Origin of the sequence: Nocardia sp. NPDC051833 (genome assembly GCF_040681225.1) — a bacterium.
Lineage (GTDB): Bacteria > Actinomycetota > Actinomycetes > Mycobacteriales > Mycobacteriaceae > Nocardia.
Map to the genome: position 1 here is coordinate 685820 of NZ_JBFAYK010000001.1, position 230686 is coordinate 916505.

194 protein-coding genes, 2 tRNA genes and 3 pseudogenes (2 of these 199 cut by a window edge) are annotated in these 230686 nt (G+C 70.3%); 88 read left to right on the forward strand and 111 right to left on the reverse strand.

Going from position 1 to position 230686, the window contains the following annotated elements; genetic code table 11:
- A protein-coding gene (locus AB0L91_RS03150; RefSeq protein ID WP_365007053.1) for an MmgE/PrpD family protein crosses the window boundary here: on the reverse strand, nucleotides 1–94 show its start. 1430 nt of this gene lie to the left of the window's left edge; 94 of the gene's 1524 nt are visible here — the first part of the coding sequence; the start codon lies at nucleotides 92–94; its stop codon lies beyond the left edge, outside the window.
- Nucleotides 95–406: 312 nt separating this feature from the next.
- On the opposite strand from AB0L91_RS03150, the gene AB0L91_RS03155 reads away from it, so the two are divergent.
- The gene (locus AB0L91_RS03155; RefSeq protein WP_355282861.1) at nucleotides 407–1831 is read left to right on the forward strand and encodes a short-chain fatty acyl-CoA regulator family protein; all 1425 of its coding nucleotides are present in this window, start codon (nucleotides 407–409) and stop codon (nucleotides 1829–1831) included.
- Nucleotides 1832–1834: 3 nt separating this feature from the next.
- On the opposite strand, the gene recG is transcribed toward AB0L91_RS03155, so the two are convergent.
- Together recG and AB0L91_RS03165 are read right to left on the reverse strand one after the other, a co-directional pair.
- Nucleotides 1835–4099 (reverse strand): ATP-dependent DNA helicase RecG, encoded by a 2265-nt coding sequence (gene recG / locus AB0L91_RS03160; RefSeq protein ID WP_365007054.1) that lies wholly within the window; start codon nucleotides 4097–4099, stop codon nucleotides 1835–1837.
- Entirely contained in the window at nucleotides 4099–6258 is a 2160-nt protein-coding gene (locus AB0L91_RS03165) for a DAK2 domain-containing protein (RefSeq protein WP_365007055.1), read from the reverse strand. Before AB0L91_RS03165 ends, recG begins: the two co-directional genes overlap by 1 nt.
- A 288-nt stretch (nucleotides 6259–6546) precedes the next feature.
- On the opposite strand from AB0L91_RS03165, the gene rpmB reads away from it, so the two are divergent.
- From rpmB to AB0L91_RS03180, 3 genes are all read left to right on the forward strand, one after another.
- Entirely contained in the window at nucleotides 6547–6738 is a 192-nt protein-coding gene (gene rpmB / locus AB0L91_RS03170; RefSeq protein WP_011210730.1) for a 50S ribosomal protein L28, read from the forward strand.
- Nucleotides 6739–6819: 81 nt separating this feature from the next.
- Nucleotides 6820–7281 carry a GNAT family N-acetyltransferase gene (locus AB0L91_RS03175; protein ID WP_365007056.1) on the forward strand — a complete coding sequence of 154 codons (462 nt, stop codon included), beginning with the start codon at nucleotides 6820–6822 and terminating at the stop codon, nucleotides 7279–7281.
- 9 nt (nucleotides 7282–7290) lie between these two features.
- Nucleotides 7291–8079, forward strand: coding sequence for an enoyl-CoA hydratase-related protein (locus AB0L91_RS03180; RefSeq protein WP_357344312.1), 789 nt, complete (start codon nucleotides 7291–7293; stop codon nucleotides 8077–8079).
- 7 nt (nucleotides 8080–8086) lie between these two features.
- Here AB0L91_RS03180 and AB0L91_RS03185 read toward each other — a convergent pair whose 3' ends face one another.
- Genes AB0L91_RS03185 through AB0L91_RS03195 form a run of 3 tightly spaced genes read right to left on the reverse strand, consistent with a single transcriptional unit; the run spans nucleotide 8087 to nucleotide 10087 of the window.
- Nucleotides 8087–8338 (reverse strand): hypothetical protein, encoded by a 252-nt coding sequence (locus AB0L91_RS03185; RefSeq protein WP_365007057.1) that lies wholly within the window; start codon nucleotides 8336–8338, stop codon nucleotides 8087–8089.
- 49 nt (nucleotides 8339–8387) lie between these two features.
- Complete coding sequence (locus AB0L91_RS03190; protein WP_355282844.1) at nucleotides 8388–9071, reverse strand: uracil-DNA glycosylase; 684 nt, start codon at nucleotides 9069–9071, stop codon at nucleotides 8388–8390.
- An 11-nt stretch (nucleotides 9072–9082) separates the two neighbouring features.
- Nucleotides 9083–10087, reverse strand: a complete 1005-nt coding sequence (locus tag AB0L91_RS03195) for a thiamine-phosphate kinase (RefSeq protein ID WP_365011161.1) — start codon at nucleotides 10085–10087, stop codon at nucleotides 9083–9085.
- Between the two features lie 94 nt (nucleotides 10088–10181).
- Here AB0L91_RS03195 and AB0L91_RS03200 point away from each other — a divergent pair, with 94 nt between their 5' ends.
- Complete coding sequence (locus tag AB0L91_RS03200; RefSeq protein WP_365007058.1) at nucleotides 10182–10892, forward strand: DUF3515 domain-containing protein; 711 nt, start codon at nucleotides 10182–10184, stop codon at nucleotides 10890–10892.
- 37 nt (nucleotides 10893–10929) lie between these two features.
- Here AB0L91_RS03200 and AB0L91_RS03205 read toward each other — a convergent pair whose 3' ends face one another.
- Both AB0L91_RS03205 and AB0L91_RS03210 read right to left on the reverse strand, forming a co-directional pair.
- Nucleotides 10930–12024, reverse strand: a complete 1095-nt coding sequence (locus tag AB0L91_RS03205) for a D-alanine--D-alanine ligase family protein (RefSeq protein ID WP_365007059.1) — start codon at nucleotides 12022–12024, stop codon at nucleotides 10930–10932.
- Nucleotides 12025–12067: 43 nt separating this feature from the next.
- Complete coding sequence (locus AB0L91_RS03210; protein WP_355282836.1) at nucleotides 12068–13063, reverse strand: NAD(P)H-dependent glycerol-3-phosphate dehydrogenase; 996 nt, start codon at nucleotides 13061–13063, stop codon at nucleotides 12068–12070.
- Between the two features lie 31 nt (nucleotides 13064–13094).
- Here AB0L91_RS03210 and cofC point away from each other — a divergent pair, with 31 nt between their 5' ends.
- The 3 genes from cofC to AB0L91_RS03225 all read left to right on the forward strand — a co-directional run bounded on the left by cofC (nucleotide 13095) and on the right by AB0L91_RS03225 (nucleotide 16957).
- Nucleotides 13095–13775 (forward strand): 2-phospho-L-lactate guanylyltransferase, encoded by a 681-nt coding sequence (cofC, locus tag AB0L91_RS03215; protein WP_365007060.1) that lies wholly within the window; start codon nucleotides 13095–13097, stop codon nucleotides 13773–13775.
- A 72-nt stretch (nucleotides 13776–13847) separates the two neighbouring features.
- The gene (locus tag AB0L91_RS03220; protein WP_365007061.1) at nucleotides 13848–16016 is read left to right on the forward strand and encodes an RNA degradosome polyphosphate kinase; all 2169 of its coding nucleotides are present in this window, start codon (nucleotides 13848–13850) and stop codon (nucleotides 16014–16016) included.
- Nucleotides 16017–16036: 20 nt separating this feature from the next.
- A complete protein-coding gene (locus AB0L91_RS03225; protein ID WP_365011163.1) occupies nucleotides 16037–16957 on the forward strand; it encodes a bifunctional NUDIX hydrolase/histidine phosphatase family protein in 921 nt (306 codons plus the stop codon).
- A 121-nt stretch (nucleotides 16958–17078) separates the two neighbouring features.
- Here the strand turns inward: AB0L91_RS03225 and AB0L91_RS03230 are convergent, their stop codons facing one another.
- The 3 genes from AB0L91_RS03230 to leuC all read right to left on the reverse strand — a co-directional run bounded on the left by AB0L91_RS03230 (nucleotide 17079) and on the right by leuC (nucleotide 19975).
- A complete protein-coding gene (locus AB0L91_RS03230) occupies nucleotides 17079–17753 on the reverse strand; it encodes an HU family DNA-binding protein (protein WP_357344301.1) in 675 nt (224 codons plus the stop codon).
- A 156-nt stretch (nucleotides 17754–17909) separates the two neighbouring features.
- Entirely contained in the window at nucleotides 17910–18518 is a 609-nt protein-coding gene (gene leuD / locus AB0L91_RS03235; protein WP_355282825.1) for a 3-isopropylmalate dehydratase small subunit, read from the reverse strand.
- Nucleotides 18519–18550: 32 nt separating this feature from the next.
- Nucleotides 18551–19975, reverse strand: coding sequence for a 3-isopropylmalate dehydratase large subunit (gene leuC / locus AB0L91_RS03240; protein ID WP_355282822.1), 1425 nt, complete (start codon nucleotides 19973–19975; stop codon nucleotides 18551–18553).
- A 63-nt stretch (nucleotides 19976–20038) separates the two neighbouring features.
- Between leuC and AB0L91_RS03245 the strand changes: the two genes are divergently transcribed.
- Complete coding sequence (locus AB0L91_RS03245; protein WP_218719237.1) at nucleotides 20039–20740, forward strand: IclR family transcriptional regulator; 702 nt, start codon at nucleotides 20039–20041, stop codon at nucleotides 20738–20740.
- 44 nt (nucleotides 20741–20784) lie between these two features.
- Here the strand turns inward: AB0L91_RS03245 and AB0L91_RS03250 are convergent.
- The 4 genes from AB0L91_RS03250 to AB0L91_RS03265 form a co-directional block, all read right to left on the reverse strand.
- A tRNA-Glu gene (locus tag AB0L91_RS03250) sits at nucleotides 20785–20857 on the reverse strand.
- A 28-nt stretch (nucleotides 20858–20885) separates the two neighbouring features.
- A tRNA-Gln gene (locus tag AB0L91_RS03255) sits at nucleotides 20886–20957 on the reverse strand.
- A 178-nt stretch (nucleotides 20958–21135) separates the two neighbouring features.
- Nucleotides 21136–22611, reverse strand: coding sequence for a glutamate--tRNA ligase (gene gltX, locus AB0L91_RS03260; protein ID WP_365007062.1), 1476 nt, complete (start codon nucleotides 22609–22611; stop codon nucleotides 21136–21138).
- Between the two features lie 18 nt (nucleotides 22612–22629).
- A complete protein-coding gene (locus AB0L91_RS03265; RefSeq protein WP_355282817.1) occupies nucleotides 22630–23403 on the reverse strand; it encodes a fumarylacetoacetate hydrolase family protein in 774 nt (257 codons plus the stop codon).
- Nucleotides 23404–23735: 332 nt separating this feature from the next.
- Here AB0L91_RS03265 and AB0L91_RS03270 point away from each other — a divergent pair, with 332 nt between their 5' ends.
- Nucleotides 23736–24893 (forward strand): MFS transporter, encoded by a 1158-nt coding sequence (locus AB0L91_RS03270; protein ID WP_357345678.1) that lies wholly within the window; start codon nucleotides 23736–23738, stop codon nucleotides 24891–24893.
- 60 nt (nucleotides 24894–24953) lie between these two features.
- On the opposite strand, the gene AB0L91_RS03275 is transcribed toward AB0L91_RS03270, so the two are convergent.
- From AB0L91_RS03275 to serA, 3 genes are all read right to left on the reverse strand, one after another.
- A complete protein-coding gene (locus AB0L91_RS03275) occupies nucleotides 24954–25514 on the reverse strand; it encodes a Uma2 family endonuclease (protein ID WP_365007063.1) in 561 nt (186 codons plus the stop codon).
- Nucleotides 25515–25736: 222 nt separating this feature from the next.
- Nucleotides 25737–26744 (reverse strand): 3-isopropylmalate dehydrogenase, encoded by a 1008-nt coding sequence (locus AB0L91_RS03280; RefSeq protein ID WP_365007064.1) that lies wholly within the window; start codon nucleotides 26742–26744, stop codon nucleotides 25737–25739.
- Between the two features lie 118 nt (nucleotides 26745–26862).
- On the reverse strand, nucleotides 26863–28461 hold the full coding sequence (serA, locus tag AB0L91_RS03285; protein WP_355282809.1) for a phosphoglycerate dehydrogenase: 1599 nt from the start codon (nucleotides 28459–28461) through the stop codon (nucleotides 26863–26865).
- 133 nt (nucleotides 28462–28594) lie between these two features.
- On the opposite strand from serA, the gene AB0L91_RS03290 reads away from it, so the two are divergent.
- Nucleotides 28595–29404: a nucleotidyltransferase domain-containing protein gene (locus AB0L91_RS03290; RefSeq protein WP_365007065.1), complete on the forward strand. Its 810-nt coding sequence runs from the start codon at nucleotides 28595–28597 to the stop codon at nucleotides 29402–29404.
- 59 nt (nucleotides 29405–29463) lie between these two features.
- On the opposite strand, the gene AB0L91_RS03295 is transcribed toward AB0L91_RS03290, so the two are convergent.
- Nucleotides 29464–29667: a cold-shock protein gene (locus AB0L91_RS03295; protein ID WP_014987157.1), complete on the reverse strand. Its 204-nt coding sequence runs from the start codon at nucleotides 29665–29667 to the stop codon at nucleotides 29464–29466.
- Between the two features lie 408 nt (nucleotides 29668–30075).
- Here AB0L91_RS03295 and AB0L91_RS03300 point away from each other — a divergent pair, with 408 nt between their 5' ends.
- Both AB0L91_RS03300 and AB0L91_RS03305 read left to right on the forward strand, forming a co-directional pair.
- The gene (locus AB0L91_RS03300) at nucleotides 30076–30858 is read left to right on the forward strand and encodes an MHYT domain-containing protein (protein WP_355282803.1); all 783 of its coding nucleotides are present in this window, start codon (nucleotides 30076–30078) and stop codon (nucleotides 30856–30858) included.
- Between the two features lie 90 nt (nucleotides 30859–30948).
- Complete coding sequence (locus AB0L91_RS03305; RefSeq protein ID WP_357344111.1) at nucleotides 30949–31224, forward strand: hypothetical protein; 276 nt, start codon at nucleotides 30949–30951, stop codon at nucleotides 31222–31224.
- Here the strand turns inward: AB0L91_RS03305 and AB0L91_RS03310 are convergent.
- Nucleotides 31221–31424 (reverse strand): cold-shock protein, encoded by a 204-nt coding sequence (locus tag AB0L91_RS03310; protein ID WP_365007066.1) that lies wholly within the window; start codon nucleotides 31422–31424, stop codon nucleotides 31221–31223. The genes AB0L91_RS03305 and AB0L91_RS03310 overlap by 4 nt on opposite strands.
- A 286-nt stretch (nucleotides 31425–31710) precedes the next feature.
- Here AB0L91_RS03310 and AB0L91_RS03315 point away from each other — a divergent pair, with 286 nt between their 5' ends.
- Complete coding sequence (locus tag AB0L91_RS03315; protein ID WP_365007067.1) at nucleotides 31711–33000, forward strand: hypothetical protein; 1290 nt, start codon at nucleotides 31711–31713, stop codon at nucleotides 32998–33000.
- Here the strand turns inward: AB0L91_RS03315 and AB0L91_RS03320 are convergent.
- A complete protein-coding gene (locus AB0L91_RS03320) occupies nucleotides 32997–33422 on the reverse strand; it encodes an NUDIX domain-containing protein (RefSeq protein ID WP_365007068.1) in 426 nt (141 codons plus the stop codon). The genes AB0L91_RS03315 and AB0L91_RS03320 overlap by 4 nt on opposite strands.
- 65 nt (nucleotides 33423–33487) lie before the next feature.
- Between AB0L91_RS03320 and AB0L91_RS03325 the strand changes: the two genes are divergently transcribed.
- The 4 genes from AB0L91_RS03325 (at nucleotide 33488) to AB0L91_RS03340 (ending at nucleotide 36869) form a co-directional block, all read left to right on the forward strand.
- The gene (locus tag AB0L91_RS03325) at nucleotides 33488–34132 is read left to right on the forward strand and encodes a hypothetical protein (protein ID WP_365007069.1); all 645 of its coding nucleotides are present in this window, start codon (nucleotides 33488–33490) and stop codon (nucleotides 34130–34132) included.
- A gap of 33 nt (nucleotides 34133–34165) precedes the next feature.
- A complete protein-coding gene (locus AB0L91_RS03330) occupies nucleotides 34166–35137 on the forward strand; it encodes an HNH endonuclease (protein ID WP_365007070.1) in 972 nt (323 codons plus the stop codon).
- A gap of 275 nt (nucleotides 35138–35412) precedes the next feature.
- Nucleotides 35413–35598 carry a hypothetical protein gene (locus AB0L91_RS03335; RefSeq protein ID WP_355282778.1) on the forward strand — a complete coding sequence of 62 codons (186 nt, stop codon included), beginning with the start codon at nucleotides 35413–35415 and terminating at the stop codon, nucleotides 35596–35598.
- Nucleotides 35595–36869, forward strand: a complete 1275-nt coding sequence (locus tag AB0L91_RS03340) for a hypothetical protein (RefSeq protein WP_355282775.1) — start codon at nucleotides 35595–35597, stop codon at nucleotides 36867–36869. Before AB0L91_RS03335 ends, AB0L91_RS03340 begins: the two co-directional genes overlap by 4 nt.
- A 28-nt stretch (nucleotides 36870–36897) precedes the next feature.
- On the opposite strand, the gene AB0L91_RS03345 is transcribed toward AB0L91_RS03340, so the two are convergent.
- Nucleotides 36898–37518 (reverse strand): hypothetical protein, encoded by a 621-nt coding sequence (locus AB0L91_RS03345; RefSeq protein WP_365007071.1) that lies wholly within the window; start codon nucleotides 37516–37518, stop codon nucleotides 36898–36900.
- Between the two features lie 295 nt (nucleotides 37519–37813).
- Here AB0L91_RS03345 and AB0L91_RS03350 point away from each other — a divergent pair, with 295 nt between their 5' ends.
- From AB0L91_RS03350 to AB0L91_RS03360, 3 genes are all read left to right on the forward strand, one after another.
- Nucleotides 37814–39025, forward strand: a complete 1212-nt coding sequence (locus tag AB0L91_RS03350) for a hypothetical protein (protein WP_365007072.1) — start codon at nucleotides 37814–37816, stop codon at nucleotides 39023–39025.
- Nucleotides 39026–39101: 76 nt separating this feature from the next.
- Nucleotides 39102–39335, forward strand: coding sequence for a hypothetical protein (locus AB0L91_RS03355; protein WP_365007073.1), 234 nt, complete (start codon nucleotides 39102–39104; stop codon nucleotides 39333–39335).
- A 113-nt stretch (nucleotides 39336–39448) separates the two neighbouring features.
- A complete protein-coding gene (locus tag AB0L91_RS03360) occupies nucleotides 39449–39841 on the forward strand; it encodes a hypothetical protein (RefSeq protein WP_365007074.1) in 393 nt (130 codons plus the stop codon).
- 1 nt (nucleotide 39842) lies between these two features.
- Here AB0L91_RS03360 and AB0L91_RS03365 read toward each other — a convergent pair whose 3' ends face one another.
- Complete coding sequence (locus AB0L91_RS03365) at nucleotides 39843–40799, reverse strand: YafY family protein (RefSeq protein WP_365007075.1); 957 nt, start codon at nucleotides 40797–40799, stop codon at nucleotides 39843–39845.
- Nucleotides 40800–40888: 89 nt separating this feature from the next.
- On the opposite strand from AB0L91_RS03365, the gene AB0L91_RS03370 reads away from it, so the two are divergent.
- Entirely contained in the window at nucleotides 40889–41422 is a 534-nt protein-coding gene (locus AB0L91_RS03370; RefSeq protein ID WP_365007076.1) for a DinB family protein, read from the forward strand.
- On the opposite strand, the gene AB0L91_RS03375 is transcribed toward AB0L91_RS03370, so the two are convergent.
- A complete protein-coding gene (locus tag AB0L91_RS03375) occupies nucleotides 41382–43889 on the reverse strand; it encodes a tetratricopeptide repeat protein (protein WP_365007077.1) in 2508 nt (835 codons plus the stop codon). The genes AB0L91_RS03370 and AB0L91_RS03375 overlap by 41 nt on opposite strands.
- A gap of 176 nt (nucleotides 43890–44065) precedes the next feature.
- Here AB0L91_RS03375 and AB0L91_RS03380 point away from each other — a divergent pair, with 176 nt between their 5' ends.
- Both AB0L91_RS03380 and AB0L91_RS03385 read left to right on the forward strand, forming a co-directional pair.
- Nucleotides 44066–44521: a carboxymuconolactone decarboxylase family protein gene (locus AB0L91_RS03380; protein ID WP_218719210.1), complete on the forward strand. Its 456-nt coding sequence runs from the start codon at nucleotides 44066–44068 to the stop codon at nucleotides 44519–44521.
- 51 nt (nucleotides 44522–44572) lie between these two features.
- On the forward strand, nucleotides 44573–45025 hold the full coding sequence (locus tag AB0L91_RS03385; RefSeq protein ID WP_355282757.1) for a nitroreductase/quinone reductase family protein: 453 nt from the start codon (nucleotides 44573–44575) through the stop codon (nucleotides 45023–45025).
- Nucleotides 45026–45037: 12 nt separating this feature from the next.
- Here AB0L91_RS03385 and AB0L91_RS03390 read toward each other — a convergent pair whose 3' ends face one another.
- The 6 genes from AB0L91_RS03390 to AB0L91_RS03415 all read right to left on the reverse strand — a co-directional run bounded on the left by AB0L91_RS03390 (nucleotide 45038) and on the right by AB0L91_RS03415 (nucleotide 52345).
- Entirely contained in the window at nucleotides 45038–46426 is a 1389-nt protein-coding gene (locus AB0L91_RS03390; RefSeq protein ID WP_365007078.1) for a VWA domain-containing protein, read from the reverse strand.
- 22 nt (nucleotides 46427–46448) lie between these two features.
- Nucleotides 46449–47336 carry a MoxR family ATPase gene (locus AB0L91_RS03395; protein ID WP_365007079.1) on the reverse strand — a complete coding sequence of 296 codons (888 nt, stop codon included), beginning with the start codon at nucleotides 47334–47336 and terminating at the stop codon, nucleotides 46449–46451.
- Nucleotides 47337–47361: 25 nt separating this feature from the next.
- Nucleotides 47362–48726, reverse strand: coding sequence for a DUF2252 domain-containing protein (locus tag AB0L91_RS03400; RefSeq protein ID WP_365007080.1), 1365 nt, complete (start codon nucleotides 48724–48726; stop codon nucleotides 47362–47364).
- A gap of 129 nt (nucleotides 48727–48855) precedes the next feature.
- Nucleotides 48856–49857 (reverse strand): ketol-acid reductoisomerase, encoded by a 1002-nt coding sequence (ilvC, locus tag AB0L91_RS03405; RefSeq protein WP_355282871.1) that lies wholly within the window; start codon nucleotides 49855–49857, stop codon nucleotides 48856–48858.
- Between the two features lie 50 nt (nucleotides 49858–49907).
- Nucleotides 49908–50411, reverse strand: a complete 504-nt coding sequence (gene ilvN, locus AB0L91_RS03410; protein WP_019048314.1) for an acetolactate synthase small subunit — start codon at nucleotides 50409–50411, stop codon at nucleotides 49908–49910.
- Nucleotides 50408–52345 (reverse strand): acetolactate synthase large subunit, encoded by a 1938-nt coding sequence (locus tag AB0L91_RS03415; RefSeq protein ID WP_365007081.1) that lies wholly within the window; start codon nucleotides 52343–52345, stop codon nucleotides 50408–50410. The genes ilvN and AB0L91_RS03415 overlap by 4 nt, the downstream gene beginning before the upstream one ends.
- 348 nt (nucleotides 52346–52693) lie before the next feature.
- Here AB0L91_RS03415 and AB0L91_RS03420 point away from each other — a divergent pair, with 348 nt between their 5' ends.
- Both AB0L91_RS03420 and ilvD read left to right on the forward strand, forming a co-directional pair.
- On the forward strand, nucleotides 52694–53419 hold the full coding sequence (locus AB0L91_RS03420; RefSeq protein ID WP_365007082.1) for a PH domain-containing protein: 726 nt from the start codon (nucleotides 52694–52696) through the stop codon (nucleotides 53417–53419).
- Between the two features lie 296 nt (nucleotides 53420–53715).
- Nucleotides 53716–55557: a dihydroxy-acid dehydratase gene (gene ilvD, locus AB0L91_RS03425; RefSeq protein ID WP_355282738.1), complete on the forward strand. Its 1842-nt coding sequence runs from the start codon at nucleotides 53716–53718 to the stop codon at nucleotides 55555–55557.
- A gap of 139 nt (nucleotides 55558–55696) precedes the next feature.
- Here ilvD and AB0L91_RS03430 read toward each other — a convergent pair whose 3' ends face one another.
- Entirely contained in the window at nucleotides 55697–57310 is a 1614-nt protein-coding gene (locus AB0L91_RS03430) for a DHA2 family efflux MFS transporter permease subunit (RefSeq protein WP_365007083.1), read from the reverse strand.
- 85 nt (nucleotides 57311–57395) lie between these two features.
- Between AB0L91_RS03430 and AB0L91_RS03435 the strand changes: the two genes are divergently transcribed.
- Entirely contained in the window at nucleotides 57396–57893 is a 498-nt protein-coding gene (locus AB0L91_RS03435; RefSeq protein ID WP_365007084.1) for a MarR family transcriptional regulator, read from the forward strand.
- Here AB0L91_RS03435 and AB0L91_RS03440 read toward each other — a convergent pair.
- Nucleotides 57886–58737, reverse strand: a complete 852-nt coding sequence (locus AB0L91_RS03440; protein WP_365007085.1) for a DoxX family protein — start codon at nucleotides 58735–58737, stop codon at nucleotides 57886–57888. The genes AB0L91_RS03435 and AB0L91_RS03440 overlap by 8 nt on opposite strands.
- 90 nt (nucleotides 58738–58827) lie before the next feature.
- Here AB0L91_RS03440 and AB0L91_RS03445 point away from each other — a divergent pair, with 90 nt between their 5' ends.
- Nucleotides 58828–59952 carry a PQQ-dependent sugar dehydrogenase gene (locus tag AB0L91_RS03445; protein ID WP_365007086.1) on the forward strand — a complete coding sequence of 375 codons (1125 nt, stop codon included), beginning with the start codon at nucleotides 58828–58830 and terminating at the stop codon, nucleotides 59950–59952.
- Nucleotides 59953–60003: 51 nt separating this feature from the next.
- On the opposite strand, the gene gatB is transcribed toward AB0L91_RS03445, so the two are convergent.
- The 8 genes and pseudogenes from gatB to AB0L91_RS03485 form a co-directional block, all read right to left on the reverse strand.
- Nucleotides 60004–61509 (reverse strand): Asp-tRNA(Asn)/Glu-tRNA(Gln) amidotransferase subunit GatB, encoded by a 1506-nt coding sequence (gatB, locus tag AB0L91_RS03450; protein WP_365007087.1) that lies wholly within the window; start codon nucleotides 61507–61509, stop codon nucleotides 60004–60006.
- Between the two features lie 21 nt (nucleotides 61510–61530).
- Complete coding sequence (locus tag AB0L91_RS03455) at nucleotides 61531–62904, reverse strand: alpha/beta fold hydrolase (protein WP_365007088.1); 1374 nt, start codon at nucleotides 62902–62904, stop codon at nucleotides 61531–61533.
- A 47-nt stretch (nucleotides 62905–62951) separates the two neighbouring features.
- Nucleotides 62952–63986 (reverse strand): ATP-dependent 6-phosphofructokinase, encoded by a 1035-nt coding sequence (locus AB0L91_RS03460; RefSeq protein ID WP_357344054.1) that lies wholly within the window; start codon nucleotides 63984–63986, stop codon nucleotides 62952–62954.
- 28 nt (nucleotides 63987–64014) lie between these two features.
- A complete protein-coding gene (locus tag AB0L91_RS03465) occupies nucleotides 64015–64905 on the reverse strand; it encodes a hypothetical protein (protein ID WP_365007089.1) in 891 nt (296 codons plus the stop codon).
- Between the two features lie 110 nt (nucleotides 64906–65015).
- Nucleotides 65016–65825: a formate dehydrogenase accessory sulfurtransferase FdhD gene (gene fdhD, locus AB0L91_RS03470; RefSeq protein WP_365007090.1), complete on the reverse strand. Its 810-nt coding sequence runs from the start codon at nucleotides 65823–65825 to the stop codon at nucleotides 65016–65018.
- A gap of 37 nt (nucleotides 65826–65862) precedes the next feature.
- Nucleotides 65863–65979, reverse strand: a pseudogene (locus AB0L91_RS03475) (DUF1345 domain-containing protein); the annotation flags it as partial.
- Between the two features lie 48 nt (nucleotides 65980–66027).
- On the reverse strand, nucleotides 66028–66954 hold the full coding sequence (locus AB0L91_RS03480) for a LysR family transcriptional regulator (RefSeq protein ID WP_365011164.1): 927 nt from the start codon (nucleotides 66952–66954) through the stop codon (nucleotides 66028–66030).
- 1 nt (nucleotide 66955) lies between these two features.
- Nucleotides 66956–68197 carry an FUSC family protein gene (locus tag AB0L91_RS03485; RefSeq protein ID WP_365007091.1) on the reverse strand — a complete coding sequence of 414 codons (1242 nt, stop codon included), beginning with the start codon at nucleotides 68195–68197 and terminating at the stop codon, nucleotides 66956–66958.
- A 326-nt stretch (nucleotides 68198–68523) separates the two neighbouring features.
- Between AB0L91_RS03485 and AB0L91_RS03490 the strand changes: the two genes are divergently transcribed.
- The 3 genes from AB0L91_RS03490 to AB0L91_RS03500 are packed head-to-tail and all read left to right on the forward strand — an operon-like array spanning nucleotide 68524 to nucleotide 72050.
- Nucleotides 68524–70845, forward strand: coding sequence for an FdhF/YdeP family oxidoreductase (locus AB0L91_RS03490; protein ID WP_365007092.1), 2322 nt, complete (start codon nucleotides 68524–68526; stop codon nucleotides 70843–70845).
- An 18-nt stretch (nucleotides 70846–70863) separates the two neighbouring features.
- The gene (locus tag AB0L91_RS03495; RefSeq protein WP_365007093.1) at nucleotides 70864–71529 is read left to right on the forward strand and encodes a hypothetical protein; all 666 of its coding nucleotides are present in this window, start codon (nucleotides 70864–70866) and stop codon (nucleotides 71527–71529) included.
- Between the two features lie 11 nt (nucleotides 71530–71540).
- Complete coding sequence (locus tag AB0L91_RS03500; RefSeq protein WP_365007094.1) at nucleotides 71541–72050, forward strand: NAD(P)H-dependent oxidoreductase; 510 nt, start codon at nucleotides 71541–71543, stop codon at nucleotides 72048–72050.
- A gap of 10 nt (nucleotides 72051–72060) precedes the next feature.
- On the opposite strand, the gene AB0L91_RS03505 is transcribed toward AB0L91_RS03500, so the two are convergent.
- From AB0L91_RS03505 to AB0L91_RS03515, 3 genes are read right to left on the reverse strand one after another with little or no spacing between them, the layout of a single operon-like run.
- Nucleotides 72061–75774 carry a protein kinase gene (locus AB0L91_RS03505; RefSeq protein ID WP_365011165.1) on the reverse strand — a complete coding sequence of 1238 codons (3714 nt, stop codon included), beginning with the start codon at nucleotides 75772–75774 and terminating at the stop codon, nucleotides 72061–72063.
- Nucleotides 75775–75814: 40 nt separating this feature from the next.
- Nucleotides 75815–76504 (reverse strand): response regulator transcription factor, encoded by a 690-nt coding sequence (locus AB0L91_RS03510; protein WP_365007095.1) that lies wholly within the window; start codon nucleotides 76502–76504, stop codon nucleotides 75815–75817.
- Nucleotides 76501–77823, reverse strand: a complete 1323-nt coding sequence (locus AB0L91_RS03515; RefSeq protein WP_365007096.1) for a histidine kinase — start codon at nucleotides 77821–77823, stop codon at nucleotides 76501–76503. Before AB0L91_RS03515 ends, AB0L91_RS03510 begins: the two co-directional genes overlap by 4 nt.
- A gap of 156 nt (nucleotides 77824–77979) precedes the next feature.
- Here AB0L91_RS03515 and AB0L91_RS03520 point away from each other — a divergent pair, with 156 nt between their 5' ends.
- The 3 genes from AB0L91_RS03520 to AB0L91_RS03530 are packed head-to-tail and all read left to right on the forward strand — an operon-like array spanning nucleotide 77980 to nucleotide 81550.
- On the forward strand, nucleotides 77980–78303 hold the full coding sequence (locus AB0L91_RS03520; protein WP_365007097.1) for a hypothetical protein: 324 nt from the start codon (nucleotides 77980–77982) through the stop codon (nucleotides 78301–78303).
- A 35-nt stretch (nucleotides 78304–78338) separates the two neighbouring features.
- A complete protein-coding gene (locus AB0L91_RS03525; RefSeq protein WP_355282686.1) occupies nucleotides 78339–79061 on the forward strand; it encodes an ABC transporter ATP-binding protein in 723 nt (240 codons plus the stop codon).
- Nucleotides 79058–81550 (forward strand): FtsX-like permease family protein, encoded by a 2493-nt coding sequence (locus AB0L91_RS03530; RefSeq protein WP_365007098.1) that lies wholly within the window; start codon nucleotides 79058–79060, stop codon nucleotides 81548–81550. The genes AB0L91_RS03525 and AB0L91_RS03530 overlap by 4 nt, the downstream gene beginning before the upstream one ends.
- 208 nt (nucleotides 81551–81758) lie before the next feature.
- On the opposite strand, the gene AB0L91_RS03535 is transcribed toward AB0L91_RS03530, so the two are convergent.
- Complete coding sequence (locus AB0L91_RS03535) at nucleotides 81759–85346, reverse strand: protein kinase (RefSeq protein WP_365007099.1); 3588 nt, start codon at nucleotides 85344–85346, stop codon at nucleotides 81759–81761.
- Nucleotides 85347–85542: 196 nt separating this feature from the next.
- Here AB0L91_RS03535 and AB0L91_RS03540 point away from each other — a divergent pair, with 196 nt between their 5' ends.
- Nucleotides 85543–86439: a hypothetical protein gene (locus AB0L91_RS03540; protein ID WP_355284488.1), complete on the forward strand. Its 897-nt coding sequence runs from the start codon at nucleotides 85543–85545 to the stop codon at nucleotides 86437–86439.
- A gap of 10 nt (nucleotides 86440–86449) precedes the next feature.
- Here AB0L91_RS03540 and AB0L91_RS03545 read toward each other — a convergent pair whose 3' ends face one another.
- Nucleotides 86450–87115, reverse strand: a complete 666-nt coding sequence (locus AB0L91_RS03545; RefSeq protein ID WP_355284485.1) for a response regulator transcription factor — start codon at nucleotides 87113–87115, stop codon at nucleotides 86450–86452.
- Between the two features lie 39 nt (nucleotides 87116–87154).
- Nucleotides 87155–88318, reverse strand: coding sequence for a histidine kinase (locus tag AB0L91_RS03550; RefSeq protein ID WP_365007100.1), 1164 nt, complete (start codon nucleotides 88316–88318; stop codon nucleotides 87155–87157).
- Nucleotides 88319–88483: 165 nt separating this feature from the next.
- Here AB0L91_RS03550 and AB0L91_RS03555 point away from each other — a divergent pair, with 165 nt between their 5' ends.
- On the forward strand, nucleotides 88484–89257 hold the full coding sequence (locus AB0L91_RS03555) for a hypothetical protein (protein ID WP_357344031.1): 774 nt from the start codon (nucleotides 88484–88486) through the stop codon (nucleotides 89255–89257).
- Nucleotides 89258–89297: 40 nt separating this feature from the next.
- On the forward strand, nucleotides 89298–89732 hold the full coding sequence (locus AB0L91_RS03560; RefSeq protein WP_357344029.1) for an SRPBCC domain-containing protein: 435 nt from the start codon (nucleotides 89298–89300) through the stop codon (nucleotides 89730–89732).
- Nucleotides 89733–89786: 54 nt separating this feature from the next.
- Here AB0L91_RS03560 and gatA read toward each other — a convergent pair whose 3' ends face one another.
- Together gatA and gatC are read right to left on the reverse strand one after the other, a co-directional pair.
- The gene (gene gatA / locus AB0L91_RS03565; protein ID WP_365007101.1) at nucleotides 89787–91274 is read right to left on the reverse strand and encodes an Asp-tRNA(Asn)/Glu-tRNA(Gln) amidotransferase subunit GatA; all 1488 of its coding nucleotides are present in this window, start codon (nucleotides 91272–91274) and stop codon (nucleotides 89787–89789) included.
- Nucleotides 91271–91567: an Asp-tRNA(Asn)/Glu-tRNA(Gln) amidotransferase subunit GatC gene (gene gatC / locus AB0L91_RS03570; RefSeq protein ID WP_067493225.1), complete on the reverse strand. Its 297-nt coding sequence runs from the start codon at nucleotides 91565–91567 to the stop codon at nucleotides 91271–91273. The genes gatA and gatC overlap by 4 nt, the downstream gene beginning before the upstream one ends.
- 279 nt (nucleotides 91568–91846) lie before the next feature.
- Here gatC and AB0L91_RS03575 point away from each other — a divergent pair, with 279 nt between their 5' ends.
- Nucleotides 91847–92497: an amino acid-binding protein gene (locus AB0L91_RS03575; protein ID WP_365007102.1), complete on the forward strand. Its 651-nt coding sequence runs from the start codon at nucleotides 91847–91849 to the stop codon at nucleotides 92495–92497.
- Here the strand turns inward: AB0L91_RS03575 and AB0L91_RS03580 are convergent.
- The 5 genes from AB0L91_RS03580 to AB0L91_RS03600 all read right to left on the reverse strand — a co-directional run bounded on the left by AB0L91_RS03580 (nucleotide 92490) and on the right by AB0L91_RS03600 (nucleotide 96542).
- On the reverse strand, nucleotides 92490–93011 hold the full coding sequence (locus tag AB0L91_RS03580; protein WP_365007103.1) for a GNAT family N-acetyltransferase: 522 nt from the start codon (nucleotides 93009–93011) through the stop codon (nucleotides 92490–92492). The two genes, AB0L91_RS03575 and AB0L91_RS03580, sit on opposite strands and share 8 nt — an antisense overlap.
- A gap of 66 nt (nucleotides 93012–93077) precedes the next feature.
- Nucleotides 93078–93425: a hypothetical protein gene (locus AB0L91_RS03585; RefSeq protein WP_355284467.1), complete on the reverse strand. Its 348-nt coding sequence runs from the start codon at nucleotides 93423–93425 to the stop codon at nucleotides 93078–93080.
- 52 nt (nucleotides 93426–93477) lie between these two features.
- Nucleotides 93478–94662 carry an ATP-binding protein gene (locus AB0L91_RS03590; protein WP_365007104.1) on the reverse strand — a complete coding sequence of 395 codons (1185 nt, stop codon included), beginning with the start codon at nucleotides 94660–94662 and terminating at the stop codon, nucleotides 93478–93480.
- Nucleotides 94663–94800: 138 nt separating this feature from the next.
- The gene (locus tag AB0L91_RS03595; protein ID WP_365007105.1) at nucleotides 94801–95607 is read right to left on the reverse strand and encodes an ABC transporter permease; all 807 of its coding nucleotides are present in this window, start codon (nucleotides 95605–95607) and stop codon (nucleotides 94801–94803) included.
- Nucleotides 95604–96542 carry an ATP-binding cassette domain-containing protein gene (locus tag AB0L91_RS03600; RefSeq protein ID WP_365007106.1) on the reverse strand — a complete coding sequence of 313 codons (939 nt, stop codon included), beginning with the start codon at nucleotides 96540–96542 and terminating at the stop codon, nucleotides 95604–95606. The genes AB0L91_RS03595 and AB0L91_RS03600 overlap by 4 nt, the downstream gene beginning before the upstream one ends.
- A 120-nt stretch (nucleotides 96543–96662) precedes the next feature.
- Here AB0L91_RS03600 and AB0L91_RS03605 point away from each other — a divergent pair, with 120 nt between their 5' ends.
- Nucleotides 96663–97301: a PadR family transcriptional regulator gene (locus AB0L91_RS03605; RefSeq protein WP_365007107.1), complete on the forward strand. Its 639-nt coding sequence runs from the start codon at nucleotides 96663–96665 to the stop codon at nucleotides 97299–97301.
- 125 nt (nucleotides 97302–97426) lie between these two features.
- Nucleotides 97427–97777, forward strand: a complete 351-nt coding sequence (locus tag AB0L91_RS03610) for a hypothetical protein (RefSeq protein ID WP_357344016.1) — start codon at nucleotides 97427–97429, stop codon at nucleotides 97775–97777.
- Between the two features lie 45 nt (nucleotides 97778–97822).
- Here the strand turns inward: AB0L91_RS03610 and ligA are convergent, their stop codons facing one another.
- The 7 genes from ligA to AB0L91_RS03645 all read right to left on the reverse strand — a co-directional run bounded on the left by ligA (nucleotide 97823) and on the right by AB0L91_RS03645 (nucleotide 106005).
- Nucleotides 97823–99919 carry an NAD-dependent DNA ligase LigA gene (gene ligA / locus AB0L91_RS03615; RefSeq protein ID WP_365011167.1) on the reverse strand — a complete coding sequence of 699 codons (2097 nt, stop codon included), beginning with the start codon at nucleotides 99917–99919 and terminating at the stop codon, nucleotides 97823–97825.
- A 107-nt stretch (nucleotides 99920–100026) separates the two neighbouring features.
- The gene (locus tag AB0L91_RS03620; RefSeq protein WP_365007108.1) at nucleotides 100027–101103 is read right to left on the reverse strand and encodes a methionine synthase; all 1077 of its coding nucleotides are present in this window, start codon (nucleotides 101101–101103) and stop codon (nucleotides 100027–100029) included.
- A 121-nt stretch (nucleotides 101104–101224) separates the two neighbouring features.
- Nucleotides 101225–102319, reverse strand: coding sequence for a tRNA 2-thiouridine(34) synthase MnmA (gene mnmA, locus AB0L91_RS03625; protein ID WP_365007109.1), 1095 nt, complete (start codon nucleotides 102317–102319; stop codon nucleotides 101225–101227).
- Entirely contained in the window at nucleotides 102319–103545 is a 1227-nt protein-coding gene (locus tag AB0L91_RS03630) for a cysteine desulfurase family protein (RefSeq protein WP_365007110.1), read from the reverse strand. Before AB0L91_RS03630 ends, mnmA begins: the two co-directional genes overlap by 1 nt.
- Before the next feature lie 281 nt (nucleotides 103546–103826).
- The gene (locus tag AB0L91_RS03635; protein ID WP_365007111.1) at nucleotides 103827–104291 is read right to left on the reverse strand and encodes an SUKH-3 domain-containing protein; all 465 of its coding nucleotides are present in this window, start codon (nucleotides 104289–104291) and stop codon (nucleotides 103827–103829) included.
- Nucleotides 104292–104314: 23 nt separating this feature from the next.
- Complete coding sequence (locus AB0L91_RS03640; protein WP_365007112.1) at nucleotides 104315–104854, reverse strand: AAA family ATPase; 540 nt, start codon at nucleotides 104852–104854, stop codon at nucleotides 104315–104317.
- A gap of 95 nt (nucleotides 104855–104949) precedes the next feature.
- On the reverse strand, nucleotides 104950–106005 hold the full coding sequence (locus AB0L91_RS03645) for an AraC family transcriptional regulator (protein WP_365007113.1): 1056 nt from the start codon (nucleotides 106003–106005) through the stop codon (nucleotides 104950–104952).
- Between the two features lie 270 nt (nucleotides 106006–106275).
- Here AB0L91_RS03645 and AB0L91_RS03650 point away from each other — a divergent pair, with 270 nt between their 5' ends.
- Together AB0L91_RS03650 and AB0L91_RS03655 are read left to right on the forward strand one after the other, a co-directional pair.
- Entirely contained in the window at nucleotides 106276–108324 is a 2049-nt protein-coding gene (locus AB0L91_RS03650) for a CocE/NonD family hydrolase (RefSeq protein ID WP_365007114.1), read from the forward strand.
- 74 nt (nucleotides 108325–108398) lie between these two features.
- Nucleotides 108399–109733: a lipase family protein gene (locus AB0L91_RS03655; RefSeq protein ID WP_365007115.1), complete on the forward strand. Its 1335-nt coding sequence runs from the start codon at nucleotides 108399–108401 to the stop codon at nucleotides 109731–109733.
- Between the two features lie 214 nt (nucleotides 109734–109947).
- Here AB0L91_RS03655 and AB0L91_RS03660 read toward each other — a convergent pair whose 3' ends face one another.
- Nucleotides 109948–110394 carry a hypothetical protein gene (locus AB0L91_RS03660; RefSeq protein ID WP_365007116.1) on the reverse strand — a complete coding sequence of 149 codons (447 nt, stop codon included), beginning with the start codon at nucleotides 110392–110394 and terminating at the stop codon, nucleotides 109948–109950.
- Between the two features lie 129 nt (nucleotides 110395–110523).
- On the opposite strand from AB0L91_RS03660, the gene AB0L91_RS03665 reads away from it, so the two are divergent.
- Nucleotides 110524–111144: a helix-turn-helix domain-containing protein gene (locus tag AB0L91_RS03665; protein ID WP_365007117.1), complete on the forward strand. Its 621-nt coding sequence runs from the start codon at nucleotides 110524–110526 to the stop codon at nucleotides 111142–111144.
- 63 nt (nucleotides 111145–111207) lie between these two features.
- Here the strand turns inward: AB0L91_RS03665 and AB0L91_RS03670 are convergent, their stop codons facing one another.
- The 4 genes from AB0L91_RS03670 to asnB form a co-directional block, all read right to left on the reverse strand.
- A complete protein-coding gene (locus AB0L91_RS03670) occupies nucleotides 111208–111642 on the reverse strand; it encodes an ester cyclase (protein ID WP_365007118.1) in 435 nt (144 codons plus the stop codon).
- Between the two features lie 302 nt (nucleotides 111643–111944).
- The gene (locus AB0L91_RS03675) at nucleotides 111945–113042 is read right to left on the reverse strand and encodes an MBL fold metallo-hydrolase (protein ID WP_365007119.1); all 1098 of its coding nucleotides are present in this window, start codon (nucleotides 113040–113042) and stop codon (nucleotides 111945–111947) included.
- A gap of 319 nt (nucleotides 113043–113361) precedes the next feature.
- On the reverse strand, nucleotides 113362–114234 hold the full coding sequence (locus tag AB0L91_RS03680; protein ID WP_365007120.1) for a LysR substrate-binding domain-containing protein: 873 nt from the start codon (nucleotides 114232–114234) through the stop codon (nucleotides 113362–113364).
- A gap of 523 nt (nucleotides 114235–114757) precedes the next feature.
- Nucleotides 114758–116599: an asparagine synthase (glutamine-hydrolyzing) gene (gene asnB / locus AB0L91_RS03685; RefSeq protein ID WP_365007121.1), complete on the reverse strand. Its 1842-nt coding sequence runs from the start codon at nucleotides 116597–116599 to the stop codon at nucleotides 114758–114760.
- Between asnB and AB0L91_RS03690 the strand changes: the two genes are divergently transcribed.
- Nucleotides 116549–116755, forward strand: a complete 207-nt coding sequence (locus tag AB0L91_RS03690) for a hypothetical protein (RefSeq protein ID WP_365011344.1) — start codon at nucleotides 116549–116551, stop codon at nucleotides 116753–116755. The two genes, asnB and AB0L91_RS03690, sit on opposite strands and share 51 nt — an antisense overlap.
- Before the next feature lie 285 nt (nucleotides 116756–117040).
- On the opposite strand, the pseudogene AB0L91_RS03695 reads toward AB0L91_RS03690, so the two are convergent.
- A pseudogene (locus tag AB0L91_RS03695) lies at nucleotides 117041–118698 on the reverse strand (FAD-binding dehydrogenase).
- A gap of 64 nt (nucleotides 118699–118762) precedes the next feature.
- Here AB0L91_RS03695 and AB0L91_RS03700 point away from each other — a divergent pair.
- From AB0L91_RS03700 to AB0L91_RS03720, 5 genes are all read left to right on the forward strand, one after another.
- On the forward strand, nucleotides 118763–119248 hold the full coding sequence (locus AB0L91_RS03700; RefSeq protein ID WP_357343990.1) for an Lrp/AsnC family transcriptional regulator: 486 nt from the start codon (nucleotides 118763–118765) through the stop codon (nucleotides 119246–119248).
- A gap of 196 nt (nucleotides 119249–119444) precedes the next feature.
- Nucleotides 119445–122921, forward strand: coding sequence for an indolepyruvate ferredoxin oxidoreductase family protein (locus AB0L91_RS03705; RefSeq protein WP_365007122.1), 3477 nt, complete (start codon nucleotides 119445–119447; stop codon nucleotides 122919–122921).
- A gap of 187 nt (nucleotides 122922–123108) precedes the next feature.
- Nucleotides 123109–124188 carry a Glu/Leu/Phe/Val dehydrogenase dimerization domain-containing protein gene (locus AB0L91_RS03710; RefSeq protein ID WP_365007123.1) on the forward strand — a complete coding sequence of 360 codons (1080 nt, stop codon included), beginning with the start codon at nucleotides 123109–123111 and terminating at the stop codon, nucleotides 124186–124188.
- Nucleotides 124188–125681, forward strand: coding sequence for an amino acid permease (locus AB0L91_RS03715; RefSeq protein WP_365007124.1), 1494 nt, complete (start codon nucleotides 124188–124190; stop codon nucleotides 125679–125681). Before AB0L91_RS03710 ends, AB0L91_RS03715 begins: the two co-directional genes overlap by 1 nt.
- 166 nt (nucleotides 125682–125847) lie before the next feature.
- Nucleotides 125848–126699 carry a 3-hydroxybutyryl-CoA dehydrogenase gene (locus tag AB0L91_RS03720; RefSeq protein WP_365007125.1) on the forward strand — a complete coding sequence of 284 codons (852 nt, stop codon included), beginning with the start codon at nucleotides 125848–125850 and terminating at the stop codon, nucleotides 126697–126699.
- Here AB0L91_RS03720 and AB0L91_RS03725 read toward each other — a convergent pair.
- Nucleotides 126687–127481, reverse strand: a complete 795-nt coding sequence (locus AB0L91_RS03725) for a helix-turn-helix domain-containing protein (RefSeq protein WP_365007126.1) — start codon at nucleotides 127479–127481, stop codon at nucleotides 126687–126689. The genes AB0L91_RS03720 and AB0L91_RS03725 overlap by 13 nt on opposite strands.
- Nucleotides 127478–128980: an APC family permease gene (locus AB0L91_RS03730; protein ID WP_365007127.1), complete on the reverse strand. Its 1503-nt coding sequence runs from the start codon at nucleotides 128978–128980 to the stop codon at nucleotides 127478–127480. The genes AB0L91_RS03725 and AB0L91_RS03730 overlap by 4 nt, the downstream gene beginning before the upstream one ends.
- Before the next feature lie 255 nt (nucleotides 128981–129235).
- Between AB0L91_RS03730 and AB0L91_RS03735 the strand changes: the two genes are divergently transcribed.
- Together AB0L91_RS03735 and AB0L91_RS03740 are read left to right on the forward strand one after the other, a co-directional pair.
- Nucleotides 129236–130801, forward strand: coding sequence for an FAD-dependent oxidoreductase (locus tag AB0L91_RS03735; protein ID WP_365007128.1), 1566 nt, complete (start codon nucleotides 129236–129238; stop codon nucleotides 130799–130801).
- Nucleotides 130802–130830: 29 nt separating this feature from the next.
- Nucleotides 130831–131475, forward strand: coding sequence for a Rid family hydrolase (locus tag AB0L91_RS03740; protein ID WP_365007129.1), 645 nt, complete (start codon nucleotides 130831–130833; stop codon nucleotides 131473–131475).
- Here the strand turns inward: AB0L91_RS03740 and AB0L91_RS03745 are convergent.
- From AB0L91_RS03745 to AB0L91_RS03760, 4 genes are all read right to left on the reverse strand, one after another.
- The gene (locus AB0L91_RS03745; protein WP_365007130.1) at nucleotides 131472–137642 is read right to left on the reverse strand and encodes an amino acid adenylation domain-containing protein; all 6171 of its coding nucleotides are present in this window, start codon (nucleotides 137640–137642) and stop codon (nucleotides 131472–131474) included. The genes AB0L91_RS03740 and AB0L91_RS03745 overlap by 4 nt on opposite strands.
- Nucleotides 137643–138022: 380 nt before the next feature.
- Entirely contained in the window at nucleotides 138023–138973 is a 951-nt protein-coding gene (locus tag AB0L91_RS03750) for a lysophospholipid acyltransferase family protein (RefSeq protein WP_365007131.1), read from the reverse strand.
- Between the two features lie 5 nt (nucleotides 138974–138978).
- Nucleotides 138979–139797: a GNAT family N-acyltransferase gene (locus AB0L91_RS03755; RefSeq protein ID WP_365007132.1), complete on the reverse strand. Its 819-nt coding sequence runs from the start codon at nucleotides 139795–139797 to the stop codon at nucleotides 138979–138981.
- Between the two features lie 258 nt (nucleotides 139798–140055).
- Nucleotides 140056–141324, reverse strand: a complete 1269-nt coding sequence (locus tag AB0L91_RS03760) for an NAD(P)/FAD-dependent oxidoreductase (protein WP_365007133.1) — start codon at nucleotides 141322–141324, stop codon at nucleotides 140056–140058.
- A gap of 133 nt (nucleotides 141325–141457) precedes the next feature.
- Here AB0L91_RS03760 and AB0L91_RS03765 point away from each other — a divergent pair, with 133 nt between their 5' ends.
- Nucleotides 141458–142312, forward strand: coding sequence for a LysR family transcriptional regulator (locus AB0L91_RS03765; RefSeq protein WP_189027249.1), 855 nt, complete (start codon nucleotides 141458–141460; stop codon nucleotides 142310–142312).
- Between the two features lie 11 nt (nucleotides 142313–142323).
- Here AB0L91_RS03765 and AB0L91_RS03770 read toward each other — a convergent pair whose 3' ends face one another.
- Nucleotides 142324–143289 (reverse strand): aminoglycoside phosphotransferase family protein, encoded by a 966-nt coding sequence (locus AB0L91_RS03770; protein WP_365007134.1) that lies wholly within the window; start codon nucleotides 143287–143289, stop codon nucleotides 142324–142326.
- 134 nt (nucleotides 143290–143423) lie between these two features.
- On the opposite strand from AB0L91_RS03770, the gene AB0L91_RS03775 reads away from it, so the two are divergent.
- Nucleotides 143424–143888, forward strand: coding sequence for a GNAT family N-acetyltransferase (locus AB0L91_RS03775; protein WP_365007135.1), 465 nt, complete (start codon nucleotides 143424–143426; stop codon nucleotides 143886–143888).
- 55 nt (nucleotides 143889–143943) lie between these two features.
- On the opposite strand, the gene AB0L91_RS03780 is transcribed toward AB0L91_RS03775, so the two are convergent.
- The 4 genes from AB0L91_RS03780 to AB0L91_RS03795 all read right to left on the reverse strand — a co-directional run bounded on the left by AB0L91_RS03780 (nucleotide 143944) and on the right by AB0L91_RS03795 (nucleotide 147147).
- Nucleotides 143944–144600, reverse strand: a complete 657-nt coding sequence (locus AB0L91_RS03780; RefSeq protein WP_365007136.1) for a hypothetical protein — start codon at nucleotides 144598–144600, stop codon at nucleotides 143944–143946.
- Between the two features lie 25 nt (nucleotides 144601–144625).
- The gene (locus AB0L91_RS03785) at nucleotides 144626–145276 is read right to left on the reverse strand and encodes a Uma2 family endonuclease (RefSeq protein ID WP_365007137.1); all 651 of its coding nucleotides are present in this window, start codon (nucleotides 145274–145276) and stop codon (nucleotides 144626–144628) included.
- Between the two features lie 92 nt (nucleotides 145277–145368).
- Entirely contained in the window at nucleotides 145369–146325 is a 957-nt protein-coding gene (locus tag AB0L91_RS03790) for an electron transfer flavoprotein subunit alpha/FixB family protein (RefSeq protein WP_355282146.1), read from the reverse strand.
- A 36-nt stretch (nucleotides 146326–146361) separates the two neighbouring features.
- Complete coding sequence (locus AB0L91_RS03795; protein WP_189027240.1) at nucleotides 146362–147147, reverse strand: electron transfer flavoprotein subunit beta/FixA family protein; 786 nt, start codon at nucleotides 147145–147147, stop codon at nucleotides 146362–146364.
- A 191-nt stretch (nucleotides 147148–147338) separates the two neighbouring features.
- On the opposite strand from AB0L91_RS03795, the gene AB0L91_RS03800 reads away from it, so the two are divergent.
- The 4 genes from AB0L91_RS03800 to AB0L91_RS03815 all read left to right on the forward strand — a co-directional run bounded on the left by AB0L91_RS03800 (nucleotide 147339) and on the right by AB0L91_RS03815 (nucleotide 151398).
- The gene (locus AB0L91_RS03800; RefSeq protein ID WP_365007138.1) at nucleotides 147339–148127 is read left to right on the forward strand and encodes a methyltransferase domain-containing protein; all 789 of its coding nucleotides are present in this window, start codon (nucleotides 147339–147341) and stop codon (nucleotides 148125–148127) included.
- Complete coding sequence (locus AB0L91_RS03805) at nucleotides 148124–149653, forward strand: glycoside hydrolase family 57 protein (RefSeq protein WP_365007139.1); 1530 nt, start codon at nucleotides 148124–148126, stop codon at nucleotides 149651–149653. The genes AB0L91_RS03800 and AB0L91_RS03805 overlap by 4 nt, the downstream gene beginning before the upstream one ends.
- The gene (locus AB0L91_RS03810) at nucleotides 149650–150903 is read left to right on the forward strand and encodes a glycosyltransferase family 4 protein (RefSeq protein WP_357343957.1); all 1254 of its coding nucleotides are present in this window, start codon (nucleotides 149650–149652) and stop codon (nucleotides 150901–150903) included. The genes AB0L91_RS03805 and AB0L91_RS03810 overlap by 4 nt, the downstream gene beginning before the upstream one ends.
- Nucleotides 150904–151035: 132 nt before the next feature.
- Complete coding sequence (locus AB0L91_RS03815; protein WP_355282156.1) at nucleotides 151036–151398, forward strand: STAS/SEC14 domain-containing protein; 363 nt, start codon at nucleotides 151036–151038, stop codon at nucleotides 151396–151398.
- Nucleotide 151399: 1 nt separating this feature from the next.
- Here the strand turns inward: AB0L91_RS03815 and AB0L91_RS03820 are convergent, their stop codons facing one another.
- Complete coding sequence (locus tag AB0L91_RS03820) at nucleotides 151400–152737, reverse strand: putative glycoside hydrolase (RefSeq protein WP_365007140.1); 1338 nt, start codon at nucleotides 152735–152737, stop codon at nucleotides 151400–151402.
- A gap of 116 nt (nucleotides 152738–152853) precedes the next feature.
- Here AB0L91_RS03820 and AB0L91_RS03825 point away from each other — a divergent pair, with 116 nt between their 5' ends.
- Complete coding sequence (locus tag AB0L91_RS03825) at nucleotides 152854–153852, forward strand: polysaccharide deacetylase family protein (RefSeq protein ID WP_365007141.1); 999 nt, start codon at nucleotides 152854–152856, stop codon at nucleotides 153850–153852.
- A gap of 7 nt (nucleotides 153853–153859) precedes the next feature.
- Here AB0L91_RS03825 and AB0L91_RS03830 read toward each other — a convergent pair whose 3' ends face one another.
- Nucleotides 153860–155152 (reverse strand): PQQ-binding-like beta-propeller repeat protein, encoded by a 1293-nt coding sequence (locus AB0L91_RS03830; protein WP_365007142.1) that lies wholly within the window; start codon nucleotides 155150–155152, stop codon nucleotides 153860–153862.
- A gap of 134 nt (nucleotides 155153–155286) precedes the next feature.
- Between AB0L91_RS03830 and AB0L91_RS03835 the strand changes: the two genes are divergently transcribed.
- From AB0L91_RS03835 to AB0L91_RS03845, 3 genes are all read left to right on the forward strand, one after another.
- Nucleotides 155287–156033 (forward strand): acyltransferase, encoded by a 747-nt coding sequence (locus tag AB0L91_RS03835; RefSeq protein WP_357343948.1) that lies wholly within the window; start codon nucleotides 155287–155289, stop codon nucleotides 156031–156033.
- Nucleotides 156034–156102: 69 nt separating this feature from the next.
- Nucleotides 156103–156642, forward strand: coding sequence for a DUF1697 domain-containing protein (locus AB0L91_RS03840; RefSeq protein ID WP_365007143.1), 540 nt, complete (start codon nucleotides 156103–156105; stop codon nucleotides 156640–156642).
- Between the two features lie 29 nt (nucleotides 156643–156671).
- A complete protein-coding gene (locus AB0L91_RS03845; RefSeq protein WP_365007144.1) occupies nucleotides 156672–157361 on the forward strand; it encodes a CoA pyrophosphatase in 690 nt (229 codons plus the stop codon).
- Nucleotides 157362–157364: 3 nt separating this feature from the next.
- Here the strand turns inward: AB0L91_RS03845 and AB0L91_RS03850 are convergent, their stop codons facing one another.
- The 10 genes from AB0L91_RS03850 to ctaD form a co-directional block, all read right to left on the reverse strand.
- The gene (locus AB0L91_RS03850) at nucleotides 157365–158534 is read right to left on the reverse strand and encodes a class I SAM-dependent methyltransferase (RefSeq protein ID WP_365007145.1); all 1170 of its coding nucleotides are present in this window, start codon (nucleotides 158532–158534) and stop codon (nucleotides 157365–157367) included.
- Nucleotides 158535–159512, reverse strand: a complete 978-nt coding sequence (locus AB0L91_RS03855) for a methyltransferase domain-containing protein (protein ID WP_355282178.1) — start codon at nucleotides 159510–159512, stop codon at nucleotides 158535–158537. It abuts the gene before it with no gap.
- An 87-nt stretch (nucleotides 159513–159599) separates the two neighbouring features.
- Nucleotides 159600–160376, reverse strand: a complete 777-nt coding sequence (locus AB0L91_RS03860; protein ID WP_355282180.1) for an enoyl-CoA hydratase-related protein — start codon at nucleotides 160374–160376, stop codon at nucleotides 159600–159602.
- Nucleotides 160377–160385: 9 nt separating this feature from the next.
- On the reverse strand, nucleotides 160386–161192 hold the full coding sequence (locus tag AB0L91_RS03865) for an NUDIX hydrolase (protein WP_365007146.1): 807 nt from the start codon (nucleotides 161190–161192) through the stop codon (nucleotides 160386–160388).
- A gap of 189 nt (nucleotides 161193–161381) precedes the next feature.
- Nucleotides 161382–162215, reverse strand: a complete 834-nt coding sequence (locus AB0L91_RS03870) for an ABC transporter ATP-binding protein (protein ID WP_355282184.1) — start codon at nucleotides 162213–162215, stop codon at nucleotides 161382–161384.
- Nucleotides 162216–162233: 18 nt separating this feature from the next.
- Nucleotides 162234–162392 (reverse strand): hypothetical protein, encoded by a 159-nt coding sequence (locus AB0L91_RS03875; RefSeq protein WP_365007147.1) that lies wholly within the window; start codon nucleotides 162390–162392, stop codon nucleotides 162234–162236.
- A gap of 139 nt (nucleotides 162393–162531) precedes the next feature.
- Entirely contained in the window at nucleotides 162532–163314 is a 783-nt protein-coding gene (locus AB0L91_RS03880; protein ID WP_365007148.1) for a peptidyl-tRNA hydrolase, read from the reverse strand.
- Between the two features lie 72 nt (nucleotides 163315–163386).
- Complete coding sequence (locus AB0L91_RS03885; RefSeq protein WP_365007149.1) at nucleotides 163387–163809, reverse strand: protease inhibitor I42 family protein; 423 nt, start codon at nucleotides 163807–163809, stop codon at nucleotides 163387–163389.
- Nucleotides 163810–163890: 81 nt separating this feature from the next.
- Nucleotides 163891–165120: a phosphoserine phosphatase SerB gene (gene serB, locus AB0L91_RS03890; RefSeq protein WP_355282368.1), complete on the reverse strand. Its 1230-nt coding sequence runs from the start codon at nucleotides 165118–165120 to the stop codon at nucleotides 163891–163893.
- An 82-nt stretch (nucleotides 165121–165202) separates the two neighbouring features.
- A complete protein-coding gene (gene ctaD, locus AB0L91_RS03895) occupies nucleotides 165203–166945 on the reverse strand; it encodes a cytochrome c oxidase subunit I (RefSeq protein ID WP_218719296.1) in 1743 nt (580 codons plus the stop codon).
- A 326-nt stretch (nucleotides 166946–167271) separates the two neighbouring features.
- On the opposite strand from ctaD, the gene AB0L91_RS03900 reads away from it, so the two are divergent.
- The 9 genes from AB0L91_RS03900 to AB0L91_RS03940 all read left to right on the forward strand — a co-directional run bounded on the left by AB0L91_RS03900 (nucleotide 167272) and on the right by AB0L91_RS03940 (nucleotide 188637).
- Nucleotides 167272–168075: a VOC family protein gene (locus AB0L91_RS03900; protein WP_365007150.1), complete on the forward strand. Its 804-nt coding sequence runs from the start codon at nucleotides 167272–167274 to the stop codon at nucleotides 168073–168075.
- Nucleotides 168076–168173: 98 nt separating this feature from the next.
- Nucleotides 168174–169925, forward strand: coding sequence for a PQQ-binding-like beta-propeller repeat protein (locus AB0L91_RS03905; RefSeq protein ID WP_365007151.1), 1752 nt, complete (start codon nucleotides 168174–168176; stop codon nucleotides 169923–169925).
- Nucleotides 169926–170105: 180 nt separating this feature from the next.
- On the forward strand, nucleotides 170106–170531 hold the full coding sequence (locus tag AB0L91_RS03910) for a hypothetical protein (RefSeq protein ID WP_365007152.1): 426 nt from the start codon (nucleotides 170106–170108) through the stop codon (nucleotides 170529–170531).
- A 144-nt stretch (nucleotides 170532–170675) separates the two neighbouring features.
- On the forward strand, nucleotides 170676–183845 hold the full coding sequence (locus AB0L91_RS03915) for an amino acid adenylation domain-containing protein (RefSeq protein ID WP_365007153.1): 13170 nt from the start codon (nucleotides 170676–170678) through the stop codon (nucleotides 183843–183845).
- Entirely contained in the window at nucleotides 183842–184849 is a 1008-nt protein-coding gene (locus AB0L91_RS03920; RefSeq protein ID WP_365007154.1) for an ATP-binding cassette domain-containing protein, read from the forward strand. The genes AB0L91_RS03915 and AB0L91_RS03920 overlap by 4 nt, the downstream gene beginning before the upstream one ends.
- Nucleotides 184846–185664 (forward strand): ABC transporter permease, encoded by an 819-nt coding sequence (locus tag AB0L91_RS03925; RefSeq protein ID WP_365007155.1) that lies wholly within the window; start codon nucleotides 184846–184848, stop codon nucleotides 185662–185664. Before AB0L91_RS03920 ends, AB0L91_RS03925 begins: the two co-directional genes overlap by 4 nt.
- Entirely contained in the window at nucleotides 185664–186482 is an 819-nt protein-coding gene (locus AB0L91_RS03930) for an ABC transporter permease (RefSeq protein ID WP_365007156.1), read from the forward strand. Before AB0L91_RS03925 ends, AB0L91_RS03930 begins: the two co-directional genes overlap by 1 nt.
- Before the next feature lie 57 nt (nucleotides 186483–186539).
- Nucleotides 186540–187631, forward strand: coding sequence for an ABC transporter substrate-binding protein (locus AB0L91_RS03935; RefSeq protein WP_365007157.1), 1092 nt, complete (start codon nucleotides 186540–186542; stop codon nucleotides 187629–187631).
- Nucleotides 187632–187728: 97 nt separating this feature from the next.
- Nucleotides 187729–188637, forward strand: coding sequence for a dioxygenase (locus AB0L91_RS03940; RefSeq protein ID WP_365007158.1), 909 nt, complete (start codon nucleotides 187729–187731; stop codon nucleotides 188635–188637).
- Between the two features lie 149 nt (nucleotides 188638–188786).
- Here AB0L91_RS03940 and AB0L91_RS03945 read toward each other — a convergent pair whose 3' ends face one another.
- Entirely contained in the window at nucleotides 188787–189356 is a 570-nt protein-coding gene (locus tag AB0L91_RS03945; protein ID WP_365007159.1) for a TetR/AcrR family transcriptional regulator, read from the reverse strand.
- A 110-nt stretch (nucleotides 189357–189466) separates the two neighbouring features.
- On the opposite strand from AB0L91_RS03945, the gene AB0L91_RS03950 reads away from it, so the two are divergent.
- Both AB0L91_RS03950 and AB0L91_RS03955 read left to right on the forward strand, forming a co-directional pair.
- The gene (locus AB0L91_RS03950; protein ID WP_365007160.1) at nucleotides 189467–189904 is read left to right on the forward strand and encodes a hypothetical protein; all 438 of its coding nucleotides are present in this window, start codon (nucleotides 189467–189469) and stop codon (nucleotides 189902–189904) included.
- Nucleotides 189905–189964: 60 nt separating this feature from the next.
- A complete protein-coding gene (locus tag AB0L91_RS03955) occupies nucleotides 189965–190333 on the forward strand; it encodes a hypothetical protein (protein WP_365007161.1) in 369 nt (122 codons plus the stop codon).
- Between the two features lie 11 nt (nucleotides 190334–190344).
- Here the strand turns inward: AB0L91_RS03955 and AB0L91_RS03960 are convergent, their stop codons facing one another.
- Entirely contained in the window at nucleotides 190345–191025 is a 681-nt protein-coding gene (locus AB0L91_RS03960) for a TetR/AcrR family transcriptional regulator (RefSeq protein ID WP_365007162.1), read from the reverse strand.
- A gap of 95 nt (nucleotides 191026–191120) precedes the next feature.
- On the opposite strand from AB0L91_RS03960, the gene AB0L91_RS03965 reads away from it, so the two are divergent.
- Nucleotides 191121–192398: a lipase family protein gene (locus tag AB0L91_RS03965; protein ID WP_365007163.1), complete on the forward strand. Its 1278-nt coding sequence runs from the start codon at nucleotides 191121–191123 to the stop codon at nucleotides 192396–192398.
- Between the two features lie 37 nt (nucleotides 192399–192435).
- Nucleotides 192436–193992 (forward strand): AMP-binding protein, encoded by a 1557-nt coding sequence (locus AB0L91_RS03970; protein WP_365007164.1) that lies wholly within the window; start codon nucleotides 192436–192438, stop codon nucleotides 193990–193992.
- Between the two features lie 35 nt (nucleotides 193993–194027).
- Here AB0L91_RS03970 and AB0L91_RS03975 read toward each other — a convergent pair whose 3' ends face one another.
- Nucleotides 194028–199820, reverse strand: coding sequence for an amino acid adenylation domain-containing protein (locus tag AB0L91_RS03975; RefSeq protein WP_365007165.1), 5793 nt, complete (start codon nucleotides 199818–199820; stop codon nucleotides 194028–194030).
- 154 nt (nucleotides 199821–199974) lie between these two features.
- On the opposite strand from AB0L91_RS03975, the gene AB0L91_RS03980 reads away from it, so the two are divergent.
- The gene (locus AB0L91_RS03980) at nucleotides 199975–200355 is read left to right on the forward strand and encodes a hypothetical protein (protein ID WP_365007166.1); all 381 of its coding nucleotides are present in this window, start codon (nucleotides 199975–199977) and stop codon (nucleotides 200353–200355) included.
- Between the two features lies 1 nt (nucleotide 200356).
- Here the strand turns inward: AB0L91_RS03980 and AB0L91_RS03985 are convergent, their stop codons facing one another.
- Nucleotides 200357–201514, reverse strand: coding sequence for an epoxide hydrolase family protein (locus AB0L91_RS03985; protein ID WP_365007167.1), 1158 nt, complete (start codon nucleotides 201512–201514; stop codon nucleotides 200357–200359).
- Nucleotides 201515–201596: 82 nt separating this feature from the next.
- Nucleotides 201597–202292 carry an alpha/beta hydrolase gene (locus tag AB0L91_RS03990; protein WP_365007168.1) on the reverse strand — a complete coding sequence of 232 codons (696 nt, stop codon included), beginning with the start codon at nucleotides 202290–202292 and terminating at the stop codon, nucleotides 201597–201599.
- A 110-nt stretch (nucleotides 202293–202402) separates the two neighbouring features.
- On the opposite strand from AB0L91_RS03990, the gene AB0L91_RS03995 reads away from it, so the two are divergent.
- Entirely contained in the window at nucleotides 202403–203362 is a 960-nt protein-coding gene (locus tag AB0L91_RS03995) for an AraC family transcriptional regulator (protein WP_365007169.1), read from the forward strand.
- A gap of 59 nt (nucleotides 203363–203421) precedes the next feature.
- Here the strand turns inward: AB0L91_RS03995 and nrdF are convergent, their stop codons facing one another.
- Nucleotides 203422–204384 (reverse strand): class 1b ribonucleoside-diphosphate reductase subunit beta, encoded by a 963-nt coding sequence (nrdF, locus tag AB0L91_RS04000; protein WP_019048442.1) that lies wholly within the window; start codon nucleotides 204382–204384, stop codon nucleotides 203422–203424.
- A gap of 477 nt (nucleotides 204385–204861) precedes the next feature.
- On the opposite strand from nrdF, the gene AB0L91_RS04005 reads away from it, so the two are divergent.
- Nucleotides 204862–205812, forward strand: coding sequence for a hypothetical protein (locus AB0L91_RS04005; RefSeq protein WP_365007170.1), 951 nt, complete (start codon nucleotides 204862–204864; stop codon nucleotides 205810–205812).
- A 126-nt stretch (nucleotides 205813–205938) separates the two neighbouring features.
- Nucleotides 205939–206919: a peptidase gene (locus tag AB0L91_RS04010; protein ID WP_365007171.1), complete on the forward strand. Its 981-nt coding sequence runs from the start codon at nucleotides 205939–205941 to the stop codon at nucleotides 206917–206919.
- A 9-nt stretch (nucleotides 206920–206928) separates the two neighbouring features.
- Here AB0L91_RS04010 and mgtE read toward each other — a convergent pair whose 3' ends face one another.
- Entirely contained in the window at nucleotides 206929–208383 is a 1455-nt protein-coding gene (gene mgtE, locus AB0L91_RS04015) for a magnesium transporter (protein WP_365007172.1), read from the reverse strand.
- A 355-nt stretch (nucleotides 208384–208738) separates the two neighbouring features.
- Nucleotides 208739–209320, reverse strand: a complete 582-nt coding sequence (locus tag AB0L91_RS04020; protein ID WP_365007173.1) for a TetR/AcrR family transcriptional regulator — start codon at nucleotides 209318–209320, stop codon at nucleotides 208739–208741.
- Nucleotides 209321–209400: 80 nt separating this feature from the next.
- Here AB0L91_RS04020 and AB0L91_RS04025 point away from each other — a divergent pair, with 80 nt between their 5' ends.
- Entirely contained in the window at nucleotides 209401–210087 is a 687-nt protein-coding gene (locus AB0L91_RS04025) for a DUF899 family protein (RefSeq protein ID WP_365007174.1), read from the forward strand.
- On the opposite strand, the gene AB0L91_RS04030 is transcribed toward AB0L91_RS04025, so the two are convergent.
- Complete coding sequence (locus AB0L91_RS04030; protein ID WP_365007175.1) at nucleotides 210066–210599, reverse strand: hypothetical protein; 534 nt, start codon at nucleotides 210597–210599, stop codon at nucleotides 210066–210068. The two genes, AB0L91_RS04025 and AB0L91_RS04030, sit on opposite strands and share 22 nt — an antisense overlap.
- Before the next feature lie 179 nt (nucleotides 210600–210778).
- On the opposite strand from AB0L91_RS04030, the gene AB0L91_RS04035 reads away from it, so the two are divergent.
- The 3 genes from AB0L91_RS04035 to AB0L91_RS04045 all read left to right on the forward strand — a co-directional run bounded on the left by AB0L91_RS04035 (nucleotide 210779) and on the right by AB0L91_RS04045 (nucleotide 214216).
- Nucleotides 210779–211771, forward strand: coding sequence for an LLM class F420-dependent oxidoreductase (locus tag AB0L91_RS04035; RefSeq protein ID WP_365007176.1), 993 nt, complete (start codon nucleotides 210779–210781; stop codon nucleotides 211769–211771).
- A 127-nt stretch (nucleotides 211772–211898) separates the two neighbouring features.
- Entirely contained in the window at nucleotides 211899–212537 is a 639-nt protein-coding gene (locus tag AB0L91_RS04040) for a hypothetical protein (RefSeq protein ID WP_365007177.1), read from the forward strand.
- 203 nt (nucleotides 212538–212740) lie between these two features.
- A complete protein-coding gene (locus AB0L91_RS04045; protein WP_365007178.1) occupies nucleotides 212741–214216 on the forward strand; it encodes a cellulase family glycosylhydrolase in 1476 nt (491 codons plus the stop codon).
- Nucleotides 214217–214232: 16 nt separating this feature from the next.
- On the opposite strand, the gene AB0L91_RS04050 is transcribed toward AB0L91_RS04045, so the two are convergent.
- The 4 genes from AB0L91_RS04050 to AB0L91_RS04065 form a co-directional block, all read right to left on the reverse strand.
- Entirely contained in the window at nucleotides 214233–214562 is a 330-nt protein-coding gene (locus AB0L91_RS04050) for an AAA family ATPase (RefSeq protein ID WP_365007179.1), read from the reverse strand.
- 59 nt (nucleotides 214563–214621) lie between these two features.
- On the reverse strand, nucleotides 214622–215347 hold the full coding sequence (locus AB0L91_RS04055; RefSeq protein WP_365007180.1) for an AAA family ATPase: 726 nt from the start codon (nucleotides 215345–215347) through the stop codon (nucleotides 214622–214624).
- Nucleotides 215344–215979, reverse strand: coding sequence for a nicotinamide riboside transporter PnuC (gene pnuC / locus AB0L91_RS04060; RefSeq protein WP_365007181.1), 636 nt, complete (start codon nucleotides 215977–215979; stop codon nucleotides 215344–215346). Before pnuC ends, AB0L91_RS04055 begins: the two co-directional genes overlap by 4 nt.
- Before the next feature lie 66 nt (nucleotides 215980–216045).
- The gene (locus AB0L91_RS04065) at nucleotides 216046–217452 is read right to left on the reverse strand and encodes a DUF2252 domain-containing protein (RefSeq protein WP_365007182.1); all 1407 of its coding nucleotides are present in this window, start codon (nucleotides 217450–217452) and stop codon (nucleotides 216046–216048) included.
- A 181-nt stretch (nucleotides 217453–217633) separates the two neighbouring features.
- On the opposite strand from AB0L91_RS04065, the gene AB0L91_RS04070 reads away from it, so the two are divergent.
- The gene (locus AB0L91_RS04070; protein ID WP_365007183.1) at nucleotides 217634–218086 is read left to right on the forward strand and encodes an RDD family protein; all 453 of its coding nucleotides are present in this window, start codon (nucleotides 217634–217636) and stop codon (nucleotides 218084–218086) included.
- 50 nt (nucleotides 218087–218136) lie between these two features.
- Here AB0L91_RS04070 and nrdE read toward each other — a convergent pair whose 3' ends face one another.
- From nrdE to AB0L91_RS04090, 4 genes are all read right to left on the reverse strand, one after another.
- Nucleotides 218137–220218, reverse strand: coding sequence for a class 1b ribonucleoside-diphosphate reductase subunit alpha (gene nrdE / locus AB0L91_RS04075; RefSeq protein ID WP_365011169.1), 2082 nt, complete (start codon nucleotides 220216–220218; stop codon nucleotides 218137–218139).
- A 59-nt stretch (nucleotides 220219–220277) separates the two neighbouring features.
- On the reverse strand, nucleotides 220278–220748 hold the full coding sequence (gene nrdI / locus AB0L91_RS04080; RefSeq protein WP_355282273.1) for a class Ib ribonucleoside-diphosphate reductase assembly flavoprotein NrdI: 471 nt from the start codon (nucleotides 220746–220748) through the stop codon (nucleotides 220278–220280).
- Between the two features lie 23 nt (nucleotides 220749–220771).
- Nucleotides 220772–221005: a redoxin NrdH gene (locus tag AB0L91_RS04085; protein ID WP_355282275.1), complete on the reverse strand. Its 234-nt coding sequence runs from the start codon at nucleotides 221003–221005 to the stop codon at nucleotides 220772–220774.
- Nucleotides 221006–221397: 392 nt separating this feature from the next.
- A complete protein-coding gene (locus AB0L91_RS04090; protein WP_365007184.1) occupies nucleotides 221398–221967 on the reverse strand; it encodes an NAD(P)H-dependent oxidoreductase in 570 nt (189 codons plus the stop codon).
- A gap of 87 nt (nucleotides 221968–222054) precedes the next feature.
- Here AB0L91_RS04090 and AB0L91_RS04095 point away from each other — a divergent pair, with 87 nt between their 5' ends.
- Both AB0L91_RS04095 and nadE read left to right on the forward strand, forming a co-directional pair.
- Complete coding sequence (locus tag AB0L91_RS04095) at nucleotides 222055–222711, forward strand: helix-turn-helix domain-containing protein (protein ID WP_357343868.1); 657 nt, start codon at nucleotides 222055–222057, stop codon at nucleotides 222709–222711.
- A 6-nt stretch (nucleotides 222712–222717) separates the two neighbouring features.
- Nucleotides 222718–223542, forward strand: a complete 825-nt coding sequence (gene nadE / locus AB0L91_RS04100) for an ammonia-dependent NAD(+) synthetase (RefSeq protein ID WP_365007185.1) — start codon at nucleotides 222718–222720, stop codon at nucleotides 223540–223542.
- A gap of 4 nt (nucleotides 223543–223546) precedes the next feature.
- On the opposite strand, the gene AB0L91_RS04105 is transcribed toward nadE, so the two are convergent.
- Genes AB0L91_RS04105 through moaA form a run of 3 tightly spaced genes read right to left on the reverse strand, consistent with a single transcriptional unit; the run spans nucleotide 223547 to nucleotide 225213 of the window.
- Nucleotides 223547–223915 (reverse strand): DUF1801 domain-containing protein, encoded by a 369-nt coding sequence (locus AB0L91_RS04105; protein ID WP_365007186.1) that lies wholly within the window; start codon nucleotides 223913–223915, stop codon nucleotides 223547–223549.
- A 4-nt stretch (nucleotides 223916–223919) separates the two neighbouring features.
- The gene (locus AB0L91_RS04110; RefSeq protein ID WP_365007187.1) at nucleotides 223920–224162 is read right to left on the reverse strand and encodes a MoaD/ThiS family protein; all 243 of its coding nucleotides are present in this window, start codon (nucleotides 224160–224162) and stop codon (nucleotides 223920–223922) included.
- A complete protein-coding gene (gene moaA / locus AB0L91_RS04115; RefSeq protein ID WP_365007188.1) occupies nucleotides 224155–225213 on the reverse strand; it encodes a GTP 3',8-cyclase MoaA in 1059 nt (352 codons plus the stop codon). Before moaA ends, AB0L91_RS04110 begins: the two co-directional genes overlap by 8 nt.
- A 142-nt stretch (nucleotides 225214–225355) precedes the next feature.
- Here moaA and glp point away from each other — a divergent pair, with 142 nt between their 5' ends.
- Genes glp through AB0L91_RS04130 form a run of 3 tightly spaced genes read left to right on the forward strand, consistent with a single transcriptional unit; the run spans nucleotide 225356 to nucleotide 228067 of the window.
- Nucleotides 225356–226561 carry a gephyrin-like molybdotransferase Glp gene (gene glp, locus AB0L91_RS04120; RefSeq protein ID WP_365007189.1) on the forward strand — a complete coding sequence of 402 codons (1206 nt, stop codon included), beginning with the start codon at nucleotides 225356–225358 and terminating at the stop codon, nucleotides 226559–226561.
- Nucleotides 226558–227643 carry a bifunctional molybdenum cofactor biosynthesis protein MoaC/MoaB gene (gene moaCB, locus AB0L91_RS04125; RefSeq protein ID WP_365007190.1) on the forward strand — a complete coding sequence of 362 codons (1086 nt, stop codon included), beginning with the start codon at nucleotides 226558–226560 and terminating at the stop codon, nucleotides 227641–227643. The genes glp and moaCB overlap by 4 nt, the downstream gene beginning before the upstream one ends.
- A complete protein-coding gene (locus AB0L91_RS04130; protein ID WP_365007191.1) occupies nucleotides 227636–228067 on the forward strand; it encodes a molybdenum cofactor biosynthesis protein MoaE in 432 nt (143 codons plus the stop codon). The genes moaCB and AB0L91_RS04130 overlap by 8 nt, the downstream gene beginning before the upstream one ends.
- A gap of 3 nt (nucleotides 228068–228070) precedes the next feature.
- Here AB0L91_RS04130 and AB0L91_RS04135 read toward each other — a convergent pair whose 3' ends face one another.
- Together AB0L91_RS04135 and AB0L91_RS04140 are read right to left on the reverse strand one after the other, a co-directional pair.
- A complete protein-coding gene (locus tag AB0L91_RS04135) occupies nucleotides 228071–229090 on the reverse strand; it encodes a CobW family GTP-binding protein (RefSeq protein WP_365007192.1) in 1020 nt (339 codons plus the stop codon).
- 1124 nt (nucleotides 229091–230214) lie between these two features.
- Nucleotides 230215–230686: pseudogene (locus AB0L91_RS04140) on the reverse strand (N-acetylmuramoyl-L-alanine amidase) (its annotated part continues 308 nt past the right edge of the window); the annotation flags it as partial.

Consider the following 230686-nt stretch of genomic DNA (forward strand, 5'->3'; position numbering starts at 1 on the left):
GGTCGGTGGCCACCTCCGCCACCAGGGTGGCCAGGTGCTGCGCGCGGGGGAACTCCTCGGCGGCGCCGACACTGCGAACGATATGGGTCTTCACTGATCCTCCGATTCCAGCCGGTCGATCCCAGCCACAGTTCGCACGCTACGCACCTCGAACAACCCGGAGAACATGCTGAACAAGCGTATTTTTGCGTGCGACACCCAGCAAAACAGCGAAGATTGCGAAGATTGCGCGCTAGAGTCGGCGGGGTGATCTCCGACCGCTCCGGACCCCAGACCCGACCCACCGGTCTCTTCGCACGTTACGCACCGGTAGTCACAGGTAAAATCCCTTGCAGGACTGGGCTTCTCCCCAGACAATCACGATTTCGAGCGAACTTTGCAAACCCGGCGAGTTAGGATCTCCGGCGTGCGGAAGATGTACGCGGGGGCCAGGCTACGACGGCTGCGTGAAGAACGACGGATGACTCAGGCGGCACTCGCGAAATCGCTGGATCTGTCCCCGAGTTATCTGAACCAGCTCGAACGCGACCAGCGCCCGCTCACCATTCCCGTTCTGCTGAAACTGAACTCGACCTTCGACCTGGACGTCCAGTTCTTCGCCGCCGACTCCGACGCGCGACTGGTCTCGGATCTGCACGAGGTCCTGGTGGAAGCCGCGGGTGGCGGCGACACCGCGCCGATCACCGAGGTCGAGGAACTCGCGACCCGGCTGCCCGAGGTGGCCCGCATCGTCATCGCCATGCACCGGCGCCTGCGCGCGGCCACCGATCAGCTCGACCTGCTGTCCTCCCGGGTGGACACGCCCAGCGGCGCGCCGGGCACGCCCATGCCCTACGAGGACGTGCGCGACTTCTTCTACGACCACCGCAACCACATCTCGACCCTCGATCACGCCGCCGAGCAGCTGTTCGAGGAGTCGGGGCTGAGCATCGGCTCGCTGGACCGGCAGCTGGCCAGGATCGCCGAGGAGCGCGCGGGCGTCACCGTGCTGGTCCGCGGCGACGGCGCCGACCCGACCATCCCCAAGCGTCACTACGACCCCGACACCCGCACGCTCACCCTGGCCCGGCGGCTGCGGCCCGGACAGCGCGCCTTCCAGATCGCGACCACCCTCGGCCTGCTGCTCTACGGGCGCGAGATCGACAACGTCCTCGCCGAATCGCGGGCGCTCACCGGGGAGTCCCGCACGCTGGCCAGGGTCGGGCTGGCCAACTACTTCGCCGGCGCGCTGATCCTGCCCTACGGCCGCTTCCTGCGGTCGGCGGAGGAACTGCGCTACGACGTCGACCTGCTCGCGCTGCGCTTCGAGGTCGGCTTCGAGACGGTGTGCCATCGGCTCAGCACCCTGCAGCGGCAGGGTCAGCGCGGGGTGCCGTTCTTCCTGGTGCGCACCGACCGGGCGGGCAATATCTCGAAACGGCAGTCCGCCACCGCGTTCCACTTCTCCCGGGTCGGCGGCAGCTGCCCGCTGTGGGTGACCCACGAGGCCTTCGCCCATCCGGGCCGCATCCTCACCCAGATCTCGGAGATGCCCGACGGTCGCCGCTACCTGTGGATCGCCCGGACCACCCCGGCCTCGGCGCAGGGCTTCGGCACGGCGTCGAAGAACTTCGTCATCGGGCTCGGCTGCGATATCGAATACGCCGACCGGCTGGTGTACTCCCAGGGCCTGCAACTCGACGATCCGCAGGTGGCGGTGCCGATCGGCGCGGGCTGCAAGGTGTGCGAGCGACCCGCGTGCCCGCAGCGCGCGTTCCCACAGATCGGGCGGCCGCTCGCGGTGGCCGAGCACACCAGCACCGATCTGCCGTATCCGCGCCTCCCGCGCTGAACGTCAGGACTTCGCGAGGTACTCGATGCGCTCGCCGTCGACGGCGGCGTCCATCATCCCCGCCAGCCCGGGATGCTTCACCAGGCCGGGATCGTCGGCGACGACCCGTCTGGCCAGCTCCTGGGCGGCGGTGATCACCTCGAGGTCGTCGAGCAGCGACAGCAGCCGCAGCGACCGGGCGGTGCCGGACTGGGCCGCGCCGAGCACATCGCCCTCGCGGCGCTGCCGTAGGTCGAGCACGGAGAGTTCGAAGCCGTCGGTGGTGGCGGCGACCGCCTCCAGCCGGGCCATCGCCGTGCCGCCGGGCGCGGCGTCGGTGATCAGCAGGCACAGGCCGGGATGCTTGCCGCGCCCGATCCGGCCGCGCAGCTGGTGCAGCTGACTCACGCCGAACCGGTCGGCGTCGACGATCACCATCACCGTCGCGTTCGGCACGTCGACGCCGACCTCGACGACCGTGGTGCAGACCAGGACATCGATGGCGCCGTCGTTGAACTGACGCATCACCTGGTCCTTCTCGTCCGACGGCAGGCGGCCGTGCAGCAGCCCGACCCGCACACCGGACAGCGCGCCCGCGCTCAGCGTCTCGTACATCTCGACCGCCGCCTGGGTGGTCGGGCCTTCCTTCTCCTCGGCCGATTTCTTGCCCTTGGCGGGCGGGGCGTCGGGGTCCTCGCCGATGCGCGAGCACACCACATACGCCTGCCTGCCCGCGGCGACCTCTTCGAGAATGCGCTCCCAGGCCCGGTCCACCCAGCCCGGATGCAGCTTGCGCGGCACCACCTTCGACACGATCGGCGAGCGGCCCCTGGGCAGCTGGGTGAGGGTGGAGGTCTCCAGGTCGCCGAGCGTGGTCATCGCGATGGTGCGCGGGATCGGGGTGGCCGTCATCACCAGCAGGTGCGGGCTGATGCCGTCCTTGGCCTTGGCGCGCAGGGCATCTCGCTGTTCGACGCCGAAGCGGTGCTGTTCGTCGACCACCACCAGGCCGAGGTCGAAGAACTCCACCGCGTCCTGGATGAGCGCGTGCGTGCCGATGACCAGGCCCGCCTCGCCGGTCATCGCGTCCAGCAGCGCCGCCTTCTTGGCCGCCACCGACATCGAACCGGTCAGCAGCACCACCTTCGTCGACTGCTCTGCCGCGCCCAGCTCGCCCGCGGTGCCGAGGTCACCGAGCATCGCTCGCAGCGACCGATAGTGCTGGGCGGCGAGGACTTCCGTCGGCGCGAGCAGCGCGCACTGGCGGCCCGCGTCGACCGCCTGCAACATCGCGTGCAGGGCGACGATCGTCTTGCCCGAGCCGACCTCGCCCTGGAGCAGCCGGTGCATCGGGCGGGTGCGCGAGAGGTCGGCGGAGATCTCGTCGATCACCTGCTGCTGACCCTCGGTCAGCTCGAACGGCAGCCGCTCGTCGAAGGCGGCGGCGATGCCGTCGGCGCGCGGCGGGCAGGCCGGGGCGGTGCGGCCCTCGACCTCGTGCCTGCGCTCGGCGAGCACCAGTTGCAGGGCCAGCGCCTCGTCGAATCGCAGCCGGTCCCTGGCCTTCTCGATGTCGAGCTTGTGCTCGGGCAGGTGGATCAGCCGCAGCGCGTCGGAGACCTCGAGCAGGTGGCGTTCCGCGCGCAGGTCGGCGGGCAGCGGGTCCTCGATCGGGTCGAGCTGGTCGAGGATCTGGCGGATGCAGGCCAGCAGGTCCCAGCTCTGCACCTTCGCGGTCGCCGGGTAGACCGGCACGAATTCGCGCTCGAAGAACGACGCGTCCACGCCCCCAGCGCCTTTCGCGCTCTGCGCCAGCCCGCGCAGCGCGCCGCTGCCGCGCACCGAGGTCAGCTCCTCGACACCGGCCTCGGCCTTGTCGGGCAGGATCAGATAGTCGGGATGCGAGAGGTTCCAGCGGTCGGGGCGCCACCAGTGCACGGTGCCCGACATCATCGCCCGCACTCCCTCTTTCACCAGGTAGCGCACCTTGTCGCCGTTGAAGAAGGTGGCCTCGATCGGGCGGGCGGCGCCGGTGTCGAGCTGCACCTTCAACAGCGAGCCGCGCCGGTTCTTCATCGGGCGCAGTTCGGTTTTGGTGATCCGGCCGATGACGGTGATGTGCGCGCTCTCCTCCGGTTCCTCCTCGGTCAGCGGCTGCCCCTGGGTGGCGTAGCGGACGGGATAGTGGCGCAACAGGTCCTCGACCGTGGTCATGTCGAACGCCTCGGTCAGCCGGTCGGCCGCCTTCACTCCGAGCACGTGGTCGAGCCGGTCACTCAACGTCGCCATCACTCGACCCCTATCTGCACCAGATCCGCTTGCTGCCCACCGGAATACACCACGACCTCGACTCCGGGGAAACCGGCCGTCACGTGCTCGGCCAGGACGGCGCCCAGTTCGGGGCCCGCGTCGGCGCCCATCAGCAAGGTCACCAGTTCGCCGCCGAGACCGAGCATCCGGTCCAGCAGGATGCGGCCCGCGCCGACGACATCGGGGTCGATGACCACCACGTCCTGGCCGACCAGGCCGAGTCCGTCACCGGGCGAGCACATTCCGACCATGGTCAGGGCGCGCACCCGCGCCGGGCGCAGCGCACCCCAGCGGGTGGTCGCGGCCGCCTCCGACATCGCGAAGGCGTCGTCGACGGCGATCCGGCCGCGATCGTGGACCGCGAGCGCGGCCAGGCCCTGCACCATCGACGCGCTCGGCAGCAGCAGGACGTCACGTGACCCGTCACGGGCGGCGACACCGGCGGCCACGAGTTCCTGCGCGGGCAGCGCGCCGTTGGGCAGCACGAGGACTTCCCGGTGCGGCATCGCGCGGATGGCGGTCAGCAGGGCGGTCGTGTCGAGCTGGCGGTCCCCGCGCAGCACCACCGCGCCCGCGTCCTCGAACAGGCGGGCGGCCGCCGCGCCGGAGGCCACGGCGAGGATGCCCCGGTCGGCCGGTGGGTTCACCTCGGGCCCGCCCGAGCCGCCGTCGACCGTCGGCCTGCCCGGTGCCGCCGCACCGGTGCCCGCTGCGTGGGGGAACGCACTGCCCGCGTCCGCCGCCCCGGCGACCTGCGCCGTCACCACCTCGCCGGTGCGGGGCGGACCATCGGCGCGCGCACCGTCGCAGGCCGCGTCGGCGGCGAGGTGCTCGGCATGTCCGCCGTGCGGCGCGGTCACCGCGAAGCTCTCGATGCGGATGCCGGTGACGGTGCCGATCGCGAGGCCGGCCTCGATCGCCGCGCCCGCGTCGCGGCAGTGCACGTGGGCCGACCAGGTGCTGTCACCGTCGCCGACCACCACGACCGAGTCACCGAGGACGGCGAGCCGGTCGCGCAGGCCGCCCGCCGCGGCCTCGTCGGTGCCCGAGATCACGTACATGACCTCGAAGTGCGGGTCGGGGGAATCGCGGTGGTCGTCCCAGGAGTCGGCCTCGGTGGTCCGTGCGTCGGACAGGATCGCCGGACGCTCCCAGCCATCGACAGCCGGCGATCGGGTGAGGTCGCCGGGGCGCTCACCATCGGGTCGGTGGTCGTCGGCGCCGGACCTGCGCTGGGCTGCGCCCGACCGGTCGGCCCGGAGGTAGCTGTCCCTGGCCGGGGCCTGCCCACAGACCTGCGTCACGAGGGAGTCGAGCAGGACCAGCAGTCCCCTGGCGCCCGCGTCGACAACCCCGGCCGCCCGCAGGACACCCAGTTGCGCAGGCGTCTCGTTCAGCGCACGTGCAGCGCCCTCAGCCGCCGACTGCGCGACGGAGACGAGCGAGAGGTCCGCCGAACCGGCGGCCGCGACGGCGGCCCGATCGAGCACGGTCAGGATCGTGCCCTCGACCGGGGCGCTGAGGCCGGTGCGCACGAGTACCGCCGCCCGCCGCAGGGCCGTCCGCAACCGTTCGCCGGTCAGCGGGCCCCCGACCACCGCCTCGGCGATCCCGCGCAGCACCTGCGACAGGATGATCCCCGAGTTCCCCCGCGCACCCGTGGTCGCGCCGCGCGCGAGCGCCTGCGCGACGAGATGCGCGGGCACCTCGGCGCTGGCACGACGATCGCCCACGTCAGGGGCGCCGCTGGAGACTCGGCCACGGCCCACCGGCGCGCCGCCGTCGTCCCCCGGGTCGGTCGCCGGGCCGCCCTCCGGCGCCGGGCCAGCATCTGCGTCCGGGTAGCCGCCGGTTGCCGAGTCGTCACCGATACCGAGATCGGCAGCCGTGGGGACAGCGCGATCAGCGGGCCGGACAGGACCCGCCGCGTCGGGGACCGCGCGTTCGGCGGCGGCGACGGCGGCGCGCATGGTGGCGAGCAGGTTGGTGCCGGTGTCGGAATCGGCGATGGGGAACACATTGAGCGCGTCGATCTCGGCGCGGCGTAGTTCCAGATCGGTGCGGCAGGTCCTGGCCCAGTCCAGCAGCTCGGCGCCGTCCAGCGCCTCCCGCACCTGCGACACCGTCACCTCGCTCACTGTTTGCCGTGCCCGCCCGCCGGGCACCGCACGCCAGGTTAGCGCCAGCAACCGACAGGGGTATGCTGAGCGCGGACGGGCCCGTCATCCGGGCCGTGCCCGGCGTGTCGACCGGGACACCCGGTTTGGAAGTTCACGGCCCGGCCAGCTACCCTTGCAGGGTTGCCTCGCGCGGCCATCCGGTCTGCGCTGGCCGACGCGAGTCGGCAAGGCATTTGACGACATCAGTTTCCGGTACAGCGGGCATCCGTGCGCGCTGACCGCTTATGACATGAAGGAGCTCGCGACATGGCTGCCGTTTGCGACGTCTGCGCCAAGGGCCCCGGTTTCGGGAAGTCGGTCTCGCACTCGCACCGGCGCACCAACCGTCGCTGGAACCCGAACATCCAGACCGTGCGTGCGCAGGTTGCCCCTGGCAACACCCGCCGGATGAACGTGTGCACCTCCTGCCTGAAGGCGGGCAAGGTCGTCCGCGGCTGATTCTCAGCCCGTACATTCTGCCGACAGTGCCCCGGCACCCCGCGTGGGTGGTCCGGGGCTTTGTCGTCGCTGGGGGCCGACGTGGCTGACTGGCGCCTCGAGGCACTGACCGCCGAGCGGGTCACCGAGCTCGCCGCCTGCCACATCGCGAGCTGGCGGGAGGCCTACGACGCCCTGGTGCCGGGCCACGTCCTGTCCGGCTTCGATCTCGAACGCTCCGCGCTCACCTGGGAACGCCGCCGCACCGACGGCGCGCACCGGCTGCCGATCGCGCTGGCCGGTGACCGGCTGATCGGCTTCGCCTCGGCGACCGAGTTCGAACTGGAAGCGCTCTACGTCCGCGCGGCCTGGCACGGCACCGGCGTCGCCGACGCCCTGATCGAGTCCGCCGCCCCCGGCTCCCCGTGCACGCTGTGGGTGTTCGGCGACTATCCGCGCGCCCACGCCTTCTATCGCAGACACGGCTTCGCCGACACCGGGGTTCGCCGGGTCGACCCCTTCACGCTGCTGCCCGAACAGTGGTGGCGGCGCGGCGCTCGCTAGGGTGACGCCATGAGTACCACCGAACCGGTCACCGCCGTCACTGTCGTCGACGGCGTCCTGCAGCTGCCGATCGCCACCGCCGCCGCGGGCACCTCGATGAATTTCGACCTGATCAACGCGGGCACCGAGGCCCTGCGCGCCCTCGATCCCGAGGTCGGCGCCGTGCTGCTCACCGGCACCGGCGCCAACTTCTGCGCGGGCGGCAACGTCCACCATTTCGCCGGCGCCGAGGACCGTGGCGCCTACCTGCACCAGCTCGCCTCCGAGCTGCACGACTTCGTGCGCGCGCTGGCCGCGACGCCGGTCCCGGTCGTCGCCTCGGTGCACGGCTGGGCCGCGGGCGCCGGCATGAGCCTGGTGTGCGCCGCCGATATCGCGATCGGTGGCCCGTCGACCAAGCTGCGCCCCGCCTACCCGGGCATCGGCCTGAGCCCCGACGGCGGCATGTCCTGGCTGCTGCCCCGGATCGTCGGGAAGAGCCGGGCCGCCGAGATCCTGCTCACCGACGCCGTGCTCGGCGCCGACGAGGCCGTGCGCCTGGGCATCCTGAGCCGCACCGTCGCCGACGACGAGGTGCGCGCCGAGGCGCTGCGGGTCGCCCAGAGCTTCGTCACCGGCCCCCGCACCACCTACGCGGCCATGAAAAAGCTGCTGGCCCAATCGCCGACGGCGACTCTGGACCAGCAGCTCGATGCCGAACGCGACAGCATCGCCGCCGCCGCGAACGGCGCGACCGGCCGAGAAGGCGTGGATGCCTTCGTCGGCAAGCGCAAGCCCGAGTACCTCGGGCTGAGCTGACTCGACGTCAGCAGGCGGCGCCGAGGGCGCTGAAGGTGTTCTGCAGCAGGCAGGTCACCTTCGCGTTCACGCCGGAGGAGATGGTGGAGGTGCCGGTGGAGGTCCACTCCTCGCCGATCTGGGTGGTGGCGACCGGCGCGGCCTGCTCGTCGTAGGGCTCGAGCGCGAGGCCCGCCGCGTTGGCCGAGGCGGCGCCCGCGGTCAGGGCGGCGGCGACGGCGGCGGTCGCGACGGCGGCGCGAACGGTGGTGATGTGCATCGGGTTGTGCTCCTTCATCATTTTCTTCTGGTGCGGGCGACGCCCCGGGTCAGGGCAGCCGCCAGTCGACGGGTTCGGCTCCGAGTTCGTCGAGCAGTTCGTTGACCCGGGAGAAGGGCCGCGAACCGAAGAATCCGCGCGAGGCCGACAACGGTGAGGGGTGGGCCGATTCGAGGTAGGGGATCTCGGCCTCGGTGAGGGTCGGCTTGAGCGAGCCCGCGTCGCGCCCCCACAGCACGGCGACCAGCGGCTCGTCCCGGGCGACCAGCGCCCGGATGGCCTGTTCGGTGACCGCTTCCCAGCCCTTGCCGCGATGCGAGGCCGGGGTGCCGGGCGTCACGGTGAGCACCCGATTCAGCAGCAGCACGCCCTGATCCGACCACGGGCTCAGGTCACCGCAGGTGGGCGTATCGAAGCCGAGGTCCTTGCTGTACTCGGCGAAGATGTTGGACAGGCTGCGCGGCACCGGCGAGACATCGGGGGCGACAGAGAAACTCAGCCCCATCGCGTGGCCCGGCGTCGGGTAGGGATCCTGGCCGACGATCAGCACGCGCACGGCGTCGAACGGACGGCGGAACGCGCGTAGCACGTTCTCCCCTGCGGGCAGATAGCCCCGGCCCGCGGCATTCTCGGCGCGCAGGAATTCGCCCATCTCGCTGATCCGGTCGGCCACCGGTTCCAGTGCCCGGGCCCAGCCCGGATCGATGATCTCCGACAGTGGTTTGGCACCCATGACCGCACAACCTATCGGTTCCGGGCGCCGGGCGTGGCGCCCGCCCCACGGAACGATTCCCAGCCGGTGCCGCCGGTCGGCGCGACACCGTCCACGGTGACGCCGCTGCCTGCGGTGACGACCCCGATCGGCCGCCAGCCCGGCGGCAGCGCGGTGCCAGCGGGCCAGGTGCCCGCGAAGGCGTGATCCTCGCCGCCGGCCAGAATCCATTGCGCCGCATCGACATCGAGCAGTGCGGCAACCGCGGTCAGTTCGGGGTCCGTCAGTGCCGCGCTGTCCACGTCGACAGCGACGCCCGAGGCGGTCGCGAGATGACCCAGGTCGGCGAGCAGTCCGTCCGAGACGTCGGTGAGCGCGGTCGGCACCGCACCCCCGGCGACATCGAGCACCGCGGCATAGGGCGGCTGCGGGACCCGATGCGTCGCAAGGGCATGCGCGAAGGCCGGATCGGAAGGGTCGGCGTCGCCGGACAATACGGCCAGCCCGGCCCCGGACCACCCGAGTTCGCCCGCCACCGCGACGATGTCGCCGACCTGCGCGCCGGAGCGGGTGAGCGCCGCCTGGCCACCGAGGTCGCCGAACGCGGTCACCGAGACGACCAGCTGGTCGCTGCGCACCAGATCGCCGCCCGCGATGGACCCGCCCGCGCGACCCGCCTCGGCCCACATGCCGTCGGCGATGCCGGTCACCACCGACACGGGGGTGTCGGCCGGGCAGCCGAGCGCGACGACGAACGCCGTCGGGCGCGCGCCCATCGCGACGATGTCGGCGGCGTTCTGCGCGATGGCCTTGCGGCCGATGTCCTCGGGCGCCGACCAGTCGCGGCGGAAGTGCCTGCCCTCGACGAGCATGTCGGTGCTCACCACGAACCGCCCGTCGGGCGCGGCGACCAGCGCGGCGTCGTCACCGGGCCCGAGCAGCACGTGCGGCGCCTGCTCGCGGTTCGCGGTGATCCGGTCGATCAGGGCGAACTCACCCAGCTCACGCACCGTCTGCGGACGGCTGTCCTCGCTGATGACCGGCCCCTTCCCAGTGTGCTGCTGACCGACGAAATCGCCCCGACGGTACCCTTTCGGAGGCGATCGGACACAACGGAAGGACCAGACGGTTATGGCGGCGGATTCGTCGGACCCGACAGCGGCGGACGACCGGGACGACACGTCCCCGGGTGGCGACACCCCCGAAGCCACGACCGACCAGTCCGCGACCAGCTCGGCGGACGCGAGTTCCACCGACAGCGTCGCGAAGCCGGGCACCGACGCCGACACGGATGCGGACGACGACGATGCGTCGACGCCCTACTCCCCCGCGCTCATCGCCACCGCCGTCGCCCTGCCGATCGTGCTGATCGTCGGCGTCCTCGTCGCCGCCGTCATCGCCCTGCGCGCCCCGGTCGAACGCGAGCCCCTCGCCCTCGGCCCGGTCCCCGCCCCGGCGGCCGACAGCCCGGCCTGCCAGGCGCTGCTCCCGGCCCTGCCCGCCGATCTCGGCGAGTACACCAAGTCCACCCTGGTCGAACCGGCGCCGCCCGCCACCCGGGCCTGGCAGCACCCCGACGGCGGCGAGCCGATCGTGCTGCGCTGCGGCCTGGACCGGCCGCTCGAATTCAACCGCGCGTCCCCGCTGACGGTGATCGACGGCGTGAAGTGGTTCCAGGTCCGCGACGAGATGGGCAAGGTCGGCACCTGGTTCGCCGTCGACCGCGAGACCTACATCGCCCTGACCGTCCCCGACGGCTCGGGCACCGACGCCATCCAGACCGTGTCCGGGGTGATCACCGCGAATCTCCCCGCCCGCGAACCGACCCCGGGCGAGCTCTGATCTTCGGCGGCCGACAACGTGGTGGTCGAGCCCGCTGTCAGCGCAAACCGGTGCCGCGTGCCACAGCTGTTTCGATCAGCGTCGAGACGAGAGCCGGGTAGTCGACACCGGTCGCCTCCCACATCCGCGGGTACTGCGAGATCGGGGTGAAGCCGGGCATGGTGTTGATCTCGTTGATCACCGGGCCGTCGGCGGTGACGAAGAAGTCGACCCGGGCCAGGCCCTGGCAGTCCAGGGCGCGGAAGGCGCGCACCGACAGCTCACGGATCTGGTCGGCGACCGCGTCGTCGAGCTTGGCCGGGACGTCGAATTCGCAGACGTCGTCGAGGTATTTGGTGGCGAAGTCGTAGAACTCCGGGGCCGCGGCGTCGGCGTCGGGCATCCGGATCTCGGAGACCACGCTGGCCCGCACCTGCCCGTCGGCGAATTCCAGGACGCCGCACTCGACTTCGCGGCCGACGATGCCCGCCTCCACGATCACCTTCGGATCGTGTTCGCGCGCGGCCGCGACGGCGGCGTCCAGATCGGCCCAGTCGGTGATCTTGGTGATGCCGATCGACGACCCGCCGCGCGCGGGCTTCACGAATGCGGGCAAGCCGAGGCGCGCCCGCTCGTCCGCGGTCAGCGTCGCCGTGCCGGGGCGCAGCACCACCTGCACGCCGACGGGCAGCCCCTCGGCGGCCAGCAATTTCTTGGTGAACTCCTTGTCCATGCCCGCCGCACTGGCCAGCACGCCGGCCCCCACGTAGGGGATGCCGGCTAACTCGAGCATGCCCTGGAGCGTGCCGTCCTCGCCGAATGGACCGTGCAGGATCGGGAACACCACATCGACACCGCCCAGCGTGGCGCCGGGATCGTCGAGGGCGACCAGCGCGCCACCGCGGCCCGGGTCGGCGGCCAGGGTGAGCGCGGTGCCCGCCGCGTCGACCGCGGGCAGCGCGTCATGGCTGAGTTCGAGCGCGCCGAGGCCGTCGGCGAGCACCCAGCTGCCGGTGGTGGTGATGCCGATCGGCACCACCTCGTAGCGCTCGGGATCGAGGTTGCGCAGCACACTGCTCGCCGACACACACGAGACGGCGTGCTCGCTGCTGCGCCCGCCGAAAACCACGGCCACCCTGATCCGGTTCGTCATGAACGTCACCGTAACCGGTCGGCCGACCTGCGGCGCTATCGACCTACTCGGGTTTGATCCGCCTGCCGAGCAAACTGTCGACCGCCTCGCTGACCGAAAGACCCTCGTGACACACCCGGTGCACCGCGTCGGTCAGCGGCATCTCCACGTCGTGCGCGGCCGCCAGGGCCCGCACCGATGTGCACGACTTCACACCCTCGGCCACCTGCCCATTGGTCGCCTCCTGCGCCGCCTGCATCGACCCGCCCGCGCCGAGCACGTGCCCGAAGGACCGGTTGCGCGACAGCGGCGAGGTGCAGGTGGCCACGAGATCGCCGACCCCGGCCAGCCCGGCCAGGGTGACCGGCTGCGCGCCGAGCGCGACCCCGAGCCGGATGACCTCGGCCAGCCCGCGGGTGATCAGGCTGGCGATCGTGTTGTCGCCGAGCCCCATCCCCGAGGCGATGCCGCACGCCAGCGCGATGACGTTCTTGCACGCGCCACCGATCTCGCAGCCGATCACGTCGGTGTTGGTGTACGGCCGGAAATACCCGGTGGCGCAGGCCCGCTGCGCGGCCCCGGCCCGCTCGGTGTCGCTGCACGCGATCACGGTGGCCGCGGGCTGCCGTTCGACGATCTCGCCCGCGAGATTCGGGCCCGACAGCACCGCGATGCGGCCCGGCTCGGCCCCGGTCACCTCGGCGATCACCTGGCTCATCCGCAGCAGCGTGCCGGTCTCGATGCCCTTGGCCAGGCTCAGCAGGGTGGCGTCGGGGTCGATGTCGCCCTTCCACCGGTCCAGATTCGCGCGCAGCGACTGCGAGGGCACCGCGAGGACGACCAGGTCGGCGCCGTCGAGCGCGGCCCGGTGATCGTCGGTGGCGCGCACGGGTGGCAACTGCACGCCGGGCAGGTAGAACGGATTGCGGTGCTCGCTGTCGAGCGCCTGCGCCACCTCGCTCCGTCTGGCCCAGATCGTGACCTCGGTCCCCGCCTCAGCCAACACCTTCGCGAACGCGGTGCCCCACGACCCCGCACCCATAACCGCCGCCCTCGTCATCAGCTCAATATGCCATGTAAGGATTGATGTCATGCGTCCGCACACCGTGCACGCCGTGATGGCGGTCAAGCACATCGATCGGGCCAAGAGCAGGCTGGCCGACGTGCTGACTCCCGAGCAGCGCGGTCAGCTGGTGCTGGCCATGTTCGCCGATACCGTCGTGGCCGCGACCGCCGTGCCGGAGGTGCTGTCGCTGACGGTGGTCACCCCCGATCCGGTCGTCGCGGCCCGCGCCCGCGAGCTCGGCGCGCACGTCCTCGACGAGCCGGCCGGCGCCCCCGATCCGCTCAACGCGGCGCTGTCCGCGGGCGCGGCCGACGTGCGCGACCGGCACGGCCCGGCCCATCTGCTGGCGCTGCAAGCGGATTTGCCCGCATTACGCCCGGCCGAACTGGCCGACCTGCTCACCGTCGCCCCCGACGGCGTCCGCTCGGTGGTGATCGACCACACCGGGACCGGCACCGCGGCATTACTGGTCCGCGATACCACCGCCGCGCTGGCGCCCCGATTCGGCGCCGACTCCGCGCACGCGCACCGCGCCGACGGCGCGCGAGCGCTCGCCGGACACTGGCCCGGCCTGCGGTGCGACGTGGATACCCCCGCCGACCTCGCCACCGTCCACGGGCTCGGCGTCGGCCCGCACACCACGCGCACGCTCCGCGAATTCGGGCTGTCCGGTCACCTGGGTGATCCCGTTCGCACCGTGTGCTAGCCGATCGCCGCCACTGACCAGGATCGGACGAACGCGGCAACGTCATACTGCGGACTGCCCGGTTCGTAGGGGATGATTGACAGCGTGAGCGATACGGAAACCATCAAGCAGCAGTCTCCGATTTCCCCGCCACCTGCGGCCGCCACCGCCTCGGGCGGTGACCCGACGGCGCAGCGATTGCCCAGAGATCGCTACCTCAACCGCGAGCTGAGCTGGCTGGACTTCAACGCCCGCGTGCTGGCCCTCGCCGAGGACGCCTCGTTACCGCTGCTCGAACGCGCCAAGTTCCTGGCGATCTTCGCCTCGAACCTCGACGAGTTCTACATGGTCCGGGTCGCCGGCCTGAAACGCCGTGCCGAGACCGGCCTGTCCGTGCGCTCCGCCGACGGCCGCTCCCCGTCGGAACAGCTGGAGATGATCGCCGCCCGCGCCCAGGAACTCGCCGAGCGGCACGCGCACGTGTTCCTCGACGAGGTGAACCCGGCGCTGGCCGCGGAGGGCGTCGACCTCATCGGCTGGGCCGATCTCGACGACGATGAACGGCAACGGCTCTCGGGCTACTTCACCGATCAGGTGTTCCCCGTGCTCACCCCGCTGGCCGTCGACCCGGCGCACCCGTTCCCCTATATCTCCGGCCTGAGCCTCAACCTCGCGGTGACGGTGAAGGACACGGGCACCGGCGGCGAGCACTTCGCCCGCGTGAAGGTGCCCGACAACGTCGACCGGTTCGTGCGCGTGCGCCGCACCAAGGCACCCTCGGCGATCGCGGCGTTCCTGCCGATGGAAGACCTCATCGCCGCGCACCTGGACCTGCTGTTCCCCGGCCTGACCGTCGTCGAGACGCATTCGTTCCGGATCACCCGCAACGCCGACTTCGAGGTCGACGAGGACCGCGACGAAGACCTGCTGCAGGCGATGGAACGCGAACTCGCGCGGCGCCGTTTCGGCAAGCCGGTGCGGCTCGAGGTCTCCGACGACATGACCGAGCACATGCTGGAGTTGCTACTACGGGAGCTCGAGGTCGACCCCGCCGACGTCATCCAGGTGCCCGGCCTGCTCGACCTGTCCTGCCTGTGGCAGGTCTACGGCGTCGACCGGCCCGATCTCAAGGACGCGCCGTACGTTCCGGCCACTCCGGCGGCCTTCGGCGAGCGCGAGACGCCACGCAATGTCTTCGCGGCGCTGCGCGAGGGCGACGTGCTGGTGCACCACCCCTACGACTCGTTCTCCACCAGCGTGCAGCGCTTCATCGAGCAGGCCGCGGCCGATCCGCAGGTGCTGGCGATCAAGCAGACGCTGTACCGCACCTCCGGTGACTCGCCCATCATCAACGCGCTGATCGAGGCCGCCGAGGCGGGCAAGCAGGTCGTCGCGCTGGTCGAGATCAAGGCCCGTTTCGACGAGCAGGCCAACATCAAATGGGCCCGCGCGCTGGAACAGGCGGGCGTGCACGTGGTCTACGGCCTCATCGGCCTCAAGACCCACTGCAAGACCTGCCTGGTGGTGCGGCGCGAGGGTTCGACCATCCGCCGCTACTGCCACATCGGCACCGGCAACTACAACCCGAAGACCGCGCGCCTGTACGAGGACGTCGGGTTGTTCACCGCCGCACCGGAGATCGGCGCCGATCTGACCGACCTGTTCAACTCGCTGACCGGGTACTCCCGCAAGGAGGACTACCGGAATCTGATGGTCGCCCCGCTGGGTGTGCGGGCGGGCATCATCGAGCGGATCGACCGCGAGATCGAGCTGGCCGGGGAGGGCTTCGACGCCCGGATCCGGCTCAAGGCCAACGCGATCGTCGACGAGCAGATCATCGACGCGCTCTACCGGGCCTCCCAGGCGGGCGTGCCGGTGCAGATCGTGGTGCGCGGCATCTGCGGCCTGCGTCCCGGCGTGCCGGGCCTGAGCGAGAACATCGAGGTGCGCTCGATCCTGGGCCGGTTCCTGGAGCACTCCAGGGTGATCGAGTTCCGGGCCCAGGAGCAGACCTGGATCGGCAGCGCCGACATGATGCACCGCAATCTGGACCGCCGCGTCGAGGTCATGGTGCAGGTGAAGGATCCGCGCCTGGTCGAACAGCTGGCCGTGGTGTTCGATTCGGCGCTGGATCCGATGACCCGCTGCTGGGTGCTCGGCCCGGACGGCACCTGGCAGGCCAGCCCCACCGACGCCGACGCCGATCAGGTGCGCGATCACCAGCAGTTCCTGATGCGCCTGCGCCGTCCCGATCAGCCGTGAGCAAGGACGCACAGACCGCGATGCATGATCCCCGGGTCCGACCCAATATCCATGCCGCGGGCGCGGTCCTGTGGCGCGAGAGCGCCACGGGGCCCGAGATCGCGGTGATCCACCGGCCCAAGTACGGCGACTGGTCGCTGCCCAAGGGCAAGCTCGACCCCGGGGAGACCCCGGTGGTCGCCGCGGTGCGCGAGGTCGGCGAGGAAACCGGCCTGCCGTGCACGCTGGGGCGCTATCTCGGGCACGTCACCTATCCGATTCCCGGCCACCGCCAGCTCAAGCGGGTCGACTACTGGGCCGCGGAGGCGGCGGCGGGCGAGTTCGCCGTCAACGCCGAGGTCGACCAGCTGCGCTGGTTCCCGCTCGACCGGGTGATGGATCAGCTGTCGTATCCGATGGACCGTCAGGTCATCCGGATGTTCGCCCGGCTGCCCGCGCGGACGAACACGGTGCTGCTGGTCCGCCACGCCAAGGCCGGCAAGCGCGCGCGTTTCGACGGGCCCGACGAGTTGCGCCCGCTCGAGCCCGCCGGCGAGCAGCAGGCGAAGGCTTTGACACCGAATCTGCTGGCGTTCGGCGCATCCGAGATCCATTCGGCCGATCCGCTGCGCTGTATCCAAACCGTGACCCCGTTGGCGGAACAGTTGAACGCCGAAATCAATTGCGAGCCAATGTTTTCCGAGCAAGGTTACGATTCAGCGAAAAGCGCCGCGCAGCAACGATTTCTGTCGCTGGTAACGGATCGGGGTGTGCCGGTGGTGTGCAGCCAGGGCGGGGTGATTCCGGATCTGACGCAGTGGCTCGCCGAGCGGGGTGGGCTCACCCTGCCGCCCGCGCGCAATCGCAAGGGCAGCGTCTGGGCATTGTCGTTCGTTGCGGACCGATTGGTCGCGGCCGACCATATGGACCGCTCGCTCTCGACGGGAATCGTCACCGCCTGAGTCGCGCGCAGCACCCCCGAAACAGCCGAAACGGCCCCGGATTCCCGGGGCCGTTCTCGGTCCAGTGGTGGGTGATGCGGCCTACGTGCACATTCCCCGACCCGATCCCGCTGCGGCGGGATCAACGAGCACGACGGGTGGCTGTCTTCTTCGCAGCAGTCTTCTTGGCAGGAGCCTTCTTGGCGGCCGTGGTCTTGGCCGCGGTGACCTTCTTGGCCGGCGCCTTCTTGGCCGCCGCCGTGACCTTCTTGGCCGGAGCCTTCTTGGCCGCGGTCACTTTCTTTGCCGCTGTGGTCTTCTTGGCGGCGGTGGCCTTCTTCGCTGCCGCCGTCGTGGTCTTCTTGGCGGCGGGTGCCTTCGTGGCTGCCTTACGGGCGGTGGTCTTGGCCGGACCCTTCGACGGCGTCGCCTTCTTGGCGGCGGTCTTCTTGGCCGCCGTCTTCTTGGCTGCCGCCTTCTTCGCCGCCACCGGGGCGTTCACGCCACGCTTGACGGCGGGCCCGGACGCGGCCAGCTTCTGCTTACCCGCGATCACCGCCTTGAACTGAGCGCCCGGCCGGAAGGCAGGCACCGAAGTCGCCTTGACCTTCACGGTTTCGCCGGTACGCGGGTTGCGGGCAACCCTGGGGGCACGCTTGCGCTGTTCGAACACACCGAATCCGGTGATGGTGACGCTTTGACCTTTGTGCACGGCGCGAACGATGGTATCGACCACGTTCTCGACAGCCGCAGTTGCCGTGCGCCTGTCCGTACCCAACTTTTCGGTCAGAACGTCGATCAGTTCCGCCTTGTTCATTGAATCCTCCGCAGACTAATGGCCCGTCGTCGGACCGACTAGGTACCACGGTAAACCCAGTTTGAGCAAGAGTCTATGTGCCACGCCAAAATTCATGTGGTTTAGCACACGTCCAGCTACCGCCCCCAGGGAAGCGCCACTAACCGTCCCAGGTGATTACGCCTGCGAAATAGGCTCCGGCAGCGTCACGGGTTTCCATGACGGCCTTCCCTTTTCGAACTCGCCGATGACGTCGGCCTGCCGCAGCGTGAGGCCGATGTCGTCCAAACCCTCCAGCAGACGCCACCGGGTGTAGTCGTCAATTTCGAACGGCAACACGACGGTTCCCGCCGTCACGGTGCGTGCGGTCAGGTCGACAACCAATTCGAGGCCGGGCTGTTCCTCGATCAGCTTCCACAGCATTTCGACATCGTTCTGTGACATCTGCGCGGCCACCAGGCCGCCCTTCCCCGCATTCCCGCGGAAGATGTCGGCGAAACGCGACGAGATGACCACCCGAAAGCCGTAGTCCGACAGCGCCCACACCGCGTGCTCTCGCGACGATCCGGTGCCGAAATCCGGCCCGGCCACCAGCACGCTGCCGTGGCGGTACGGCTCGGTGTTCAGAATGAAGTCCGGATCGGCCCGCCAACCGGCGAACAAGCCGTCCTCGAAACCCGTGCGGGTCACTCGCTTCAGGTAAACGGCCGGGATGATCTGGTCGGTGTCGACATTGGACCGGCGCAGCGGGACCCCGATGCCTTTGTGAACAGTGAAGGCTTCCATAACGATTCTCCTTCGATCGTGGTGGTCGGGGCTCAGGCCAGATCGGCGGGCGAGGACAGGGTCCCGCGGACCGCCGTGGCGGCCGCGACCAGGGGCGAGACCAGGTGGGTACGGCCACCCTTGCCCTGCCTGCCTTCGAAATTGCGGTTCGACGTCGACGCGCAGCGCTGGCCCGGCTCGAGCTGATCGGGATTCATGCCCAGGCACATCGAGCAGCCCGCCTGGCGCCATTCCGCGCCCGCGGCGGTGAAAATCTCGCCGAGTCCTTCTTTTTCCGCCTGGGCGCGCACCTTCATGGAGCCGGGAACGACCAGCATTCGCACGCCGTCGGCCACATGACGGCCCTTCAGCACATCGGCGACGGCCCGCAAATCCTCGATCCGGCCGTTGGTGCAGGATCCGACGAAAACGGTGTCGACGGTGACCTCACGCAGCGGCATCCCCGGCGTCAGGTCCATGTAGCGCAAGGCCTTCTCGGCGGCGTCGCGCTCGTTCTCGTCGGCGATCTGGGCCGGATCCGGCACGTTCGCGCCCAGCGGCAGGCCCTGACCGGGGTTGGTGCCCCAGGTGACGAACGGGGTCAGCTGGTTCGCGTCGATGTGGACCTCGGCGTCGAAAACCGCGCCGTCGTCGGTCTTCAGTGCCTCCCAGGCGGCCACTGCGGCATCCCAGTCGGCGCCCTGCGGCGCGTGCGGGCGGCCCTTCAGGAATTCGTAGGTCACCGCGTCGGGGGCGATCATGCCGGCGCGAGCGCCCGCCTCGATGGACATGTTGCAGATGGTCATCCGCGCTTCCATCGACAGCTTGCGGATCGCCTCGCCGCGGTACTCCAGCACATAGCCCTGGCCGCCGCCGGTGCCGATCTGGGCGATCACGGCCAGGATCAGGTCCTTGCTCGTGACGCCGGGCGCCAGTTCGCCGTCGACGGTGATGGCCATCGTCTTGAACGGGCGCAGCGACAGCGTCTGGGTGGCCAGCACGTGTTCGACCTCGCTGGTGCCGATGCCCATCGCCAGCGCGCCGAACGCGCCGTGGGTGGAGGTGTGGCTGTCACCGCACACCACGGTCATGCCCGGCTGGGTCAGACCCAGCTGCGGGCCGACCACGTGCACGATGCCCTGCTCGACGTCGCCCATCGGGTGCAGCCGGACGCCGAACTCGGCGCAGTTGCGCCGCAGGGTCTCGACCTGGGTGCGCGAGATCGGGTCGGCGATCGGCTTGTCGATGTCGACGGTGGGGACGTTGTGGTCCTCGGTCGCGATGGTGAGATCGGGCCTGCGCACCGGACGGCCCGCCGCGCGGAGCCCGTCGAAGGCCTGCGGGCTGGTCACCTCGTGCACGAGGTGCAGATCGATGTAGATCAGGTCGGGTTCGCGGGCGGAACCTTCACCTTCGCCGGGGACGACGACGTGCTGGTCCCACACCTTCTCGGCCAGTGTGCGGGCGCGCTCGGCCATTGCTTCATCACCTTTCGACGGACATACTTGGAATCTCAAGATATGAGACGTTAGTATCGTTCTATGAGACAGCATAGCGGTATCGGGGTCCTCGACAAAGCCGTGGCGGTGCTCTATGCCGTCGCGGACGAGCCATGCGGTCTCAACGACCTGTGCACCCGCACCGGCCTGCCCCGCGCCACGGCGCACCGGCTGGCGGTCGGGCTGGAGACGCACCGGCTGCTGGCACGTGACGGCAACGGGCTGTGGCGTCCCGGCCCCGCGCTCACCGAACTGTCGGCGGGGGCCGCCGATCCACTGGTGGAGGCCGCAGGGGCCATTCTGCCCCGCCTGCGGGAGATCACCGGCGAGAGCGTCCAGTTGTACTGCCGTGACGGCAACGCGCGCGTCTGCGTGGCCGCGCTGGAGCCGCCCGTCGGCCTGCGCGACACCGTGCCGGTCGGCTCCCGACTACCGCTCACCGCGGGCTCGGCGGCCAAGGTCCTGATGGCGTGGGCCGATCCGGAGCTCCAGCGCACCGTCCTGGCCGACGCGGTGTTCGGCGACCGCGCGCTGGCCGAGGTGCGCAAGCGGGGCTGGGCGCAGAGCGCGGCCGAACGCGCGCAGGGCGTGGCGAGCGTCTCGGCGCCGGTGCGCGACGCGGCGGGCGTGGTGGTGGCCGCGGTCTCGGTGTCGGGCCCGATCGACCGGATGGGCAGGCGGCCGGGCGCGCGCTGGGCCGCCGATCTGGTCGCCGCCGCCGAGGCGCTGCACAAGCGGCTGTAAACGAAGAAGACCCCCGGTCGAATTCGACCGGGGGTCTTTCTTTGTAGCCCCGACGGGATTTGAACCCGCGCTACCGCCTTGAGAGGGCGGCGTCCTAGGCCGCTAGACGACGGGGCCAGGACGATCTCACCGAAGTGAAATCTTGCTGGGGTACCAGGACTCGAACCTAGAATGGCTGAACCAGAATCAGCTGTGTTGCCAATTACACCATACCCCAAGGATGGAAACGTCCGACCTCCCTCTCACCGGCTGGTTGTCGGTGTTGCGAGGCCGTGTTCCGCGGCGAGGAGAAGATTACCAGCCACAGTGGGGTAAACTACAAATCGCCTGGTCAGAAGCCTATTTTTGGCTGTTTCGACCGTTCCGGGGCGGCGCGGACGCCGCCCCGGACGCACTCACTGCGCGGCGGGTACCCAGCCGCGGGCGGCACGGAGCCGGTCGAGCGAGACCTCGCGGCCGAGCAGCTCCATCGACTCGTAGAGCGGCGGGCTGATGTGCGAGCCCGTCACCGCGACGCGCACCGGCGCGAACGCCTTGCGCGGCTTGAGCCCCAGATCGTCGATCAGCGCCTTCTTCAGCGCCTCTTCCAGGGCCGGCGTGGTCCACTCGGTCAGCGGCTCCACCGCGGCGATGGCGGCGTCGAGCACCGGGTCGGCCTCGGCGCCGAGGTTCTTGGCGCCCGCGGCCTGGTCGATCGCGAACTCCGCCGGCGCCACGAACAGGAATTTCAGCAGGTCCCAGGCGTCGCCGAGCACGACGATGCGGGTCTGCACCAGTTCGGCGGCGGCCAGGAAGGTCTTCTCGTCGATTTCGGCGCCGATATGACCCTGCGCGGTCAGGAACTCGCGCAAACGGTGGCCGAAATCACCCGGCTCGAGCAAACGAATCTGCTCGGCATTGATGGCATCGGCTTTCTTCTGGTCGAATCGGGCCGGATTCGAATTGACCGTCGAAATGTCGAACGCGGCCACCATCTCGGCCATCGAGAACACGTCGCGGTCCTCGGCGATACCCCAGCCGAGCAGGGCCAGGTAATTCAGCAAACCCTCGGGGATGAATCCGCGGTCCCGGTGGACGAACAGATTCGATTCGGGGTCGCGCTTGGACAGCTTCTTGTTGCCCTGGCCCATCACGAACGGCAGGTGACCGAACTGCGGGGTGAACTCCGCGACCCCGATACGCTGCATCGCCGCGTACAACGCGAGCTGGCGCGGCGTCGAGGACAGCAGGTCCTCACCACGCAGCACATGGGTGATCTTCATCAACGCGTCGTCGACCGGATTCACCAGCGTGTAGAGCGGATCGCCATTGCCCCGGGTGAGCGCGAAATCGGGCACGGTGCCGGCCTTGAACGTGGTTTCCCCGCGCACCAGATCATTCCAGCCGAGATCTTCGTCCGGCATCCGCAGCCGGATCACCGCGGGCCTGCCCTCGGCCCGGTAGGCCGCGATCTGCTCGGCGGACAGGTCGCGATCGAAATTGTCGTACCCCAGTTTCGGGTCGCGACCGGCCGCGCGATGGCGCGCCTCGACCTCGTCCGGCGTGGAGAAGGACTCGTAGGCCTCGCCCGCCTCGACCAGCTTGCGCACGACCTCGAGATGCTGATCACGGCGCAGCGACTGCCGGTACGGCTCGTACGGGCCGCCGACCTCGGGGCCCTCGTCCCAGGTCAGGCCCAGCCAGCGCAGCGCGTCCAGGATCGCCCGGTAGGACTCCTCGGAATCGCGTGCGGCGTCGGTGTCTTCGATGCGGAAGACGAAACTGCCGCCGTGATGGCGCGCGTACGCCCAGTTGAACAGTGCCGTGCGGATCAGGCCGACGTGCGGCGTGCCGGTCGGCGACGGGCAGAAACGGACCCGTACTTCAGTCATGACTCTCTCTCCGCGGTATCAGCGCTTGGTGGCAACAGGATTGGTGAGGGTGCCGATGCCCTCGACGGTGACCGACACGTTCTGCCCGGCCGCCAGCGGGCCGACGCCTTCCGGTGTGCCGGTGAGGATCACGTCACCGGGCAGCAGGGTCATCACGGTCGACACCCACTCGATGATCTTCGGGATGTCGTGCAGGAACAGCGACGTGCGGCTGCGCTGGCGGACCTCCCCCTCGACCTCGGTGACGATCTCCAGATCGCTTGGATCGATGGCGGTTTCGATCCACGGGCCGAGCGGGCAGAACGTGTCGTAGCCCTTGCCCCTGGTCCACTGCCCGTCGTGGCGCTGCTGGTCACGGGCGGTGACGTCGTTGGCGACGGTGTAGCCCAGGATGACCTCGGCGGCCTTCGCGGCGGGCACGTCCTTGCACGGACGGCCGATCACCACGGCCAGCTCACCCTCGTAGTCGACCTGGGAAGAGCTGGGCGGCAGGATGATCGGCGCGTTCGGGCCGACGATCGCGGTGTTGGGCTTGAGGAAGATGACCGGGTCGGCCGGCGCCTCGCCGCCCATCTCGGCCGCGTGCGCGGCGTAGTTCTTGCCGATGCAGATCACCTTGCTCGCCAGGATCGGGGCCAGCAGGCGGACATCGGCCAGCGGCCAGCTCCGGCCGGTGAACGTCGGCGAGCCGAACGGGTGTTCGGCGATCTCCTTGGCGGTGGCATCGCTGCCGTCACCTTCGATGCTGACGAACGCGACTCCATCGGGACTGGCAACTCGACCTAAGCGCATGCCCCGGAGTCTATCGAGACGCGCCCACCTGCCCGAACGCGCCCGGGATGCCGGACGCGCGCGGTCATGCGCTCGCGCACCGGGTGCGGGAAAGCTCACACCGATGTGATTCGAAGCCACTGCCCGCCTGCGACATTCGCCACCCGCGCCGCGGCCGCCGGTTGTGATCTGTCAGACACCGAATCGAGGGGCGCCATTCGGCGGTCACGGGTGTACCGTGAACCCAGATGTTCACCACATGAGACATCGATCTCAAATATTGAGATGCAATCGTGCAATCGGGCGAGGTGAGAATCGTGACAGAGGTGCGGCTGACAGCCGAGACGACCAGGATGAGCGACGGCAGACGCTGGCTGATGCTCGCCCTCGGCGTCTTCGCGCAGACCTCGAGCTCGATCTTCATCCACGGCACGCCGTTCCTGCTGCCCGCGCTGACGGCCAGGGGCGATTCACTGGCCGCCGCGGGCGCGCTGGTCGCGCTGCCGACCGTCGGCCTGGTGTGCACGCTGATCGCGTGGGGCTATGTCGTCGACCGGATCGGCGAGCGGGTCGTGCTGGTGGCGGGTACGGCGCTGATGTTCGTGGCCGGTGTCGCCGCCGCGCTGGTGGACAACCCGATCGCCTTCGGCGTGCTGCTGTTCCTGGGCGGTGTCGGCGCGGCCAGTTCCAACGGCGCGAGCGGGCGGGTGATCGTCGGCTGGTTCCCGCCGGACCGGCGCGGTCTGGCCATGGGCATCCGCCAGACCGCGCAGCCGCTGGGTGTCGGCCTGGCCGCGCTGAGCATCCCGTGGGTCGCCACCCAGCACGGCATCCCCGCCGCGCTGCTGGTCCCCGCGCTGATGGCCGGGGTCGCGGCGGTGGGCTGTCTGGTCGGCATCGTCGACCCGCCGCGTCCGCCCGCCAAGGCCGCCGACCGCGCCAACCCCTATCGCGGTGATTCCACGCTGTGGCGGATTCACGCCGTGTCGATCCTGCTGGTCTTCCCGCAGGCCACCCTGTGGACCTTCGCCCTGCTGTGGTTGCACCGGGACCTGGGCTGGTCGCTGGCCGCCGCGGGCGCGCTGATGACGGCCACCCAGTTCCTGGGCGCCGCCGGGCGAATCGGCGCCGGCGCCTGGTCGGACCGGGTCGGCAGCAGGCTGGGCCCGCTGCGTCAGGTGGCGGTGGCCGCCGTCGTGGCGATGGCCGCGCTGACCGTCACCGCCTGGACCGACTGGTGGTGGCTGGCCGTTCCGCTGATGGTCGCGGCATCGGTGATCTCGGTGTCGGACAACGGCTTGGCCTTCACCGCCGTCGCCGAGATCGCGGGCCCGTTCTGGAGCGGCCGCGGCCTGGGCATCCAGAACACCGGCCAGAACCTCGCCATCGCCGCCGTCCCACCGGTTTTCGGCCTGCTGATCACCGCCACCGGCTTCCCCGCCGCCTTCGCCATGGCCGCGATCGCCGCCGCCGCGGCGGTCCCCCTGGTCCCACGAGCGACCGGAAAGTAGCTACCGCACAGCAGAACACCGAAGGCCCGCCCCGGCGAACCGGGGCGGGCCTTCGGTTGTTCAGAATTCGATCAGCTGTGCCGGATCGAACGACACCCGAGTGTCGTCGACGCCAGGGACTTCAGCGGTGAACAGTGCACCGGAGCTCACCGGTGGATCCGCGCGATAAGTTCCGGTATCGGGGTCGAGCCGGAGACGAAGAAGGCGAATGTCGGGCCGGTGCTCCACGATCCAGTACTCCGGAATTCCCAGGTCCGCATACTCACGGACCTTCCGAACCCGGTCGGTGCGCTCGCTACCGCTCCCCGGTGACACCACTTCGACAGCGAGCAACAGGTCCAAACCCGGCAGCAGCTTCGGCACTTCGTCGACGATCACCGCTCTCGCGACATCGCGTGGGACGATCAGTACGTCCGGTTTGCGGACCCCGGTCGGTGTGCTGACTTCCCATTCGCCCCCGTCGAGCACCATCAGGGTGTCGTCGGGCAACGAGTCCTGCAGGATTCCGCCGAGTCGTCGCGCGATCCAGTTGTGCCGAGCCCCCGCAGCCACCTCGACCAACCACCCGTCCTCGAGTTCGAACCCTTTGCCGTCCTCTGGCAGGTCGTGCAGATCGAGCACAGTGTAGGGGCCGTAGCCACTGTCACCGGCAGCGCGGTCCACCGTCATCTCGCCTCCAGATCAGGGCCGCGGGCTCCCCGGGTCGGTCCGGCGCCCGGGCGCGGTATACCCGGTGGATTCAGTCTAGGACGACGTCCCCCGCCATGACACGACCTGGACCGTCGGCGACCGCGAGAGCCCGTTCCAGCGGCATGCCGGAACGGGCTCTCAGGTCCTGCGTCCTCAGACGATGGCGGCGATCCGGTCGCCGACCTCGACGGTGGAGGCGGTGCCGGTGCGCGAGGCCAGGTCCTTGGCGACGGCGGACTCGATGCGGGCCGCGCCCTCGGTGTTGCCGAGGTGGTTGAGCAGCAGCGAGACCGACAGGATGGCGGCGGTGGGGTCGGCCTTGGACTGGCCCGCGATGTCGGGGGCGCTGCCGTGGACCGGCTCGAACATCGACGGGTTCACGCCGGAGGCGTCGATGTTGCCCGAGGCGGCCAGGCCGATGCCACCGCTGACGGCGGCGGCCAGGTCGGTGATGATGTCGCCGAACAGGTTGTCGGTGACGATCACGTCGAAGCGGCCCGGGTCGGTCACCATGTGGATGGTGGCGGCGTCGATGTGCTGGTAGGCGGTCTGCACGTCCGGGAACTCGGCGGCGACCTCGTCGACGGTGCGCTGCCACAGCGAACCGGCGAAGGAGAGCACGTTGTTCTTGTGCACCAGCGTCAGGTGCTTGCGGCGCGCCTGCGCGGTGGCGAAGGCGTAGCGCACCACGCGCTCGATGCCGAAGCGGGTGTTGTTGGAGACCTCGGTGGCCACCTCGTGCGGCGTGCCGACGCGGATCGCGCCGCCGGTGCCGGTGTACGGGCCCTCGGTGCCCTCGCGCACGACGACGAAGTCGATGTCCGGGTTGCCCGAGAGCGGGCTGGTGACGCCGGCGTGCAGCTTCGAGGGCCGCAGGTTCACGTGGTGGTCCAGCGCGAAGCGGGTCTTGAGCAGCAGACCGCGCTCGAGCACGCCGCTGGGCACCGACGGGTCACCGATCGCGCCGAGCAGGATCGCGTCGTGCTGCTTGAGCTCGGGCAGCACCGACTCCGGCAGGATCTCGCCGGTGCGGTGGTAGCGGGCGGCGCCCAGGTCGTATTCGGTCTTCTCGACGCCGGGCGAGACCACGTCGAGCACCTTGAGCGCCTCGGCGATGACCTCGGGACCGATGCCGTCACCGGCGATGACTGCGAGTTTCATGAACTAGCTCCGTTCGAAGTCGGGGCGGATCGTGCCGCGCCGCGGATACAGGAGCGCGCCGTCACCGTGGGGTGACGGCGCGCAGCTGCCGATGTCCCGGCTATCGGGACGTCACAACTCAGGCCAGGTCGACGAGGACGACCTTCGAGGCGCCGACGGCCTCGGCGATCGCGGTCTGCACCTCGGCGGAGACCTCACGGTTGACGCGCAGCACCACGGTGGCGCCCTCGGCGTCCACGTCCTGGCTCAGCTGCGCGGCCAGGATGTCGATCTCGGCCTCGCCCAGCTTGGTGCCGATCTTGCCCAGCGCGCCCGGCTTGTCGCCGTAGTTCAGCACGGCCAGGTTCAGGCCCTCGGCGCGCATGTCGTAGTTGCGGCCGTTGATGTTGACGATCTTCTCGACCAGGCTCGGCTCGGTCAGCGTGCCTGCCACGTTCAGGGTCGAGCCGTCGCCGAACACGGCGCGCAGGTCGACGACGCTGCGGTGGTTCGGGCTCTCGGTGGCAGTGGTGACCTCGGCGGTGATACCGCGCTCCTTGGCCAGCGCCGGGGCGTTGACGAAGGTGACCTGGTCCTCGACCAGCGCCGAGAACACGCCGCGCAGCGCGGACAGCTCCAGCACGGCCACGTCCTGCGAGGCGAGCTCGCCGCGCACCTGCACCTCGACGCTGACGGGCAGCTCGTTGGCGATGGCACCGAGCAGCGCGCCCTGCTTGCGGACGACGTCGAGCCACGGCGCGACGACATCGTTGACCGCGCCACCGGTGACGTTCACCGCACCCGGCACGAACTCACCGGCCAGCGCCAGCAGCACCGACTTGGCGACATCGGTGCCAGCGCGGTCCTGGGCCTCGGCGGTGGAGGCGCCAAGGTGCGGGGTCACGACGACCTCGGGCAGGTCGAACAGGGGGCTGTCGGTGCACGGCTCGGTCTCGAACACGTCCAGGCCGGCGGCCCGCACGTGGCCCGACTTGATGGCGTCGGCCAGCGCCTGCTCGTCGATCAGGCCACCGCGCGCGGCGTTGACGATGATGACGCCCGGCTTGGTCTTGGCCAGGGTCTCGGCGTTGAGCATGCCCTTGGTCTCGGGCGTCTTGGGCAGGTGGATCGAGATGAAGTCGGCGCGCTCGAGCACCTCCTCCAGGCTCAGCAGCTCGATGCCGAGCTGGGCGGCACGCGCGGGCGAGGTGTAGGGGTCGTACGCGACGATCTTGGTCTCGAAGGCCGCCAGACGCTGCGCGAACAGCTGCCCGATGCGGCCGAGGCCGATGACGCCGACGGTCTTGCCGAGGATCTCGACACCGTTGAACTTGCTGCGCTTCCAGGTCTTCTCGCGCAGGGTCGCGTCGGCGGCCGGGATCTGGCGGGCGGCGGCGAGCAGCAGGGTGACCGCGTGCTCGGCGGCGGTGTGGATGTTGGAGGTCGGCGCGTTGACGACCATCACGCCACGCTCGGTGGCGGCGGGCACGTCGACGTTGTCGAGGCCGACGCCGGCACGGGCGACGATCTGGAGCTTCTTGCCCGCCTCGAGCACCTCGGCGTCGACGGTGGTGGCGGAGCGCACGAGCAGCGCGTCGGCCTCGGGGACCGCGGCGAGCAGCGCCGGGCGGTCGGGGCCGTCGACCCAGCGAACCTCGACACCGTCACCGAGCGCGTCGACGGTCGACTGGGCGAGCTTGTCGGCGATCAGAACTACAGGACGGCCTGCTTGGCTCACTGTGGGGTACTCCTGGGGAAGAAAGGGGTCGGCAGTTACCGCCGACCAGAATAGTCGCCGGGGTTCGGGTGCCCTTACCCCCCTGCCCGAAAACCGGGTGAACCCTGGGCGTCGCCCCACCTACCATCAGCCCATGTCCTTGCGCACCGTCCCCGCCTCGATGGATCCGGCAGTCGTGGCCGCCGTCGACGCCGAGCTCGACCGGGTGGCGGCCGAGCACGGCGTGACGATTCGCCTGGCCATCGAAAGCGGTAGCCGGGCTTGGGGTTTCCCCTCGCCGGACTCCGATTACGACTGCCGTTTCGTCTACGTGGCGGGCCTCGAGACCTACCTGTCGCCGTGGTCGACCCGTGATGTCATCGAGACGCCGCTGGTCGGGCTGCTGGACGTGAACGGCTGGGATCTGGCCAAGGCGCTGCGCCTGCTGGTCCGGGGCAATGCCGTGCTGGTGGAGTGGCTGATGTCACCCATCGTCTACCGCGGCGACGAGGCGTTCCGCACCCGGCTGCGCGCGGTGGCCGAGGAGGTGGCCGATCGCGACCACATCGCCCGCCACTACCTGCACCTGGGCACCCGCCAGTGGGCGTTGTTCCAGCGCAACGGCGGTTTGAAGAAGGTGTTCTACGCGCTGCGCCCGGCGATGGCGCTGCGCTGGCTGCGCGAGCATCCCGGCGCCGCGGTGGCGCCGATGCACCTGCCGACCCTGCTGGCCCAGTGCGAGCTGCCCGTCGACCTGGTCGCCGCGATCGGCGAGCTGACGGCGCTCAAGTCCAGGACCAGGGAGATGGGGACGGGCGAGCCGCCGCGACTGATCACCGATTTCATCGCGGTCGAGTTCGAGCTGGCGACCGCGGAGTTCACCGCGCGCGGGCCGCGGGATCTGACGGCGGCACGAGCCGTGACCGACGAGTTCTTCCGCGCGGAGGCACTGGCCCCCAGATAGCAGAAACTCCGCACCTACCGGTGCGGAGCTTCACGTTCGTACGCTGGTCGAGCGCAGAATCAGAGGACGCGGACGTCCTGAGCCTGCGGGCCCTTCTGACCCTGACCGATCTCGAACTCCACACGCTGGCCCTCGTCGAGGGAGCGGAAGCCCGAGCCGCTAACAGCCGAGTAGTGCACGAAGACGTCGGGTCCGCCGCCGTCCTGCGCGATGAAGCCGAAGCCCTTCTCGCTGTTGAACCACTTCACAATGCCCTGAGCCATTTCAAAACCTTCTGTAGACGAGCCAGGTCCTAATAGTCCGGTCCCGGTCTCGGCTTCAACAATGCCATGATCCGACGAATTCCTCCACACCCGAGCTCGCGGACTGTGAGGAACCCAACCCGTGGTTGCTGCCACCTGGTGCTGTCACACAGCGGGCGCGCCGGGCAACGAGGTGGATGCTCGGCGTATGCCGAGGTAGTTGCGGCGCGGATGCCGGATTCCCACGGAAGCACTCACCAAACCGACTGGCACGGTTCACCATCGACACCTCTACGCGGCAGTGAGCCGTCACCGTCAGCATCCCTAGACATTTTCGAGAAACCTCGTACGGCAAATTTCCTACCAGCGTATTTTCCGAGATCGTGAGGGAGCACACACCTCGTGGAGAAATCACGCAAGGAGTAGACAGTGCTGGACATCAACCATTTCACCTACGGCTGGGTAACCCCACTGCTGGCGTATCTCATGTCGGTCCTCGGGTCGATGCTGGCACTGCGTTGCATGGTTCGCTCGCGCGCTTCCGGTAGTCACGGCGGCTGGCTCACCGCGGCCGCGATCGCCCTCGGCGGGACCGGAATCTGGGTCATGCATTTCATCGCGATGCTCGGTTTCTCCGTGCACGGCGCGACCATCCGCTACAACGTCCCGATCACCTTGTTCAGCGCCGCCGTGGCGATGGGCGTGGTGTGGCTCGGACTGTCGATCGTGGTGCGGCGCAGCTGGGACAGCGCGGCCCTCCCGGTGGGCGGGACGATCACCGGACTCGGGGTCGGCGCGATGCACTATTCCGGCATGTACGCGATGAAGACCGATATCGAGATCGTCTACGACCCGTTCGTGGTGGCCGTCTCGATGGTCATCGCCGTCGTCGCCTCCACGGCCGCGCTCTGGTTCGCGCTGCACATCCACGGCATCATCGCCACCATCGGCGCCGCCCTGCTGATGGGCGTCGCCGTCACCGGCATGCACTACACCGGCATGTTCTCGATGAGCGCGCACACCAGCGCCCACGTCGCCCATGCCACCGGCGCCACCGCCACCCAGCTGCTCACCCCGCTGATCATCGGCATCAGCATGGTCACCATGATCCTGCTCATGCAGGTCGGCATCACCGAGGCCGAGGACCCCAACCTGTCCCGGCCGGTGCACGGTCAGCGCGCGAGCCGTTTCTGGCCGAGCGGCCAGAACTAGGCCGAATCTGTCGTACCCGGTTGCGACACTGGGGAGGTAGAGAAAACCGGCTCGGGCCTCGGCTCGACCGCGTCGCACCGGGGGATCCACATGCTGTTCTTCATCATCGCGGCCGCGCTGTGCGCGGGTACCGGCACGCTGACCCTGTTCGCGGCCTCGTTCGCCGAATCCAGGGCGAACGACGCGCTGCTCGCCTCCCGAGCCGCGTCGAATTTCATCGGCGACGGAAATCCGACCAGCAGCTTCTTCGCCCTGCGCGCCCGTCACGACCGGCTACACCGGCTCAGCGCCCGGCTGCTGATCGTCAGCGCGATCGTCTGCCTGGCCGCGACCGGGTTCGCCGTCTATGCCGTCGGCGCCTACTAGACGACCCGCACGTGGTGCGCTTCCGGGCCGCGGCGGGTCTCCCTGACCCCGAATTCCACGCGCTGACCGGCCCGCAACGTGCGGAACCCCTCGCCGACGAGCTCGGTGTACTCCACGAACACCTCGGGCCCGCCCGTGTCGGGGGTGATGAACCCGAATCCCTTACCGCTGTCGAACCAGCTCACAACGCCGTTCGGCATCGACCGACCTTCCGAATCAATTACCTGACATGCAGATTCGTTCATCGTCGCATGCCGGTGCCCGCGAGTTGTAGCAGGGCGTCGGCGACCGTTCCCGTCCCGGCGACACCGCCCGCGCGCCACCCGGTCCACGACACGGCAGCGAGCGACCTCGCGCGCGCATCGGCCCTGGCTAGACTCCCTGCACAGGTCCGCCCGGACCGCCCGGTCGCGAGAACGGAGATTCGGTGCACGCCCCCATCGCGCGAGGCCCGAACACACCGCGACCACCCGTGCGGGCCGTCCGATGATCCGGCGGCCGACCGCCACCGAGATCCGGACCGCCGTCGAAGCGGTCACGGTGTTCGTGGCCGCCGCGGTCGCCGTCCTCGCCATCATGCTGCCGATCAGCTTCGCCGCCCTGGCCGAGTCGCGCCATGTCGACCTGCTGGTGTTCAACATCCCGCGCGCGATGACCGGCGGCGCGTTCGTCGCGGTCATCACCGCCGCGGTCACCGTCGCCGTCGGCAGCGTGCGCACCGCCAAATGGACGGCGCAGGTCGCGCTCGCGGGGATTCTGCTGAGCCATCTGGTCCTGGCGCGCAACGTCGACAGCACGCATTTCACCGGCCTGTCCTTACCGACACTGAACTTCCTCGACGCCCTGCTCGCCGGAATGGCGGTGGGCGCCTTGGCCATCGCGGTCTGGCCGAGCCCACTGCTGCGCACGGTGTACTTGTTCGCCGTGCCCGCCGCGACCGTGCTGGGCGACCTCACCGAGGCACCCACCGACCAGACCTCGGCCGGGTTCGACGGTGTCCTCGCCGGCTCGCTGCCGCTGTGGTTCATCGCGGCCACCGTGCTCGCCCTCGGTTATTTCGCGGCGACCACCACCACCCCGCCGCGCTCGGTTCTCGACACCGCGATCCCGCTGGCCCCCGTGTTCGCCGCCGTCATCGCCTTCTCGGTGATCCTGGCGACGTCACTGGCGCTGGCGGTCCGCGAGATCACCGTCCCGTACGTGCTCGCCGGCGCGATCGTGGTCGTGGCAGCCGCGACAGCGTCGGCGCTGATCCTGCCCGACCGCGACGGTGTCCTGCTCCTGCTGATGACCACGTTCGCCGTGGCGGGCAGCCTCGTCATCCCGCTCCCCCGCTCCGGCCTGGTCGACCTGGCCACCATGATCGCCCTCGGCGCCGGGCTCCTGCTCGGTCTGCGCGCGCCCCGCGCGATCATCGCCGCGCTCACCGTGGTCGCGCTGTCGGTATTCGTGCTGGCCACCGACCTCCTCGACCCGCCCGCCGCGCTCAACGCCGCCGTCGGCTGCCTGGCACTGGGCGCGGTGTGCGGGTACTGCGTCGGCTCCGCGGTTCCGCGGAGTCCCACCTCCGCCGTCGTCGGCCTGTCGATCCTGTTCGTGCCATCGCTCGGCGTGGCCTTGAGCGACGACAAATTCGGCCACCTGGCCTACTCCCCGTCGTGGTACCGCACCGCCGACGTCGACCGCGGTCCGATCCCCGCGACGGCGGCGATCGGCATCGCCCTCGCCTCCACCGCGGCGATCGTGCTGCTACAGCGCCGCCGACCCGCCGCCTAGTTCCACCCCAATTCGGAGAACACCCGCCCGCTCAACGCCGCCCGCACCCCGACCGCGCAGTACTCCACGATCTCCGCAGGCAACGCCGCCGGATCGAACCACCGCAGTTCCGAACATTTCCCCGGCTCCCGATTGACGACCTCCCCACCCCAGCGCCGCACGGTGAAGAACAGTTGCACCCGCTCGTCGCTGTGCAACACATGCGCGAATTCCACCTCCCGCGCGTCGATCTCGACCCCCACCTCCTCGCGCGCCTCCCTGATCAACCCCGCGACGGCCGACTCCCCCGCCTCCAGATGCCCCGCGGGCACATGGAACAACCCGTCCCCGAACCCGGTATCGCGCCTGCGCCCCAACAGCACTCGCCCCTCCCCGTCGAGCAGAACCAGATGCACCCCGACCAACACCCGATACTTGTCCACGAATTCACCCTACCGAGATGCCGAGACCACCCCTGTCACAGCCGGATTCGGGGTACAACCGGTACATGAGTTTCCCGGTGACCTTCGGGTTCGCCCAGATCGGCCTGCTCGCCCTGCTCGCACTCGCCGTAGCCCTGCTCGTCTCGGCAGTCCTCGCGGCCCGCCGCCGCGGCGGCCTCACATCCGTCCTCGGCCGCGGCGTCCCCGGCCTGGCCCTGCTCCTCGTCGCCACCCTCCTGCTCTGGATCGCCACCCTCCTGCAGACCTACCTGGGCCTGTCCGGCGAGATCACCGCCGCCCACGTCGTCGCGAAACCCGTTGCCGGCCAGTCCGACCAGCTCGACCTCGAACTCACCCTCTTCGACGACGACGGCGCCGTCGACACCCGCACCACCCACCGCGTCGAAGGCAACCTCTGGGCCCTGCAAGCCAACATCGTCGAACTCCACCCCTGGGTCAACGCACTCGGCTTCCACTCCGGCTACAAGATCACCCGCCTCTACGGCCAGCGCCTCGACGGCAAAGCCACCACCCAGGACCACATCATGCTCAACGGCAGCGACCGAGACTTCTTCGAAGACATGAACACCGGCACCTGGTACACCTCCCCCTTCGTCAAATCCGCCTACGGCAACGCCGTCATCGCCACCCCCGGCGAATACGACGTCCTCATCTCCCACGACGCCATCAAAGTCAGGGCGACGAACTGACGCCATCCGGTCGCAATGTGGCAAACTTCCGGTGTGGACCTCGAGGCAGAGCTAGCATTTCGCGAACAAATCTTCAATCAGTTGGCAGAACAGCTCGCCGTAAAGCCGGTTCTGCAGCGTCGCGATCTGGAGTATTTCGAACTCGATGGTGCGCATCGCAGGATTGCAGATCGAAGCAAGGGGATCTGGAACCCGCGGGACCTCATGGCCACGCTGTCCATCCTGTCGACGCCGGATAGTAGCTATCCGGATGTAGATCTGGGAGATGGACTGTTCGCGTATGCGTACCGCGAGGGGTCCACCGACGGTGACAACGCTAAGCTACGCAGAGCATTCGAGCTGAAACTCCCGCTCATCTGGCACCGCGGATTCAAGGACCGGTCAGCGGTCCGCTACAGGCCCGTGTTTCCGGTCCACATCGTCGAGGACGACCCCGAGAACCGTCGAGTCATCATCTCTCTCGATACCGAAGGTGAGCCCATCGACCTCGATGGACTCATCGATGACCCGGAGATCAAGAAACAGTACTCGGTAGAAAAGAAGCGGCGTCGGCTGCATCAGCGAAAATTCCGAAGTCGACTGCTGGTTGCCTACCAGTGGCGATGCGCTGTATGCCGATTGGATTTTCCGCCTCTGCTGGATGGCGCGCATATCATCGGTGATACCGAATCCGACGGCAATCCCGTGGTCGACAACGGGCTGGCCCTCTGCAAAATCCACCACGCCGCATATGATGCGGACCTTCTGGGCATCTCCCCCGACTACCGAGTGCACATCAGCGCGGCATTGAGAGAATCCACCGACAGCGGACCGGTCATCGCCCACGGGTTCCGTGAACTCGATGGCCACCCCTTGGCGGTACTACCGGACCAGGAATCTCACCGGCCGTCTAAGGATCGCCTTGGACTCCGGTTCGAGCGCTTCGCCGGCAACATCGATGTGGCGTGGCTGAGCCACCCGGTACAGACGAGCCTCGCTTCACCAGGCGACGACGAGGTCGACTGACGAGACCCCCTACGTGGCTGTCGAAGCCGCCTCATTCACGTGCGTGATCAGCTGAACCATGAGCCAGAACAGCCATTCTGGCGATGTCAAGAGGCGAATCCCGCGAGAACATCGTCGGTGGGACGTCGGTTCACATGTATTCGTGCCGTTGTTTTCGTTGCTGTGCACAGATATTCGCGAAGTTGTGGTCGGGGGTGGGGGGAGGCGGCATGCTCGGTGGGGAGTTCGCGTTACCCAGGAGTCACATGATGAGTCGAAGTGACCGTGAGGGTGGCGTGCCCGCGACGCTGCCTTCGCTACAGAGTTTGCCCGCCGACGAGGCTCGGGATCTGTTCGAGTTGATGCGGGCGGCGGTGACGTTCGAGGCGAAGGCGCTGGACAAGTCGATCGACTCGATGTTGGGGGCGTTGCCGCGGCCGTTTCGCGCGGTGACGAAGAAGATCATGTTCGGCGGCAGATGACGGATCTGACGACGCGGGCGCAGTTGATCCTGCTGGCTCGCACGCTGCATGTGCATCCTCAGCGGGTGCAGCATCTGCGGTATCTGGGGGCCGATCGGCTGCACGAGTTGCAGCAGCAGATCGCGGGGGTGCTGTTCGATCAGCACACCGAGACGTTTCGGCGGATCAGCGCGCTGGTGCCGTTCATTCCGCTGTCGATCTCGATTCCGCTGGTACAGCGGCTGGTTCCGCCGATGACGACCGGGCGGGCGGCGGGGTCGGTGGGGGTGGAGCATCCGGTCAAGGCCGCGGAGACGTTGATGATGCTGGATCCGGGGTACGCGGCGGATTGCGCGCCCTATCTGGATCCGCGGGCCATCGCGCAGCTGGCGGACGTGGCGCCGCCGGGGCCGGTGGTGGAGATCGTCAACGAGCTGCTGCGGCGGTGTGACTACGTGACGGCGGGGCCGTTCCTGTCCTGTGCCACACCGGAGTTGATCGCCGCGGTCGAGGCCGACGTGCAGGACGACGCGGGGCTGATCCACTCGGCGGCGTACTCCTACGACTCCGACATCCTGAGCTCGGTCATCCGGCAGTTGCTCGATGGGCCGCATCGGCGGATCCCGCGAATGGCGCAGGCGGTGATGGCGGGGCGGCCCGCGCTGCAGCACGCGGCGCTGTCGGTGTTCTCGCGGTGCGCGCCGGATGTGATCAGCCGGGTCGGTGACGTGCTGTTCGGCAGCGCCTCGCAGCGGGAGGTCGCCAATCTGGTGCGGAACGCGATCGAGGTGGGGGCGGTGCCCGAGTTCCTCACGGTGGTCGGGCATCTCACGCCGCTCGGGCTGTGGACGCTGGTGGGGAATCCGGTGTTCGGTGATCCGGGGGTGGGGGTCGGGCTGGTCGCGCCGCTCGACGATCGCAGTGACGTGGGGAGCTGGCGGGGGCTGTTCGTGTTGATGTCGCGGATGGACGAGACCATTCGGGGTGTCGTCGGGTACGCGCTGGCGGCGCTGTCGGACGCGACGGTCGCGGAGTTGCCCGCGCACGCCACCGAGACCGGGTCCTGGCCCGCGCTGCTCGATCTAGTCGCGGTGTCGGGGGCGGACGCGCAGGGGCGGTTCGGCGCGGTGTGGTCGGATCTGGTGCCGGAGCGGCGGGCGCATCTGCATCGGTGCATCCACGAGCACCACTACGACACCCGGCTGGCCGACATCACGGCCGCGGTGGATCCGGTCGCGGTGGATCAGCTGTTCTTCCGGCGGCGGCGGATGCAGCGGTATCGCAACGGCTGAGGGTGAGTCACCCTCAGCCGCGGCGAACCTATGACGGCGCAGGCGGTGCGGATACCTGGGGAGCCGGTTCGAACGCCTGCTGGGCGTGCGGAAGCTCCCCAGGATTCGGCTCTACCCCAGGTGGCAACCATGCCTTGTTGCCCGGCGGGAGTTCACCTCCGCGCACTCCGAGGTCACTCCTCGCGCACTCGTAGAACTCGTTGCGCAACTGACCCATCTCTTCGTACCTGCGCACATACTCGCCATGCGTCATGGCGGCGCCCATGGCGACGTAGCCGAGTTCCCAGGCCGCTTTGTTCCAGCGGCGGGCCGCCGCGACAGCCTCCGGAGAACCCACCAACAGGACGATCTCCCACTTCAGCGACTTCTCCGAATCCGCCTCCGCGAGCACACGCAGCCCCTCGTCCAGGTCGATCGGCTGGCCGGCATACGGAAATCCATGAGCGGCACACATTCGCTGGGAGATCAGCGCATAGTGCTTGAGAGCGTGGGCGAACTCGTTGTAGGCGACCAGCCTCCGGTCGTCCCACTTGCTCTGCTCCGCCCGGCGCCAGCGGGAACGCTCTGTCCAGGAGGTGAATGCAAAGGTGGCACCCGCACCGACCAGTACACCTGTCATCGTAAGCAACTGCTGTACAACGGGATTCACTCCCCCATCATGCCGTCCCCTCAGTTGTCACGCCACGACATGCGGCTGCGGAAAGGACTCACCTCGCGCATCCTGAAGGGGTCACGTTCGCCTGGTTTCGCTCCCGCAGGGCACGCGAACCCGAGCTACCGCACTGTCGCAGCATTGTGGCTACAGGATTCGTGGCTTCGTGTAGTCGGTCGCCGCTCGGGGTAACTGGGTAGGGGCGGCGGGCTCTCTCGCGGGATCGGTGGACAGGACAGCTGGGCGGATTCGGGAGAGGGTGGGGTCGACCGGAAACAGCGAGGAGGAGCGGATGTACAGGGTTGCCGATCAGCGGCCGGCCAGTGGGGGGACGGCCGTGGTGGCGGCGGTGCTCGCACTGCTCGGGGGGATCGCCGGGGCGGTGGGGGTGGTGTTCGGTCTGTACAAGATGGTGCGGAGTGAGACCGGGGTGTTCGGGTGGGGGATCGCGCCGGGGTGGGTGTCGGTGGTGTCCGGGGCGACCTTGCTGATCGACGTGCTGTCCGTGGTGGCGCTGTTGGTGGGGGCGATTCTGGTGTTCCGGCGGCGTGCGGCGGGGCCGACGCTGGTGGTGCTGGGGAGCGCCGGGACGGTGGGCGCGTATGTGGTGACGGCGATCTCGACCGCCGTTCAGCTGATCCAGTACGACCTGCCGATCGGGCGGCATATCGACGTGGTGCTGGGCCAGTCGGTGTTCAACGGGCTGTACTCGATGGAACGCAACCTGCCGTGGGTGGTGTCGGTGCTGCTGTTGGTGTTTCCCGTGGCGACGTTTGTGCTCGCGGTGTTGCCGTCGACCAAGCGGTGGTGCAAGGGGGGCGCGGCGCAGCGGCCGCCTGGTGGGGCGTGGGCGCCGGGGATGGTGCCGGTGGCCGGTGCGCCTGGCCGAGCCGGGCCGGGCGCACCGCAGCACGCGCTCCATGGCCACCTTCCTGGGGCTCAGTTCGTCGGCGGTGCACCGCATCCCGGGATGCGGCCGGTCCTCGATGCGCCTCATCCGGGCGGGCAGCAGACGCCGGGCACTCCGTATCCGAGCGCCCAACCCGCACTTGGTGCGCCCTACGCGGGTGCTCAACCCACACCCGGCGCGCCCTACGCGGGCGCTCAACCCACACCCGGTGCACCGTACGCGGGCGCTCAACCCACACCTGGCGCGCCGTACGCGGGCGCCCAACCTACACCCGGTGCACCGTACGCGGGTGCTCAACCCACACCCGGCGCGCCCTACGCGGGCGCTCACCCCGCGCCCGGTGCACCCTCCATAGGCGCCCAAGCCGCACCGGGTGCCCCCTACGCGGTCGCCCACCCCGCGCCCGGTGCACCCTCCGTCGGGGCCCAACCCGCATCGGACGCGCCTAGGCCGGACGCGCAGGCGCCTTATCCCAGCGCACCGCTGAGTCCCGACGCGCAGCGTCCGGACAGCTCGTCACCGAATCAGGGCCCGCCGCAGGGGCATCGCGTGCCCCAGCAGGATCATCGTCCGCAGGATGGCTACCGGGCCTGACAGATCAGGGCACGACAGCGGCGGGAATCCGGGGCAGGGTGTAGGCCTGCGAGATCTGGTTCGAAAGGATTCACCTGTGAGCTCGAAACAACCCCACCGTCGCCTGCTCCGACTCGCGCTGACCGGCGCGTTCCTCGCCCTCCCGCTCGTCGGTATCGCCGGTCCGGCCGACGCGCAGGCGCCCGCCGCTGCCGAGTTCGTCGACCGCGGTTGGCACGACCACGACAACGGGCTGCATCCGGGGCACAGCCCGCTGCGGAAGTGGCTGCACCAAATGCTGCCGCACGGTGCGTTCGGTAGCTGCGACTGAGCGATCGGGGACCGTCCTCCGGGTGGGGACGGGCCCCGTCCGCCGTGGAATTGCCAGCGGCGGTGCGGGATATCCAGAATGAGCGCATCATCTCGATGCGAGGAGTTCTGGTAGTGACACGCGGGCCGTTGGTCTTCGTCGGTGCCGCGGTGGCGGCCTTCTGTGGCGCGGTCGGCGCGCTCGTCGCCGCGGACTCCCTGCTGGGCGAGCGGCAACGCGCGTTGCTCGCGGCGCACTGCGCGACCGTGGTCGACGTTCCCGGCGGGGCGGTGCTGCTGAACTCCCTCGGGGCCGGGTTGCTGCTCGGCACCGTGGTGCTGCTGGCCGGGCTGATCGTGGCGCTGACCCGCGTCCCCGCGCGGTGGAAGCCGGGGGCGATCACGGTGGCCTGCCTCGCGCTCGTCGGGGTCGGTGTGTACGCGACGCTGGTGACGGTCGCGACGATCTCGCCCGACGCCACCGAGCCCGGCTCCGCCGACTATCACCCCTGCGCGACCAGGGCCTGAGCTAGAACGCGGCGCTGAACCGCGCTCCCCATTCCGCCACTCGCTCGATCAGTTCCGGCGGGCCGAGGACACGGAACTCGGCCGCCACCTTGCCCAGCAACAGCATCGGCCAGTCGAGGTTGTCGACGGTCATCTCGATGTGGGTGCGGTCGGCGGGCAGGGCGGTGACGACGCACCAGCGGCCGACGCGGGCGTGCACGTCGAGGGCGGGCGCTTCGATCTCGGCGGTGACGGTGTAACCCGTTCGGCGGGAACCGATCCCCGCGCGGACGAACTCCGCGGCGTCGGGGGCGGGCAGCTCGCGGGGACGGAACCGGACGCCGGTGGCGCGCGAGGCGCTGAGGCGGTCGACACGGAAGTTGCGCCAGTCGTGGCGGGTCAGGTCGTAGGCGACGAGATACCAGCGGCGGCCCAGCGAGACCAGGCGGTGCGGTTCGACCTCGCGGGTGCTGGTGCGGCCGTCGGCGGCGGTGTAGGTGAAGGTGAGGCGTTCCTCGCCGCGGCAGGTCAGCGCGAGGTCGGTGAGGACGGCCGGGTCGACGTCGGAGAGCGGGACGGCGTTCCAGCCGGTGGAGACGGTCATCGCGCGCAACGCGTCCACCCGGCGGCGCAGGCGGGTCGGCAGGACGGTGACGAGCTTGGCCAGGGCGCGGATCGACGGCTCGGCCAGGCCGTCGCCCGCGCCCTGCGACCCGGCTTGCAGGCAGACGGTGATGGCGACGGCTTCGTCGTCGTCGAGGACCAGCGGCGGGAGCGCGGCGCCCGCCGCGAGCTGGTAGCCGCCGTCGACGCCGGGACGGGCGTCCACCGGATAGCCGAGGTCGCGCAGCCGGTCGATGTCGCGACGCAGGGTGCGTGGCGAAACACCCAGCCGGTCGGACAGTTCCGTGCCCGGCCAGTAGCGGTGGGTCTGCAACAACGACAGCAGACGGAGGGTGCGTGCGCTCGTATCGGCCATGTTTTTCATTCTCGCGCACATTGCGGACAGAAAGTGACCGCAATGGGTTCTACCTTGGTTTTCATACCGACAACGAAGGGAATCCGCTCATGACCACCACCGCCGACACCCTCCTCGACGCCGAGCGCTCCGACCTGCTGGAGATGCTGGCCAAGCACCGCTTCTTCCTGCGGTTCACCACCCGTGAGCTGACCGACGAGCAGGCCCGGACGCGGACCACCGCCAGCGAGCTGACCCTGGGCGGGTTGATCAAGCACGTGGCGGCGGTGGAGGCGAACTGGGCGACGTTCATCATCGACGGGCCCGAGGCCGCGCCCGATTTCTCCGCGATGACCGAGGAGGAGATCGCCGCGTGGGGCGACGCCTTCGTCCTGCGGCCGGACGAGACCCTCGCGGGCGTGCTGGCCGAGTACGAGCGGGTGGCCGCGCGCACCGACGAACTGGTGCGCACGCTGCCCGACCTGAACGTGACTCAGCCGCTGCCGCAGGCGCCCTGGTTCGAGCCCGGCGGACGCTGGAGCGCGCGCCGGGTGTTCATGCACATCATGACCGAGACCGCGCAGCACTCCGGCCACGCGGACATCATCCGGGAATCCCTCGACGGGGCGAAGTCGATGGGCTGAGCTCGGACTGGATGGCCTCGGCCGCCGCGCGATGCTCGGCGGCCGCGTCCGGGTCGGTCGGTTCGAGGACCTCGGCGATGCCCTGGTGGGCCAGCGCCTCCTCGAGCCGGTAGCCGAGTCTCGGCGCCAGCTCCAGGGTGTGGCGATGCAGGCGCAGCGCCTCCTCGGGCAGGCCGGCGAGGCGGCAGGTTTCGGCGTAGCCGTTGAGGAAGTGGATCTTCCAGTGCTCCTCGAACAGGTCGTCGAGCAGGGCGAACGCCTCGCGATGGCTGGCCAGGGCCGCCTCGTAGCGGCCCATCCGGCGCAGCGCGACCCCCTGACAGTTCAGGCCCCACGCCTCGTTGTGCTTGTGGCCGTCGGCGCGGGCCAGGGCCAGCGCGCTGCTCAGGTGCTCGAGCGCTTCCTCCGGCTCGTCGGCGGCGATGGCCACCCCGAGGGTGATCTGGGCCTGCAGCGACGGCGGCCAGGACGGGTCGCCCGCGGGGAGCTCCAGTGCCTCGCGGGCCAGGGCCGCGGCTTGTTCGCGATGGCCCAATTGCAGAACGGCCCAGGCCTCGCTGGCGATGGCGTCGGCGGCGCTCATCGGGCACCCGCTGTCGGCGTAGAGGTCGCGGGCCTCGCGGAACAGTTCCAGCGGTTCCTCGGTATCGCCTTCGTCCCAGCGCAGGTGGGCGCAGCGCATGGTCAGCTCGGCGCGCGGCAGCGGGTCGCCCGCGGCCGCGATCAGCGGGGCCGCGGCGGCGTAGGCGGCGGCCGCCTCACTCATCCGGCCCGCGTTGTAGCGGGCGAAACCGAGGTCGCTGTGCGCCTCGGCGAGCTGTCGTGGATCACCGAGATGCTCTGCGGCGGTGAGGGATTGCTCGAACAGCGCGTTGAGATGGGTGGTGCCGCAGCGCCGGGCGAAGAACGCGCGCATGAAGCGCGGCAGCTCGCACACATGGACATTCGCGCCCACCTCGACGGCCGCGTAGAACACCGCCATCAGGTTGGTGTACTCGGAGACGAACCAGAAGAACGCGGCGTCGCGGTGCGGGAACACCGGTAGCTCAGCCGGGGGCGAGCCCGCCGAGACCGGGCGGGTCGGCGACAGGAACGGCATCGCGGCGTCGGCGGCGGCCGCGGTGTGCACGTAGTAGTCGAGGATCCGGCCAAGCGCGCGCTCGCGATCGGCGTCGGAATCCTGCTCGGAACTCGCGTGCCTGGCGTGCTGACGGACCAGATCGTGCAGGCGGTAGCGGCCCTCGGCCGGCTGCTGGACCAGGTGCGCGTCGAGCAGATCCTCGAGCATGGCACGCGCCGTGCGCAGCGGCACATCGGCGACCGCGGCGGCGACATAGTCGGTGAAGGTGGATCCCGGGATCAGGCCGAGCAGGCGGAACAGCCTGCGCTGATCGCGGTTGAGCTGGCGCACCGACATGCCGAACGCGGTGTCGAATTCGGTGGCGCCCTCGGCCATTCGCTCGACGAGGATGCCGACCGACCAGCCAGGACGATGCCGCAGCCGGGCCGCGGCCAGCCGCAGCGCCAGCGGCAGATTGCCGCACAGCCGCAGCACCTCGGCGGCCTGCTCCGGTTCCCGCGCGAGCCTGCCGTCGGGTCCGCGCGCGTCACCGCTCGCCCGGACCAGCAGTTCCGCGCTCTCCTCCGCCGTGAGCACATCGAGGGTCACCGGCGGCACCTCGTCGAGCTCGAGCAGCCGATTGCGGCTGGTGATGATGGCGACCGACGCGCCCGCGCCCGGCAGCAGCTGGCTGACCTGCGCGGCGTCGGCCACATTGTCGAGCACGACCACCGCCCGCAACCGGGCCAGCTCCGAGCGCCAGCACGCCGCCCGCAGCTCGACCCCGCCGTCCTGCGGCACCTTCTCCGAGGGCACCTGCAGGGCGGCCAGCAGGGCGCGCAGCGCGGCGTCGGGGTCCAGCGGCTGGCGGCCGTCGGTGAAGCCGTGCAGGTCGAGATAGAGCTGGGCGTCGGGATATTCGGCGGTCAGCTGGTGCGCGGCGTGCACGGCCAGGGAGGTCTTGCCGACCCCGGCCATCCCGTCGATGGCGACCACCCGGTCGGACCGGACGGCGGCCAGCACGTCGGCCATGGCCTGTTCGCGGCCGGTGAAGTCGGGGACGTCGCGGGGCAGGTCGTTGCGCGGCGGCGGCGGGGCGTCGGCGGGCGGGCTCGGCGGGGCGACCTGGCGGCTCGTCTTCGGCGGCGCGGGCAGCGGGTTGTTGGCGCGCTCCCACAGCGGGCGCAGCGGGCGCGGATCGCGTTTGACCAGGCGGCACAGTTCCAGCACGGCGGGCCACGGCGGCACCGTCTGCCCGCTGAGGTAGCGCGACAGCGACGACGAGCTCAGCCCGGTGTCGCGGGCCAGCGCGCGCACGCCGCGGCCCGACAGCTCCTGGATCAGGCGCAGGCGCGCCGCGAGCTCGTCCTGCGGGTAGACCCTTGCCGTCTGCTGCTGCACAACCACCGTTTCCCACTCCGTTGTCCCGGCCCGGATCACCGAGTTTCCCGATGACAATCAGGAGGTCAGGGCCGTTTTCCGCTGTCCCACAGTGTCCCACAGCCATCGTGTTCCGGCGCACGACGGGCTGTTATTGGTTCACACCGCAAGCAGCGGAGAACAACGGAAACAAGGAGCACGACATGCAGTCTCGGATGCAGAACCCGGCCATGGTCCTCACCGACGCGATGGGCCCGATCCAGCAGGTGCTGAAGGCGGTGCAGACCGGCGGCGTCGACGGCGAGATCCTGGAGCTGGTGCACCTGCGGGTCAGCCAGATCAACGGGTGCAGCGCCTGCGTCGACGGCGGCACCAAGACCGCCCGCAAAGCCGGTGTCAGCGAGGATCGCCTCGCCACGGTCGTCGCCTGGCGCGAGACCCCGTACTTCACCGACGAGGAGCGCGCCGCGCTCGAGCTGGCCGAGGCGGCGACCCGCCTGGCCGACCGCCCCAACGCCGTCACCGACGAGATCTGGGACGCGGCCGCCAGCTACTTCGACGAGCGCCAGCTCGCCTCGATCGTGCTGATGATCGGCGTCACCAACATGTTCAACCGGCTCAACGCCACCACCCGCCAGATCGCCGGCGCCTGGGGCTGAGCCCCACCTCTCCCCCGACCCGTCCTGATCCACCGAAAGGAAACCTTCGAGATGACCACCAACCAGTCCGCAAAGAAGAACTCGCACGGGGGTTTCTCCCGGTGGATGCAGCACCGGATGAACGCCAGGATGAACCGCAAGGTCCGCGCGGGCAAGGGCACCTTCATGGGCATGGACGTGCTGATCCTGCACACCGTCGGCCGCCGCAGCGGTGCGCCGCGCCAGACCCCGCTCTCCTGGTTCGCCGACGGCGACTCCTGGCTGCTGGTGGCCTCGGGTGGCAAGAACGGGCACCCCGACTGGCACCTCAACCTGATGGGACACCCGGAGCAGGCCACCATCGAGCTGCCCGGCGCGGCGCCGCTGCCGGTCACCCCGCACGTGCTCACCGGCGCGGACCGGGCCACGGCCTGGGAGTCGATCACCGCCGCGCAGCCGCGGTACGGCAAGTACCAGGACAAGAGCGAGCACGAATACGCGGTGGTGCGGCTCAGCCCGCGCTGACCGACCGCGCGCTCACGCGGGCAGCAGCCGGCCGATCACCTCGGCCAGCTGCCGCACCGTGCGGCATTCGTGCATGGTGACGATGTCGGTGTAGACGTGGGCGGCCGAATCACCGGTCGACCACGAGCGCGACGGCTCCGGATTGAGCCAGTACACCGCCTTGGCCCGTTCGGTCATCTCTTGCAGCGCGGCCAGATTCGGGTCGGTGCGGTTGGTGCGGGCGTCGCCGAGAATGAGGACGCAGGTGCGCGGGCCCAGCGCGTCGAGGTAGTGGTCGACGAAACCCTGGAAGGCCTCGCCGTAGTTGCTCGAGCCGAACCGGGCGACACCGGCGTCACGGACGATCTCGCGCGCGAAGCCGGCGGGCGGCGGTTCGCCCGGGGTGAAGTAGCCGGTGATCTCGGCGCACACGTCGACGAAGCCGAAGCTGCGGACCTTGCTGAACTGGTCCTGCAGGGCCTGCACCAGCTGCAGGGTGAACTCGGCGAAACCGGTCACCGAGCCCGAGACATCGGCCAGCACGACGAGATCGGGGCGCCCGTGCCTGCGCGCACGCAACACCGGATCGATCGGGACACCGCCGGTGGCCATCGACCGGCGCAGGGTGCGGCGCAGGTCGATCTGCCCACGCACGGCCTTCTTACGGCGCACCGCCAGCCGGGTCGCGAGCTTGCGGGCCAGCGGATGCACGAGCCGGCGCATCTCGGCCAGGTCCTGTTCACGGGCACCCAGGAAATCCGTACTGTCGGCACCGGATTCGACGCCGCGGCGCGCGATGTAGTCGGTGCCGCGCAATTGGGCCGAGCGCAGCCGGGCCTCGGCCTGCACCTCGGTGCGGAACCGCTCGACCCGGCGCCGCGCCTCGATCGTGTGCACCGCGGCGTCGAATTGGCCGGTCCCGCCCATGGTTTGGGCGACCTGCTCGGAGATCTCGTCCGGGCGTAGCGATTTCATCGTCAGATACGACGACCAGCCCGCGCCCGACGCGGAAGTGACCCGTCCCGCGCTCTCCCCCGCGCCGCCGTAGGCGCCGAAGGTGTTGAGCGCCTCCCTGGCGAGTTCGGCGGTGTCGGCGCCCTGGATCAGGGCCGCGATCACCCGCTCGCGCAGCGGATCGGCGTCCGCGCCCGCCGCCGCGACCGGCCTGGTCCCGTCGAGGAAGTAGAGGTCGAAGAGCTGGTCGAACACCGTGCGCTGGCCGTTGCGGCGCAGCAGGCAGGCGGCCAGGCCCGAGCGCAGTACCCGGGCGTCCGCGGTGCCGAGGGCGAGGATCGTGGCGGCGGCGTCGACGGTTTCGCTGGGGCCCGCGTGGATGCCGTGTTCGCGCAGCAGCCCGACAAAGCCGACCAGGCGATCCGACATCGGCGCTTCGACACCGCCGTGCGCGGGCACGATGGTCACCACGACGCCGTACCGGGGGCGGTCATCGGACCACGCTGCCGTCGGCCTGCTCGTCGAGGCCGAGCTTCTCGATCACCACCCGATGATCGGATTGATACTTCAGCAGCACACCCAGCGTGGCCCGGACGACCCCCGCGCTCAGCGTCCGGCTGCCCAGCGCGACCAGGGTCTTCGCCCAGTCCACGGTTTCGGCGATGGACGGCGCCTTGCGCAGCGACAGCTGCCGCAGCGCGCTCACCGTGGCCACGACCGGCTCGGCCAGCGCCGCGTCCAGTTCGGGCACCTTGAGCCGCACGATCGCCTTCTCCAGCTCCGCCGTCGGATAGTCGATGTGCAGGTACAGGCAGCGCCGCTTGAGCGCCTCGGACAGGTCGCGATGGGCGTTCGAGGTGAGGATCACGAAGGGCTTGCGGACGGCGGTGACCGTACCGAGCTCGGGAATGCTCACCTGGAAGTCGCCGAGCACCTCCAGCAGCAGACCCTCCAGCTCCACATCGGCCTTGTCGAGCTCGTCGATCAGCAGCACCGTCGGATCGGGGTTGCGGATGGCCGCCAGCAGCGGCCGGGCGAGCAGGAACTCCTCGGTGAAGACGTGGTCGCGGGTGCCCTCCCAGGTCTCCCCCGAGGTCGCGGTGATCCGCAGCAGCTGTTTGGCGTGGTTCCACTCGTAGAGCGCGCGGGCCTCGTCGATGCCCTCGTAGCACTGCAGGCGGATGAGCTCGGCCGACACCGCCATGGCGACGGCCTTGGCCAGCTCGGTCTTGCCGACACCGGCCGGTCCCTCGATCAGCAGCGGCTTACCGAGGTGATCGGCCAGGAAGACCGCGGTCGCGATGTCGAGGGACGGAAGGTAGCCGGCCGCGGTCAGCCGGTCCTGCACCTGGTCCACCGAGGCAAAGAACTTACTCATCGGTAACCAGTGTAGTGGCCTCGGATCAGTAGGCGCGCGCGGCCGCGGTGATCCGCCCGGAGTCGATGGCGGCGAGCAGGGAGTGCCGGTCGGCGACGGTCTGATCGGCGTAGGACAGACCGAATTCGCCCATCGCGCGATCGAATCGATCGTTGCTGCCGAGGTAGGCGGCGATGGCCACCCGGTCACCGGAGCGCGCGTGCGCGCGAGCCAGGACCGAGCCGCACAATTCGGCGTACCGGGCCAGCTCACGATGGGTCATGGTGCCGACCTCGGCGGACCCCTTCATGTCGCGCAACTGCCGCATGTAGAAGAACCGGCCCGCCGGACCGGTCGCCCAGGCGAGGAAGACGTCGCTGGCCGACTGCATGAGCCGCTGACCGACGACCACCCGGTGCCCCTGATGGTGATACTTGCTCGGCTTCAGGTGCGGCGCGAGCACCGAGGTCTCGGCCTCCTTCATCTGCAGGAACAGCGGCGCGCCCGACTCCTTGTCCATCATCAGCGCGATGAAACACCGGGTGCCGACGCTGCCGACGCCGACCACCTTCATCGCCTGATCCACGAGGCGGTACCGGTCGAGCAGCACGCGGCGCTCGTCGGGCAGGCTCCGGCGGAAGTCGGCGAAGACCTCCTTGATGATCTTGCCGTCGGCCAGCTCGATCGGCACCAGCAGCGGCGGCTGGCTCTTGATCCGCGGGACGCCGTTGGCGTCCGGCTCGGTGAGCTTGTTCAGTGCCTGCAGACTGGTCTTGCTCCGCGCGGTGTCGACGGTCTTGTCGAACCGTTTGCGCGTCTTGGGTTTGCGGATCAGATCGGCGACCTGATCGGCGTCGACCCGCTCGTACCACACGGTCATGCTGTCGCATTCGGCGAGCATGTCCATCGCCTCGCGATACCCGCGCGCGGCGGCCTCGGCGGCGGTGGCGGCCCGATCGTCCTCGCAGCCGTTGTCGCGGGCGGCGACCGCGACGCTCGCGGCCAGGCGCTTGACGTCCCATTCGAACGGGCCGGGCAGGGTCTCGTCGAAGTCGTTGACATCGAAGACGAGATTGCGCTCCGGCGAGGCGTAGAGACCGAAATTCGACAGGTGGGCGTCACCGCAGAGCTGCACGGTCAGGCCGCTGTTCGCGCTCTGCGCCAGATCCGCCGCCATGATCGCGGGCGCGCCGCGCAGGAAGGTGAACGGCGACAGACTCATTCGGGCGTACCTGATCGGCACCAGCTCCGGCACCCTGGACTCGGCCTGCCGCTCCAGAATGGTGACCGGGTCCTCCCGATCCGGGCCCGCACCCCACTCCCCCAGCTCCGAGCGCGAGATCCGCTTGCGCGCCGCCTTCCCCTGTTCGACCGCTTCGTCCGCGAAGTCCTCCACCGTCTTGTTCGTCATCGAGCAAGTCTCGCGCTATCGGTGATCAACAGCAAGGATCCGCGCCGGGCCGGAACGCAGCGGCCGCCCGGCAAACCGAAGGGCCCGCTCGCGCGTGGCGAACGGGCCCCTCGGACGAACAGCGAGAACTTACGCGGTCTCGGTGATCGGGCGGTCGACCCAGCTCATCAGGCTGCGGAGCTTGGCGCCGGTGACCTCGATCGGGTGCTCGGCGTTGGCCTTGCGCAGACCCTCGAGCTCGGTGTTGCCGTTCTCGACGTTGGCGACCAGGCGGCGGGTGAACTCGCCGGACTGGATGTCGGCCAGGATCGCCTTCATGCGCTCCTTGGTGCCGGCGTCGATGACGCGCGGACCGGACAGGTAGCCACCGAACTCCGCGGTGTCGGACACCGAGTAGTTCATGCGCGCGATGCCGCCCTCGTACATGAGGTCGACGATCAGCTTCAGCTCGTGCAGCACCTCGAAGTAGGCCATCTCGGGGGCGTAGCCCGCCTCGACCATGACCTCGAAACCGGTCTTGACCAGTTCCTCGGTACCACCACAGAGGACGGCCTGCTCACCGAACAGGTCGGTCTCGGTCTCTTCCTTGAAGGTGGTCTTGATGACGCCGGCGCGGGTGCCGCCGATGCCCTTGGCGTAGGACAGCGCCAGGGCCTGGCCCTCGCCGGTCGGGTCCTGGTCCACGGCGATCAGGGCCGGGACGCCCTTGCCGTCGGCGAACTGACGACGCACCAGGTGGCCGGGGCCCTTCGGGGCGACCATCGCGACGGTGACGTTGGCCGGAGCCTTGATCAGACCGAAGTGGATGTTGAGGCCGTGGCCGAAGAACAGCGCGTCGCCGTCCTTCAGGTTCGGCTCGATGTCGTTGGTGAAGATCGACGCCTGGGCGGTGTCGGGCGCCAGCACCATGATCACGTCGGCCCACTCCGAAACCTCGGCGGGGGTGCCGACGGTCAGACCGGCCTCTTCGGCCTTCGGCCGCGACTTCGAACCCTCAGCGAGGCCGACGCGGACGTCGACGCCGGAGTCGCGCAGGCTCAGCGAGTGCGCGTGGCCCTGGCTGCCGTAGCCGATCACGGCGACCTTGCGGCCCTGGATGATCGACAGGTCAGCGTCGTCGTCGTAGAACATCTCGACTGCCACTGTGGAGTCCCTTCTGGATAATTTCTGGTGGGTAAAAGTTAGCGGGTGGCCGTGATCGACTTCGGACCGCGTCCGACTGCGACCACGCCCGACTGCACGATCTCGCGGATGCCGTAGGGCTCGACCATGCGCAGCAGGGCATCCAGCTTGGACCGGGTGCCGGTGGCCTCGATGGTCAGCGCGTCGGGCGACACGTCGATCACCTTGGCGCGGAACAACTGCACGGCCTCGATCACCTGGGTGCGCACCGACGCGTCGGCCCGCACCTTCACCAGGATCAGTTCGCGGGCCACCGAGGCGTCGGCGTCCTGCTCCACGATCTTGATGACGTTGATCAGCTTGTTGAGCTGCTTGGTGACCTGCTCGAGCGGCAGATCGTCGACGGTCACGACGATCGTCATGCGCGAGATCTCGGGGATCTCGGTGCCGCCGACGGCCAGCGACTCGATATTGAAGCCACGGCGCGAGAACAGGCTCGCGACACGCGCCAGCACGCCCGGCTTGTCCTCGACGAGAACGCTCAGGGTGTGGGTGGTGCTCATTCCGGGGAACCCTTCTCGAAGGCCGCCTGCTCGCGCTCCATCGCCTCGTGGATGACGGCGGGCTCGGAGACCTGCTCGTCCTCGTCGAAGAGCGGGCGGATGCCGCGGGCAAACATGATCTCGTCGTTGCTGGTGCCCGCGGCGACCATCGGCCACACCTGGGCGTCCTTGCCGACGATGAAGTCGATCACGACCGGGCGGTCGTTGATCGCCTGCGCCTGCCGGATCGCGGCCTCGACGTCCTCTTCCTTCTCCACGCGGATGCCGACGCAACCCAGCGCCTCGGCCAGCTTGACGAAGTCGGGGATCCGCAGGGTGTGCGTGCCGAGATCGGTGTTGGAGTAGCGCTGCTCGTAGAACAGGGTCTGCCACTGGCGGACCATGCCCAGGTTGCCGTTGTTGATCAGCGCGACCTTGATCGGCACGCCCTCCACGGCGCAGGTGGCCAGCTCCTGGTTGGTCATCTGGAAGCAGCCGTCACCGTCGACCGCCCAGACCTCCTTCTCCGGGGTGCCCATCTTGGCGCCCATGGCCGCGGGGACCGCGTAGCCCATGGTGCCGAGGCCACCGGAGTTCAGCCAGGTGCGCGGGTTCTCGTACTTGATGAACTGCGCGGCCCACATCTGGTGCTGGCCGACGCCGGCGCAGTACACCGCGTCGGGACCGGCCAGCCGGCCCAGCGTCTCGATGACGAACTCCGGCGAGAGCGAACCGTCGCTCGGGGTCTTCCAGCCCAGCGGGTAGTTGTCGCGGATGCCGCTGAGGTAGCCCCACCACTCGGTGAGGTCGAGCAGCGGCGCGGCGCCGGACTGCGGATCGGCCTTGAGGGTCTCGATCAGCTCGACGATGACCTCACGCGCGTCGCCCACGATCGGGACGTCGGCGTGGCGGTTCTTGCCGATCTCGGCCGGGTCGATGTCGGCGTGGATGACCCGCGCGTCGGGCGCGAAGGAGTCCAGCTGACCGGTGACGCGGTCGTCGAAGCGGGCGCCGAGGGTGATCAGCAGGTCCGAGCGCTGCAGCGCGGCCACGGCGCCGACGGTGCCGTGCATGCCGGGCATGCCCATGTTCAGGGTGTGGCTGTCGGGGAACGCGCCCCGCGCCATCAGAGTGGTGACCACCGGGATGCCGGTCAGCTCGGCCAGCTCCAGCAGCTCGGCCGAGGCGTCGGACTTGATCACACCGCCGCCGACGTAGAGCACCGGCGACTTGGACTCCAGGATCATCCTGGCGGCCTCGCGCACCTGCTTGCCGTGCGGCTTGGTGACCGGACGGTAGCCGGGCAGCCGCATCTCCGGCGGCCACGAGAACGTGGTCTGGGCCTGCAGGGCGTCCTTGGTGATGTCGACCAGGACGGCACCCGGGCGACCCGAGGCGGCGAGGTAGAACGCCTCGGCCAGGATGCGCGGGATGTCGATCGGGTCCTTGACCAGGAAGTTGTGCTTGGTGATCGGCATGGTGATGCCGGAGATGTCGGCTTCCTGGAACGCGTCGGTGCCGACCAGGCTCGACGGCACCTGACCGGTGATCGCCACGATCGGGACCGAGTCCATCTGGGCGTCGGCCAGCGGGGTCACCAGGTTGGTGGCGCCGGGGCCGGATGTGGCCATACACACACCGACCCTGCCCGAGGACTGCGCGTAGCCGGTCGCCGCGTGACCGGCGCCCTGCTCGTGGCGCACCAGGACGTGGCGGACCTTGGTGGAATCGAAGAGCGGGTCGTAGACGGGAAGGACCGCGCCACCGGGAATGCCGAATACGGTGTCGACGTCGAGCTCTTCGAGGGACCGGACCACCGACTGGGCGCCGGTGACGCGCTCGGGCGCGACCTGGCGGCGGGTGGGGTTGGTCGCCGGGCTACCAGCGGCAGGCTGGTTCGCCGAAGGCGCTGACCTGCGGGCCGATGGCCCGGGTCGTGCGGTTGGTGCACTCACCGTCTACGTTCCTTACTTTGTCGTTCTGACCCCGGACAACACAGTTGTGCCTGACACGCGGTGTCTTGCGACCCGTCGCGCATCGGGTAATGCCCGAACACAAAAAAGCCCCCGACCAGCGCATGGCTGTTCGAGGGTGGCGCGTCGCAACGCGAGCTGACGTATTCGACTCAGGCAGTCAGGCTCAACGCTGGACGCGCCGGCCGAGTACGAGCAACTCGTTTCGATTCACGCACACGACGTTATGCGCGCGTGGACCGAAGAGTCAAACAGACTACTCTCGGCGTCCCATTATGTGGGACGTGAGTGGTTGCGTGGGTCCGTGTACCAGGATGCGAGGATAGGAGGGTGTCATCACCGCATCAGTCCGTGCCACCGGCTAAATCGTCCCACACCGCCGACGCGGGAACCGATACGGGTCGCCCCTCGCGACCCGGCGGTCTGCGCTCGGCGAGCCCGGGCAGGCTCGCGGCCATCGCCGCGGTGGTGCTCGCGTACCTGATCTTCGTCGTCGTCGGCACCGTGCAGGACTGGTCGCTGGGCCTGCGGATCGGCCTGATCGTGCCGACCGCGGTGATCGTCTGGCTGCTGGTCCCGCGCAGGCCGAGCACGCCGACGCCGGGCGTGTACGTCATCGGGGTTCCGCGGCTGGCCTACATCGGCGTGCTGGTGCTCGCGTTCTGCGTGTTCTTCCCGTTCGTCGGCTGGCCCGCCGGGCTGTGGTGGCTGCTGCTGCTCCCGCTCGTCGCGATCTGGTGGGTCGTCCGGACGCACACCACGGTCTCCGACGCCGGGCTGGACCTGAGCTCCATGATCGGCAAGAAGCACCTCGACTGGGCGCAGGTCAAGGGCATCAGCATCCCCAAGCGCGGCGCGGTGAAGGCGCGGCTGGCCGACGACTCCGAGGTGCGGCTGCCCGCGGTGGGCTACGACCGGCTGCGTGAGCTGATCGACGCCTCCGGCGGTCGCCTGCCCGACGTGTTCGCCGCCGCCGAGCAGGCCGAGGCCGAGCGCGTCGCCGCCGAGCGGGCGGCCGAGAAGGCGAAGGCCGAGGAGGCCGACACCGAGGAGTGAGCGTTCGCTCGAGCACTGTGGGAATCGGCACGGTGCGGCGCGCGGTTGCACCGGTAAGCTGACGGCACCGGGCACCCCGCGCCGACGGCACCACCGCGGCGACACCCTCCGGAGCGACACTCCCGCCTCGAGCCCGGTTCCATCACCTCCGCACGCACCACCGGCGCGACGCGACCAGCGCGCGCCGGAGTAACGTGCGGGGTTGCCGGACGCACCGCGCACTCGCTCTGTGCCGCGCAGGTCAGCCCCCTGCGCGCACGCTTGGACGCCCCCAGCGACACTACGAGGACTCCCCCATGCCACCGCTCCGCTCACGCACCACCACCATCGGCCGCAATGCCGCCGGCGCCCGCTCGCTCTGGCGCGCCACCGGAATGACCGACTCCGACTTCGGTAAGCCGATCGTCGCGATCGCGAACTCCTACACGCAGTTCGTGCCCGGTCACGTGCACCTCAAGAACATGGGCGACATCGTCGCCGAGGCCGTGCGCGCCGCCGGTGGCGTGCCGCGTGAGTTCCACACCATCGCCGTCGACGACGGCATCGCCATGGGCCACGGCGGCATGCTGTACTCGCTGCCCTCGCGCGAGATCATCGCCGACTCGGTCGAATACATGGCCAACGCGCACACCGCCGACGCGCTGGTGTGTATCTCCAACTGCGACAAGATCACTCCCGGCATGCTGAACGCCGCGATGCGGCTCAACATCCCGGCGGTGTTCGTCTCGGGCGGCCCGATGGAGGCAGGCAAGGCCGTGGTCGTCGACGGTGTCGCGCACGCGCCGCTGGACCTGGTGCACGCGATCTCGGCGAGCGCGAACCAGGCCGTGTCCGAGGAGGGCCTCGACGAGGTCGAGCGCTCGGCCTGCCCCACCTGCGGTTCGTGTTCGGGCATGTTCACCGCCAACTCGATGAACTGCCTCACCGAGGCGCTGGGCCTGGCCCTGCCGGGCAACGGCTCCACGCTGGCCACGCATTCGGCGCGCCGCGCGCTGTTCGAGCGGGCAGGCACCGTCATCGTCGACATCGCCAACCGCTGGTACCGCGAGGACGACGCCTCGGTGCTGCCGCGGAACGTGGCCAACGTCAAGGCTTTCCGCAACGCGATGGCCCTGGACGTGGCCATGGGCGGGTCCACCAACACCGTGCTGCACACCCTCGCCGCCGCGCAGGAGGGCGAGATCGACTTCGATCTGAGCACTATCGACGAGATCTCGCGCAAGGTGCCCTGCCTGTCGAAGGTCTCGCCGAACTCCGACTACCACATGGAGGACGTGCACCGGGCCGGCGGCATCCCCGCCATCCTGGGTGAGCTGCGCCGCGGCGGTCTGCTCGAGACCGACGTGACCACCGTGCACACCGCCTCGTTCGAGGAATACCTCGACACCTGGGACATCCGCTCCGGCAAGGCCTCCGACGAGGCGTTCGAGCTGTTCCACGCCGCGCCCGGCGGCGTGCGCACGGTCGAGCCGTTCTCCACCAGCAACCGCTGGTCCTCGCTGGACACCGACGCCGCGGGCGGCTGCATCCGCGACGTCGAGCACGCGTACACCGTCGAGGGCGGGCTGTGCGTGCTGCGCGGCAACATCTCCCCCGACGGCGCGATCCTCAAGACCGCGGGCATCGACGAGGACCTGTTCACCTTCGAGGGCCCGGCCGTGGTGGTCGAGTCCCAGGAGGAGGCGGTCTCGATGATCCTGGGCAAGAAGATCCAGGCCGGTGACGTGATCGTCGTCCGCTACGAGGGCCCCTCCGGCGGCCCCGGCATGCAGGAGATGCTGCACCCGACCGCGTTCCTGAAGGGCGCCGGCCTGGGCAAGGTGTGCGCGCTGATCACCGACGGCCGCTTCTCCGGCGGCACCTCGGGCCTGTCGATCGGCCACATCTCCCCCGAGGCCGCCCAGGGCGGTGTGATCGGCCTGATCGAGAACGGCGACCGCATCCGCATCGACGTGCAGACCCGCGCGCTCGAGGTTCTGGTCTCCGACGAGGTGCTCGCCGAACGCCGCTCGAAGATGGAAGCCTCCGAGCGCCCGTGGCAGCCGGTGGACCGCGTCCGCCCGGTGACCACGGCACTGCGCGCCTACGCGGCCCTGGCCACCTCCGCCGACAAGGGCGCCGTCCGCAAGGTGCCCTAGCAGTCCCGCCTCCCCGGGAATTCTGGCCAGACTCGAGCGCGCCGCCGGTCGTTGACGCGACCGGCGGCGTGCTCGTTGGTTGGCTCAGCCGGTTCCCGGTGAGTTACCCATGTTCTCGCGGAATCGGGTGTTCCGGTGCTTACACGAGTGCGGGTTGTGTTGTCGGCGTGGCCGATTCCTCGCCCGTGCGCGACGGGATGAGGGCAGTGGCGATCAGGCCTAGCAGGACGAAGCCCGCGGCCAGGTAGCCGCCGAGGGTGATGCCGTCGGTCATCGCCGTGCGGCCCGCCTCGGCGACCTGCTGCGTCTCCGGGTGGGCGGCGAAGCCTTCGATCGCCGCGCCCGCGCTGCTGGTGACGGCGTGCGCGTACTGCTGCGCCTGGGCCTGGGGCAGGCCAGCGGCGGTGAGGTCGTCGTCGATCTGCGCGCTCAGCGTGGTGAAGAAGACGGTGGTGAGCACCGCGATGCCGAGCGCGGAACCCAGCTGCCGGAAGGCGCTCTGGATGCCGGAGGCCTGGCCGTTGTCGTTCTCGGGGATCTCGGCCAGCACCACATTGGTGACCTGGGCCGTGGCGAAGCCGACGCCGGCGCCGTACACGCACAGGATCAGCGAGATCGCCCACCAGGAACTGTCGGTGGCGGCGAAGAAGGCGAGCGCCACCAAGCCGACGACCTCGAGCGCGAGGCCGAGCCGGACCATGTTCAGCGGTGACGCCTTGCCCGCCATGCCGAAGCTGGCGCCGCTGGCGATGAAACTGCCGATGGCGATCGGCACCAGCGCCAGCCCGGCCTGCACGGCGCTGTAGCCGAGGGTGAACTGCAGCCACAGCGGCAGGACCGCGACGATGCCGAACTCGCCGAGCCCGATGATCAGCGTGGCGATATTGCCGTTGCGGAACGAGGCCAACCGGAACAGGCTCAGGTCCATCAGCGCCTTGTCGGCATCGGGACCGCGGCGCAGCAGCACCTGGCGCACCACGAAACCGGCCAGCGCGAGCACACTCAGCACCAGGGCGACCAGCACCGGCGACGGCCCACCGCCCCAGGTGAAACCGCCGATCCCCAGCGGATGCACCGTGCTGATCCAGCCGTAGGTACGGCCTTCGACCAAGCCGAACGCGAGCAGCCCGAGACCGAGTACCGACAGGATCGCGCCGAACACGTCGAGTCGCCCCGCGACCTTCGGGGAGGGCGCGATGCAGGCCAGCACACCGACCACGATCAGCACCGCCAGCGGCACATTGATCCCGAACGCCCAGCGCCACGACACGTGTTCGGCCAGCCAGCCGCCCAGCAGCGGACCGAGCGCGGCGGCGGCGCCGATCGTCGAACCCCACACCGCGAACGCCTGACCCCGCGCTTTGCCGGTGAAGGTGGCATTGAGCAGGGCCAGTGAGGTCGGCAGGATCATCGCGGCGCCCGCGCCCTGCAGGAACCGGGCGACGATCAGCAGCCCGCCGCCGGGGGCCAGCCCGGCCAGGACGCTGGTCGCGCCGAACACGACCACACCGGCGACGAATACTCTGCGCGCCCCGACGATGTCGGCGATCCGCCCGACCACCAGCAGCAGCGCCGCGAACACGATCGCGTAGGACTCCTGAATCCATTGCGCCTCGGTCGAACCCGTCGCCAGATCTTCGATGATCGACGGGATGATCACGTTCACGATCGTGGTGTCGACCACGATCAGCGCGACGCCGAGGGCGATGGCGATCAAGCCGAGCCATCGGCGGATGGACGACTCTTGACTCATCGCATCTCCTATTTCCATGGTGGAATATTTCCATGGTCAAAGTAGATTGCGGGCAATAGGATGTCAACCGATGCGAAAGGAACCTATGAGTCGGTCGGACGCTGGTGCGCAGTATCAACGGATCCACGAGGGCCTGCGCGCCTACGGCGCGAACTACCGTGAATTCACCCATCGGTTCGCGACCTGGCTCGGGTTGCACTCCACCGATGCCGAGGCGCTGATCGAGATCCTCACCGCGGAGGAACGCGGCGGAACGCTGTCACCCGCGCGGCTCAGCGAGCGGATCTCGTTGTCCAACAGCGCGACCACCGCGCTGCTCAACCGGCTGGAGAAAGCCGGTCATATCGTCCGCAGCCGCGAACACGACGACCGGCGCATCGTCACACTGCGCAGCACCCCGCGCATCCATGCCCTGGCCGGTGACTTCTTCGGTCCGCTCGGGGTGAAAGTGGAAGACACGGTGATGGGGAGATACTCCCCCGCCGAGCTGCGGCGGTTCGAGGAATTCCTGGCCGATGTGCGGGTCACCATGACCGCGCACCTGGCCGAACCCGCACCGCCGCAGCCGTCCGGACTCAGTTGAACGGGCCGATGCCCGTCAGCGGGTTGCCGCCGTGGAGGAACAGGTAGCTGGCGATCGCGGCGGCGATGGCGAGCAGGACGACGGTGAAGGAGCCGTAGGCGGGGCGGGTGGCCCAGCCGCGGGCACGGTCGAAGGACCAGCGGCCGGGGCCGGTGAGGATGATCGCCAGGGCGGCGCCGGCGAGGATCGAGTCGAGCTCGACGCCGGTGGGCGTGCCCGCGTTGTACTGGAAGCCGGCGATCATGCCCTGCTTCCACATCCAGGCGGTGAGGATCGTCGCCAGCACGGCGCCCGCGGCGAGCGGCGTGGCCAGGCCGAGCACGAGCAGGATGCCGCCGCCGAGTTCGCCGGCGATCACCAGGGCGGTCGACAGCGACGGGTAGTCCCAGCCGCCGTTCTCCATCATCGCCTTGGTGCCGTCGAGGCCGGGGCCGTGGAACCAGCCGGTGAGCTTCTGCAGCCCGTGGTAGATGAAGGTGTAGCCGACCACCAGGCGCAGCACGAACAGCCCGAGGTCGAGGGTGCCGCGGCGGGGCTCGCGGTTGCGGCGCTGCAGCCGGACCGTGCCCGCCGTGGCGGCGGCCGCGGGCGGGATCGACGCGTAGCCGTAGCTGTCGTCGCCACCGCCGGAAGCCTGCGCGGCGCTCGCGGTCGGCACCTCGTCACCGGGGTCGAGGCCAAGGTCCTCGTCGGTGCGCGGAATGTCCTTGTGCAGATCCGGTTTCGGCATCTGTGTGGTGGGCGAATCGTACGGGCTGGTCACCGGGCGACCCGACGACGACGCCGGTGGTCCGGTCGGCGCCGGCCCGTCGGCGTGCGGTGTGTCATTCGACTTGTCGGTCACCGCCTCACCCTATGACGTGCCGACTCGGTGTGCCGGTCTTCCCCGGAACAGGCGTGTCAGCCCCACTCGGCTGCCGGTAACGTCTGTGCCATGAGTTCGGTATTCGCGGGCCGCGTGGCGATCGGGTTGGCACTGGGCACCGTCTTGGTCGCCGGGTGCGCCCGGTTCGACGAGTCGGCGTCGAGCCCGTTCACCACCGAGCCGTCGCTGGGTGGGTCCAATGTGGAGCCGAAGAAGCCGCAGGATTCGCCGTCGCAGGTACCGCGGCCGACCGGTCCGTGCATCGATCCCGACCCGAATGTCATCGCCACCTGTATGGATTCGGGCGCCGGGCTGATCCCGGTCGGCGACGGCGCGCTGGTGGCGGAGCGGCGCACCGGCCGCATCCTGCGGGTGACCCCGGTGGACGCGAGCACCCCGCAGGAGCCGCCGGTGGAGGTCGCGAGCGTGCCGGTCGACGGTTCCGGTGACGGCGGCATCTCCGACATCGTGCTCTCGCCCACCTTCGGCGAGGACGGGCTGATGTACGCCTACATCACCACCGGCAGCGACAACCGAGTGGTCCGGCTGTCCAGCAACGGCGGCGCGCCCAAGGAGATCCTGACCGGAATCCCGAAGGGCGCCACCGGGAATCGCGGCGCCATCGAATGGGCGACGCCCACCCAGCTGCTCGTCCTCACCGGCGACGCGGGAAATCCCGGCGCGGCGGCCGATCCCGGCTCACTCGGCGGCAAGGTGCTGCGCCTCGAGTCGCCGTCCTCCGGCGCCAACAGCCCGCAGGTGGTGGCCTCGGGTCTCGGCACGGCGGGCGATCTGTGCCGCGACGGCAAGAACGGCATGTGGGTCACCGACCGCACGGCCGCCGAGGACCGGCTGCAGCATCTGAGCACCGAGGGCACGCTGACCGTCTCGTGGACCTGGCCGGACCGGCCGGGTGTCGGCGGATGCACGGCCACCGGTGACGGTGTCGCGGTGGCCCTGTCCGAGGGCAAGGCGCTGGCCGCGATCGCCGCCGACCCCAACACCTACGCCGTCACCACCGCGCCAACACTGATCGCCCAGGACAAGTACGGCAAGCTGCTCGGCGCCACCGCCGCCTCCGACGGCAGCGTCTGGGTGACCACGATCAACAAGGCCGATGGCACCCCGGGCGAATTCGACGACCGCGTCGTGCGCATCCCGCCGCCGCAGGGCGGAGCGGGCGGGCCCGACTAGAACGCCACCGCCCCCACCGGATTCCGGTGGGGGCGGTCGTATTTCACAGCTCTACGCGCAGGCGGCGAGGACCAGTTCGCGAACCTTGGCCGCGTCGGCCTGGCCACGGGTGGCCTTCATGACGTCGCCGACGATCTTGCCCGCCGCCTGGACCTTGCCGGAGCGGATCTTCTCGGCGATGTCGGGGTTGGCGGCCAGCGCCTTCTCGACCTCGACCTGCAGGGCGGAGTCGTCGCTGACCATGCCGAGGCCCTTGGCCTCGACGATCGCGGCGGGCTCGCCCTCGCCCGCGAGGACGAAGTCGACGACCTGCTTGGCGACCTTGTTGTTGACGGTCTTGGCCTCGACCAGCGCGATCACCGCGGCCACCTGCGCGGGCGTGATCGGCAGCTCGGCGAGGGCGACCTCGCGCTCCTTGGCCTTCTCGGTCAGGTAGGCGACCCACCACGACCGCGCCTCGTTCGCGGGGGCGCCCGCCTCGACGGTGGCGATGATCAGGTCGAGGGCGCCCGCGTTGACCAGGTCGCGCATGACCTCGTCGGACAGTCCCCAGTCGGCCTGGATCCGGGCGCGCACCAGCCATGGGTACTCGGGGATGGTGGCGCGCAGTTCCTCGACCCACTCGGCGGCGGGCGCGACCGGCTCGAGGTCCGGCTCCGGGAAGTAGCGGTAGTCCTCGGCGGTCTCCTTGCGGCGACCGGCGGAGGTGGAGCCGTCGGCCTCGTTGAAGTGCCTGGTCTCCTGGACGATCTCGCCGCCGTCGGTGAGCACGGCCGCCTGCCTGCGCATCTCGTAGCGCACCGCGACCTCGACGCTCTTGAGCGAGTTCACGTTCTTGGTCTCGGTGCGGGTACCGAATTCCTTCGCACCCACCGGCATCAGCGACACGTTGGCGTCGCAGCGCAGCGAGCCCTGCTCCATCTTCACGTCCGAGACGTTGAGCGAGCGCAGCACCTCGCGCAGCGCGGTGACGTAGGCGCGGGCCACCTCGGGCGCGCGCTCACCGGCGCCGGTGATCGGCTTGGTGACGATCTCGATCAGCGGCACGCCGGCGCGGTTGAAGTCGAGCAGCGAGTGGCTGGCGCCGTGGATCCGGCCGGTCGCGCCGCCCACGTGCAGCGACTTGCCGGTGTCCTCCTCCATGTGGGCGCGCTCGATGTCGACCCGGAAGGTGGAGCCGTCGTCGAGCACCACGTCGAGGAAGCCGTCGGTGGCGATCGGCTCGTCGTACTGGCTGATCTGGTAGTTCTTCGGCTGATCGGGGTAGAAGTAGTTCTTGCGCGCGAACCGGCCCCACGGGGTGATCGAACAGTTCAGCGCGAGACCGATCCGGATGGCCGACTCGACGGCCTTCTCGTTGACCACCGGCAGCGAGCCGGGCAGGCCGAGGCAGACCGGGCACACCTGGGTATTGGGGTCGGCGCCGAACTCGGTGGGGCAACCGCAGAACATCTTGGTCGCCGTGGACAACTCGACGTGGACCTCCATGCCGAGCACCGGCTCGTACCGGGAGATGACATCGGCGTAGTCCATCAACTCGACCGTGGGTGCGCTCATAACTGTCTATCTTAGGAAGCTCTAGCGGGGCGGGACGCGCTGGGTGAGCCAGTCGGTGACGTAGGTCAGCACGGCCGGGTCGATGGTGGTCTCGATGGAGGAGTATTCGCTGGGTTTGCCCGTTTCGGTGGGCTGCATCAGGTGGTTGACGCCGGGAAAGGTGTAGACGGTGGCGTCGGGGTCGCCCGCCAGGTTGGCCCGCATCGGCGGCTCGTTCTGCGTGGCGAGCACCTGCTGGTCCTTGTCGCCGAAGAAGGCGAGCACCGGCACCCGCAGCGCTTCCAGCGCGGGCTTCGGGTCGTAGGTGATGAACGAGGCCATGTACGGGGTGTTGAAGGAGTCGAGCGTCTCCTGGGACGCGCGCTGGTCCGGCGGCAGCGAGTCGTTGTGCTGCTGGGCGAACGTCTTGGCACCCTCGATGTCACCGGCGCGCAGCATCGTCGACCACTGGGTGACGTAGTCGACCTGCGCGTCGATCTCGTTCTGCGGCGCGCCCGCCGAGGCCATGATCACCTTGTTCTGCTCGATCAGCACATCGGCGCCGGCCACCGAGGGACCGGCCATGAGCACCGCGAACGCGACATTGCTGTCGGGCCGCGCGGCGACCAGCGGGGCGAGATAGCCGCCCTCGCTGTGCCCGAACAGGCCGACCTTCGCCGGGTCGATCTCCGGCCGGGCGCGCAGGAACGCGACGCCGGCGGCCGCGTCGGCGGCGAGGTCGGGATAGGTGGCGTCGTCGAGGTTGCCGCCGGTGCCGCCGACGCCGCGGTCGTCGGTGCGCAGCACGGCGTAGCCGGCGCGGGTGAAGGTGTCGGCCAGCAGGTGGAACGGGCGGTGGCCCATCAGTTCCTCGTCGCGGTCCTGCGCGCCGCTGCCGGTGATCAGCAGCATCGCCGGGAACGGGCCGCTGCCCTCGGGTTCGGTGAGGGTGCCCGCGATGGTGAGGTCACCGTTGCGGTAGGTGACGTCCTCGCTGCGGTACGGGTACGGCGGCTTCGGGTCCTGCGGCCTGGCGACGCTCTCCACCGGCCCGCGGCGCAGCACCAGCGGCACCCGCTGACCGGCCTGCACCCAGTCGCCGGTGATCTGTTCGCCGTCGAGCTTGCCGCGGAAGCCCGGGTCGCCCGGTGCGTCGGGGACCGTGAACTCGACCCGGTCCGGCTCGGTGCGCACGTCTTTCAGAGCCGCGCCGCGCACGCCCTGCACCGGGATGTCGATCGTGGCCGAGCCGTTCTCGGCGAAGGTCACGCCGATCGCGATCGGCGCGCCCGGCGCCTCGATGTCACCGTGCCAGGGCCCCTGGACGGCGGGGCCCGCCTCCTCGTCCGAGGAACAGCCCGTCACCAGCGCGGCGACGACGAACAGAACCGAAACGATCACTCGACCGGTACGCATACGGCAACGGTACCGACGCGCACCGAAAAGTCGAGGACCGCGACGGCTCAGCCGAAGAAGGCCTGCGCCTCGCTCAGCCGTTCGGGCGGGACCCGCTTGAGCTGCTTGGTGGCCTCCGAGAGCGGAACCAGTCCGATGGTGGTGCCGTGCAGCGCGACCATCTGCCCGAAATGCCCGGCGTGCACCGCTTCCGCGGCGTGCACGCCGAACCGGGTCGCCAGGATGCGGTCGTAGGGTGTCGGGCTGCCGCCGCGCTGCACGTGACCGAGCACGGTGGTGCGGACCTCCTTGCCGATCCGGCGCTCGATCTCGGAGCCGAGCTGCTGGGCGACACCGGTGAACCGCTCGTGGCCGAACTCGTCGATGCCGCCCTCGCGCAGCGCGAAGCCGGAATCCGGTGCGGGATGGGCGCCTTCGGCGACCACGCAGATGAAGTGCTTGTCGCCGCGCTGGAAACGGCTCTTGATCAGGGCGCACACTTGCGCCACGTCGAAGGGCTCCTCGGGCACCAGGGTCAGGTGCGCGCCCGCGGCGATGCCGGAGTTGAGCGCGATCCAGCCCGCGTGCCTGCCCATCACCTCGACCAACATGACGCGCTGGTGGGATTCGGCGGTGGTGTGCAGCCGGTCGATGGCCTCGGTGGCGATCGAGAGGGCGGTGTCGTGACCGAACGTGACGTCGGTGCAGTCGATGTCGTTGTCGATGGTCTTGGGGACGCCGACCACCGGCACCCCCTCGTCGGAGAGCCAGCTCGCGGCGGTGAGGGTGCCCTCGCCGCCGATCGGGATGAGCGCTTCGATGCCGTTGTCGTCGAGGGTCCGCTTGATCCGGCCGAGCCCGGCGCGCAGCACGTCCGGATTGGTGCGCGCGGTGCCGAGCATGGTGCCGCCCTTGGTGAGCAGCCGGTCGGTGCGGTCGTCGTTGTGGATGCGGATCTTGCGGTCCTCTAGGAGGCCGCGCCAGCCGTCCTCGAACCCGACGATCGCGTCGCCGTAGCGGCCGTTCGCGGTGCGGACGACAGCCCGGATCACCGCGTTCAGCCCTGGACAGTCTCCGCCTCCGGTCAAGACTCCGATGCGCATGGCGTTCATCTTGCCGCACCAGCGCTGTTCAGGCGCAGTGACCTCCGGCGAGCTCGCCGAGATGACCCGAGATCAGGGTCGCCATCTTGTCCAGCATGGTCATGCCGTCGTTGAAGGAGCCCGAATCCGGTTGTGCCGCGAAGGCGATCGCGATCCGGCCGGTGGGCGAGTCGATGAGCCCGAACTGGCGCACGAGGTACTTGCCCGCGGGGTCGGGACCCCAGCCGCCCTTGAATTCGGCGCTGCCGAACGCGCCGAGTCCCCAGCGGTGGCTCGGGATGATCTGCTGCATGAGGCCGACCACGCGCTGGCTCTGCGGCAGGCAGGGCAGGTGCGCGGCGAAACGCACCTGATCGGCCAGCGTCCATTCCGCCTGGCCGTAGACCGACGCGTCGGCCCTGGTGCGGGTGGTCGGCACCGTCGTCGTGATGTCGCCGCCCTCGCGCAGCACGTTCTGCACGGCGGTGGCCGCGGCGGCGCCGGAGCCCAGCGACTGCCACAGGGTGTCGGCGGCGCCGTTGTCGGAGGCGGTGATGGCCGAGGTCGCGACGGTGGCGTAGGAGGCGTTGTTGCGGAGCGCGGCGATGGCCAGCGGCACCTTGATCGTCGACCAGGCCGGACCGGAGGACCAGTTGCCGAAGGTGACCATCTTGTCCCCGCCGACCGGCATGACCGCCAGCCCCACGCTGCCGCGGAAACCCTGTTGCAGGACGTTGAAGTCGCCGGCCAGGCTGCCGGGCACCGCGATCGAGAAGTTGCCGCCCGCGCCGCCCGCGCCGGGGTCGACGGCGGCGGTGCTGGTCGTCGTGCGCGGTGGGGTCGCGGACTTCGATCCGGTGCCGCACCCCGCGGTGAGCAGCACGACGGCCGCGAACAGCGCGGTGAGCACCACCCGGACGGTGCGCCGATCTTTCGTCATCATGTAAAGCATCTTCGTTTCTAAACTCCCCCCGGGCTTCGATGCCGGGGTAGCAGTCCCGACACCGTACTGGGCAGTATGGCCGAACGCCCACTTCGACCGTGAAACGCTCAGGTCAGACGATGTTCACCCGTGTAGATATTCATCGTCTCGCCGCGCAGGAAGCCCACCAGGGTCAGCTCCGCCTCGGCCGCCAGGTCGACGGCCAGCGAGCTCGGCGCCGACACCGCCGCCAGGATCGGGATCCCCGCCATCACCGCCTTCTGCGCCAGCTCGAAGGACGCGCGGCTGCTCACCACCAGGATCAGCTCGTGCGCCGGAAGCCGGTTCTCCCGCAGCGCCCAGCCGAGCACCTTGTCGACGGCGTTGTGCCTGCCGATGTCCTCCCGCACCGCGAGCAGGGTGCCGTCGGTAGTGAACAGGCCCGCCGCGTGCAGGCCGCCGGTGGCGTCGAAGAGCTTCTGCCCGGCGCGCAGTTTTTCGGGCAGGCCGGACAGGACGTCGGTGGTCACCGTCGCGGTGTCGCGCGGGATCGGGTAGCGGGTGTGCGTGCGCACCTCGTCGAGGGCGGACTTGCCGCAGAGGCCGCACGCGCCGGTGGTGAGGAAGTTGCGGGTGTGCAGCGGCACCGGCGTGCGCAGGCGCAGGTCGAGCACGTTGTAGGTGTTGCGGCCCTCGTCGTCGGTGCCCGCGCAGTAGCGGGCGGTGACGATGTCGTCGGCCGAGCCGATGATGTCCTCGCCGAACAGGAACCCGTGCACCAGGTCGATGTCGTTGCCCGGCGTGCGCATGGTGACGGTGAGCGACTGCCCGTCGACGCGGATCTCGAGCGGTTCCTCCACCGCCAGGGTGTCCGGGCGCTGGATCCGTCCGGTCGGCGACAGCCGGATCGTCTTGCGCCGTGCGGTGACTCTGCTCATCAGGAGGTGCCCATCGGTCGGGTTGCGGTGGGTTCGCTCAGCCGGTCGCGATGCCGACCACGAGGTTGATCGTCGTCGCCAGGATGACCGTGCCGAAAGCGTAGGACAGCAGACAGTGCCGAAGCACGATGGCCCGCACCACCGGACTGGTGACACCGAGCGACAGTACCGAACGCGGACATATTCATAGCCGATGTCGATCTCAACTCTCGCGCCGCTGCGCCGAGCGGCGCAGGGTGTCGTCGATGCCGGCCGTGCGCGCGGTCTCGATGAGCGCCTTCACCAGGACCGAGCCGGGGTCGACCGCCGGGGTGACGAGCACGATTCCGGCGGTGACCGCCGGGTCGTCCAGGCACAAGACCCGCACGCCCGCCGGCGGCGGGAAGATCGTCAGCCAGGGCTGCGGCACCACGCAGGCCCAGCGGCCGGTGCTCACGTGCGCGAGCAGCGAGACCACCGAATCGGTCTCCAGCTGCGGCGCCGGGACCAGGCCGGACGGGACCAGCGCGTCGTCGATCAGGTCGCGTCCGCGCATGCCCTTGTGCAGCAAGCACATCGGCAGCTCGAGCGCCTCGGCCCAGGTGATCGAGCCCGACCGGCCCGCCAGCAGGTCGGTGGCCGCCAGCAGGACCTGCCGTTCGGCGTAGAGCGGGGTCCGGGTGAGCCCGGCGGTGTCGACGCCGTCGCCGTAGACGATGCCGGCGTCGAGTTCGAAACGCCGGATCCGCTCGACGATGTCGCCCGAGCGCAGGCTGGTCTCGACCCGCATCCGCACCAGCGGGTGCGCGGTGCAGAACGGGTCGGTCAGCAGGGCGACGGTGCCCGACGCCGCCGGGATCACCCCGATCCGCAGGTCACCGGTGAGGCCGGTCTGCAATGCGCGCACCTCGTGCTCGAGCGCGTCGCGGTCGGCCAGGATCCGCCTGGCCCACAACACGAGTCGTTCGCCCTCGGGGGTCAGTCCCTCGAACGTCCGCCCGCGCCGGACCAGCGGGACTCCCAGCTCGTGTTCGAGTTTGCGCAGGGCCTCGGACAGGGCGGGCTGGGAGACGTAGCAGGCCGCGGCCGCGCGGGCGAAGTGCCGTTCGCGGGCGAGGGCGACGAAGTACTCGAGTTGGCGGAACAGCAGCTCAGTCGTCCTCGGCGTCGGCGGCCTTGTTGCGGGCCTTGGCGATCTCGAGCGCCCGCTCGGCGGTGGCCTGGTCCGGGTACGGGCCCATCCGGTCGCCGTACCAGCAGGTCTTGCCCTGTTCGGCCTTATGGTGCTTGATGCAGTAGTACCACTGGTTGTCGTCAGCCATGTCGACAGTATGCATCGGTTCGCATGTCATCGGCAGGGAGGTCGAGGGCGCGGCGGGCGCCGGTTCGCGGATCAGCAGGGCCACCGCGACGCCCACCGCGACGCCGATCACCGTGTCGACCGCGCGATCGGTGAGCATGGTCAGCGGATCGGTGGGATCGGCCAATTCGGTCATCGACATGATCAACGGGGTGAAGAACCCGAGCGCCACCGCGTAGTGGCGGGCCATGAACAACTCGGTCGGGTACAGCAGGGCGATGATCGCCAGCCCCAGCATCGCCGGGCTCGGGCCGGGGATCAGCAGCGGGGCGGTCACCGCGAGACCGAGGAACGTACCGACCACACGATGCAGTCCACGGGTGATCCGGCCGCGGGAGTTCGCCGCGGCCAGCGGCACCGCCGCACCCGCCATCGCCCAGTTGGCGTGCCCGACGCCGAGCAGCAACCCGATGCCACCCGCGATCGAGATCGCGAGCGCGTAGCGGCCGGCCTGGACCATCGAGACGCGCCCGGCTCGGTGCGGCGCGATCACGACCGGCAGGACGCAGGCGCCCGCCCGCCACTGCCGCCGGGAGGACTCGAGATACCCGACGACCACGCACAGCGCTGCGGTGACCGCGCTGATCGCCAGCGCGGCGAGCGGATCGGGCTGCGCGCCCGCCACCATCGCGATCGCGCCGAGGGCGAAGATGCCGAAGAACGGGCCCTCCGGCCGCAGGCCGAGCCGGTCGGTGACCGGCGAGGCGACCGCGGCGAACACCGCCACCGCCGCGACCAGGACGGCGGGCGAGGCGTCGAGCCGGGCCAGCACGATGCCGCCGCCGACCGCGCCGACCAGCAGCACCGCCGCCTCGCACTGATGGACCAGCCGCTGCCGCGACGCCTCGGCGAAACCGTACATACCGGTGAAGGATCCGAATACCGCGTAGATGAGCAGGTCGGTGCGGCCCGCGGCGATGAGCAGCAGACCGGGCACGGCGAGGCCGACGAATACCCGGGCGGCGGGCAGATGATCGATGTCGGCGGTGAACCGCCGAAACACCGGCCGCGCCCGGGTCGAGATGGTGCGCAAGGGGTCCTCCGAAGGTCGGTCACGGGGCGGTCTCCCCGGCGCCGATGAACCATCCTGACCGCAGCCCGCGACCCGCGTCAAACCGCCAAAACGCAGGTGAGAGGCGCTTTTCGGGCCCCTACCTGAGGTGATAAGCACCGCCTATCGGATGCTCGGAAGTCGGTCTTGGACGCGGGCGGACCAGGGGGCGCACACTCGAACCCACGCGCGACACGCTCGATGTCGGTGGGCCGGTACCGGGCCTACGCCCATCCGTGACCTCGGCGGTAGAGAATCGCAACCGGGCACCGACAGGCTTCGAACACTTCCGATCGAAGGGAACAGCCATGGCTGACGGTCCGTACACCGCGTATGACCCCGACAGCGGCCCGAGCAGCAACGGCGATCGCGACGCGGTGCCCTCGGTGAAGCCCTATCACCACCCGGCCGCCGGCTGGGGTGCGGCGATGAGCGTCAGCAACTTCATGGTGCGCAAGGAGCACGAGTTGCTCAGCGGCACCAGGGCCATCCTCAAGATGAACCACCCCCCGCACGGCTTCGACTGCCCCGGCTGCGCCTGGCCCGACGCGACCGACGGCCTCAAGCTCGACGTGTGCGAGAACGGCATCAAGCACGTCAGCTGGGAGATGACGCACAAACGGTGCACCCCGGAGTTCTTCGCCGCGCACACCGTCAGCGAGCTCGCCACCTGGAGCGACTTCGACCTGGAGGACCAGGGCAGGCTCACCCACCCGATGGTCTACGACGCCGCGACCGATCACTACGTCCCGATCAGCTGGCCGGACGCGTTCGAGATGGTCGGCAAGACGCTGCGCGAGCTGCCCGACCCGAATCTGGCGTCGTTCTACACCTCCGGCCGGCTCAACAACGAGGCCACCTTCCTCTACCAGCTGATGGTGCGCGAGTACGGCACCAACAACCTGCCCGACTGTTCCAACATGTGTCACGAGGCGAGCGGACGCGCGCTGCAGGCGTCGCTGGGCACCGGCAAGGGCACCTGCGACATCGAGGACTGGGACAAGGCCGACGCGCTGTTCGTGATGGGCATCAACGCGGCGTCCAACGCACCGCGCATGCTGACCGCGCTGACCGAGGCGCACAAGCGCGGGGCGCAGATCGTGCACGTCAACCCCCTGGTCGAGGCGGGCGCGCGCAAGGCGATCATCCCGCACGACTTCGTCGACATGGCCACCTTCCACGCCACCAAGACCAGCACCCTGAACCTGCAGGTCCGCATCGGCGGCGACTTCGCGCTGATGCGCGGTATCGCCAAACACGTACTGGAAGAAGCCGAGACCGACCCCAAGGCGCTCGATCACGAGTTCATCGAGCGCTACACCGACGGGTTCGCCGGCTACGTGCGCGAGGTGAAGGACACCACCTGGGCCGAGATCCAGCGGCAATCGGGCTTGAGCGAGAGCGACATCCGCAAGGCCGCGGGCATCTACTGCGACGCCGACCGCACGGTCATGAGCTGGTGCCTCGGCATCACCCAGCACGAGCACGGCGTCGACACGATCCGCGAGATCGTCAATGTCCTGCTCATGCGCGGCAATCTGGGACGTGAGGGTGCGGGCCCGTCGCCGGTGCGTGGGCACAGCAACGTGCAGGGCAACCGGACGTGCGGCATCGACAACAATCCGAGCGCGGAGTTCCTGGACCGGCTGGCCCAGGTGTGCAAGATCGACCCACCGCGCGCGAACGGCTACGACGTCGTGTCCACGATCCAGGCGATGCAGGCGGGCAAGGTCGAGTTCTTCCTCGGCATGGGCGGCAATTTCGTGGCCGCCGCGCCGGATGCCGCCTATACCTTCGAGGCCTACCGGAAGTGCGGCTTCACCGTCAACGTCAGCACCAAGCTCAATCGCAGCCACGTCGTCCACGGCAGGCGCGCGCTGATCCTGCCCTGCATCGGGCGCACCGAGCGCGACGAGCAGCGCAGCGGTCCGCAGATCACCTCGATGGAGAACGGCATGGCGGTCGTGCACATGTCGCGGGGCATTCGCAAGCCCGCCTCCGAACACCTGATGTCGGAGCCCGCGATCGTGGCGGGCCTGGCCAAAGCCACACTGCCGCACACCAAGACGCCGTGGGAGTACTACATCGAGGACTACGACCGCATCCGCGAGGTGATGTCGAAGGCGCTGGTCGGCTTCGAGGACTACAACCGCCGGGTCCGGCTGCCGCTGGGCTTCCGCATCCGCCAGCCCGCGCGCGAACTGATCTTCCTGACGCCGTCGGGCAAGGCCGAGTTCTCCACGGTGACCCTGCCCGACACCATCAACCCGCCCGGCGTGCTCACCCTGGCCACTCAGCGGTCCCACGATCAGTGGAACACCAGCATCTACTCCGACAGCGACCGCTATCGCGGCGTGAAGAACCTGCGCACGCTGATCTTCATGAACGACCAGGACATGCGCGAACGCGGGCTGAAGGAGTTCGACGAGGTCGACATCACCAGCACCGCCCGCGACGGGTCGACCCGCTCGCTGCACCGGTACAAGGTGGTCCCCTACGACATCCCGCCGGGCTGCGCCGCCGGGTACATGCCGGAGATGAACGTGCTGTGCGCGATCGGCGATTTCAGCACCGAGAGCGATCAACCGCTGATGAAGAGCGTGAAAGTCACTGTCACACCATCGAGTTGACCCGCCGAGGAGAACACTGTGAACGCGCATACCCGCAAGACGCTGGCGGCGATCACCGGACATCCGGCGCCCCGCGACCTCGAATGGACCCGGTTCGTCTCCCTGTGGGAGGACCTCGCCGACGCGGTCGAGCAGGAATCGGGTGATCGGCTCGCGGTGCGGATGAACGGGCACCGCGAGGTCTTCCACCGGCCGCACGACGGCCGCGTCGCCATCGGCGACATCGAGCACGCGCGGCAACTGCTGGCCGAACACCCCGAACTGAAGGGCGCCGGATCGCTGTTCGCCGTCGCGATGGACGCCGAGACCGCCCGGATCCTGCACTTCGACCTGGACACCACCGGCGTCAGCGACACCGAGCGCGACGTCCGCAACGCCGACCCCGTCGCCCGGCATCTGCGCACGGTCGAGCGGCACACCGGGCACGACGATCACCAGGTGTACCTGCGCTACTTCGACGATCTCGCCGTCGCGCTGCTCGAGGAGATCGGCCCCGCGTCGTTCGTGCTGCTCGGGCACGGCACCGGGAAGTCCGATGTGGCCGAGGATTTCGCGCTGCGGTTGCAGGAGACGAACCACGCGCTGGCCGACCGGATCACCGGCATCGGCGTCCTCGATCTGAGCGCGGCCGACGACGCGGCGATCGAGGCGGCGGCGCAGAAGATCGCCCGGCAGGCCAGGTAGGTGGGGCGACCATGGCCTATCTGCTCGCGCTCGTCGCCGCACCCGGCGCGGACTCCGCCCCGGCGCAGCTGGCGACCGAAGCCCAGCGGGTCGCGATCCGCAACGACGTCGACGTGGTGACGCTGGCCGAACTCGACACCCTGCCCGGCTACCGGGCCGATCTCGACACCGAGGACGGGCGGCCGCTGATCGCCAACCAGCTGCGCCGCTCGACACTGGAGGCCGACGGCGTGCTGCTGTTCGCCGACGAGTCGACGGCGGTGCCCGCGCTGGCCCAGAGCGTGATCGCCTGGCTGACGCACGCGGGGTCGGGCCCGGCGCCGGCGATCGCGGGCAAGCCGGTCGCGGTGATCACGGCCGGGCCCGGTGAGGTGGTCAACCAGGACATGGCGGATCGGTTGCGCGCGGCGGGTGCCGACGTGGTCGCCGACGGTGTGTCGATCACCGGGTCGTGGAGTGATCCGGCCACCATCACCCGGCTCGGTGACACCGTGGTGGCGGTGGCGTCGTCCGCGCGCTGACCCGCGTGGGTCAGTAGACGTAGACCACGGCGTTCTCGCCACCGGTGCAGGTGACGAGCTTGCCCTCGGGCGTGCAGGTCATCGTGTAGGTGCGGCCGGTCACCGGGCTGGCCGCCACCACCGGTCGCGGACCCGGTGCCGTGCCACCGCTGACGTAGGCCGCCCGGACCGCTTCGGCGAAGCCGCAGCTGGTGACCGCGGTCCCGACCGCCGCCTTGCCGAATGCGCCGGCAGCCGTACCGGATTCGCAGGGCTGGGCGCCCGCGGGCAGGGTCACCGGACCGGCCGAGGTGGTCGGTGCGGCGGTGGTCGCCCGCGGCGCGGTGGTCCCGGGGGCACCGCCGGTACTGCCCGGCGCGGCCGAACTCGGCGCGGCGCTGGTGGTCTCCGCCGAATCCGCCGCCGACATCAGCCGCCAGCCGATCGCGCCGCCGATGGCCAGCACCACGACGGCGAGCACGCCGACGAGGATCGGCAGCAACGGCGAGCGCCTGCGCCCCGAATCCCGTTGCTGCCAGGCCGGATCCGGCGCGTAGCCCGGGTCGGGGCCGTACGGATCGTTCGGGTCGCGGTAGGCGTGATCACCGTAGGAGCCGTGCGGATCGTCGTACTGGGAGTAGGCATCCGGCGCGCCCCCGGCGTAGTGCTGGGTCGCGGCCGCGCGCGCCGGATCGTCGGGCGCCTGGTGTGCGGGGAACGGTGCCGCGCCGCCGCGATACTGCCGGGTCGCCTGGGCCCGCTGCGGATCCTGGTCGTCGAACGGGTCGGCGCCGCCCTGGTAGTGCTGGGTCGGCGCGGACCGCTGCGCGTCGATACCCGCCGGGTCGAACTGCTCGGTCGCGGGGAACAGACCGTCGGGCGAACCGCCGAAGTGCTGGGTGGCGGCCGACCGCTGCGGGTCGTACTGCTCGGTGGCGGGACCGAACCCGTCATCCGGGGCACCCCCGAACGGTCGCGCCGCGGGCGATCGCGTCGGGTCGTACTGCTCGGTGGCCGGACCGAACCCGTCGCCCGGAGTGCCGCCGAACGGCTGCTTCGGATCGTAGTGCTCGGTGGCCGGGCCGAAGTGATCCTCCGTGCCCGGACGCTGCGCGGTAGCGGGTCGCGGCTGGTCGTACTGCTCCGTGGCGCGACCGAACCGGTCGTCCGGAGCGCCGCCGAAATGCTGGGTCGCGGCCGAGCGCTGCGCGTCGGACGGGTCGATCGGAGGACCGAACCGGTCGTTCGCACCGCCGACATGCTGGGTCGCCGCGGAGCGCGGCGGATCGGCCGGGTCGTACTGCTCGGTCGGCGGGCCGAAACGATCCGGGGCACCACCGAACTGTTCGGTCGGGGCCGCGAAGCGGGAGGGCGGATCGGTGTCGTCGGCCGGGCCACCGAACCGGGCCGGGGCGCCGGACAGGCCGCCCGCGCCCATCGCGTCCGGGCCGAACTGCTCGCCGTCGAACCTCTGCGTCGGCGCGACACCCGGTGCCGGGGTGGGCCGTCCGTCGTCGAACAGGTCCCGTTCCGGGGCGGCGGGATTGACATCCGCCGGGCCGCTGAACCGGTCGTCCGGGCCGAACTGATCGGCGTCGAACTTCTGCGTCGGCGCGAAGCGGGGTGCCGCGGTGGGGCCTGGGTCGTCGAACGATCCTGCGGGGGAAGCGAATCGGGCGTCCGGGTGGTCGAAGCGCTGACCATCGGGGCCGAATCCGCCGGGCGCGCGGCTGCCGCCGAGCGGCCGCGCGGGGTCACCCGGATTCGCGTGGCTGTCGTCGAAGAGGTCGGCGGACGAATCGAATCGCGGAGGCTGGTCGCCGTACTGCTGGGTCGGCGCGAAGCGGGGGTTCGGATTCGACGGGCCGTGGGTTTCCGGCACGGCACCGTCGCCGCCGAACCGCTGGGTCGGGGCGGCGCGCTGCGGGACCGGGCCCGAGGGTGCGTCGAGCCGGGGCGGCGGGGCCGGGCGGTCGGGGTCGGGTGGCACGAAACCGGTGGGGCCGGGGAACGGCGGAGCCGGGACCGGGCCGGAGGTGTCGCCGGGCTGGGCACCGCCGTAGAGGTGCGCGTCCGGGAACGGGCGCATCTTCGGCAGGCCCTGGTCCGGGGTGTAAGCGGGCGGGGGCTCCGGCGCAGGCGGTTCGTCCGCCGACGGGAGCGGGGTGAAATGGGTGTCGGCGACACGGATCTCGGCGGGACCGGTCGGCTGGATCACCGCGGGAATGGAGATCTCGCCGGTGCCCTCGACCGGGATGCGATGGAACCCGGTGGTCTCTGCCGGGCCGGGCGCGGCCGCGGGCGGACGGATGATCAGCGTCGGCTGCGCACCGGTCGCGCTGGTCTGGCTGCGCGAGGTCTCGATGCCGCCGGTCGCGGTCACCGCGCCGACGACCCGGAACTCACCCGTCGGTGTCGGCGCGGGCTCCTGGGCGTCCTCCCCCGGCGCGCCGGGGACGGCGCGTCCACCGGCTGTCGGCCCGGCGGGAGTTCCGCCGGAAGCCGGGCGGCCACCGGTCGCAGCACCGCTCGACACGTTTCGTCCTCCAGTCGTCGCACCGTCAGGAGTTCCACCCGGAACAACCCGTCCCCCGGTGGTGGCCCCAGGAACAGCCCGCCCACCGGTAGGCGCGCCGGGAACACCCGGAACAGCGGATCCGCCAGTCGTCGCACCAGCAGGCGCACCCGGAACAACACGTCCACCGGTCGTCGCACCCGCCGGCGCACCGGGAACAGCGCGCCCACCGGTCGTCGCACCGGCGGCCAGCCCGCCCGGCGGGATCGGTCGGGCACCGGTGGCGGCGGCCGCGGCGCCGAACGCCGCACCCGCCGCGCCGAACGGCGACTGTCCGCTGCCGACGGGACCACGGGTACCCGGCGTGTGCAGCGGCGCACCACCCTGCAACATCGCCGCGGCCAGCGCGTCCCGCGCCGCGACCGCGAGCGCGCCCGCACTGGGGTATCGATCGGCCGGGTCCTTGGCCATGCCGCGGGCGATGACCTCGTCGAGGCTGGTGGGCAGGCCGGGCAGGATCTCGCTGGGCCGCGGCGGGGCCTCGGAGAGATGGGCGCGGATCAGCACGCTCATGCTGGCCGCGGGGAACGGCGAGGCGCCGGTGAGGCATTCGTGCAGTACGCAGGCCAGCGAATAGACGTCGGCGCGATGCGAGATCGGGCCGACGTCGAAGCGTTCGGGCGCCATATAGATGTAGGAGCCCATGGCCATCCCGGCCTGGGTCACCGCGCTGTCGCCCTCGGTGTGGGCGATGCCGAAGTCGGCGAGGTAGGCGAAGTCGGCGGGCGTCACCAGGATGTTGGCGGGCTTCACATCGCGATGCACCAGGCCACCGGCGTGCGCGGCGTCGAGGGCGGCGGCGATCTGCTCGACGACGGCGACCGCGCGCTCGGGACTGAGCGGCCCGCCCGTGTGCAGCACGGACCGCAGGTCGGTACCGGGGACCAGGCGCATGTCGATGAACAGCACCCCGTCGATCACGCCCCAGTCGTGGATCGGGATGACGTGCGGTTCGGCCAGCTTGGCCGCCGCCTGGGACTCCCGGCGGAAGCGGACCTGATAGGCGGGGTCCTGGGCGAGCTCGGGCGCCAGCAACTTCAGGGCGACTACCCGGTCCTTGCCGGTGTCGTAGGCCTCGTAGACCTCACCCATTCCGCCCTTGCCCAGCATCGACCGCAACTCGTACGGACCGAACCTGCTCCCCGTCCGTGACCCAGGTGCCTGCACCAGCGTCCGCCTCCCACTTCTCGCATGCCCGAAGACCTGCTCGTCAGAAGGAGGATTCTCCCGGTGTCACCACGCCGTGGTCAAACGCGAACACGATGGCGGCGGCGCGATCGCGCAGGTCGAGCTTGCCGAAAATGTGTCCTACGTGGCTTTTCACGGTGACTTCGGAGATGCCGAGTTCGGCGGCGATCTCGCTGTTGACCCGGCCTCGGCCGATCAATTCGAGCACCTCGTACTCGCGTGCGGTGAGCTCGCCGAGCCGTCGATCGGCGCGGGTCCCGCTCGGTTTGACGGTCCGATAGGCGGTGAGCACCCTGCCGGTGACCGAGGGGTCGAGCCACGCGCCGCCCGCGGCCACCGTGCGCACCGCGCGGATCAGGTCCTCGGCGGGTGAGTCCTTCAACAGGAACCCGGCCGCGCCCGCGCGCAGTGCGCCGGAGAGCAATTGGTCGTCGTCGAAAGTGGTGAGGACGAGCACCGGCGGCGCGTCCGGGCGGGCCCGCAGCAACCGCGTCGCATCGATGCCGCCGACCCGCTTCATCCGCAGGTCCATCAGCACCACGTCGGGCCGATCGGCGGCGACGGCGGCCACCACCTCGTCACCGTCGGCGCACTCGCTGACGGTGAAGCCGTCGCGTCGGCGCAGGATCCGGCGCAGTCCACCGCGCACCAGTTCCTGATCGTCGACGACGAGCACCGTCACCGGGTTGTCGATCGGCGCCGCGGCCGTCACATGTCCTCCTGGGGTCGGGGCTTGAGCATGCTGGGCAGCATGGCCGTGATGGTGGCGCACGCGCCGGATTTGAGCGGGAACCGCGCGCGCACCGTCCACCCGTCGCCCGCGGCGCCCGCGCTGATCGAGCCGCCGAGCAGTTCGGTGCGTTTGCGCATGCCGCGCAGCCCCATGCCGATATCGCGGCGCGGCGGCGGACCGAGCGGCAGCGCGTTGGTCACCACCAGGGTGGCCGCCTCGGTGGTCACGTCCAGGCACACCGCCGCCGGGGTGCCGGGCGCGTGCTTGGCGACATTGGCCAGCGATTCCTGCCCGATCCGGTACAGCGCGTGCCCGACGGCGCCCTCGATGACGGCCAGGTCGCCCGTGCGGTCGTAGTCGACGGTGAGTCCGGCGCGGCGGAAATCGCCGACGAGTTCGTCGATGTCGGCGGCGCTGGGCTCGGGGGTGAGCTGCGCTGGGCCTGAGTCGAGCATGCCGACGGTGCGCCGGATGTCGGCCATGGCCTGGCGGCCGAGCCGTTCGGCGTCGACGAGCGCGTCGACCGCCTCGGTGACGTCGTCGTCGGTCTGCAACGCGCGCCGGGCCGCGGTCAGGTGCAGCAGGGTGATCGAGAGCGAATGCGCGATCACGTCGTGCACCTCGCGGGCGATCCGGCGCCGTTCCTCGTCGGCCGCCTGACCGGCGCGAATGGCCTGGTTCTCGCGCTCCTGATAGAGGAAACGGCGCTGGTACTGCAGCAGCACCCCGACGAAGACGCCGAGAATCACGCCGAGCACGTACATCGGCAGTCCCTGCAACCGCTCGCCCGAGCCCCACTGCACGTGGCCGGCGAGGTCGAAGGCGACCAGCTCGAGGATCGCCAGCAGGGTGAAGCCGACGGTGATCCCGCGCGTCGCGACCGCCGCCACCTCACCGGCGACGATCACCAGCACGAACGGCGCGAAATCGGCATCGACCGGCTGCAGCAGGAACAGCCCGGTCGACAGCAGCGCCGACCCCTTCAGCAGCGCCGGATGCGGCTTCACCCCGAAGATCGCGAACAGCGGGATCGGCAGGAAGGCGGTGGCCATCGCGATCAGCGGCAGCGGGCTCGGGAAGTAGGAGTGCCGCTGGATCACGGCCGCGCCGGTGATCACCAGCAGAGCCAGGTCGGCGCCGATGATCACGGCGGGCGGGTAGTCGTAGGGCAGCGACTCGATGCGCTCGCGGCAGATGTCGAGCGCCCGCCGCAACCCGTCGCGCGGGCGGCTCGCGAGCCGCCGCCAGCGACTGCGCAGGCCCGCCGGGTGCGCGGGAAGGGCGTGACTCACCTCCATGAGGTAAGGCTAGCCGCCGGGCCATCGGCTCGTCATCGTCCCGGGAACGGGCCCGGCCTCCTACCGGGGTAGGAGGAGAAGTCGGGTCCCGGGCACGACGATTCCGGTGCGGCGCGACCGTAGCGTTGGCCACATCGCTCACGGAAGGTGAAGCCCATGACCTGGACCGATCAGCATCGACGCACCGAGATCGTGCACACCGTGCTCGCCAGGGCAGCGATCGACCCGAACGACCCCACCCTGTTCGCCGGTCTCCCCGAGGTGGATCGCCTCTTCGGCGGCCCCGACGGACTGCTGCAAGCCCTGGCCTACCGCTGGAACAACCACCTGCGCGCCAAGCTCGAACAGGCCGAGATCGAGGGACATTCCGCGGTCGAGGCCTATCTGGAACTGGCCGCCGAGCAGCCGGCGCTGCGGGCAATTCTCGACGCACGCGCGACGACCGTGCAGACTACCCGTACCCGCGCCTTCGCGCGCTGACTTCCCGACAACCGAAAACCCCTGGGGGACACGATATGCCGGACAACGATTCGCCGCAGCCGCCGATGCTGGAGTTGACGCGGGTGGTCAAGCAGTATCACGTCGGCGATCAGCAGGTGCGTGCGCTCGACGAGGTGAGCATGCGCATCGAGGCAGGCCAGTTCACCTCGATCATCGGGCCCTCCGGCTCGGGCAAGAGCACCCTGCTCCATCTGCTGGGCGCGCTGGACCGGCCCGACGAGGGCTCGATCCGGTTCCGCGGCACCGAGATCGGCGATCTGAGCGAGGACGCGCAGGCCGCGTTCCGGTTGCAGCAGGTCGGTTTCGTCTTCCAGTTCTTCAACCTGCTGCCGACGCTGTCGGCCTGGGAGAACGTGGCGGTGCCGAAGTTGCTGGACGGCACCGGATTACGCAAGGCCAAGCCGCGCGCGCTGGAACTGCTCGAGCTGGTCGGGCTCGGCGAACGCGCCCAGCACCGGCCCGCCGAGCTCTCCGGTGGACAGATGCAGCGCGTCGCGGTGGCCCGCGCGCTGATCATGGATCCGCCGCTGATCCTGGCCGACGAGCCCACCGGCAACCTGGACTCCAAGACGGGCGCGGCGATCCTCGATCTGCTGGGTGAGATCACCGCACAGGGCAATTCGGTGGTGATGGTGACCCACGACATGGGCGCGGTCGCCCACTGCGACCGGGTGATCACCCTGCACGACGGCCGCATCGACGCCGACGACATCGTCCAGGCGCGGGTGGACGCATGATCGCCGCCTTCTGGGATCGCCTGCGGCTGTTCAACATCGGTGAACTGGTCCGGCATCCCGGTCGCACCTTCATGTCGACGGCGGTGATGTCGGTGTCGGCGGCACTGCTGGTCGCCGTGCTCAGTATCTCCGGCTCGGTCACCGGCTCGGTCGACAAGCTCACCCAGGGGCTGGCCGGTGACGGTGTCCTCGAGATCACCGGCATCACCGACGCCGGCTTCGAGCAGTCGCTGCTCACCCGGATCGCGGCGACGCCCGGGGTGACCAAGGCGGTGCCGATGCTGCGCAGCACGCTCGGCGCGGGCCCCGACCGGGCGCTGCTGATCGGCGCCGACGCCACCATCGCCGCCCTCGGCAGCGACCTGGCCGGACCGATGTCGAAGTACACGAACAAGCTGCTCACCACGCCGAAAGGGGTGCTGGTCGGTGCCGCGATGGGCCTGAAGGAGGGCGACAGCGTCCCGATCGGCTGGGGCACCGCCACCGTCGCGGGCGTCCTCGACGACGAGGCGAGCAACCGGCTCAACGGCGGCCACCTGGTCGCCGCCCCGCTGCCGCTGGCGCAGCTACTGCTCGACCGGGTCGACAAGCTGGACTCGGTGCAGATCATCGCCGCGCCCGGCACCGATATCGCGAAACTGCGCGCCGACCTCACCGCGGTGGTCGACGGCCGCGCCGTGGTCGCCGAGCCCAGCCTGCGGACCGCGCAGGCGGGCGGCGCGATCCAGATCATGCGGTACTCCACGCTGATGTCCTCGGCGGCGGCGCTGATGGTCTCGGCGTTCCTGATCTACAACGCGATGAGCATGGCGGTGGCCCAGCGCAGGCCGACGCTGTCGCTGCTGCGCGCGATCGGCAGTCAGCGCGGGCCGATGGTGCGCGACCTGCTCGTCGAGGCGGCGCTGCTCGGGCTCATCGGCGGCGCGATCGGCGCTGCGGTCGGCGCGGCCATGGGCCGGTTCGCGATCGGGCGCCTGCCCGCCGCGATCGTCCAGTCTGTGGAGGCGCGCACCGAGTTCATGGTGCCGAATTACGCGGTGCCCGTCGCCATCGCGGCCTGTGTCATCGCCACGGTGCTGGCGGCGGCGATCGCGGCCAGGCAGGTGTACAAGGTCGCGCCCGTCGAGGCGCTCGCACCCGTGGAGGCCACGGTCGGCGCGTCGTCGAGCAAGCCGCTGCGCTGGGCCGCCCTGATCGGCGGTCTCGGGTTCGCCGCCGCGGCCGTGACCGTGGCCGCGCTCGATCTCGGCAGGCTCTCGCTCGCCTCGATCTCGACCTCCTTCGCCGCGGCGGTCCTGCTGTGTTTCGCCGCGACCGGACCGATCGTGCGCGCCGCCGCGGGCATCGCACGCTGGTTCGGCGCCCCCGGCGCCCTCGGCGCCACCACCCTGGAGCGGGCGCCGCGTCGCGTCTGGGCGACCGCGATGACGGTGATGATCGGCGTCGCGGCGGTCGTCGCGCTCGGCGGCGCGTCGGGCAATATGGTCGACTCCGCGACCGATTCGTTCGAGAGCCTCGGCGACGCCGACCTCTACGTGAGTCCCAGTCCGGTGGAACAGTTCCCGACCGGCCCGGTGCTGCCGCCCGAGATCGCCGAGCGGGTGGCCGCCGTGCCCGGCGTCGAGCACGTGCGGCCCGCGCAGATGGCGTTCGCGACGGTCGGCAGCGGGCGGGTCATGCTGCAGGGCTATCCGCCCAGCTACGACGACGCCCGGCTCGGCGCGGTCGACAAGGCCGTGATCGATCAGCTGGGCCGTGGTGAGGGCGTCGTCATCACCAGGGACGTGGCCCGGTCGATGAAGCTGGCGGTCGGCGACGAGATCACCATGCCGACGCCGTCGGGTGAGCGGACCGTGCCGGTGCTGCAGGTGATTCCGTATTTCACCGCCGTGTCCGGCGTGGTGATGATGAGCCTGGATCAGATGCGGGAGTGGTACCAGCGGCCCGGTGAGACGATCCTGGCGGTGAAGTTCGCGCCCGGCGCCGACCCGGCCGCGGTGCGGGCCGGTGTCCGCGCGGCGGTGCCGCAGGAGATCCACATCGACAGCGGCGCCGACGCGGTGAACGCCATCTCGTCGAGCGTGCAGCAGGGCGCGGCGATGAGCAACATGATCCTGTGGATCGTCGTCCTGGTGGCGACGGTGGCGCTGCTCAACACGCTGATGCTGTCGGTCCTGGAGCGGCGCCGCGAACTCGGCGTCCTGCGGGCCATGGGCACCAACCGCAAATTCCTGCTGCGCTCGGTGCTGGCCGAGGCGGCGGGCATCGGATTCATCGGCGCCGCCATCGGACTCGTCGTCGGCGCGGCCGTGCAGTACCTGGCGACCGTGGCGATCGGGCACGCGATGACGATCGACATCGTCTACCGGCCGAGCCCGCTGCTGGTGGTCTACGGCGCCGTCGCCCTCGGGCTGGCGCTGCTCGGGTCCATCCCACCCGCCTTCCGCGCGGCCCGGATGCCGATCGTGGCGGCGCTGGCGGTCGACTGAGGATCTCTCCGTCGCGGCGTCATTCGAGGATGCCGCCGCGACGGAGAGCTCTGCGAGGGCGCCACGGGCAGGCGCGGACGCCGCCGGGTATCGGTCGGCCCGGACCGCCTCGGCCGCCGATCCTTCCTCTTCGCGCGCGTTCCGGTACTCCGCGATCAGGCGAGTCGAGTGACACTGTGGCGGTACACCGTCCGCTGAATTCGGAGCGTCACAGTGGCACGTCCTCCCACCAGGCGATCACCTCGTCCTGGGCGGTCGGCCGGGGCGCCCCCGCCATGCCGCTGCTGCCCCGGCGGCTCACCGCGATCACGTATTTCGCGCGGGTCGAGTCGTCGGGGAAGCTCACGACCTGGTGGGCGGTCTGGGTGCGCACGCTGGCCTGGTCGGGAACCACCCAGCGGCGCAACGTGAACGGCACTCCGTCTTTGTTCCCCTGGTACCGCACCGCCGCGGGCATCGCCTCCACGACCGACCGCGCCTGCGCCGCCGTCGGATACTCCAGCACCAGGTAGCTCACCGACCCGGCACTGTTGTCGGTCCGCTCGCACTGCCAGCCCGCGCTGATCGGATTCCACTGCAGCGCGGGCTCTTTCCACTGCAATTCGCTCACCCCGCGCACGGCGACGCACTGCGCGCCCCGATACCCCTCGCCTTCGGCCACCGCCCCCTGCGGAACCAGCGTCGGAAACACCCGCCGACTCGCCACGAACGCATCCCCCACCACCGCCGCCGCCGAACTCGACGGCCCCTTGGCCGTCCCACCCGCCGCGTCCACGTCCTCGTCCCCGTCGGGCAGCACCACGACCACCAACGCCACCAGCAACCCCACCAGCGCGAACACCAACGCCGCCAGCAACAACCATCCCAGCCGATGCACCCGCGACATCCGCCGCCGCACCGGCCGACGCGGCCCCACCCACGGCCCCTGCCCTACTGGCGGCCCACCGGGCACCCCACCCGCCTGCGGTGATGCACCCGGCACACCTCCCGCCTGCGGCAACCCGCTCGCCACACCACCCGCCTGCGGCGACCCACTCGGCACACCACCTGGTTGCGGCGAGGCACTCGGCGCACCACCCGGTTGCGACGCCCCACTCACCACACCACCAGCCTGCGGCGAGCCACTCGCCACACCACCCGCCTCCGGCGAGCCACTCACCACAGCACCCGCCCCCGGCGACGCACCCGCCACACCACCTGGTTGCGGCGCACCACTCGGCACACCACCAGCCTGCGGCGAGGCATTCGGCGCACCACCGGCCTGCGGCGACCCACTCGACACAGCACCCGCCTCCGGCGAGCCACTCGGCGCACCACCTGGTTGTGGGGAGGCATTCGGCGCACCGCTGTATTGCGGCAACCCGTCCTCGGGCGGGACAACTCGGTGCTGCGCGATCCCTTGTCCGGCGGTTGACCCGTACGTCGCACCCGCTTCCCTCGCAAGCCCAGCCTGGGCATCCCCGGACAGGGGCACGCCAGCGTGCAGGGAGCTGCCCTGCCCAGCATCCGGTCCGCCCACCGATCCCCGCTCGCCATCGGCGGCAAGGTCGAGGTGCGGCGATTCCCCGGACCCGGGCGCCGTATCCGGCTCATCGCCTGTCGAAACCGGCAGTTCCACCCCTGCTTGCGGCGCCCCCCGGTCCTGCGCGACGCCTTCCTGCGGCGAACCCCGGTGCCCAGGCACGGAGCCGACGGCCTCGGCCCGCTCGTCGCCGGGTGACGCGGAGTGACCCGGCGCCTCGTGTCGCTCGCTGCCTTGCTGCGGCGAACCTGCGGGCCCGAGGTTCTGGCCGATCGCCGGGCCGCCGTCACCGTCCTGCTCCGCAGGGCGATCAGCGGCTCGGGTAGACCCGAGAACGCCACTCACCGGCTGACGCTCCGGCGAACTCGATTCGGTACCAGTGGCGGTACCGGAATCGCCTCGAACGCTGGCTGATTCGCGAATCGGGCCCGCGCTGCCAGCCGAGCGCGTCACCGGCGTCACCTCGGTCAGAGCATTCGCGTTCGCGACATCCAACTGCCCGGTGTCCGGCATCGGGACGACATCGGTCACGACCGAATCGGTATCCGCTTGCCCCGCTGTCGAGGCGGAACCTTCAGCCCTGCTGTCGTTGTCGCCGGATGAACGCGTCCCGTCGTCGACGGTGCCACGGTTCGTCGCCGAACTCCCGCACGACGTCGCGGCGGCCACTCCAGCGACCACCCCGGGCACCGCGGCGGCCGACGCACCATCTGCGCTCTCCCCCACCTGCCGCGACTCGCCTGCTCCGACCCGATCGCCCGCGAACCGCGCACGACCGGATCCGACTACCGAAGGTGACTGCGCGCCGCGCAGATCCGCACCGTGCGGTTGCCCTGCGGGCGGCTCCGTCGACTGGGCGCCGGGCGCCGGTGGCACGGCGGGAATCGGTCCACTCGGCGGCTGGGTCGAGGATGGTTGAGCGGCAACAGGATTCGGGATCGATGACGCAGGCATGACAGCCGCGTGCGCACCCGGCTGCGCACCCGGAATCTGTTGCGCCACGGGTACCTGCGCGACACCGGGCGACCGGTGCGCCCCAGGCGCCTGAACACCGGGTGGCCCCGCGGGCGGTTGCTGCGCCATCGGTGGGTGCGCAGCCTGTTGTGCTACCGGCGGTTGCTGCACCGCATGTGGCTGAACACCCTTTTGCGCCGTAGGCGGTTGCGCCCCCGGCTGAGCCGCAGGCGGCTGGGCGGCCGGGCCTGGGTGCGGTGGCGCGTATCCGGCGGGGGGCGGGACGGGGGCCCGTGGCGGGACCGGGACGGGTCCGGCGGGGGCGGGAGGTTGGTGTGGTGGGCGCCAAGCCGGGTGGGGGGCGGGCGGGATCGGCTGGGCGGGGTTGGGGCCGTAGCCGGGGGCCTGGGGCTGGTAGGGGCCCACCGGGGCGGGTGGGTAGAAGGCCGGGGTGTTGGCCGGGGGACGCGGTAGCGAGGGTGGGGTGTTGGAGGTGAGAGCCTGGCGGGCGGCCTTGGCGAAGGCGGTACAAGAGTCGAAGCGGGCGACTGGATATTTGGCCATGGCGGCGGCGAGGACGGCATCCAGAGCGGGCGGGAGGCCCTGGCGACGCAGGGCCAGGGGTGGCGGGTTGAGGTAGAGGGTGCCGCGGATGATCTCGTTCGGGTCGGGCGAGTCGAACGGCGCGATGCCGGTGAGCAGCCAGTACAGGGCGCACGCCAGGGAGTACTGGTCGGAGCGGTGGTCGAGTTCGGCGCCGGTCATCTGTTCGGGCGAGGCGTAGGCCAGGGTCGCGGTGAACATGCCCTGCTGGGTGAGGTGGGTGGAATCGGCGCGCAGGCGGGCGATGCCGAAGTCGGTGAGGAACACCCGCTCGCCCTGTCCGCCGCTGGAGCGGGCCAGCAGGATGTTGGCCGGCTTCACGTCCCGGTGCAGCACGCCCCTGCCGTGCGCGTAATCCAGTGCGTCGGCGACCCCTTCGATGATCTGCACGGCCCGTTCGGGCGGCAGCGTCATCGGATCGACGGTCGCCGCGTCGATCCCGTCGACGTACTGCATGCTGATCCACAGCTGCTCGCCCTCGGTCCCCCGGTCGAAGACGGTGACGATGCCGGGGTGGTCGAGCCCGGCCGCCAGATCGGCTTCCCGCTCGAACCGGGCGCGCACCCGTTCGTCGGCGAACAGGTCGCGATTGAGCAGCTTGAGCGCGGTCAGCCGGTCCAGTCGCGGATGCCGCGCCAGGTACACCGTGCCCATGCCGCCCTGGCCGAGCATCCGCTCGATGGTGAACCCGGCGAACACCTCACCGATGTCGAGCACTGCGACCCCCTTCCGGCGCCTGTGGCGGACCAGCATGGCACCCGCGCAGCGGCGTGACCACGTTCATTCGAATTCTCGCCGAAAATCGGTGAAACTTGCTAACGGTCGTCCGGTATTGTCCGGGCGCGCTCGACGAGTAGTTTGCACCGCCGAAGCAGGGCGCCGACGCGCAGTGGGTGGTGGGGAGGATTCGGTGGTGAAGTCGTCCGGTAAGGCGGCTGCCTGTCGCAGGCTGCTGCAGTGTGTGGTGCTGGCCTCGGCCGTGCTGTCGGCCTCGTGTGCCCTGCCGGGTACCCCGACCGCCGTGAGCGCCCCCACGGTCACGGTGAACAGCGAAGACGCCTGGCACCCCGGGCTGTCCATCATGCTGCCCGATTCGCTGGCCGCGGAGTTCACCCAGCTGCAGGCCCAGCTGCCGGGCCAGGTCGGCATGGCGCTGATGCCGGTCGGCGGCGGCCGGATGACGATCTACGGCGACTGGACCACCGGCATCGCCTGGTCGACGATCAAGGTCCCGCTGGCCGTCGCCGCGCTGCGCCACGATCAGGACCAGTCCATCTTCGAGATGGTCGAGGCCGCGATCACGGTGTCGGACAACGACGCCGCCGAGGGCCTGTGGGAGTCCCTCGGCGACGGCGAGGAGGCCGCCGAGGCCGTGCAGGAGGTCCTCGACGAGGCGGGCGACATCTCCACCGACAAGGCGAACCTGCGCACCGAACTCGACTACACCTCCTTCGGCGGCACCGAATGGTCGCTGGCCAACCAGGTCCGGTTCGCCTCGCGACTGCCCTGCCTGCCGCACACCGAGCTGGTCCGGCAGCTGATGGGCGAGATCACGCCCGAACAGGGCTGGGGCCTGGGCCAGCTCGACGGCACCGAGTTCAAGGGCGGCTGGGGCCCCGACGACGACACCGGCGTCTACACCGTGCGCCAGTTCGGGCTGGTGCCGGTCGGCAGCGGCCAGCTGGCGGTCGCCCTTGCCGCGCAAGCGGATTCGGGCACCTTCGACGACACCACCGCCCTGCTGGACCGGATGGCGCTGCTGCTGGCGCGGCACCTGCCGGAGTTGCGCGGCGGCGTCTGCCCGCGCTGAGCGCACCGGCTCAGCCGGGAACGACCAGGCCGGATTCATAGGCAAGCACCACCGCCTGCGCTCGATCGCGCAGCCCGAGCTTCGAGAAGACCTTGGAGACATGGGTTTTCACGGTCTGCTCGGCGACGAACAGCGCCTCGGCGATCTCGGTGTTCGACAGTCCCTTGGCGACCAGTTCGAGCACTTCCCGCTCGCGCGGGGTCAGCGAGCCGAGCGCGGGCGCGGCGGGTGGGCGCACGGTGTTGCGCCTGCGGGTGACGTCGGCGATCAGGCGCCGGGTGATCGTCGGCGCCAGCAGCGCCTCACCGTCGGCGACGACCCGGACCGCGCGCACCAGTTCCTCGGCGGGCGCGTCCTTGAGCAAGAACCCGCTCGCGCCCAGGCTCAGCGCCTCGTAGACGTAGTCGTCGATGTCGAAGGTGGTCAGCATCAGCACCCGGACCGGCGGGTCGAACCCGGCGGCCAGGATGGCGCGGGCGGCGTCGAGACCGTTCATCTCCGGCATCCGCACGTCCATCAGCACCACGTCGGGGCGCAACCGCTTGGCCTCGGCCACCGCGACCCGGCCGTCGGGCGCGTCACCGATGACGCTGATGTCGGGCTGGGCGGCCAGCAGCGCGCCGAAACCCTGCCGCACCATCGCCTGGTCGTCGGCGATCAAAACGGTAATAGCCACTCGACCACCCTAATGGGCGCACCGACGATGCGAAGAGGCCTACGGCGTGGGCAGTTTCGCCGACACCTCGAAGCCACCGTCCGGAGTGGGCCCGGCGGCGAGCTCACCACCGACCGCCTCGACCCTGGTCCGCATGCCGTCGATCCCGTGCCCGCCGCCCGCGCCCGGCCCGCCGACGGCCACCGCGGCCGCGTTGCGCACGGTCACCAGGACCACCCCGGGATCGACCGCGACGGTGACGTGCACCGGCGCGCCCGGCGCGTGCCTGGCCGAGTTCGCCATCGACTCCTGCACCACGCGATACACGGTCAGCCCGGTCGTCTCGGGCACCGTCACCAGGTCACCGCGCACGGTCCACTCGACCGGCAGGCCCGCCCGCTGGGCCGAGGCGCACAGCTCGGGCACGTCGGCCGCGCGCGGTTGCGGCGCGTGCTCGGGCAGCTGACCGTCGCTGCGCAGCACCCCGAGCAGGCCGCGGATCTCGTTGAGCGCGGTCCGCGCGGTGGCGCCGATGGACTCGAATTCCGCGCGCGCGGCCGGGTCGAGATCGTCGATCCGGTAGGGCGCGGTCTGGGCCTGCACCACCACCATGGACATGTGGTGGGCGACCACATCGTGCAGGTCACGGGCGATGCGCGCCTTCTCCTCGAGGATCGCCCTGCGCGCGCGTTCGAGTTCGGTGACCTCCTCCTGGCGCTCCAGCTTGCGCCGCGAGGCGACCACGGTGCGCAGCAGGTACCCGAACAGCGCGAGCGCGCCGAAGCCGACCACCCAGCCCCACAGCGGACCGTCGGCCGAGCCGGGCATGGTGGTGGCGAAGAGCATCGACTGCGCCGCCCAGGCCACCACGATGATCGGCACCGCGGCCCGCAGCGCCACCGCGAACAGCAGCACGAACAGCACGATGACGTGCACGACCTGGAACGGCAGGTCGTTGTCCGGCAGCGGCGACATCCCGATCGAGAACAGCAGCGCGGCGCCCGCCGAGATCGCCCAGCCCAGGGCCGGGTTGACCCGCACGAACAGGATCGGGAACACCGCCATTGCCGACAGCAGCGGGGCCAGGGCCGCCGGCACGTCGTGGGTGACGAACAGGGTCGGCCAGGCGACGCTGTACAGGGTCAGCGCGACCGCCACCGTCGCGAGGTCGAACCAGGTTCGCGCGGTGATGCGGCGCGCGGCGGGGCGCAGTTGTCCGGGCATGGCTCGAGCCTACGAACCGTCCGGTGAGCGGACCTCATACCCACGAACGATTTCGGACCCCCTACCCTGGTGTGACCCCGGCGCCGGGTCACCCGCCCGCGCGCCCCGAGAACCGGTCCACAGCGGGATGCCCGCCCCCGGACCCGCTCCTTACCGTCGGAGGCCATGAACACCCCGCTTCGCCCGGTACCCGCCGCTCGCCGTGCCCGTACCGCCGTCTCCGCCGCCTCCGCCTCGTCGAACACCGACTCCCCGGCCGAAGCCCCGCACCGTCGCCGCAGCGGGGTCGCCCTGTGCACCGCGGGGCTGGCGATGGCCGCCGCCGTCGTCATGTCGGCGCCCGGCGCCATGGGCACCACGCCCGGTGCCGACACCGAGAACGCGGCCGCCGCCGCGGTGGTGCGCGCGCTCACCGACGACGATCCCGACGCCACCGCGCTGATCCCCCGCGACTTCGGCTACAAGTTCGGCTACGACCCGGCCCAGCAGGACGGGCTGCTGGTCAACCCGAACGGCAGCTGCTCCTCCCCGGTGACGCTGCCCGCCGAGTTCGGCCCCGCCTGCAAGGCCCACGACCTGGGCTACGACATGCTCCGCTACGCCGAACGGGTCGACGAACCGCTGGGCCCGTGGGCGCGGCGCTCGGTGGACGCGGCGCTGAACCGGCGCATCCACGCGGCCTGTGAGCTGCGCGACGACGAGTTCTCCCGGGCCCGCTGCGGGGTGATGGCCGATATCGCGTTCACCGCGGTCGACGTGAACTCACGCAGGCAGGAGTACGGCGCCCCGGTGGTCGAGAACGTCTTCGCGACGACCGACCCGGCCGACCGCCCGAACCTCTGGCCGCTGGCCAGGACGGTGCTCGGCCTGTTCGCGGTGACGGCGGCCTCGGCGGTCATCATCGACGCGCTGCGCAAGCGCCGCAGGCGGCTGGGCTGACCTGGTTGCCGAAAACTAGAACATGTCCTAGTTTTTCCGCATGGCCCTCACTATCGACGAAACGATCGAGATCGACGCCCCCGCCGAGACGGTGTGGCAGGTGCTCACCGATTTCGACCGCTACGGCGAATGGAACACCTTCTGCTACGAGGCGGCGACCACCCTGGAGCCCGGCTCGCCCATCGACATGCAGGTGCAGCTCGGCCCCAACCGCCGCCCGCAGCGCGAGTGGATCCGCACCCACACCCCCGGCGCGGAGTTCAGCTACGCGATGAAGCCGGTGCCGCTGGGCGCCCTGCACAGCCTGCGCTCGCACACCGTGGTCGCGCTCGGCCCGAACCGCACCCGCTACGAGTCGCGGTTCACCCTGGCCGGCTGGCTCAGCCCGGTCGTCGAACTCGCCCTGGGCAAGCATCTGCGCGCCGGCTTCGCCGCGATGACCGCAGGCGTCGGCAAGCGCGCGACCGAGATCTGAAAAACGGGGTGCGCCAGGCCGATCCGGCCCAGCGCACCCCGCTCCGTAGTGCTGTCAGACGCCCGCGGGCGCGGGCAGCGCGCCGCGCGCCACCTCGTACGCCGCGCCCACCCGGTACAGGCGGTCGTCGGCCAGCGCGGGCGCCATGATCTGCAGGCCCACCGGCAGGTTGTCCTCGGCCGAGAGCCCCGACGGCACCGACATGCCGCAGTGCCCGGCCAGGTTGGTCGGCAGCGTGCACAGGTCCGACAGGTACATGGCCAGCGGGTCGTCGACCTTCTCGCCCAGCTTCCACGGGGTGAACGGGCTGGTCGGCGAGACCAGCACGTCGACCTGCTCGTAGGCGGCGTCGAAGTCGCGCGCGATCATCGTGCGAACCTTGAGCGCCTGACCGTAGTAGGCGTCGTAGTAACCGGCCGAGAGCGCGTAGGTGCCGATGATGATGCGGCGCTTCACCTCGGGACCGAACCCGGCCTCGCGGGTCAGCGACATCACCTGGTCGGCGCTGTGGCTGCCGTCGTCACCGACACGCAGGCCGTAGCGCATGGCGTCGAAGCGCGCCAGGTTCGACGACACCTCCGACGGCATCACCAGGTAGTACGAGGACAGCGCGTACTCGAAGTTCGGGCACGACACCTCCACCACCTCGGCGCCGAGTTCCTTCAGCACCGCGACCGCGGCGTCGAAGGAGGCCAGCACGCCGGGCTGGTAACTGTCGGAATGCAATTCGCGCACCACGCCGACCCGCACGCCGCTCAGATCACCGTTGGCGCCCAGCTTGGCCGCCTCGACCACCGGGGCCACCGGCACGTCGCGGGAGGTGGAGTCACGCGGGTCGTATCCGGCGATCACCTCGTGCAGCAGCGCGGTGTCGAGCACCGTGCGACCACACGGACCGCCCTGGTCCAGCGAGGACGCGCAGGCGACCAGGCCGTAGCGCGAGACGGTGCCGTAGGTGGGCTTCACGCCGACCGTCGCGGTGACCGCGGCGGGCTGCCGGATCGAGCCGCCGGTGTCGGTGCCGATCGCCAGCGGCGCCTGGAACGAGGCCAGCGCCGCCGCCGAGCCGCCGCCGGAACCACCGGGGATGCGGGTGGTGTCCCAGGGGTTGCGGGTCGGGCCGTAGGCCGAGTTCTCGGTGGAGGAGCCCATCGCGAACTCGTCCATGTTGGTCTTGCCCAGGATCGGGATGCCCGCGGCGCGCAGCCGCGCGGTGACCGTCGCGTCGTAGGGCGACATCCAGCCCTCCAGCACCTTCGAGGCGCAGGTGGTGGGCATGTCGGTGGTGGTGAAAACGTCCTTGAGCGCCAACGGGACTCCCGCCAGCGGCGAGGCGGGCGTCTCGCCCGCGGCCAGCGCGGCGTCGACCACGGCGGCCGCGGCCAGCGCCTCGTCCCCGGCGACGTGCAGGAACGCGTTGAGCTCACCGTCGACCGCGGCGATCCGATCCAGGTGCGCCCGGGTGACCTCGGTGGAGGACACCTCGCCGCCGTGGATCTTGGCCGCCAGCTCGGCCGCCGACAGCGTGGTCAACTCGCTCATTCGCCCTCTCCCAGAATCTGCGGGACCAGGAAACGCTGCTCTTCCACGGCCGGCGCCTGGTCCAGCGCCTGCTCGGGAGTCAGACCGGGCACGACCACATCGGGCCTGGTCACATTGGTCGTCGGGTTCGGCGACGCGGTGGCGGGGACGTCGGCGGCGACCTCGGAGATGGTCCGCACGTGGCTGAGGATCGAATCCAGCTGACCGGCGAACTGGTCGAGTTCGGCGTCGGTCAACGCCAGCCGGGACAGCCGGGCGAGGTGAGCGACCTCGTCACGGGAGATTGCGGGCACCGCGGGACCCCTTTCGGCATAGGTATGGGAACTATTGCTGACAGCCTAATCGGCACGGCTGCGCAGCAGTCCTCAGCCCTGCGCAGGCCGGAGCGCAGGCGGAGGTACGCCTATCGAGGGCGGCGGACGGTGCCGGACGCACCCGCCTCGCGCGAAAGTTCGCGCATGTCGCGCCCCGGGGCGCATACTTCGACTCGATAGCCCGCGCTCGGGGGTGTAAGTATTGCGTCACCGGGTATTCGTGTCGAACAGCCCCGGCCGCCTAGGAAAGGAACGCACGTGTCATACCTGCTCCGCGTGCAACTTCCGGATCGACCGGGAAGCCTCGGCTCCCTGGCACTCGCCCTCGGCGGGGTCGGCGCGGACATCCTCTCGCTCGACGTGGTCGAGCGTGGCGCCGGATTCGCGATCGACGATCTGGTGGTCGAGGTGCCCACCGGCGCGCTGCCCGACACCCTGATCACCGCCGCGGAGTCCGTCCACGACGTGAGTGTCGACTCGATCCGCCCCTACTCCGGCGTCCTCGACACCCATCGTGAGCTCGAGCTGATCGATCAGGTCGCCAGTGCGCGCGACGATCGCCTGCAGGTCCTCGTCGACGGGGTGCCGCGGGTGCTGCGCGTGGGCTGGTCGACGATCATCGGGATGGGCCCGGGTGGCGCGTACCGCGTCGTCGGCAGTCCGAGTGCGCCTGAGACGCAAGCGGGTTCGGCCCCGTGGATGCCGCTGGAGAAGCCGTCCTGGCTCGACGGCGAGGCCGAGTGGGTGCCGCAGATCTGGCGCGACATGGACACCAAACTGGCCGCCGCCCCGCTGGGCAGCACCGGCAAGTCGCTGCTGCTCGGCCGGCCCGGCGGCCCCGACTTCCGCCCGTCGGAAGTGGCGCGGCTGGGCTATCTGGCAGGCATCGTCGCGACCGTGCTCAGCTGAGCGCCAGCCGCATCACGTACAGCTGCAGTCCGTCGTTGGTGGACCAATTGCGTTCCGGCACACCGACGAAACCCAGTCGCTCGTAGATGCGGTGCGCGTCGACCATCGTGCCCATGGTGGTCAGCGCCACCGCCGCGTAGCCACCGGCACGCGCCTCGTCGATCACGGCGCGCACCAACGCCGTTCCCACCCCGAGGCCGCGCGCGTCCTTGGCCACCGCGAGCATCCGGAATTCCAGCTCGCCCGGTAACGCGATCTCGGCGTAACGGGTGCCCGGCTTCGCGACGGTGAGCGAGCCTGCGACCTTGCCGTCGTGCACGGCGACCAGCACCTGGGCCTCGGCGGCCCGGTGGGTGACGTCGCCCAGCTCCTGGACGTAGCTGTCGTCTTCGTCGACATAGCCGTCGCCCACATACACCTGCACGGTCAGCGCGGAGATGGCGGCGAATTCCTCGGGGCGGGCGGTCCGGATCCGGACGCCGTTCCCCGGGGTCTGATGGTGGTTACCCTGCATCCGGGCATGATCCCACCCCGGCCGTTGTGATCTGAAACTCACCCATGTCTCACCGGGGCGGTGAGCTCACGACCCCAGGTAGGACCGCAGGCCAGGATGCTGGGCCACCCACCGGTCCGGATTGCGCGGCGGATAGACGACCAGCAGCTGATCGCCGATCGACGGCCACTGCGCGGCGTCCCAGGCGAAGCGCCGGTACACCACCGTCCCGGGCACGGACGGGCCGATCAGGGTGCCGGTGATGGTCACGTAGTGCTCGCCGGTCATCGCGGGCAGCGGGCTGACGCCGGTGATGTAGAGCGAGCCCTGTTCCAGGTTCGCGCCGCCGCCGCGGCCGATCCGGTGGGCGGCGACGGCGCCGATCGTCACGACCAGCATCGTCACCATGGCCGCGGCCATCACCACTTCGAGCATGCCGCCCATGGTAGGCCCACCCCGCGCGACCGGCGTCGGCCCCGCGGCCACGTCACAGTGGCGTGAGCTCGCTGACGCTCTGTTCCCGGCGCAGCTGCCAGACCGCGGCGCGGGTGCGCTGCGAGCGGCCGTTGCCCCGGTCGATCAGCGCGCGCTGGGCGGTGGTGTAGATCAGTTGCGCGCCACGCGCGTTGGTCTCCGGGTTCTGGAACAGCTGGACGAGCCGGTCGGTCTCCTCCACCGGCAGGCCGGCGCCGAGATCGTCGACCGCGAGCACCTGGCCGGTGTCGAGCGCCTCGAGCATGGCGGGCAGCACCCGCAGCAGCGCACGGGTCGCGGTGGATTCGTCGGCGAGTTCGAACGGCACGTCGATGCCCTCGTGCACCAGGCTCAGCGCGGCGCCGCGCCGGTCCACCATCCGCCGGTAGAGCGCGTCGCGGGCGGCGCGCAGGGTGCTCAATTCCCGTTCCAGCAGAATCGGATCGGCACCGCCGTGGTCGAGTTGCGCTGCCAGCGTGCCGATCTCGGCGTCGAGGTCGCGCAGGTAGTCCGCGTACATCGGATCGTGTTCGGCGACAAGCAGATCCTCGATACCCAGATCCGCCGTTCGCAACAGCATCAGCAGCCGGGCCGCGTTGTCGGGCGAGCGCGAGATGTGACCGCCCAGATCCCGCGCGAGCTCCTCGACGCCCGCCTCGCCCTGCTGCACCCGCAGGTTCGCGGCGAACCAGCGATACGCGGGCACCAGCGCTTCGGCGTACATCTGCCCCGCCAGGCTCAGCAGCAGCGCGTTCGGCCGCACCAGCGGAACCAGCGGCGCCACGCCGTAGCGGGCCGCCTCGAACATCGGCCCGATCTTGACCTGATCGCCGTTGCGCTCGAACACGATCCGCTTGCGCGAGCGCGGATGGGTGTACAGCCATTCCGCGATCACATCGACGTTGTCGAGCCGGAAGCCGTAGGTGTAGGGCACGCCCTCGGCCACGAACCCCGCGACGAACTCGGTCGGCCGATCCGCGAATCCGAGATGCGGCCTGCGCACCGGCCCCGCGTACGGGTCCCATCCGCTCACCGAGTGCAGCACCGCGTCCCGCATCTGCGCGAGCGCGTCGACCAGGCTCGTCTTCCCCGACGCCGCCACGCCGTGCACGGCGGTCACCGGCACGGCGACCGGACTGCCGCTCCCTTTGCTCAACCGCAATTGCTGCGCCTCGGCCAGCGATCGGTGATTGGTCACCTGAAAACTACGCAGCAAGGGTCGTCCGCCTCTCCGAGATCCTTCGCAAGACTAGGCGACGACGCACCCGCGCACGCGGTAGGCGCCCGGCGCCCGGCCGAGCCGGCGCACCGAGCTCGACCGGAGCGCGCCGGACGGCTAGCGGCTCAGGTCCCGGAACCGCCGCACCGCCAGCGGGAAGAACACCGCGAGCAGGGCCACCGGCCAGACCACCGCGAGCAGTTCCGCGTTGGTCGCGGCCCAGCTGTCACCGGCCGCGACCGGGTTGCCGAACAGGCCGCGCACCGCCGTCGCCGTCGCCGACATGGGATTCCACTCGACGACCGCGCCCAGCCACGACGGCATCGATTCGGGCGCGGCGATGGCGTTGGAAAGGAAGGCGATCGGCCAGACCAGGATCTGCACCGCCTGCACCAGTTCCGGGGTGCCCGCGACCATCGCCAGGTAGATGCCGATCCACAGCATCGCGAACCGGAGCAGCAACAGCAGACCCACCGCCCCCAGGAACGCGGCGACACCGCCGTGCCAGCGCCAGCCGATCGCGTACCCGACCGCGATCAGCACCGTCAGCCCGACCGCCGACTGCAGCATGTCGGCGATACTGCGCCCGACGAGGACCGCGGCCGAGTTCATCGGCATCGACCGGAACCGGTCGATGACGCCCTTGTCGAGGTCCTGGGTGACCGCGAGCATCGTCGATTCGAGGCCGAAGGCCATGGTCATCGTGAGCATGCCGGGGACCAGGTAGTCCTCGAAGTCGCCGTCGACGCCCCGACCACCACCGATCAGGTAGCTGAACATCACCAGCAGCATCACCGGGAAGACCAGCCCGACGACCACCTGCACGGGCTGGCGCGCCCAGTGCGCCAGCTCGCGCCGGGTCATCGTCCACGAGTCGGTCACCGCCCAGCTCAGCGCCGACGGTGCCGGTTGCGTCGTGCTCATGCCGCGTTCTCTTTCGTCAGGTGCAGGAAGACCTCGTCGAGCGTCGGGCGCCGGACCGCGATGTCCTCGGGCTCGATCCCGTTCGCCGCCAGTGCCCGGACGGTCTCGGTCAGGGCCGCCATCCGGTCGCCGACGGCGGCGCTGACCATCCGCCGGTCCTCGTCCACCACGGTCTCGCCGGGCAGCAGCGACGCCGTGCGCGCCAGGTCGGCGGTGCCGCGCAGGACCACGTCGATGCGGTCGCCGCCCGTCTCGGACTTCAGCTCGTCGGCCGTGCCCGCCGCGATGACCCTGCCGTGGTCGATCACCGAGATCCGGTCGGCCAGCTGATCGGCCTCCTCCAGGTACTGCGTGGTCAGCAGCACGGTGGTGCCGCCGTCCACCAGGGACCGCACCGAATTCCACACCTCCGTGCGCCCCCTGGGGTCGAGCCCGGTCGTCGGCTCGTCCAGGAAGAGCACCTCGGGTTCGGCGATGAGCGAGGCCGCGAGATCGAGCCGTCGCCGCATGCCCCCGCTGTACTGCTTGACGGCCTTCGTCCCGGTATCCCCGAGCCCGAACCGCGCCAGCAGTTCGTCGGCCCGGACACCGGCGCGCCGCGCGCCCAGGTGATAGAGACGCCCGAACATCTCCAGGTTCTGCCGACCGCTGAGTTCCTCGTCGACCGCCGCGCTCTGACCGAGCAGGCCGATCCGCGCGCGCACCCGATCGGCGTCCGCGCGCACATCGAGACCGGCCACTTCGACGCGTCCCGCGTCGGGACGCAGCAGCGTCGACATGATGCGCACCGCCGTGGTCTTGCCCGCGCCGTTCGGGCCGAGGACCGCGTGGACGGTCCCGGCCCGGACCGTGAGGTCCAGGCCGTCGAGCGCCCGTTCGGCTCCGTAGTTCTTCCGTAGTCCTTCGACGACTATCGCCTGGTCGTGGTTGGTCACTACACCCCTCCGCCACTCAGTGGTCAAACTTGACTAGACGGCCACGGTACGACTCCGGTCGCGATTAGTCAAACTTGAATACTGCTACCTTGGTCACCGGTCATCGGAAGGGAGACAGCCATGTCAGCGATCCGCCTGCTGGTTCTGGGCGCGGTCCGGCAGCACGGTCGGGCACACGGCTATCAGGTGCGCAACGACCTGGAGTTCTGGGGCGCCCACGAGTGGTCCAACGCCAAGCCGGGCTCGATCTATCACGCGCTCAAGCAGATGGCCAAGCAGGGACTGCTCGTCGAGCACGAGGTCGCGCCGAGCACGGTCGGCGGCCCACCGCGGGTCGAGTACGAGATCAACGACAAGGGCACCGCGGAGTACTTCGCGCTGCTCCGCCAGGCCCTGACCTCCTACGACCAGAAGATGGACATGCTCTCGGCGGCAATCGGATTCATCGTCGACCTCCCCCGCGCCGAGGCCATCGCCCTGCTCGAACAGCGGATTACCGGCCTCACGCAGTGGCGCTCCTCGGTCACCGAGTACTACGCCCCCGAGCAGGGACCCGCACAGCTCGGCCACATCGGCGAGATCATGAACATGTGGATCCACTCGGCCGACAGCGAAGCCGCCTGGACCCACGGTCTGATCGCGCGCATCCGCGACGGCGCCTACACCTTCGCCGACGAGGGCGACCCTTTCGTCGGCGTCCTCGCCGACGACGAGCCCAACCCCTTCGCGACCGGCCCGCACCCCGAGGACCCCGCCTAGGACACCGCTCACCCCAGACGGTATCCGCCGTGGCCGGGCGTGTTCGGCGCGGACGCACTAGCATGCTGGGCACCGCGGCCGCCCGGTCGGCGGAGCTGAGTCGACGACGAGGATGGGTGCGCGGGATGGCTGTTCGGATGATGGTTCGCGGAGTTGTCGTCGCGGCGGTGACCGCGGGCGCCGTGGTGCCGGTGGTGCTGAGCGCGCCGAGCGCGGTGGCCGATCCGTGCCCGAACGGGACCGCCCGGGTGTTCCTCGGGAACGAGACGAATTCCTGTCAGGGCGCCGGTTCGGTGTCCTACACCGACGGGCCGGTGTCGAAGGTGTGCTCGATGTCGGGGACGCATGTGGCTGTCGATATCCAGACCAATATCAAGAAGCGGCCGACCCGCCACGTGGAGATCAGCAACGGGCAGTGCTCGAGCTTCGACATGAAGACGCAGATCGGCAATACCGTCACCGTCACCCCGAACTGAGCGAGGCCGGGATCCATCCGCCCGCGGCGGACCCCGACCGGGCGACTACTCGTCCTCGGTGGCGTCCGGCGCCGGGGTGACCGCGGCGGGTCCGCCCGCCAGCAGTGCCCGGAAACCGTCCTCGTCGAGGATCGGGACGCCGAGTTCCTCGGCCTTGGCCGCCTTCGAGCCGGGCGCGTCACCGATCACCACGAACGCCGTCTTCTTCGACACCGAGCCCGCCGCCTTGCCGCCGCGCACCAGGATCGCCTCCTTGGCGCCGTCGCGGGTGAAGGTCTGCAGCGAGCCGGTGACGACGATGGACAGGCCCTCGAGCGTGCGCTCGATGGAGTCGTCGCGTTCGTCTTCCATGCGCACGCCCGCCGCGCGCCACTTGTCGACGATGGCGCGATGCCAGTCGACGGTGAACCACTCGACGACGGCCGCCGCGATGGTGGGACCGACACCGTCGGTGGCCGCGAGCTCGTCGCCGGTCGCCGCTTCGATGCGATCCAGGCTCGCGAATTCGGAGGCCAGCGCGCGAGCGGCGGTCGGACCGACGTGCCGGATCGACAGGCCGACGAGCACCCGCCACAGCGGAGTGTCCTTGGCGGCGTTCAGGTTCTCCAGCAGGCGCGCGCCGTTGGCCGACAGCGCACCGTCCTGCTTCGTGAACAGCGGGACACCGAGCAGCGCCTGCTCGTCGAGCGCGAACAGGTCGCCCTCGTCGGTGATGGCGCCCGAGGTGAGCAGCGCGTTGGCGGCCTCGTAGCCGAGGGCTTCGATGTCGAAGGCGCCGCGGCCTGCCAGGTGGAAAACGCGTTCGCGCAGCTGGGCCGGGCAGTGCCGCTGGTTCGGGCAGCGGATGTCGGCGTCGCCCTCCTTGGCAGGCGCCAGCTCGGTGCCGCATTCGGGGCAGTGCGTCGGCATCACGAACTCGCGTTCGTCGCCGGTGCGGGCGTCGACGACCGGGCCGAGGACCTCGGGGATCACGTCGCCCGCCTTGCGGATGGTGACGGTGTCGCCGATCAGCACGCCCTTGCGCTTCACCTCGGAGGCGTTGTGCAGGGTGGCCATGGCGACGGTCGAGCCGGCGATGGAGACCGGCGCCATCACCGCGAACGGGGTGACCCGGCCGGTGCGGCCGACGTTCACCTCGATGTTGAGCAGCGTCGTCGTCGCCTCTTCCGGCGGGTACTTGTAGGCGATGGCCCAGCGCGGGGCCCGCGAGGTGGAGCCGAGGCGGCGCTGCAACGCCAGCTCGTCGATCTTGATCACCTGGCCGTCGATCTCGTGCTCGATGTCGTGGCGGTGTTCGCCCCAGTAGGCGACCCGCTCGATGACGGCATCGATGCCCTTGACCAGCCGGGTGTGCTCGGAGACCGGCAGGCCCCAGGCGGTCAGCGCCTGGTAGGCCTCGTGCTGGGACTCCGGGCGGTAGCCCTCGATCCGGCCGAAGCCGTGACAGATCATCCGCAGCCTGCGCTGGGCGGTGATCGCCGGGTTCTTCTGGCGCAGCGAACCGGCGGCGGTATTGCGCGGATTCGCGTACGGCGGTTTGCCTTCGGCGACGATCTGGGCGTTGAGGGTCTCGAAGTCCGCGAGCCGGAAGTAGACCTCGCCGCGCACTTCCAGCAGCTCGGGGATCGGGAAGTCCGCGCTCGGGGTGAGTTCGGCCGGGATGTCTTCGATGGTGCGCGCGTTGAGGGTGACGTCCTCGCCGGTGCGGCCGTCGCCGCGGGTCGCGCCGCGCACCAGCCTGCCGTTCTCGTACACCAGGTTCAGCGCGACGCCGTCGATCTTGACCTCGCACAGGTAGTGCAGGTCCGGCCCGGTCTCGGCCTCCACCCGGCTTGCCCAGGCACGCAGTTCGTCGTAGTCGAAGACGTTGTCCAGCGACAGCATTCGTTCGAGATGGTCGACGGCGGTGAAGTCGGTGGCGAAGCCGCCGCCGACGAGCTGGGTCGGCGAATCCGGCGTCCGCAGGTCGGGGTGGGCGTCTTCGAGCGCCTGCAATCGCCGCAGCAGGGTGTCGAACTCACCGTCGGTGATGATCGGCGCGTCGCGCACGTAGTAGCGGAACTGGTGCTCGCGCACCTCGTCCGCCAGCTGCTGCCACTGCACCCGCTGCTCGGGGCTCGCGCCCACCGGCTCGGCACCCACGGAAACCACGCTGTCGCTGTCACTCACCTGTCGAACACTAGTCGAGCCCACCGACACTTCCGGCCACCGTTACCGCACGTCGCGGGGGCATTCCGGGATGATCGCCGTCAGTCGAGCGAGATCGACTCCGGCTCCTCGGCGAAGGCGCGGGCGACCTCGCCGGTGAGGGTGATGGCCTTGCGCGCCCAGGGCAGCGGCGCGCCGGCCAGGCCGCAGGCGGGGGTGACCAGGATCTGCTCGGCGAGGACACGACGGGGGAAACCGAGGCGATCGATCAGGCGGACGCCGGGTTCGGCGACGGTGCGCCAGGTCGGCGGCGTGGCGGGCGGCGCGGTGGGGGTCAGGCCGAGCGCGATCTTCTTGCCGGAGTCGAGGATCTCCCCGAGGGCGTCCAGGTCGGGGGTGGTGAGCGTGGCCGCGTCGAAGGAGATCGCGGTGGCGGCGCTGCGGCCCAGGGTGGTGAGGGCGGGCCGGGTGGCACAGGTGTGCAGCAGAACCGGCGCGGGCTGGGCGGTGATCACCGTGTCGAGGATGTGCAGCGCCTCCGGTTCGGGGAGCGCGCGGATGGTGTTGAGGATGCTCGGACCCCGGAGCGAGCCGTCGAGCACCGTGGTGAGCCGGGGTTCGTCGAGCTGGACGACCACCTGGGCCCCGAGCCGCCGGGCGACCTCGGCGGCATGTCGGGCCAGCCCTTCGGCGAGGGATTCCGAAAGATCGCGCACCGCACCGGAATCGGTGAGGATCCGGTGCCCGCCGGGCAGCTCGACCTCGGCGGCGAGGGTCAGCGGGCCCGCGGACTGGATCTTCACCACGCGGCCCGTACCCGCCAGACCCGCTGTCTCCCAGGCTTCTTCGATGGCGTCGAGGTCTTCGTTCAGCAGGTCCCTGGCCCGGCGTGACACCGCGCCGGGCCGGGCGCCCAACCGGTAGCCGCGGGTGGTGGAATCGAAGCGCAGGTCGACGAGCAGCGCCGAGACCCGGCCGATCATGTCCGCGCCGACGCCGCGATCGGGCAGCTCGACCAGGTGCGGGAGATCGGCGAGTTCGCCGATGATCGTCGCGGCCGCCTCGCGCGGATCGGTGCCGGGCCACGAGCCGATGCCGGTGGCGGTGCCGCCCGCGAGCGGGACGACCGGCTCCGGTGCGGCCGTCTCCTGCGAGTTCTCGCTGCGCCACAATGTCACGCGCTCAACACCTTTCGATTCATCGAACGCCAGTCGCCGCCGGTCACCATCCTGCCCCGCACCACGGCGGCGGCCTCGGTCGGCCCCGCGTGGCTCCCGTCCCGGCGCGGGTACGAGCCGATCAGGCCGGAACGCCGGCGCGGTCGGTGCCGTTGATGGTGCCGCTGCCGACCACGGTGTCCCCACCCTCGGCATCGGGCAGGTAGAGCACGATCGCCTGCCCCTTGGCGACACCGGTGAGCGGTTCGCGCAGGCTCGCGACGAACCCGTCGCCCTCGGGGGTGACGACGGCGGGCGCGGTGCCGCCGTGCGCGCGCACCTGCACGACGCACTCGACCGGCCCGTCCGGGCGCTCGCCGGAGGTCCAGATGGCGCGATCGGCGGTGACGACGTCGACCTGGAGGTCTTCGATCGAACCGACGCTGACCGTCCCGGAATCGGGGTCGATGCCGGTGACGTAGCGGGGCTTGCCGTCGGCGGCGGTGTGCGTCAGGCCCAGGCCCTTGCGCTGGCCGACGGTGAACCCGTGCACGCCCTCGTGCTCGCCGAGCACGGTGCCGTCGGAGTCGACGAGCGCGCCGGGCCGGATGCCGATCTTGGCGCCGAGGAAGGCCCTGGTGTCGCCGGAGGGGATGAAGCAGATGTCGTGGCTGTCGGGCTTGTTCGCCACGGCAAGGCCGCGCTCGGCGGCTTCCTCGCGGATCCGCGGCTTCGGGGTGTCACCGACCGGGAACATCGCGCGCGACAGCTGCTCGGCGGTGAGGACCGCGAGCACATAGGACTGGTCCTTGTCGGCGTCGACCGCGCGGCGCAGCACGCCGTCGTCGAGCCGGGCGTAGTGGCCGGTGACGACGGCGTCGAAGCCCAGGGCCTGCGCGCGGTCGGCCAGGGCCGAGAACTTGATCTTCTCGTTGCAGCGCAGGCACGGGTTGGGGGTCTCGCCCGCGGCGTAGGCGGCGACGAAGTCGTCGATCACGTCCTCTTTGAAGCGGTCGGCGAAGTCCCACACGTAGAACGGGATGCCGAGCACGTCGGCGGCGCGACGCGCGTCACCGGCGTCCTCCTTGGAGCAGCAACCGCGCGATCCGGTGCGCAGCGTGCCCGGCGTGGCGGACAGCGCCAGGTGCACCCCGACCACCTCGTGACCGGCGTCCACGGCCCGCGCCGCGGCCACCGCCGAATCGACACCACCACTCATCGCGGCGAGTACTCGCATCAGGCACCTCCTCTAGCGCCGGCCAGGCCCGCGGCCCTGGCCCGTTCGATGACCTGCGGCAGAACGGTCAACAATGTCTCGATATCGGCCCCGGTCGACGTATGACCCAGCGAGAACCGCAGCGAACTGCGGGCCTGCCAGGGCTCGACGCCCATCGCGATCAGCACATGACTCGGCGATGCCACGCCCGCGTTGCAGGCCGACCCGGTCGAGCATTCGACACCGGCGGCGTCGAGCAGCATGAGCAGCGAGTCGCCCTCGCAGCCGGGGAAGGTGAAGTGGGCGTTGCCGGGCAGACGCCGCTCGCCGAGCGGCCCGTTGAGGACCGCCTCGGGTGCCACCTCCCGCACGCCCGCGATCAGCTGTTCGCGCAGGTCACGCAGGTGCTCGGCACGCGCGGGCAGCTCGCCGGTCGCGTCACGCAGCGCCGCGGCCAGGCCGACCGCCGCGGCCACGTCGGAGGTGCCCGACCGCAGGTCACGCTCGTGTCCACCGCCGTGCACCAGCGGCACGCAGGGCACCTGCCTGCCGAGCAGCAGCACGCCGATGCCGTGCGGGCCGCCCGCCTTGTGCCCGGCGACGCTGAGCGCGGCCAGCCCGCTCGCACCGAAATCGACGGGGACCTGGGTCACCGCCTGGATCGCGTCGCTGTGCATCGGGATGCCGAATTCCCCGGCGACCGCCGCCAGTTCGGTGATCGGCTGGATCGTGCCGACCTCGTTGTTCGCCCACATGACGCTGACCAGCGCGACCTCGTCGGCGTGCGCGGCGAGCACCTCGCGCAGCGCCTGCGGCGACACCACGCCATCGGCATCCACCGGCAGCCAGCTGACCTGGGCGCCCTCGTGCTTCTCCAGCCACTCGACCGCGTCGAGCACCGCGTGATGCTCGACCGCGCTGGTGACGATCCTGGTGCGCCGCGGATCGCCCGCCCTGCGCCCCCAGAAGATGCCCTTGAGGGCCAGATTGTCGCTCTCGGTCCCCCCGGAGGTGAAGATCACCTCCGACGGCCGCGCGCCCAGCTCGGCCGCGATCGCCTCGCGCGCCTCCTCCAGCGCCCGCCGCGCCGCCCGGCCCGATCCATGCAACGACGAGGCATTACCCACCGTCGTCAGCGCAGCCGTCATCGCCTCGACGGCGGCGGGCAGCATCGGAGTGGTGGCCGCGTGGTCGAGGTAGACCGTGTTGGGCGCACCGTTGACCGGACCCGTATAAGCCGACTTCATGACCGACAAAGCCTATACCACCGCTGACCTGGGCATCTTCGGGGTCCACCCCTGCTCTCTACGATTTCTATGATTCACCCGCGTTCCTCAACGCGCGCACTACCTCGCCGTATTCCCGGCCCGGCGACGAAGGGGCCGGTGAGCGCGTCCACTCGGCCGATTCCACCGCCACCGAGAGACCGATCGGACGTCGTGAACCTCCCCATCCACAACGGGTCGCGCGGGATCACGCCGACAACCTCGGGGCCGGTCCGCGTGTCCCGAGTACCGCTAACGCCCCATCATCGGATCACCCACTCCCCCAGCACTATTGGACGGATTCCCACCTTGATCATCGAGAACAGCGCGCTGACATCATCCCCGTAGCGATAGACCGACGAATCGAACCCCGCGTAGAACTTTCCATCGCTCCCCGAATACAGCGTCAGATGAAAGCTGTCCACACCGATCGGGACCAGATCGGCACCGGCCACCTCCGCACATCGCCCGGCCACGTCCGCGTCGCGGGCGGTGCAGACGACGGAGGGATCGAAGGACGTCCAGCTCCGGACCAGCTCCCCGGCGATGACCAGGGTCGGACCATGGTCGATCCGGAGCCCGAGGTACCCCCGCAAGAAGCCCCTTCCCGCCTCGTGACAGACGAAGCCGACCCGCTCCAGGTCCGCCATGACGGGGTCACCGTCAGTCCGCATTCCGGCGCCCCAACCGAACGAGCCCAGAAACTCCCCCAGCTCCGACTCACCCAATTCTTCGCACCTCGATCGCCCCGTCAGTACCCACTCTCACGAATCATGGCGGCGATCGTTTCGATTCGATCCGTCAAGGGGACGGTCAGCTCGAGCACCGGAATGTTCGCGAGGAGGTCCAGCGGATCGGTGTAGGCCAACTCCAGCAGGGTGTCGTCGACCGCGCGGCGGAGGCCGAGCATTTCCGCCGGCGGGAGGAGGCGCTCGGTGTCTAAGGTTATCGGCACGAGCACCAGGAGATCCAGTGTGGCCAAGGCTTTTCGAGCCGCAGCGGTATCGGTGACGGATTCGATGTCGAGGCCCGTCGCTGACAGGTAGGCCAGGAAGTCCAAGGGGGTTCGGTCGAAGACGGAACCGTCGGGTTCGGTGGTCAGGAGGTGGATCGAGCGGGTCAGTTGGGCTCGGTAGTCGGCGTGTGATGGTGGGTATTCGAAGTCGTGGCCGTCTTCCTCGAGGAGGACGTACGGTTCCTCGATCGGGGTGAGTTCGGTGAAGCGGGAACACAGTTCGTGAACCAGTGTCGTCTTGCCGGTTCCGTGTGGGCCGGACACCCCGATACGCATTCCACTCCTTCGATGATTCCCTGATGCGGAACAATGCGATCGATTGATCGTAATTCCTTGAACGACTGCCGATTTCCCGGTGGCGTGCATGCCCATCATGATTTCCTGAGATCGCTCTGGCGTACCCGGAATTCGGCGCGGACCTCCTGCGGGGTACGGCCGTACCAGCGGCGGACCACGCGGGTGAGGGCGGATTGTTCCCGGAGGCCGACGAGTGCAGTGATGCGGCCCATGGGGAGATCGGTTTCGCACAGGAGGCGGTAGGTGGCATCTCGGCGGGCGGCATCGAGGACCGCGGTGAAAGTTGTTCCTTCACCGGACAACGCGCGTTGCAGAGTGCGGGGGCCGGTGTGCAGCATCTGCGCGACGGTGGCGATGTCGGCCGTGGATTCGAGGAAAGCGCGGTCGATGGCGAGCCGGACCCGGGCGGTCATGGTTCGGTCGAGTTCGGAGTAGTTGCGGGCGAGGTAGTCCATCGCCAGTTTGTGCAGCATCGGATCACTGCCGAGCATGGGGCGGGCGAGCAGTTCGGTGGTGAAGCGGAACAGGGTGGTCGGCATGTCGAATCGCACTTCGGCACCGAAGAATTCGACATAGCGCGAGGCGGGTGCCCGAGGCGGATGGGGCAGGTACACCGTCCGCAGTCCGTAGTCGCTGCCGACGCCGTGACGCACGAACCGATGCAGCAAACCCGCGCCGTGGTCGATGCCCTGACTGAAGTCGGTCACCTCAGCCATGTCGCGATAGTTGATCGCGATCACGCCGGGCTGCTGCTCCGGATCGGCGCACAGCTCGATCGAGATACCGGCGTGATGGGTGTACAGGTAGCGCTGCACGCAGACCACCGCCGCGCCGACGGTGGGCGCATTGAGCAGAGCGACGGCGAGCGGACCGAGCAGACTGAAATCCTGACGTTCGGCCAAGCGCAAGCCCAGGTCGGGACACCCCAGTTCGGTGGCGGCGACCTCCAACGCCCAGCCCATCGATTCCGACGACACGACCGCGTCATCGGATTCCAGCGCCTCCGGGGCGATGCCGAAACGCCGCAGCAGCGTGGCACTGTCACCGCCGAGTTCCTCGACCAGCTCTCGATACCCGCGCAGTGTCGCGGCACGCCCCATGACCGCCATCAGCAACTTCCCGCCAACCATTTTCCGAGACGGTTTCGCAGCGTATCCAGTGGCGTGCCCCGCGACAAGAGCACAGCGATTGTCTCAGCCACAACCTGCGTTTTCACCAGCTGAGATATACAGCGAGATCGGCATGTGGCGCACCCGATGTCGCGCTGGGGTAAAAGGATGTCGCCCAGGAACGAGTCCACAGTCCACATCGATGGCAACAATCTGGCTCAGTAATCGAGTGAGAGGTGGAACACACGAATGAGGGCTGGGAGGCGGACGAAGCGGTTCGCGATACACAGCATGGTGGTGGCATCGGTGGCGCTGGCGAGCACACCGTTGCTGGCACCGACGGTTTTCGGTGAACCGAACGGGGGGTTCACCGCGATCGACGGCGGCGATCATGCGGCACAGTGGAACTCGGCGCTGACCGGACCGCAGCCCTACAACGGCGTGGCGCCCGATCTCGCGGTGCCGATCACGATGAGCGATGGCACCGTGCTCAAGGCCGACATCCTCCACCCGGCGCGCGACGGGCGGGTCGCCGATGGTCACCGCCCGGTGATCCTGCAGATGCAGGGCTACGGCAAGCTCCCGATCCTCATCGGGCAGGCGCTGCTGGCCTCCGCGGACGGACTCGGCATCAAGAAGCCCCTCGAAGACTGGATCTCCTCGATCAATCTGCCAGGGGTCGGAATCGACGGGTTGTTCGACCTCACCCGTCAGGCCGACTCCGGCGCGATCGAGGCCGCGGCCCAGGATTGGGCGCTCGCCGAGGCCGGATACACCCTGGTACAGGTCGATCTGCGCGGCACCGGCACCTCGGAGGGCAGCTGGCAGGTCTTCGGCGACCGCGAGAAGCAAGACGTCGCGGAGGTGATCGACTGGATCACCCGACAAGGGTGGAGCGACGGCAATGTCGGCACCATGGGGATCTCCTTCACCGCGATCAGCGCGCTGGAGGCCACCGACCGGATGCCACCGGGACTGAAGGCCGTCTTCGCCTACGAGGGCAGCGCCGACATCTTCGACGACATCGCCGGCCCCGGCGGCGCGGTCGGCGTCGGCTTCCTGGTCCCGTGGCTCTTGGGAGTCAACGCGGCCAAGATGATTCCCGACATCACTGCCCTGGCAGTCGGGAAGTTCGATCCCGCACAGCAATTGCAGTGGCTGAAGGACCGCATCGCCGACCCGTTGACCCTCGTCGATATGGTCGCCAACGGCTACACCGCGCTGACACCGGATCAGCTGACTCCACAGACCCGCGGCCTGCTCAACCCGAATTCGCCCTTCCGGCAGGGGCTCCAGGCAAAGGTCGGCAACATCCGGGTGCCGACCTTCATGGTCGGTGCGTGGTTCGACATCTTCGGCACCAGCCCGACGGACACCTTCAATGCGATCCCGCTGCCCGCCGAGCAGAAGAAGCTCATCATGGGTGACGGCTACCATCTCGGCTCCGGCATCGCCGGTTTCGGCCATCCGGGGATGCCGCCGCGACTGGATGTGTTGCAGCGGGCCTGGTTCGACCACTGGCTACGCGGCATCGACAACGGCATCGAGGACTACTCGCCGATCGTGGTCAAGCAGCAGGGCGGCGACTGGACCACGGCCTCGGAGTTCCCGCGCACCGAGGCCACCTACCGGCGCGTGTACCTCGATGACACGTCGTCGGGCACCGCCCCGGGTTCGGTCTACGACGGCGGGCTCTCGCAGAACCCGCGGCAGTCGCAGGTCCGGGACCTGACAGTGGCGCCGGGCTTGCTGAGTATCTGTGGCCGTGACGTGGCCAGGATCGCGGCCGGCGCGACGGCGGTCTTGGACGCCTGTGCTGAGGACTCCCGCATCTGGGAGCGCAACGGACTGAGCTTCACCAGCGGCCCGGTCACCGAGGCCACCACCGTGTCCGGCCCGATCAACGTCCACCTCAACGTGGTTCACGACGCGACCGACGGCTACTGGGTGGCCACGATCAACGATGTGGCCCCCGACGGCAGGTCCAGAGAGATCGCGACCGGACAGCTCGTCTCCTCGCTGCGCCAGATCGACCACTCGGCGAGCAGGACCTCCGCCAACGGCGACTACACCACACCGAGCTACTTCCTCGACCTCGACCGGCGCCAGCCCACCATCCCCGGTGAACCCGTCACCCTCGATATCGCCGCCACCCCGATCGATGCGGTGCTGCAGCCCGGCCACCGCCTGCGCGTCGACGTCTATGCCAGCAACTTCCCCAAAGGCCTGCCGCCCCTGCTGTTCCTGGCCGACTCCGGCCTGAAACCCGAACACCTGCGTCTGGATCCCGACGCGCCGAGCTGGGTCAATATCGCCCTGACCGCACCCATTCCGGATTGATTCGGACCCGGCCGAGCCGCAGACAAGCGCTGCGAGGCTCTGGGGTCTTCGCAGCAATGATGCTGGAGGTTTTGATGAACAAGTCCCGGTTGCGACACCTGACCGTCGCAACGATATCCGCGGTCACGATGCTGGTGGGCGCGAACACGGTCTCGGCCGACCCGGCCGATATCGCGTTCCCACCGGATCAGAATCAGCTGCCGCAGCTGCCGTCCGAACCGCAGATCTACGATCTGCTGCCGATTCCGACCCCGTCGGAAGACCCGTGGTACAACGATCCGGAGGATCTCGCTTCCTTCGCGCCCGGTCAGATCGTGCGCACCAGAGAAGTGCAGACCCGCGTGGCCGGAATTCCGTTCCCGGTGTACACCAAGCAATTGCTGTTCCGGTCCAACGATGTCCACGACAACCCGATCGTCACAGCTACGACCGTCCTCGTTCCAGGAATACCGTGGCAGGGCAGCACTCGGCCCGTGGTCTCGTTCCAAGAGGCCATCGACTCCACGAATTCGTCCTGCAACCCCTCGTATACGTTGCAGATCGGCACCATGAAGGAGTCCACGCTCCCGGCAGCCTGGTTGATGCAGGGCTTCGCCGTCAACATCCCCGACTTCGACGGCAAGTTCAACACCTTCAACACCTTCGCCGAGGGCAAGATGGTGCTGGACAGCCTTCGCGCGATGAAAAGCGATGCGGGACTGGGGCTCTCCGACGCCGGCATCGCCTTGTACGGATACTCCGGCGGCGGTTCAGGATCCCTCCGCGCGGCCGAACTACGCGCCACCTACGCACCCGATGTACGGCTGTTGGGTACGGCCGTCGGGGGCACCCCCGGCAGCCTCACCGCCATCGCGCGATACGCGATGCAGCCACAGACCGGACTCGCGGGAATCGGCAACTTCACCATGTGGCTCGGCTTCGCCGCGCTCGGACGTGAATACCCGGATGTGTTCCGGCCCGAGGAGTTGCTGACCGAGGAGGGCCAGCAACTGCTGCGCGATTTCCAGTCACGCTGTGTCCTCACCATCGCGCCGACGGGGATGTACCGGCCGATCAGCGCCTACTTCAAACCGGGCAAATCACTGGAAACCGAACCCGCGATCATGCAAGTGCTGGAAGACAACAGCCTCGGCAAGCACATCCCGGACACCCCGATCCTCTGGTGGCACGGCATCTGGGACGAGGTCGTGCCACCGTCGACAGCGCTGCCAACGGTGAACAAGTACTGGGACAGCGGCGCGAACCTGCGGTTCATCACGGTCCCCTTGCCTGAGCACGTGGTCAACGCAGGCACCGGTTGGGCACCGTCGGTGGCCTGGACCAGCGCTGTCCTGCGGGGCCTGCCCCCGGGGCCGACCTTCAATCTGGGTTTCCCCGCACCACTACCCGCGGGGTTTCCGGGAACCTGAGTCCAGCCTCCGCCCTAGAGGCACCACTGCGGCCGCAATCGGCGAGCCTGTGGTCAATCCTTGCGAATCCAGGCGGGCGTCACCCGTATCTCGCTGAGTCGCCGGCCCACGGTGGTCCGGACCGCCGTGCAGGTCTGCCGGAGGCTGCCCGTCTGATGGGGCGGCCGGCCGTCGCGGTAGTAGTACACGACCTCCGGGGCATTCGGGGCATGGGTCAGACGCGGGCCAGTTCCTCGGCCATGCGGGCGGTGACGGTGGCGAGCACCCGGGCGGCGGTGGCCAGATCCTCGGGGGCGACCGCGCTGTAGGCGGCGGCCACGATCGCGCCCGACTCGGCACGAACTTTGCTCACGAGCGCCGCGCCGTCCTCGGTGGGCTCGACCAGATCATCGGAAGTCGCTCGCAGCTGGCCGCTTTCGAGCAGTGCGATCAGGGCGGTCCGGGCGTCGGCTGGATTCCACTGGGTCATGGCGGCGACGCGGGTGATGTGCGCGGCCGGATCGATCGGCGCACCGGCGGCCAAGGCCTGGTTGAGGACGATCCACTGCTTCTCGTCCAGCGTGGTGCCGGCCAGTGCGCGGGCCAGCACCGCGGTGTGGTGCTTCTCGGCCTGGCCGATGACCGACGGGTTCAGGGTGGTGGCCGGGGCGGTGGTGCTCATTGCGATCTCCTGTTCGGGGCGATGCTCGCTGACAGGAAGATTCTGACACTGAGTTCCATACGTGCGCAAGTATTAATTTGAACTGAGATTCTTTCGTGCCTGAGATTCGCGTGGAGCTAGGATTCCGGCATGCCCATCGACGACCGCGCCTTGCCACTGCGCGAACGCAAACGGCTGCGCACCCGCCGCGCCTTGGCCGACGCCGCGCTGCGGCTGTTCACCGAGAAGGGTTTCGCCGCAACCACCGTGGAGGAACTGGTCGACGCGGCAGAGGTCTCGCGCAGCACCTTCTTCCGGACCTTCCCCACCAAGGAGGCCGCGGCCGTCGAAGCCGAAACCGAGCTGTGGGCGGGCTATCTCGACGCCTTGACCGTCCACGACCTCACCGGCCCGGTGCTCGCCGCACTACGCGACATCCTCACCAGCGTGGTCGCCGACCTCCCCGACGACTGGGATACCCGCTACGTCGCCACCCGCAAGCTGATCCTCACCGCCCCCAGCCTGCTCGGCCACGTGGACTACGCCCGCTCCGGCGTGGAAACCCAAGTTGCCCAACGGATATCGGACAAACTGACCCTTCCCGACAGCGACCTGCGCCCTCGGGTCCTCGCCGAGGTGACCACCACGGCATGGAGCATCGCCGGCCGCGGCTGGGTCGCCGCGGACGCGAGCGGGGGCCGAGCCGATCTCCTCGAACGCCTGCACCAGGCATTCGCCGTCATTCCCGACGCACTCCAGCTGTCGGCGTGAACAGGTAGCAGCGGCATGCCGCTGCTACCTGCATCGCCCACTCCCCCAGCAGTGTCGGTGAGGTCAGGTTGTCGCGGAGTGCGCCGCCTGGACGACGCCGAGTTGCTGCATCATGCCGAGCGTGTCCCAGCACGCCCAGCTCTCGACGATCTTGCCGTCCCGGAAGCGATTGATCGTAATGCCTTGAACGACTGCCGATTTCCCGGTGGCGTGCATGCCCATCATCTCGCCGTCATTGTGCCCTGTTCCCGTCCATCGGGTGGTGACGAAGTCGCCCTCGGCGATCTGTTCGTTGACCAGGAAACGTTGATCCGAGAACGCGGCGAGATACATCTGTGCGAGTCGTTTCATACCGTCGGGGCCGTGGACCTCGGCGAACGGGTTCTGCGGATCGTGGTTGAGGGCGTCGTCCGCGATCACCTCGTCGAAGACATCGAGGTCTCTCGCGTTCCACGCGTCGAAGAAGCGCTTGGCCGCCGCCTTGTTCTGCTCTGACATGGCGATTCCTATCCGATAGGTGCGCCGAACCGGCGGAGGGGCTCGTAGTCGCTACGGGCGGCATCCGCCGCGCCCGGCGTTCAACATTGCCTGACGAGCCGGACACGCTGCCGACGGTGAAATCCACGTCGACACACCGCGATATGAGGACGCTGCCATCACGGCGGATGCCCGCCCGGGATCGTTCCCGGCGAGCATTCCGCTACCCGCCGGTCGAAAACCTTGAAGCCGGTATACGCAATAATTGTGCGCCCATTCCGTCCGCGAGGTAAAGGGTGCCGCAAAGATGCCGGGCCGGTCGGCTACCGGAGGGTGATGGTCTGTAGGTCGGTTCCGACGATGACCTCGCCGGAGTATCCCTGTTGAGCCCAGCTCGTCCATTGGGCCGGGTCGATCGTGGCGGTGGGGCCGAAGTCCGCGATGTGCGAGAGCACCAGCTGGGGAACGTCGGCCTGGGCGGCGATGCCGCCGACCTGCTGCACCGCGGTGTGCGACTCGGTCATATGGGACTGTGCCGTGGGCGAGAGGCTGCCTCCTTCGATATTGATCGCCTCGTGGACGAGCAGTTGCGAACCGCGGGCGAGCTGGACGAGGTTCTCGGAGTTGGTGGTGTCTCCGGAGAAGGTGACCGCGCCGTATTCGGTGTCGAACCGGAAGGCGAACGAAGGGAACACCGGACCGTGGGGGACGAGTGTCGCGGTGACCCGCACGTGGTCGTCGCTCATCACCGGAAACGGTGCGGTCGCCGGCGCCGGGTCGGTGTAGCTCGCACCGATGTCGGGCAGTGCGATCTCGTGCACGACCGCGATCGCCGCGGTGTTCTGCAACCCGGTGTCGCGCATGAGCACGTTGTTGCTGTAGGCGAATGCCTCGTTGCATCTGCGGGTCAGGTCCGCCAAGCCCGGTGTCGGGTTCTCCGGCGAGGCCACGGGCGGGTCCGCGCCGCCGTAGGCGGGTTGCAGCCCGCCTGCGGGCCCTGGTCCGTAGACCTGGACCGGTGGTGAAACGCCGTCGGTGGTCTGCACATCGGTGGAGCCACCCAGCATGAAGAAATTGTTGTAGTCGGCCACGTGATCGGCGTGCAGATGGGTGATGAAGATGTTCTTCAAGGCGGCGAACTCCAGCCCGGCGCGGTGGTACTGCCACACCGAGGACTGACCGCAATCGACCAGGTAGACCTGCCCGTCGACCACCAGGGCAGTCGAAATCCCGGTCCGATCGCCCTGCACGTAGGGCCCGGCGCGGGTGCCGAGCAGGACGACGCCCAACTTCACCGGCGTCGGTGGCGCGGTGGTGCTCGTCGGTGCGGCCTGGTTCCCGGTATCCGACGAACCACACGCCGTGACCGCGAGCAGTGTGGCGGCCGACCCGATTCCGGCCAGCGCCATGCGGCGGCTCACGCCACCCGAATGCCCGTTCTCACTGTCTTGTCCCCCGCACGATAGGCACACAAGCCGGTGTCCTTCCTTGAACGGGGCACCTCAGCCACACCGACATTCCCGAGAATCACCGATGGATGGGGCGGCAGACACTCCGCGCCGGCAGGGCGGCGCCCTCGACAGACAGGCACGATCGCTGCGGGCGAACCGCATCGCCGAAAATGCGTCCGACCACGATACCGCCTGCTCCGAAGCGAACTCCAGACCCGAAACCGCACAGGCGCTCGCGACCGGGCGACACCGGGCCCGGCGCGGAGCACACCACGCAGACAGTGCGCGGTCAGGTGGCGCCGTGGATGGTCTGGACGAAGGCCCGCACGGTGGGCGTCTCGGCTGCCGTGCGCCAGACCAGCGCCCAGGAGACCGGTGGGGCATCGCGGATCGGCAGGAACACGAGGTTGGGCCAGGGGTGGAAGCGGGCGGATTCGGCCACGGCCGCTATCACCGCTTGCCCCGAGCTGACCACTTTGAGCTGGTCGTCCCAGGTGCTGACGAGCGGTCCGCGGGCGATCGGACGGCCGGCGGGGGTGTGGAAGGGCTGGAAGACCTCCTCCATGTGCGCCGGGATCGAGGACTTGTGGGCGACGAAGGTGAGGTCGCCGAAGTCTTCCCGGCCGACCGACGCGCGCCGCGCGAAGGAATGCGTGGCGGCGACGACGAGGACCTGGGCGCAGGTGTGCGTGACGGGACCGACGGTGAGGTCGGGTTCCCGCACCGGCAGCCAGACGTGTCCCACATCGATCTCGCCGGAACGCAGCAGGTCGAGCGGATGGACGGGGTTGATGTCGCGGTGCACGACCCGCACGGCTGGATGCTGCCGCTGGAACGAGTCGAGCAGGTCGCCGAGCATCCAGGCCTGCAGGCCCATGGTGCCCAGCGTCAAGGTCGCCGAGGTGCCGCGGGCGGCGGCGGTCGAGGTCTCGATACCGTCCATGATCTGCCGGTAGCCCGCGCTCAGCTGCGTCAACAGCTCGCGACCGACCGGCGTGAGCGCGACCCGGCGGGTGGTCCGCTCGAACAGTTCGGCGCCGATGCGGCGCTCCTGCTTCTTGATCGCCATGCTGACGCGGGCCGGGGTCACATGCAACCGTTCGGCGGTGCGGCCGAAGTGCAGTTCCTCGGCCAGCGTCAGGAAGATCTCGATATCACGCATCTCCACGGCAACCCCAAGATCCTTCATCGCCAGGTTAAGAAACCTTCTCGAAACTGTCCTTTTTCCCGGGCGCCGCGTGGTGGAGCCTGGTGTCCATGACCAGTTACGAAACTACCAGTTTCGGTGAAGCGGTGTTACGACGGCTCTGTGACGCGCTGGCACCGCGTATCGCCAGGGCCGGTGCGCGCTCGGCCGACCTCGTGTCGCGGCACTGTGCCCGCGGCACTTCGGCAATCGCCCGCCACAGCGCACGGACGGGTCGGCGACACGACCGCTCCATGACGACGCCCGGTGACCACGGGGTGACGCACACCGGTGCGCGCACCGGGCCCGCTAGTGCTCCCGGAACCACTGCGGCGCACCGGGTTCTCGATCATCTTCCGGCCTTCACGCACGCCGATCCGCGACGGCGAACCCGGCACCCGAGGTTCGAGGGAACGAACCGGTGGCCGGCCAGGCCGCTCGCCGGCGGCCCGACCGGCCGACCCGAAGCCTCTTGACCGCCGGCGAGCCTGGTCGCGGGTCAGCCCAGCGGGCTCATGTCGACGTCGTACTCCTTGATCCAGGCGTTGGCGCGCAGGATGCTCTCGGTCCGCAGCCGGGCCCACGAGCCGCTGCCGGGGTCGGTGCCGTCGACGATCGCGGTGGCCGCGTCGATGTTCAGGAACTCCCGGATGGGCTCGTCGGCGCCGGTCAGAACCTCGTTGAGGCCCTTGCGCAGCATGTCGTCGTAGCCGGTGTCCAGGGTGGCCGGGAAGACGGACTTCGGGCGGTTGCGCACCGCGTCGGGCAGCAGGTCGCCCGCGGCGGCGCGCAGCAGCCACTTGCTCTCGCCGGGGCGCTGTTTCATCGACCACGGCACGTTGAAGACGTAGTCGATCAGGCGGTGGTCGCAGAACGGGACGCGGACCTCGAGTCCGACCGCCATGCTCATGCGGTCCTTGCGGTCGAGCAGCGGGCGCATGAAGCGGGTGAGGTCGAGGTAGTTGGCCGCGCGCATCCGCGCGTCCAGCGGCGATTCGCCGTCCAGGCGGGGCGCTTCGGCGATGCCCTGCGCGTACATGGCGCCGATGCGCTCGAACAGGCCGGTGCGCGCGACGACGCCACCGTCGAACAGGCTGAACGTCGACGGGGTGCCCTGCAGCAGCTGGAACGACATCCACGGGTAGATCGGCACGTCGAGGACCTTCTCGTCATGCAGCCAGGGATAGCCGCCGAACACCTCGTCGGCGCCCTCCCCGGAGATCGCCACCGTGCAGCGCTCCCGCACCGCCTGGAACAGCAGGTACAGCGAGACGTCCATGTCGCCAAGGTGATTCGGCAGATCCCAGGCCGTCAGCACCCGGCGGCGCACCTCGGGGTCGCACAGCGCGGCGGTCGCCACGTCGATGCCCTCGTGCTTGCAGCCGACGTAGTCGACCACCTCGCGGATGAAGGGCGCGTCCTCGGTCGCGCGCAGGATGTCGGCCGAGGTCTCGAAGAAGTCGGCGTGCCCGACGAAATCGATGGAGAAGGACCGCACCACATCGGCCGCGGTGTTCGAGCGGGTCGCCAGCGCGGTCAGCAGGCTCGAGTCGATGCCGCCGGAGAGCAGGGTGCCGATCGGCACGTCGGACACCAGCTGCCGTTCGACGATATCGGCCAGCAGCGCGCGCACCGTCTCCACCGTGGTGTCGAGGTCGTCGTCGTGCGGACGAGCCGTCAGCTGGTAGTAGCGAGTGCGCTCGATCCCCGACCTGCCGACCCGCAGGAATTCACCCGGCTGCAATTCCAGCAGACCGTCGAACGGGGTTTGCCCGGCGACATTCGCCTGCAGGACAAGGAAATTGGCGAAGCCGTCGAGGTCGACCTTCCGCTTCGCCGCCGGGTTCGCGAGAATCGCCTTCGGCTCGGAGCCGAACAGGATGCCGTCGGCGGTCGGGTAGTAGTAGACGGGTTTGACGCCCACCCGGTCCCGCACGAGCAGCAGTTCCTCGCTGCGCCCGTCCCAGATCGCGAACCCGAACATGCCGTTGAACCGCTCGACGCACGCGACGCCCCACTCGAGGTAGGCGCGTAGCACCACCTCGGTATCGCTCTTGGTGGTGAACCGGTGACCGGCGCCTTCCAATTCCTGCCGCAATTCCCGGAAATTGTAGATCTCACCGCTGTAGGTCAACGCGACATCATCGCGGACCATCGGCTGGACGCCGCCCTCGATATCGATGACCGACAATCGCCGATGCCCGAGTGCGGCGTGCCGGGAAATCCATACGCCACCGGCGTCCGGTCCGCGCAGGCGCATCGTCTCGGTCATGCGCTCCACTATCGGGCGTTGCGTTTCGAGATCACTCGCGAAATCGACCCATCCGACAATTCCACACATTTTCTTCAACCTCCGAGAATAGGACCGAGCGATGCGGCGAAATGGGCGCGCGCCGATACGCGGCAGGTCACCGACCGGACGCCCGACATCCGGCAGCGCGGAACGAAACCGGTTGGCCACCAGACCGATCGAGCCTTCGGTACCGTGCCGGAATAGTTAGCTGCGCCACCTATCGAGTTCGCCGTGAGCCGCGTCGAAAGCGCGCCGAACACCCGCCTGCGAAACCAGAACAATTTACCGATTCAGCGGGTCGACGAGTGCGGACTCCAGTGTTCTTCCCCCTCGCCTCAAAAGTCCGCAGCCCAAAATATGCGCTCGATCTCCAGGCGTCAAGATCCACGTCTCGGCCCATTCGTGGAATCACCCGATGACCACGGACACTGGCGCACAAGACTATTGCGCAGCGTGCGGTCATCGCCACGGCTCCGCCGGGACCGGCCGTCACACCCGGCCCGCGACCGCCCGGCCCGCGGCCCGTCCGGAGAAGATGCACCCACCCAGGAAGGTGCCTTCCAGCGCGCGATAGCCGTGCACCCCGCCACCGCCGAAGCCCGCGACCTCACCGGCGGCGTACAAGCCCTCGACCGCCGTACCGTCCGGCCCCCGCACCCGCGACGACAGGTCGGTTTCCAAGCCGCCCAGCGTCTTCCGGGTGAGCAGGTGCAGGCGGACGGCGATCAGCGGGCCCGCCTTGGGATCGAGCAGCCGGTGCGGCGCGGCCACGCGGATGATCTTGTCGGGCCGGTAGGCGCGGGCCGCGCGGATCGCCGCAAGCTGGAGGTCTTTGCCGAAGGGGTTGTCCAGCTCGCGGTCGCGCGAGGTCACCTCGCGCCGCACGCTCGCGACATCGAGCACATCGTCCCCGGCGAGTTCGTTCATCCGGCGGACCAGGTCGTCGAGTCCGTCCTCGACCACGAAATCGACGCCCTTGCGCTTGAACGCCTCGACCGGTCCGGGGGCACCCTTCTTCACCCGTTCCAGCAGCAGCCGGATATTGCGGCCGGTCAGGTCGGGATTCTGTTCCTGACCGGAGAGCGCGAACTCCTTCTCGATGATCCGCTGATCCAGGACCAGCCAGGTGTAGTCGAAACCGGTGCGATTGATGTAGCGCATCGAGCCGAGCGTGTCGAAGCCGGGGAACAGCGGGGGGGCGGCAGCCGGGTGCCGGTCGCGTCCAGCCAGAGCGAGGACGGTCCGGGCGCGACGCGAATGCCGTGATTCGGCCAGACCGGGTCGTAGTTGACGATGCCCTCGGTGTAGTGCCACATGCGGTCGCGGTTGATCACGCTCGCGCCGGCACGCTCCGAGATCTCCAGCATCCGCCCGTCCACGTGCGCGGGCACCCCGGCCAGCATGTGCTCGGGCACGCGCCCCGCGTCGGTCGGCCAGTTCCGGCGGATCAATTCCGGGTTGTGCCCGATGCCGCCGGAGGTGACGATCACGGCCTGCGCGCCGAACTCGAACTCCCCCACCGACTTCCGGGACGACGCGACACCGCGCGCTGCGTCGGAGGGTTCGAGGACGGTGCCGCGCACCCCGCTGACCGCGCCGCCGGTGACGACGAGTTCGTCGACCTGATGGCGGAACGCGAAGGTCACCAGACCCCGGTCCACGCCGTCGCGCACCCGCGACTCGATGATCTCGACGATCCGGGGCCCGGTGCCCCAGGTGACGTGGAAACGCGGCACCGAATTGCCGGGCCCGTCGGCGCCGTAGCCGCCCCGTTCGGCCCAGGCGACGATCGGAAACGACTTCCAGCCGCGTTCGGCCAGCCAGCCGCGCATTTCCCCGGCGGCGAATTCGACATAGGCCCGCGCCCACTCCCGCGGCCACCGATCCTCGCGCTCACGGTCGAATCCGGCATTGCCCAGCCAGTCCTGCCAGGCCAGGCCGTAGGAATCCTTGATCCCGACCCTGCGCTGCTCCGGGCTGTTCACCAGGAACAGTCCACCGAAGGACCAGAATGCTTGTCCGCCGACATTGCCGGCGTTCTCCTGCTCGACTATGAGCACCCGCTTACCCGCGTCGACCAACTCCGCCGTGGCGACCAATCCGGCGAGTCCGGCTCCGACGACGATGACGTCAGCAGATTCGGCCATCATCAACGGTAACCCCACGCCCCGACCCCGGGGAAGCACGAGGACCGCCGTGCCACAATGCGGCATGACCATCAAGTTCGACGCACTCGATGCCGCCTTGCTGGCCGAACTGGCCGCGGACCCGCGGGCGCCGATCCTCGAGCTGGCCCAGCGGCTCGGGATCGCCCGCAATACGGTGCAGGCGCGCATGAAGCGGCTCGAGTCCTCGGGCGCGGTGCGGGGCTATCCGCCCGATATCGATGTGCAGGCGATCGGCTTCGCCGTGCACGCCTTCCTCGGGGTCGAGCTCGATCAGAACAAGATGGATCCGATCATCGAGACGCTGCGTGGCTTCCCGCACGTGCTCGAGGTGCACGCCACCACCGGGCGGTCCGATCTGCTGGTCCGGATCGCGGCGCAGTCGCAGCAGGATCTGCTGGAGATCATCCAGCGGGTGCACGCCATCGACGGGGTGAACCACACCGAGACCATGCTCGCGCTGGCCACTCCGATCGGTTATCGGAGCCTGCCGCTGGTCGATCATCTGACCCACCGGCCGAATCAGCCGTGATGTGACGCAGGTCTCTCACTCGAGCAGATTGGCACATCGACCCCAGTGGTCCAGATCACTTTTGAGCAGACTGATCAACTTTTCGACTGACTGTTGACACCCCTCACCCCTCCACGGCACATTTCGCTGCACCGATTGCAAGTTCCTTCGTTGCGCAGCTCACGATCTGGGTTGTGGAAAGTGTGGTGAGGCGTCCATGACCACCGTCGTCTGTCCGACCGCCGCGCCGCAGGCCGAGCCTGCCGCGCCCTACGACCTCGCCGATCGCTATCGCTCCGGAGCCGGGCCGGTGCTGCTCACGGGCGTGCAGGCCATCGCGCGGCTGCTCGTGGAACAGCATGTGCGCGACCTGCGCGCGGGGCACCGGGTCGCGACATTCGTCTCGGGGTATCAGGGCAGCCCGTTGGGCGGGGTGGACAAGATGCTGCTCGGCATGCCCGAGGTGCGCGCCGAGCACGACGTCACCTTCGTGCCCGGGTTCAACGAGGAACTGGCCGCCACCGCGGTCTGGGGCAGCCAGGCCGACCTGCCCGCCGGGCGGCCGACCCACGACGGCGTGGTCGGCGTCTGGTACGGCAAGGGGCCCGGCGTCGACCGCGCCACCGACGCGATCCGGCACGCCAACATGTACGGCGTGAACGCGCGCGGCGGCGTGCTGCTGCTGGTGGGCGACGATCCGGCGTCGAAGTCGTCGACCGTGCCCGCGGTCAGCGAGCGCTCGCTGGCCGCGATGGGTGTGCCGGTGCTGTTCCCGCGCAATGCCGAGGAGATCATCACCCTGGGCATGCGGGGCATCGCCCTGTCGCGGGCCTCGGGCTGTGTGGTGGCGCTGAAGATCGTGGCCGATGTCGCCGACGGCGCCTGGACCGTCGACGCGAGCGTGGCCGATCTCGCCGTCACGGTGCCCGAACTACAGTGGGAGGGCAGGCCGTTCGTCTACCGGCAGCGGCCGATGGCGGCCCCCTCGGACAGCGTGCTGGCCGAGGCGGATCTCTACGGTCCGCGCTGGGCGATGGTGCAGGCGTACTCGGCGGCCAACGCGCTCGACGTCGTCGAGGTGGATCCGGCCGGGGCGAAGGTCGGTATCGCGGCCACCGGAACCACGTTCGACGCGGTCCGCCAGGCCCTGCTCGACCTGGGCGTCGACGACACCGCCCTGCACCGGGCGGGCATCCGGCTGCTGCGCATCGGCATGCCCTATCCCGTCGGCGCGGCCGCGGTCACCGAATTCGCGCGCGGTCTCGACGAACTCGTCGTGGTCGAGGACAAGACCGCGTTCATCGAGACCCAGATCCGCGAGATCCTCTACGGCACCCCGGACGCGCCCCGCGTCCTCGGCAAGCACGACGAGCGCGGCGCGCGGCTGATGCCGGTGGACGGCGAACTCACCGCGGGTCGCCTGCTCGCCCCGCTGCGCCGGGTGCTGCGCGGTCGGGTGGAGCTGAAAAGGGCAGCGCCACCGGCACTTCCGCTCGAGGTCCTGTCCGCCAAGCGGACGCCCTACTTCTGCAGCGGCTGCCCGCACAACCGCTCCACCGCGCTGCCCGACGGCTCGATCGGCGGCGGTGGCATCGGCTGTCACACGCTGGTGACCCTGTCCGGGCGCGCCGACAGCGCGGTCACCGGGCTGACCCAGATGGGCGGCGAGGGCAGCCAGTGGATCGGGCAGGCGCCGTTCACCGACGTGCCGCACCTGTTCCAGAACATCGGCGACGGCACCTTCTTCCACTCCGGGCAGCTGGCCGTGCAGGCGTGTGTCGCAGCCGGAGTGAACATCACCTACAAGCTGCTCTACAACGAAGTCGTCGCGATGACCGGCGCCCAGGACGCGGAGGGCATGCTCACCGTCGCGCAGCTGACGCACAAGCTCACCACCGAGGGCGTGCGGCAGATCATCATCTGCGCCGACGAACCGCGGCGCCATCGCAAGCGCTCGCTCGCCAAGGGCACCCTGCTGTGGCACCGCGACCGGCTCGACGAGGCCCAGCGGACACTGCGCGAGATCGAGGGCGTCACCGTGCTCATCTACGACCAGCACTGCGCCGCCGACGCGCGCAGGCAGCGCAAGCGCGGCGCGCTGCCGGCCCGCAACACCCGGGTGGTCATCAACGAGGCGGTCTGCGAGGGCTGCGGCGACTGCGGCACCAAGTCGAACTGCCTGTCGGTGCAGCCGGTCGACACCGAGTTCGGGCGCAAGACCCGCATCGACCAGACCTCGTGCAATACCGACTACAGCTGCCTCGACGGCGACTGCCCGTCGTTCGTCACCGTGGAGACTGTGCCGGACAAGAAGCGAAAGACCAAGCGCCGCAAAGCGACCGAACCGCCCGCGGTCGCCGACCCCGGGCTGGGCGCACCGCAGCGCACCCAGAACGTGCTGATCGCGGGCATCGGCGGCACCGGCATCGTGACGGTGAACCAGGTGCTGGCCACCGCCGCCCTGCGGGCCGGGTACGAGGTGGAGAGCCTGGACCAGATCGGGATGAGCCAGAAGGCCGGTCCGGTGGTCTCACACCTGCGGTTCTCCGGCACGGAGCTGGAGCCGGCCAACCGGCTCACCCCGGGCAGCGCGGACTGCCTGCTCGCCGTCGACCTGCTCACCGCCACCGAAGCGCGGTACCTGCAGTACGGCGACATGGCCCGCACGGTGGCCGTGGCCTCGACCAGCCAGACCCCGACCGGCGACATGGTCTACGACAAGTCGGTGGCCTACCCCGCCACCGAGACACTGCTGGATCGGATCGCGGCGGTGTCGCACTCGACGCACCACTTCGACGCCCTCGCCGCGGCGCAGACCCTGTTCGGCACCACCGCGGCGGCCAACTTCCTGATCGTCGGCGCGGCCGTGCAGTCCGGTGGGCTGCGGCTGCCGGTGGCGGCGATCGAGGAATCCATCGGGATCAACGGCGTCGCGGTGGACGCCAATATCGCGGCCTTCCGGTGGGGACGGGTCGCCGTCGCCGATCCGGCCGCGTTCGCCGCGGCGGTCGATGAGGGGCAGCCGCGGCGCACGCCCCCACGGGTGCCGCTGGAACTGCTGGCGCACACCGACTTCGACGGCGAGGTGCGGCGGCTCATGGAACTGCGCGCGGCGAACCTGATCGGCTACCAGAACGCCGAGGTGGCCCGGCGCTACATCGAGACCGTCGAACTCGCCTGGGCGGCGGAGCGAAAAGTCACCGACCGCACCGACTTCAGCGAGGCGGTGGCGCGCGGGCTCTACAAGTTCACCGCCTACAAGGACGAGTACGAGGTGGCCCGGTTGCTGGTCGACCCGGCGTTCCTGGACGAGGTGCAGGCCCAGGTCCCCGGTGGCGAGAAGCTCACCTACAAGCTGCACCCGCCGGTCCTGCGGGCCATGGGCAGGCGCAAGAAGATCGGTCTCGCGCCGAAATCCCATGTGGCACTGAAGGTGCTGGCCAAGGGCAAGTTCCTGCGTGGCACCAAGCTCGACCCCTTCGGCTACGCGCACGTCCGCAAAGTCGAGCGGGAACTGCTGGCCCACTACACCGCCATGGTGGGGCGGCTGGCCGAGGAGCTGCGACCGGAGAACTACGACACCGCCATCGCGGCCGCCGCCCTGCCCGACGTGGTGCGCGGCTACGAGGACATCAAGCTCGCCAATGTCGAGCTGTACCGGACCGGACTGCGCGAGCTCGGCATCGACTACTGACGAAACACCTTGCGGCGCGACCACTTCGGTGGCACCGCGACACCCGTCGCGCGTGGCGGCGCCGATCACACCGCCACGCGCCCGCATCACGACACCGTGGTGCACCCACCGCCGCACACCCGCGGCACCACAACACCGTCGCACCCCGGCACGACCCGTGGTGCGCGGCCATCGAAAGGAATCGACAGTGACCGTTGTGCACACCGAAGCAGGAGTCTTCGGCCGATCGCACGAGTTGAGCGCCCGCGCCCACGAGCAGGTGGTGTTCTGCGAGGACGACAGGTCGGGGCTGAAGGCGATCATCGCCATCCACTCGACCGCGCTCGGCCCGGCCCTGGGCGGCACCCGCTTCTACCCCTACGCCGACGAATCCGCGGCGTTGCAGGACGTGCTGCGGCTGTCGTGGGGCATGACCAACAAGGCCGCGGCGGCCGGTGTCGACCTCGGCGGCGGCAAGGCGGTGATCATCGGCGATCCGGCGACCATGAAGAGCGCGGAGCTGCTCACCGCCTACGCCCGCTTCGTGGAAACCCTGGGCGGCCGCTACATCACTGCGGGCGACGTGGGCACGAACACCGACGACCTCGATGTCATCGGCAGGCACACCCGCTACGTCACCGGCCGCAGCGTCGCCGCGGGCGGCAGCGGGGACAGCGCCCGGCTGACCGCGCTCGGTGTCTTCCACGCCATGCGCGCCGGCGCCGAATCCGTCTGGGGCGCACCGACACTGGCCGGTCGCACGGTCGGCGTCGAGGGTGTCGGCAAGGTGGGCCGCGAGCTCACCGCGCTGCTGCTGGCCGACGGCGCCGAGGTCTGCGTCACCGATGTGAACGAGGCCGCGCTGCGGCGCATCGCCGACGAACAGCCCGCGGTACGGCTGCTGTCGACGGTCGCCACCGCGCCGGTCGACGTGTACGCCCCCTGCGCGATGGGCGCCACGCTCACCGCGGCGAGCGCGCCGACGATCGAGGCCAAGCTGATCTGCGGCGCGGCCAACAACCAGCTCGCCACCCCCGAGGTGGAGCGGGCGCTGACCGACCGCGGCATCACCTGGGTGCCCGATTTCGTGGCCAACGGCGGCGGGCTCATCCAGGTGGCGGGCGAGTTGCGCGCCGCCGCCCCGGCCGAGGTCGAGGCCGAGGTCGCCGACATCTACCCGCGCTGCCGCGAGATCATCGCCGCCGCGCTGTCGGAGGGGATCGGGACCGGCGCCGCCGCCAACCGGTTCGCCGAACGCCGCCTCGACGCCATCCCCCGGTCGCTCTGATGACGATCACGAGCGGCCTGTTCCGCACCAAGTCCGTCGAACAGTCGATCAAGGACACCGACGATCCGGATGCCAAGCTGCGCAAGGATCTCACGGCGAAGGACTTGACGATCTTCGGTGTCGCGGTGGTGATCGGCGCGGGCATCTTCACCCTGACCGCGCGCACCGCGGGCACGGTGGCGGGCCCCGCGGTCTCGCTCGCCTTCGTGTTCGCGGCGGTCGCCTGCGGGCTGACGGCGCTGTGTTACGCCGAGTTCGCCTCGACCGTGCCGGTCGCCGGAAGCGCCTACACCTTCGCCTACGCCACCTTCGGTGAAGTCATCGCCTGGATCATCGGCTGGGATCTGATCCTGGAGTTCGCGCTGGCGGTCGCGGTGGTCGCCAAGGGGTGGTCGCAGTATCTGGGCAATGTGCTCGGGTCCTCGGCGCCGGTGGTGCAGATCGGCTCGCTGCACTTCGACTGGGGCGCCGTGCTGATCATCGCGGTGGTCGGCGTGCTGCTGGCCACCGGGACCAAGCTGTCCTCGCGGGTGTCGGCCATCGCCGTCGCGATCAAGCTGGGCGTGATCGCGCTGGTGCTGGTGGTCGGCGCGACCTACTTCAAGCCCTCGAACCTGACCCCGTACATCCCGCCGTCGGCGCCGTCGGAGAAGGCCGAGGGCCTGCGGCAGTCGCTGTTCGCCTTCCTCACCGGGTCCGGTGGCACCAGCTACGGCTGGTACGGCCTGCTCGCCGCGGCCAGCCTGGTGTTCTTCGCCTTCATCGGCTTCGACGTGGTCGCCACCACCGCCGAGGAGACCCGCAACCCGCAGCGCGACATCCCGCGCGGCATCCTGGGCTCGCTCGCGATCGTGACGGTGCTCTACATCGCGGTCTCGCTGATCCTCACCGGCATGGTCCCCTACACCGCGCTGGCCGACGGCAACGCCACTCTCGCCACGGCCTTCGCCATCCACGGCGCGACCTGGGTGAAGAACATCATCGCGATCGGCGCCCTGGCCGGGCTGTCGACGGTGGTCATGGTGATGTTCCTCGGCCAGACCCGGGTGCTGTTCGCCATGGCTCGCGACGGTCTGCTGCCCCGCGGCCTCGCACAGACCGGGAAGAAGGGCACGCCCGTCCGGTTGACCGTGATCGTCGGCGTGGTCTGCGCGCTGCTGGCCGGGTTCGTCGACTTCGGCACGCTGGAGGAGATGGTCAACATCGGCACCCTGGTGGCCTTCGTGCTGGTGTCGGTCGGCGTGCTGGTGCTGCGCCGGACCCGTCCCGACCTGCCGCGCGGCTTCCGCGTCCCGTTCGTCCCGGTGGTTCCGATCCTCGGCGCGCTGGCGTGCGTGTGGCTGATGGTGAACCTCTCGATCGAGACGTGGCTGCGCTTCGTGATCTGGATGGCCCTCGGTGTCGTGGTCTACTTCGCCTACGGCCGTCGGCACTCGGTCCTCGGTCGCGGGCGGCGGGAACCGGCCGAGCCGGAGCTGACGCCGGTCCGATAGCCGAAACCCACTGGGCCGCCACCGCTCGAGCATCGAGGCGGTGGCGGCCTGGTCGGCGTCTGTGACCCGGTTGGCCAGCGCTTTCGACAGCCTGTGGCACTCAGTGCCAGCTCGGGTGAAATAATCCCCGGGACAACCAGGGCAATGCGATGTTGGGAGTTCTGCAGTGGAGTTGATCGGAGTGATCGGTGGCGGCACCATGGGTGCCGGCATCGCGGAGGTTTGTGCCAAGGCGGGCAGCCAGGTGCTCGTGCTCGAGACCAAGCCGGAGTTCGCCGAGGCGGCCGAGCAGCGGATCGCGAGCTCGATCAGCCGGGGCGTGTCCCGCGGCAAGATCACCCAGGAGGAGGCCGACGCGGCGATCGCGCGCGTGCGGGTCACCCTGGACATCGACGAGTTCGCCGACCGCGACCTGGTGATCGAGGCCGCGCCGGAGATCGAGTCGGTGAAGTACGAGATCTTCGGCAAGCTCGACAAGATCGTCAAGCCCGAGGGCATCCTCGCCACCAACACCTCCTCCATCCCGGTGATCAAGGTGGCAGGCGCCACCGAGCGGCCCGAGCGTGTGGTCGGCGTGCACTTCTTCAACCCGGTGCCGGTGATGCCGCTGGTCGAGATCATCTCGACCCTGGTGACCGCGCCGGAGGCGGCCGCGGCCGTCACCGACTACGCCAAGAACACCCTGGGCAAGATGACCGTGCAGGCCGGTGACCGCTCCGGCTTCATCGTCAACGCCCTGCTCATCCCCTACCTGTGCTCGGCCATCCGGATGCTCGAGTCCGGCTACGCCACCGCCGAGGACATCGACGCGGCCATGAAGGGCGGCTGCGGCTACCCGATGGGCCCGCTGACCCTGCTCGACACCGTCGGCCTCGACATCGCCCTGGCCGCCTCGGAGTCGCTGTACGCCGAGTTCGCCGAGCCGCACCTCGCCCCGCCCGCGCTGCTGCGCCGGATGGTCGACGCGGGCCGCCTCGGCCGCAAGTCCGGCCGCGGGTTCTACGACTACGCGAAGTGATCGCGTCCCGCGGGAGTCGCCTCGGCGGCTCCCGCGGGGTGTGCGGGCCGGACCAGCACCCGCTGGGCCGCCGCGGTGAGCAGATCGATGAGGTCGCGGTCGTGCACCGGTAGCCGCCCGGTCGTGCCGATCGCCGCCAGCGCGCCCGCGACGGTACCGTCGGCCGCGCGCACCGGCACCGCGACCGCGCTGCGACCGACCCGGCATTCGTTCACCTCGGTGGCGACGGCCCGCGCGTCGACCCGCCGCAGTTCCGCGGCGAGCTCGGCCGGGGAGGTGATCGTGAAGGTCGTCACCCGGCGCAGTGGTCCCTCGGCGAGCTCGGGATGCCGGGTCATCAGCACCTTGCCGATCGCGGACGCGTGCGGATGCCGGACCAGGACCTTCTCCCCGCTCAGCTCGTGATCGGGGTCCCTGTCGATCATCCGGATCCGGCGGCCGGTGAACGCGGCGAGGTGGATGCCGAAGCGCACCTGGGCGCGCAGTTCGGCGAGCACCCGATGGTGGTCGGCCGCGGGTTCGGCTGCGGCACCGGCCAGTTCGCGGGTGCGGCGGCCGAGCGCGAAGCCCGAGAGGTCCTCGATGCGCACCAGATAGCCGTCGGCGACGAGCAGATTCAGCAATCGGTAGGCCGTCGCCGGGGCGATCCCGGTCTGCGTGGCGATCTCCTTCGCGGTGGCGCCCGAGCCGAGCCGGGCCACCGCTTCGAGCAGCGCGAGCGCCTTCTGGACCGCGCGCGGCTCGTGTCCGCTCGGGCCGTCCCGGCGGGTCGCCGTCGTCACTGTTCGCCACGGCCGGCCCGCGGCACCCCGACCAGGGCGATCGCACCACGGGCGTTGACGGCGAACACCCCGGCGCCCGGCAGCACGTCGACCGATTCGGGGCTGTCGAAAACCCCGATGGCGGTGAGACTTCGGGGGTGGGTCAGCCGGAGATAGCGGTACCAGCACGCGCCGATCGCCAGGACGACGACGATCAGCGTGGGCGCGGCGACGACACCGTGCCGCGCGTCGGAGAACGTCAGGTACACGAGCACGACGGCGAGCACCGAACTCGCGCCCCACCCCGCGCAGCGGTCCAGCCGGCTCAGCTCATCGATGCGGCCCAGGAACAGCACCGCGGCCACCGCGACCAGGATGTAGGACAGCGCGAGCGCGGTCCGGACGACCGTCTTCACCGACGGCGGCACCCCGTCCAGCGCCACGAACAGCAGGCCGACGACCGTGACCGTGCCGATGATCGCGAGCAACGCGACGTGCGGGGTCCGCAGCCGCGCGCCCACCCGGCCGAAGACCCGTGGCAGCACACCCTCCACGCTCATCGAATAGACCAGCCGCGACGCGGCATTCGACGACGCCATCGACGAACCGAGCCACGAACAGGTGAGCCCCGCGTCGAGCAGGATCACCACGAGCAGGCTCGATCCCCCGGCTGTCCCGTGCAGATACGCGTTGACCACCGCTCCCGCGTGCCCGGACCAGGCCGCCCAGGACGCGAAGATGAACAGCGCGCCGCACAGGATCGGCGTCCACAGCACGGTGCGGGTCACCGTCACCAGCGGACGCCGGGTCTCCGGCGCGAAGAACGTCGCGCTCTCGAATCCGGCCAGCGCGAACAACGCCGACAGCGCGATCGCCAGCACCGCGGGCACATTCGGCGCGTCCGGGATGACCGGCACCGCGGGCCCCGACACCAGCATCAGGCCGATGATGAAGCTCAGCGAGCACGCCTCGACCGCCAGGATCGCGATCGCCGCGAACCGCACACCGCGCACCAGCACGGCGCCGATCAGGACCGCGATGCCGAGGTAGACCGCGCCGATCCCCCAGCCGCGCACGGTGATTCCGAGCTGCGCCGCCAGCGCCAGCACGGTCTGCGAGCCGTGATACATCGTCAGCGCGGCGCTGCCCAGGTATTTCACGAGCATGCCGACACCGCAGGTCAGCGCCGCCCGCGGCCCGGCGCCGTGACTGACGAAGGTGTAGAGCCCACCCGCCGCGGACAGCCGCCGGGTGAATTGCGCCAGGCAGTGCGCGATCAGGGTGACGACCACGGTCGCGACGACGATGGTGACCAGGCCGGGCAGCAGCGCGTTGTGGGTGAGCATGGTGACCGGCAGCAGCACCATCGAGGCGGCGGGCGCGGTCGTGGCCACCGACTGCCCGAGCAGCGCGATCCCCGAGAGTTGCCTGCGCCCCAGCGCGCGCAACGGCGACACCGCGGGCCGCTCGGGTTCGTCCGCCGCGAACGACCTCGCGACCGCGTCGGCCAGAGCAGTCACCACACACCTCCCACGCCGGCGACGCGTGCCCGCCGGTGCGGGCGACCCTAACCAGGCCGGGTTTCGGCGATATTGCGGTGGTGAGTCCGTCGGCGCACGCCGAGTGAGAACGGGCCGCCGCGCCTCTCACTCGCCGACCGGTGAACGTTTTCCCCGGCGTAGCGCCACCGCCCCACCCTCCTTCGAGACTGTCGCAGAACGGACATCGCGGATCAGCGGACGGAGCGGCCCATGGCAGTCACCAGAAGATCATTCATGCAGAGTCTCGGGGTCACCGGCGGCGCGGGCCTCGCCTACGGCGCGCTGTCGACGCTGGGGCTCGCGCCCGCCACCGCGCAGGTACCGTTCCGGTCCCCCGCCATGGGCGATCTCATCGGCAAGGCGGGGTCGGGCGCGTCCGTCGTGATTCTCGGCGGTGGGCCCGCCGGGCTTTGCGCGGCCTACGAATTGGGCAAGGCGGGCTACGACGTCACCGTGCTCGAGGCCAGGAAGCGGCCGGGCGGGCGGGTGTGGTCGGTGCGTAACGGCACCACCGAAACCGACCTCAACGGCGAAACCCAGACCTGCACTTTCGCCGAGGGGCACTACTTCAATCTGGGGGCCACGCGTATTCCGCAGGGCCACATCACCCTCGACTACTGTCGCGAACTCGGCGTCGAGGTCCAGCCCTTCGGCAATCAGAACGCCAACACACTGGTCAACTACCAGAGCGCGACGCCGATCTCCGGGCAGTCGGTGCAGTACCGCGCGGCGAAGGCCGACATGTACGGCTACCTGTCGGAGCTGTTGCAGAAGGCCGCGTCGCGGGGCGCGCTCGACGATGTGCTGACCGGCGACGACAAGGAAGCGCTGGCGTCGTTCCTGCGCGATTTCGGCGATCTGTCCAGTGACGGCCGCTATCTCGGCTCGACCCGGCGCGGCTACGAGTCCGAGCCCGGCGCCGGTCTGAACTTCGGCGACCAGCGCAAGCCCTTCGCCATGTCCGACACTATCCGCAGTGGTCTGGGCCGCAACTTCAGCTTCGAGTTCGGCTACGACCAGGCCATGATGATGATGACCCCGGTCGGCGGCATGGACCGCATCTACACCGCCTTCCAGCGCGCGATCGGCAACGACCGGATCCGGTTCGGCGCCGAGGTGTCGGCCCTGCGCAACACCCCGGGCGGGGTCCGGGTCGAGTACACCCGCGACGGCGCGAAGCAGGCCGTCGACGCCGACTACTGCATCTGCACGCTGCCCCCGAATCTCGTCGGGCGCCTGGCCACCAACCTGCCCGCCGACGTGCTGACCGCGTTGAAGGCGGCGGTGCCGGTGTCCTCCGGCAAGCTCGGCATCGAGTACTCGCGGCGCTGGTGGGAGCTGGAGGACCGGATCTACGGCGGCGCGACCAACACCGACAAGGACATCGCGCAGATCATGTTCCCGTACGACCACTACCACGGCGAACGCGGCGTGGTGGTCGGCTACTACAACACCGGCAAGCGGCACCAGGCCTTCGAATCCCTCACGCACCGGCAGCGATTGGCGAAGGCGGTCGCGGAGGGCTCGGCGATCCACGGCGAGAAGTACGGGCGCGACATCGCCTCCGCGTTCTCCGGCAGCTGGCGGCGCACCCGGTATTCCGAGGGCGCGTGGGTCGGCTGGTCGGGCAGCGACGCGCACGGCGGCGTGGCAACGCCGGAGTACACCAAGCTGCTCGCGCCGGTCGAGCGGGTGTATTTCGCCGGGGACCACCTGTCCAACGCGATCGCCTGGCAGCACGGGGCCTTCACCTCGGCCCGCGATGTCGTGACCGCCCTGCACGCCCGCGTCGCGGCCTGACCCACCCTTCCGGACAAGGAGAACCGACCATGAAGACCCTGATCAGTGCGACCGCGGCGACCGTCGTAGCGCTCACTCTCACCGGCTGCACCGCCGACTCCGACGCCGCCGAGGCCCCGAAGCAGCCGCCGAGCTCCTCGATTCTGGAAGCGGGACAGGCCAATCCGATGATCGCGCAGGGTGTGGTGATCGCCGCCGACGCCGCCGTCTACAAGACCAGCGGGATCGGACCGACCGCGCTCAACACGGCGGCGCCGGCGGGCAGTCCCGAATCCTTCATCGACACCCAGCAATTCGCCGGTGGCAAGCTGGCACCCGGCGTGAGCGTCACCGAGGCGCAGGGGATGTCGGTGCTGGCCAGGATCAGGGAGAACCTGGAGGCCCGCGGACTGACCCTGGACAACGTGGTCACCATGCGGGTGTTCCTCGACAACGCGCCCGGCACCGATCGCGCCGACTACGCGGGCTGGAACCGGGCCTACCGCCAGTTCTTCGCCAACACGAACCTCGACACCGGCGACACCGAGCTGGTCCCGCTCGGCACCGCCGCCCCGGCCGCTCCCCTGGTCCGTAATGCCGCGCGGCCGAGCAGGTTCGCGCTCGAGGTGGCGAGCCTGCCGGTCGCGGGCTGGCTGGTCGAGGTGGAGGTCGACGCGGTGTTCCCGGCCGGCTAGGCCGGGGTCAGGCTGTCCGCGCCGGGGGACGGGAAGAAGCCGACCGCGATGTAGTGGTCGAAGTAGCGGCTGATCACCGTCGCGTCGACCGCGGGGAACTCGATCGGCAGGCCCCGGTACGGCTCGGCCGGGGCCGCCGATTCGACCGCGCTCAGCACCGTCGCCGGGGTCGCCGCGGCGATCGCGGCGGCGTAGTTGCCGCTCAGGGCCGAGGCGCGGGCCAGGATCGGGTCGGCGTCCACGCGTTCGGCGGCGGTGGTCAGGGTCAGGCCGAACTCCATCGGGTCGATGAAGTCGAACCGGTAGTGGCGGCGCAGGATCTCCTCGTAGACCACCTGCAGCGGCACCTGGGCGCCCGCCGCGCGATAGGTGTTGCCGATCGCGGCGGCGTCCCGGGACTGGCGGACGATGCCCGCCGCGACATGGTCGACCGGGGCCATCTCGACCCCGATCGCGCGCACGTCGACGGCGACGCCGAGCACCAGCATGGCGCGCAGCATGGTCCACCAGGCGTCCTCGGCCGGGGCGACGCCGGTCCTGGAGTCGCCGGTGATCAGGCCGGGCCGGTAGACGGCGACAGGGATACCGCGCTCGATCGCGGTGTGCACCAGCTGTTCGGCGACCCACTTGGTCATCGCGTAGCCGGGCAGCCCGCCGGGCACCCCGCTGTCCTGTGGGATACCGGCCAGCACCGACAGCGTCGAGACGTAGTGGATCGGCTTGACCCGGGTGGTGGTCGCCAGGCGCAGCACCTCGGTGGTGCCGCCGACATTGGCCTCGCGCATCCGGGCATACGGCTCGAGGTGGTTGACCAGCGCGCCGTTGTGATAGATCGCGTCGATCCGGTCGGCCAGTTCGGCGAAGCGCCGCGGCTCGATGCCCAGCCGGGGCTGCGCGAGATCACCTGGTACGCCGACGATCCGGTCCAGGTGGGGCCGCAGGTCGATGCTGTACTTCGCGGCGGTGGCGACGATCCGGTCCACCGCGCTCGCGTCGTCGGTGGCGCGGACCAGGCAGTGGATGGTGGCCCCGGTCTGCTCGAGCAGTTCGCGCAGCAGGAAGCTGCCGAGGAAACCGGTGGCGCCGGTGAGCAGCAGAGTCGCCGGGTCGCCCGCGCGCCGCGGCGCGCAGCCGGTGAGGTCGATCGCGGGGTCGAGCACGGCGTCGGCGGCCGGATCGGGGCCGGCCGCCGAGGCCGAGGACTCGTCGCGCACGGCCAGCGCCAGATCGCTGACCAGCGGATAGCTGAACAGCAGCCGCAGCGGCACCTCGATGCCGAGGCGCTCGGCCAGCGCGGCGCGCACCCGGATCGCCGAGAGCGAGGTGCCGCCGAGGACGAAGAAGTCGTCGTCGCGGCCGACCCGCTCCAGCTCGAGGACCTGCGCGAACACCGCCGCCACGATCTCCTCGTCGGCGGTCGCCGGCGCCTGGTACTCGCGCAGCTCCACCGGGGGCGCGGGCAGCGCCTTGCGGTCGAGCTTGCCGGTGGCGCCGAGCGGGAACTCGTCGAGCTCGAGCAGCCGGTGCGGAATCATGTACGGCGGCAACAGGGTCCGGATCGTCGCCTGCACGTCGGCGAGGTCGACGGCCTGTCCGGCCGCCGGGGTGACATAGCCGACGAGCTGTTCGTGGTGCACCGTCACCGCGGCGCCCGCGACGGCCGGATGCGCGCGCAGCGCGGCCTCGATCTCGCCGGGCTCGATGCGCAGGCCGTGCAGTTTGAGCTGGACGTCGGTGCGGCCCAGGTAGGTCAGGTCGCCCGAGGGGAGCCTGCGGACCAGGTCGCCGGTGCGGTACATGCGCTCGCCGACGGGACCGTACGGGTCGGCGACGAAACGCTCGGTCGTCTTGTCCGGGCTGCCGAGGTAGCCGCGCGCCAGCTGCGCGCCGGCCAGATACAGCTCACCGGGCGTGCCGACCGGCACCGGCTGCAACCGGGCGTCGAGGACGTAGGCGCGGGAGTTCCAGTGCGGCTTGCCGATCGGGACGATCCCGTCGCCGATCTCGGTCACATCGGCGGCGGTGATGGACACCGTCGCCTCGGTGGGGCCGTACAGGTTGTGCAGCCTGCCCGCGGTGGCGGTGGTGAAGCGGGCGATGGTGGCGTTGGGCAGCGCCTCGCCGCCGACCCACACCGCGCGCAGCGAACGCAGCGTGCCGGACGGCGCCGCCTCGAGCAGCATCTGCAGCACGGACGGCACGATCGTGGTGCCGGTGACCCGGTGCCGCGCGACGAGCCCGGCGAGGTACGCCGGGTCGGTGAGTCCGTGCGCGGCGGCCACGATCATGTGCGCGCCCGCGCGCAGCGGGGTCGCGAAGCCGATCATCGAGGCGTCGAACGTCCACGGAATCGATTGCAGGACGGTGTCGTTCGTGCCCACCGCGTAGTCGCCGACCATGAACGCCGCCTGGTTGACGATGGCCGAGTGCGGCACCCCGACGCCCTTGGGCTTGCCGGTGGACCCGGAGGTGAAGATGACGTACGCCAGATCCAGCGTGCGCAGCGGGCGGAGCCGGTCGGCGTCGGTCAGCGGTCGGTCCGGGAAGGCCGACAGCGCACCGGATGTCGCGACCAGGTCGACCGAGACGACCGGCAGTCCGACGACGTCGACGGTGTCGGGCACCGTGGTCAGCACGCAGACCGGGCGGGCGACGGACAGGATGTCGGCGCGGCGGTCGGCCGGGGCGTCCGGGTCGATCGGCACGTAGGCGCCACCGGCCGTGAAGACCGCGTACATGGCGACGACCAGGTCGATCGACGGCCGGATCGCGACCGCCACGGTCGCGGCGGGTCCGACGCCGGTGGCGACGAGCAGCCGGGCCAGCCGGTTGACCCGGCTCGCGAGTTCGCCGTAGGTCAGTGTCGTCTCGGCGAAGGTGACCGCGGGCGCGTCCGGGCGCAGCAGCGCCTGCGTCTGGACGGCCTCGGCCAGGGTCGCTTCCGGCACCAGCCGCACGTCCCCCGCGGGTTCGGCGCGCTCGGCCGCCGTCAGCAGCGGCAGATCGCCGACCGGCCGGTGCGGCGCGGCGACGGCGGCGGCCAGCAGCCCGACCAGGCGCTGGCCGAGCCGCGCCATGGTCGACTCGTCGAACAGGTCGGTGGCATAGCGCCAGGAGCAGCGCAGTCCGGCGGGGCCCGCCGCGTCCTCCTGCGGGACGACGGTCAGCTGCAGGTCGACCGGTGCGACCTCGTCGCCCAGGTCGACGGCCGAGACCACCAGATCGGGCAGTTCCAGCCGGGCGCCGCCGAAGTTCTGGAACGACAGCGCCACCTGGTAGAGCGGGTGGTGCGCCTGGGTGCGCGGCGGATCCAGTTCGGCGACAAGGCGTTCGAACGGCACGTCGGCGTTGGCGAAGGCGGCCAGGTCGGTCTCGCGGACCCGATCCAGCAGGGCGGTGAAGGGCTCGGCGGCGTCGATCCGGGTGCGCAGCACGACGGTGTTGACGAACATGCCGACCAGGTCGTCGAGTTCGGGCTCACCACGGCCCGCGACCGGTGCGCCGACGGTGACGTCATCGGTGCCCGCGACGCGCGCCAGCAGCACCGACAGCGCGGCCCGCACCACCATGAACAGCGACGCGTTGTGTTCGCGCGCCAGGGTTTCCAGCGCCTGATGCAGCGACGCGTCGAGCGCGAAGTGGTGCGCGGCGCCACGACTGCCCGCGACGGGTGGCCGCGGCCGGTCGGTGGGCAGCTCCAGCAGGGTCGGCGTGCCCGCGAGTTCTGTTCGCCAGTAGCCGAGCTGCTGGGCCAGCAGCGAACCGGAATCCTCGGCAGCGCCGAGCATCTCCTGCTGCCAGAGGGTGTAGTCGGCGTACTGCACCGGCAGCGGCGCCCAGTCCGGCGCCGCGCCGTGGGTACGGGCGGCGTAGGCGGTCACCAGGTCGCGGGTGAGCGGGGCCAGGGAGAAACCGTCGGTGGCGATGTGGTGTACCACCACGGCGAGCACGTGCTCGGTCGCCGAGAGCTGGAACAGGGCGGCGCGCACGGGAACTCGCGCGCAGACGTCGAAGCCGCCGAAGGTCAGCCGGGCCAGCTCCATCCGCAGGTCGGCCTCGGCGATCGCGGTGGCGACCACGTCGAGTCCGGCCTCGGCGACCGGCAGCACCCGCTGGTAGCCCTGGCCGTCGTACTCGGGGTACACGGTGCGCAGGACCTCGTGGCGGTCGAGGACGTCGTCGAGAGCGGCGGTCAGCGCCGCGGTGTCGAGCGGGCCGGACAGGCGCAGCGCGACCGGGATGTTGTACGCGCTGGACCCGGGGTCGAGCCGGGCCATGAACCACATGCGCTGCTGGGCGAGCGAGAGCGGGACCCGCTCGCCGCGCTCGCGCCGGGTCAGCGGCACCCGCACGGCGGCGTCGCCGACGAGCGCGTCGAGGGCGGCGGCCAGCGCGGCGACGGTGCCGTGTTCGAAGACGGTGCGGGCGGGCACCCGCACGCCGGTGCTCGCGCCGAGGCGGCCCGCCAGCCGGGTGGCGAGCAGGGAGTTGCCGCCGAGGGCGAAGAAGTCGTCGTCGCGGCCGACCGCGTCGGCGCCGAGCAGATCGGCGAAGACCTCGGCGACCGACTCCTCGGTGCCGGTGCGCGGGGCCTCGAACGCGCGGGCGGTCAGCTCGGGTTCGGGCAGGGCCCGGTAGTCGAGCTTGCCGACCGGGGTCAGCGGCAGCCGCTCGAGCGGCACGATGGCCGCGGGGACGGCGTGCGCGGGCAGCCGCTGCTCGGCCAGGCGGGTCAGCGCGACCGGGTCGACCGTCGCGCCCGCCGCTGCCACGACGTACGCGACGAGCGCGTCCACGCCGCTGGGCAGGGTCCGCACCAGGGTGGTGGCGAAGCGGACCGACGCGTCGGTGGTGAGCACCGCGTCGATCTCGCCCAGCTCGATGCGGAAGCCACGCAGTTTGACCTGGGCGTCGGTGCGGCCGAGGAAGGTCAGCTGGGGATCGCCGTCGGCGGTGAGCTCCCATTTCACCAGGTCGCCGGTGCGGTAGAGCCTGCCGCCGGTGATCGGGTCGGCGACGAAGCGGGCCGCGGTCAGCCCGGCGCGCTCGTGGTAGCCACGCGCCAGGCCGGGACCGGCCAGGTACAGCTCGCCCGGGGTGCGGTCCGGCACCGGCCGCAGCCGCGCGTCGAGCACGACGGCGGTCATGCCGGGGATGGGACCGCCGATGGTGATCAGCTCACCGGGGGCCAGCGGATCGCTGATCGAGGCCGCCACGGTGGTCTCGGTCGGGCCGTAGAGGTTGTAGAAGTTGCGCCCTGGCGACCAGCGCGCGATCAGTTCCGGCGGGCAGGCCTCGCCGCCGACCACGATCGCGGCCAGCTCCGGCAGGCCCGATCCGTCGACACCGGCGAGCGCGGCCGGGGTGATGAAGGCGTGGGTCACCCGTTCGGCGCGCAACAGGTCGGTCAGTTCGTCGCCGCCGTAGATGTCGGGCGGCGCGATGACCATCGTCGAGCCCGCGCCGATGGCGAGGAGCAGTTCCAGGATGCTGGCGTCGAAGCTGGGCGAGGCGAAGTGCAGCGTGCGGGACGCCCCGGTGATCCGGAAGCGGCGGATCTGCTCGGCACACAGACCGGCCAGGCCGGTGTGGGTGACGGCGACGCCCTTCGGCACGCCGGTCGAGCCGGAGGTGTAGATGATGTAGGCGATGTCCTCGCCGAACAGCCTGCGGGTGCGGTCGGTGGCGACCACCGGGGCGTCCGAGGCGTGTTCGAGCTCGGCGCGGCAGGCGGCGGAATCCAGCGCCAGCCAGCGCAATCGGGCGTCGAGCCGGTCGGCGTCGGCGGCCAGGGCGACGCCGAATCCGGCGCCGGAGTCGGTGAGCATGTGCGCGACCCGTTCGGCCGGGTAGCGCGGGTCGACGGGCACGAACGCGGCACCGGTCTTGGCCACCGCCCACAGCGCCACCATCGACTCGATCGAGCGGGTCAGCGCCAGGACCACCCGGTCACCGGGGCCGACGCCGCGCCCGATCAGCACCCGGGCCAGCTGCGAGGACTGCTGGTCGAGTTCGGTGTAGGTGAGCACGCGTCCGGCCAGGCTCAGCGCGGGGGCCTCCGGCGCGCGTTCGACGGCGGCCATCAGCAATCGGGGCAGGGTGGACACCGGCGATCGACGGCCGCGGCGCGCGGCGGGACGACGTACGCCAGAAGCTTGCTCGGTCACCGGTAATGCTTCCCTTCACCATCGATCACCCCTGCGATCGAACTGTCGAATGTCGCCTGGACTCTCGGCTACACCGGGGGTATCGGGAAAATCCTGCGTGACGGTACCGCAAATATCTCATCAATTTCGGCGCGGCGGCAATGTAGAGGTTTCAGCTCACAACAGATGGGTATAGCCAACTGCCCAGTATGTAATCCACGTCATACGCAGGTCATATGCTGTGCGAACGACTTTCGCTGCGGACACGAATGTTTCACTTTTCGGGCACACCCGCCGCCGGGCACGGACCTGCGAATTCTCCGCAATCCGAAACGCGCGAACACCTCTACCGGAGACCGCGAGCGCGATCTCCGGTAGAGGTGAATGGGACCGAGTTTCGGTTACCAGGCGGTAGCGGAAACTTTCTCCGTCGCCTGCTGATCGACCGACGGATCCTGCACGCGGGTGTTGCCCGCTTCGATCCACTCGGTGTCGAGCACGCCGTGCCGGGAGCGGTCGGTGCCGCGCACGGCGGCCTCGCACCGTCGGGCGAGATCACGGCGATCCAGGCCGGGGTGCTCGAGCGGCTCGAGCGAGATCTCGACGACCATGCCGCGGCTGCGCAGCACCCGCTTCGCCGAATCGGCGAAGGTGTCCTCGCCGACGAAGCCCGGCACCGTGCACGGCACTCCGTGCCGGTCGAGATAGCGCAGCCGGACCGGCTGCACGGGGGTGGTGGTGTCGATCGCGGCCTGGAACATGGCCGGGCGCATCGAGCCGTAGGCCCGGCCGCACCAGGTGGTGCCCTCGGGGAAGACCGCGATCCGATTGCCCTCGGCCAGCCGCTGCCCGACCTGGCCGACCACGCCGGGCAGCTCGCGCAGGCGGGCCCGCTCGATCGGGATCACCCGGGTGAGCTGGGCGAGCTTGCCCAGCACCGGCCAGTCGACCATGTCGGCCCTGGCGACGAAGCTGACCGGCTGCACCGCGGCCAGCGCGACCACGTCGGCCCAGCCGATGTGCCCGGTCACCACCATCACCGGAGTGCCCGGGTCGGCGAAGCCCGCCGTCGACGCGCCCTGCTCGGCCGAGCGGTTGTCGACGATGCGCAGCCGCATCCCCAGGCAGCCGAGCGCGGCGCGGGCGTACCGGCGCTGCAGGTTCTCCCGGCGGGACTTCGGCGTGGCCGCGGTCAGCACGGGGAAACTGAACACCAGGCCGATGATCCCGGCCAGCCGGGCGATCATCCTGGCGGTACCGACCTCGTCGATCGGTTCGATGCAGCGTGAACCACAGGGGCTCGACGGCATCCACGAGTGCGAGTGGGTGGCGGGCGGCGCGTCGAACACCATGATGGTTACTTCCCGTCGAAATTGGCGGCCGCGCTCTGCAGCCGCTCCAGATACCGGGTGTTGATGGTTTCCAGGCCGAGCAGCGCGACGAAGTCGGCGACGGCGAAGTCGGGGTCGTGCGCCGGTTCGCCGCAGATCTCGGCGCCCAGGCGCAGGTAGCCGCGCAGCAGCGGCGGGAGCTTGGGGCGGCTCGGCGGGGTCATCTCGTCGAGCGCGACACCGTCGACGACGACCGGCCGGTACGGGTGCACGCGCCGCTCGGGGTCGCACGCGTGCCTGCCCAGGAGCATGTCGCGCACGCCGCGCACATTCACCCCGGCGGGGTCCTCGGGGCCGTCCTGCATCGGCACCGAGACACAGCCCATCACCCAGTCGTAACCGGTGAGCTGGATGTAGTGCAGGATGCCCGCCCACATCAGGGTGAGCACCGAGCCGTTGCGGTGGTCGGGAACCACGCAGGCCCGGCCCATCTCGACGATCCGGTGCCCGGTCGGGTCGAGCTGGGTGAGATCGAACTCGGTCGCCGTGTAGTACCCGCCCGCGGCGGCTACCTTGTCCGGCGGCAGCATCCGGTAGCAGCCGACGAACTGCTCGGTGAACTCGTCACGGACCAGCAGGTGGTCGCAGTGCTCGTCGAACCGGTCGGCGTCCAGGCCGGTCCCGTTGTCGGGCATCCGGAACCCGGGCTCGGAGGCGAAGACCTGGAATCGGAGCCGCTGCGCGGCCTCCCTGTGCTCGGCATCGGACGCGACGACCAGACTGTACCGAGACTTCCCCACCCCGGAGTCCGGCGCCGGCGCGGTCAACACGGACGAAATTGTCATACCGCTGATGAAGCCAGTCCGAGCTGGCATCGGAGCGACACATCGGTGTCGTGTCGATGCCCGTTCGGTGAACGAGACACCCGTCACACCGCGCGTTCACCGATGCGCTGCTCAGCGTTCGCCCACCTGCGGGTTTCTAGCCGAACAGGCCGGTTTCGGGGCCGGATCTGGCCGCGCGACCCGGCCTGGCGACCCGCATTCCGATGCCCCGGAACGACAATCGGCCCGCCGTGTGACAGCGGGCCGATCGCGGGGTGCTCAGGCGGCCGAGCGCGCCGGTTCGGTGCTCTTCGCGGTCCGCTCGGCCTCGTCGAAGCCGGGGCGGGCGGTGCCGATGAAGGCCACCAGCCACGAGGCGACCGCGGCGAAGCGGTTGCGGAAGCCGACCAGATACATCAGGTGCACGGCCAGCCACATCGCCCAGGCGACGGTGCCGCGGAAGCTGATCCGGTCGTTGAGCTTCACGACGGCGCTGAAGCGGCTGATCACCGCCATGCTGCCCTTGTCCCAGTAGACGAACGGCGTGCCCGCGTCCTTCTTGCGCCGGATGATGTCGGCGGCGTGGCGGCCCTCCTGCATGGCGACCGGCGACTGGCCGGGGTAGCCGTTGAGCGAGGTCATGTCGCCGATGGCGTAGATGTCGGCGTGGCCGCCGACGGTCAGGTCCGGGTTGATCAGCAGCCTGCCCGCGCGGTCGGTCTCGGCGCCGGTGGCCTCGGCCAGCAGCGCCGCGAACCCGCCCGCCTGCACACCGGCCGACCACACCACGGTCTCGGCGGCGATACCGCGCTCGATACCCTCGGCGTCCTTGACCGTCACCTTGCCCTCGTCGATATCGGTGACGAAGGTGCCCAGCAGCACCTCGACGCCGCTGTCGGTCAGCGAGCGCTTCGCGTACTCCGAGAGCCCGCCGCCGAACGGGGGCAGCACGGCGCCCGCGCCCTCGACCAGGGTCACCGAGACCTCCTGGTGGAAGTGCCGCTTGGCGAGCTCCTTGATCTGGCCCGCCACCTCGACGCCGGTCGCGCCCGCGCCGACCACGACGAAGCTGAGCAGCCTGCGCCGGGTCGCCTCGTCGGCGCCCTGCGCCGCGGCGAACACCGAGGCGATCTGGTCGCGCAGCCGCTGGGCGTCGTCGATGGTCTTGAGCGAGAAGGTCTTGTCGGCGAAGTCGTCACGGCCGAAGTAGCTCTGGCTGGCGCCGGTGGCCGCGATCAGCGAGCCGTAGCTGATCTGGCGGGTACCCTCGGCGGTCTCGTAGGTGAGCACGGCGGCCTCGGCGTCGATCGCGGTGACCTTGCCGAGCCGGACGTCGGCCTCGGGGTGGCGGCGCAGTACGTTCTTGATCGGCGGCGCGATCTCCTCGGGCGCGAGCACGCCGGTGGCCACCTGGTAGAGCAGCGGCTGGAACAGGTGCTCGGGCGTGCTCGAGATCAGGACGTAGTTGATTCGTGACTTGCTCAGTTGCTTGGCCGCGGCGAGTCCGCCGAAGCCCGAACCGACGATGACGACATCCGTGTGTTCCATGATCGCGCGCTCCAAGATCGGTAATGAGTCCTTTCATATGAGTAAACGCGATGCGGAACGCAGATGTTTCCAGTGTTTGGGCGCATACTGAAGATGACTCTTATCTGTATAACTAATCAATAGGAGGGACCTGGTGGAACTTCGCCAGCTGGCGTACTTCGTCGCGGTGTGTGAGGAGCTCAGTTTCAGCCGTGCCGCGAGCCGCTGCTTCATCTCCCAATCCGCGATCAGCCACCAGATCGCGAGACTCGAACGTGACCTCGGCGCCCAGCTGTTCGAGCGCACGACCCGCGCCGTCGTGCCCACCGACGCCACCCTGCGGCTGCTGCCGCTGGCCAAGCAGATGCTGAGTCTGGAGTCCGCGATCCGCGCCGCCGTGCGCACCACCGGCCCGCGCATCCGCCTCGCCGCCAACATGTCGTTCGCGGCGCGCTCACTGTCCGCGATCGCCGCCGCCCGCGCCGCCCACCCCGACGCCGAGATCGAGTACGTCATCAAACCGTTCCGCCAGCGGATCACCGCCGTCGCCGACGGCGACTGCGATCTGGCGCTGATCCGCGGCAGTGTGGACCAACCCGGGCTGGCGGTGGAACAGCTCTGGGTGGAGGACCTGGTGATCGCGATCTCCAGCAGTCACCCGCTGGCGGGCAAGGGCGTCGTCACCCTCGCCGACCTCAGTCCCTATCCCCTGCTGCTGCCGCCCGAACAGGAACAGGTCCTCCTGCACACCCTCATCCGCTCGGCCTTCGCCGACCTGCCCGTCGGCCCCACCTTCGGTCCCCCGATCCCGCCCGACCACACCGCCACCATGGAACTGCTCAACCGCCCCGAATCCTGGACCGTCCTCTACGAGGGCCCCACCAAGGGCCTGCTCACCCTCGACCTCACCGACCACCGCCTGCGCATCCCGGTCTCGGCGGTCCTGCGCGAGGACGCCCGCCAGAATCCGATCGTCAACACCCTGCTCGACGCCCTGCACCGGCGGTAGCGGATGGTCGCCTAGCCGTCGAGCGGGACCGCCAGTGCGTGGGCGACAGCCAGGTGCAGGGGCAGGGTGTCTTCGTCGTCGTCCTCGACCGACCAGATGATCTCCTCGATCGCGCGCAGGAAGGCCCAGGCGTGCGCGCGGTCGGTGGGGATGTCGAGATGGCGGGCCGTGGTCTCGACGACGGTGCGAGCGTGCTCGGGAGTCGGTGCGGACTGGACCTGGATCATGATCAGGAAGCCCGCGTCGAAGGCGGCTTCGCCGAGGTACGGCTTCGGATCGAGGAGGAGCCACGGTTCGCGTTCGGCGGCGACGATATTGCCGAGGTGGGTGTCGCGGTTCACGACGAGCAGTGGGCCCGCGGGGACGGCGAGGCGCGAGCACCACGCCAGTGCCCGTTCGCGCAGTTCCTCCGGAAGTACCTCGGCGAGTTCGGGTTCCGGTCGCTGGAGACGTGCGGTCCACTGGGCCACCATGTCGGTCGCGGTCGGCAGGGTCGGATAGCCCGCCGGGACGCCGGTCGGCTCCCGGCGCAGCCTGCGAAGGAGCGTGCACGCCAAGCGAACCCGCTCCGCGTTCTCCGGCCGACCCTCCAGACTCGGGAACCCCGGCTGTTCGAGCAAGGGCTCACCCGGACGTGCCCACTCCATCAGCATCGCGCCGCTGTCGGCGTCGAACCGGTACAGCGTCACGGCGCCGTCGCCGCCGTAGCGGAACAGCCCGGTCGGCTCCGCGACGTTCTCCTCGTCGACCATCGGGACCTTGAGCACCGCCACCGATCCGTCGCCGCGGCGGACCGGGGCGACGAACGCGTGCGTGCCACCCTCGAACGCGGGGCCGATCACCGTCAGCTCCCAAGCCCCACACAGCTTCTCCACCAGCGCGGGCAGGTCGTCGAGCCAGCGCTGTCCCGCGGCCCCGAACACCTCCCGCACCGTCTCCTCGACCTCCGGCGGCACTTCGATCGGCAACGTCGTCACCCGCCCCACCCTGCCACGCCGGTCCCCGACGCGGCGATCACCGCCGATCCGCGCGACGGGTCGAGCCCGGCCGCGCCTCCGGGTGACTCGAAACCCGCTCGACAGCGCGGTGTCCGGCCTGCGATTCTGCCCGGATGACCGACACGCCACTACCCGATATCCCCGCCGGTTACGAGGTCTCCACCGAGACCGCCCGCATCGACGCCGCCCGCGTGCACACCTGGCTGTCCACCGACTCGTACTGGGCCATGGGCCGGACCCGCGAGCTCCAGGACCGCGCGATCGCGGAATCGCTCAATGTCGGGATCTACGACAGTGTCTCGGGCGACCAGGTCGCCTACGCCCGGGTGGTCACCGACCGGACCACCTTCGCCTGGCTCTGCGACGTCTACGTGGACCGCGCGGTCCGCGGCAAAGGCATCGGCGTCGCCCTGATCGCCGCCGTCCGCGACCACCTCGCCCCCTACGGCCTGCGCCGCATCATGCTCGCCACCGCCGACGCCCACACCCTCTACGAGAAGTTCGGCTTCGAGCCCCTCACCGACCCCGAGAAATGGATGGTCCTCGGCCGCCCGGTGCACACTCCCGACAACCACTAGCCGATCCGGCGGCAACACCTCGATCGGCACAGACGTCACCCACCGCTTGCCCGGCCTAGACGAACCCCTTCTCGACGAGTTCGAACCCGTCCGGACGAATCCGGTGCCGCTCACCCGAGCCGCCCGCCACCCGACACCAACTCGACACGTCAAGTACGTCGGCATCGGTGTCGAATTCGATCGCGAAGCCGCCGTACATGCCGGGGATCGCCGCCCACATCGTCGCACCGGGGTACTCGAGCAGCGGCGTCAGCGGCGGCGGCCGGAACCCGCATTTCCGGCAGAGGTCAAGCACCCGGCCCAAAATCACGGCGTGCAACTGACATTCGAGCTGGGCCAGCACGGTCGGATCGACCTCGCGGATCAACGAGGGCGTGAGCCGCTCGGCCAACCGATCGTGGCCGCGCGCGGCCGCGACGTCCGCAGCGGTGTCGCCATCTGCGGTCCGCAAGGTACGCCAAGCTCCCAGTTCCAGCATTCGTTCGACCACCGGCTCCGGTGCACCATGCCATGCCGCTTGATGCAACGGCGCGAATCCCGAACTGCCACCGACCCGGGTCGAATTGATAGTGCGGTCGCGGTCGGCGACCTCGAGCACGACGTCCCACTGCCCGTCTCGTGCCGCGTCGGCGAGCCGATCCCGCGCGGCGATCGAACGCTCGTCGAAGAACTCTCGCCGATACCAGCCATACCATTGGATCCCCACGGCCACAGCGTATCGCCGATGCGGCGACTGATCAGAATGCCAGTGCGGCCCAGTCGATCTCGATGGCGAAGGGGTAGGGGAACGAGATGCCGGTCGCGGAGTCGGGTGACCATTGGCCTGCCAGGAGGTAGTTGGCATGGCGTAGTGGACGTACACCCGGTGGGAGCTCGGCGTGGCCGATCTCGAGGATGTACACCCGGAGCGCTGCGATACCGGTGAGATCCTGTTGCAGCTCGACCTCCCAGTACGACGGAATGCCGGCACCGGCGTAGCGGGCCTTCTTCGCTTCGATTTCGGAAGGGGTATTCGACGGCGACAGGACCTCGCCCACCAGCACCGTATCGGCAGCACGGACGTCTGCGCCCGGGGTCAGACAGCGGTGTACGAGGAAGTCCGGGGTGACGAAGTCGGACTTGCCGGTCTGGCCGAAGAAGACGTTCGTCTCGAGGTTCACTCGCCAACAGCGCTGCGGATCCGTGGACGCAACCTGCCGTGCGCAACGTTCGATTTCGTTGGTGAAACGGCGCATCGCCGTCTGATGTTCACCCGGCCCCCGGCGCATCCACACGACTCGCCCGTCCCACAACTCGATCTGGGCGGCGATCTCCTCGGGCAGCTTCTCCAGCTCTTCCCATGTCATCGACTCGGGCAGATCGGGGCGGTCGATCCTCGGCATGACCATTCACTCATGCTACGCAGCGACGACGCCGTCTCGTGCGACGCAAGCGGCCCCGCCCGGAGAACCGGACGGGGCCGCGCTCAGCGCTCGAAGCGTCAGCCCTTGTGGGACTTCACGGCCTCGGTCAGCTGCGGGGCGACGTTGAACAGGTCGCCCACGATGCCGTAGTCCGCGATCTCGAAGATCGGGGCCTCTTCGTCCTTGTTGACCGCGACGATGGTCTTCGAGGTCTGCATGCCGGCGCGGTGCTGGATGGCGCCGGAGATGCCGAGGGCGATGTAGAGCTGCGGGGAGACCGTCTTACCGGTCTGACCGACCTGGAACTGGCCCGGGTAGTAGCCCGAGTCGACGGCGGCACGCGAGGCGCCGACGGCGGCACCGAGCGAGTCGGCCAGCGCCTCGACGACCGCGAAGTTGTCGGCCGAACCGACACCACGGCCACCGGAGACGACGATGCCGGCCTCGGTGAGCTCCGGACGGTCGCCGCCCACGATCGGCTCACGCGAGACGACCTTGACGACGCCCTCTTCCTGGGCGGGAACCGCGACGGCGACCTGCTCGCCCGCGCCGGCCTGGGCGGCCGCCTCGATGGCGCCCGGACGGATCGAGATCACCGGCACGTCGCCGGTGGCCTTGGCGTCGACGGTGAACGCGCCACCGAAGATGGAGTGCACGGCCGAGCCGTCGGCGTTGACGCCGATGACGTCGACGAGCAGGCCGGAGCCGATGCGCGCGGCGAGGCGGCCCGACACCTCCTTGCCCTCGGCGGTGGCGGCGACCAGCACGGCGGCGGGCGAGGCGGACTCGACCAGACCGGCGAGCACGTCGACCTTCGGGGTGACCAGGAAGCCGTCGACGTCGTCGGACTCGGCGACGTAGATCTTCTCGGCACCGGCGGCGGCCAGCGCGGAAGCCAGCTTCTCGGCGGTACCGGCCGGGCCGGTGACGACCGCGGCGGGCTCGCCCAGGGTGCGGGCGGCGGTGAGCAGTTCGGTGCTGACCTTCTTCACGGCACCGTCGGCGTGCTCGACGAGCACAAGTACTTCAGCCATTGTTCTTTCTCCTTCGAAGTCTCGGACGGGGCCGGATCAGATGATCTTCTGACCGATGAGGTAGGTGGCGATCTGGTTGCCGCCCTCGCCCTCGTCCGCGATCTTCTCGCCCGCGGTACGGGCAGGCTTCGGGGTGGAGCCGGTGACCTGGGTGCCGGCGTTGGCGACGCCCACGGTCGACGGGTCGATGCCCAGGTCGGCCAGGGTGAAGACCTGAACTTCCTTCTTCTTCGCGGCCATGATGCCCTTGAAGGACGGGAAGCGCGGCTCGTTGATCTTCTCGGTGACCGAGACGATCGCGGGCAGGGATGCCTCGAGCTTGAACACGCCCTCGTCGGTCTCGCGCTCGCCGGTGATCTTGTCGCCGTCGACGGTCAGCTTGCGCAGGTGCGTCAGCTGCGGGATGCCCAGGTACTCGGCGATGATCGCCGGCACGGCACCCGCGCGACCGTCGGTGGCCTCGTTGCCGGCGATGACCAGCTCGACGCCCTCGACCTGGCCCAGCGCGCCGGCCAGCACCCACGCGGTCTGCACGGCGTCGGAGCCGTGGATCGCCGGGTCGTTGATGTGGATGGCCTTGTCGGCACCCATGGACAGCGCCTTGCGGATGGCCTCGGTGGCGCGATCCGGACCGGCGGCCAGCACGGTGACCTCGCCGCCCTGCGCCTCCTTGATCAGCAGCGCTTCCTCGACGGCGCGCTCGTTGATCTCGTCGAGGACGGCGTCGGCGGCCTCGCGGTCGAGGGTGTAGTCACCATCGGTCAGCTTGCGCTCGGACCAGGTGTCGGGAACCTGCTTGATGAGTACGACGATGTTCGGCATCGGTCTTCGTCGACCTCCTTCTGGATACACGTGTGTGGTGGCCGCACGAGCTGGGCCGTACGTCCGTGTGAGTAGCTCAGAGCGGAACACTACCCTACGCTAAGTTACTCGTGGGTAACCTACATGCACAAGGGGTTCCCAACCGGTCCCTGACTCCTGCGGGAACCGGCGGTACCAGTAACGTCGGAGAAATGAGCGAGGCTGTGATCCCTGCCGCACCTGTGGCCGACACACATGAACCACTGCCGCTGACCGGTGAGCGGACCGTGCCCGGCATCGCCGAGGAGAACTACTGGTTCCGTCGGCACGAGATCGCCTATGCCCGCCTGCTCGACCGTTGCACCGGCAAGACCGTGCTCGAGGCGGGTTCGGGCGAGGGCTACGGCGCCGACATGATCGCCGGCGTGGCCGCGCGTGTCGTCGGCGTGGACTACGACGACGGCGCCGTCGCGCACGTGCGCGCGCGCTACCCGCGGGTCGAGATGATCCAGGGCAATCTGGCCGAGCTGCCGCTCGACGACGAATCCGTCGATGTGGTCGTGAATTTCCAGGTCATCGAACATCTCTGGGACCAGGCGCAGTTCCTGCGTGAGTGCCTGCGGGTGCTGCGCCCGGGCGGGCAGCTGCTGATCAGCACCCCGAACCGGATCACCTTCTCCCCCGGTCGCGACACCCCGCTCAACCCGTTCCACACCCGCGAACTCAATGCCGACGAGCTGACCGAGCTGCTGGTCGAGGCCGGTTTCACCGTCGCGGAGATGCTCGGCGTGCACCACGGCGTGAGCCTGAAAGCCTTGGACGCCAAGCACGGTGGGTCGTTCATCGACGCCCAGATCGAGCGCGCGCTGGCCGGTGAGCCGTGGCCCGCCGACCTGACCGCCGACGTCGCCGCCGTCACCATCGACGATTTCGACCTGCGGGCCGGGGAGATCGACGCGAGCCTGGACCTGGTCGCGATCGCCGAAAAGGCGAGGCGTTGAACGTTCCAGGCCAGTTCACGCTCGTTCTGCACTCCCACCTCCCCTGGCTGGCCCATCACGGACGCTGGCCGGTCGGCGAGGAATGGCTCTACCAGTCCTGGGCCGCGTCGTACCTGCCCGTGGTCCGGGTCCTGAAAAACCTTGCGGCCGAAGGCCGTACGCATCTGCTGAGCCTGGGCATCACCCCGGTGCTGGCCGCCCAGCTCGACGATCCGCACTGTCTGGCGGGCATGCACCACTGGCTGGGCAACTGGCAGTTGCGCGCCGACGAGGCGTCGATGTCGGGCAATGTGGCGCTGGGCAGGCACGAACACCGGCTCGCCGCGACGGCGTTGGCCGAATTCGAGCGGGACTGGCGGCACGGCAGCGCGCCGGTGTGGCGCTCGCTCATCGACGCCGACGCGATCGAACTGCTCGGCGGCCCGCTGGCGCACCCGTTCCAGCCGCTGCTCGACGAGCGGCTGCGCCAGTTCCAGCTCACCGAGGGCCTGGCCGACGCGCGCCTGCGCTGGGGGACAACGCCCACCGGCATCTGGGCGCCCGAGTGCGGCTACACCCCCGGAATGGAGCGTAACTACGACGCCGCGGGTGTGACGCATTTCATGGTCGACGGCCCGTCGCTGCGCGGCGACACCACCCTCGGCAGGCCGGTCCGCGACGCCGACGTGCTCGCGTTCGGCCGCGATCTCCAGGTGAGCTACCGGGTCTGGTCGCCGAAGCAGGGCTACCCGGGCCAGAGCGCCTACCGCGATTTCCACCACTACGACCACGCGACCGGCCTGAAACCGTCCCGGGTGACCGGCAAGACCGTCGCCGGTCCTGACAAGGCCCCTTACGATCCGGAATTGGCCGCCACCGCCATCACCCGCGACGTCGCCGACTTCGTCGAGACCGTGCGCGCGCGGCTGATCGAGGAGTCCGCGCGGATCGGCAGGCCCGCCCTCGTGGTGGCCGCCTTCGACACCGAGCTGTTCGGGCACTGGTGGCACGAGGGTCCCGAGTGGCTCGAGCAGGTGCTGCGCGCGCTGCCCGAGGCGGGCGTCACCGTCGGCACCCTCGCCGACGCCCGCGACAACGGCTTCGTCGGCGAACCCGTGCAGCTCAACGACTCGTCGTGGGGTTCGGGCAAGGACTGGCGGGTGTGGGCGGGCGACCAGGTCGCCGACCTCGTCGCGCTCAACGCCGACGTCGTCCGGCTCGCGCTGGACACCCTCGACAAGGTCGGCCGCGACGGTTCGCTGCGCGATCCGGTCGCCGACCAGTTGCTGCGCGAGGCGATCCTCACCGTCTCCAGCGACTGGGCCTTCATGGTCTCCAAGGACTCCGCCGCCGGGTACGCCCGCGATCGGGCGCACGAGCACGCGCACGCCGTGCGCGAACTCGCCGAGGCCATCGGGGCCGGCCAGTTCGCCAAAGCGACCCGTCTCGCGGCAGGATGGAGCCTGGCCGACGGATTCTTCCCAGGTCTGGACGCGCGGCGGTTGCCGACCGCTGTCCCGTCGGCCGCCGCTGAAGGATTCGCATGAAGATTTTGATGGTGTCGTGGGAGTACCCGCCGGTCGTGGTCGGCGGGCTCGGTCGACATGTCCATCACCTGGCGGTGGAGCTGGCCGCGGCCGGTCACGAGGTCGTGGTGCTGGCGCGCAGGCCGACGGGCACCGACTCGATCACCCACCCCACGCACTCCTACATCGCCGACGGCGTGCTCGTCGTCGCGGTGGCCGAGGACCCGCCCTGCTTCGACTTCGGCGAGGACATGCTCGCCTGGACCCTGGCGATGGGGCACGCGATGGTCCGCGCCGGTGTCGCCCTGGGCAAGCCGGGCGTCGGCGAGGGCTGGACGCCCGATGTGGTGCACGCGCACGACTGGCTCGTCGCGCACCCGTCCATCGCGCTCGCCGAGTACTACGACGTGCCGCTGGTGGCGACCATCCACGCCACCGAGGCCGGTCGGCACAGCGGCTGGGTCTCCGGGCGGGTCAACAAGCAGGTCCACTCGGTCGAGTGGTGGCTGACCAACGAGGCCGATCAGCTGATCACCTGCTCGACCTCCATGCAGGACGAGGTGGAACGGCTCTACGGGCCCGAACTCGCGCCGATCACGGTGATCCGCAACGGCATCGACGTGGGCGCGTGGACCTTCCGGCCGCGCGCGCCCCGCTCCGGGCCGCCCAAGCTGCTCTACGTGGGCAGGCTCGAATACGAGAAGGGCGTGCAGGACGCGATCGCGGCGCTGCCCCGCATCCGGCGCGCGCATCCAGGGACCACGCTGACCGTGGCCGGTGTCGGCACTCAGTTCGACTGGCTGCGCGAGCGGGCGCGCGTGCATCGCGTCGCCAGGGCGGTGCAGTTCGTCGGCAGTCTCGGGCACTCCGAGCTGCTGGGCTGGCTGCACGGGGCGGACGCCATCGTGCTGCCGAGCCGGTACGAGCCGTTCGGGATCGTGGCGCTGGAAGCCGCGGCCGCGGGTGTCCCGCTGATCGCCTCCACCGCGGGTGGGCTCGGCGAGGCCGTCATCGACGGTGTCACGGGCGCCTCGTTCGAACCGGCCGACGTGGACGGCATCGTCGACGCGGCCCGCGCGGTCCTCGACGACCCCGCGACCGCCCAGGACCGCGCCTACAACGCCCGCGAACGGCTCACCGCCGACTTCGCCTGGGACGTGGTCGCCGCGGAGACCGCGCAGGTCTACTCGGCCGCCAAGCGCCGGGTGCGCACCTCGCTGGGCAGGCCCGACATCGTGGAACGACCGCTGCCCGAGCGCGACCCGAAGTAGGACGCGGCGCTCGTCGCGCGACCGTTCGCGGATCGCGCGCCGAGCTCGAGTTCACCCACAACGCATGACGCCGCGGCCCCGGTCCGGCTCTACCGTCGCCGGTGGAAGACCACCACGACGAAGGAGCCGACCATGCCCCTGCAGCCGATTCCCGACCTGCCCGCCGCGACCATCGGCTTCCGCGCCTCCGGCACCGTCACCGCCGAGGACTACACCACGGTCCTGGACCCGGCCATCGACGCCGCCCTCCAACACGAACAGCCGGTCAACCTGGTCTACGTCCTCGGCCCCGACTTCGACCGCTACTCCCTCGACGCCATGTGGCAGGACCTGAAACTGGTCCGCGTCCCCCGCAGCTCCTGGGGCCGCATCGCCCTGGTCACCGACCACAAAGCCCTCGGCGAAGCCGTCCACCTCTTCGGCTTCCTCATCCCCGCCGAAGTCCGCGTCTTCCCCGTCTCCGCCGAACCCGAAGCCCTCACCTGGGTGGGGTGAGTCAGGCCGGGGGGAGGCCGTTGGTGTGGTAGCGGGTGGCGGCGTTCCAGAGGAAGAAGCTGTCGATGCCGGTGGCGTTGGTGGCGTCGATCTGGGCGCGGAGTTCGGCGTCGCCGTAGGTGACGCCGAGGCTGAAGTCCTGGAGCCAGGGGATGACGGTCGCGCCGGTGCCGGCGGTGCTGGTCTGGAAGTCGCGCAGGGAGCGGAAGATGATGTCGTAGGGCTGGGCGTTGGGGTTGGCCACGCCGTATTCGCCGGAGTTCCAGTGGGACGGGTAGAGCATGGGGGCGACGAAGTCGACGCTGCGGGCCATGCGGGGGATGTCCTGGGCGATCTCGTCGGGGCGGGTCGACGCGATGCCGTAGACCGCGGCGCTCAGGTGGGCGCCCGCGGCGTGCACCGGGTAGCGGCTCTCGGCGAGGAATCCGGCGACGGCGTCGGCGGGGGTGCCGGTGAGTCCGGCGAAATGCATGCTGGTCAGGCTGCCGTCGGGGCGGCGGACGTAGTCGTACATGACGCCGTCGAAACCGAGCTTGCCCGCTTCCACCGCCAGATCGATGTTGTAGCGGCGGATCTCGGGATGGGCGACATTGGTGAACGCGATCGGACCGTAGTGGCTGGAATAGGGCTGCCCCGACGGGTTCTGGACCACCCAGTCGGGCCTGCCGTTGTGCCAGGCCCACGCGGCGACGGTCGGATCGCGGAACGCGACGATGCGCCCGACCACCTGCAAGCCCAGCTCGTGGAGTTGCCGGAGGGCCGACGGCGCGTCGTAGATGCCCGCGACGGCACCGGATTCGCGGGCCAGCGGCACCTGGGAGTCGTAGCCGACGACACCGTCTTCGTCCTTGATGTCGAGCTGCACGGTATCGATGCGGCCCTCGCGCGCGAGATCGAGCACGGCCTCGCGCAGCCCCTCGTGCGACCAGGCGTGCGCGGTGACGTGCACCGCTCGCATGCGCGGCAGCGTCACCCCCGTGACGGCGACGGCACTGCTCTGATTCCCCGCGGCGTCCACCGCGACGACCTCGACGGCGGGCGCCCACGGCACCGACAGCTCGAAGCTGCCGTCGGCGGCGGGTGTCACCGTGTCCGCGCCGACGGCGACGCGCACGGCGTCGACGGCCTTGCCGCGCAGCACGATCGGCGCCCGATAGGAGCGCACGGGATCGGGCGGGGCCACGTGGAGGACCGGCGGCACGGTGTCGGCCGACGGCTCCGAGGCGGATCTGCTCAGCGCGAATCCGGCCACCAGAGCCACGATGACCACCGCGAGGACGGCACCCGAGGCGATCGTCGCCCACCGCCGCCGATCGCCCGACTGGATCCGCAATCCCAACGCCCGCACCAACTTCCACTACCGTTCGCCAGGCCACTATGGCGCAGTCGGGCAGTCCGTCTGCGGGTTATCGCAAGATCGGGGGAAAACCTCCGCCTGCGCGTAATATCGCCGCGATGACCGGCGCTTCGACAGTGGCATTCCGACTCGCGCCCGCACTCCTGCTGCTCGCGACCGCCTGCGCGACAGCGGAAGCACCGCCCCCGGCCCCACCGCCACCTGCGACGACGACGAAACCCGCGCCGCCGGACCCGGCCGAGATCGCCGCCAACGAACTGGGATTCGTCCCGGTGCTGATGTATCACCAGATCACGCCGAACCCGGCCGGTGAATACGACCAGACCCCCGCGGAGTTCCGCGACGAACTGGAGCGGTTGCACCGCGAGAACTACCGCCCGGTGACGGCCGCGCAGTACATCGCGGGCGACCTCGACCTGCCCGCGGGCACCCATCCGGTCGTCCTCACCTTCGACGATTCCACCGCCAGCCAGCTCGCCTTCACCGACAGCGGGGCCGTGACCCCGGACAGCGCCGCGGGCATCCTCGCCGAATTCGGCGCCCGCTACCCGGATTTCCGGCCGGTCGCCACCTTCTACGTCAACAACGAGCCGTTCGGCGGCGACCCGCGGGCGCTGCCCTGGCTGGCGGCCAACGGCCACGAGATCGGCGCGCACACCGCCGATCACGCGAATCTCGCGACCCTGGACGCCGACGGCGTGCAGCGCGAGCTGGCGCAGAACGTGCGGGCGGTGCGCGCGGCCGCGCCGGGCGTCACCGTGCGCACCATGGCCCTACCGCTGGGCATCCATCCTCGCGACCACGCGCTGGCCGCCGCGGGCAGCTGGGACGGCACCGACTATCGCTTCGACGCCGTCATGCTGGTCGGCTCGAATCCCGCCCCGGCACCGTACGGCGCGGTCGACCCGGGCGGCGTGCCGCGTATCCGGTCCGGCCGGGGCGCGGTCCCGTTCGACTCGGGCTATTGGCTGGACTGGCTGGCGGCCCACCCGGAGCAGCGCTACACCGCCGACGGCGACCCGGCCCGCGTCTGCTTCCCCCGCCACCTCGCGGCGGAGGTCGGCCCGCGCTGGGCGGACCGGACCAACCCGTACTGACGCCCGCTCAGGCGTCGGGCGCGAAGGTGAAGATCTCGCCGAGGCGGGTGGCGACGACGACCTCGCCCTTGGGCCCGACGGAGGTGCCGGTGGTGGTGCCGGTGGCGCCGGGCAGGACATCGGAATCGACAGTGTTGCCGGTGGCGGTGTCGAAGGTGATCAGGCTCAGGCCCGCGCCGATGGCGGCCACGGTGTAGCCGACGCCGCCCGCGGTCTGGGCGGGTGTGCCGCGCAGGGCCAGGTCCTTGCGTTCCCAGGCGGGCTCGGCGCGGTCACCACGGTCGTGCACGGCCATCAGGTAGCCGTCGTCGCCCGCGGGGACGATCAGGTCGTCGACGACGGAGATGCCGCCGCTGGGGGTCCAGCCGAGCGCGTGCGTCCAGCGGGTGCTGCCGTCCTCGGTGTTCACCGCGATCAGGCGGCCGCTGTTGTCACCGATGTAGACGGTGTCGCCGTCGCCGGAGAGGGTGGGGCTGGTGGCGCTGCCACCGGTGAGCATGTCGGCGCTCCACTCCTGGACGACCTTGCCGTCGGCGTAGCGCATCGACCGCAGCGACGCGGCCGCCTTGCCCGGCTCCCACACGGTGACGAAGAACCGGCCCGACTCGGGGTCGACGGCGGTGGTGTTGGCGACCGCGCAGCGCGGGCCGCCGGTCCGGCAGTCGTCGAGACCGTCGCCGGAGGCCGGGCGGGTCAGGCCGGGCAGTTGCAGGAAGTCGGGCTCACCGAGCAGTTGCAGCGTCGGCACCTCGCGGCCGCCGGTCTGCCTGCTCAGGATGTCGACCTGGCCGGACTGGGTCACCGTCAGCACCCGGCCGTCGCCGGTGAACTGGATGGCCACCGGGACGCCCGCCACCGGCGTGCGCCAGCGGGGCTGGCCCAGGTAGTTGAAGGAGTTCACCGCGCCGTCGTCGCCGACGTAGACATTGCTGACGCCGTCGACCACGGTCGGCGCCTCGATCGTCGACGGGCCGAGCGGGTTGCAGAAGCGCTTGCGGCCGGTCGGCATCTGGAAGGAGAAGATCGCGCAGTTGCCGGTGCTCGAAGTGACGAACATCTGGCCCTCGGGACCGATCGTCAACGGCTGCGCGATCGGGCCGCCCACCGGACGGGACCAGCTCAGCGTCATCGAGTCCGCGCCCGTCACCGGGCTCGCCCCGCCGTTGCGGCCGTCGTGATGGGCTGCGGGCCAGCCCTTTCCGCCGCCGACGGTGATGTCGTCCACATCGGTGCCGCATCCTGCCAACGCCACCACACCGGCGGCAGCGAGCGAGGCCGCGACGCGAGTCCGAGTTCGCACCTGCTGATCTCCCTGTGTAATCGAGCCGATGATCGGGGTATCGCACGGTAGGCGTGCGCTCCGAAAGTACTCTGTGTAACCGACGACCGAATCCCCGGGGCTGGCCCGGTGCGATCACGACGGGAGAGTACTTCGTGACGAGCATGTGGGGCGCGCCGCTGAGCGCGCGCTGGCGTGGTTCCCGCCGCCGCGATCCGCAGCAGGCGCGGTTCCTGACCAAGGACTCGCTGCGCTGGGTGCTCGCCAACCGCGCCTACACCCCCTGGTACCTGGTGCGCTACTACCGGCTGGCCAAGTTCCGGCTGGCCAATCCGCACATCGTGCTGCGCGGGATGGTGTTCCTCGGCCGCAATGTGGAGATCCACGCGACCCCGGAATTCGCCCGCATGGAGATCGGCCGCTGGGTGCACATCGGCGACGGCAACGCCCTCCGGTGCCACGAGGGTTCGCTGCGCATCGGCGACAAGGTGGTGTTCGGCAAGGACAACGTCGTCAACACCTACCTCGACATCGAGATCGGCGAGTCGACGCTGGTCGCCGACTGGTGCTACATCTGCGACTTCGACCACAAGATGGACGACATCACCCTGCCCATCAAGGACCAGGGCATCGTGAAGAGCCCGGTCCGGATCGGCCCCGACACCTGGATCGCCGCCAAGGTGACCGTGCTGCGCGACACCCGCGTCGGCCGTGGCTGTGTGCTCGGCGCGCACGCGGTCGTCCGCGGTGACGTCCCCGACTACAGCATCGCCGTCGGCGCGCCCGCGAAGGTCGTCAAGAACCGCAAGGTGGCCTGGGACGCGAGCGCCGAGGAGCGCGAGGCCTACCTGGCCGCCCTGGCCGATATCGAGCGCAAGAAGAACGCCGCCGCCCAGGCGTGATCGTCCTGCCCGCCGACGCGCGCCGGTGCATGATGGTGCGTGTCGGTGGCGCTGGGTACGGTCTGCTCCGTGGAGAGCTATGCGGCGCTGCTGCGGGGCATCATGCCCACGAATCCGAACATGCGGAACGAGAAGTTGCGCGCGGTGTTCGAGGGGCTCGGGTTCACCAAGGTGGCCTCGGTGCTGACGAGCGGCAATATCGTGTTCCGTACCGCGGATGATCCCGTCGATCTGGAAGCGCGTATCCAGGAGGCGCTGTCGGCCGAACTGGGTATACCCGGCGGCACCATCATCCGCAGCCACCCCGAGCTGCGCGCCCTGCTCGACCGCGACCCGTTCGAGGGCCTGCCGCACGAACGCGGCTCGTACCTGACGGTCACCTTCTTCAAAGACCGCATGCGTCAGGCGGATACGACGGCCTTCGAGGACGATCCGCTCACCCGCGTCATCGGCTACGACGCCGCCGCACGCGCCTTCCTCACCGTGATCGACAACAGCACCGGCAAGACCCCGGACTTCATGGCCCGACTCGAGAAGACCTACGGCAAGGACATCACCACCCGCACCTGGCTCACGGTCCAGCGCGTGGTGAAGAAGATGGAATCCTGACTCGCCGCCCGCTGAGGCAAGATCGAGGGGTGAGCCACCCGTACCTCCCGCGCGGCATCGAGGAATTTCGCGCCCTCGCCAAGGCCCGGTTGACGGCGTTTCCCCGGATCGCCGTCCCCGATGTCCCCGGTATGCGCCGCGCGGGCGTGACGCTGTGCGTGGTGCCGGGCGCCGGCGACGTCCTGTCGGTGATCGTGATGAAGCGCGCCTACCGCGGTCGCAACGCGGGCCAGTGGGGGTTGCCGGGCGGGCGGCTGGAGCCCGGTGAGACCGCCGAGGTCGCGGCGCTGCGGGAACTGCGCGAGGAACTGAACCTGACCGCGAAACCAGCCGATGTGCTGGGCCTGCTCGACGATTTTCCGGCCACCTCCGGCTTCGCGATCACCCCGACCGTGGTCACGATCGACGATATCGACTCCTTGCGGCCCAACCCGGACGAGGTGTTCTCTGTCCACCAGGTCGACCTCGCCCGGCTCGCCGCCGAGGACGTCCCGCACTGGGTGCGCCCCGAACACGCCACCCTCCAGCACGAACTGCGCGGCGATCTCCCGGAGGCGGATGCCACCGGGCTGCTCCAGATGCGCATCGCCCCTGATATGACCATCCACGCCCCCACCGGCGCCCTGCTGTGGCAGTTCCGCGCGGTCGTTCTGCTCGGCCACTCCCCCACCGATTCCCGGGTCGCCCACTTCGCCCAGCCCGACTGGACCGCGCACTGACGCCTACGGGGCGACGGCGGTGCAGAGGAAGACCACGCCCGCCCGCCCGATCCGGGTAACGACCAAGGTGTAGGGGACCGAGCCGCGCAATTTCAGCTTCTTGCGCAGGGCGTCGGGATCGAGATCGATGCCACGGACCAGGATCTCCAGCGACCCGCAATCGCGCCGGGACAGTTCCTGGCGCAGGGTCTTCTCGCGCAGCTCGAAGCGGTCCTCGATGCGGAAGCCACGCAGGCCCGCCGGGACCGTGTCGCCGGTGAGGTAGGCGATCTGTGGATCGAGCTGCCAGAGACCGTGTTTCGCCGCGTAGTGACGGACCAGGCCCGCGCGCACGACCGCGCCGTCGGGGTCGACGATCCACGCGCCGGGAGCGCGCTCGGGGATGTCGTCGGGCTCGGCGTCGGTGAGCGTGCTCGCGCCGCCCCGGGAGTCGAGGACGGTGGCGCGGCGGGTGACGCCGGGTTCGGTCAGACCGGGCGACCACAGGCAGGCCTCGCGGACCGCGCCGTCGAGGGAGACGATCTCCACCTCGCCTGCCCACCCGAGGCGGTCGAAGTCCAGACCGGGCGCGGACTTCACGGCGATGTCGCGGCCCGCGTACGCGGCCAGCAGATCGGGCAGCGGGGGCTGGAGTTTGGCGGGGTCGTAGGTCCGCCTGCCGTCGGCTCGGCGCGCCGGATCGGCGATGATCACGGTGTCGCGCGAGGTCGGTACGAGTGCGTCGGCCTGTGCCAACACGATGTTGCGCCCCCGCGTGAGATTGTGGGCGGCCATCGCCAGCCGGACCTCGTCGAGATCGCTGCCGATCACCGCCGGGCACACCGCCGACAGCTCGGCCAGCTCCGCGCCGATCGAACAGGTGACGTCGTGCACGGCCCGACCCGCCAGCCGGGCCGCCCGGTGCCGGGCCACCAGCGCGGGCGTCGCCTGCTGCAACGCGTCGTCGGTGAACAGCCACTCGGCCGCCGCGGGCAGCTTCACCGCGGCCTTGCGCCGCAAGCGCACCGTCTCGATCAGCGCGGCGGCTTGTTCCGGATACGCGCGACGCACCTGCTCGAGATCGCGCAGGTGCGTCGCCGGAGTCAGCTCCAGCCGGTCGACCTCGGCGAGCGCGGCGGATCCCGCCGCGCTGCCCAGGAAGGCGACATCGTCGCGGCCGAAGCGGTACCCCACTTACTTCTTGGCCGCGCCCGGCTTCACGCCGGTGATCATCGCGTTGTAGAAGAACTCGCGCGGGACGACCTTGCGCAGCACGTTCTCGTCGAGCCAGCTCAGGCCCAGCCAGGCGCGGTACTGCGCCATGCGGTAGCCGACCGTCAGCTTCTCGTCGGGCACGGCGGCCTCGAAGGTGCGCACCGGCCAGCCCCACAGGGCCGCGGCGAACTCCTCGGTGGTGGCCTTCACGTCGACGGCACCGGCCGACTTGGCCATCTTCTCGAGATCGGTCGGGTCGAAGGTGTGCAGGTCGACGACGGCCTCGAGCGCGGCGGCGCGGGAGGACTCGTCCAGCTCGGTCTGCGGACGGCGCCAGCCGGACAGGAACGGCAGCTTGGTGATCTCGGTGGTCACCTTCCAGGTGGCCTGGCCGAGCTTGCGGGCGTAGAAATTGCCCACCGTGGTCGGCTCACCGGCGAAGACGAAACGCCCGCCCGGCTTGAGCACGCGCAGGCACTCCTTGAGTGCCAGCTCCACGTCCGGGATGTGGTGCAGCACGGCGTGGCCGCAGACCAGGTCGAAGGTGTCGTCGTCGTAGGGGATCGTCTCGGCGTCGGCGACGCGGCCGTCGACATCCAGGCCCAGGTGCTCGGCGTTGCGCAGCGCGACCTTCACCATGCCGGGCGAGAGATCGGTGACCGACCCCTTCTTCGCGATGCCGCCCTGCATCAGGTTCAGCAGGAAGAACCCCGTGCCGCAGCCGAGCTCGAGCGCCCGTTCGTAGGGCAGCGGGGCGGGGCCGACCGCGAGGTCGAACCGGCCGCGGGCATACGCGATACAGCGTTCGTCATAGGAGATCGACCACTTGTCGTCGTACGTCTCCGCTTCCCAGTCGTGATACAGGACCTGGGCGAGCTTGGTGTCCTTCAGCGCTGCTTCGACCTCGGCCTCGGTGGCGTGCGGGTTCGGCGCCGGGTCATCGGGGTGGACCGTCATAACCGCCAAGAGTAATAGGAGACCCTCAGCACGCAATGGCCGGTCTTGTTTCCGGCGGTTCCACTTGGTCGATTGACCGGTCTCAGCTCACCGTCCGGTGAAAACGGCGCTGTTCGGACCGTCGGCGGCGAAGGCGCGGGTGCCGGTGCGCGCGTCGTCGGTGTCGAACAACGCCGACCACTCGGTGACGGCGGTGGAGTGCGCGTGCGGGCCCGCTTCGAAGACGGCCTTGGCGGCGGCCAGCGCCCGCGGCGCGGCCGTGACGAACTGCTCGGCCCACCGGCGCGCGGCATCGAGGACGTGGTCGGGCGCGACCACCTCGTCGACCAGACCGAGCTTCGCGGCCTCCTCGGCGTCGACGAAACGGCCGGTGTAGACGAGGTCCTTGGCCCGGCTCGCACCGATCAGCAGCGAGAGCTTGCGGATGCCGGCGAGCGGGATCAGCCCGGCCTTGATCTGCGGCAGGCCGAGCTTGACGTTGTCGCCGATGATCCGATGATCGGCGCCGAGGGCGAGTTCGAGGCCCGCGCCGAGGCAGTAGCCGGTGATCGCGGCGACGGTCGGCTGCGGCACCTTGGTGAGACAGCCCAGCGCCGCCTGCAGATCCGCCGCCATCGCGGCGGCCTGCCCGGCGTCGAGCTCGGCGAGTTCGGTCATCTCGTCGCCCGCGCTGAAGACCCGCTCGTCGCCGTAGACGATGAGCGCGGCCACGCCCGGGTGCCGGGCCACCGTCTCGGCCGCCGCGGCGACCTCACGGGCCAGCTGGGCATCGACCAGGTTCAGCGGCGGGCGATCGATGCGCAGCAGCGCGACGCCGCGAGCGGACGGGTCGGCGGGCAGCTCGAGGGTGACGAATTCGGCCATGCGGTCAACCTACCGGCCGCCCAGTGCACCCAGCTGCGGCAGCTCCGCGAAATACCGGCCGTTGTCCGGGAAGTCGGTCAGCGGCGGGCCATCGGCGTTGGGCGTGTAGTGCGGCATGATCGGCGTGATCGCCCGCTCGGCGGCCAGCACGGCCGCGGTATCGGCGAATCCGCGCAGGCCGTCGAGCTGCGACCAGGTCGGCGGCAGCAGGACGTGTTCGCCCGCCCGCCAGCTCGCCAGGGCGGCCTGCGGGGTCGCCCAGACGACCTGGGCGGCCTCGGAGGTGGCACCGTCGGCGATCTGTCCCTGCGGGAGCACAGCGACGAAGAAGCGGGTGTCGTAGCGCCGCGGCTCGGCCTCGGGGGTGATCCAGTTCGACCACGGCCGCAGCAGATCGGCGCGCAGCACCAGCCCCTCGGCCGCGAGGAAGTCCGCGAGTGAGAGCTCACGGCGCTCGAGCTTGCCGCGGGCCTCGCGGTAGACCGCGGAGTCGTCGACGACGGTGTCGGCGGTCGGCCCGGCCAGCAGCACGCCGCATTCCTCGAAGGTCTCCCGGACCGCGGCGGCGACCAGCGCCTGCGCGGCCTGCTCGGTCGTCGCGAAACGCTCGGCCCACCAGGCCGGCGCCGGCCCGGCCCAGGCGATGTCGGCGGTGCCGTCGGCGGCGTCGACGCCACCGCCGGGGAACACCGTCATCCCGCCCGCGAAGGCCATCCCGCTGACGCGGCGCTGCAGGAACACCTCGATGCCGTCGGCGCCGTCGCGCACCAGCATCACCGTCGACGCGTCGCGCGCGGCTACCCCGGACTCACTCATACCGTTCCTCTCCACCACAGGGCCGACGGTCCGGCGGCCGCCGCGCAACGGCGGCTCACCGGAGCCACATCTGTTCCACCGCGGCCGTCGCATCGGCCTGTCTGCACCCTAACGCTCGCTTGGTTCGCCAGGGAAACAGTTCAGCCCGGACCGTGCCACCGCGACCCGGGGGTTCCCGCTGAGTGGGCCTCAGGCCCGGCGGTGCTGCCCGGCGCGCCGGGCCCGGCGGGCGAACCAGCGCCCGTCGACCCGGTCCAGCGCGATCGACTGGCTGAACGCGGCGCTGAGGTTCGCGGCGGTGAGCACGTCCTCGAGCAGCCCCTGCCCGACCACCTCGCCCTCCTTGAGCAGCAGGGCGTGGGTGAAGCCCGGCGGGATCTCCTCCACGTGGTGGGTCACCAGGACCATGGCGGGGGCGTCGGGATCGGCGGCCAGATTGCCCAGCCGCTCCACCAGTTCCTCGCGCCCGCCCAGGTCCAGGCCGGCGGCCGGTTCGTCGAGCAGCAGCAGTTCTGGGTCGGTCATCAGGGCGCGGGCGATCAGCACGCGCTTGCGCTCACCCTCGGACAGGGTGCCGTAGGTGCGGTCGGAAAGGTGTTCGGCGCCGAGGGTTTCCAGCATGTCGACGGCACGTTCGGTGTCGATGTCCTCGTAGCGTTCGCGCCAGCGGCCCAGCACCGCGTACCCGGCCGACACCACCAGGTCGCTGACCTTCTCGTCGACCGGGATGCGGCTGGCCACCGCCGCCGAGGACAACCCGATGCGTGGCCGCAGCTCGGTGACGTCGACGCGACCCAGGGTCTCCCCCAACAGGTTCGCGTCACCGGAGGTCGGATGGACCTCGGCGGCGGCCATTCTCAATAGCGAGGTCTTGCCGGCCCCGTTCGGGCCGAGCACCACCCAGCGTTCGTCGAGCTCGACCTGCCAGGTGACCGGGCCTACGAGCGTTCGGCCCGAGCGGCGGATGGTCACGTCGGAGAAGTCGATGAGCAGATCGGGATCGGGTTGCGACACGCGCTCCATCTTGGCCCACGGGGGCCCTCAGCGGAACGACCGGCCCGTGTGGGATTCGTCGGCCCTGGTCGATACGGATTCGCGGCCCCCGCCGGACTCGCCACGCAGCATCCGCGCGGCGACGAAGGAGACCGGCACCGACAGCACCACCCACACGATCAGGATCACCACAATCGTCGTCACCATCGCGGAACCTCCCTACGCCCTCGATGCCCCAGCCGTCGTGTACGTATACCCCCAGGGTCCTCCAGATACACCGAGTCCGGGCGGCGGGTCGCGAAATCCGCCGCGAGAACGACGAATTCGGAGCGCGTAGCGCGCCCGCTCAGGCCCGCGCGGGCACCGCGATCACCGTCATCGAACCGGGCGCCACCTCGGTGAAGCCCGCGTCGCGGACGGCGACGGCGCGTCCGGCGGCGACCTCGGCCACCAGCGCGGGCCAGAGTCGTTCGTCGGCGTCGCGGACCGCGCAGCGGAACCCGTGCGCGGCCCAGTCGGCAGCGGCGGCCACCGGCAACGCGCCCGCCAGCAACATGCTCGCGTGGCCGACCTGGGCGGCGGCCTTGCCGACCGACATCTCCAGGGCCGCGTTCACCCACAGCACCGGCAGTTCGGGGTCCGGCGGGCCGGGCTCGTCGTGGTCGAGGTCGGTGCCGCCGATCTGCAACTTGCGGATCCGCTGATCGATCGCGCCCACCGGCCCGGGCACGAACGCGCGGGCCTGGGCGCCGTCGACCTCGACGGTCACCCCGTCGACCGCGCCCGCCGCGACCCACTGCGCACCGCGCGCCCGCCGCGCCACCTTCCTGATCCGGGAGCGCTTCCACGCCAGGTAGCGCGGCTCCCACTCCCCGCCCGGCCCGGATCGCGGATCGAGGCACACGGCCACCGCCGCGGCCGCCGCGGCTTCCAGCAGCGCGCTGCGCGCGGGCGGGTCGGCCTTGGGGATGTGCAGCACCATCTGCATCGCCTGAACCATGGCCGGGTCGTCGGGGTCACCGTTGCCGCCGTAGCCGCGCGCCAGTTCGGCGTGCCGGAGCGCGAATTCGGCCGCGTCGTCGCGTGCCGGCGCCTCGGTCTCCACGCCGCTCAGTTCCCCGCTACCCATACCCAACACCCGATCCGCTCGACGCCACTGCGGCCAAGCCTATCGAGGCGGGCGGACACCGCGACGTGGGCGCTAGGCGACCCGCACGGTCAGGATGAACTCCGGTCCCGGCTCGATCGGCGGCTGACTGGCCGGACCGTAGACGAACTGGATGGTCGAGGTCCCCGGCCCGACACCGCGGAACGGCCACAGCGTGCTGGCCCCGTCGGCCTGCGGCGGCTCCGGCGCGAGCACGCCCCGCTCGATGTTCACCGGCGACCAGGACTCGGTGTCGTCCGGGTTCTGCGGCAGCCGGACCAGCAGCAGCTGGCCGAGCCCCAGCGCGACCGTGCTCCCGCTGAAGGTCTGGTCCACCTCCACCGGGCCCGCCGCGGACTGCGGCGCGGTGGTGGGCAGCTCGATCGTGGTCGAGGAGAGATCCCCGGCGTCGTCGTCGGCACCGCACCCGGAGACCACCATCGCCACCGCGCACGCCGCGAACAGGATTTTCCGCATGGCACACTCCCAACGCCGAAGGACACCCTGCGCTGGAGGCTAACGCCGCGACCGGGCCGATCCGGTCGCGACGCGCCAGGACTACCGGCCGAGCAGCGGAACCCGGCGCACGCCGCCGTCGCGGGCGTCGGCCGCCTCGACCTCGTCGCGGGTGACGCCGAGGATGAACAGCACCGCGTCCAGGTACGGGTGCGACAGCGCCGTATCGGCCACCTCGCGCAGCGCGGGCTTGGCGTTGAACGCCACGCCCAGCCCGGCCGCGTTGAGCATGTCGATGTCGTTGGCGCCGTCACCGACGGCGACGGTCTGCTCCATCGGCACGCCCGCCTCGGCGGCGAACTTGCGCAGCGCGGTCGCCTTGAACGCCCGGTCGACGATCTCGCCGATCACCCGGCCGGTGAGCTTGCCGTCGACGATCTCGAGCGTGTTGGCCTGCACGAAGTCCAGTTCCAGCTCGTGCGCGAGCGGCTCGATGACCTGCCGGAACCCACCGGAGACCACACCGCAGCGGAAGCCGAGCCGCCGCAGCGTACGGATGGTGGTGCGCGCGCCGGGGGTGAGCTCGATCCGGTCGGCGACCTGCTCGATCACCGACTCGTCCAAGCCCTCGAGCGTGGCCACCCGCTGCCGCAGCGATTCGGCGAAGTCGAGCTCGCCGCGCATCGCGGCCTCGGTGACCTCGCGGACCTGCTCCTCGACGCCGGCGTGCGCGGCCAGCATCTCGATGACCTCGCCCTGGATCAGCGTGGAGTCCACGTCGAAGACGATGAGCCGCTTGGCCCGGCGGGCCAGCCCGGCCCGTTCCACCGCGATGTCGACCTGTTCGGCGACGGCGATGTCGGCCAGCGCGGTGCGCAGCCGCGCGTCGGTGTCGGCGCCGGAGTCGGCCGCCGAGACCATCAGTTCCATGCCGGTCACCGGGTAGTCGGCGATGCCGCGGATGGTGTCGATATTGGCGCCCAGCCCGGCCAGCAGGCGCGAGATCGCGCTGAAGGCGTGCGCGGTGACGGGCGCGCCGAGCACGACGACGGCGTGCGTCGACATCGGCGGCTTGCCGATCTGCGCGTCGACCGACACGTCGACCTGCATGCCGACGGTGTTCATGGCCTCTTCGAGCTCGTCCTGCAGCGCCTCGGGGTCGTTGGGGCACGAGACCAGCACGCCGAGGGTGAGCCTGCCCCTGATGACCACCTGTTCCACGTCCAGCAGGCTCACCTGATGGCGTGACAGCGTCGCCAGCAGCACGGACGTGACGCCGGGTCGGTCGGGGCCGGTGACGGTCACGAGAACTGTGGTGTCGGCCAAGTCGATCTGCTCCGTTCGATTACCCACAAAAAGAGTGTGCACCTGCTGGTCACCCAGCAGGTGCACACCCTTGGTCTTCCGGTGTTTCTTACTTCTTCGCGAGCGCGCCTTCGGACACGTGCGTCGCGTGCTTACCCGAGCCCCAGCCCACGTGCGCCTCGGCCTTCATGCGCTCGACCATGTGCGGGTAGTGCAGCTCGAACGCCGGACGCTCCGACCGGATGCGCGGCAGCTCGTAGAAGTTGTGCCGCGGCGGCGGGCAGGTGGTGGCCCACTCGAGCGAGTTGCCGTAGCCCCACGGGTCGTCCACCGTGACGACCTCGCCGTAGCGGTAGCTCTTGAAGGTGTTCCACACGAACGGCAGCATCGACGAGCCCAGGATGAAGGCACCGATGGTGGAGATCGTGTTCAGCGTGGTGAAGCCGTCGCTGGGCAGGTAGTCGGCGTACCGACGCGGCATGCCCTCGGCGCCCAGCCAGTGCTGCACCAGGAAGGTGGTGTGGAAGCCGACGAAGGTGGTCCAGAAGTGCCACTTCGCCAGGCGCTCGTCCATCATGCGGCCGGTGATCTTCGGGAACCAGAAGTAGATACCCGCGAAGGTGGCGAACACGATGGTGCCGAAGAGCACGTAGTGGAAGTGCGCGACGACGAAGTACGAGTCGGTGACGTGGAAGTCCAGCGGCGGCGAGGCCAGGATGACGCCCGACAGACCACCGAAGAGGAAGGTCACCAGGAAGCCGATCGACCACAGCATCGGTGATTCGAAGGTCAGCTGGCCGCGCCACATGGTGCCGATCCAGTTGAAGAACTTCACACCGGTCGGAACGGCGATGAGGAAGGTCATGAAGGAGAAGTACGGCAGCAGCACGGCGCCGGTGGCGTACATGTGGTGCGCCCACACCGCGATCGACAGCGCCGCGATACCGAGGGTCGCGTACACCAGCGTGGTGTAACCGAAGATCGGCTTACGGCTGAAGACCGGGAAGATCTCGGACACGATGCCGAAGAACGGCAGCGCGATGATGTAGACCTCGGGGTGGCCGAAGAACCAGAACAGGTGCTGGTAGAGCAGGATGCCGCCGGTGGCCGGGTCGTAGATGTGGCCGCCCAGGTGGCGGTCGTAGGCCAGACCGAACAGCGCCGCGGTCAGCAGCGGGAAGGCCAGCAGCACCAGGACCGAGGTCACCGCGATGTTCCAGGTGAAGATCGGCATGCGGAACATGGTCATACCGGGCGCGCGCAGGCAGACCACGGTGGTGAGCATGTTGACACCACCGAGGATGGTGCCCAGACCGGAGACGGCCAGGCCCAGGATCCACAGGTCGGTGCCGACGCCGGGCGAGTGCAGGATGTCGGTCAGCGGCACGTACGCCGTCCAGCCGAAGTCCGCCGCGCCACCGGGGGTCACGAAGCCCGCGGTCGCCATCGTGCCGCCGAACAGGTACAGCCAGTAGCTGAACGCGTTCAGTCGCGGGAAGGCGACGTCGGGGGCGCCGATCTGCAGCGGCAGGATGATGTTGGCGAAGCCGAACACGATCGCCGTCGCGTAGAACAGCAGCATGATCGTGCCGTGCATGGTGAACAGCTGGTTGAACTGCTCGGGCGAGAGGAACTGCAGACCCGGGCGCGCCAGCTCGGCGCGCATGAGCAGCGCCATGAGACCACCGACCAGGAAGAAGCTGATCGCCGTCACCAGGTACATGGTGCCGAGCACCTTGGGGTCGGTGGTGGTGACCGCCTTGTACAGGAACGAGCCCTTGGGCCCGGTCCGAGCGGGATACGGTCGAGTCGCTTCCAACTGAGGGACTGGCCTGGGCTCTACCGCAGTCACTGATCCTCCTGAAGATGCCTGTACGTCACTCGCAGGCCCTCCGTCCTCCGGTCAGGGGCAGACGACGGTCAGCATGCGTTGGTGTGAATCGTAAACCGTGCTGCCGCAGCATTCCGCGCGGGTCCTACTCTGTGTCGTATTCAGCGCGCCGTAGACGGCCGACGGCGTGTCGGCCCCGCGCCGTTCTCGATCTTCCTCCGCAGGTCGCGCGGGTGCAACGGTTGTCGGCGATGACTTTTCGGGTGTCGCGGCGTCATGATCGATGACGGTGGGCACGCCCCGCCACCGTCTCTGTCGAGCCAGTACCCCACAGCCGAGGAGTCGCCATGTCCATCGCCCAGCAACCCGGTGATCCCACCTGGGTCGATCTCTACACCGCCGATCTCGACCGCGCCATCGCCTTCTACGGCGAGCTGTTCGGCTGGACCGCCGAACGTGGCGGCGAGGAATTCGGCGGCTACACCACCCTGCGCAAGGACGGCAAGGCCGTCGCGGGCGCGATGAGCCGGGTCCCCGACGCCGGTGACCCGTACCCCGACCGCTGGACCGTCTACCTGGCCTCGGCCGATGCCGCGGCGACCACGGCGAAGGCGAGCGCCGCGGGCGGCAACATCTTCGTCGAGCCGATGGCGGTCGGCGAGCTCGGCACGATGGCGGTGCTCGCGGACGTCGGCGGCGTCGGTGTCGGTGTCTGGCAGGCGGACGAGTTCCCCGGTTTCGAGGCGATCGGCGATGTCGCCGACGGCGTCTGGAGCAACCACGACGGCGTCCCGTCCTGGTTCGAGCTGATGACCCGCGCCTACGACGCCTCGCTGACCTTCTACCGCGACGTCTTCGGCTGGCGCGACACCTTCGTCGTGGCCGACTCCCCCGAGTTCCGCTACACCACCCTGCACGCGACCTCGCCGATGCGCGGCGGCGTCATGGACGCCACCGGCCACCTCCCCGAGGGCATCCCCGGCGCGTGGACGGCCTATTTCGGCGCCGACGACGTCGACAAGACCGCCGAACTGGCCACGACGCTCGGCGGCGCGATCGTCTTCGAGCCGATGGACACTCCCTACGGCCGCCTGGCCGGGCTCACCGACCCCACCGGAGCCCACTTCAGCATCGGCGGCAACGCGCGCTGAGCGCGGTGGCGGCGCGATTTCCGCGCCGCCACCACCGGCGCTAGTCTCGATCCGGCACCCGGTGGGGGGTGCCGGATCGAATCTCACCCGGGGGGAACATGTCCGACGATCAGTCCACCGTGCCCGCGCGCTCGCCCTGGCCGGTCCTGGCGGGTCTGGCCGGTGCCGTGCTGGTCGCCGGGGGTATCGCGCTGGCGCTGTACAGCCAGTTCGTCGCCGCGCCGATTCCGGTGCCGGTCGATCACCGCTACGCGGAGGCCGGTGACTTCCCCTTCCGTCTCGTCCGGGGAACCCTGATCCTCGCGGGCGCGGCCGTGCTGATCGGGGCGGTCGTGCTGGTCCGGGGCCGCCGCGGTGACGAGCGAGCCGCGGGATTCACCGCGGGTGGTGTGCTCGCGCTGCTCGCGGTGCTGATCGGCGGCGGCGTGTTCGCGGTGACCGCGCATATCCCGTCGACCTATCAACGGCTGACCTCGGTCTTCGTCCTCACCCCACGGGTATCGTCCGCGATCGCCGCGCTGGCCCTGGTGCTGATCGGCGCGCTGCTGGCCTTCGCGTTCGTGGCGACGCCGACCGCCCCGATGCCTCGCCGGTCGGCGCTCGCCGCGGCCGTCGTCGTCGGCCTCCTGCCGGTGTTCTGCGCCGCCGGGATCGCGGTCCGGCTGGGTGACGACACCGCCGCGGTCGATCATGTCACCGCCGATCCCGGCTCGCAGACCGCCGTGCCTGCCGTGCCCGCCGCGCTCGGGCCGGAGCGGTTCCGGCTCCGGATTCCGGCCGATCCCAGCCATCCCAACCGAACTCTCGTCACCCGAACCGGATTCGTCGTCTCGACCCCGGACGGCATCGCTGTCTACGACGGTGTGACGGGCGCCGAACGCTGGCACTACCGGCGCAGCGGCATCGCCCCCGACAAGGTGTGGAATCGACACGCCGAGACGCTCTCCCTGCGCGGTGAGGACGTCGTGCTGACCGCATGGAACAAGCGCGGCTGGATGGCGTTCGACGCCGCTACGGGCGACCTGCTCTGGACCGACGGGGACTTCAGCCGCGACAGTCGCAGCACGATCGGCGGCCCCTTGCTGGCCACCGTCTCCAGCAGTGGGCGGGTGACTCGATACGACGCGAGGACCGGCAACGCGCTGTGGACGAGCCCGGCCGAACCAGCCGGGTGCGCGGCGACCGAGCGGCACGTCGGCACCACGACGACGGCGATCTACCGTGCCGCGACCTGCGGGGCGGGGGATTCCGCCGCCTTGGTCGTCACCGCGTTCGATCCGCCGTCCGGAGCGGTTCGTGACCAGCGCACTGTTGCGGCTCCGGGCCTGCGGCCGACCGATCTCGTCGAGGTCCAGACGTTCCGCAGCGGCTTCGTCTGGGTGATGTGCCGGCGCGACGACGGCGACATCGACCTCTTCCTGCCGCCGAACCAGCCGTTGACGGCGGCCGTCGTCGATTCGAGCCGCAAGAACAGCGATGTGCGCGCGGCGGACAGCGCGGCTTTGATCAGGTCCTACGACCCGGACGGACCTACGCTGCCGGATCGATGGGAGATCCTGCCGGCAGCGGACGGGGCCGGGTCGACCCGGCTCGACATGTCAGCAACCGACAGTCGACCGGGCAGCGATGACGCGACCGCGCTGCTCGCCGACCAGGTCGTCGCGCTGACCTGGGACAACGGGTACAAGTTGCGCACCTGGGACCGGTCGACGGGCAGCGCTGGACCGGTGCTGCCGGTCGATATCGCACCGGGAACCAGGAACCTGCGATTCACCACGGTCGCGGGTGCCCTGCTGCTGATCGCGACCGACGCGAAATACCGCGATATCGAGGTCATCGGCTTCAGCTGACGCCCCCGACCGGTGGCGGCAACGAGGACGCCCACCGCCGGGTTCAGCCACCTTGGGGTGGTAAACCCGCCCCCTGGGAGGGCGCTCCCCAACGCTGGGGTCGCTGTCGGAGTCCCCGCCCGGCGACGACAGTAGAGGTGTACCGAAAAGCACCTCCTACCAGCGCCAAGGGGACCCACGATGAGCACGATGACCACCACCGCGATCGCCGACAACGTCATCCAGCTGCCGCGTCGGCAGGCCGCCCCGATCGCCACCGATGGTCACCTCGCCGATGCCGATCTGGATCGCTGGGCCAACCGGCTGGCACGCCTGCTGCTGGGCCGCGGCGCCACCGCGGGCGCCCGGATCGCCCTGGCGGTCGACGCCGCGACCGAGGCGATCGTCGCCGAGGCGGCGGTGCGCAAGATCGGCGCCGTCCCCGTCGCCGTCGCCGACGACGAGTTCGTCTTCGGCGCCTATCTCGGCGTCACCACCCGGTCCGACCGGCCCGAACTGACCGACGTCGTCGACTGGCTGGTCCTCGACGATCGCTCGACCCTGCAGCGCTATCTGGTCAGCTCCGACGCGCCGCTGTCCACCGCCGATCTGCGCGCTGTCTCCTGAACCCATTCCGGTCTGGTCCTCGCAGGTCCAGAATGGATCAGAGCGCAGTACGCAGCGGCGGGTACTACCTCAGGAGGTAGTACCCGCCGGTCGGGGACACACAGGTGAATACCGAGCTCCAGACATGAGAACGCAGGTCCGCTCATGACCCAGCCTTCCGAGAGTGCCTTCCCGCTGTCCGCGGCCCAGCGCGGTATCTGGTTCGCCCAGCACATCGCGGGTGACACCCCCATCTCCATCGCCCAATACGTCGAGTTGAGTGGTCCCGTCGACCACGATCTGCTGGTGCGGGTCGTGCGGCAGACCGGTCGCGAGTTCGGCACCGGCTATCTGCGCCTGATCGACATCGACGGACAACCCCATCAGCTCGTCGACCACTCCCTCGACGAGGACATGGACGAGCTGGATATGCGCGCTCAGCCCGATCCGGTCGCGGCCGCGCACGCGTGGATGCGCGCCGAGTACGCCGCGCCCCTGGACGTGATGCGCGACCGCCTGGTCCGGCTGGCCATGATCCGGGTCGCCGACGACCGCTGGTTCTGGTACTCGCGGATGCACCACATCGTGCTGGACGGGATGGGCGCGCTGGCCCTGGTGCAGCGCACCGGCGAGCTGTACAACGCCGCCGTCGAGGGCAGGGAGGCCCCGCAGGCCAAGGCAGAGCCGCTACAGAAGATCGTCGAGGCCGATCTGGCCTACCGCACCTCGGACCGGTTCACCGCGGACCGCGAGTACTGGCGCGAGCACCTGACCGACATGGCCGACCCGGTGAATCTGGCCGGTCGCGAGGCCGAGGTCGACGGCCACCCCAACCGGGTCTCCGGCGCCCTGCCGACCGAGACCGCTACCCTGCTGGATTCCGTTGCCGCCGCTGTGAATTCGGGGGTCGCGCCGACGGTGGTCGCCGCGTTCGGCGCCTATCTGGCCGCGATGACCGGTGCGCCGGAAGTGGTGCTGAGCCTGCCGGTGTCGGCCCGGACCTCCGCGACGCTGCGCCGCTCCGGCGGCATGCTCGCCAATGTCGTCCCGCTGCGGGTCACCCTGGACCCGACGACGACCGTCGGCGCGGCGATCCTCGCCGTGCAGGGTGAGCTGACCGGCGCGCTGCGCCGCCAGCGCTACCGCCAGGAGGACATCGTCCGTGATCTCGGCTGGGCGATGGACGAGGCCACCTCGTTCGGCCCGGCCGTGAACCTGATGATGGTCGACACCAAGATCGCGCTCGGCCCCGTCGTCGGGCGGCTGCACGTGCTCACCTCCGGCCTGATCGACGACCTGTTCGTCAACCTGTATCCGGGCGTCGGCGGCGAGAGCACCCACATCGACCTCCAGGGCAACGGCAACCTGTACAGCGAGGCCGACCTGGCGGCGCATCACGCGCGCTTCCTGCGGTTCCTGCACCGGTTCCTGGTCGCCGGACCCGAGGCGCCGCTGTCGGCGGTGCCGGTCCTCTCGCCCGCCGAGGAGGCCGTCTCGGTGCCCGCGCGCGGGCCGGCCGGGGTCGACATCCGCACGCTGCCGGAGATCCTGGCGGCGGGCGCCGCGCTCGACCCGGACGCGGTGGCCCTGCGCTGGGGCACCGACGAGACGCTGACCTACCGCGCCGTCGACGACTACACCAACCGGCTCGCCCGGGTCCTGATCGCCGCCGGCGCGGGCCCCGAACACGGTGTCGCCCTGTCGATTCCGCGCTCGGCGGACTCGGTGCTGGCGACCATCGCGGTGGCCAAGACGGGCGCGCCGTTCGTCCCGATCGATCCCACCTATCCGGCCGACCGGATCGAGCACATGGTCGACGACAGCGGCGTGGTCAGCGGGCTGACCGTCGCCCAGGCACGGAAATCGCTGCCGGACCGGGTCGACTGGCTCACCCTCGACGACGAGACCACCCTCGCGCGGATCGCCGCGCAGGACGCCGGGCCGATCGGCGATGCCGAGCGCCGCGCCCCGGTGCGGCCGGATCAGGTCGCCTACATCATCTACACCTCCGGCTCGACCGGTCTACCCAAGGGCGTGCTCGTCTCGCATCGCGGCCTGGCCAATCTGGTCGCGAGCTCGGGCGCCGGGTTCGGGGTCGACGCTGCCGCCGTGGTCGCCCATGCGGTCTCGCCGAGTTTCGACATCTCCGTCGAGGAGATCCTGGTGACACTGGCGGCGGGCGCGAGCCTGGCGGTGGTGCCGCCCTCGGCGTACGCGGGCGAGGACATGGCGCAGGTGCTGCGCGCGCACCGGGTGACCCATCTCAATGTCACCCCGGCCGTCGTCGGCTCGCTCGATCCGGCGACCCTGCCCGATCTGCGCACGATCGTCGTCGGCGGCGACGCGTGCCCGCCGGAGCTGGTGGCCAAGTGGGCGGGCCGCACGCTGCTCAACGGCTACGGCCCCACCGAGACCACCGTGACGACCACCCTCACCGACGCTCTGGTCCCGGACGCGCCGGTGACGATCGGCAGCCTGGTGCGCGGGGTGACCGGCCTGGTGCTCGATGACTGGCTGCGTCCGGTCCCGGCGGGCACTATCGGCGAGCTGTATCTCGCGGGCCCCGGCGTCGCGCGGGGCTACCACCGGCGCACCGGGCTGACGGCGAGCCGGTTCGTCGCGAATCCGCACGCGCCAGGGGAACGGATGTACCGGACCGGCGATCTGGTGCGCTGGCACGACGACGACGGCCGGTTCGTGCTGGAGTACCAGGGCCGCAGCGACTTCCAGGTGAAGGTGCGCGGCTTCCGGATCGAGCTCGGTGAGATCGACGCCGCGCTGCAACGGCTGCCCGAAATCGATTTCGCGCTCACCCTCGGCGTCGAGACCGCGGCGGGCGCGACCGCCCTGGTGTCCTATGTGACCACCGAACCCGGCGCCGAGGTCCATCCCGAGGCCGTGAAAGCGGCGGTGGGCGAGAGCCTTCCGGCGTACATGGTGCCCTCGGTCGTCATGGTGCTCGACCGGGTCCCGCTCACGCCGCTGGGCAAGGTGGATCGCAAGGCGCTGCCCGCACCGGATTTCACCGCGCGCGCCGTCGCCGGCCGGGCACCGTCGACCCCGCGCGAGGAAGCCCTCGCCGCCCTGTTCGCCGAGGTGCTCGGGCTGGAATCGGTCGGCGTCGACGACAGTTTCTTCGCGCTGGGCGGGGACAGCATCGTCTCCATCCAGCTGGTGTCGCGGGCGAAGGCCGCCGGAATCGCGTTCAGCGCGCGGGATGTGTTCGAGCGCAAGACCGTCGCCGCGCTGGCCGCGGTGGCGGCCGACACCGAGGTGCACGTGGTGCACGAATTGCCCGGTGGCGGTGTCGGTCCGGTGGCGCTCACGCCGATCGTGCGCGCGATGGTCGAGCACGGTGACCCCTGGGGCCGGTACGGCCAGGCGGTGCTGATCGGCCTGCCCGACGGCATCGATCGCGCGGCACTCGCGACGGCGGTGCAAGCGCTGCTCGATCACCACGATCTGCTCCGGTCGACGCTGCGCGGCACGTCCGAGGGCTGGGAATGGGTTGTCGCCGAATCGGGTTCGGTGACGGCCGACCCGCTGATCGATGTGGTCGGGGCCGACACCGAGGACGCCGTCGACCGCGCCCTCGCCGACGCCGCGGATCGACTCGACCCCACCGTCGGCGCGGTCGCCCGTTTCGTGCTGCTCGAACGCGAGGCGGCTCCCCCACTGTGCTGGCTGGTCCTGCACCACCTGGTCACCGACGGCGTCTCCTGGCGAATCCTGCTGCCGGACCTGGCGACCGCCGCCTTCGGCGGCACGCTCGAGCCGGTCGGCACCTCCTTCCGCCGCTGGGCGCACAGCCAGGCCGACGATGCCGCGGCCCGCGCCGGCGAACTGCCGGGCTGGCAGCGCGTCCTGGCGATGCCGGACCCGTCGTTCGCCACCGAGCCGATCTCCTTCGATCCGGCCGTCGACGTCGTCGCCACCATGGCGCAGCGGCTGAGTACGGTGCCGCCGGAGCTGGCGCACGCCGTCCTCACCACCGTGCCCGAGCGATTCCACTGCGGCGCCGACGATGTCCTGCTCGCCGCCCTGACGATGGCGGTGTGCCGCTGGCGCGACCGCACCGGCGCGCTGCTGACCCTGGAGGGCCACGGCCGCGACGAATCGCTGCTGCCCGGCGCCGATGTCGCGCGCACGGTCGGCTGGTTCACCAGCGTGTACCCGGTCGCCGTCGATCTGGCCGGCATCGATCTCGCCGACGCCTTCGCCGGTGGCCCGGCGGCCGGGTCCGCGATCAAGGCCACCAAGGAACAGCTGCGGTCGCTGCCCGATCGCGGTGTCGGCTACGGCCTGCTGCGGTACCTGAACAGCGACACCGCCGCCGCGCTCGCCGACGCCCCGACACTCCAGCTGAGCTTCAACTACCTCGGCCGCGCGGTGACCGGCGATGATCCCTGGATGCCGCGCCGGTTCGCCGCCACCAACGACGACCGGGCCCCGCTGGCCGCCGTCGTCGACATCAACGCCGTGCTGACCGACGCCGGGCTCGAGGTCACCTGGGCCTATGCGAGCAGACTGCTCGACGAGCACGCCGTCGACGCACTGGCCGAGCTGTGGACCGCCGCGCTGCGCGCGCTCGCCGACCACGCGCGCTCCGACGGCGCCGGTGGCCGCACCCCGTCGGACTTCGCGCTGGTCACCGTCGATCAGCCGCAGATCGAGCACTGGGAACAGGCTTATCCGAATCTCGCCGATGTGTGGCCGCTCTCGCCGCTCCAGTACGGCCTGCTCTTCCATGCCCTCTACGACTCCGACACCGCCGACGGCTACACGGTGCAGTCGATGCTCACCCTGTCCGGCACGGTCGACACCACCCGCCTGCGCGCCGCGGCCCAGGCCCTCGTCGACCGGCACGAGAACCTGCGGGTGGCGTTCGTCGAGACCGACGACGGCCCACGTCAGCTGGTCCTCGCCGACGCCGAGATCCACTGGACCGACATCGATCTCACCGACGTCGCCGACGACGCGGAACGCACTCGCGAACTCGACCGGATCATCGCCCTCGACGCGCTGACCCGCTTCGACCTCACCCGTCCCCCGCTGATCCGCTTCACCCTGGTCACCACCACGCCCGGCCACTTCCGGCTGATCATGACCAATCACCACCTGGTGCTCGACGGCTGGTCGACGCCGCTGCTGGTGCGGGAACTGCTGGCGCTCTACGTCACCGCGGGCGACGCGTCGGTGCTGCCGCCCGCTCGCTCCTACCGTGACTTCCTGGCCTGGCTCGCCGACCAGGACGCCGACGCCTCGCTCGCCGCCTGGCAGCAGTCCCTCGCCGGGATCGACACCCCGACGCGCGCGGTCCCCACCCTGGCCGGGATCGCCTCGCCGGAGACCGCGATGGTCACCCGCGAGCTGTCCGCCGCGACGGTCGCCGAACTCGAAGGCGCGGCCCGCGAGGCGGGCGCGACGGTGAACACCCTGGTGCAGACCAGCTGGTCGCTGCTGCTGGCCATGCTCACCGGCCGCACCGACGTGGTGTTCGGCAGCACGGTGTCGGGACGGCCGCCGGAGCTGCCCGGCGTCGAGGAGATGGTCGGCTTGTTCATCAACACCGTCCCGGTGCGGGTGACCCTCGACCCCGCCGAGAAGGTGTCCGATCTGCTGGCCAGGGTGCAGGCCGAACAGGCGCGGCTGATGGACCATCAGCACGTCGGCCTCGCCGCGATCCACCGCGCGGTCGGGCTGGCCGAATTGTTCGACACCCTCACCGTTTTCGAGTCCTACCCGATCGACCGCGAGGCGCTGTCGCAGGCGCTGGACATCGCGGGGATGCGGGTGCTCGACGTCGAGGGCACCGACGCGACGCCGTATCCGCTCAATCTCATGGTGATCCCGCTGCGCGGCGAGCAGGGCGCGGGTGACGCGCTGCGGATCTCGGTGAAGTTCATGGCCGATCAGCTCGACGCCGCCGCGGCGCAGTCGCTGCTGGACCGGTTCGTCCGGCTGCTCGGTCAGCTCGCCGCCCATCCGCACGATCTGGTGTCGCAGGTGCAGTACTGCGACGACACCGAACTGGCGCGGCTGGCGCCGGTCCGCGGGCTGCCCTCGGTACCGATGCGGACGATGCCCGAGATCCTGACCGCGGGCGCGCGCATGAATCCCGACGCCGTCGCGGTCAGCGCGGGCGAGTTGCGGATGAGCTACCGCGACCTGGATTCCTGGTCCAACCGGTTCGCCCGGGTGCTGCTGGGCCGCGGGGTCGGCCCCGAGGTGTTCGTGGTGCTCGCGCTCACCCGGTCGCTGGAATCGGTGGTGGCCGTGTGGGCGCTGGCCAAGACCGGCGCGGCGTTCGTCCCGCTGGACCCGAGCTATCCGGTGGAGCGGATCGAGCACATGCTCGAGGATTCGAAGGCGCCGATCGGCGTCACCGTCACCGCGACCGGTGAGACGCTGCCCGGCACCATCGACTGGCTGCTGCTCGACGACCTGAACACGCTGCGCCGGGTGATGCTGGTCTCCGACGCGCCGATCACCGACGCCGAGCGCGGCGGCCCGATCGACATCGACCACATCGCTTACCTGATCTACACCTCCGGCTCCACCGGCAAGCCGAAGGCGGTGCTGCTCAGTCATCGCGGCATCGCGAATCTCACCACCGCGCAACGGGAAACGCTGGCGCTGGACCCGACCGCGAGCGCCCTGCAGGTCGCCTCGCCCAGCTTCGACGCCTCGGTCTTCGAGATGCTCACCGCGCACTCGGCGGGCGGGCGGCTCGTGGTCTCGCCGCCGGAGGTGTACGGCGGCGGCGAACTCGAACAGCTGCTGCGCGCCGAGCGGGTCACCCACGCGGTGATCACCCCGTCGGCGCTGGCCACCATGGAACCGGCCGAACTCACCGACCTGCGGGTGCTCTCGGTCGCCGGTGAGGCCGCCACCCCCGAGCTGATCGAGAAGTGGTCGGCCGGGCGCCGGATGGTGAACCTGTACGGCCCCACCGAGTTCAGCATCTGGGCCACCGGTCCCGCCGAACTCGTCGCGGGCGAGCCGATCACCATCGGCGGACCGATCCGGGGCGCCGCGGTGGTCGTGCTCGACGGCTGGTTGCGGCCGGTGCCGGTGGGTATCGCGGGCGAGCTGTACCTGGCGGGGCCTGCGCTGGCGCGCGGCTATTTCAACCGGTTCGAGATGACCGCGAGCCGATTCGTCGCCGACCCGTACGGCGCGCCCGGTGACCGCATGTACCGCACCGGCGACATGGTCCGCTGGGTGGTCGATGACGGCGCGCTCGCCCTGGAGTACCTGGGGCGCAGCGATTTCCAGGTGAAGATCCGTGGCCTGCGGATCGAGCTCGGCGAGATCGACGCGGTGCTCTCGCGCGACGAGGAGATCGAGTACGCGGTGACCATCGGGCGCGCCGGACCGGCGGGGGCGACCGTGCTGGTGTCCTATGTACTGCCCGCACCCGGCGTCGAACTCGAGACCGAACGGGTGCGCGCGGCCGTCGCGGCGGAACTGCCGGGGTACATGGTGCCCGCGTATGTCGTCGTGCTCGACGAGATTCCGCTCACGCCCGTGGGCAAGCTGGATCGCAAGGCACTGCCGGTGCCGGACTTCGCGGCGGCCCAGCGCCCGTACCTCGCGCCACGGACGGCGACCGAGGCGGCGGTGGCCGCGGTGTTCGCGGAGGTGATCGGAGCCGAACAGGTCAGCGTCGACCAGTCGTTCTTCGAGCTCGGCGGCAACTCGCTGAGCGCGACCAAGGTGGTCGCCCGGGTGAACTCGGCGCTGGGTTCGACCATCGCCCTGCGCGATCTGTTCGACGCGCCGACCGTGGCACAGCTGGCGTCCCGCGTGGTCCCCGCCGCCGCGGGCGGTCCCGGCCGCCCGGCGCTGGCCGCGCGGGTGCGCCCCGACCGGGTCCCGCTCTCGCCGGCGCAGCAGCGGATGTGGGTGCTCAACCAGCTCGACCCCGGCTCGGCCGCCTACAACATCGCGATCGCCCTGCGGCTCACCGGCGATCTGGACATCGAGGCACTGCGCCTGGCGCTCACCGATGTGATCGCGCGGCAGGAGAGCCTGCGTACCCGCTATCCGGCCGATACCGAGGGGCCGCGTCAGGTCGTCGTCGGCCTCGACGCCGCCACCCCACCCATGCCGGTGCTCGACACCGAGGACGGTGCGCCACTGCGTGCGCGGATCACCGAGCTGGCAGGCACCGGGTTCGATCTCACCAGGGAGGCGCCCCTGCGCGTCGGGCTGTTCCGGCTGGTCGGCGACGCGGCCCCCGTGCATGTCGTCGTCCTGGTGGTGCACCACATCAGCGCCGACGGCGCGTCGATGGCCCCGCTCGCGAGTGACCTGGTGGCCGCCTATTCGGCGCGGGTGGCGGGCGCGGCACCCACCCGGGCCCCGCTCACCGTGCAGTACGCCGACTTCGCGCTGTGGCATCGCGAACTCCTCGGCAGCGCGACCGACCCGGAATCCGTGGCCGCGCGGCAGATCCGGTACTGGGCAGACACCCTCGCCGGCGCACCGGACGCCCTGGAACTGCCCACCGACCGGCCGCGCCCCGCGGTGCAGACGATGCGCAGCGCCGACCTCGACTTCGCGATCGACGAGCAGGTGCACCGCACGCTGGTCGAGGCCGCGGCGAACGGCAATGTCAGCGTCTTCATGATCGTGCACGCCGCGCTCGCGGTGCTGCTCGCGCGGTTGAGCGGGACGGGCGATGTCGTCGTCGGCACCCCCGTCGCCGGACGCGGCGAGGCGGCGCTGGACGACCTCGTCGGCATGTTCGTCAACACCCTGGCGCTGCGCACGCCGATCGACCCCGGCGCGAGCTTCCGCCAGGTGCTGGCCGAGGTCCGCACCACCGATCTCGACGCGTTCGCCCACGCCGACGTGCCTTTCGAACAGCTCGTCCAGGCGCTCGACCCCACCCGCTCGACCGCCCACCACCCGATCTTCCAGGTGTCGCTGTCGTTGCAGAACTTCGTCGAGCCGGTGCTGGAACTGGCCGGAGTGCGGTTCGAGGTCGAGGATTTCGACCGCGACGCCTCGGCCTTCGATCTCACCCTCGATCTGCGCGAACGATTCACCGACGCCGGACCCGCCGGTCTCGACGGCGTGCTCACCTACGCGACCGACCTGTTCGACGCGGGCACGGTCGCCGCGTTCGTGACCCGCTGGCAGCGTGTCCTCACGGCCGCGCTCGCCGACCTCGATATCCAGGTCGCCGATATCGACCTGCTCGACGCGGGCGAACGCGCGGAACTGATTCCGGTCCGCGGCCCCGCCACCGCGGGCACCGTCACGCTGCCCCGGTTGCTCGCCGACACCGCCGCGGCCTACCCCGACCATCCCGCCCTCGTCGCCGGGACCACGACCACCTATCGCGCGCTCGACGCCCGCTCGAACCAGCTGGCCCGCCTGCTGATCGACGCGGGCTCCGGCACCGAAACCGTTGTCGCCCTGGGTCTCCCCCGCTGCGCCGAGTTGCACACGGGCATCTGGGCGGCCGCGAAGGCCGGTGCCGCGTTCCTGCCGGTCGACCCGAAGCATCCGGTCGAGCGCATCGACCACATGCTCACCGACTCGGGCGCCCGCGTCGGGCTCACGCTGACCGCGTACCGCGCGAGCCTGCCCGACACCACCCGCTGGCTGGTCCTCGACGACCCGGATATCGTCGCCCGGCTGCGCGCCGCCGACGACGCCGCGCTCACCGCCGACGAGCTCCCCGCGCCGATCCGGCCGGGGAATCCGGCCTGGATGATCTACACCTCCGGGTCCACCGGAACGCCCAAGGGCGTCACCGTCACCCATCGCGGCCTGGCCGATCTGGTGGCGGCCCAGCGGGCCGATCTCGGCCTGGACGAACGGTCCCGGGTCCTCCAGGTCGCCTCGCCGAGTTTCGACGCGTCGATCTTCGAGGCGCTGATGGCGTTCGGCTGCGGTGGCGCTTCGGTGATCGCGCCGCCCGAGGTCTTCGGTGGCGCGCCGCTGGCCGAGCTGATCGCCGCCGAGGCGGTCACCCACATGGTGATCACGCCCTCCGCGCTGGCCACCATCGATCCCGCCGAGGTGTCGAGCGTGCGGGTGCTCGCGGTGGCGGGCGAGGCGGTCGGCCCCGATCTGGTCGGGCGCTGGTGCGGCGGAGCCACCGGTCGCCGCATGGTGAATCTGTACGGTCCGACCGAGTACACCATCTGGGCAACGGGTTCCGCGCCGCTGTCGCCGACGGAGCCGGTCACCATCGGCACGCCCATCCGGGGCGCGGCCGTGCTGGTGCTCGACGATCGGTTGCGGCCGGTGCCGGTCGGCGTCGCCGGTGAGCTGTATCTGACCGGCACCGCCACCGCGCGGTGCTACCACGCCCGCCCCGGCCTGACCGCCGCCCGGTTCGTCGCCGACCCCTACGGCGCGCCCGGTGCGGTCCTGTACCGCACGGGCGATCTGGTGCGCTGGATCCGCCCGCCGGAGTTCGGCTTGACGCTGGAATACCTGGGCCGCACCGACTTCCAGGTGAAGGTGCGCGGTCAGCGTATCGAGCTCGGGGAGATCGACGCGGTACTCGGCGGCATCGACGGTGTCGATCTCGCGGTGACACTGGGGGTTCCCGGTCCCACCGGGGCGACGGCGCTGGCGGCCTACCTGGTCCGCATGCCCGGCGCCGATCTCGATCTCGCCCGGGTGCGGGCCGTCGCCGCCGACAGCCTGCCCGCGTATATGGTGCCCGCCGCCTTCGTCGTCCTCGACGCCATCCCGGTCAACGCCGTCGGCAAGCTCGATCGAAAAGCGTTGCCGGAACCGGTATTCGTCACCGAGGAGGCGCCGTATCTCGCGCCGAGCACCCCCACCGAACACGTGCTGGCAGAGGTCTACGCCGAACTGCTCGGCCGCGACCAGGTGGGCGTGGACGATTCGTTCTTCGCCCTCGGCGGTGACAGCATCCTGGCGATCCAGCTGGTCACGCAGGCGAAACTGCGTGGCGTGCACTGCACCCCGCTGCAGGTGTTCGAGCATCGCACCGTCGCGGCGCTGGCCGCGGCCGTCGACGCCGCGGGCGCGGTGGAGGCGCTCGAGGAGCTGCCCGGCGGTGGGGTCGGCGACCTGCCGCTCACCCCGATCGTCCGGTACATGATCGAGCGCGGCGGCGATTTCGACCGCTTCGCCCAGACCGCGGTGCTGGAACTGCCCGTCGGCATCGAGCGCTCGGCGCTCGTCGCCACGCTCACCGCCGTCATCGACCGGCACGACATGCTGCGCGCGCGGCTGTGGTCCGACGAGGACGGCTGGCAGCTGCGGGTGGCCGAACCGGGCACGATCGAGGTGGATGCCCTGGTGCACCGCACCGAGATCGACGCCGCGGCCGAACCCACCGAACTGCGCGAGGACGTGCGCAGCGAGCTCGACTCCGCGCTGAACCGGCTCGATCCCGCCGACGGTGTCGTACTCCAGTTCGTCTGGCTCGATCCGGTCGGCGCGGCGGGCTCGCGCACCCGGCCCGGCCGGTTGATCGTGGTGGCCCATCACCTCGCCATCGACAGCGTGTCGTGGCGAATCCTGGTGCAGGACTTGATCGGTGCCTGGGCCCAGGTGTCGGCGGGCGCGACGCCGGTGCTCGCGGAGACCGGGACCTCGATGCGGCGCTGGTCCTACGCGCTGACCGAGGCCGCGCACTCCGACCGGCGCCGCGCCGAACTCGGCTACTGGCGTGACATCGTCGACGGCCCCGACCCGCTGCTCGGCACCAGGCACCTCGATCCCGCCGTCGACCAGGCCCACACCGTGCGCCGCGTCGACCTCGAGGTCGACGAAGACGTCACGACCGCGCTGCTCACCACGCTGCCCGGCCTGTTCCACGGCGGCGTCACCGACGCGCTGTTCGCCACCCTCGCCTTGGCGCTGGTGCGCTGGCGGGCCCGGCGCGGGGTGGACGAGAGGTCCGCGCTGCTGCGGCTGGAAGGCCATGGCAGGCAGGAGGAAGTCGTGCCCGGCGCCGACCTGTCGCGCACGATCGGCTGGTTCACCAACCTGTACCCGGTCCGGCTCGGACTGGCCGGGATCGACATCGACGACGCGTTCGCCGGCGGCCCGGCGATGGGCGCGGCCATCCGCGCGGTCAAACACGAGCTGCTGTCGGTGCCGGACAAGGGCATCGGATTCGGGCTGCTGCGCTACCTGAATCCCGACACCGCGGCGGAGCTGCCCGCTCGACTGCCCGGCCAGATCTGTGTCAACTATCTCGGCAGGCACACCGCCGCCGAGATCCCGGCCGGGCTGGAAGGTCTCGGCTGGCTGCCCACCGACGAGTTCGGCGATCTGGATGTCGGCGAACACGCCACGGTCCCGGTCATGGCGGCCATCGACATCAACGCCATGGTGCTCGGGGATCGGCTGCGCGCCGACTTCGGTTATCCCGCACAGCTCCTCGACCGCGACGACGTCGCCGAGCTGGCCCAGCTGTGGACGCAGGCGCTGGCCGCGGCCGCGCGCTTCGCGGAATCCCCGGCAGCCGAACGCGCGTCCGCCGAGGAAGCCGCGGCGATGGTCGCGGCGGCCGAACCCGCGGGCGCCGGATCGACCGGCCTCGGACTCGACGTCCTGCTGCCGATCCGGCTCGGCGGCGACAAACCCGCGCTGTTCTGCGTCCACTCGTCTTCCGGAATGTCGTGGAGCTACCTGGGATTCGCCGAGCGGCTGCGACCGGGCCGACCGATCTACGGCCTCCAGGCACCCGATCTCAGCGGTCGCGAACCCTCGGCCCGGTCCATCGAGGAATTCGCGCGGCGGTATGTGCGCGAGATCCGCGCGGTCCAGCCGCACGGCCCGTACCACCTCCTCGGCTGGTCCTTCGGCGGACTGATCGCGCACGCCATGGCGGTGCAACTGGCCGAGGCGGGCGAGCGGGTCGGCGTGGTGGCGCTGCTGGACACCGACACCGCCGATATCGACGGTGACACCATCGAGCGGCTCACGCCGGGCGCGTTCATCAACACCTTCGGCTCGATCTTCGGGATCGACAACGTGCCCGCCGAGGCCACCGCGCAGGAGGCCGCCGAGCTCATCACCGCGAAACTCGGCGGCGTCGAACTCGTCGACGCGGCCACCATCGAGCGGATGGCGGGCTCCTACAACGCCTCCGCGGGCACCAGAACCGGCTACCAGCGCCCGGTCTACGACGGCGACGTCCTCTATTTCACCGCCGCGGTCGACCCCGGCGAATGGATGGGCCCCGACGGCTGGCGCCCCTACGTGACCGGCTCGATCGTCGCCAACGACGTCGAGACGACCCACGACGAGCTGACCAATCCCCTCGCACTGTCGGTGATCTCGCCGGTGCTGGATGACCACATGGAAGCAGGAGACCGGACATGAGCGTCGCACCGAGCCCCACCCTCACCTCCACCGGCGGCGGCGTTGTCGTCGAAGGGATCGAGAAGTCCTTCGGCGAGGTCGACGCGCTGCGCGGCGTCGACTTCGTGGCCGCGCCCGGCGAGGTGCTCGGCATCCTCGGTCCCAACGGCGCGGGCAAGACGACGATGGTGAACGTCTTGTCCACGCTCATCACGCCCGATCGCGGGCGGGCCGTTGTCGCCGGGCACGACGTCGTCGCCGACCCGGCCGCGGTGCGCCGATCGATCATGCTGACCGGGCAGTACGCCGCGCTCGACGACATGCTCAGCGGCTACGAGAACCTCGTCATGTTCGGCAGATTGATGGGGCTGCGCAAACCGGCGGCCCGCGCCAGGGCCAGGGAACTGATCACCGAGTTCGACCTGGAGGGCGCCGCGAACCGCCGGGTCGGCACCTACTCCGGCGGCATGCGGCGGCGCATCGACATCGCCTGCGGGCTGGTGGTCCGGCCGGATGTGGTCTTCCTCGACGAGCCGACCACCGGTCTGGATCCCCGCAGCCGCCAGGGTGTCTGGGACCTGGTCCGCAGCTTCAAGACCGCGGGCATCACCACCCTGCTCACCACCCAGTACCTGGAGGAAGCCGACGCGCTCAGCGACCAGATCATCGTCATCGACCACGGTGTGGTGATCGCCTCCGGCACCGCCGACGAGCTCAAACACCGCACCGGCGGCAGCTATTGCGAAGTGGTGCCGCTGGACCTGGAGGAGATGCCCGCCATCGTCGCCGCGCTCGGCTCGCTGCTGCCCGCCGAGAACCTGGCCGCGCTGACCCCGGAATCCGACCGGATCACCATCCCGGCCCCCGATGGCGCCAAGACCCTCGCCGAGGCATTGCGCCGCCTCGACGACGCCGAGGTCGAGCTCGTCGACATCGCGCTGCGCCGCCCCTCGCTCGACGATGTGTTCCTCCAGCTCACCGGTCACCTCGCCACGACCGAGACCGCGCCGGAGGCCGTGTCGTGACCGCCACCGCCTGGCGCACGGACTTCCGCGCCGCCCCGGACACGGTGCAGCAGTGGTGGGTGCTGACCACCCGGTTGATCGTGCCCTCGGTCAAGACCGGCGAGGTGCTGGCCTCGGTGGTCGCGCCTGCGGCCTTCACCGCGAGCTTCTACATCCCGCTCAAGACGGTGATGATGTTCTCCGGCAACGGGTTCAGCAGCTACGCGCAGTACATGATGCCGCTGGTGATCCTGCAGGCCGCCGCGTTCACCGCGATCTCGGCGGCATTCCGCTCGGCCACCGACGCCGTGGCCGGGCTCAATCGCCGGTTCGGCGCGATGCCGCTGCGCCCGCTGGTGCCGGTGGCGGCGCGGATGTCGGCCAACATCTTCCGCTTGCTGATCTCACTGGCCGCTGCCGTCGCGTCCGGGTACGTGATCGGTTTCCGCTTCCGGCTCGACGCCGCGCACACCCTGGGGTTCCTGGCGTTCTCGCTGCTCATCGGGATCGCGTTCACGCTGGGCGCCGATGTCATCGGGACCGTGTCCAAGAGTCCCGAGGCCACCACCCAGGCGCTGGTGTTGCCGCCGTTGATCTTCGGCATGCTCTCGACCGGGCTCGCGCCGGCCAGCCAGTTCCCCGAGTGGATCCAGTGGTTCGTCCGCAATCAGCCGGTCTCGCAGTTCGCGACCGTCCTGCGCGCGCTGGCCGGTGACACCGCGGGGAACGCGGGCACGGTCAGCTGGTCGCTGATGCTCCCGTCGCTGCTGTGGCTGGCGGCGATCCTGCTGATCTGTACCCCACTGGCCATCCGGCTGAGTTCGAGGAGGGCGTGATGGCGCTGCTTGCCGCTCGTACCGAGCAGTCCACCGCGGGTTCGGAGACCTCGCCGGGCGCGCTGGTCCGGCACACCCTGATCCAGACCCAGCGCCTGCTGCTGCGCTGGGCCCGCAATCCGGTCACCCTGCTGGAGACCCTGCTCATCCCGTGCCTGCTGCTGATCATGCTCGACATCGTCGTCGGCGGGCAGATCCAGAAGTTCACCGGCGACGACGCGCTCTACGGCTCGGTGCCGATGGTCGCCATCGTCGGCGCGCTCTCCGGTGCCGTGGCCAGCGGGGTCATGCTCGGGCGCGAACGCGACGCCGGTCTGCTGGCGCGGTTCTGGGTGCTGCCGGTGCACCGGGCCTCGGGGATCGCCTCACGCGTCCTCGCCGAGGGCTGCCGGATCGTGCTCGGCACCATCGCCGTGGTGCTCGTCGGCATGCTGCTCGGCTTCCGCTTCCATCAGGGTCCGCTGGCCGCGTTCGTGTTCCTGCTGATCCCGGTGATCTTCGGCCTCGCCTTCGCCACCATCGTCACCGCGATCGCCGTCTACACCGCGAAAGCCACGCTGGTCGAGGGCATCACCATCCTCACCTCGCTGATGATGTTCTTCAGCACCGGCTTCGTCCCGCTGATCGCGTTCCCGACCTGGATCCAGCCGATCGTGCGCAACCAGCCCATGTCGGTCGCCGTCGACGCCATGCGCGGACTCGCCGATCACGGCCCCATCGCCCGGCCACTGACGCTGACCCTGGTGTGGTGTCTCGGCGCGATCGTGCTGTTCGCGGTCCCGGCCGCGATCGGGTTCCGGCGCGCCAGCCGACGCTGACTCCGGCCCGCGAACCCGCGGCGCCGGGCCCGCCCGCCACGCAGTACCCTCGTGCGCATGCCGGTGAGCGCCCGAGTACGCACCCGATTCCGTCGCACCGCCGAGCAGGGCGTTCGCGTCCGCTCGCGTGGCGTCCTCGCCGTCGCCGCGCTGGTCTGCGTCGCCGTGGTCAGCGCGGGCTGCGCGGACAAGCACGACGACGCGAGCACGATCATCCGGACCACCACCAATATCGCCGGTGCCGGTGTCGTCGGCGTGGCCAGGGACACCGCGACCGCGTGCCCGCTGCCCAGCGCTCCCGATCCCGCCGCCGGCGCGACCCGCACCGTCACCCATGCCGCCGGGACCACGCAGGTCCCCGCCGACCCGCAGCGCATCGTGGTGCTCACCAGCTCGGCGCTCGACGCCGCCTGCGCGGTGGGCCTGTGGGAGCGCGTCGCGGGCGCGGTCACCCTCGACGGCGAGCGTTCGCAGCCGATGTACCTCGGCTACGGCGTGCTGAAGGTGCCCAGCGTCGGCTCGATCGGTCAGCCCGATCCGGCGCGCATCGCCGAACTGAAGCCCGACCTGATCCTCGGCGACGTCGCCCCGGCCGGCGGCTACGCGGCGCTGAGCGCGATCGCGCCGACGGTCCTGGTCGGGTCCGGCGGCAGCTGGCAGTCCGACTTCGCGGCCTACGCCGCCGGGATGGGCCGCCGCGACGCCGCCGACGCCGCCCTGCGGAACTACCTCACCGAGGCGCGCGACCTGGGCCCCGCGCTCAACGCGAGCCAGTCGCAGGCATCGGTGCTGCGCTTCACCGCCGACGCCACCCAGGTGCAGGGCAGCGAGACCTTCGCGGCCCAGGTGCTCTCCGATGTCGGCGTGCAGCGCCCGACCGCGCAGCGCGGCACCTCCTACGACATCACCACCGCGGAGCTGGCCACCAAGGCCGAGGGCGACATCATCTACGTGATGTTCGACGGCGAGCCGGGCGAAGACCACGGCAGGCGGGTGCTGCGCTCCGACGAGTTCACCGAGCTCGGCGCCTCGACCGATCGGCGCGTGTTCGCCGTCGACGACAGCGTCTGGCACACCACCGGCCTGACCGCCGCCCGCGCGATCCTGACCGACCTGCGCGACAGCCTCAACGGGTACGTCACCGACTGAGCGCCGGGCTCCCAGCGAACACCCAGCGTCCTCCCAGCTCCGGCGCAGCGCCCGCGCCTACCGTCGTCGAGGACACGGTACGAGCGAAGGAGCAGCGATGGACGACCACGATCTCGGACTCGGGCACGACCTGCGGGTCATGTCGCGACGGCGGATCCTCGGCCTGATCGGCGCCGCGGGCGTGGCGACCGCCGCCGCGGCCTGCGCCTCGGCGACCGATTCGGGCGGCACCGGCACCGCGACCACCACCGGTGACCAGGCCACCCCCGCCGCGGCGCCGCAGGAGACGGCGGGCCCGTACCCGGGTGACGGTTCCAACGGCCCCAATGTGCTGATCGAATCGGGTGTGGTCCGCTCCGACCTCACCACCAGCTTCGGCGCGTACTCCGGTGTCGCCCAGGGTGTTCCGATGACCCTCACGCTGAACCTGCGCGACCTGACCACGAGTGCGGCGGGCGCGGGCATGGCGGTCTACGTCTGGCATTGCGACCGCGAGGGCCGCTACTCCCTCTACAGCGAGGGCGTCACCGATCAGAACTATCTGCGCGGCGTCCAGGTCGCCGACGACACCGGCACCGTCCGCTTCACCTCGATCTTCCCCGCCTGCTACGCGGGCCGCTGGCCGCACATCCACTTCGAGGTCTACGACGATCTCGCCACCGCCGTGGCCGGTGACAACGCCCGCCTCACCTCCCAGATCGCCCTTCCGCAGGATTCCTGCGAAGCCGTCTTCGCCGCCGACTCCGGCTATTCGGCGAGCGTCCGGAACATGTCCGGCGTGACCCTGTCCTCCGACAATGTCTTCGGCGACGGCTGGGACGCCGAACTCGCCACGGTCACCGGGACCCCGGCCACCACCATGGCCGTCTCCCTCACCGTCGGTGTCGCCGCGAAGTCGCAGAACACCCAGTCCGGCAACGGTTCTCCCGGGATGCCGCCCGGCGGCGGTCCGGCGGGATCCCCGCCGCCCGGCGGTCAGGGTCCCGGCGGGGCGCCGCCCAGGTAGTCGATACAGACCCGGCCCCGAGCGGACCTCGGGCAGCGCGGATCAGGGTCAGCGTGCGGGGCGTTCAGCGCGAATCCGGTCAGCGCGCGGGGCGTTCAGATCTGCGTCGTGGTGGCGCACAGCATCGGGGCCGACCAGGCTCTGTGTCGTCAGTCGAACTGCACCGTCGCGAGCATCTCGCGCGCGAGCACCTCGGGATCCGCCGACGACGCCAGCTCCGATCCGTCGAGCGCCCCCTCCCGCCACAGTGTCGCGAATCCGTGCACCAGCGACCAGGCGGCAAGCCGCGTGGAGCGCTGCCGATCGGGCGACTGCCCGGACTGCAATTCGGCGATCCCCGATCGCAGCGCCGCACCCGACCGCGCGCGGGCGGCGAGCAGCTCCGTGTCGTCGGCGCGCAGCACCTCGCGCCGGTACATGATGTCGAACCGGCCCGGGTTGCTCAGCGCGAAGCGGATATAGGCGACCGCGACCTCCCGCATGTCCTCGCCCGCCGCCGCCAATTCCTTTGCCAGCAGGTCGAATCCCTCGATGGCCAGGGCGGTGAACAAGCCAGCCCGGTCGCCGAAGTGGTGGGCGGGGGCGGCGTGCGAGACCCCGGCCCGGCGCGCCAGCGCGCGCAGTGACACCGCCTCGACGCCCTCGGCCGCGATCTGCTCGGCCGCCGAGTCGAGCAGCGCCGCCCGCAGATCCCCGTGGTGATACCCGGTCTTGGTCATGCCTCGATCCTGACGCACAAACTTGTCATTGACAAGTTCGACTTTCGGTGTCAATCTTTCCAGTGTCAAGATTGGCAGCAGGCCAGTCGGCACCGCTTCGAGGAGTTCCCATGGCCCCCTTCATCGTTCTCACCGTCGTCACCGCCCTGGCCAGGCTGATCGGCCTGCTCACCGACGTGTCCTGGCTGGATTCCTGGCCCCGCGCGATCGCCCTCGGCCTGGCCGCCATGTTCGCCCTCACCGCGAGCGCCCACTTCCTCGATCCTCGCCGCACCGCCCTGATCGCCATGGTCCCGCCCCGCCTCCCCAACGCGGCCGCCCTGGTCACCCTCACCGGCGTCCTCGAACTGACAGGCGCCGTCGGCCTGCTCATCCCGGCAACCGCCCCCCTGTCCGCCGCCTGCCTGTTCGCCCTGCTCCTGGCCATGTTCCCCGCCAACATCCGCGCCGCCCACGCCGACCTGGGCATCAAAACCATGCCCCTCCCCGCCCGCACCGCCCTCCAGGCCCTGTTCCTCGCAGCCTGCGCGGTGGTGGTGCTCGGCTGAGTCGAAGCTCAGCGAGCGTCCGACGGTGCGCAGGACAGTTCCCAGACCACGAGGAGACCGATGAGCAGCATCCCCGTTGAGCCACGACCTCTGACCGACCTCGAATCCGAAGTTGTCACCAAGTTGCTGTCAGCCGGCGGCACCGGCGCAGGTGAATACCTGATGCAGATCCCGTACACCCAGGTCGTCGCCACGTGGGGTGTCGGGTCGCCGAGCGTCGACCTCGTTGTGCTGCCGGGGCCTCAACAGGCGGTCGACTCCGCCGATGGGATCTTCGCCAACGGAGCCGTCACCGACTCCAACGGGGCTCCCGTCGGCGAGCTCATCCTGTGGGTCGCCAATGGTTGGCTCAGCGGCATCGAGTACGCCTGGTACACCGACGATCGGCCTCGAATCCTGCCGGATCCCGTCCAGATCGAGATTCTCTGAACCAGTCGCCCTCAGTCCGCTGACCGGGCCGCCGCGGCCGCCAAGCCCAAATGGACGATGTCGGTGAAGGCGGTGAGGTCGCGGATGAGGGTGTCGATGTCGCCGGTGGTGCCCGCGCCGGTGCGGTGCAGCCAGTCGGCGACGGTGTCGAACAGGCCGCCGATGGTGGAGACGGCGAGGGCGTGCAGGTCGAGGCCGATGCCGGTGGCGGGGACGAAACCGTATTCGCGCCAGAGGGTTTCGAGGAATTGGGCGGCCCAGCGACGGTTGGTGCGGCGCTGCTGTTCGACCTTCGCGGAGATGCCGCTGGCCTCACCGAAGGTGACCTGGGCGACGCGCGGGTCGTCGACGAGGGAGTGGGCGAAGGCGGCGAGGACGACCGACACCACCTCGTCGCGACCGCCGGCGCACTCGGCCAGCGCGGTGGCGACCTCGGCCTGGGCGCGTTCGCTGAGCTGCTGGAGCAGCGCCAGATAGCAGGACTCCTTGCTGTCGAACAGCTCGTAGAAGGCCTTGTTACCGACGAAGGCGGTCTGGCAGATCTGCTCGATCGCGGTGTTGACGTAGCCCTCGGCGGCGATGAGTTCGAACGCGGCGGCCAGGATCTGCTCGCGCCTGCGGGCGCGGCGTTGCTCGGCGTCCAGCCCCTGGATGCGCCGGGAACGAACTGGACTCTTCTCGGTCGACGTCACGCAGCTCAGCCTACCGATCGCGCAATATGAACAAGGGCTCTTGTTCATAACAAGAGAACCTGCTGTAATCGGGATCACCTACCGAAGGAGATGCCATGCAGCGCAGCACGGCCACCCACCGATCCCGGCGCCTCGGCGTGCCCGCCCTGCTGGCCGTCGTGCTGGCGATGACCGCGAGCCCCGCCGGGGCCGAGGATTTCCAGATCCCCCCGCTGCCGAACGAGGCGCAGGTCTATCCGGCGGTCGTGCCACTGCCCACCCCGCAGCAGGACCCCTGGTACGCCGATCCGGCCGATGTCGCGGCCTACGCCAACGGCGACGTGATCCGCAGCCGGATCGTGCAGACCTATGCGCTCGGCATCCCGGTCCCGGTGCACACCACCCAGCTCCTGTTCCGCAGCACCGACGCCCGCGACAACCCGATCACGACCGCGACCACTGTGCTGATGCCCGGCATCCCGTGGCTGGGTCCCGGTGCGCGCCCGCTGATCTCGTATCAGGAGGCGATCGACAGCCTCGGCCAGCAGTGCAATCCCTCGTACACGCTGCGCGCGGGCATCCAGAAGGAGGTCGCGCCGATCGGCCAGTTCCTGGCGGCGGGCGCGGCGGTGGTGGTCACCGATTTCGACGGCAAGCGCAACACGATCATGTCCCCGGCCGAGGGCCGGATGGTGCTCGACGGCATCCGGGCGGCCCAGCGCGGCGGCCTCGGCCTCGAGGCGTCGCCGGTGGGCCTGTGGGGGTACTCCGGCGGCGGCAATTCCTCCGCGTCGGCGGCCGAGCAGCACCGCGGCTACGCGCCGGAGCTCGCGCTGCGGGCCAGCGCGCAGGGTGGCATCCCCGGCGACAAGGTCGCGATCGCGCCCTTCGCCATCTCCGGCGCCCAGCCGCAGGCCAACTTCACCGGCTGGCTGGCCATTCTGGGTCTGGCGCGCGAATATCCCGAGTTCGACCAGGCCTTGCAGACCTACCTCACGCCCGAGGGCAAGCAGGTCGCGCGCGATCTGTCGGACCGCTGCCTCTACACCGCGGTCGGCTCCACCCTGCTGCGGCCGGTCGCCGACTACCTGACCGATCCGGCCGCCGCGCTGGCCGCCGCGCACGAGGGGCTCGCCGCGGCGAGCTTCGGCCGTCCCGAGAACACCCCGGACATGCCGCTGCTCATGTGGCATTCGACCACCGACCAGCTGCTGCCCGCCGAACTCGCGATCGACCGCATCGCCGCCGACTACTGCGCGCGCGGGGTGAACATGCGCATGTTCCGGGTGCCGATGTCGGAGCACATCAGCGCCGAGATCGTGCCCGAGCTCGGCACCGTCGCCTGGCTGCTGGCAGTGACCGCGGGCGCCGATCCCGGGCCGACGCTGTGCTGATCCGGCCCGATACCACCCGCCGACAAGGAGTTTCGCGATGACCTGGACGCACACCGCGGCCACCACGGCGCGGCAGCTGCGCGCCATGCAGCGCGCCGGACTGATCGACCTGCGGCGCCCCGACCGGCTCGTCCACACGGCCCGCGCGATGCGCACCTACGGCCCGATCGCCGGCGGCATCCTGACCTCGGCCCGCCGCACGCCCGACCGGATCGCGCTCGTCGACGGCGCACACCGGATCAGCTACGGCGAACTCGACCGGCGGACCGACGCGATCGCGGGCCGCTGGCACGCGGCGGGGATCACCGCCGACGACACCATCGGCGTGCTCTGCCCCGACGGCCGGCGCCTGGTCGAAACCATGGCCGCCGCGGGCAAGCTCGGCGCCCGGCTGGTGCTGCTCAACACCGGGTTCGGCGCGGCGCAGCTGCGCGATGTGCTGGCCAGGGAGCAGGTCGCGGCGCTGGTCCTCGACCCGAGCCTGGCCGCGCTCGCCGAGACCGTCGCCGACGGCGTCACCCGGCTCGACACCGAAGGCCCCGACACCGGGGCCCGTGCGCCCGTCCCGGCCGAGCAGGGCGGCTTCGTCCTGCTCACCGGCGGCACCACCGGGACACCCAAGGGCGCTCCGCGCCGGGTCGAATCACCTTTGGCCGGTGCGCAATTCGTCGATCGGGTGCCGCTGCGGCGCGGGCAGACCGTGCTGCTGTGCGCGCCGCTGTTCCACGGCACCGCGCTGTCGCAGTTCATCCTGTCGCTGAATCTTGGGTCGACGATCGTGCTGCACGGCAGGTTCGACGCCCGCCGCGCCCTGGACCAGCTCGCCGAGCATCGCGCCGACATGGTCGTGCTCGTCCCGACCATGCTGCGCCGCATCCTCGATCTGGGCCCGGAGGCGTTGTCCGCCACCGATACCGGTGCGCTGCGGATCGTGTTCACCGCCGGTGCCGCGCTCCCGTCGGCCCTGGGGAACAGGGCGATCGAGGTCTTCGGCCCGGTGATCTACAACTTCTACGGCTGCACCGAGACCGGCACCGCCACCATCGCCACGCCGCGGGATTGGCTGGCCGCGCCGGGCACGGTCGGCCGGGCGCCGGTCGGGATCACGGTGGCGCTCTACGACGGCGACACCCTGGTCACCACGCCGGGCGCGGTCGGCACCGTGCACGTCGGCAACTCGATCGCCTTCCACGGGTACTCCGGCGGCGGCTCCAAACAGCTGCGCGGCGGGTTGATGAGCACCGGCGACCTCGGCCACTTCGACACCGAGGGCAGGCTCTTCATCGACGGCCGCGACGACGACATGATCGTCTCCGGCGGCGAGAACGTCTTCCCCGGCGAGATCGAGGACCTGCTCTACCGGCACCCGGCGGTCACCGAGGCCGCGGTGGTCGGGGTGCCGGACGAGGAGTTCGGGCAGCGGCTGGCGGCGTTCGTCGTCCGCGCGGGCGAGCTCGACGCCGAGTCCGTCCGTACCTATGTGAAGTCCCACCTGGCCCGGTTCAAAGCGCCCCGCGACGTGGTGTTCGTCGACGAACTCCCGCGCACACCGACCGGCAAGATCGACCGGATCGGCCTGGCGGCGCTGCGCTGACGCGGTGGCGGCGGCGAGGGGTCGCCGCCACCGGCTCACGCGCGGTCGAGCGCCGCGGCCAGCGCGGGTCCGATGGTGGTCAGGGCTCGCGCGCCGGTGATGTCCCAGTGGGTGGCGTCGACCGCGATATCGCGGATGACGCCGCCGATGTGGTCGCGCCACGCCCCGGCGGCCCGCCCCGCGCCGCGATCGTCGCGGCCCGCGGTGAAGAACAGCAGGTCACCGTCGAAGACGCGGGCCCGGTGCGCCGCGGCGATGACCTGGGCGTGCACGATGCCCGCGAAGATCCGGTGCACCCGGTCGGCGGTCAGTTCCGTGAACGGTCCCGGCAGCTCGGCGACCAGCGCGACGGCGTCGTCGGGCGTGAATTCGGCCACCGGCGTGGCGAGTTCGTGGTCGGTGCCGAACTGGCCGAGCAGGTCCCCGACCGTCACCAGCGTCTCGCTGCGGTAGCCGACATCGCCGACGAAGGAGTCGAGCATGGCCAGGACCGTCACCCGCTCCCCCAGCTCCTGCAACCGCACCGCCATGGCGTGGGCGATCACGCCGCCGACGCACCAGCCGAGCAGCCGGTACGGTCCGTGCGGCTGGACCGCCCTGATCCGGGTCACATAGTCCTCGGCCAGCGCGTCGAGCGACTCCGGCGGCGCGGTGTCCTCGGCGATCGTCGGCGCCTGCAGCCCGTAGACCGGGCAGTCGAGTTCACCGGTCAGCCCGGCGAAGCTCCAGGCCAGCCCCACCACCGGGTGGACGCAGAACAGCGGCGCGCCGCTGCCCTGACGGCGCAGGGCGAGCATCGGCGTCAGCATGGAGTCGTCGGCGCTCGCCGTATCCTCGGCGATACGGCGAGCCAGCCCGGCCGGGGTGGGGTCGGTGAACAGCCAGAGCAGGGCGACATCGGTGGCCAGTTCGGCCCGCAGGCGCGCGACCAGGCGGGTCGCGACCATCGAGTTGCCGCCGAGGTCGAAGAACGAGTCGTCCGCGCCGACCCGGTCGCGACCGAGCAACTCGGCGAAGACGGCGGCGACGCGGGGTTCGACGGTGCCCGCCGGGGCACGGTACGCGGCGGAACCGAAGGCCGGACTCGGCAGTGCCGCGAGGTCGAGCTTGCCGTTCGGCGTCAGCGGCAGACTCGCGATGACTACGACCGCCGCCGGAATCTGGTACTCCGGCAGCCGATCCCGCAGCTGCGCGCGGACCTCGGCCCCGTCGATCCGCTCGCCACCACCGGGCACGACGTAGCCGATCAGCTGTCGTCCGGTCGCCGGGTCGGCACGCTCCACGACGACGGCGGCGGCGATGCCGGGGCATTCCAGCAGCGCCACTTCGATTTCGGCGGGCTCGATGCGGTACCCGCGGATCTTCACCTGCCGATCCGCGCGACCGAAATGCTCGAGCGTGCCCTCGCGGGTCCGGCGGGCGAGGTCGCCAGAGCGGTACAGGATGCCGCCCGCCACAGCGGGATTCGCGACGAAGCGGGTGGCGGTGAGACCGGGGCGGTGCAGGTAGCCGCGGGTCACCTGGGTACCGCCGACATAGATCTCACCGATGACGCCGGTCGGCACCGGCCGCAGCCGGTCGTCGAGGACGTGAACGGTGAGTCCGTCGAGCGGTCGGCCGACCGGACTGCCCGCGCGGTCGTGACCACCGTCGGTGCGGGTCGCGTGGGTGACGTGCACCGTGGTCTCGGTGATACCGAACATGTTGACCAGCAGCGGTCCGTCCGCGCCGTGCCGATCGCGCCACGCGACGAGCCTGCCCGGGTCGAGCGCCTCGCCGCCGAACACGATGCGCCGCAGGGACAGTGGCACACCCGTGGCGCGGGCGTCGGCGTCGTCCAGACCGGCGAAGGCCGACGGCGTCTGTCCGAGGATCGAGACCTGCTCGCGCACCAGGAGTTGCCGCAGGTGCTCGGGCGAGCGCGCGGTGTCCTGATCGACCACGACGAGCGCCGCGCCGGTGGTGAGCGCACCCCACAGCTCCCACACCGAGAAGTCGAAGGCCGTCGAATGGAACAGCGCCCAGACATCGGTCGATCGGGTGGACAGCACCCGCCGGGTCCGGTCGAGCAGGGCGACGACCTGGCGATGTTCCACCGCAACGCCTTTCGGCGCTCCGGTCGTCCCGGAGGTGTAGATCACGTAGGCGAGGTTCGCCGCGTGGATCATGCCGTCCGTCCGGGCGGAGAGCGGACCTGCCACCCCGTCGCGCCGCGGATCGGTCGGCTGCCGATCGCCGACGGGTACTGCCTCGACCATCGAACGAGCCGAGAGTTCCTGTGCGGCAAGGATCTCCGCGAGGGCATCCGTGCCGGGCGCGGAGTGCGCGGCGCTGGACTCGACGCCCTGGACGACAAGCCCCTCGGTGATCACACAGACCGGGCGCGCATCGGCCACCAGATAGTCGATCCGCTCGCGCGGGTTCCCGGGGTCGATGGGAACGTAGGCCGCGCCACTGCGCACCACGGCGACGATCGCCACCACCAGCTCGGCCGACCGGGGCACGACCACCGCGACCCGCCGCTCAGGCCCCGCACCGCGGGCGACGAGTTCCCGTGCCAGGTCCGCGCTGCGGTCGTCGAGATCCTGATAGGTGAGGGTGGTGGCCCCCGCGCGCACGGCCGCCGCGTGCCGATGCCGATGCGCGGCGACGTCGAACAGATCGCGCAGCGTGCGATGGTCGGCGCGGGGTGCGGCGGGCGCCTCGGCCGGGTCGACCAGCGCGATGTCGCCGACCGTGCGGGCCGGATCGGCGGCGACCGCGCGGGCGACGCGCTCGATCGTCTCGGTGAACCGGGCGATGGTGTCGCGGTCGAACAGGTCGGTCGCGTAGGTGAGGGTCAGCCGCAGGGTGTCGGCCGCCGGATCCGACATCGTCACCTGGAGATCGAACTTCGCCGGTGTCGCGGTGGGCTCGACCGGTTCGACGACGAGCCCGCCGAGATCGGCCGCGATCGGCTCGACCCGCGTCTCGGCGGTGAGCACCACCTGGAACACCGGGTGATGGGCCCGGGTCCGCGGCGGATCGAGCGCCTCGACGACCCGCTCGAACCCGATGTCGGCGTTGGCGAGCGCGCCGAGGTCGATGTCGCGGACCCGGGTGAGCAGGGTCGCGAAGGACTGCGCGAGATCGACGGTCGTGCGCAACGCCACCATGGCGACGAACATGCCGACGAGATCGTCCAGTTCGGGGCCGCCGCGCCCGGCCACCGGCGTGCCGACGACGATATCGGCGCCCGCGCCCGAGCGGGCCAGCGCGACCGCGAGCACGGCGTGCACCACCATGAACTGGGTCGCGCCGTGCGCCACCGCGATCCGGCGCAGGGCGGCGGTGAGCTCGGCGTCGAGCGTGCGATCCAGGACGGCGCCGCGCCCGGACGCCACCGGCGGATGCGGGCGGTCGACCGGCAGGGGCAACCGGGGAGCCAGGCCGGACAGCCGTGCCCGCCAGTACCGCAGCTGACTGTCGAAGGTCGCCGCACCGGCGGGGTCGGCGAGCCATTCCTGGTGGGCCAGTGCGTAGTCGGCGTAGTCGACCGGCAGCGCCGCGAGCTCCGGCGCCCGATGCCGCAGCCGAGCGGCGTAGGCGCCGAGCAGATCCCGCAGCAGCGGACCGAGCGACCAGCCGTCGGCGCTGATGTGATGCACGACAATGGCCAGCACGTGCTCCCGATCGTCCAGCCCGAAGAGCTGGGTGCGCAGCGGCGGATCGACGGTGAGATCGAATCCGGCCGTGCCGAATTCGGCCACCGCGTCCGCGAGTTCCGCGGGCCGCACCGGTACCGGCCGGAGCGCGGTGCGCGCGTGTTCGACGGGTACGACGTGTTGGACGCCGACCCCGTCGCGATCGGGATAGCGGGTACGCAGCGGTTCGTGCCGGGCGACGACATCGTCGAGGGCGGCGCGCAGCGCGTCGATCGACAGCGGGCCGCGCAGCCGCACGGTCAGCGCGATGTTGTCCGCAGGCGACCGGTGGTCGATCCGGTTGAGCACCCACAGGCGCTGCTGGGCGGGCGCCAACGGCAGCGACGCCGGCCGGGCCCGCCGGGTCACCGGCGGTCGCGGCGCCGCCTGCGCCAGCTGACGGATCGCGACGGCGAGCCGGGCCACGGTCGGCGCGTCGAACACGGTGCGCACCGGGATCTGTTTGCCGGTCGCGGCGCCGACGCGCGCCCCGAGCTGGGCGGCGAGCAGGGAGTTCCCGCCCAGCGCGAAGAAGTCGTCCTGGGCGGCCACCGATTCCACCCCGAGCAGCCCGGCCATCACCGTGCCGATCAGCCGCTCGACCGAATCCGTCGGCGCCGCACCGCCCTGGGAGGCGAACACCGGCGCGGGCAGCGCGGCCCGGTCGACCTTGCCCACCGGGGTCAACGGCAGTTCGTCGAGGACGATCACGGTCGCGGGGACCGCGTGTGCGGCGAGCCTGCTCCGCGCGAAGGTCAGCAGCGCGCCGGTATCGACGGCACGGCCCGGCTCGGCGGTCACATAGCTCACCGGCACCCGTGCCCCCGCCGGGGTCTCCCACCCGGTCGTGATCGCCGAGCGCACCGCGTCGTGCCCGGTGAGGACGGCGTCGATCTCGCCCGGTTCCACCCGGACGCCGAGCACCTTGAGCTGGAAGTCGGTGCGGCCGAGGAACTCCAGGGCCGCCGCGTCGCCGCGGTGCGCGCGGACCAGGTCGCCCGTGCGGTACATCCGCGCGCCTGCCGGGCCGAAGGGATCGGCCACGAAACGCGTCGCGGACGTCGCGGGCCTGCGCCGGTACCCACGCGCGACACCGGGCCCGGCCAGGTACAGCTCGCCGAGCTCGCCCGGTGACACAGGACGCAGCCGCTCATCCAGAATCCGCGCCGACCACCCGTCGAACGCCGCACCGAGCAGCACCGGCTCGCCAGCGGAAAGTGTTGCCGCCGTGACGAAGACGGTCGTCTCAGTCGGCCCGTAGGCATTGACGTAGACGCGCCCCGGCGCCCAGCGCGCCACCAGTGTCGGATCCGAGACGTCCCCGCCGACGACCAGCCCGCGCAGCGTCCCATGGCGTGCCGCGTCGAGAGTCGCCAGCACCCCGGGCGTCAGCACCGCGTGGGTGACCGCGCGCTCGGCGACGAGCTCGTCGAGTTCGCCGCCACCGGTGATCTCCGGGGGCACGATGATCGCCGTCGCGCCGTGGGTGAACGTCAGCATCAGCTCGAGCACGAAGAGGTCGAAACCCGGTGAGCTGACCTGGAGGACGCGCGCCCGCTCGAGCGAGCCCAGCCGCGCCGACACCGCCGCGACCAGTGTCGCGAGCCCGCGGTGCGTCACCGCGACGGACTTCGGCGCCCCGGTCGACCCGGAGGTGTAGAGGACATAGGCGAGCTGATCGAGATGCGTCGGCGCGACCCGGTCGGCATCGGTGAGCGGGGCCGGATCGTGCCGCGCGCACCGCTGCGCGAGGTCGGGATCGTCGAGCACCAGCCAGGTGATCCACGTCGGCAGGTCGGCGAGCATCGACCGGGTGGTGATGCCGATCGTGGCCGCGGCATCGGCCAGCAGATAGCGGCGCCGGGCCTGCGGCTGCCGCAGATCGATCGGCAGGACGGCCGCGCCGGTCGCGGCCACCGCCCACACCGCGCGCACCAGCTCCGCCGAGCGCGGCAGGGCCAGCACCACCACGGACTCCGGCCCCACCGCGTGCGTGACCAGCTCGCGGGCGAGCCGATGCGCCGCCCCGGACAGCTCCGCGTAGGTCCAGCTCGCACCACCACCGTCGACGACGGCGATCCCCGCGCCCGCACCGCCGCGATCGAGGATGTCACCGAGGATGGCCTGCTGTCCGATCGCGGTCATGCTCCGATTAGATCGGCAACCACGCGGATCGGAAAAGCCCGATTTCCATGGGCAAACCGCAGGTAGCAGCGTGATTGCTATCATGGCTGACACTGATCCATGACGTCGCGCCGTTCGGCGCCGTTGCTCCGTCGCCGCAGTACGAGGAGAAGACATGGCACAGGATTCCGACAACGCCGCCGATCTGGACCTGCCGTGGGCGCCGCGCGACCATCCGTGGAACGGGCATCGGGCCGAGCACGACGCGCTCGAATGGGCCAAGGGCGATCCGCTGAAGCTGGCGAGCATCTACCTGTACCGGCAGCCCGGCGGGAACCCGGCGACCGAGGCCGACTACAAGTTCCCGGTCGCCGACATCATCGACGGGCAACCCACCCGCGTCTTCCACGCCGTCACCAACGCCGCGGCCCGGCTCGGCCAGGCCGACCTCCCCGAGGCGGACCGCACCCGGGTCGAGCACCGGATCTCCCAGCTCTACCTGGACGCGGCGAAGGCCTTCGACGACCCGGACCTGCGGGCGCCCTGGGACCGCTGAGTCAGCGCAGGCCGCGGAAGAACGCGCGGATGTCGCCGACCAGCAGGTCCGGCGCCTCCATCGCCGCGAAATGCCCGCCCCGGTCGAACTCCGACCAGTGCACGATCCGCGCGTTGCCCTCGGCGTAGCGGCGGATCGCGACGTCCTCGGCGAACACCGCGACACCCGTCGGCGCGACCGACGGGGTGGTCGGCCAGGACGCGGTGTGTGTCGCCTCGTAGTACAGGGCGGCCGAGGAACCCGCGGTGCCGGTGAGCCAGTAGAGCATCACATTGGTGAGCAACCGATCGCGGCGCACGGCCGCCTCCGGGAGGCCGTCGGCCGGGAACGTCCACTCCTTGAACTTCTCCACGATCCACGCGAGCTGACCGATCGGTGAATCGTGCAGGCCGTAGGCGAGGGTCTGCGGACGGGACGCCTGGATCCGGAAGTAGCCGTTGCCCTCGCCTTTGAACAGCGCGAGCCGGTCGAGCCGGGCCAGTTCGGCCGCGGTCATCGTCGCCTTGTCCGCGTCGGTGACCGGGCCGAACGGCAGGAAGCCGACGGTCGCGGCATTGACGTGCACGCCGATCACCCGGTCACCGCCGGCCCGCCCGACCTCGGGCGTGATGAACGCGCCCCAATCGCCGCCCTGGGCGCCGAACCGCTCGTAGCCGAGCCGGTCCATCAGCTCCACCCAGGCGGCGGCGATCCTGGCCGGGTTCCAGCCGGTATCGGACACCGGACCGGAGAAGCCGTAGCCGGGCAGCGACGGGATCACCAGGTGGAAGGCGTCGGCCGGATCGCCGCCGTGCGCGCCCGGATCGGTGAGCGGCCCGATCACGTCGAGGAATTCGACGATCGACCCCGGCCAGCCGTGCGTGAGCAGCAGCGGCGTCGCGTCGGGCCGCGCCGACCGCACGTGCAGGAAGTGGACGCGCTGGCCGTCGATCTGGGTGGTGAACTGCGGGAAGGAGTTCAGTTCCGCCTCGGCCGCGCGCCAGTCGTAGCCGGTGCGCCAGTATTCGGCCAGCTCCCGCAGGTACGCGACCGGAACGCCGCGGCTCCACTCCGCGCCGGGCTGCTGGGCGGGCCAGCGCGCGTCGGTCAGCCTGCGACGCAGGTCGTCCAGCTCGCGCTGGGCGATGTCGATCCGGAACGGGGTGATCGCGTTGCTCATACCAGCGACGCTACGGACGAATCCAGAGCACGGGAACCTGCTACGCCGCCCGCCGGTGAAAACAGCGGGCGGCGTAGCGGATTCAGCTCGCGACGGCGGCGGCCGCGGTGTCGATCAGGTCGACGATCGCCCCCGGCTGCGAGGCCAGCGACGCGTGACTCGCGGCGAGTTCGACGATCGCGCGCGGGTTCATCCGCTCGGCCATCCGCCGCTCGTTGTCCGGGTGGATCATCCGGTCCTCGGTGGACACCTGGTACCAGGTGGGCTTGACCTTCCAGGCGGGCGCGGTGACGGTGTCACCGAAGGTCGACCCCAGCGGTGCCTTCTGCGTCACCGCCATCACCAGCGCCTCCTCGGCGGTCAGGTCCTGGCAGAAGCTCTCGTGGAACTTGTCCTGCGCGATCCACAGATAGCCGTCCGAATCCGGCGCGATGTTCGCGAACGCGGCGGGCGGGTGCTGCTCGCTGATCGCACCGGGGCTCTCCCCCGCGTCGGGCGCGAAGGCCGCGACGTAGACCAGGCCGGCGACATTGGGCAGGTCACCGGCCTCGGTGATCACCGCACCGCCGTAGGAGTGGCCGACCAGCAGCACCGGTCCGTCGACCTGGGCCACCATCTTCCTGGTCCGCTCGGCGTCGTCGGCGAGCGAGGTGAGCGGATTCTCCACCGCGTGCAGCACCGGATAACCGCGCCGGTTCAGTTCCACGATCACCTTCGCCCAGTGCGCGGCGCCACCCCAGAAACCATGAACCAGAACAACTGTCGGCTTGGCAGCCATGAGATGCCTTTCTCTCGGTCGGGTTCTCGGCGGCCGGATCGTCCGGTGCGTTGCGAGACGATTGACGCGACGAGCAGGATCCACGATATTTGGATGATGAGGCAAATACCATGACCGATGGACCGGGAAAATTTGCCGATCAACCAGACGCAGCCGATCCCCTCGCGCCCGATACCGAGCTGGACGCCCTCTCGGACATCCTGCACACCGTCCGGCTGCGCGGCGATCGGCTCGCCCGCTGCGCACCCCCGGCGCCGTTCGCCATCGCGATCGGGCCCGGCTTGCGACTGCTGCACATCGCCGAGCGCGGCGAGCTCGAACTGCACGTCGACGGCCGCTCGTTCACCCTGCGCGAGGGCGATATGGCTCTGCTCGCCCGCGGTGATCGCCACGTCCTCGGCGCGGGCACCCCGGCGCTCGCCGAACGCGGCCTCACCACCGCCGACACGTTCCGCCGCGTCGACGACCTGGCCGATCCGGCGGCGCCTCGCTGGGTCACCGGCACCTTCGAGGTCGAGGAGGTGATCGCCGACCCGCTGCTGTCGGTGCTGCCCGCCGTGGTGCTGATCCGGGCAGGCGCCGAGCGTGACTGGCTGACCCTGAGCCTGCATCTGCTCGTCGCCGAAGTCAGCGACGCCAGACCCGGTGCGGGCGTGATGATCTCGCGCATCCTGGACCTGCTGTTCATCCACGCGCTGCGCACCTGGTCGGCCGCCGACGACACCGCGCCCGGCTGGCTGACCGCAGCCCTCGACCCGGCCTTCGGCCCGGTCCTCACCGCGATCCACAACCGCCCGGACCACCCGTGGCAGGTCGCCGAGCTGGCGGCGCTGGCCCGGCTGTCCCGCTCGGCCTTCACCGACCGGTTCACCCGGCTGCTCGGGCAGTCGCCCGGCGCCTACGTCACCGACCGGCGCCTCGAACACGCCGCGCATCTGCTCGGCTCGACCGCACAACCGGTCGGCCGGATCGCGGGCGCGGTCGGCTATCACTCCGAGGCCGCGTTCAACCGCGCCTTCCATCGCCGCTACGGCATGCCGCCACTGCGCTGGCGCAAGCGCGCGCACTGACGAGGACGGCGGCGCACCCGAGCAGGTGCGCCGCCGTCGTCGTCAGTGCGGGGGTTCGCTCAGAACTCCCAGTCCTCGTCCTCGGTGTTGACCGCCTTGCCGATGACGTAGCTGGAACCCGAGCCGGAGAAGAAGTCGTGGTTCTCGTCGGCGTTGGGCGAGAGCGCCGACAGGATCGCCGGGTTCACCTCGCACTCGTCCTTCGGGAACAGGCCCTCGTAGCCGAGGTTCATCAGCGCCTTGTTCGCGTTGTAGCGCAGGAACTTCTTGACGTCCTCGGTCAGCCCGACCTCGTCGTAGAGGTCCTGGGTGTAGTCGACCTCGTTGTCGTAGAGCTCGAAGAGCAGCTCGAAGGTGTAGTTCTTGAGCTCGTCGCGCTCGGCCTGGGAGACCAGCTCGAGGCCCTTCTGGTACTTGTAGCCGATGTAGTAGCCGTGCACGGCCTCGTCGCGGATGATCAGGCGGATCATGTCGGCGGTGTTGGTGAGCTTGGCCCGCGAGGACCAGTGCATCGGCAGGTAGAAGCCGGAGTAGAACAGGAAGCTCTCCAGCAGCGTGGAGGCGACCTTGCGCTTGAGCGGGTCCTCGCCGTTGTAGTACGACAGGACGATCTCGGCCTTGCGCTGCAGGTTGCGGTTCTCCTCCGACCAGCGGAACGCCTCGTCGATCTCCTTCGACGAGCACAGGGTGGAGAAGATGGAGCTGTAGCTCTTGGCGTGCACCGACTCCATGAACGCGATGTTGGTGTACACCGCCTCCTCGTGCGGGGTGAGCGCGTCGGGGATGAGCGAGACCGCGCCGACGGTGCCCTGGATGGTGTCCAGCAGCGTCAGGCCGGTGAAGACCCGCATGGTGAGCTGCTTCTCGTCGGGGGTCAGGGTGTTCCAGGAGGGGATGTCGTTGGACACCGGCACCTTCTCCGGCAGCCAGAAGTTGCCGGTCAGGCGATCCCAGACCTCGGCGTCCTTCTCATCGGGCACCCGATTCCAGTTGATGGCGCTTACCCGATCGATGAGCTTCATTCCGCCTCCGCACCTTTCTGCCTCCACCGTTGACCCGCACCGCCGCCGTGCACGAGCTCGTTCACCCTGAACACTACTCGTAGTGGGTGACAACTCCCGTGAGCACAACAGCTTGTGTTGCGGCGCGCCGAGCCCGACCACTGCGACCGGACACCCGCGCCACACACGCGGCCCCTATTGTGCGGCACGACCGCCGCCACGCCACCATCGCATCACCCGTGATCCGCCACCGGCATGCGGCCACGACCCGCCCTGTGAATCCGGCCACTCGCCGTGCTTTGCATTCTCCCCGGGCACCCGGCAAACTGCGGCTGGTGGGTCCTTGTCACGGGCGCGCGATCACGACAGGGGGATCCACCATGTTTCGTCGGCCGCTCGGCACCGCCGTCCCGAAAACCGTTCCAGCCGTGGCAGATCCGCGTGCCCGACGACGAGACATCATGAGCCACACCGCCGAACCGTTCCGGGAGGACTGACGTGCGCCGACTGGTCCCGCTCATCGCCGTGGCCCTGACCCTGCTCGCGTGCCAGCGGACGCAGGCGCCGGACACCATGCCGACCGGCGGATTCTGGTCCACCGCGGCGGTTTCCGATCAGGAGAAGGCGGCGGTGCTGCGGAAGGTGCGGGCGATCGACGCGTGCGCGCTGATCCCGCGCGCGGCGGTGGCCGCGCTGGGGACGGTGCGGGACGTGGAGAACGTGCACCCGAACCAGTGCCGGATGGGGATCGCGGTCGACGGGCACCTCACCGGCATCGACGCGACCTGGACCACCGGGGTGATGTTCTCCGGCGAGCCCACCATGGACGCCCCGGTGACCGAGCAGGCCATGGGCGATGTGCGGGTCCTCTTCGACGACGAACCCTCCGGTTCGGCCGACCCCCAGGTGCGCGGCAGCTGCCAGGTGTGGGCGCGCTTCGTCGCGGGCGCCGATCTGTCGATGAGCGTGCGCGCGCCGAGGGACGCGTGCACCACCGCGGAGGCGCTGATGCGGATCGCGCTGACCACGTGGCGCACGGACCCGGCGCAGGGCAGCTCGCCCGATTCGGATCGGACGGTGGTCACCGGGGCCGATCCGTGCGCGGTCGCGCCGCTGCTCGGGGTCCGGGTGCCGGTCACCGATCAGGCCGTCACCACGTGCAGGCTGACCATCGACGGGCACCAGGCGATCATCACCTACGACTACAACGAGGAACGCTCGATCACCGACGACACCCCGGCCTTCACGGTGGGCGCGCGGCAGGTCTACCGGTTCGACGCGCCCGCGGCGCAGTCCGGTATCGCCTCGCTGACCGCGATCGTCGGCCCCGCCATGGCGCCCGGGCCCACCGACGCCCTGCTCGGCCCGCGCGTTCCCACGGTCTCGGTCACCGCCGATTCGGGCGCCGCCGAGCAGATCATGCGCGAGACCCTGCCGCTGCTGCGCTGAGGCGGGCGCGGTCACAACGTTCTGGGAACGACCGGCGCGAGATGTTTGCGACCGGGTTGCCCCGGCGGGCAGACTCGATGGTCGGGCGCGTGTCCGAGCCCGGCTCCGTCGAGGACAGGGGTGCTGATGGACCGCAGGATGGCGCTGGCCGCTGCCGCGTTGCTCGTCTGTGCCGGATGCGGCGACGACGAGGGCTCGGCACCCGATTACCACACCTTGCCGCCGCCACCGGCCCCCGTGATACCCGCCCCGCCACCGCAGTTCTGGTCGCAGGTGCCGCAGGATCAGGCCGGGCGCGACGCGGTGGCCCAGGCGACGCGCCAGGTCGACGTCTGCGCCGTGCTGCCCCGCGAGGCGCTGGCACCGCTCGGCGCAGTCACCAGCGTCACCGTCGGCCTGGACTCGTGCCGGGCGATCCTGGGCAGCGCCACCTCCGGCGCGGGCACCACCCTCACCTGGCACGCCACCCTGCTCCCCGGCCTGACCCCGGGCGGCCAGGGCGTCACCGAGCAGCTCGGCGACGTCACCGTGCGCCTGGTTCCCGACCGCGACGCGGGCGAGCCCCGCTCGTGCGGCGCGACCGCGCACTTCCCGGCCGGCGCCGCGTTCTATCTCGGCCTGTCCACACCGCCGGGCCGGAATCCGTGCACGGTCGCCGACGAACTGGTCCCCGGCATGATCGACCGCTGGCGGCAGTCACCACCCCAGGGCACCTCCCCCGACACCGTCCCGACCGTGCTGCTCGGCGCCGACCCGTGCGCGGTCCGCACGAAACTCGCCGACACGGTCCCCGACGACGAACAGCGCCTGACCCAGTGCCTGTTCGGCTACCGCGGCGAGAAGATCACCGTCGGCTACGAGTACCGCGTCCCCGCCTACCTGGCCGCCAACAGCACCGAGGAACACATCGACGGCCGCGTCGTGCACCGCTCGGTCTCGGTCTACGACAACCGGATTCCGATCTACACCGCCGCCGTCGGCCCCGAGCTTCCGGCCGAATCCACCGCCTTCGGCCGCCGCATACCCATCGTCGAAGTCGTCGCCGCCACCGACGACGTCGCCAGGGACGTCATGGCCAGGGCCCTCACCCTGTTCCCGCCGAAGTGACCTATCCGGTCAGATCCCGAGGACGAGCTTGGCGGTGGTGAAGTAGATGATCAGGCCGGTGGCGTCGACCAGGGTGGTGACCATCGGGGCCGAGACGACGGCGGGGTCGATCCGGAACTTCTTGGCCAGCAACGGCATCGTGCCGCCGATGGTGGCGGCCCAGCCGCAGATGATGACCAGGGTGATCGCGACGACGACGGCGATCTTGGGACCGACGAACAGCGTGCCGATCAACAGGCCCGCGGCGGCGAGCATGCTGCCGAGCACCAGGCCGACCCGGCACTCCCGCCAGATCACCTTGAACAGATCCGAGGCCCGCACCTCGCCGACGGCCAGGGCGCGCACGCACGCCGTCGCCGCCTGCGCGCCCGCGTTGCCGCCCGCGCCGATCAGCAGCGGGATGAACAGCGCCAGGCTGGCCGCCTGCTCGAGCGTGGTGGAGAAGATGTCGGTGACGCTGACCGTCAGGGTGGCGGCGAACAGCAGCAGCATCAGCCACAGCGCCCGGTAGCGCGCCAGCTGGAACACCTTGGCGGCCATGTAGTGGCCCTCCCACGGCGCCGAACCGGCCTGCTTGGCCACGTCCTCGCTGTCGGCGGCCTCGAGCACCTCCATCGCGTCGTCGATGGTGAGCAGCCCGACCACCCGGTCCTCGCTGTCGACGACGACCAGGTTGATGTCGTTGGTGGAGCTCATCAGGCGCGCGGCCTTCTCGGCGGAGTCGGTGGCCCGCGCGAACGCCGGTTCGGTGACGACGAGTTCGGACACCATCGCGTCCGGCGCGTGCAGCACCAGCTCGCGCAGCTCGACGATGCCGGTGAGCCGGCGACCACAGTCGACGACGGGCAGCGTGTACACCGTCTCGGCGTTGCCACCCTTGGCTCGAACCCAGGACAGCGCCTGCGCGACGGTCAGATTGTCCGGCAGCGCAACGACTTCCGGCGTCATGTACTGGCCGACCGAGCCCTCCGGGTAGCCGAGCAGCGCGGCGGTCATCCGGCGCTCGCGTGGGCTCAGCCCGGCCAGCACCTTCTTGGCCACCTTGGCCGGCGCCTCGTGCAGCATGCGGGCGCGGTCGTCGGGGTCCATCGCCTCGACCAGATCGCGAAAGCTCTTCTCGCGCAGGCCCTGCAGGATCTGCTGCTGGTCGACCGGCTCGAGTTCCTCGAAGACGGTGATCGCGCGGTCCTTGTCGAGCAGCCGGAACACGACACCGGCCTGCACGGCGTCCATCCGGGCCAGCGCGTCGGCGATGACGTGCGGCGGGCGGTTGTCCAGCCACTCCATGGCGCCGTCGACCCGGTGGGTCTCGACGAGGTGGCGCACCGATTCCGACAGGATCTCCAGCGCCTCGGTCACCGAGTGATCATCGGCGCCGGACTGCCGACGCTGCGGCGAATCCGCTTCCGGCACAGCGGAATCGGCGGGTACGTGACGTGCTTCGACAAGATCGATCTGCGACATGGGAGAGTCCTCTGGCGCGACAGCGCGCATGCCTGCGGCCCGGCCGCGGGGATGCTACGAAAGTGGATCGGGAGACGGTGTTGCCCACCGCGGGCGTCCACCACCACGACTGTCACGCACTGCCGAACCAGATCGGCCGAGAATCAGCGAGAGAGCGAAGGGGCGACGCCGCGCGGCCTTCGACTGGGGGGTTCGCTGCGCATCGCAACACCACCTCCTCGTCGTCGCTGCAGGCCATCGCCGCTGCAGATCGCTTGGAGTACCCACCCGGGCACACCCTTCCACCTGAAGGGTACATGCGGAGCCCGGACGTTTCATCTTTACACTGACGTACCACTGGTCACAGTGACCTCGATCACATTTCCCGGGGCAGTCCGGCCACGATGGTGTCGACCGCTCGCTCGGCGAGGCCCCACAGCTCGGCGCGGTCGAGATGACGCAGGGGCCCGCGCAGCGCGAGCTCGGCGAAGCCGTGCACGGTGGACCAGCAACTCCAGGTCGCGGCCGGGCGTGCCGCGGGCGTCAGATCGCCGATGTGGACCATCATGTCGAGCGCGTCGGCGAGGGCGAGGTAGGCGGGCGAGTCGCGCACCGACTCCGGCGAGGTGTCGCCCGCGCCGAAGAAGGCGACGGCGAACCAGCCCGGCTCGGTCAGCGCGAAGGCGATATAGCCGAGGCCGACCGCGCGCAGGCTGTCCCGTGGAGTGGCCGGGCTCCGGTCGGTGGCCATGCCGGTCGCCATCGCGGCCTCGATCGCCGCCGACACCGCGCGCAGCAGCGCCTGCCGGTCGGGAAAGTGCCGGTAGGCGGCGTTCGGCGTGACCCCGACCCGGCGGGTGACCTCGCGGATCGTCAGCGCGTCGGGACCACCGGCCCTGGTGAGCTCCAGCCCGGCCGCGACCAGCGCGGCGGCGAGATCGCCATGGTGATAGGCCAACCCTTGAGCTCCCTCCGATCGAAGTGTACGGTGTGAACATATCAAATGTGCACGCCGTACACATTCAGAGGAGTTGCCTCATGACCGCTTTGCCGACCATCGTCGATCGCGAGACCTGGCAGGCCGAACTCGACGAGCTCCGGATCAGGGAGAAGGCCGCGACGCGCGAACTCGACGCCGTCGCCGCGCAACGGCGCAGGCTGCCCGCCGTCGAACTGCCCCCGTACACCCTGAAAGCCGAAGACGGGAGCGATGTTTCGCTCGCCGAGGTCTTCGACGGCAAGTCCCAGCTGATCACCTACCACCACATGTGGACCGACGGGAACACCTGGCAGTGCCCTGGCTGCACCGGCCTCACCGCGCAGTACGCCCGGCTGGATTTCCTCGCCGCCTACGACGCGCGCTTCGTCATCGTGACCCAGGGACCGATCGAGGAGGCCCTGGCCTACAAGCGCCGCGTCGGCAACACGATGACCTGGTACTCCACCCACGACAGCCCGTTCGGCGCCGACATGGGCGCGGGTCCGGGCGCCGGTTTCGCGGTGAACACCTTCCTGCGCGACGGCGACACCGTCTACCGCAGCTGGCACACCGACGGCCGCGGCACCGAACAGCTCGCCTACACCTTCGGCCTGATCGACGCGCTCCCCTACGGCAGGCAGGAGGAATGGCAGGACAGCCCCGAGGGCTGGCCGCAGTCGCCGACCTACAGCCGCTGGCCCAGCTCCAAGGACATCGCCGCCGCCTACGGCGACCCGAACGCCTGACCAGTCGCGTCGAGATCGGCGCCGATCAGCCGCTCGACCGCGGGCCAGTCGGGCGTGTGGCACAGCCAGTCCGGCGCTGGGTCGGACTGCGCGCCGAACAGGTACAGCCGCGGCACGAGTCCGCGCAGCGCGCGGTGCACGTCGACGCGGTCGTCGATCATGTGGGTGATGCCCAATTCCGCACAGTGCGGCGCCTTGTCGGCACGGGTGCGGCAGAACCGCAGGTGCTCACGCGGGATGCCGGTGCGGGCGGCGAAGTCGTGGTGATCGAGCCACTGCCTGGTGCGTTCCTCGATCCGCGGGCCGCACTTGGAGATCACCCAGGCGCGGCCGCCGAAGCGGGTGACCAGGCGGGCCAGCACCGCGAAGGCGTGCGGGGTGGGTGGGGTGCTCATCGCCTCGGCGAAGCCGCCGGACAGGAAGACCGTGTCCGCGGCGCCGGGCGCGAGTGCCGCCCCCTGGATGACCCGGCCGAAGTCCACGCCGAGGCGTGGTTGTCGCATATCGTTCATACGGGTTCCAGCATGCCCGCCGGCGACGGTCACGCCAAGCGAATAACCGCCGGTCCAGGATTCAGCGCGCCGAGCGTTCAATAGTTGCCTCGGTGCGCGGCAGTGGGAAAAGTGGGCAGGGCAGCCGCGGTGCGAGGCGCCGCGACCTTCGGCTCGATCAACACACTGAGGAGAATCACGTGCGGTTCGGCATCTTCGTCCCCCAGGGCTGGCGGCTCGACCTGGTCGGTATCGAACCGGCGGACCAGTGGGCGGTGATGCGTGAGCTCGCCCAGCGGTTCGATACCGGCACCGAGTGGGAATCGATCTGGGTCTACGACCACTTCCACACCGTGCCGGTGCCGACCAACGAGGCCACCCACGAGGCGTGGACCCTGATGTCGGCGTTCGCGGCCAGCACCACCCGCGTGCGGCTCGGCCAGATGTGTACTGCCATGAGCTACCGCAACCCCGCCTACCTGGCCAAGGTGGCGGCCACCGTCGACCTGATCTCCGGCGGCCGGGTGGAGATGGGCATCGGCGGCGGCTGGTACGAACACGAGTGGCGCGCTTACGGTTACGGCTTCCCGTCCGCCGGTGAGCGGCTCGGGCGCCTGGACGAGGGCGTGCAGATCTTCCGGCAGGCCTGGCGGACCGGGCGAGCCACCCTCGACGGCAGGTACTACCAGGTCGACGACGCGATCGTGCACCCGAAGCCGTTGCAGGAGAACGGCATTCCGATCTGGATCGCGGGTGGCGGCGAGAAGAAGACGCTGCGGATCGCCGCGACGTACGCCGACTACACCAACTTCAGCGGCGATCCGGCCGAGTTCACCCGCAAGTCGGAGATCCTGCGTCAGCACTGCGCCGAGGTCGGCACCGATTTCGGCGCGATCACCCGCAGCTCCAACTTCAACGCCATCGTCGGCAGCACCGAATCCGAAGTCCAGGAACGCCTGTCCGCCGTCATCGACCGCTACACCCCGTTCCTCGGCGCCGACGAGGCCAAGGCCCGCGTCCACGAGCAGTTCGACACCAGCGCCGCCGTCGGCACCCCCGAACAGATCGTCGAACGCCTCACCGCCGTCAAGGATCTCGGCCTCGACTACGCCATCGTCAACTTCCCCGAAGCCGCCTACGACACCTCCGGCATCGAACTCTTCGAACGCGAGGTCATTCCGGCACTGCGCTGATCGGAAGCACCGGGCGCGTCCGAATCAACCACCCGCGGTGGCTCTTTCATCGTCTGTACCCGTCGACCGGCGACGTAGGATCCCTTCCGGGCCTGCCCTTCGGCAGGTCGGGAAGGGGACCCCGACGATGAGCGGCATTCTGCCCGTCGAACTACTGGCGGCGAGCTCGACCACGCTGGGCGCCGCCTACGCGGCCGCGCTCCAGCTCATCGACGCACGGCGCTCACGACATCGCATCCAGCAGCTCAGCGCGCCGGTCACCGAGGATGGCACGGAGCCCGATACGGAGGCCGACTGGCTGGAGGCGGCCGCGCGCGAGCGTTCAGCGCTCGATATCGAGCACCATCACAGCGCGCTCCAGCAACAGCGCCTCGCCACCATCGCCTCGCTGGCGTGCGGCATCATCGCCATCGGGGTCGTGATGTACGGGCTGATCGGCGACGATCCGGGCGATCCGAACGGACTGGCCACCGTGGCGGCGGGACTGCTCCCCGGCGCGGCCAGCGCACTGCTGTTCTGGCAGTCTCGTGGCGCCAGCGCCCGCGCCGACAAGTTCGCCGAGCGCATCGCCACCACCGCCGCCCGCGCCGAGGCACTACGCCACGCCGGCTCGATCCTCGACGCCCGCTCCCGCGACCGCTTCGCCACCGCCGTCCTGCTCAGCACGGCGTTCCCTGAACTCACCGGCCGCGAGATCTGGCGCATGGCCGAGAGCAGCGGTCCGACGGACCGACCGGAGCAGCAGCCTGCCGCACCGCCCGGATAGAGCGCGCGCACCATCCCGGGGCGCTGTGTCCTTGACCACATCCCGGCAGGGCGGCTATGGTCTCTCGCCAACGGAGTTGGACATGCGTTCAAATGGACGGATGTCCACCTGAGGATCGAGGGAAATACATGGCGGGCACGGGAATTCGGCGGCCGTATCGGCCGGAGCGATCGTCATGGCGGGGGCGACTGCTGCGGTGGACGGTGGCGTCGGCGGTGGCGGCCGGGCTGACGGCATCCGGTGGTGGTGTGCCTGCCGGCGCCGAGCCGGGGGCCGAATTGTCGGCCTTGCGGGCGCAGGGGGCGGCGCTGGTCGACGGGTTCGGGCGGACCGTGCTGCTGCACGGGGTGAACACGGTGGACAAGGACGCGCCGTACCTGCAGGCGGGTGACGGGTTCGCGCTGAGCGACGACGCGGCCGCGTTGCTCGCCCGGCACGGGTTCAACACGGTGCGGCTCGGGGTGTCCTTCGACGGCTTGATGCCGACCGAGGGCGTGGTCGACACGGCCTACCTCGATCGGGTCGAGACGGTGGTGGACACCCTCGCCGCACACGGGATCTACACCCTGCTCGACAACCACCAGGACGGGCTCTCGGAGATCTGGGACGGCAACGGCTTTCCCGAGTGGGCGATCCGGGCCAGGCCGGGCGAGGACGAGCCCAATCCCGGATTCCCGCTGTACTACCTGATGCCGAGCATGAACGCCGGCTGGGACGAGGTCTGGAACAACACCTACGGCGTCCTGGATCATCTCGGGACCGCCCTCGGCGCGCTCGCCGAACGGATGAACGGGCGCGCGAGCGTGCTAGGGATCGAGCTGCTCAACGAACCCTGGCCCGGCACACCGTTTCTCACCTGCTTCCCGGACGGCTGCCCGGACTTCGACGCCAAGTACCAGCGCGCGCTGCAACGGCTGACCGACGCGGTACGTGCCCGCAACGGCGTGGTGCCGGTGTTCTGGGAGCCGAATGTCACCTGGAACGAGACGATGCCGAGTCATCTCGGCAAGAATCCGCCGATCACCAGCCCGAACATCGTGTTCGCCCCGCACGACTACTGCATCCCCAGCCAGCTCGCCATCTATCTCGGACTCCCCGAGGAACTCCGCGCGGTGTGCTCGGTGCAGCAGGACAAGACCTGGTCGAACATCGATTCCTTCACCGCCCGCACCGACATCCCGACCATGGTCACCGAATTCGGCGACGGCGATCCGACCGTGCTGCGCAACACCACCACCCGCGCCGACGAGCGCTTCGTCGGCTGGCACTACTGGCATTTCCGCGGCACCGACGGCGACCCCTTCCGCGGCGACCTCGGCCGCGAACTGGTCCGCACCTATCCCCAGGCCACCGCGGGCACCCCGGAGGCGATGGTATTCGATTCGGCCACCGGCGATTTCGCCTATCGCTACCGTCCGGGGACCACATCGGCTCCGACCGAGATCTACGTGTCCGACCTGGCTCTGCCCGACAGCTACGAGGTGCGGGTGAGCGGCGGCCGGGTCACTTCGGCGGCCGGGGCGCGAGTCGTCACCGTCGTGGCCGACGGCACCGCACCGGTCACCGTCCACATCCACCGACCCGGATCGTCGGGCGCCGAACTGCCCGACGGCAACAGCGGCAGCGGCAGCGGCTCGGCAGCGGGCCTGCCGCGCATTCTCACCGGCTCGGCGGGCTGACCGGAACGCCGATCCGCTACCGGCGTTCCGGGAGCGGATCGGCGATGGCCCAGCCGTCGGCGAGCAGGGCGTCCACCGCGGCGACGGCGGTGGCCAACCGGTGTTCGTGAGTGCCGGTGAGGGTGACGAATCGCCTTCCGGTGCAGGTGAGTTCGGCACGGAAGCGCTCGGTCATCCACGGGCGCAGGTGCTCGCCGTCGCGCAGTCCGTCGTCCTCGAACGGCACGCCGACATGGTCGGTGAGCAGCCACAGGTGCTGTGTCGGCGGGACGACCAGGTCGGGGCGCGCGAAGCCCAGATAGCGCTCGTGCCAGATCGCCGTGGCGAAGGAATCGGTGTCGCACACCAGGATCGGACCACTCGCGCCGGCGGCGAGGTCTTCGGATTCCTGCTGGCGGGCGGCGATCAGCGGGAACTCGTCGGAGCCGAACTCGACCTGCGACCAGTGTCCGCCGGGCCGAGGGCGGCGAGCTTGCGCTCGCTGAACGCACGCCCGTACTCGGGGACGCACGGCGCGTCATAGTGCGCGGCGAGTGCTTTCGCCATCGTTGTCGTCCCGGTCGACTCGGCGCCGAGCACCACCACTCGGCGCGTCAGGGCGGCGCGCACCGGTGCCGCGAGAAACTCCCAGTGCGCGACGGGATCCCGGCGGATCGCGGTCGCCGACACCGGAAAGCGGCGGCGCTCCGGGTCGACGCAGATCGACTCCGCGCCGAAGCGCAGGCCCAGCTCTGCGCCGTAGTCCTCGGAGGTGAACACCGCGTCGACCGGATCGGGCACCGCCGCGCGAAAGACCGCCATGTGCGCGTCCCAGATCGCCGGGTCGGTGGTGTCCATCGGTACGTCGTCGATCGTGCCGACGACGGAAATACCCGGCTCCCGGTGGATCTCGCGCATCCAGCCGACGCGATCGGTGAGCGGAATCGACTCCACCGAGGAGGCACACACCAGCACGGTGAGCCGAGTACAGCGCGCGGCGGCCGTGCGGATCAGGTGGTGATGCCCGGCGTGTGGTGGATAGAACTTCCCCAGCACCAGTCCATGCGCGTACCGATGCCCGCCGTCGCACCCGGCGGCCAGCCGTGCGGTGGCCGAATCCGGGCCGGGAACAGCGTCTTTCGATGTCCTCATGCCGGGACCGCCACCGGCGCCTCGACGACGTCACGCCGCCAGGCGATCAAGCCACGCACACACAGCGCCAGGAACCCGACATACAGCAGGGCCGTCAGCACGAGCCCCTTGTACACGTACAGCGGAATATAGACGAGGTCGGCGGCGATCCACAGCCACCACGATTCCAGCCGCTTGCGGCACTGCCCATAGGTCGCCATCAGTGACAACGCGGTGGTCAGCGCGTCCCAGAACGGCACGGTGGACTCGGTCGCGGTGTCGAGCAGCACGGTGATGCCCGCCGTGCCGAGCACCCCCGCCGTCGCGAGCAGTGCCCACTCGGTGCGGGTCGTGCGGCGCACCGGAACCCTGTCGTCCACCCGCGGCCCGTGCGTCCAGGTCCACCAGCCGTAGGCCGCCAGGGCGATGAACACCACTTGAAGTCCGGCGTCGGCGAACAGTCCCGCCTGGGTGAACAGCAGGATGAAGAACAGATTGTTCGCGATGCCCACCGGCCAGTTCGCGATGTGCTGGCGCGCGACCAGCCAGACGCACAGCGCGCCGCTGCCGAAGCCGAGCACTTCGGTCCAGCTCACCGGCGTGCCGAGCAGCGTGAACAGCGGCTGCTGCAGGGCAGCGATCAGATCGAGCACGGCGGATCCCCCACTTCAGTATTAGTCATATTGACAATAACGAAGGCGGGGTTGCGGCACAAGCGATCAGGCCCAGCCGACCTCGTGGGCGGGGACGGTGCCGTCGGCGATCGCCGCCACCAGCTGGGCGTGGTCGCGCGCGTTCTGGTCGGCGTAGGCGCGGGCGAAGTCGACCAGGGCGGTGTCGGTGCGTTCGCTGCGGCCCAGGTAGTCGGCGATGCGGGCGGCGTCGCCGGAGCGGGCGTGGGCGCGGGCCAGGACCCGGGCGCAGGCGGTGGCGAACTGTTCGAGTTGCGGTGCGACGAGGGCGCCGTCGGCGGTGATCTTCATGTCCCGGAACTGGCGGACGTAGAAGTCCATCTCGTCGACGCGGGTCCAACCGAGGAATTTGTCGGTGGTGGACTGCAGCATCCGCTGGCCGTGGGCGACCCGCGAACCGTGGTTGTCGTAGCGGCTCGGCGCCAGGAAGTCCTCGTACACCGATCGGCCCGCCTGCTTGACCTGGATGAAGAACGGGTCGCCGGTGCGGCGTTCCTCGAGCAGCGCCAGGTAGACCCGCATGCCGACGCTGCCGACCCCGACCACCTGCCGCGCGACATCGATGACCCGGAACCGGGTCAGCAGCGACCAGATGTGGTCGGGCACCGATTCGGCGTAGTCGTGCACGACCGCGCCGACGAGCCTGCGCTGGTCGGCACCGACGGCCACCCGGAACGGCGGGAGCTCGGTGATCCGCCGTCGCCCGTCCCGGATCTCGGTGAACTTGCCGAACGCGCCCCGGCTGGTGCGTTTCACCGTTCCGCGCCGGATCTCCTTGCGCACCAACTCCTGTGCGCGCGGGCCGAAGTAGCCGAGAAAGTCCTCGGCGTCGACCCGCTCGTACCAGATATCGAGCTCCGGGGTGCGCGCGTACTCGGCCATGGCGGCCCGGTAGGCGACCGAGGCCGCCGCCACCGCCGCGTCCGAGCGGGCAGCGGGCACCTCGTTGTCGCGGCCGAGCACGACGAGGGACGCCACCAGACGCAGCAGGTCCCACTCGAACGGACCGGGCAGCGTCTCGTCGAAATCCCGCAGGTCGAACACGAGATTGCGCTCGGGACTCGCCCACATGCCGAAGTTCAGCACGTGCGCGTCCCCGCACAGCTGCACCCCGATCCCGGTGTTCGGCCGCGACGCCAGGTCCGCGGCCATGATCGCGGCGGCCCCGCGATAGAACGTCCACGGCGAGGCGGCCATGCGCGCCATCCGGATCGGCACGAGATCCGGCGCCCGCAGCGCGTTCTGGGCCAGCACGGTCGCCAGGGCATCGTGTCCGCGCCGATCCGGATCCCACGCACCGAGGTCCGACCGCGGCACGATCTTGCGCGAATCCCGGCCGCGCCCACCACGTTCCGGCCGTTCGATCCGCTCGCGTGGCGCCAACGCGAGGTCGAGCCCGTCCCCCACAGCCTTCCCGTGCTCCGCTCCGGACATGCGGCCTCCTCGACCTCGGTTCGACGAACTGCGCTTCGGCACAACAGAGCTCCGGTTCCCACCGTATCCGGCGGATTCCGGTTCCGGTGCCGCCTCGCCGCGGCGCGGCGACCTGGGCCTTCCGTGGACGGCAAGGTCGCCACCGGGTGCTTGTTAAGCGACGTCGACCACGCTGGGCCCCATGAGCACGACGACAGCGACCCGACGCTCCGCGCGGACCGGCGGCTACGAGCGCGACGCCGACGGTCGATTGACCGTCGTCCGTCCCGAGAGCTCCGAGCCGCAGCGGCCGAAGAACGAATTCCCGCTCACCGGACGCACTTCCGCCGGCGACGAGACCGGGGTGATCCCCGCGTTCCTCATCGACATGGCATTGCACGCCGCCATCGGTGTCACCGCCTGGTACGTCGCGACCGGCGCGACCGCCGTCCTGTACGGCATCGCGGCCTGGCTCGGCGCGTCCTTCCTGCACCGCACGCTGATCCAGCGGTACACCGGCACGACGATCGGCAAGTGCTCGTTCGGCCTGCGGCTACGCCACGCCGACGGCAGCTACCCTTCGCTGTGGCAGCTGATCGGCCAGTGGTTCCGCGGCGGCTGGTGCTGCTTCGACATCTTCGGCAGCATCGGCTGACACGAAAGGGGCGGTCCCCCCTGGAGACCGCCCCTTTCCACGTGCTCAGCTCACAGCATGCAGGACACGCAACCCTCGACTTCGGTTCCCTCCAGGGCCATTTGGCGCAGACGGATGTAGTAGAGCGTCTTGATGCCCTTGCGCCAGGCGTAGATCTGGGCCCTGTTCAGGTCACGGGTGGTGGCGGTGTCCTTGAAGAACAGTGTCAGCGACAGGCCCTGGTCCACGTGCTGGGTGGCCGCGGCGTAGGTGTCGATGATCTTCTCGTAGCCGATTTCGTAGGCGTCGTCGTAGTACTCGAGGTTGTCGTTGTCGAGGTACGGGGCCGGGTAGTAGACGCGGCCGATCTTGCCTTCCTTGCGGATCTCGATCTTCGACGCCACCGGGTGGATCGAACTGGTGGAGTGGTTGATGTAGGAGATCGACCCGGTCGGCGGGACCGCCTGCAGGTTCTGGTTGTAGATGCCGAACTCCTGCACCGAGGCCTTCAGCTCACGCCAGTCGTCCTGGGTGGGGATGTGCACGCCCGCGTCGGCGAAGAGCTGAGCGACCTTGTCGGTCTTGGGCTCCCACGCCTGGTCGGTGTACTTGTCGAAGTACTCGCCGCTGGCGTACTTCGACTCCGCGAAGCCACCGAACGCGCTGCCGCGCTCCTTCGCGATCAGGTTCGAGGCCCGGATCGCGTGGTAGACCACGGTGTAGAAGTAGATGTTGGTGAAGTCGACGCCCTCTTCGGAGCCGTAGTGGACCCGCTCGCGCGCCAGGTAGCCGTGCAGGTTCATCTGGCCGAGGCCGATGGCGTGGGACTCGTTGTTGCCCTGCTCGATCGAGGGCACCGAGTAGATGTGGGTCTGGTCCGAGACGGCGGTCAGCGCGCGGATCGAGGTCTCGATCGTCTGCCCGAAGTCCGGCGAGTCCATCGCCTTGGCGATGTTGAGCGACCCCAGGTTGCAGGAGATGTCCTTGCCGACCTTCGAGTAGGACAGGTCGTCGTTGAACTCCGAGGGGGTGGAGACCTGCAGGATCTCCGAGCACAGGTTCGAGTGGGTGATCTTGCCCTTGATCGGGTTGGCCCGGTTCACCGTGTCCTCGAACATGATGTACGGGTAGCCCGACTCGAACTGCAGCTCGGCGATGGTCTGGAAGAACTCGCGCGCCTTGATCTTCGACTTGCGGATGCGCTTGTCGTCGACCATCTCGTAGTACTTCTCGGTGACGTCGACATCGGCGAACGGCTTGCCGTAGATGCGCTCGACGTCGTACGGCGAGAACAGGTACATGTCCTCGTTCTTCTTCGCCAGTTCGAAGGTGATGTCGGGGATCACCACGCCCAGCGAGAGCGTCTTGATGCGGATCTTCTCGTCCGCGTTCTCCCGCTTGGTGTCGAGGAAGCGGTAGATGTCGGGGTGGTGCGCGTGCAGGTACACCGCGCCGGCGCCCTGGCGCGCGCCCAGCTGGTTGGCGTAGGAGAACGAGTCCTCCAGCAACTTCATGATCGGGATGACGCCCGAGCTCTGGTTCTCGATCTTCTTGATCGGCGCGCCGTGCTCACGGATGTTGCTCAGCAGCAGCGCGACACCGCCGCCGCGCTTGGACAGCTGCAGGGCGGAGTTGATCGAGCGCCCGATCGACTCCATGTTGTCCTCGATGCGCAGCAGGAAGCAGGACACGGGCTCGCCGCGCTGCTTCTTGCCGGAGTTGAGGAAGGTCGGGGTGGCGGGCTGGAACCGGCCGTCGATGATCTCGTCGACCAGCTTGTCGGCCAGTACCTCGTCACCGGCGGCCAGGGTCAGGGCGACCATGACGACGCGGTCCTCGAACCGCTCCAGGTAGCGCTTGCCGTCGAAGGTCTTGAGCGTGTACGAGGTGTAGTACTTGAACGCGCCGAGGAAGGTGGGGAACCGGAACTTCTTGGCGTAGGCCCGCTGGAACAGGCTCTTGATGTACTCGCGGCTGTACTGCTCGAGGACCTCGGCCTCGTAGTAGTTCTCGTCGACCAGGTAGTCGAGCTTCTCGTCCAGGTTGTGGAAGAAGACGGTGTTCTGGTTGACGTGCTGCAGGAAGTACTGGTGCGCGGCCTCGCGATCCTTGTCGAACTGGATCTTGCCGTCGGGGCCGTACAGGTTCAGCATCGCGTTGAGGGCGTGGTAGTCCAGGACCTCGCCCGCCTCGCCGCGCACCGCGGCCTGCTCTAGGCGGGCAGTCTTGCCGGTCGGTGCTGTGGTTGCTGTTGCCAAAACAATCCCAATCCCTCTCGGACGCGCGCGACGTCCTCAGCGGTTCCCATGAGTTCGAAGCGATACAGGTACGGCACCCCGCATTTTCGCGAGATGATGTCGCCCGCAGCGCAATAGGTATCGCCGAAGTTCGTGTTGCCGGCCGCGATCACCCCGCGCAGCAGGGCGCGGTTGTGCGGGTCGTTGAGGAACTTGGCGACCTGCCGCGGTACGAGGTCCTTGTCGGACCGTTGGCCCCCCATGACGTGCCGACCACCCCCGTAGGTGGGGGTGATCAGCACGTAGGGTTCGTCGACGCGCAGCGATTCAGCGGTGTGCAGTGGAAGCCGAGTAGCCGGGAGACCCAGCTTCTCGACGAAACGACGAGTGTTCTCCGAAGCGCTGGAGAAGTAGACCAGCCCGCCCGGAGTCGTCCGTTCGGGCATGACGCCTCCTTCCGGCGAAGGTCCTAAGCGGCCGCGACGGCGAGGGACTTGATGCGGTCGGGACGGAAGCCCGACCAGTGGTCGTCACCGGCGACGACGACGGGAGCCTGCAGGTAGCCGAGCGCCATGACGTAGTCACGCGCCTCGGCGTTCTCGGAGATGTCGATGATCTCGTAGTCCACCCCGGCCTTGTCGAGCGCCTTGTAGGTGGCATTGCACTGGACGCAAGCGGGCTTGGTGTACACGGTGATGGTCATCTAGGTTCTCCCTCTCCTATGCCTGATCCACAGCCTGTGATCCGTATGCAGTGCACGAACGGTGATGCTGCGCAAACTCCTGGATCTGGCGAAGAAAGCCCTGCTCGTAACCCCTTCCCTTGGGCCCGATCAGTGGTGGCTTCACACCGTCTTCCAGTACTGGAGACACTACACCTAGTGGCCGACAGATTGGAACAACACAAGGTGTTGCGAGTCGCACAGATGTAATTCCCCTGCCGTAAGTCCCAGGACGCGCGATCGACACGCTGGGAAAACGGTGGTCCAGATCACAATTTCGCATCCCGGCGAGTCCTCAGCAAACTTCGCGGGACACGCGAAAGGGGCGTCGCGTCCACACCGGACGCGACGCCCCTTTCGAGCCGACAGGCAGCTTACGCCGAGACCAGCGTCCCGTTCGCAGCGGCAACCAGTTCGTGCACGGTCGCGCCGAGCTGGGTCAGCGCCTCGGCGTCCTGGGCAGGGTGGGTCTGGCCGAAACGCTCGCCGATGGTGCCGAAGCGCGCGTGCGCGGCCTCGACGACGACACCGCCCGCGACACCGATCGCCTTGACCGCGTCACCGTGGGCCCACTCGGCGGCCCTGGGGCTGATGGAGGCGCTCACGACCGCGACCGGCTTGCCCTTGATCGCGCCCGCGGCGTAGGGGCGAGAGGCCCAGTCGATGGCGTTCTTCAGCACGGCGGGCAGGGTGCCGTTGTATTCGGGGGTGACGATCAGGACGGCGTCCGCCGCGGCGACGGCGGCGCGCAGCGCCTCGGCCTGCGCGGGGACCGCGCCGGGGACGTCCAGGTCCTCGTTGTAGAACGGGATCTCCGCGAGACCCTCGTAGATCGTGATGTCCGCGCCCTCCGGCGCGGTCTTCACCGCGGCCTCGGCGAGCTGGCGGTTGATCGAGCCCGCGCGCAGGCTTCCGACGAGAGTGAGGATGCGGGTCCCGGCCATGACGACTCCTGGTGTACTCAGTGGGATGATCGAAGTTTCATCAGGCATTAACCGGACCCCAGTCCGATTACTTCCCGCGGAGGACGTGTGAGCGGCGTGAGCTACAGCACACCCAGGTCGGACGAGCCGCCGCTGCTGCCGATCGGCCCGCCGCCGCCCGGCGAGGCCGAGCCGATCGAACGCGCCGACGCCGCCCGCAACCGCGCGCTGCTGCTCGACGCCGCCCAGCAGTTGGTGCGCGAGCACGGGGTCGCCGGGCTGACCATGGACGCGGTCGCCAAGCGCGCGGGCGTCGGCAAGGGCACCGTCTTCCGGCGGTTCGGGAACCGCACCGGCCTGATGCTGGCCCTGCTCGACCACTCCGAGCAGAAGTTCCAGGCGGCGTTCATGTTCGGACCCGCGCCGCTTGGCCCCGACGCGAGCCCGGTCGAGCGGCTGATCGCGTTCGGGCGGACCCGGCTGCTCGACATCGAGGTGGAGGGCGACCTGCACCGGGCCGCCGAGGAGAAGGGGCGCTTCGGCGGCGGGCCGTACGGCCTGCACAAGGCGCACGTCGCGCTGCTGTTGCGCGAGGCCGGGGTCACCGGGGAACTGCCGCTGGTCGCCGACACCCTGCTGTCGACGTTGTCCGCGGCGCTGGTCATTCACCAGATCGACATCCTGGGCTACACCCGCGCTCAGATCGGCGACAACTGGGAATGGCTCGTTCGCCGCGTCGTTTCCCCTGCCGCACAAGTAGAGTGAGGCGGCATGGGGACACTGCGTGAACAGATCATCGCCGAGTTGGGCGTGCTGCCGGAGATCGAGCCGAAGCAGGAGGTCCGCCGCCGCGTCGATTTCCTCAAGGACTACCTGAACTCCACCCCGGCCAAGGGCTTCGCCCTCGGCATCAGCGGTGGCCAGGACAGCGCCCTGGCGGGCAGGCTGTGCCAGCTCGCCGTCGAGGAGCTGCGCGCCGAGGGTGTCGAGGCGAAGTTCCTCGCCGTGCGCCTGCCCTACGGCGTGCAGGCCGACGAGCACGACGCGCAGACCGCCCTGAACTTCATCGACCCCGATCGGGCGGTCGTGGTGAACATCCGGCCCGGCGCCGACGCGGTGGCCGCCGAGGTCGCCGGCGCGCTCGACCACGAGCGGCTGCGTGACTTCGTGCGCGGCAACATCAAGGCCCGCGAGCGGATGGTGGCCCAATACGCGCTGGCCGGGCAGGAGAACCTGCTGGTGGTCGGCACCGATCACGCCGCCGAGGCGGTCACCGGGTTCTTCACCAAGTTCGGTGACGGTGGCGTGGACCTGACCCCGCTCACCGGGCTCACCAAGCGTCAGGGCGCCGCGCTGCTCCAGGAGCTGGGCGCCCCGTCGAGCATCTGGTCCAAGGTCCCCACCGCCGACCTCGAGGACGACCGGCCCGCGCTGCCGGACGAGGAAGCTCTCGGCCTGCGCTACGCCGAGCTCGACGACTACCTCGAGGGCAAAGACGTCACCCCGGAGGTCGCGGCCCGCGTCGAGACGATCTTCACCAACACCCGGCACAAGCGCACCGTCCCGGTGACGCCCCTCGACACCTGGTGGAAATAGCGGATCAGGGGTCGCAGATCGGCGCGCCGACATCCGGCGCGGTCGCGCGCAACAGGTCCCGGACGAGGTCGTAGTCCGGTTCCTTGCGGAAGCGCAGGCAGCCCTTGCCCATGTCCTCGCGCGCCAAGCGGTCGGCGAAGGCGGCGCGGATGTCGGAGCGCAGGAGATAGAAGGAGATGTACTGCTTCTGGCTCGCGAAGGCGATCTCGCCGACACCGTCGCGTTCGTAGGCGGGCATCCCGTAGGCCATGACCTCGGTGAAGCCGGGGAGTTCGGCCAGGCACAGCGCGCGCAGCCGGGTCAGCGCCGCGCGCCGCTCGTCCGGGAGTGCGGCGAGATAGGTGTCGACGTCGGGAGCCGCGCTCTGGACCATCCGGCTAGCCGCCCGCGAACGGGGGCAGGACGTCGACGCGGTCGCGGAGCATGGCCGTCGGGTCGCGGGTGAGTTCGTCGCCGATCAGGAAGGCGCAGACCCCGACGAGCGAGTCGACCTCGGTGCCGTAGGCGGCCGCCAGCGAGGCGCGCAGGTCGGCGACGGTCGCGCCGGTGGGCAGGTCGAGTGATTCGGAGTTCTTGCCGACCGCGTCGGCGATCGCGGCGAAGTAGCGGACCTCAACCACCGATGGCTCCCATCGTGCGTTCCGGGGGGACGAAACCGGCGGCGTCGATACCGTGACCGGCCCATTTCTGCCACATGGCACCGCGCCACAGCTCGGCGACCTCGTCGTCGTCGGCACCGGCGCGCAGCGCGGTCCGCACGTCGAACTCCTGGTCGCTGAACAGGCACGAGCGCAGCATGCCGTCGGCGGTGAGCCGGGTCCGGTCGCAGCTGTCGCAGAACTTGCGGGTGACCGTCGCGATGATGCCGACCGTGGCCGGGCCGCCGTCGACCAGCCACTTCTCGGCCGGCGCGGAGGGGTCGACGCGTCCGGCCTCGGTGAGGGTGAACCGTTCGCCGAGGACGTCGAGCAGGTCGGCGGCGGTCACCATGTTGTTGCGGGCCCACTCGTGGTCGGCGTCGAGCGGCATCTCCTCGATGAAGCGCAGCTCGCACTGTTCGGCCAGGCACCACGCGAGCAGGTCCGGCGCGCCCGCCAGGTTCTGCCGCATCAGCACCGCGTTGACCTTCACCGGGGCCAGCCCGACGTCGCGGGCGGCGCGGATGCCGTTGAGCACCGATTCGAGCCGGTCCCGGCGGGTCAGCCGGGTGAAATCGACCCGGTCGACGGTGTCGAGGGAGACATTGACCCGGCTCAGTCCGGCCTCGGCCAGGGCCCGGGCCCGGTGTTCGAGGCCGACGCCGTTGGTGGTCATGGCCAGCGGGGTGTCGGGCACCGCCGCGTGACAGCCCGCGATGATCTCCTCGAGCTCGCGCCGCATCAGTGGTTCGCCACCGGTGAAGCGCACCTCGCGCACGCCGAGTTCCCGCACGGCGAGGGTGACCAGCCGGACGATCTCGTCGGCGCTCAGCAGCTCCTGCCGTGGGATCGGCGGCAGGCCCTCCTCGGGCATGCAGTAGGTGCAGCGCAGCGAGCACTTCTCGGTGATGGAGACGCGCAGATCGCGCGCGACCCGGCCGAAGCGGTCGACGAGGAGCGGCGTCTCGGGCCGGCCGTCCAGGGAAGGCCGCTCCGATCGCACAGCGGGAATCCCCATTTCGACCAGCGTCATCTTTACAGTATGACCCGTCGGCCCCGGCGTGAACCGTCCGGAGCGCCGATCTGTCACGAAGTCGACAGCTCACCGCCCGCGTCTGGCCACGGTGAGCGATCCGGGCCGAACCCGCCGGTCGGACGGCGATTAGGCTGGCAGCATGACTCCCCGGCACGCCACCGCGTCGGCGCGCAGCGTCGACGAGTACCGCGACACCGTCGCCGCGCTGCTGGCCCACCTCGCCGACCGCCCGGCCGAGCGGGTGGCGGTGCCCGACGCGCTCGGCCGCGTGCTGACCGCCGACGTGCTGTCCCCGATCGATCTGCCGGTGTTCCGCAACTCGGCCATGGACGGATACGCGGTGCGCGCCGCCGATGTGGCGGTCACGCCGGTCACCCTGCCGGTCGCCGGGGTCGTGGCGGCGGGCAAGCCGGGCACCGAGCCGCTGCCCGCGGGTTCCGCGCTGAAGGTGATGACCGGCGCGCCGATCCCGCTCGGCGCCGACTGCGTCGTCCCGGTCGAGGACGTGCAGTCGGGCGGGGACCGGATCGTGGTCGAGCGGGGCCGGGCCGCCGGTGAGTTCGTGCGTGAGGCCGGGACCGATGTGCGCGCGGGTGCGCTGGTCGCCCGGGCGGGCACGGTGCTCGCGCCCCGGCACATCGCCGCGCTGGCCGCCGTCGGTCTGGCGACCGTGCCGGTGCTGAGCCGCCTGCGCGCGGTCTGCGTCACCACCGGTGACGAACTCCGGCCCGCCGGGACCGAGCTGGCGCCGGGACAGATCTACAACTCCAACGGGATCGCGCTGGCCGCGGCCCTGCGGGCGGACAGCGTCGAGGTCGTCGAGGTCGCGCACAGCACCGACGATCCGGCCGAGTTCACCGCCGTGCTGCGCGCCGCCGTCGCCGCCGCCGATCTGGTCTTCACCTCCGGTGGGGTGTCGAAGGGCGATTTCGAGGTCGTCAAGGACGTGCTGGAACCGCTGGGCGGCACCTTCGGTTCGGTCGCGGTGCAGCCCGGCGGACCGCAGGGCTACACCGTCGTCGACGGGGTGCCGGTGCTGAGCTTCCCCGGCAATCCGGTGAGCACCACCGTGTCCTACGCGGTGTTCGCCCGCGACGTGGTGCGAGCGCTGGGCGGTCTGCCCGCGCCTGCCACCGCCGAGGTGACCCTGCTGACGCCGGTGCGTTCGCCCGCGGGCAGGCGCCAGTATCTGCGCGGCCTGCTGACCGACGACGGCGTCGAAGTGGTCTCGGGTCCCGGTTCCCATCTCATCGCGGGCATGGCCTGGGCCGATGTGCTCGTGGACGTGCCCGCCGAGGTCACCTCGCTGCCCGCGGGTGTCCCTGTGCGAATCTTGACGCTATGAGCGAGTTGTCCCACCTCGACCGCGAGGGTCGCGCGCGCATGGTCGATGTCAGCGGCAAGGCCGACACCACCCGGATCGCCGTCGCCGCAGGCGAATTGCAGACCACCGCCGAGGTGGTCCGGCTGGTGCGCGCCGAGGGGATGCCCAAGGCGGATGTGCTGTCGACGGCGCGGCTGGCCGGAATCGCCGGTGCCAAGAAGACTTCCGAGCTGATCCCGCTGTGTCATCAGCTGGCGTTGTCGTCGGTGAAGGTGGAGTTCGGGTTCACCGAGACGACCATCACGGTCGAGGCCACCGCGAAGACCACCGGGCCGACCGGGGTCGAGATGGAGGCGCTGACCGCGGTCGCCGTCGCGGGGCTCACGCTGCACGACATGGTGAAGGCGGTGGATCCCGCCGCGGTGATGAACGGGGTGCGGCTGGTCACCAAAGAGGGTGGCAAGCACGGGCATTGGGTGCGGCCCGAGGCGCGCACCGCAACGGCGGCCCCGGCCGGCGAAGCGCTGAGCAGGCTCGCCCAGGTCGACACCGGATCCGCGCACCCCGATGTCGCCGATGCCGGTTCGGCGTCACCGAGCGCGGCCGACCAACCGGTCGCCGGTGTCGAGGCACGCAGCGCCGTGGTCGTGGTCGCGTCCACCGGCGCGGCGGCGGGCACCCGGCTCGACACCACCGGCCCCGTTCTCGCCGAATGGCTCGGCGCACAGGGATTCTCGGTACGCGGCCCGCTCGTCTACGCCGACGCCGAGATCGCGGCGGGGTTGGCCGATGCCCTCACGGGTGCGCCCACACTGGTGATCACCACCGGTGGCACCGGCGCCTCCCCCACCGATGCCACCCCCGAGGCCACCCGCGCCGTCCTCGATCGCGAACTGCCCGGCGTCGCCGACGCCATCCGGCAGCGCGGCACGGCGAAGTTCCCGCTCGCGGCGCTCAGCCGGGGCGTCGCCGGGCTGGCGGGCCGCACCGTCGTGGTCAACCTGCCGGGATCGCCCGGCGGGGTGAAGGACGGGATCGCGGTCCTGGAACCCCTGTTGGACCATCTGCTCGCGCAAGTAGCCGGAGGCGGCGACCATGAATGACCACGGCGCGGTGCGCCTGACCGCGATCAGCGACCAGGCGCTCGATCCCCTCGCCGTCGAAAACGCCGTCGACGGACCGGAATTCGGTGCCGTCGTGGTGTTCACCGGCAAGGTCCGCAATCACGACAGCGGCCAGGAAGTGACCGCGCTGGAATACTCGGCGCATCCGCAGGCCGAACGGTTCCTGACCGACATCTGCGCCGACGTCGCCGCCGCGCACGGACTTCCGGTGGCGGCGATCCATCGCATCGGCTCGCTCACCATCGGTGACCTGGCGATCGTGGTCGCGGTCGCGGCGCCGCATCGGGCCGAGGCGTTCACCGTCTGCGCCGAGCTCGTCGACCGGATCAAGCACGAAGTGCCGATCTGGAAGCGGCAGCTGTTCGCCGACGGCCTGTCCGAATGGGTCAACGCCTGCGGCTGAGCGTCACCGCGGGGTGTAGCGCCAGACCCCGAGCATCGCCTGCTCGTCCATGAGTTCCTCGCCCTCGAAGACGGTGCCGCGCAAGCGTTCCAGCGCTGCGGCCGCGTCCAGGCCGGTGCCGATCAGCACCAGGTTCGACACGCGTTCCTCGCCGCGCCCCCAGGAGCCGGGGGTGAACACCACATGCCTGCCGACCAGGTGCATCTCGAACTTGCGCCGCTCCCCCGCGACCGCGAAGGCCACGCAGCCCTTGGCGCGGAACAGGCCGGGCGGCGGATCCTCCAGGAAGGCGATCAGGGCGCGCGGGTCCAGGTCCCGCTTGCTGGTGAACGACACCGACGCGTACTCGTCGTGCAGGTGCCGGTGCGCCGGGTCGTCGTGATCGTGGTCGTGCTCGTCGAGCAGCGAGTCGAAACTCAGCTGCTGGGCCACCTTCGGTTCCGCGAGCACCCGCTCGTCGAAGAGCAGACCGGGATCGACCCGGCCGTGCGTCGTCGCGTAGACCGGCACCTGCCCCACCCAGTCCGACACCTGCGCGCGGAGTGCGGCCAGCGCCTCGGGCGCGACCCGGTCGGCCTTGTTCACCAGCACGAGATCGGCCAGGCGCAGGTGCGTGACCAGCTCCGGATGCTGGGCACTGGTCGCGCCGAACAGCTCGGCGTCGACCACCTCGACCAGCCCGCCGTACCCGATCCGGGGATTCGGGTTGGCCACCACCATGCGGATCAGGTTGCGCGGCTCGGCCAGTCCACTGGCCTCCACCACGATCACGTCGACGGCGCTGCGCGGCTGCGCCAGGGTCGCGAACAGGTCGTCGAGTTCGGAGACGTCCACCGCGCAGCACACGCACCCGTTGCCCAGCGACACCATCGCGTCGACCTGGCCGGCCACCAGCATCGCGTCGATGTTGACGGCGCCGAAGTCGTTGACCACCACCCCGATCCGGGTGCCCCGGTTGTTGCGCAACAGCGAGTTGAGCAGAGTCGTCTTCCCCGACCCGAGAAACCCCGCAACGATCACCACAGGAATCACCGTGTCGATTGTGCCCGAACGGCCGCGGCCGCCGATCCCTGGGCGGGGTCGGCGGCCGCGGGCGCGTGCGGTTACTTCGTCGGGCCGAAGACCAGGCCGACGAGTGTGTAGGCGAGGTTGATCAGCTGACTGGTGATCGCGGTGTTGTCCATGCCCAGCGCCCTGGCCAGCGGCATCAGCAGGTTCATCACGGTGAGGATCGGGCCGCCGAGCGAACTCAGGTCGGGGGCCGACTCGTCCGGGGTGGACTGCTGCTGGTTCTTCGGCGTAGTGCCGCGTTCGCGCGGGGTGGGCGCCGGTGCGGCCGGAGCACCGGGGGAAGCGGTGCGCACCTCGGCGGCACCGGGGATCGCCAGGTGCCCGCCGGAGCCGGTCGGCGGCTTCGGGGCCACCCGGGGCTGCTGGGCGGGAGCCTGATCGGGGGCGCCGCCAGGGAACGTCAGGTGACCGCTGGAACCGGCGGGGAGCCGGGGCTCGGCGGAGACCGGATCGCCCAGTGGCGCGCGGGCCGGGATGGCCGCGGGCTGGGCCGGGGCCGGGGTCGGTTCGGTGGTCGGCGGCTGGGCGCCGTCGGGCGGCGGCGCTGATGCGTCGGCGGGTGGAGTGGCCGGGGTCGGCGGCGTACTCGTCGGGGCCGGGGTCTCGGCGAGCGCACCGGCCGGGGCGGGTGCGGCGGGAGTCGGGTCAGCCGACTGCGCCGGATTCGGGTTCGCCGCCGGGGCGGGGTCGACCGGATTCGGTGCCGGATCAGCGGGGTTCGGGTTCGCCGTCGGAGCGGGAGCCGGATCCGCCGGATTCGAGTCCGCTGCCGGGGCGGGGGCCGGATCCGCCGGATTCGGGTTCGCCGCCGGAGCGGGGGCCGGATCCGCCGGATTCGGGTTCGCCGCCGGAGCGGGGGCCGGATCCGCCGGATTCGGGTTCGCCGCCGGAGCCTGGGCGGGGTCGGCCGGGGTCGGCGTCGGATCGGCGGGGTTCGGGTCCGCCGCCTGGCCGGGCTGCGGGGCCGGGGTGGTCGGCGCGGCCGGGTCCGGAGCGGGGGTCGCGGCGGGGATACGGCCGTCGGCGGGCTTCGAGTCCGGGGCGGAGGCGGGCACCGTCCCCGAGACCGGCTTGTCGAGCAGGAAACCCACCACGCCGGTCGCGATCGCGACGGCATGCTTCAGCTGACCCTCGCGCGATTCGAGCAGCGCGGCGTCCTCGGCATTGGCGCCGTTGCCCATCTCCACGAAGACCAGCGGCACCTGGGTCAGCGCGGGCCCGGCCACATCGGCCCTGGTCTGCAGCCCATTGCTGACACCGGCATAGGTGGCCGACGGGAAACCGGAGGCGAGATAGGCGTCGCGGACGGCCGCCGACACGGCGCGACCCGCACCGGACTGCGCCTGGTCGGCGAGCGTGTCGGGGATCGGCAGCTGCGGCACGATCAGATGGAAGCCGCGCTGTTCGGCGGGGGCGCTGTCGGCGTGGATGCTCACCGCGACCGAGGCGCCGGACTGATTGGCGGCGCGGGCGCGATCGTCGACGCAGCCGCCCCAGCCGGTGTCGTCGGCGCGGCTGAGCACCACCTCGGCGCCGAGCGCCTGCAGC

Bases quoted from the DNA above. Each gene is read 5' to 3' on its own strand.
- recG (WP_365007054.1), bottom strand. From the start codon at position 4,099: ATGGCGACGTTGAGTGACCGGCTCGACCACGTGCTCGGAGTGAAGGCG.
- rpmB (WP_011210730.1), top strand. From the start codon at position 6,547: ATGGCTGCCGTTTGCGACGTCTGCGCCAAGGGCCCCGGTTTCGGGAAG.
- AB0L91_RS03180 (WP_357344312.1), top strand. From the start codon at position 7,291: ATGAGTACCACCGAACCGGTCACCGCCGTCACTGTCGTCGACGGCGTC.
- AB0L91_RS03185 (WP_365007057.1), bottom strand. From the start codon at position 8,338: ATGCACATCACCACCGTTCGCGCCGCCGTCGCGACCGCCGCCGTCGCC.
- AB0L91_RS03190 (WP_355282844.1), bottom strand. From the start codon at position 9,071: ATGGGTGCCAAACCACTGTCGGAGATCATCGATCCGGGCTGGGCCCGG.
- AB0L91_RS03200 (WP_365007058.1), top strand. From the start codon at position 10,182: ATGGCGGCGGATTCGTCGGACCCGACAGCGGCGGACGACCGGGACGAC.
- AB0L91_RS03205 (WP_365007059.1), bottom strand. From the start codon at position 12,024: ATGACGAACCGGATCAGGGTGGCCGTGGTTTTCGGCGGGCGCAGCAGC.
- AB0L91_RS03210 (WP_355282836.1), bottom strand. From the start codon at position 13,063: ATGACGAGGGCGGCGGTTATGGGTGCGGGGTCGTGGGGCACCGCGTTC.
- cofC (WP_365007060.1), top strand. From the start codon at position 13,095: ATGCGTCCGCACACCGTGCACGCCGTGATGGCGGTCAAGCACATCGAT.
- AB0L91_RS03220 (WP_365007061.1), top strand. From the start codon at position 13,848: ATGATTGACAGCGTGAGCGATACGGAAACCATCAAGCAGCAGTCTCCG.
- AB0L91_RS03225 (WP_365011163.1), top strand. From the start codon at position 16,037: ATGCATGATCCCCGGGTCCGACCCAATATCCATGCCGCGGGCGCGGTC.
- AB0L91_RS03230 (WP_357344301.1), bottom strand. From the start codon at position 17,753: ATGAACAAGGCGGAACTGATCGACGTTCTGACCGAAAAGTTGGGTACG.
- leuD (WP_355282825.1), bottom strand. From the start codon at position 18,518: ATGGAAGCCTTCACTGTTCACAAAGGCATCGGGGTCCCGCTGCGCCGG.
- leuC (WP_355282822.1), bottom strand. From the start codon at position 19,975: ATGGCCGAGCGCGCCCGCACACTGGCCGAGAAGGTGTGGGACCAGCAC.
- AB0L91_RS03245 (WP_218719237.1), top strand. From the start codon at position 20,039: ATGAGACAGCATAGCGGTATCGGGGTCCTCGACAAAGCCGTGGCGGTG.
- gltX (WP_365007062.1), bottom strand. From the start codon at position 22,611: ATGACTGAAGTACGGGTCCGTTTCTGCCCGTCGCCGACCGGCACGCCG.
- AB0L91_RS03265 (WP_355282817.1), bottom strand. From the start codon at position 23,403: ATGCGCTTAGGTCGAGTTGCCAGTCCCGATGGAGTCGCGTTCGTCAGC.
- AB0L91_RS03270 (WP_357345678.1), top strand. From the start codon at position 23,736: ATGAGCGACGGCAGACGCTGGCTGATGCTCGCCCTCGGCGTCTTCGCG.
- AB0L91_RS03280 (WP_365007064.1), bottom strand. From the start codon at position 26,744: ATGAAACTCGCAGTCATCGCCGGTGACGGCATCGGTCCCGAGGTCATC.
- AB0L91_RS03290 (WP_365007065.1), top strand. From the start codon at position 28,595: ATGTCCTTGCGCACCGTCCCCGCCTCGATGGATCCGGCAGTCGTGGCC.
- AB0L91_RS03295 (WP_014987157.1), bottom strand. From the start codon at position 29,667: ATGGCTCAGGGCATTGTGAAGTGGTTCAACAGCGAGAAGGGCTTCGGC.
- AB0L91_RS03305 (WP_357344111.1), top strand. From the start codon at position 30,949: ATGCTGTTCTTCATCATCGCGGCCGCGCTGTGCGCGGGTACCGGCACG.
- AB0L91_RS03310 (WP_365007066.1), bottom strand. From the start codon at position 31,424: ATGCCGAACGGCGTTGTGAGCTGGTTCGACAGCGGTAAGGGATTCGGG.
- AB0L91_RS03315 (WP_365007067.1), top strand. From the start codon at position 31,711: ATGATCCGGCGGCCGACCGCCACCGAGATCCGGACCGCCGTCGAAGCG.
- AB0L91_RS03325 (WP_365007069.1), top strand. From the start codon at position 33,488: ATGAGTTTCCCGGTGACCTTCGGGTTCGCCCAGATCGGCCTGCTCGCC.
- AB0L91_RS03340 (WP_355282775.1), top strand. From the start codon at position 35,595: ATGACGGATCTGACGACGCGGGCGCAGTTGATCCTGCTGGCTCGCACG.
- AB0L91_RS03350 (WP_365007072.1), top strand. From the start codon at position 37,814: ATGTACAGGGTTGCCGATCAGCGGCCGGCCAGTGGGGGGACGGCCGTG.
- AB0L91_RS03365 (WP_365007075.1), bottom strand. From the start codon at position 40,799: ATGGCCGATACGAGCGCACGCACCCTCCGTCTGCTGTCGTTGTTGCAG.
- AB0L91_RS03370 (WP_365007076.1), top strand. From the start codon at position 40,889: ATGACCACCACCGCCGACACCCTCCTCGACGCCGAGCGCTCCGACCTG.
- AB0L91_RS03380 (WP_218719210.1), top strand. From the start codon at position 44,066: ATGCAGTCTCGGATGCAGAACCCGGCCATGGTCCTCACCGACGCGATG.
- AB0L91_RS03385 (WP_355282757.1), top strand. From the start codon at position 44,573: ATGACCACCAACCAGTCCGCAAAGAAGAACTCGCACGGGGGTTTCTCC.
- AB0L91_RS03395 (WP_365007079.1), bottom strand. From the start codon at position 47,336: ATGAGTAAGTTCTTTGCCTCGGTGGACCAGGTGCAGGACCGGCTGACC.
- AB0L91_RS03400 (WP_365007080.1), bottom strand. From the start codon at position 48,726: ATGACGAACAAGACGGTGGAGGACTTCGCGGACGAAGCGGTCGAACAG.
- ilvC (WP_355282871.1), bottom strand. From the start codon at position 49,857: ATGTTCTACGACGACGACGCTGACCTGTCGATCATCCAGGGCCGCAAG.
- ilvN (WP_019048314.1), bottom strand. From the start codon at position 50,411: ATGAGCACCACCCACACCCTGAGCGTTCTCGTCGAGGACAAGCCGGGC.
- ilvD (WP_355282738.1), top strand. From the start codon at position 53,716: ATGCCACCGCTCCGCTCACGCACCACCACCATCGGCCGCAATGCCGCC.
- AB0L91_RS03430 (WP_365007083.1), bottom strand. From the start codon at position 57,310: ATGAGTCAAGAGTCGTCCATCCGCCGATGGCTCGGCTTGATCGCCATC.
- AB0L91_RS03435 (WP_365007084.1), top strand. From the start codon at position 57,396: ATGAGTCGGTCGGACGCTGGTGCGCAGTATCAACGGATCCACGAGGGC.
- AB0L91_RS03445 (WP_365007086.1), top strand. From the start codon at position 58,828: ATGAGTTCGGTATTCGCGGGCCGCGTGGCGATCGGGTTGGCACTGGGC.
- gatB (WP_365007087.1), bottom strand. From the start codon at position 61,509: ATGAGCGCACCCACGGTCGAGTTGATGGACTACGCCGATGTCATCTCC.
- AB0L91_RS03455 (WP_365007088.1), bottom strand. From the start codon at position 62,904: ATGCGTACCGGTCGAGTGATCGTTTCGGTTCTGTTCGTCGTCGCCGCG.
- AB0L91_RS03460 (WP_357344054.1), bottom strand. From the start codon at position 63,986: ATGCGCATCGGAGTCTTGACCGGAGGCGGAGACTGTCCAGGGCTGAAC.
- AB0L91_RS03465 (WP_365007089.1), bottom strand. From the start codon at position 64,905: ATGACGAAAGATCGGCGCACCGTCCGGGTGGTGCTCACCGCGCTGTTC.
- fdhD (WP_365007090.1), bottom strand. From the start codon at position 65,825: ATGAGCAGAGTCACCGCACGGCGCAAGACGATCCGGCTGTCGCCGACC.
- AB0L91_RS03490 (WP_365007092.1), top strand. From the start codon at position 68,524: ATGGCTGACGGTCCGTACACCGCGTATGACCCCGACAGCGGCCCGAGC.
- AB0L91_RS03500 (WP_365007094.1), top strand. From the start codon at position 71,541: ATGGCCTATCTGCTCGCGCTCGTCGCCGCACCCGGCGCGGACTCCGCC.
- AB0L91_RS03515 (WP_365007096.1), bottom strand. From the start codon at position 77,823: ATGGAGGTGAGTCACGCCCTTCCCGCGCACCCGGCGGGCCTGCGCAGT.
- AB0L91_RS03520 (WP_365007097.1), top strand. From the start codon at position 77,980: ATGACCTGGACCGATCAGCATCGACGCACCGAGATCGTGCACACCGTG.
- AB0L91_RS03525 (WP_355282686.1), top strand. From the start codon at position 78,339: ATGCCGGACAACGATTCGCCGCAGCCGCCGATGCTGGAGTTGACGCGG.
- AB0L91_RS03530 (WP_365007098.1), top strand. From the start codon at position 79,058: ATGATCGCCGCCTTCTGGGATCGCCTGCGGCTGTTCAACATCGGTGAA.
- AB0L91_RS03550 (WP_365007100.1), bottom strand. From the start codon at position 88,318: ATGCCCGGACAACTGCGCCCCGCCGCGCGCCGCATCACCGCGCGAACC.
- AB0L91_RS03555 (WP_357344031.1), top strand. From the start codon at position 88,484: ATGAACACCCCGCTTCGCCCGGTACCCGCCGCTCGCCGTGCCCGTACC.
- AB0L91_RS03560 (WP_357344029.1), top strand. From the start codon at position 89,298: ATGGCCCTCACTATCGACGAAACGATCGAGATCGACGCCCCCGCCGAG.
- gatA (WP_365007101.1), bottom strand. From the start codon at position 91,274: ATGAGCGAGTTGACCACGCTGTCGGCGGCCGAGCTGGCGGCCAAGATC.
- AB0L91_RS03580 (WP_365007103.1), bottom strand. From the start codon at position 93,011: ATGCAGGGTAACCACCATCAGACCCCGGGGAACGGCGTCCGGATCCGG.
- AB0L91_RS03585 (WP_355284467.1), bottom strand. From the start codon at position 93,425: ATGCTCGAAGTGGTGATGGCCGCGGCCATGGTGACGATGCTGGTCGTG.
- AB0L91_RS03595 (WP_365007105.1), bottom strand. From the start codon at position 95,607: ATGAGCACGACGCAACCGGCACCGTCGGCGCTGAGCTGGGCGGTGACC.
- AB0L91_RS03605 (WP_365007107.1), top strand. From the start codon at position 96,663: ATGTCAGCGATCCGCCTGCTGGTTCTGGGCGCGGTCCGGCAGCACGGT.
- AB0L91_RS03610 (WP_357344016.1), top strand. From the start codon at position 97,427: ATGGCTGTTCGGATGATGGTTCGCGGAGTTGTCGTCGCGGCGGTGACC.
- mnmA (WP_365007109.1), bottom strand. From the start codon at position 102,319: ATGCGAGTACTCGCCGCGATGAGTGGTGGTGTCGATTCGGCGGTGGCC.
- AB0L91_RS03630 (WP_365007110.1), bottom strand. From the start codon at position 103,545: ATGAAGTCGGCTTATACGGGTCCGGTCAACGGTGCGCCCAACACGGTC.
- AB0L91_RS03640 (WP_365007112.1), bottom strand. From the start codon at position 104,854: ATGCGTATCGGGGTGTCCGGCCCACACGGAACCGGCAAGACGACACTG.
- AB0L91_RS03645 (WP_365007113.1), bottom strand. From the start codon at position 106,005: ATGGTTGGCGGGAAGTTGCTGATGGCGGTCATGGGGCGTGCCGCGACA.
- AB0L91_RS03650 (WP_365007114.1), top strand. From the start codon at position 106,276: ATGGTGGTGGCATCGGTGGCGCTGGCGAGCACACCGTTGCTGGCACCG.
- AB0L91_RS03655 (WP_365007115.1), top strand. From the start codon at position 108,399: ATGAACAAGTCCCGGTTGCGACACCTGACCGTCGCAACGATATCCGCG.
- AB0L91_RS03660 (WP_365007116.1), bottom strand. From the start codon at position 110,394: ATGAGCACCACCGCCCCGGCCACCACCCTGAACCCGTCGGTCATCGGC.
- AB0L91_RS03665 (WP_365007117.1), top strand. From the start codon at position 110,524: ATGCCCATCGACGACCGCGCCTTGCCACTGCGCGAACGCAAACGGCTG.
- AB0L91_RS03670 (WP_365007118.1), bottom strand. From the start codon at position 111,642: ATGTCAGAGCAGAACAAGGCGGCGGCCAAGCGCTTCTTCGACGCGTGG.
- AB0L91_RS03680 (WP_365007120.1), bottom strand. From the start codon at position 114,234: ATGCGTGATATCGAGATCTTCCTGACGCTGGCCGAGGAACTGCACTTC.
- asnB (WP_365007121.1), bottom strand. From the start codon at position 116,599: ATGTGTGGAATTGTCGGATGGGTCGATTTCGCGAGTGATCTCGAAACG.
- AB0L91_RS03700 (WP_357343990.1), top strand. From the start codon at position 118,763: ATGACCATCAAGTTCGACGCACTCGATGCCGCCTTGCTGGCCGAACTG.
- AB0L91_RS03705 (WP_365007122.1), top strand. From the start codon at position 119,445: ATGACCACCGTCGTCTGTCCGACCGCCGCGCCGCAGGCCGAGCCTGCC.
- AB0L91_RS03715 (WP_365007124.1), top strand. From the start codon at position 124,188: ATGACGATCACGAGCGGCCTGTTCCGCACCAAGTCCGTCGAACAGTCG.
- AB0L91_RS03735 (WP_365007128.1), top strand. From the start codon at position 129,236: ATGCAGAGTCTCGGGGTCACCGGCGGCGCGGGCCTCGCCTACGGCGCG.
- AB0L91_RS03740 (WP_365007129.1), top strand. From the start codon at position 130,831: ATGAAGACCCTGATCAGTGCGACCGCGGCGACCGTCGTAGCGCTCACT.
- AB0L91_RS03750 (WP_365007131.1), bottom strand. From the start codon at position 138,973: ATGGTGTTCGACGCGCCGCCCGCCACCCACTCGCACTCGTGGATGCCG.
- AB0L91_RS03755 (WP_365007132.1), bottom strand. From the start codon at position 139,797: ATGACAATTTCGTCCGTGTTGACCGCGCCGGCGCCGGACTCCGGGGTG.
- AB0L91_RS03760 (WP_365007133.1), bottom strand. From the start codon at position 141,324: ATGGAACACACGGATGTCGTCATCGTCGGTTCGGGCTTCGGCGGACTC.
- AB0L91_RS03775 (WP_365007135.1), top strand. From the start codon at position 143,424: ATGACCGACACGCCACTACCCGATATCCCCGCCGGTTACGAGGTCTCC.
- AB0L91_RS03785 (WP_365007137.1), bottom strand. From the start codon at position 145,276: ATGGTCATGCCGAGGATCGACCGCCCCGATCTGCCCGAGTCGATGACA.
- AB0L91_RS03790 (WP_355282146.1), bottom strand. From the start codon at position 146,325: ATGGCTGAAGTACTTGTGCTCGTCGAGCACGCCGACGGTGCCGTGAAG.
- AB0L91_RS03795 (WP_189027240.1), bottom strand. From the start codon at position 147,147: ATGCCGAACATCGTCGTACTCATCAAGCAGGTTCCCGACACCTGGTCC.
- AB0L91_RS03800 (WP_365007138.1), top strand. From the start codon at position 147,339: ATGAGCGAGGCTGTGATCCCTGCCGCACCTGTGGCCGACACACATGAA.
- AB0L91_RS03810 (WP_357343957.1), top strand. From the start codon at position 149,650: ATGAAGATTTTGATGGTGTCGTGGGAGTACCCGCCGGTCGTGGTCGGC.
- AB0L91_RS03815 (WP_355282156.1), top strand. From the start codon at position 151,036: ATGCCCCTGCAGCCGATTCCCGACCTGCCCGCCGCGACCATCGGCTTC.
- AB0L91_RS03825 (WP_365007141.1), top strand. From the start codon at position 152,854: ATGACCGGCGCTTCGACAGTGGCATTCCGACTCGCGCCCGCACTCCTG.
- AB0L91_RS03855 (WP_355282178.1), bottom strand. From the start codon at position 159,512: ATGACGGTCCACCCCGATGACCCGGCGCCGAACCCGCACGCCACCGAG.
- AB0L91_RS03860 (WP_355282180.1), bottom strand. From the start codon at position 160,376: ATGGCCGAATTCGTCACCCTCGAGCTGCCCGCCGACCCGTCCGCTCGC.
- AB0L91_RS03865 (WP_365007146.1), bottom strand. From the start codon at position 161,192: ATGAGTGAGTCCGGGGTAGCCGCGCGCGACGCGTCGACGGTGATGCTG.
- AB0L91_RS03870 (WP_355282184.1), bottom strand. From the start codon at position 162,215: ATGGAGCGCGTGTCGCAACCCGATCCCGATCTGCTCATCGACTTCTCC.
- AB0L91_RS03875 (WP_365007147.1), bottom strand. From the start codon at position 162,392: ATGGTGACGACGATTGTGGTGATCCTGATCGTGTGGGTGGTGCTGTCG.
- AB0L91_RS03880 (WP_365007148.1), bottom strand. From the start codon at position 163,314: ATGGGTAGCGGGGAACTGAGCGGCGTGGAGACCGAGGCGCCGGCACGC.
- AB0L91_RS03885 (WP_365007149.1), bottom strand. From the start codon at position 163,809: ATGCGGAAAATCCTGTTCGCGGCGTGCGCGGTGGCGATGGTGGTCTCC.
- AB0L91_RS03900 (WP_365007150.1), top strand. From the start codon at position 167,272: ATGTCCATCGCCCAGCAACCCGGTGATCCCACCTGGGTCGATCTCTAC.
- AB0L91_RS03905 (WP_365007151.1), top strand. From the start codon at position 168,174: ATGTCCGACGATCAGTCCACCGTGCCCGCGCGCTCGCCCTGGCCGGTC.
- AB0L91_RS03910 (WP_365007152.1), top strand. From the start codon at position 170,106: ATGAGCACGATGACCACCACCGCGATCGCCGACAACGTCATCCAGCTG.
- AB0L91_RS03915 (WP_365007153.1), top strand. From the start codon at position 170,676: ATGACCCAGCCTTCCGAGAGTGCCTTCCCGCTGTCCGCGGCCCAGCGC.
- AB0L91_RS03920 (WP_365007154.1), top strand. From the start codon at position 183,842: ATGAGCGTCGCACCGAGCCCCACCCTCACCTCCACCGGCGGCGGCGTT.
- AB0L91_RS03930 (WP_365007156.1), top strand. From the start codon at position 185,664: ATGGCGCTGCTTGCCGCTCGTACCGAGCAGTCCACCGCGGGTTCGGAG.
- AB0L91_RS03935 (WP_365007157.1), top strand. From the start codon at position 186,540: ATGCCGGTGAGCGCCCGAGTACGCACCCGATTCCGTCGCACCGCCGAG.
- AB0L91_RS03940 (WP_365007158.1), top strand. From the start codon at position 187,729: ATGGACGACCACGATCTCGGACTCGGGCACGACCTGCGGGTCATGTCG.
- AB0L91_RS03945 (WP_365007159.1), bottom strand. From the start codon at position 189,356: ATGACCAAGACCGGGTATCACCACGGGGATCTGCGGGCGGCGCTGCTC.
- AB0L91_RS03950 (WP_365007160.1), top strand. From the start codon at position 189,467: ATGGCCCCCTTCATCGTTCTCACCGTCGTCACCGCCCTGGCCAGGCTG.
- AB0L91_RS03955 (WP_365007161.1), top strand. From the start codon at position 189,965: ATGAGCAGCATCCCCGTTGAGCCACGACCTCTGACCGACCTCGAATCC.
- AB0L91_RS03965 (WP_365007163.1), top strand. From the start codon at position 191,121: ATGCAGCGCAGCACGGCCACCCACCGATCCCGGCGCCTCGGCGTGCCC.
- AB0L91_RS03970 (WP_365007164.1), top strand. From the start codon at position 192,436: ATGACCTGGACGCACACCGCGGCCACCACGGCGCGGCAGCTGCGCGCC.
- AB0L91_RS03975 (WP_365007165.1), bottom strand. From the start codon at position 199,820: ATGACCGCGATCGGACAGCAGGCCATCCTCGGTGACATCCTCGATCGC.
- AB0L91_RS03980 (WP_365007166.1), top strand. From the start codon at position 199,975: ATGGCACAGGATTCCGACAACGCCGCCGATCTGGACCTGCCGTGGGCG.
- AB0L91_RS03985 (WP_365007167.1), bottom strand. From the start codon at position 201,514: ATGAGCAACGCGATCACCCCGTTCCGGATCGACATCGCCCAGCGCGAG.
- AB0L91_RS03990 (WP_365007168.1), bottom strand. From the start codon at position 202,292: ATGGCTGCCAAGCCGACAGTTGTTCTGGTTCATGGTTTCTGGGGTGGC.
- AB0L91_RS03995 (WP_365007169.1), top strand. From the start codon at position 202,403: ATGACCGATGGACCGGGAAAATTTGCCGATCAACCAGACGCAGCCGAT.
- nrdF (WP_019048442.1), bottom strand. From the start codon at position 204,384: ATGAAGCTCATCGATCGGGTAAGCGCCATCAACTGGAATCGGGTGCCC.
- AB0L91_RS04010 (WP_365007171.1), top strand. From the start codon at position 205,939: ATGGACCGCAGGATGGCGCTGGCCGCTGCCGCGTTGCTCGTCTGTGCC.
- mgtE (WP_365007172.1), bottom strand. From the start codon at position 208,383: ATGTCGCAGATCGATCTTGTCGAAGCACGTCACGTACCCGCCGATTCC.
- AB0L91_RS04025 (WP_365007174.1), top strand. From the start codon at position 209,401: ATGACCGCTTTGCCGACCATCGTCGATCGCGAGACCTGGCAGGCCGAA.
- AB0L91_RS04030 (WP_365007175.1), bottom strand. From the start codon at position 210,599: ATGAACGATATGCGACAACCACGCCTCGGCGTGGACTTCGGCCGGGTC.
- AB0L91_RS04040 (WP_365007177.1), top strand. From the start codon at position 211,899: ATGAGCGGCATTCTGCCCGTCGAACTACTGGCGGCGAGCTCGACCACG.
- AB0L91_RS04055 (WP_365007180.1), bottom strand. From the start codon at position 215,347: ATGAGGACATCGAAAGACGCTGTTCCCGGCCCGGATTCGGCCACCGCA.
- AB0L91_RS04065 (WP_365007182.1), bottom strand. From the start codon at position 217,452: ATGTCCGGAGCGGAGCACGGGAAGGCTGTGGGGGACGGGCTCGACCTC.
- AB0L91_RS04070 (WP_365007183.1), top strand. From the start codon at position 217,634: ATGAGCACGACGACAGCGACCCGACGCTCCGCGCGGACCGGCGGCTAC.
- nrdE (WP_365011169.1), bottom strand. From the start codon at position 220,218: ATGCTGAACCTGTACGGCCCCGACGGCAAGATCCAGTTCGACAAGGAT.
- nrdI (WP_355282273.1), bottom strand. From the start codon at position 220,748: ATGCCCGAACGGACGACTCCGGGCGGGCTGGTCTACTTCTCCAGCGCT.
- AB0L91_RS04085 (WP_355282275.1), bottom strand. From the start codon at position 221,005: ATGACCATCACCGTGTACACCAAGCCCGCTTGCGTCCAGTGCAATGCC.
- AB0L91_RS04090 (WP_365007184.1), bottom strand. From the start codon at position 221,967: ATGGCCGGGACCCGCATCCTCACTCTCGTCGGAAGCCTGCGCGCGGGC.
- nadE (WP_365007185.1), top strand. From the start codon at position 222,718: ATGGGGACACTGCGTGAACAGATCATCGCCGAGTTGGGCGTGCTGCCG.
- AB0L91_RS04105 (WP_365007186.1), bottom strand. From the start codon at position 223,915: ATGGTCCAGAGCGCGGCTCCCGACGTCGACACCTATCTCGCCGCACTC.
- moaA (WP_365007188.1), bottom strand. From the start codon at position 225,213: ATGACGCTGGTCGAAATGGGGATTCCCGCTGTGCGATCGGAGCGGCCT.
- glp (WP_365007189.1), top strand. From the start codon at position 225,356: ATGACTCCCCGGCACGCCACCGCGTCGGCGCGCAGCGTCGACGAGTAC.
- moaCB (WP_365007190.1), top strand. From the start codon at position 226,558: ATGAGCGAGTTGTCCCACCTCGACCGCGAGGGTCGCGCGCGCATGGTC.
- AB0L91_RS04130 (WP_365007191.1), top strand. From the start codon at position 227,636: ATGAATGACCACGGCGCGGTGCGCCTGACCGCGATCAGCGACCAGGCG.